The following is a 225,781-nucleotide window of genomic DNA, read 5'->3' as shown; positions in this document are numbered from 1 at the left end:
AGCAGCTCGCCGGCCTCGACCGCGAAACCCTCGACAGGCACGCGAAGCTCACCCGGGCCAAGGTCCTCTCGCTCCTCGGCATCCGCAGCTTCGTCATCCTCCTCGTGTCCCGCCTGCTCTCCGGACATCTCCTGGTGGGCACCTTCGGTGTGGTCTACCTGGTGGACGTCTACGGGTTCAGCACGCAGAAGGCCGCTATCGTCCTGCTGCCGTTCGGTGTCGGCTACTTCCTGGGCACTCTCCTGGGCGGGTTCGCCGCCGACCGGGTCGCCCGCCGCAGCCCACGCCGTGGACTGGTCGCGATCCTCCAGGCGGCGCAGTTCGCCTTCGCCCTCTTCGCCTTCCTGGGCACGCAGTTCGACTACGGGAACATCGCGGTGTTCTGCGTGTTCTTCGCGCTGATCGGCGCCGCGCAAGGGGTCAACCCCAGTGTCAACCGGCCCATGGTCATGGCCATCACCCCGCCCGAACTGCGCGGGGCCGCCTTCGCCCTGTACGTCTCCGTCTTCGAGGCGATCGCATGGGCGGCCTTCGGTCTGGGGGCGGGCTTCCTGGGTGACGCGGTGGGGCTCCGCACGGTCTTCCTGTGGGTCCTGGTGATCCTCATGCTGGTCAACGGCGCCTTCCTGACCCTGCTCTACCGCCCGTACGCCGACGACGTCGCCCGCGTCCAGCGCGAACTGTCCGCGCGGCGCGAGGAAGCACTGGGCCGTACGTCACCCGTGTAGGCGGCGGGAACCCGTGCGGGCGGCGGGAAGGAGCGCGGCCGGGCCGGGGTCTGCTCTCACCCCGGGCCGTGCCCCGACGACGACCCCTGGAGGGGGTTCGCCGGGTTCCGGGTCAGCATCGTCGCCCCCAGCACCGTCAGCGTGTGGATCACGGTGTTGCCGTGGCGGTGGCTGGTGATGAGCCCTGCGTCGCGCAGGGCCGTGGTGTGATGCGTCGCGGTCGCCGGGGAGACTCCGGCCCGCCGCGCGGCCTCCGTCGTGGTCGCCCCGGCGGCCGCGGCCTGCAGGACCGCCGCACGGGCCCGGCCCAGCAGCCCTTGCAGGGACGGGGAGCCGGCGCTCTCGGCCGCGGCCCTCGCCGGTCCGGTGGGGACCTCGTGGCGCAGGGAGTAGATGAGGACCGGGGGCAGCTCCGGATCCGCGAGGGAGATCGGCCCCTTCCAGCAGAAGTACGACGGGATGAGCAGCAGCCCGCGGCCCTCCAGCCGGATGTCGTGATCGGTCGGGTACGCGCTGACCTCCAGCCGCGGGTGCTTCCACCGGACGGTCGGGCCGAGCTCTTCGAGCAGGCCCTGGGTACCCCCGTCGAGCAGGTGGCGGGCCAGCCGCAGCCGCTCGGTGTGCAGGCTCTCGCGGACCCACTCCTCGTGGGGTGCGATGACGGTCCGGTGATAGGCGCGCAGGATGTCCACCAGCTCTCTGCGTCCCTTCTGCTCCGTCAGCCGCCCCAGCCGGGCGGGTACCCGTACGACCCGTGCGAGGGACGCGAGTTGCGCCGCGACCTGGTCCGGCGGGGTGGCCAGGATGGCGTCGAGCCCCGCTTCCAGCCCTGCCGCGCCCTCCAGCGGGGTGAGGAAGTCGGGGAAGTAGGAAGCGCGCGGATAGAGAGGGAACAGCACCCGTCGCACCACGCCCTCGAGTCCCGCCTCCCGGAGCCGCTCAAGGGCTGGCTGGTACCAGTGCGCGTACGCCCCACGGCCCAGGGGGGTCTGGAAGCGGTGCAGGCTGGAAGCGATCTCCCACAGCGGATGCGGTGCGGCGGCGACCCGGGTCCTGGCCAGGTCCTCAGCGGTGAAGTGGAAGCGAAGCACTGCCGTCACCCTTTCCACCTGCGTCATTTCAACTCCTTCGAATGAGCATGACAGCCAGGGGCGCAGGCCGGAGCATGAACTGCCTCGTCGCACCGGTACCGGCGACAGCACGCGCCGCTCCGGCCCCACGCCCCCACGTCCCGAGGAGCCCCGATGACCTCTTCCCCGAACCGCCGCACGATCCTGCGCGGAACCTTCGCCGTGACCGCGGGTGCCTTCGCGGGCCCGCTGCTCCTGTCGGGCACCGCACACGCCTACAGCTGGCCGCGCACCATGAACCAGGGGGCCAGCGGCGCCGATGTGACGGAGCTCCAGATACGGATCGCGGGGTGGGCGGCGGACTCGGCGTCGCACTCCCGGGTGAGCGTCGACGGTGCCTTCGGCGCGGGGACCGCCGCGGCGGTACGCAGATTCCAGGCGGCCTACGGCCTCTCCGTGGACGGCAGCGCCGGTCCCGCCACCCAGGCCCAGCTCAACGCCCTGGAGCAGTCGGACGGTTCGACGGCCCACTTCAACTGGAGTGAGTTCACGGACCGTTCGAGCGGCACCTTCAACGGCGGCAAGCTGAGCGCGGCCGCCACCCGGGAGAACGCCCGCCGCGCCATGTACAAGCTGGAGGCCCTGCGCAAGAAGCTCGGGAACACGGCCATCACCGTCAACTCGGGCTTCCGCAGCATCGCGCACAACGCCGAGATCGGCGGCGCGAGCGACAGCATGCACCTCTACGGCACGGCGGCCGACCTCGACGTGCCCGGCGTCAGCAACCGCACCGTGTACCAGAAGGCGGAGACCTGCGGATTCTCCGGTCTGGAGCGGTACACCGTCGATCACCAGCACGTGGACAGCCGAGCCGACCTCGGCCGGGCCTGGTGGTGGGAGAGCGGCACGATCTGAGACGCGGCGGAACGACGGCAGGACCGCTCACAGCCGGGCGCTCGGCCACCGCGCGCCCGAAGCCACTCTTCCTCCGGAGGCACTCCGATGCATCGCAGACCGCCGCGCACCCCCCTGCGCCGCGCAGCACTCTCCGTCCTGGGCACCCTGGCCGTCCTGGTCACCGCGGTGCAGCCCGCCGGCGCAGCGCCGCGCACCGCGGGCCAGGACCCCGTCGGCCGCGCCTTCACCGGTGCGGCCGCGGAGTTCGGCGTACCGCGCGACCTCCTCATCGCCCTGGGCTACGGGGAGACCCACCTCGACGACCACGCGGGCCTGCCGAGCCAGGCCGGCGGCTACGGGGTGATGCACCTCGTGAGCAACCCCGACCGGCACACCCTGGAGCTGGCGTCCCGGCTGACCGGCGAGGCGCCCTCCAGCCTGCGCGAGGACACGGCGGCGAACATCCGCGGCGGAGCGGCAGTGCTCCGCTCGTACGCCGACGAGGCCGGTTTCGGCCCGGCCGAGCGGCGCGACGCCGACGCCTGGTACCCGCTGGTGGCCCGGTACGGCGGCATGGCGGATCCCTCCGGCGCGCGCCTCTACGCCGACACGGTCTACACCTTCCTGGCCGAGGGCGTCACGGCCCGCACCCCGGACGGCGAGGAACTGACCGTCCGCGCACGGGCCGTCGCACCCGAGCGCGGCCGGTACGCGAGCGCCTCCGTGGCGTCGGCGCAGAGCCCGGACTACCCGTCGGCCCTGTGGGTCCCCGCCAGTACCGCCAACTACGCGGTGGGCCGCACCGCCGCCATCAGCAAGATCGTGGTGCACGTCACCCAGGGCTCGTACGCCGGGTCGATCAGCTGGTTCCAGAACCCCTCGGCCCAGGTCAGCGCCCACTACGTGGTGCGCTCCTCGGACGGTCAGATCACCCAGACGGTCCGCGACAAGGACACGGCCTGGCACGCTCGTTCGGGCAACGCGTCGGGCATCGGCATCGAGCACGAGGGGTACGTCGACAACCCGAGCTGGTTCACCGACGCGATGTACCGCTCCTCCGCCGCACTCACCGCCTACCTGTGCAACCGGTACGGCATCCCCAAGGACCGCGCCCACATCGTCGGCCACTCCGAGGTACCGAACAACGACCACACCGATCCGGGGCCGAACTGGAACTGGACGTACTACATGCAGCTGGTGGGCGGCAGCACGGGAGGCGGCGGGGTCCAGTTGACCTTCCCGTCCTACGACACCCTGCGCGCGGGTTCGTCGGGCGCCCAGGTGTCGGCGGCGCAGTCGCTCCTCAACGCGCAGAAGTTCGACGTGGGCACGGTCGACGGCAGCTTCGGTTCGAGGACCACCGCGGCCGTCACCTCCTTCCAGCAGGCCAAGGGCCTCGGTGCGGACGGGGTCGTGGGCGCCCGTACCTGGACCGCACTCCTCTCCGCGGGCACCACGCCCGCACTCAGCCAGGGCAGCACGGGCTCGGCGGTCCAGCGTCTCCAGAGGGCCCTCACCGCCGCCCTGGGACGCACCGTCTCCGCGGACGGTACGTTCGGATCGGGGACGCAGCAGGCGGTACGGGACTACCAGAGCGGTCGCTCGCTGACCGTCGACGGCGCGGTGGGCCCCGCGACGTGGGCGGCTCTGCAGGCCGGACGCTGAACGACGGGAGCGGCGGGACGGCCCGAAGGCCGTCCCGCCGCTCCCGTGCGGTCGCGCACGGGGCGTCAGTCAACGACACACATCAACCAACGATCAGATGATCCGACGGAAACGGCCCAGGTGAGACGCCGGGCCCGGGCCTCCGATCCGGGCTGCGGGGCGAGTGCCTGCGCCTGGCCCGCGCCGGGCGCCGGTCTTCAGCACAACGTCAGCAAGCCGTTCTGTTCGACCACGTCCAGGGAGAGCGTGCGGTAGCCGGCCGTCTCGAACAGCACGGTCAGCCGACGGCCGTCCTGGCTCATCACCGAGCCGTCCCCCCACTGACCGTGCCGGACCCGGGCGCCGAGCCGGAAGGGGTGCGGGGCGTGGTCGGCACGGCTCACCTCCTGCGGGGCCACCGGTCCACCGGTGCCGGCCAGCACCCCCGCGGCCGCCTTCGGGCCCTGCTGGGAGAGTGCGGCGGCCTCGCAGCGGTCACAGGAGCCGCAGGACCCCCCGGCTTCCGGTTCCTGCCCGAAGTAGCCGAGCAGGAACCGCCGCCGGCAGCCCGTGTTCTCCGCGTAGCCCCGCATCATGTCGACCCGCGATCGCTCCAGCTGCTGGTGTGCGTCACCGAGTTCGACGGCCTTGCGGGCGGCGTCCGCCGAATCGGCACCGGTGGTCTCCAGGTCTCCCGATGCGGTGGTGCGTACCGCTTCGACCTGTTCCAGCAGATTGACGACGGCTGTCAGCCGACTGGCCGTCAGGCCCGTCTCGCGGCGCAGGTCGCTCGGCCGGACCGGGCCGGCGTGCTCCTCCAACGTGGCGGCCACCTGGGAGACGGTGTCCGGGTCGGGGCGTCCGGCGGCGAAGAACCGCTGCATGCCGAGGTCCTGCGACCGGTAGGCGAGGATCGCCCGGGCCGGCTTCCCGTCCCGTCCGGCGCGGCCTATCTCCTGGTAGTAGGCGTCCAGGGAGCCGGGCACCGAGGCGTGCAGCACGAACCGGACGTCCGGCTTGTCGATTCCCATCCCGAAGGCGGAGGTGGCCACCACCACGTCCAGCTCCCCCGCGAGAAAACGGTCGTGCACCGCACCGCGTTCCTTGGCTGGCAGGCCGGCGTGGTACGCCGCCACGCCCAGCCCCAGGTCGCCCAGCTCGCGGGTGTACTCCTCGGACTCCTTGCGGGTCGCCGCGTAGACAAGCCCGGGCTTGGGTTCGGCTGCGGCGCGTTCGACCACGGCCCGGCGCTTGTCGGCGGCGCTGCGGAAGGGGATGACCTCCAGGTGGATGTTGGGCCGGTCGAAGCCGGTGACCACCTCCCGCACGTCGCGCATGCCGAGCCGCTGGACGATGTCCGCCCGCACCGGGGCGGCGGCGCTCGCCGTCAGGGCGAGCACCGGCGGGCGGCCGATCCGGTCGATCACCTGGCCCAGCCGCAGGTACTCGGGCCGGAAGTCGTGCCCCCAGGTCGACACGCACTGTGCCTCGTCCACGACGAACAACGCGGGCCGCGCCGCCGCGAGCTGCTCGACCACCTCGTCCTTGGCCAGCTGCTCCGGGGCGAGGAAGACGAAGTCGACGTCCCCTTCGCTGATCCGGTCCCACACCGCGTCGTTCTCGCCGCGGCTCTGGGTGGAGTTCACGGCCGCGGCGTCCGCACCGGCCCGTCTCAACAGGCCGCTCACCTGGTCTCTTTGCAGGGCGATCAGAGGGGAGACGACGACGGTGGGGCCGGACAGAAGTACCCCGGGCACCTGGTAGACGGCGGACTTCCCTGCGCCGGTCGGCATCACCACGAGAGTGTCGCGATGTTCCATGACCGACTTCATCGCCCGCAACTGCTCCGGGCGCAGCCGCTCCCATCCGAACACCTTGCGCGCACTGCGCTGCAGTCGCCGGGTCAACGCGCTGAAGGTGAACATGGTGCTCCTCGGGGGGCTGTGGGATCGGGCCGGGCGGCAGAAGCGCCGTCCGAGTGACCTCCGACTACCCCGCGTCCGCCGCCTCACGGCACCGAATGCGGCCGATCCTCCGCCCGCGCGGCAGCGCGCCCGCCCCGGACCGTGCGCGCGAGCGGCACACCGCGACGGCGGGGTACGCACGTCGAGCTGGAACAGTGGCGCGGCCCGGCCACCCGCTACGGCAGGACCGCCACCATCCGCCTCTCAGGACTCCACCTCGCCGCCACCCTTCGTCCGGCCGGCAAGGTGATCCGGGAGAAGCGGCCTAGCCGCCGAGCGCCTCGTGACGGGCGGTCAGCCGCGCGGCCCCCTCCTCGGTCAGCGAGCCGAAGAGCCGCAGCCGGGAGATGCCGCCGTCCGGGAAGATGTCGATCCGGACGTGGGTGCCGCGCACGGACTCCGGGAGGACGAACCGGTGGTTCGTGTCGGGCTGGAGCCGGGTGCGGGGCAGCAGGACGGCAGGGCTGCCGTCCTCGCCGTCGCTCACCGAGATCTCGGCCCACCCGGCCGCGTTGCCCTTGAGGTAGGCGGTGTCGATCTCGACCGCCCGGATCTCGGACTGCTCGGCCAGCCGGTAGCGGATCCAGTCGTTGCACTTGTCGCGCCGGCGGCGGGTCTCCCAGCCGTCGTCCATCTTGCGGGAGCGGCCCGGAGCGATGGTGTTGGTAGCCGGGGAGTAGAAGCGGTCGGAGGCGTCCTCGACCCCACCGCCGTTCTCCAGGGCCACCACGTCGAACGTACCGAGGGCGGCCAGCCACGCCGGGTCGGGGGCCACCTCGCCGTGGACGCGCAGGCGGGCTATCCCGCCGTCGGGGTGCTGGTTGACCCGCAGGTGGGTGAAGCGCTGCCCCGCGTCGACCGTGAAACCGTTCGCGGCGTGGCCGCCGACGGCCGTACGGGGCACGAGGGTCGTCCACTTCACGTCGGGCGCGAGGAGGTCCTCGGGGGACGGGGAGCCCGGCAGCGAGGTCGCCTCGACGGAGACCGACTGCGGGTAGTTGCCGCGGAAGTGCGCCGTGTCGACGATCAGCCCACGCACCACGCCGGGGGCGCCGAGGCGTACGAGGGCCCAGTCGTGGTCCGCGTCGGTGGGGTGCGGCTCGTCGGCGCCCGCACCCCGTCGGCGGCGGGTCTCCCAGCCGTCCATGATCTTGCCCTTGTGACCGAAGCGTTCGGGGTCGAACTCCGCGGGCTCCGGCTTCAGCAGGTTCTCGCGCTCGGCGAAGAACTCGTCGTTGGCGGCGACGACTCCCGCACCGAGCCGGCGGTCCGCGAGGTCCACGAGATGGGTGAAGGGGAAGTCGGCGGTGCGGTAGTCGGCGTACGGGTCGCCGCCTCCGTAGGGGCTGGCGTCGCCGGTGAAGCGCGGTGTCGCCGTCATGGTCAGTGGTTCCTTTCGAGGAGTCGCCCGGTGGGTTCGGCGAGGACGCCGTCGGCCGCGATCCGCGTACCGCGCAGCCACGTGGACCGGACCACGCCGTGCAGGGTCTTCCCGGCGTAGGCGGTGACCTGGTTGCGGTGGAAGAGTCCGGCGGGGTCGACGGTGAAGGTCTCGTCGGGCGCGAGGACCGCGAAGTCGGCGTCCCGTCCGGCCTCGATGGCCCCCTTGCGGGTGAGCCCGGCGAGCTCCGCCGGCGCGGCGGACATCCAGCGGGCGACGTCGTCGAGGGTGTGACCGCGTCGGCGGGCCTCGGTCCAGATGGCGGGCAGGCCCAGCTGGAGGGAGGAGATGCCGCCCCAGGCGGAGGCGAAGTCGGGGGTCTTGAGGTCGGTCGTGCAGGGCGAGTGGTCGGAGACGATGCAGTCGATCGTCCCGTCCGCGAGCCCGGCCCAGAGCGTGTCCTGGTTGGCTGCCTCGCGGATCGGCGGACAGCACTTGAACTCGGTCGCCCCGTCCGGGACCTCCTCGGCGGTGAGCGTGAGGAAGTGCGGGCACGACTCGACGGTGATCCGGACGCCCTCGCGCCTGGCGGCGGCGATCAGCGGCAGGGCGTCGCTGGACGAGAGGTGCAGGACGTGGACGCGTGCGTTCAGCCGCTTCGCGTGGGCGATGAGGCCCTCGATCGCCTGGTTCTCCGCGTCGCGGGGCCGCGAGGCGAGGAAGTCGGCGTACTTCCCACCGCTGCGCTGCGGCGCGGACGCCAGCTCGTGGGGGTCCTCGGCGTGCACGATCAGCAGTCCGCCGAAGCCCGCGATCTCCGCCATGGAGCGGGCCAGTTGCTCCTGGTCCAGCTCGGGGAACTCCTCGACGCCCGAGGGCGAGAGGAAGCACTTGAAGCCGAAGACCCCGGCCTCGTACAGCGGACGCAGATCCTTGGTGTTGGAGGGGATCGCACCGCCCCAGAAGCCGGTGTCGATGTGCGCCTTGGGGGCCGCCACCTGCTGTTTGACGCGCAGGTTCTCGACCGTCGTCGTCGGCGGGAGGGAGTTGAGCGGCATGTCGAGCAGGGTCGTGATGCCGCCGGCGGCCGCGGCGCGGGTGGCGGTCCAGAAGCCCTCCCACTCGGTGCGGCCGGGGTCGTTCACATGGACGTGGGTGTCGACGAGCCCTGGCAGGAGGACGTCGTCGCCGAAGTCCTCGACCCGCGCACCGGCGGGCACCTCGGCGTCGTACGGAAGGACCGCCTCGATCGCTCCGTCGGCAACGAGGACCGCGGCGGCACGGGTCCCCTCCGGGGTGACGACGCGCGTCGAGCGCAGTACCAGTTTCAAGTCCACACCGGGCACCTGTGCTCCTCAGGGCAGATTTCAACGAACTGTTGAAGGAGTCTTCACTCGAGGAGGCGACCCGTCAAGGCCCCGCCTCCCCCATGGAACCCCCGGAGGATCATGGAAGGCAAGGTTTGTAGATTTCCACGAAGTAAAAGTTCGTTTTCGACAGGCGGAACGTAGAATGGGCCAGGAGCGGCATCACCGCGCTTCACTCCGAACGCGGGCCGGACCGTCGACACCCGGACAAAACAGGTCCTGACCGGCAAGGACGCCGCACCGGGAGCAGTGGGCCGATCGGGAACAGCCCGGTAGGCTGCTGCCTTGCCTCCGCTTCGAAAGGACCGTTGACGTGCCGCCGTCCCACGCCAGCACATCCGACTCCAAGCCCGCCGGTCCCAGCGGCGGCGTGCAGTCCCTCGAACGTGCCTTCGATCTGCTGGAGCGCATGGCGGATGCCGGGGGTGAGGTCGGGCTGAGCGAGCTGTCCGCGAGCAGCGGGCTCCCCCTGCCGACCATCCACCGGCTGATGCGCACCCTGGTCGTCTGCGGCTACGTGCGCCAGCAGCCCAACCGGCGCTACGCGCTGGGCCCGCGGCTGATCCGCCTCGGCGAGTCCGCGTCCCGGCTGCTGGGCACCTGGGCGCGGCCGTACCTCCAGCGCCTGGTCGAGGAGACCGGCGAGACGGCGAACATGGCCCTGCTCGACGGGGACGAGATCGTCTACGTCGCCCAGGTCCCGTCGAAGCACTCGATGCGGATGTTCACCGAGGTCGGCCGCCGGGTCCTTCCGCACTCCACGGGCGTCGGCAAGGCCCTCCTCGCCCACACCCCGGCCGACGAGGTGAGGGCTCTGCTGGCGCGTACGGGCATGCCCGCGGCCACCGAGAAGACGATCACCACACCGGACGGTTTCCTCGACGCGCTCGAACTGGTGCGGCGGGCGGGGTACGCGGTGGACGACAACGAGCAGGAGATCGGGGTGCGCTGCCTCGCCGTCCCGGTGCCCGACTCCCCGACCTCGGCCGCCATCTCCATCTCCGGGCCCGCGGGCCGGGTGACCGAGGCGGCGACCGAGCGGATCGTGCCGATCCTCCAGCAGATCGCGAAGGAGCTCTCCGAGGCACTGGCGAGCAGCGGCGGCTCGGCGGGCTGACACCGCGCGAGCCGACCGCCCGGCGCCCGGCCCTCCCCCGGCCGGCCCCTCAGGCCGGGGCGGGCAGCGACAGACGTCCGTCCTCCATGCCGACCGTCCTGTCCACCCGGTCCAGGTGCGCCCGGTCGTGGGTGACCATGACCGTGGCCGTGGAGCGTTGCCGGGTCAGGCCGGTCAGCAGGTCGAGGACCGCCGCGCCCCGTTCGTGGTCGAGGGCGCTGGTCGGCTCGTCGACGAGCAGCACCGCCGGTTCGTTCATCAGGGCCCGGGCGATGTTGATCCGCTGGCGCTGACCGCCCGACATCTGGTGCGGCCTGCTGCTCGCCCTGTCGGCCAGGCCGACCGCGTCCAGGAGATCCATGGCCCGGCCCCTGGCCGCGCGCACGGAACGCCGTGACAGATGCGCCATCACCTGGAGCTGCTCCACAGCGGTGAGGGACGGCAGCAGATGGGGCTGCTGGAAGACGATGCCGATGCGGTCGCGGCGCAGGGCCGCCGTGTCGGCGCGGCTGAGCCCCGCGGTCTCCGTACCGGCGACGGTGATCCGCCCCCGGTCCGGGGTGACGAGTGTGGCCGCCACGGCGAGGAGGCTGGACTTGCCCGATCCGGACGGCCCGACGACCGCCGTGAGTGTGCCCGCGGGCACGTCCAGGGAGACCCGGTCGAGTGCGGTGAGCCGGGTGTCGCCGTCGGGGTAGGTGAGCGTGACATCGGTGAGGGTGAGGGTCATCGGGCGCTCCCGAGTGCGGTGAGGGGGTCGACGGCGGTGATCCGCCGGACGGACAGGGCGGCCCCGAGCGCGCCGAGGACGATCATCACGCCGGCCGGGACGAGCACCGTCGACGCGTCGAGGACGAACGGCACGGCGCCGCCGTCCCCTCCGACCAGGGCGCCGGCCCCCGCCGCGAGACCGGTACCGAGGCCGGTGCCGAGGGCCAGCATCACCACGGCCTGCCCGAGTGCGTCCTTCAGCAGGTAGGGAGTGGAGGCACCCAGCGCCTTGAGCACGGCCACGTCGCCGCTGCGCTGGATCGTCCAGACCGTGAAGAAGGCGCCGATGACGAGCGCGGAGATCGCGAAGAGGAAACCGCGCATCAGCTGGAGCGAGCCGTTCTCGGCCTGGTAGGAGCCGATCGCGGTGAGGGAGCCGGCCAGGGTCAGCGTGCTGGTGCCCGCCGCCGCGTCCCCGGCGGCGAAGTCGGCGCCCCCGTCCGTGGTCAGGGCGATCACGGTCGCCTGTCCCGCGGTGCCCGCGATGCGCTGCCAGTCGTCGAGCGAGGTCCACACCACCGGGGTGTGGCTGTACGAGGCGTCGCCGCCGACCGCAGACACGGTCATCCGGTGGCCGCCGAGTCCGAGCGTGTCACCGGTCCGTGCGCCGAGTTCGGCGGCAGCCTTCTCCGACAGCACGATCCGGCCCGCCCCCACGCCGGAGGGCGCGAGCCCGCCGTCGGGTTCGGCGCCGAAGGCCGACACGGCGGCGGTGCGCCTCCCCTCGTCCGCGGAGGCGTCGAGCGTCCGGATGCCCAGCGGCCGGGCGGAGGAGATCCCCGACCGCTCCGCCCAGATGTGCCAGGCGCTCTCCTCGACGGCCGAGTCGGAGAAGGACACCGGCCGTCCGTCCGGCGGTGCGGCGAACGCGATGCGGTCGGCGTCCAGCCCCGTGACGGCCGAGGTGTTCTCCCTGCCCAGGCCCGCGGTGAGGCCTGACAGCAGCCCGACGAGCAACGTGATCAGCACGACGACCGTGCCCATGAGGGCGAAGCGGCCCCGGGCGAACCGTAGATCTCTCCATGCGACGAACATGGCTCCAGACTCCGGTCCCGGGCCCGCGGGGACATCGCGCGCCGGACGGGGCCCACCTCAACCTTTCGGTTGACCGGCCCGGCGCCGGGCGCGTCTACGCTGGAACGACCATGGATCTGCGTGCCCCCACCCCCGTCACCACCGCACTGCGGCTCTGTCTGCACGCGCTGCTGGTGGGACTGCTGCTGCTCGCCGCGCTGCGAGCGACCGGCGACGGCACACCGCACGCCACGGCCGTGGTCGTGCTGGCCGGCCTGATGGCCGCCCTCTACCTGGCGGGCGCGCTCGCCCCCGTCGTCCAGCCCCACACACGCGCCGCATCCCTCTGGCTCACCGCGCTGGGGGCGGTGTGGCTGGCGCTGCTCGCCCTGTCGCCCGAAGCGCTGTGGGTGGCGTTCCCCCTCTACTTCCTCCAGCTGCACCTGCTGCCGCTGCGGTGGGGGCTGCCCGCCGTGGCGGTCACGGCCGCAGCCGCGATCAGCAGCTTCCTGCTGCACGAGCAGGAGGTCACGCCGGGTGCCTTCATCGGTCCGCTGCTCGGCGCGGCGGTGGCCGTCGCGACCGTACGGGGATACGACGTGCTGTTCCGGGAGAGCGAGCGGCGCCGCGAGCTCATCGACGAGCTCGTCTCCACCCGGGCGGAACTCGCCGACGCGGAGCGCGCCGCGGGCACCCTGGCCGAGCGGGAGCGGCTGGCCCGGGAGATCCACGACACCCTCGCGCAGGGGCTGTCGAGCATCCAGCTCCTGCTGCGGGCCGCCGAGCGTTCGCTCCCGGAGGACGCGCCCGCGGCCCCGCACGTCCGGCGCGCCCGCGAGGCCGCCCAGGACAACCTGGCCGAGGCGCGCCGCTTCGTCCGGGCCCTGACCCCGCCCGATCTTCAGCAGGGCTCCCTGGCGGCGGCCCTGTCCCGCCTCTCGTCCCGCACCTCAGCGCCGGACCTCACGGTGCAGTTCGCCGTCAGCGGCAGGCCGGTCGAGCTGCCCACCCCGTACGAGGTGGCGCTGCTGCGCACCGCGCAGTCGTCGCTGGCCAACGCGGTCCAGCACTCCGGAGCGCGCCGGACGGAGATCACCCTCAGCTTCATGGAGACGTCGGTCTCCCTGGACGTGGTGGACGACGGCCACGGCTTCGACACGGCCGCCGGACCCGCGAGCACCTCCGGCGGCGGCTTCGGGCTGCTCGCGATGCGTGCGCGGGCCCGGTCGCTGGGCGGCACGCTCAGTGTGGAGTCGGGGCCCGGTCAGGGAACGGCCGTCGCCGTCACCCTGCCGCTCCCGGCCGGTGCGGAGAGCGCGGACGGCCGGAAGGGAAGGGCGGCGTGACCCGGCCGATCCGGCTGCTCCTCGCCGACGACCACCCGGTCGTGCGGGCGGGTCTCCGCGCGGTCCTGGACACCGAGCCGGACTTCCAGGTCGTCGCCGAGGCCCCCACCGCGGAACGGGCCGTCGCCCTGGCCGCGACCGGTGTGTGCGACGTGGTCCTGATGGACCTGCAGTTCGGCGCGGGCATGCACGGCGCGGAGGCCACCGCGGCGATCACCGCCGCCGCGGACGCCCCCCGCGTGCTGATCCTCACCACGTACGACTCGGACGCCGACATCCTGGCCGCCGTCGAGGCGGGCGCCGGCGGCTATCTGCTGAAGGACGCCCCGCCCGAGGAGCTGGCGGCGGCCGTGCGCACGGCGGCCGCGGGCCGCTCGGCGCTCGCTCCGGCGGTGGCGCACCGGCTGATGGACCGCATGCGGACACCTGCCCAGGCCCTGACCAAGCGTGAGCTGGAGGTGCTCCGGCTGGTCGGTGAGGGCCTGTCGAACCAGCAGATCAGCAAGAGGCTCTTCCTGAGCCAGGCGACGGTGAAGTCCCACCTGGTGCACATCTACGCGAAGCTGGGCGTCGACTCACGTACGTCGGCGGTGGCCGCGGCGACCGCCCGCCGCCTGATCCGCCGCTGACGTCACGCGCGGCGCGGAGACCTCCGAAGCCTCACGAAGGGGCGCGGAGACCTCCGAAGCCTCACGAAGGGGCGCGGAGACTTCCGCAGCCTCACGAAGGGGCGCGGACCGCTCCCCGAGCCTCCCGAAGGGCGCGGACCGCCGCACCGAGCGCCGGGAGGGCGCAGTTCGCTCCCCCGAGCCCGGCGCGTGGCGCGGACCACTCCCCGGGGTCTCACGCGTGGTGCGGAGGCTCCCCGAAGAGGTCGACGGCCACCCGTACGTCCCGTAGGCCCGGCGCCAGCGCGCTGACCGAACCGATGGCCCCCGCGACCAGGAGCAGCGAACGGCGCAGCCGGGGTATCTCGGGCCTCCCGCTGAGGGCCATGGCGTCCAGGGCCGCCAGCTCGTCCTCGGCGATGCCCCGGTCGGGGAACTCGGTCCGGAGTACGGCCAGTTCACGGCGGAGCCTGGAGACGGCCGTACGCAGCTCCGCCACTCTCGGATCCTCGTCGATGCCGGTCAACCGCTCCTGCCCCACGCTTCGCAACAAAGCACTCCCCCTCGCACGTCCTTGTGCCGGTGTGTCGACCTCGCCCCGGGCAGCGGTCAAGTGCCTGGGACCGCCGCCAAGTTAACGCCATCGAAGGTGACGTGCGCCACTGTGCGGACGGAGTCCGAGGGTACCCCTGAGGGGTGACACCCCTCCCGTCGGCCGAGCCGGCGCAGTGGTATCCAGAGCGCATGGCTCACACACAACGGATCCCCGTGGTCGCCGGAGTACTGCTCGCCGCGGGTGGCGGCCGGCGCCTCGGCGGCCGGCCGAAGGCCCTGCTGGAGCACCGCGGCCGCCCCCTCGTCGAGCACGCCGCACGGACGCTGCGCAACGGCGGCTGCGGCCCGGTGCACGTCGTGCTGGGCGCCGCCGCCGACGAGGTGCGGGCCCGCGCGGACCTCTCGGCGTGCGCGGTGACGGTGAACCCGCGGTGGGAGGAGGGGATGGGCTCCTCACTGAGGGCCGGGCTGGACGCACTCATGGGCTCGGAGGCGGACGCGGCCCTCGTGCTCCTCGTCGACCAGCCGGGCATCGGCGCGGAGGCGGTGGCACGGGTCCGCGCGGCGTACCGCTCCCGGGCGGCCCTGGCGGCCGCAGCGTACGACGGGGAGCGCGGCCATCCGGTGCTGTTCGGGGCCGACCGGTGGGCGGACATCGCGGCGGGAGCGGTCGGCGACCAGGGGGCAAGGGCCTATCTGCGGGCGCACCGCGATGCGATCACGCTCGTCGAGTGTTCCGATGTGGCTCAGGCCCATGACATCGACACGGCGGAGGACCTGAGGCACCTGGAGTGAGCGGGGAGCACGGGGTACACGGTCCGTGCGGGCCCTGGCACTCCGCGCCACCGAGGGCCCATATCTGTCGACCCGGAGAATCTCGATATCAACAAACCATTGAACTTCCACCATGAGGAAACTAATATCCACTGATCAGAAGCACGCAGCACGCACGCCGCGCCGCTTCCGCACCCGTACGGCACCCACGGCCGTATCTCGGAGCCACGGCACCCCGTGCCGTCTCAGGCGACCCGGCAGCCGTGGGACGTCGTCCGCGCCGCCCCGCTGAAGGAGTGACAGCTCATGTCCGCACCAGCGCCGTCCCCGCTGGCCATCGTCGATGCCGAGCCCCTGCCGAGGCAGGACGAGGTCCTGACCGATGCGGCCCTCGCGTTCGTGGCCGAGCTGCACCGGCAGTTCACGCCCCGGCGCGACGAGCTGCTCGCCCGCCGGGGCGAGCGCCGGGCCGAGATCGCCCGCACCTCCACGCTGGACTTCCTCCCCGAGACGGAAGCGATCCGCGTGGACGACACCTGGAAGGTCGCCCCGGCCCCGGCCGCGCTCGACGACCGCCGTGTGGAGATCACCGGTCCGACCGACCGCAAGATGACCATCAACGCCCTGAACTCGGGCGCCAAGGTCTGGCTCGCCGACTTCGAGGACGCGTCCGCCCCCACGTGGGAGAACGTGATCACCGGCCAGCTCAACCTGATCGACGCGTACACCCGCACCATCGACTTCACCGACCCGAAGTCGGGCAAGTCGTACGCCCTCAAGCCCGCCGAGGAGCTCGCGACGGTCGTCACGCGCCCCCGCGGCTGGCACCTGGACGAACGCCACCTCCAGCTCGGCGGCACCCCGGTGCCCGGCGCGCTGGTCGACTTCGGCCTCTACTTCTTCCACAACGCGCAGCGGCTGATCGACCTCGGCAAGGGCCCGTACTTCTACCTCCCGAAGACGGAGTCGCACCTGGAGGCGCGCCTCTGGAACGACATCTTCGTCTTCGCCCAGGACTACGTCGGCATCCCGCAGGGCACGGTCCGCGCCACCGTCCTGATCGAGACGATCACCGCCGCGTACGAGATGGAGGAGATCCTCTACGAGCTCCGCGACCACGCCTCCGGGCTGAACGCGGGCCGCTGGGACTACCTCTTCTCCATCGTCAAGAACTTCCGTGACGGCGGCTCGAAGTTCGTCCTGCCCGACCGCAACCTGGTCACGATGACCGCCCCGTTCATGCGGGCGTACACCGAACTCCTGGTCCGCACCTGCCACAAGCGCGGCGCGCACGCCATCGGCGGCATGGCGGCCTTCATCCCCTCGCGGCGCGACGCCGAGGTCAACAAGGTCGCCTTCGAGAAGGTCAAGGCCGACAAGGACCGCGAGGCGAACGACGGCTTCGACGGCTCCTGGGTGGCCCACCCGGACCTGGTCCCGATCGCCATGGCCTCCTTCGACGCGGTCCTCGGCGAGAAGCCGAACCAGAAGGACCGCCTGCGCGAGGACGTCTCGGTGGCCGCGGGCGACCTGATCGCCATCGACACGCTGGACGCGAAGCCCTCGTACGACGGTCTGCGCAACGCGGTCGCGGTCGGCATCCGCTACATCGAGGCGTGGCTGCGGGGCATGGGCGCGGTCGCGATCTTCAACCTGATGGAGGACGCGGCCACCGCGGAGATCTCGCGCTCGCAGATCTGGCAGTGGATCAACGCGGACGTGGTCTTCGAGAACGGCGAGCACGCCACCGCGGAGCTGGCCCGCAAGGTCGCGGCCGAGGAACTGGCCGCGATCCGCGCGGAGATCGGCGACGAGACCTTCGAGTCCGGCAAGTGGCAGCAGGCCCACGACCTGCTGCTCCAGGTCTCCCTGGACCAGGACTACGCGGACTTCCTGACGCTGCCGGCGTACGAGCAGCTGGGCTGAGCCCCGCAGGACGAAGCGCCGCACCCCGCGTCGACCGCGCCGGGGTGCGGCGCTTCCGCGTACGGGGAGGTCCGCCTCGACCGCGCGGGCCTGCGCCCACACCGGAGTACCGGCGTACAGGCGTGCGATTTCAGGCCGGTGGCCGCTATGATCACGCACGGCAAGGCTGTAGCGCAGAGGTCGTCGCGCCCACGCATCGAGCTGGAGGACGCCGGTTCGAATCCGGCCGGTCTTGCCACCTGTTCTTGGAGGATCGCGCCGGCGTCGGGCGGGTGGTGGGCGCGGACCGTCCGCCTCCGGCCCGGGATCCGGCGTGCGACTGGGGGAGTTGTGTTGTCGCAGCCGATGCCCGTGCGCTGCCCCGCGATCGAGCACCCGGATGTTCCGCTCGTCGATGTGGCCGCGCTGGACCCGCTGATGGAGCGGCTCGGGAGTGAGCGGGCGGTCGGTCCCGACGAGGTGTTCCCGGTCGGGACGCTGCGTGCCGACGGATGCGCCGATCTCTGTAAACAGGGCCTCGGTGCAGCCGGTGCCGCCCTGTTGATGCCCGCCCTCGCCCGGTCGCCGCACGCCCGCCACGTCCTGCTCGGCACCAACTCCCTCGGCGACGAGGGCGCGCATTCGGTGGCTGACGCTCTGCGCGGCGTACGCGGACACGGGCTGCGGACGGTCTACCTCGGCTGCAACCGCATCGCGGCCGGGGGCGCCGCCGCGCTCGCGGGCGCGCTCGGCGCGGACACCACCGTCAGGGCGCTGTGGTTGAAGCGGAATCCGCTGGGCGACGCCGGCGTCCGGGCCCTCGCGCCGATGCTGGTCCGCACCGCCTCGCTGCGCACGCTCGACCTGGTCAACACCGGCGTCACCACCGCCGGTCTGGAGGCGCTGCTCGACGCGCTGGCCTCGCGGGAACAGCCGCTGGAGCGGCTCTTCCTCGGCGGCAACGGGATCGGCCCGGACGCCGCTCCGCTCCTCGCCGCGCTGATCCGGGACGCGGGGGTGCGGGAACTGTACGTGCCGGCCAACCACCTCGGCGACGCGGGAGCCGCCGTGCTCGCCGCATCGGCCGATCCGGAGCGCCCGGTGCGGCTCGGCCTCGGCGGCAACGGGATCGGGCCGGCCGGGGCCGGCGCCCTGGCCGACGCGCTGGGCGGGATCGAGGCCCTCGACCTCGGACGGCCGCTGTCGGAGCGCAGCCTCGGGGCGGCGGGCAACGCGACCGGCGACGCCGGCGCCCACGCGCTGGCCCTGGCCCTGCCCGGGAGCCCCCTGCGGCGTCTCGAACTGGCCCACACAGGGCTGACGGCGCGGGGCGCGAAGGCCCTGCTGGGCGCGGTCGGCGCGGACTGCCGGCTGGAGTACGTCGGGCTCGGCCCCGGGCTCCCCCGCAAGGTGAAACGGTCCTTCGCCACCCGGCTGCGCCCCGACCGCGGCGCCCACCCCGACCTGCGCGCGATCCGGAGCGTCTACCGGTGAGGCTTCGTCCGGAGGACCGGTTCCTCACCGCCGAGGACGCGTCGAGCCTGTGGCAGGTCCGGCGGTACGCCGTACCCCGCGGAATGATCGAGCGGTCCGCGGAGCGGCGGCTGGCCGGGGACTGGCGGGGCGCGCTCGCCGCGGCAGGCGTCGATGTGGACTTCGATCCCGCCGAGGTGGCCTCCGCGCACGGCACGGCCGTCGCGGAGGCCCTGCTGCCGGACCTGCTCCACCTGGTGCCCGACCTGGTGCGCTGGCACCTGCCCCGGGTCCTGGGAGGGCGCTCGACGCTCGCCCCCGACCGGACCGTCGTCCTCGCCGGGTACGCCGGATACGCCGGACACCAGGAGGGGTCCGGTCTGCCCCACGCCCCGTACCTCCATCTGCGTACGCCCCCGATGGTGGAGGGCCCTCAGCGGCTCTCCCTGCGTTTCGGGGCCGTGCCCGGCGAGTCCTCCCCCGGTCTGTTCCCCGGCGGCACCGAGGACTGGCGCTCGGTCCGGCATCTGTGGGACTCCCGGCGCACGGACGGTCTGCGGGCGGCCGTGGGAGCCGGCGGCCGGATCCCCTTCTTCCACGACGACGGCACCCCGCTCACTCAGCAGGAGCTCGGCGCGTCCGGCGACGGGGACGCCGCCGCCCGGGCGCAGCGGGTGACGCTGCTGTACGAGCGGGGCGAGATCTCGGAGGCGTTCGCCGCGGCGGGGATCGAATGGGATCCGACGCCGCCCGCCTCCGAACGCGCCTTGTACCGGATGGATCCCGGGGCGATCCTCCGCGCGACCGCCATCGACATCCCCCGGCTCGAGTCGGCCGTGCGCCGGGCGACGGCAGCCGTCGGCAGCGAACGCTTCCTGGCCGCCGGCCACTGGCGGAGGCACATCCTGCTGGAGCTCACCGACCCCAGCGCGGGCGGGCGCCTCCGCGCCACGGTCGTGGAGGCCGGGTCCACCGATGCCGCCGCCTTCCTGCCGGAGGCGGCCTGGCGGCGTCCGCGCGACCTCGATCTCCTGCGGGCGGGCGTCATACCGCCGCGGTGGCTGCATCCGTTGGTGGCGCGGGCCCTGTTCCCCGCCCTCGAAGGCCCATTCGGGCCGCCCGGCCCGTCCCTGCCGGCTCCCGTGCGCGTGCGGTGCCGGGATGAGTGGCACGAGGTCGTCTTCCGCGACGGCGCCCTGCGCTCCCCGCACACGGAGGAGGAGCGGCAGCGCGAGAGCGCCATGCGGGCGTTCGGCGGCGCGGTCGCGGGCTGCTTCGCGGTGGAGCACTCGTGCACGACGGGGCAGGGGCGCCTCCCGAAGGCGCTGCGGGCACAGCGCAAGGAGCTGTTCCTGCACGTCCAGCACGGGAACACCGCCGGCGTCCTGGAGCTGCTGGACGCCGGGGTCGACGTCCGGGTGCGCAACGCCAGGCGCCGGGGCCTGCTGCACGCGCTGCCGCTGCTCGACCACGAGGCACTCCTGCCGCGGCTGCTGGCGGCGAAGCTCGACCTGGAGGCCAGGGACCACCTCGACCGGACCCCGCTGAGCGTCGCGGTGAGCGAGAAGGGTCCCCTCACGCTCGTGCGGGCGCTGCTCGACGCGGGCGCCCGGATCGACGTGACGGACGCGGAGGGGCTCTCCCTCGACCAGCTGATCCACCGGTACAAGCGCGAGGACCTCGCCTTCCTCCAGGAGCGGCTGGCCTCGGAGCACCCGGGCATCGGAGCCGACTGGTACGAGAGATGGTTCAGGACCAGGGACGGGGAGGACGAGCAGTGAGCACCACCACGGGGGACCGGCCCCGCCCCTCCACTCCCCTGGAGGCGGCCGACGAGCTCAACCGGCGCCTGCACCTCACCCGCACCGAGCCCGCCGAGAGCCCGCAGCTGGACGCGCTCGCCCTGGCGGTGACGGCCAATCAGCCGGTCCTGCTGTGGGGCGAGCCGGGCATCGGCAAGTCCGCCGGGATGGAGCAGCTCGCCGCCGGCCTCGGGCTCGAACTGGAGACGGTCGTCGCGAGCGTCCACGAGCCGTCGGACTTCGCGGGGCTGCCGGTCGTGGGGGACGATCCGGCGGTGACGGGGGTGCCGATGGCGCCTCCGGACTGGGCGGTCAGGCTCGCCCGCTCCGGCCGCGGGCTGCTGTTCTTCGACGAGCTGTCGTCGGCGCCTCCGGCCGTGCAGGCCGCGCTGCTGCGGGTCGTGCTGGAACGGCGGGTGGGCAGTCTGCGGCTGCCCGGGAGCGTCCGCATCGTCGCGGCGGCCAATCCTCCGTCGAGCGCGGCGGACGGCTGGCACCTCAGCCCGCCGCTCGCCAACCGGTTCGTCCATCTCCGGTGGACGCACGACCCGCGCACCGTCGCCCGCGGCATGGCGGGGACCTGGCCGGCCCTGGGGGTGCCGGTGGTCGACCCGGCCAAGGTCTCCGGCGCGGTGGCCCGGGCCCGGGGCGTCGTCTCCGGGTTCCTGACGGCACGTCCGGGCCTGGTCCACCATCTCCCGGCCGACGCGGAGAGCCGGGGGCGCGCGTGGCCGTCCCCGAGGACCTGGGACATGGCGCTGCGGCTGCTGGCCACCGGCTACGCGGCGGGCACCGGACGGGAGGCGGTCGCCACCGCGCTCACCGGCGCCGTCGGGGACGGGGCGGGGATCGAGCTGCTGTCCTACCTGGACCACCTCGACCTGCCGGACCCCGACCGCGTGCTCGCCGACCCGGACGCCTTCGCGCTGCCCGAGCGGGGCGACCGGCAGCTCGCCTTCCTGATCGCGGTCGTCGCCGCGGTGCAGGGCGAGCCCACCCGGAAGCGCTGGGAGGCGGGATGGGCGGTGCTGGCCAAGGCCGTGGACGCGGGGGTGCCCGACGTGGCGGCCCGGGCCGCGGTCGACCTGGCTGCCATGCGCAGCCTGGACTGGCCCGTGCCGCCGGGCATCGACGGCTTCCTCGACCTGCTGCGGCAGTCCGGCGCCCTGCCGCAGGGTGGCTGAGCTGGACACCACGAAGCTGCTCGCGGCGCGGTACCGGGCGGCCACGGACCGCCCGTACCTCGCCTCGGCGCTGTACGCGCTGACGGTGGTGCCCAGCGACGAGGTGCCGACCATGGGTGTGGACCGGCACTGGCGCTGCTACGTCTCGCCCGGCTTCGTCGACCGGACCCCGGTGGCGGAGCTCGCGGCGGTCTGGGTGCACGAGGTCGCACATCTGCTGCGCGACCATCACGGCCGGGCGGATCTGCTGCCCGCGGCGGACCGTCGTGACCGGCACCGGGTGAACGTCGCCCAGGACTGCGAGATCAACGACGACCTGATCGCCGACGGGCTCCCTCTGCCCGCCGGGCGCCTGGAGCCGCGTCTCTTCGGCCTTCCGGAGGGGCAGCTCTTCGAGGCGTACCTGGCGGCGCTGCCGCCCTCCGCCCGGGTCCACGACTGCGGGTCGGGCGCCCACGGCGAGCCGTCCCCCTGGGAGTCGGATGCGGCAGCGGGGCCGGCGGGGGTCGGCGGGGTGGAGGCGGAGTCGCTGCGGCGCCACACCGCGGAGGCCATGCGCGCCCACGTGCGGGCGAGGGGCACCCTGCCGGGCGGATGGAAGCGCTGGGCGGACGAGGTCCTCGAACCCACGGTCGACTGGCGGCAGGCGCTGACGGGGGCCGTGCGGGAGGCAGCGGCCTGGGCCGCCGGGGCGGTCGACTACACCTACCGCCGCCCCTCCCGCAGGAGCGCGGCCCTGCGCGGGGTCGTGCTGCCCAGCCTGCGGCGGCCGCTGCCCAGGGTGGCGGTCGTCATCGACACCTCGGGCTCGATGGGTGACGGGGAGCTGGCCGCCGCGCTCGCCGAGGTCACCGGTGTGCTGCGCGAGGTGGGGATCCGGGGCAACCGGGTCACGGTCCTGGCCTGCGACGCCGACGTCCAGGCCGTCTCCCGGGTCACGAACGCCGGGCAGATCACGCTCGGCGGCGGTGGTGGCACCGACATGCGGGTCGGCATCGCGGCGGCGCTCGCCGCCCCCGAACGCCCTTCGGTCATCGTCGTACTGACGGACGGTCACACGCCGTGGCCGGACGAGACCCCGGCCTGCCGGCTGGTCGCCGCGCTCATCGGGCCGTCCGCGCCCACCCCTCCGCCGTGGATCGAGACCGTACGGGTCACGGGCTGAGCCCCCGTGCGCCGCCCCCGGCTCCGGGAGCGGCGCACGGCCGTACGGTCCTCGGGGCTCACCCGCCGGACGGGATGTCCCCGTAGTCCTTGAAGAGCAGCGGCACGGTGTGGCTGCCGGGCCCGGCGCCTCGGCGCGCGGGCCCCGGCCCGGACGAGCGGTCACCGCAGCTCAGCCGGTGAGGACCACCGTCCGCTGGGCCGAGAAGTCGCCCCACGTCCCGTCGGGGAGCTTGGGCCGGATCTTGAGCGAGTAGCGGGTGCCCGGCGGGTCGGCGAGGGTGAGCCGGTACGTCGCGCGGCCCGCGGGCGGGGTCCCGCCCCACACGATCGTGGTGGTCAGTTCGCCGTTGAGGAACAGCTGGTACGCGGGGATCGTGCCGCCGGTCTCCGGCTGGTCCCAGGAGAGGTCCACCACGAACTCCTTCTCCTGCGCCGTCGTCGTCGTGCGCAGCCCGGTGGGAGCCGTGCTCGCGGGGTCGCCCGGCGCGGACGGGGTGGTGAGGTCGAGCGGGCGGCTGTCCGGTGAGGAGTGGTCGGCGGCGTCACGTGCGCGGACGGTGAAGGTGTAGACGGTGCCGGGGCGCAGGCCGGAGAGCCTGGCCGTGGTCCCGGTGCCGGGAACGCTGTGGATCCTGGCGTCCTCCTGGTAGATGTCGTACGCCGTCACGCCCACGTCGTCGGTGGAGCCGCCCCAGGACAGCGTGACCGTCCGCGCGCCGTCCGCCTTGCCCCGGAGTTGCACCGGGGTGGTGGGCGCCTTCCTGTCGTCCGGGGCGGGGGCGGGTGTGGTGAGGGGGACGGAGGCGCTCTCGGGCGAGACGTTCCCGGCGGCGTCGCGCGCCCTGACGGTGAAGGTGTAGTCGGTGGAGGCGGTCAGGCCGTCGACGTCGGTCATCAGCTTCGTCGCGGGCACCGAGAGGACCTTCTTCCCACCGCGGTAGACGTCGTAGCCGGTGATCCCCGTGTCGTCCGAGGCCTGCTCCCACATGACGTGGGCGGATGTGGCGCTGCCGGCCTGGGCGGTCACACCCGTGGGGGCGGTGGGTTTCTCCGTGTCGGCCTGCGCGGTACCGCCGCAGGCCGTGAGCGCGGCGAGGAGCAGGACGGCGGGACAGGCCAACGCGGTGCGTGCGTGGGGGCGTTGCACGGTGATGCCTTCCATCCGGAGCAATGGTCCAGACCTATATGCCATGCCGGTGGGGCCCCCGACAAGAGGGGGGATCGGAACGTTCCGCAATGTCCGCGATGAGTTCCGGTGCCGGGACGAGTCCTAAGGACATGGATACGCACGAGGAAAACGCACCCGGACTCGATCTCGGACCCGTGGCGCGGCAGGTCCGCGCGCTCGCCGGCTCCGTCGACGACGCTCAGCTGGCCGGCCCGACCCCCTGCCCCGACTACGCGGTACGGGAACTGCTCGGGCACCTGCTGGGACTGGCCGCGGCCTTCCGCGACGCGGCGGCCAAGAAGCTCGGACCGGCGACCGACACCTCTCCGGACTCGGCCCTGCCCGTGCTGCCGGCCGACTGGCGCACGGCTCTGCCGCCCCTGCTGGACGAGCTGGTGGCGGCCTGGCGCTCCCCGGCCGCTCTGGAGGGGATGACCCGGGCGGGTGGCGTGGACCTGCCCGGCGAGGTCGCGGGGATGGTCGCACGGAACGAGCTGCTCGTACACGGCTGGGACCTGGCCCGGTCGACGGGGCAGGAGTTCTCGGCCGACGAGGCGAGCCTGCGCTCGTCGGAGGCGATGCTGGCCCCGGGGGACGACGACAGGTCCGGCGCCGACGCGATCTTCGGCCCGCCGGTCGCCGTCCCGGACGACGCACCGCTGCTGGACCGCGTCATCGCGCTCAGCGGCCGCCGGCCGGACTGGCGGCCGGGCGGCTGACACGTGCGGGCGCACGCGGCACCCGGGGGCCGGCCGCCCGGAGGGCCGGTCCCCGGGTGACCGTGCGGTACGACGGCCGGAGCCCGCACGCCGGGACCGCGCGCCGGACGGCTCAGCTGGTGAAGAACTCGGTGATCTGGTGGGCCACCTGATCCGGGTGCTTGCTGTGCACCTGGTGGCCGCCGCCCAGGGTGATCAGCCGGCAGTCGGGGATGAGCGAGGCCATGTCGGCCAGCCTGCCCTGCGGCATGGTGCTCTCCGGGCCCCCCGCGATCATCAGCGTCGGGGCGACGATCTGCCCCAGCTCCTCCTCCCAGCGGGGATCCGGCTCGGCGATCTGCGCCCGGACGGCCGGGAACGCGTTCTCGTCGTAGTCCACCGGTCCCGTGGGGCTGCTGTCGTCGATGAGCTGCCCCGGGAACGGCGGCGGGGTCTCGACCAGCACCAGCCGCTCCACCCGGTCCGCGTGCTCCTCGGCGAGCAGGTAGGCGACCACCCCGCCCATCGAGTGCCCGACGACGCCGGCCCGGTCGATCTCGCAGGCGTCGAGGAACTCCAGCACGTCGTCCCTCATCTGCTCGAAGGCGTACTCGTCGGGCCAGTCGCTCTCGCCGTGACCGCGCAGGTCGATGGCGTACACCCGCCACTCCTCGCCGAGGAGGGCCCCCACCGCCTCCCAGCTCAGCGACGAGCCCCCGAGGCCGTGCAACAGGACCACGGGTGAACCGAAGGGGTCGCCCCAGGTCCGGTACGCCAGCCGTACATCGCCGACGTCCACAACAGACTGATCTTCCATGTACCGAACGCTACAGGCGCCGGACGCCCGTCGGCTCCGGCCCCCGGCCTGGCACGCTTGGTGCGTGAAGCACAGACGTCTCGCCCTCGCCGCCGCCGCGGCCCTCGTCCTGGCCGGCTGTTCCGGCGCCGCCTCCGGCTCCCCCGAGAAGGGCCTCGACGACCCCGCGAAGAAGGACATCGCGATGCAGCTCGTGTCGAGCGCGGAGAACTCGACGCTCGACTGGAAGGCCCAGTACGGCTACATCGAGGACATCGGGGACGGCCGCGGCTGGACCGCCGGCATCATCGGATTCTGCTCCGGCACCGGAGACCTGCTGAGGGTCGTCGAGCGCTACACGGCGAAGCGCCCGGACAACGCGCTCGCGCCGTTCCTCCCGGCGCTGCGCGCGGTGAACGGCACCGACTCGCACGACGGTCTGGGCGCCGCCTTCACCGGGGCCTGGGCGAAGGCGGCGGCGGATCCGGCGCTCCGCTCGGCACAGGACGCGGAGCGCGACGCCTCGTACTTCGACCCGGCGGTCGGCCGGGCCGAGGACGACGGGCTCAGCGCCCTGGGGCAGTTCATCTACTACGACGCCTATGTGATGCACGGATACGCCGACGCCGAGGGGACGGTGGGTTTCCGGACGATACGGGCCCAGGCCCTCGCCGTGGCCGATCCGCCCTCCGAGGGCGGTGACGAGGAGGCGTATCTGAACGCCTTCCTGGACGCCCGGGTGGCCGCGCTCCGCAAGGAGCCGTCGCACAGCGACACGAGCCGCGTGGAGACCGCCCAGCGCGTCTTCGTGCGCGAGGGGAAGCTCCAGCTGGAGACCCCGCTGGCGTGGCGGGTCTACGGCGAGAGCTACCGCATCGACGCGGGCTGACACCTCCGGCTCGCGACCGGTCCGCGAGGAACTCCGCACCGTACGGCGCGCGGGGGGTTACCGCGCGCCCCGAGCTCTGGTAGGAAACCTTCCTAACAGAACATCGGACGACGAACTCCTTCTGGAGGACCGGTGCATCACCCCCACACCAGCACCCCGCGTCGCACCACCCGACTCACCCGCACCGTCGGACTCGCCGTACTGGCCCTCGGGCTGACCTTCACGGCGATCCCGGCCACCGCCCTCGCCGGCGCCCCCACGCCGGCGGCCGCACACCTGGAGGCAGCCGCGACCGGTCTCGACGACCCCGCGAAGAAGGACATCGCGATGCAGCTCGTGTCGAGCGCGGAGAACTCGACGCTCGACTGGAAGGCCCAGTACGGCTACATCGAGGACATCGGGGACGGCCGCGGCTACACCGCCGGCATCATCGGTTTCTGCTCCGGCACCGGGGACATGCTCGCCCTGGTGGAGCTGTACACCGAGCGGAAGCCGGGCAACGTCCTGGCCGCGTACCTGCCCGCCCTGCGGGAGGTCGACGGGACCGACTCGCACGAGGGGCTCGACCCCGGATTCACCGGCGCCTGGTCCGAGGCGGCCTCGGACCCCGTGTTCGAGCAGGCCCAGAACGACGAGCGCGACCGGGTGTACTTCGACCCGGCGGTGCGTCAGGGCAAGGCCGACGGCCTCGGCACGCTCGGTCAGTTCGCGTACTACGACGCCATCGTGATGCACGGCGGCGGCACCGATTCCACGAGCTTCGGCTCGATCCGACAGCGTGCCCTGGCCGCGGCCGCACCGCCCTCGCAGGGCGGTGACGAGACCGCCTACCTCGACGCGTTCCTGGACGCGCGCGTCTGGGCGATGGAACAGGAGGAGGCCCACTCGGACACCAGCAGGGTCGACACGGCCCAGCGGGTGTTCCTGCGGAACGGCAATCTGGATCTTGACCCGCCGCTCGACTGGCAGGTCTACGGCGACAGCTTCCACATCGGCTGAGTCCTTCCACGTCCAGGTGCGCGTACGGGCCCCGGTCGGGGCCTGTACGCGCACCGCGCACGTCAGTGGGCGACGGGCAGGGCCATCGGGTCCTTGGGCTGTTCGCCGGCCGGCACCCCGGTCTCCGGCGCCGGCTCCTCGTCCGTCCGCCGGCCCCAGTGGTTGAAGGCCAGGTTCAGCACGATCGCCACCACGCAGCCCGTGGAGATGCCCGAGTCCAGGACGACGAGCAGGTCCTCGGGGAAGGCGTGGTAGAAGTCCGGCGCGGCGATCGGGATGAGGCCGACACCGACGGCCGCCGCGACGATCAGGGCGTTCTCGCCCTTCTCCAGGGCTGCCGTCGCCAGGGTCTGGATGCCGCTCGCGGCGACCGATCCGAACAGGACGATGCCCGCGCCGCCGAGGACCGGAAGCGGTACGAGGGCGATGACGGACGCGGCGACGGGGACCAGGCCGAGCAGCACCAGGATGACTCCGCCGGCGGCGACGACGAACCGGCTGCGGACCTTGGTCATGGCGACCAGCCCGATGTTCTGGGCGAAGGCGCTGCACATGAAGCCGTTGAAGAGCGGGCTGATGGCACTGCCCAGGGTGTCGGCGCGCAGTCCGCCCTCGATGGTCCGCTCGTCCGCCGGACGGCCGACGATCTTGCCGAGCGCCAGCATGTCGGCGGTGGACTCGGTCATGCAGACCAGCATGACGATGCACATCGAGATGATGGCGGCGACCTCGAACTGCGGTGCTCCGAAGTGGAACGGCGTCGGGAAACCGACCACGTCGGCGTCGCCCAGTGCCCCGAAGTCGGTGATGCCGGCGGGGATCGCGATGAGGGTGCCGATGACCAGGCCGAGCAGGATGGCGATCTGCTGGAGGAACCCCCGCAGCAGTTTGCGCAGCGCCAGCACGATCACGAGGGTGACGGCTGCCATGGTGATGTTGGTCATCGAGCCGTAGTCGTCGGCCGTCGCGTTGCCGCCCTGCGACCAGTTGAAGGCGACGGGCAACAGCGAGACACCGATCAGGGTGATGACGGTGCCGGTGACGACGGGCGGGAAGAACCGCACCAGTTTGCAGAAGTACGGGGCGAGGACGAAGCCGAGGAGGCCGGCGACGATGATCGCCCCGAAGATGACGGCTATCCCGTCGTGCCCCCGGTCCTTGCCTATCGCGATCATCGGGGTCACCCCGGCGAACGACACCCCGTTGACGAACGGCAGTTTGGCGCCTATGCGCCAGAACCCGAGGGTCTGGAGCAGGGTGGCTATCCCCGCCGTGAAGAGGCTCGCCCCCATGAGGAAGGCGGTCTCCTTGGCGCTGAGGCCCACGGCGGGCCCCACGATCATGGGCGGGGCCACCACGCCCGCGTACATCGCGGCCACGTGCTGGAGGCCGCTGGTGAACATCCTGAGAGGCGGGAGCGTCTCGTCGACCGGGTGCTTGCCCACCGGTCCTTCCGCCGTATTCCCTTCTGCTGCGATTCCCTCTGCGGTGCTTCCGTCGACTGCGTTCTTGCGAAACCTGGGCGTAGCTGCCACGGCTTCCTCCGGTCGGGTACACGTCGGGCGACGTGGGTATCAGGGAGGTGTTGCTGAGTGGTGCGTTGGTGCAGGTCGTGCAGCTGGTGCGGGCAGCTTGGAGCTCACCTGTGCGGGGGCGCGCGACAAAGGTCGCGCGCACCCGCACAGGCTGCCGTGGACCCTGGTGGATCCGCGGCGGCCGGCCGAGGGCCGTCCCCCCCGGCCGGCCTGTCATGGGGGTGCGGAGCGTCAGGCTCCGGCGGCGATCTGCGCCAGGCGCCTGGCCTCGTCACGGGTCGCGCGGGCGATGGCGTCCTCGTCCACCGTGGTGAGGCGGTTGTCCTCGACGACGGTCCTGCCGTTGACGAGGGAGAGGGTGACGGGGGCCGCGGCACCGAAGACCAGAGCGGTCACCGGGTCGGCGATGGAGGCGTGGGCGAGGGTGTCCAGCTTCCACAGCACGAGGTCGGCGAGCTTGCCCGGTTCCAGGGAGCCGATCTCGTCGCCCCGGCCGAGGACCCTGGCGCCGCCGTGGGTTCCCAGGCGCAGCGCCTGACGGGCGTTCAGCGCCTTCTCGCGGTGGGCGCCGAGGCGGTTGATGAGGAGCGCGTTGCGGAGCTCGGTGTGGAGTTCGCCGGACTCGTTGGACGCGGTCCCGTCGACGCCGAGCCCGACGGGGACTCCGGCGGCGAGCATGTCGGGGACGCGGGCGATGCCTGCGGCGAGGCGGGCGTTGGAGGACGGGCAGTGTGCGACGCCGGTGCCGGTGCGGGCGAAGGCGGCGATGTCGGAGTCGTTCATGTGGACGCAGTGCGCCATCCACACGTCGTCGCCGAGCCAGCCGGTCGACTCGAAGTAGTCCGTGGGGCCCATCCCGAACAGTTCCTTGCAGAACTGCTCCTCCTCGACGGTCTCCGAACCGTGCGTGTGGAGCCGGACACCGCGTCGGCGGGCCAGTTCGGCTCCCTGCTTCAGCAGTTCGGTGGAGACGGAGAACGGCGAGCACGGGGCGACGGCGACCTGCGTCATCGCACCGAAGGAGGCGTCGTGGTGCTCGTCGATGGTCGCCTCGGTGGCGGCGAGCGCACCGTCGAGGGTCTCCACCGCGAAGTCCGGCGGCAGGCCGCCGTCCTTCTTGCTGCGGTCCATGGAGCCCCGGGCGAGGGTGAACCGTACGCCCATGTCGCGGGCCGCGCCGATGATCGCGCCGGACAGGTCGCCGGAGCCCTGGGGGTAGACGTAGTGGTGGTCCATCGCGGTGGTGACACCGCCGCGCGCCATCATCGCGAGCGAACCCTGTGCCGCGGCGCGCGCCATGGGCTCGTCGATGCGCGCCCACGTCGGGTAGAGCGCGACCAGCCAGTCGAAGAGGTTGTGGTCGGTCGCCAGGCCCCGGGTGATCCACTGGTAGAAGTGGTGGTGGGTGTTGACCAGGCCGGGTGTGGCGAGGTGGCCGGTGCCGTCGATCCGCCGCACGACACCGGTGAGTCCCTCCGGCGCCTTGCCCGCGCCGATGGACTCGATGCGGTTGTCCGCCACGACGATGTACCCCGAGGCGTACTCGGTGTCGTGGGCGTCGACCGTGGCGATCGAGCAGTTCTCGATGACGATGCGCTCAGTGGTCCTTGAATCCGCCGAAGCTGCCATGGGGCTTTCCTCTTCTGTCTCTGGCGATGTGGGCACGGCAGGACCCTAGGAGGATTTGAGTGCCACAGCGTGACGGCTGTGGGTGCCGAGATGGTGGAAGAACAGGTTGAGCAGGACCGCGACGAGCGCTCCCGCACTGATCCCGGATCCGAGCACGGTCTGCGCCCAGGACGGGAATCCGGCGTAGAAGGAGGGGGCCGCGAGCGGGATGATACCGGCTCCGAGCGCCACCGCTACGAGGATGATGTTGGAGCTGTCGTCGAGGCCGGCCTCTGCCAGGGTCCGGATGCCGCTCACCGCGATCGAGCCGAACAGGACGATGCCGGCGCCGCCGAGCACGGGCATGGGGACCAGCGAGACGACCGCGCCCAGCATGGGGAAGACGCCCAGGACGATCAGGGCGCCGCCGGCCGCGGCGACGACGTAGCGGCTGCGTACCCGCGTCAGCGACACCACGCCGACGTTCTGGGCGAAGGCGCTCGTCGGGAAGCCCCCGAAGACCGGTCCGAGGAGCGTGGCGATCCCGTCCGTGCGCAGCCCGCGGGTGATGGTGGCGCCGTCGGTGCGTCGCTCGCAGATCTCTCCGAGCGCCAGCATGCCGGCCGACGACTCCGTCATCAGCACGAGCATCACGATGCACAGGGAGAGGATCGCGGCGGGCTGGAACTCGGGGGCGCCGAAGGCGAAGGGCGCCGGCAGGGCGGCCACGGGGGCGGAGCCGAGCGCGGAGAAGTCGGCGAGTCCGAAGGGGATCGCGGCCAGCGTGCCGAGGAGCATGCCCGAGAGCAGGGCGGTCTGCCGGACGAAACCGCGTCCGAAGCGCTGGATCAGCAGGATGACGACGAGCGTGAAGGCGGCCAGCGCCAGGTACTTCATGGCGCCGAAGTCCTCGGCGGTGGCGTCGCCGCCCTGGGCCCAGCCGACCGGCACCGGCATCAGGGTGACGCCGATGAGGGTGATGACGACGCCGGTGACCAGCGGCGGGAAGAAGCGCAGCAGCCGTCCGAAGAAGGGGCCGACGGCCAGGCAGAAGACGCCTGCGACGAGTACCGCGCCGTAGATCGCGGGGAGTTGACGGCCGGGGGCCGTGGTCTCCGCGATGGCGAGCATCGGTGCGATCCCCGCGGAGGACGCGGCGTTGACGAAGGGCAGCCGGTTCCCGGCGAAGCGTCCGGCTCCGAGGGTCTGGAGCAGGGTGGCGAGACCGGCGATCAGGAGGCTCGCCGCGATGAGACGGGTCATGCCGGCCGCGTCGAGACCGACGGCCTGGCCGATGATGAGCGGAGGGGTGACGACGCCCGCGTACATGGCGGCGATGTGCTGGAGCGCGGCGGGGACGAGCCGCGAGGGCGGGAGCTTTTCGTCCACCGGGTGAACTGCCTTGTCGGCAGCGGTCGGTGGGGCGGTACATGGGCCTTTCGCCGGCCCCGTTGCAGGCTGTGCCATGGTATTTCCCTCCGGGATGACCGGTCCCCGCCGCCTCGGGGGGCGGGGACCGGTTCAGCACCGCGTCAGAGGTTGGTCATGTCGACCGGGATCTTCGGCTCGACGCCGTCCCGGAGCACCGTCGCCTCGATGAGGCCGTACGGACGGTCGGCTGCGAAGTAGACCTCGTTGTCGTTCTTGAGGCCGAAGGGCTCCAGGTCGACGAGGAAGTGGTGGTTGTTCGGCAGCGAGAACCGGATCTCGTCGATCTCGCTGCGGTTGTTGATGATGCGCGAACCCATCTGGTAGAGGGTCTGCTGGAGCGAGAGGGAGTACGTCTCCGCGAAGGCCTGGAGCATGTGCTTGCGCGCCTGCTCGTAGGACTTCTCCCAGTTCGGCATGCGCTCGTCGTCGCTGGTCCAGTTGTAGCGCCACCGGGCGGAGACGTCGGTCGCGAGGATGCGGTCGTACGCCTCCTTCAGCGTCGTGTACTTGTCCTTGACGTAGCCCCAGAACTCGGAGTTGGTCGAGTTCATCACGGAGAGGTCCTTGAGGCCCGAGATGACCTCCCACTTCTCCCCGTCGAAGGTGATCTGGCTGACCCGGGTCTCCTGGCCCTTGCGGGCGAAGGAGTGCTTGACCTCGTCGGCGCCGATGAACTTGGAGTTGCCGTCGGAGGTCGCGATGCGCTCCCAGCCGTACTCCTCGATCCGGATCCGCGCCGTCTTGATCGGCTCCTGCGAGGTCACGAAGTGCCGGGCCAGGTGGATGCCGAACTGCTCGGCGGACTCGATGCCGTGTTCCTTGGCGAAGGCGAACACCGTGTTCTTGGTGGTGTCGGTCGGCAGGACGTTGGCGTTGGAGCCGGAGTAGTGGACGTCGTCCATGTCGCCGGAGAGGGCGACCGAGACGTTGAGGTCCTTGATGTGGTGGGTGTCGCCGTCCCGCGTGATCCTGACGACGCGGTTCTCTGCTTTGCCGTACTGGTTCTGGCCGAGAATCGTGGGCATTGTCTGCTAGCTCCCTCGGTAAACGGAGTAGCCGAACGGGTTGAGCAGCAGCGGTACGTGGTAGTGCTCGCCCGGGGTGACGGCGAATGCGATCGCCACCTCCGGGAAGAACGCGCCGCTGTCCCTTACGCGGGGGGCGTCCTGCTGCGCCTCGGCTTGCTTCTTCGCGGTGAAGTACGACTCGGTGTCGAAGACGAGCCGTACGTGGGTGGTTCCTTCCGGCAGGGCCGGCAGGTCTTTGCAGCGCCCGTCCGCGTCGGTCGCGGATCCGCCGAGCGTCACGTACTGCGTGTCGCCGGCGCCCCGGGCGGCCAGGGAGACGGTGACGGCTTCGGCGGGACGGCCGATGCTGGTGTCCAGGATGTGGGTGGACACCGATGCGGTGGTGTCGGTGCTCAAGACCGTCACGCTCCTTGCTTCTCTTCGGGGTGGTGCGAGGTCTCAGGAGTCCTGCACGAGGCGGGTCAGCCGGATTCGGTTGATCTTGCCCAGTTCGGTGCGGACGATCTCGCGTTCCTGCTCGGGCGAGTTGCCGCTCCGGGACTTCAGCGCGTCGCGCATCTGCTCACCGGTGGCTCCGGTGGCGCAGATCAGGAAGACGTGTCCGAACCGCTCCTGGTAGGCCAGGTTGAGTTCGAGCATCTCCGCCTTGAGCTCCTCGGACGCACCGGCCATCCCCCGCTGCTCACGGGCGGAGGCCGGGTCCCCGGGCTTGGGGCGTCCGATCGGCGGGTGGCCGGCCATCGCCTCGGCCAGGTCCTCCGCGGAGAGCTCGGCCATGGCGGCGTCGCTCGCGGTGAACAGGGCTTCCGTGCCGGCGTAGGGCCGGCGGGCGAGGACGAGGGTTCCCCACGCCGTACTGGCACACACCTCGTGCAGTGCGGCTGCGGCCTCGTCGGCCGCCAGGGTGTTGAACCGGGCGAGGCCCGGTGTGGAGCTCGTAGTCACGGGAGCCTCCGTGGCTTTTTTCCGCTGTGCGTTGTCGGGCTGCGGATAGCTAACGCCCTTCGCAACACCACGTCAACAGTTTGTTGAAATTCCACGAACAGATGATGCCGCCGCCCGAGTTCCCGGACAGCGGCATCGACAGGCGTTACGCGTCGGCTAGCCGTCCTTGGCGGCATTGTCGCGATTCAGGTAGTTGTAGACGGTGAAGCGGCTGACCCCGAGGGCGCCCGCCACCGTCTCCACTCCGTGCCGCACCGAGAAGGCACCGCGTGCCTCCAGGGTCCGCACCACCCCCTGCTTCGCCTTACGGTCCAGGTCGGCCAGCGGCATCCCGTGCCGTCGCTCCATCGCGGCGAGGATGTGGTCGAGCGATTCGGAGAGCTGCGGGAGCCGCACCGCCACGACGTCCGCCCCCTCCCACGCGAGCACGACGTCCTCGGAGGTGGCCTGGTCAGGGGCGAGGATCTCCGCCCCCATGGCGTCGACGAGGGGCTTCACCGCGGTGACCAGCGGGTGGTCGGCCGGCTCGGTCACGGGGCGTCATCCCCGATCACGTTGAGCTGGAGGGAGACCCGGGTGGCGCCCGAGGCCAGCGCCTTGCGCAGCAGGGAGTCCACGGCGGTGAGCACCTGGTCGGCGCCCCCTTCCGCCGTGTTCCCGAAAGGGCCCACGTCCACCGCGTCCAGGTCGGCGGAGTGGATGACCTCACGGGCCACCACCGCGTGGGCGGGCGCCTCGTCCAGGTCGAAGGGCTCGGTGGTGAATTCCACCCTCAAGCGCACAGTGCCTCCCTCATGTCCCGCCGTGTCGGTCGGCTCGCACGGCTCGCCCCGACCCTAAGGCACGGCCCCCCGGACGCAGCGGGGTCCGGGGCCCGGCCCCACCACCGGTCCCGCCCGGCGACGGGGCCCCGCAGCTCAGGACCCCGCCTGGATGTCCCCACGGGTGGACGAGGCGATCGGATCGCCGTGGGCGAAGTCCCCGGGCGGGATCCCGGGGTGGTGGCCGTCCCTGACCAGCCCCGCGGTCGCCGCGGCCGGGCCGAGCGCCAGCCGGGAGACGATCCGGTAGCGGTCGCCCCGGTAGAGCGAGTGGACGTACTCCACGGGCACCCCGGAGACGTCCGTGGTCAGGCGCTCGAAGAGCAGGGCCGGGGAGAGCTCGGGGACCTCGAGCAGCTGGGCCTCCGCCCGAGTGACGACGGTCGGCTCGATGGCCTGCACCGCCTCCCGGACATGGACCCCGTGGGTGTGGCGGAGGTGCTCGTAGAGATCGCCGTCCTCCAGCTCCTGCGCCGACAGGCCGGGGACGAGCGCCGCCCTGATGTGCAGGTGCTCGATCGCCATGGGGGCGCCGTCGACCAGGCGCAGCCGCGCGACGTAGACGATCTCCTCGGCGGGCGACATCCGCAGCTTGCGGCCGACGCGGGCCCCGGCCTGGAGGGTGGTGAACTCCAGCAGCCTGCTCGACCACGCCCCGGCCGCCTGCGGCACGCTCAGGGCGAGGTCCGCCGAGACCAGCTCCTGGGTGATCTTCTCCGGCGCGACGAACATCCCGCGTCCGTGCTCGCGGACCAGCAGGCCGGAAGCCACGAGCTCGTCGACGGCGGCGCGCAGGGTGGGCCGGGACACCTCGAGCAGGGCGCAGAGGGCCCGCTCGGACGGGATGGCGTCCCCGGGGCTGCGGCTCTCGATCAGCTCCAGGACCGCGTCACGCACCCGTTCCCTCTTGAGCACCGTCCCCGGCACGTCGGCTTTCATGCGTTCCCCTTCGCGCGTCCCGCTCCCTTTACCAGTTGAGCAACCGTAGGCCACTGGTCAGAGAGATTCTAACCACCCTCATCCACATGAACAGAGGGCCGACCGTACCGGAGTCCTCAAAATCCCTTTGTACACAAGGGGTTGACGGCCCCATTGGTCTATGCCACCTTCATCCACCACCAAGAGGTGAGCTGTCCAGTGGGCTTCACTGGTCAGGTGGTCAGGTCTCTGCTCCTGTTGAGGTGAACCGTGAAGTACCGCTTGCTTGCCGGTGTGTCCGCGCTCGTGACGGCCGCCGCTCTCAGTGCCTGCAGCTCCGGCGCCGACGACGCCGAAGGGGCCGGGGGCGTGACGACGGTCGACGTCTGGCTGATGCGGGACAGTGTCTCGGCCGCGTTCCAGAAGGAGTTCACCGAGGGCTTCGAGGCCGCGCACCCGGACATCGACGTGAAGATCCAGATCCAGGAGTGGGACGGCATCGGCCAGAAGATCACCGCCGCCCTGGCCAGCAACGACGCCCCGGACGTGATCGAGGCGGGCAACACCCAGGTGGCGCAGTTCGCGGAGAGCGGCGGGCTGCTGGACCTGAGCGACAGGAAGGACGAGCTGAACGGCGACGACTGGCTGAAGGGGCTGGCCGAGCCGGGTTCCTACGACGGGAAGCAGTACGGCATCCCGTACTACGCCGCCAACCGGGTCGTGATCTACCGCAAGGACCTCTTCGAGAAGGCCGGCGTCGACCCCGCGGAACTCACCACCCGCGAGGAGTGGATCGCCGCCACCACGAAGCTGAACAAGGGCGGCACCCAGGGCATCTACCTGCCCGGACAGCTCTGGTACGCGCTGGCCGGCTTCGTCTGGGACGAGGGCGGGGACCTCGCCACCGAGTCCGGCGGCCGGTGGAAGGGCGCGCTCGACACCCCTGAGGCGCAGCGCGGCATGGCCTTCTACGCGCAGCTCCAGGCGCTCGGCAAAGGCCCCCGGGACTCCGACGAGGACGACCCGCCGCAGGCCGAGGTGATGGCCAAGGGCCAGGTCGCCCAGGTGATCTCCACCCCGGGCGGCGCCAACGTGGTCGTCGAGAACAACCCGGAGCTCGAGGGGAAGCTCGGCTTCTTCCCGATCCCCGGGAAGACGGCTGGCACCCCGGGTGCGGTGTTCACCGGCGGCTCCGACCTGGTCGTCCCGGCGGCGGCCGGACATCCGGACGCGGCGGTGACCTTCATCAAGGAACTGACGGGCGACGCCTGGCAGAAGAAGCTCGCGGTGGCCATGAGCTACGTGCCCAACCGGACCACGCTCGCCTCCGCCGTGGCGGACGACCCGGGTGCCTCGGCGATGGCCGTCGGCGCGGCGAACGGGCACGCGACACCGAACACCCCGGGGTGGGCGGCGGTGGAGGCGGAGAACCCGGTCAAGGACTACATGACCGCGGTCCTCACCGGTGGTGACGCGGAGAAGGAGGCGGCCAAGGCCTCCGCCGACATCACGCGGGCCATGAACGCCGGTTCCTGATCCGGCCCGTCCGTTTCCCACCACGAGAGGAGGCCCGCCGTGCCGGCTGTCCGCGAGAGACCCGCGCCACGCGTCCACCGTCCACCGAAGGCGCCACCGGGGCGGCGGGCCGGACGGCCCCCGCGCGACCTCTGGCCCTACGCCCTGATCGCGCCCGCGATCGGCGGCATGCTCTACCTGCTGGTCTACCCGCTGGTGCGGGCCGTGGTGATCTCCCTCCAGGACTTCCGGCTCCGCCAGCTGATCAGCGGGGACGCCGAGTTCGTCGGACTGCGCAACTACCGGACGCTGCTGTCCGACCCGCGCTTCTGGGAGGTGACCGGCCGCACCTTCGTCTTCATGGCCGTCAACGTCGTCCTGATCATGGTCATCTCGACGCTGGTCGCGCTGATGACGGAGCGGCTCCGCCGGGCCGGCCGGACGATCGTCCTCTGCTCGCTGGTGCTCGCCTGGGCCATGCCCGTGGTGGCGGCGACGACGGTCTTCCAGTGGCTCTTCCACTCCGAGTTCGGCATCGTCAACCAGTCGCTGACGGCACTCGGCTTCGGGTCCTTCGAGCGCTACCCGTGGTTCGCGAACGGTACGGCGTCCTTCACGATCCTGGTCCTGCTGATCGTCTGGCAGTCGGTGCCGTTCGCGGCGGTCACCCTCTACTCCGCCCTGACCACGGTCCCGGCCGAGCTGTACGAGTCGGCCCGCCTGGACGGCGCCTCCGGCTCCCGCATCTTCCGCTCGGTCACCTTCCCGATGCTGCGGCCGATCTTCATGCTGGTCCTCTCCCTGGAGGTGATCTGGACCTTCAAGGCCTTCGTCCAGATCTGGGTGATGACCCGCGGCGGGCCCGGCGACGCCACCACCATCCTGCCCGTGTACGCGGTGCAGACGGCGCTCTCCAGCCAGCGCTACGACCTGGGGTCCGCCGCGTCGATGATCACCGTGGTCCTGATGTCCGGGGTGCTGGTCCTCTACTTCCGCCAGATGCTCCGACAGGAGGACGACCCGCGATGACCTCGCCGCACTTCCGGATCCGGCGGATCCCGCTGAACGCCGCCGCCGTCGTGACCGTCGTGGTCTGCCTGTTCCCGGTGTACTGGATGATCTCCACCGCGTTCAAGCCGTCCCGCGACATCCAGTCCGACGAGCCGCGGCTCGTGCCCTACACCTGGACGCTGGACCACTTCCGCAGGGCCGTGGAGGCGGACGGCTTCGGACTGTTCTGGCGCAACAGCGTCCTGGTCACGCTGGGGGCCGTGCTGCTCTCGCTCGTCGTGGCCCTCGGCGCGTCGTTCGCCGTCGCACGGCTGCGGTGGAAGGGCCGGCGGCAGTTCATGCTGCTGGTCTTCGTCGCCCAGATGGCGCCGTGGGAGTCGCTGATCATCCCGATCTACATCATCTCGCGCGACACCGACATGCTCGACCGGCTGCCCACCCTCACCCTCGTCTACTTCATGATCACGCTCCCCTTCACGATCGTGGTGCTGCGGGGCTTCCTGGCGACGATCCCGCCCGAACTGGAGGAGGCCGCCCAGGTCGACGGCTGCACGAGGACGGGGGCGTTCGTCCGGGTGGCCCTGCCGCTGCTCGCCCCCGGCCTGATGGCGACCTCGCTCTTCGGATTCATCACCGCCTGGAACGAGTTCGCCTACGCCAACTTCCTGATCATCAAGCAGCAGGACAACCGCACCCTGCCGGTCTGGCTCTCGTCCTTCCAGAACACCTTCGGCACCGACTGGGGCGCCACCATGGCCGCCTCCACGCTCTTCGCGCTGCCCGCCCTCGTGATCTTCCTGGTGCTCCAGCGCCATGTGACCTCCGGCTTCGCGGCCGGCGCGGTCAAGGGCTGAGCCCGCCGGGCGTCCCCGCACACCCGGTCACGCGACCCGCCCGACCCGCCCGACTCCCCGACCCCGGAGGCCCCCGTGCCCGCATCACGCCCCGAGCTCTCCCTCGTCCCCCGGCCCCGAAAGATCTCGCCGCGTCCGGGCCGTCTCGTCCTGGACCAGGACACCTCCGTACGTGCCCTGCCGGGTGCCGAGGGGGCGGCGGACCTGCTGCGGACGCTCCTCGGTCCGACGACCGGGCTTTCCCTGCCGCCCTCCGCCGACGGCCGGGTCGTCCTGGCGCTCGACCCGCAGCTCGGCGGCCTGGGGGACGAGGGCTACGGCCTCACCGTGGGGCCCCGGACCCTGCTGCTGCGGGCCGGCCGACCCGACGGCCTGCTGCGGGGAGTCCAGACGATCCGGCAGCTGCTGCCGCCCGAAGCGCTCGCCGGCGGTCTGCGCGCGACGTCCTGGGAGCTGCCCTGCGTCGAGATCAGCGACGTACCGCGGTACCCCTGGCGCGGCGCGATGCTCGACGTGGCCCGGCACTTCCAGCCGGTCTCCTACCTGCGCCGGTACGTGGACCTGATGGCGCTGCACAAGCTCAACGTCCTGCATCTGCACCTCACGGACGACCAGGGCTGGCGCATGCCCGTCGACGCCTTCCCCCGGCTGACGTCGGTGGGCGGCACCCGGGCCGAGTCGCTGTCGGACGGGGTGCCGCACTCGGGTGCGTACACCAAGGCGGAGCTGCGGGACCTGGTCCGCCACGCCCGGGAGCGGGGGGTGACCGTGGTCCCGGAGATCGAGATGCCGGGCCATGTGCGCGCGGCCCTCGCCGCCTACCCGCACCTGGGGAACCGTCCGGAGCGGCAGCTCGACGTCTGGACCAGGTGGGGCGTCTGCGACACGGTGCTCGGCGTCCACGAGGAGGTCCTCGACTTCTGCCGGACCGTGCTGGAGGAGGTCATGGACGTCTTTCCGTCCCCGTACATCCACATCGGGGGCGAGGAGTGCCCCACCGGCGAGTGGGAGGCCTCTCCCGCGGCCCGCGAACGGGCGGCCGCCGAAGGGCTCACCGGCCCCGGCGAACTGCACGGCTGGTTCATGGGCCGGATCGGCTCGTTCCTCGTCGGGCACGGCCGCCGGCCCACCGGCTGGGCCGAGACCGGGGCCGAACTGCCCCCCGAGTTCACCGTGATGACCTGGCGCGATCCTGCCCATGCCCGCACCGCGGCCCGACGGGGTCACCAGGTGGTGACCGCACACCACCGCGCCACGTACCTGGACTACGTGCAGTCCACGGATCCGGACGAGCCCCCCGCCCAGCCGGGTGATCCCGTCCCCCTGCACGCGGTGCACGCCAACGAGCCGGTGTCCCGGGAGTGGGAGCCGGAAGAGGCCTCCCGCGTGCTGGGCACCCAGGCCCAGCTGTGGACCGAGTACGTGACGACGCCCGACCGGATCGAATACCTCACCTACCCCCGGCTCTGCGCCCTCGCGGACCGTGCCTGGTCCGGCGGGCGCGGCGACTGGGCCGGGTTCGTCGAGCGGCTGCGCGACCACACCGCCCGGCTGGACGCCCTCGGCGTCCACTACCGGCCCCTCACCCCACGGTCCCTGGCGACCGCGTCCTCAGGTACAGCGCGACCCCCTCGGTAACCCGTCCCCCACCGTTCCGGAGAGGAACACCGCCATGACCACATTCCGCAGGAGCCGTATCCGCGCGGCGGCCGCCGCCGCCGTCACCCTGGCCCTGGGCTGCACCGCCCTGGCCGCCCTGCCCGGCACCGCCGGGGCCGCCGCGGCCGGCGGGCTCGTCGTCCAGTACCGCACGAGCGCCTCCGGGGCGACGGCCGACCAGAGCGAGCCGTGGCTGAAGGTGCGCAACACCGGGAGCGCGAGCGTGCCGCTCTCCGACGTCAAACTGCGCTACTACTTCAAGGGCGACTCGGCGTCGGCCGCCTACCGGTTCGCCTGCTCCTGGGCGGTGAAGGGCTGCGCGAACATCACCGGCACCTTCAAGACCCTGCCCAGCCCGACCGCCACCGCCGACCGCTACCTGGAGATCGGCTTCACCACGGGCGCGGGCTCCCTCGCCCCCGGGGCGGACACCGGTGACATGCAGCTGCGCTTCCACCGCGCGGACTGGCAGCCGCTCGGGCAGAGCGACGACTACTCCTTCGGCGCCGAGCGGAACACGTACGGCGACTGGGCGAGGATCACCGCGCAGCTGGGGTCGGTCACGGCCTGGGGCGAGGCTCCCGGGGGCAACGGCCCCACCGACCCGACGGATCCGCCCACCGACCCGCCGGCCGACGGGCCCCGGCTGTTCGACGACTTCAACTACAGCGGTCACACGGACCCGAGGATCGCGGCGAACGGCTGGAGCGTCCGCTCGAACTCCGGCGGCCCCGGCGTGCCGGGTGCCGTCTGGGCTCCGGAGAACGTCACCTTCAGCAGCCAGGCAGGCAATTCGGTGATGAACCTGGAGACGTCCACGGCGGGCACAGGTGCCTCGACGGAGCAGACGGAGATCCTCACGAAGTCCTCGAAGTTCCGCAACGGCACCTACGCGGCCCGGGTGAAGTTCAGCGACGCGCCGAGGTCGGGTCCCGACGGCGACCACCTCGTCCAGACCTTCTTCACCATCAACGACCTCAAGGCGCCGATGGCGGACGACTACGCGGAGTACGACTTCGAGTACCTGCCCAACGGCGGCTGGGGCGAGCCGTCGAACATCCTCTACACCACGTCCTGGGAGACGTACCGGCCCGACCCGTGGGAGGCCGTCAACCAGCACAGCGAGGCACGGCAGAGCTACGCGGGATGGCACGACCTGGTGGTGACCATCGACAACAGCGCCATCACGTACTACGTCGACGGGCAGCCCTTCGGGACCCACGGCGCGGCGTACCTGCCGGAGCGGCCGATGTCGATCAACTTCAACCAGTGGCTGATCGACCTGGCGGGCCAGACCAGCACGACGCCCCGCTCGTACGACCAGCAGGTGGACTACGTGCTGCACGTGAAGGACCAGGTCCTCTCCCCCGCCCAGGTCTCGGCTCTGGTGAGCGGTTACCGGGCGGCGGGCACGACGTTCCAGGACACGGTGCCGGCCGTCTGACCAGGCACGGGTGAGCGGTCGCGGGGTGGAGGGCTGTACGGCCTCCACCCCGCTTGCGCGTGTCCGGAATTCGGTTCGCCTCTTGACATCCTCGCCACACGCGAGGCAATCTTCCGTTAAGCAGAAACTAACTTCCGCGATACGGAAGGAGCGCAAGATGGGTTTCTCGGACCAGCGCTTCGATGTGAACCTCTCGATCCTCTTCACCGAACTCCCGCTCCTGGAGCGTCCCGCGGCGGCCGCCGCCGCGGGCTTCACCGCGGTCGAGCTCTGGTGGCCGTGGATCGAGACCCCCACCCCCGCGCAGGCCGAGCTCGACGCCCTGAAGAAGGCGCTCGACGACGCGGGCACGCAACTCGTGGGGCTGAACTTCTACGCGGGCCGGCTCCCCGGCCCCGACCGGGGCGCGCTCTCGCTCCCCGGCGAGGAGTCGGACCGCTTCCGCGCCAACATCGACGTGGCGGCGGACTTCGCGGCCTCGGTCGGCTGCAAGGCGCTCAACGCGCTGTACGGCAACCGTGTCGAGGGCGTGGACCCGGCCGTCCAGGACGAACTCGCCCTGGAGAACCTGGTCCTGGCCGCCCACGCGGCGCACCGGATCGGTGCGACCCTCCTCGTCGAGACGCTCAACGACACGGAGTCGCCGCTCTACCCCCTGGTCAGCGCACCGGCGGGCATCAAGGTGGTCGACCGCGTCAACGAGGCGACGGGGCTGGGCAACGCCGCGTTCCTGCTGGACCTCTACCACCTGTCGATGAACGGCGAGGACCTCGGCCAGGTGATCAAGGCGTACGCCGCGAAGACCGGCCACGTCCAGATCGCCGACAACCCGGGGCGCGGCGCGCCCGGCACCGGCTCGCTCCCCCTGGAGCGGCTCCTCGACGAGCTGACCGAGGCCGGGTACGACGGCTGGGTCGGCCTGGAGTACAAGCCGGGCGACCGCCCGAGCGCCGACTCGTTCGGCTGGCTCCCCGCCGAACACCGGCCGGCCCGCTGAGGCCCGCCCCCTCCCGCACACACGCTTACCGGAAGGCACCCTCATGAGCAGCAACCTCCCCAAGGTCGCCTGGATCGGGCTCGGCATCATGGGCTCCCCCATGTCCGAGAACCTGGTCAAGGCCGGTTACCAGGTGACCGGTTACACCCTGGAGAAGGACAAGGTCGACCGGCTCGTCGCGGCGGGCGGCAAGGGCGCCGCCTCCATCGCCGAGGCCGTCCGTGACGCCGATGTCGTCATCACCATGGTCCCGGCGTCCCCGCAGGTCGAGGCCATCGCGTACGGCCCCGACGGCATCCTGGAGAACGCCCGGCAGGGCGCCCTGCTGATCGACATGTCCTCGATCACGCCGCAGACCTCCGTGGACCTGGCGTCGAACGCGAAGGAGAAGGGCATCCGCGTCCTGGACGCCCCCGTCTCCGGCGGTGAGGCCGGCGCGATCGAGGCCGTGCTGTCCATCATGGTCGGCGGCGAGCAGACCGACTTCGACACCGCGAAGCCGCTGCTCGACGCGCTCGGCAAGACGATCGTGCTGTGCGGACCGCACGGCTCCGGCCAGACGGTCAAGGCCGCCAACCAGCTGATCGTCGCGGTCAACATCCAGGCCTGCGCCGAGGCGGTCGTCTTCCTGGAGAAGTCCGGGGTCGACCTGACCGCCGCGCTCGACGTACTGAACGGCGGACTGGCCGGTTCGACGGTCCTCACCCGCAAGAAGGACAACTTCCTCAAGCGGGACTTCGCTCCGGGCTTCCGGATCGACCTGCACCACAAGGACATGGGGATCGTCACCGACGCCGCCCGCAACGTCGGCGCCGCACTGCCCGTCGGCGGGGTCGTGGCCCAGCTCGTGGCCTCCCTGCGCGCCCAGGGCGACGGCGGCCTCGACCACTCCGCACTGCTGCGCTCGGTCGAGCGGCTCTCCGGTTCCCAGGTCTGACACCACCCGGCCCCCTTCCGGGGCCCCCTGAACTCCGGGTCGCGGCGGCGCTGACACCTGTCCTGTCGCGCCCAGGCGCTGCCGCGACCCGGAACCCTCACCTCCAATTTCAACAAACTGTTGACGCAGCGATCCCGGCGAATCTACGCTCCTGAGGCCGTCAGCAGCCCCGTACGGAAGGCACCCATGTCCCAGCGTGTGCTCACGACCGAGTCAGGCGCCCCCGTCGCCGACAACCAGAACTCCGCCACAGCCGGCGCCGGCGGGCCGCTCCTCATCCAGGACCAGCACCTGCTCGAGAAGCTCGCCCGTTTCAACCGTGAGCGCATCCCGGAGCGCGTCGTCCACGCCCGCGGTTCCGGCGCGTACGGCTACTTCGAGGTGACGGACGACGTCACCGGCTTCACCCACGCCGACTTCCTCTCCGAGGTGGGCCGCCGCACCGAGACCTTCATCCGGTTCTCGACCGTCGCCGACTCGCTCGGGGGCGCGGACGCCGTGCGCGACCCCCGCGGTTTCGCCCTGAAGTTCTACACGGATCAGGGCAACTACGACCTCGTCGGCAACAACACCCCGGTCTTCTTCATCAAGGACCCGGTCAAGTTCCCCGACTTCATCCACTCCCAGAAGCGCGACCCGTTCACGGGCCGCCAGGAGCCGGACAACGTCTGGGACTTCTGGGCGAACTCCCCCGAGTCGACACACCAGATCACCTGGCTGATGGGTGACCGCGGGATCCCCGCCTCCTACCGTCACATGAACGGCTTCGGCTCGCACACCTACCAGTGGACGAACGCGCAGGGCGAGGCCTTCTTCGTCAAGTACCACTTCAAGACCAACCAGGGTGTGCGCTCCCTCTCCGCCGAGCAGGCCGCCGAACAGGTCGGCAAGGACGCCAACTCGCACCAGACGGACCTGCTCCAGGCCATCGAGCGCGGCGTCAACCCGTCCTGGACGCTGCACGTGCAGGTCATGCCGGCCGCCGAGGCGGCCGACTACCGCTTCAACCCGTTCGACGTCACGAAGGTGTGGCCGCACGCCGACTACCCGCTCCAGCGGGTCGGCCGCCTGGTGCTCGACCGCAACCCCGACAACGTCTTCGCCGAGGTGGAGCAGGCGGCCTTCTCCCCGAACAACTTCGTGCCCGGCATCGGCCCGTCCCCGGACAAGATGCTCCAGGGCCGGCTCTTCGCCTACGCCGACGCGCAGCGCTACCGCCTGGGCATCAACCACACCCAGCTCCCGGTCAACGCACCGAGGGCGGCGACCGTCGACAACTACGGGCGCGACGGCCTGCACGCGACCCGCTACGGCTCGCGCCAGGACAAGAACTACGAGCCCAACTCCTACGCGGGCCCCGCGCAGACCGGCGCCGCACTGGCCGCGCCGCTGCCCGTGCACGGCTGGACGGGCACCCACGAGGCGCCCGCGCACGCGAAGGACGACGACTTCTTCCAGGCGGGCGAGCTGTACCGGCTGATGTCGGCGGACGAGAAGGACCGGCTGATCGCCAACATCGCCGGAGGGCTCTCGCAGGTCACCCGCGACGACGTGATCGAGAAGAACCTCGCCCACTTCCACGCCGCCGACGCCGACTACGGCAAGCGCGTGGAGGAGGCGGTCCGCGCGCTGCGCGAGGACTGAGCCTCCCCCCAGGGCCCTGCCCGTGCCGCGCACCCGGATGAGGGGAGCGCGCGGCACCGGCAGGACGGGACCGCGGCGGCGGACGACGCCAGTGCGGTGGCGAAGGGCCGGGCGGCCCGCTCCAGACCTGAAGGAGTCCGGCCGCCCGCCGCCCACGGTCCGCCGTCGCGGTCGCTGTGAACAGGATGCAGGTACAGGGGTGCGGTGTACGCCGGTGGGCGTGCGCCGCACCCCTTTCCGCGTGTGCGCGTGCGCGTGCGTCAGCCCGTGTCCGCGTGCGCGCGTGCGTCAGCCCGTGTCCGGGAATCCCTCCTCCGGCAGCTCGAACAGGCGTTGCGCCCGCTCCCAGTTGTGCCGGCGGAGCACGGTGACCCACGGCCGGTCGTCCTCGGGCACGAGGTACGGGCAGACGATGCGGTGCGGGATGCGGCACCTGGCGCCGGGAAGCGGCTCGGCGTCCCACAGGTTCATCGCGGTCCCGGTCGAGGTGATGACCCACCGTCGTCGTGGGGGAAGGATGTGGGCCGGGACGAGGATGCGGGGTTCGAGGAGGATCCAGTGCCCGGCGTACGAGGTGGGGTACCGGTCCTGCCGGAGGTCGCAGAAGGGGCACTCGGGCGGCGCCGGCGGCCTGGGCGCGGTGGCGCCTTCGAACAGCACCTGAAAATAGTCTTCCGGCGGGTCCGGGCAGGACGAGGTGGTCTCGGAGTCCCCCATGGGCCAAGGATCCGGGCGCGGTGGGCGTCCCGGTAGGACGCGATCCGGCCGTGACAGGTGGGGCAGGTGACGGCTCCTGATGCGCGGGACGCCCCGCGGGGTGTGCTCTGGCGCGCGGAGCCCGTGCCGTGTGGCCTGCATACGCCCCGGCCGCCGCCTCGGGACTGCCGCACATGAGTACGCAAGCGGATGGCCGTGGCCGTCCTCGTGCCCACAATGACCGTATGAGATCACCCGGTTCAGCCGTCCGCGCTTCCACAGCGCGATCCGTCGCCGCGGCCCTCCTGCTCGTCCTCCCCCTGTCGGCCTGCTCCTCCGCCGACCGGGCCACGAGCCCCGAGGAGGTGCGCGAGCTCGCGAACGGCGCTCCCGCACGGAAGGCGCGCCAGGAGGCCGAGGACCACCTCCGGGGCGTCGTGCGGGCCTACGACGAGAAGACCCCGCTCACCCTCGGGCTGGTGGCGGTGGACGACCGGTGCGCCGGCGGTTCGGCGAAGGAGTGGTTCTTCCGGACCGGCGACGACCGGTACCGGATCCGCTGCATCCTGCACGTCAGCGCGTGGTTCGGAGCAGATCCGGACCGGATCGGCGACGTCCTGGACGCGGTGTTCACGGCGGGCGACCGTGCCTCATCGGCCGGCGCCCCGGCAGCGTCGGTCCCCTTCGGCCACGACGACTACCGCGACCGCCTCGTCGCCTACTACCGGGACCGCGGCCCGAACCCGACGGGCCCGGACACCCCGGAGCCGGTCGAGGTCTCCAACCCCTCGCAGACCTTGTCCTGGGACACCGTACGCAGCCCCGCGAGGACTCCGGTCGAGGAGCCGGAGGCGTGCGGGGAGTCGAACCCGCCCGTGACCCGCTGCCTGCGCGAGCCCGCGTCGACGACGGTGACGGCGGTGCGCGCACGCCACGGGATGGTGTTCCGGCTGGACCTCTCCTACACGCAGTACTACGAGGTGCTCAAGGGCGAGGAGCCGGCGCGGACCGGATGACGGCACACGGCCGCCGCCCCCGTCCCCCGGTCAGGGGAGGGGGGCGGGGGCGGCGGCCGCGAGGGGTCAGGCCTTCGTCAGCGGACGGATCGCCGTCGGCGCGTGACCGGGCTCGGAGGCGACGTCCTCGAACTCGTTGACGGACGCGATGTCCGACCCGCTCATCGAGATGTTCGTGACCCGCTCCAGGATCGCCTCGACGACGACCGGCACCCGGTGCTCGGCCGCGAGCTTCTTCGCCTCCTCGAAGGCCGGCAGCAGCTGGTCCGGCTCGGTGACCCGGATCGCCTTGCAGCCGAGGCCCTCGACGACCTTGACGTGGTCCACGCCGTAGACGCCGAGCTCCGGGGAGTTGAGGTTCTCGAACTCCAGGTTGACCTGGAAGTCGATGTCGAAGTTGCGCTGCGCCTGCCGGATGAGCCCCAGGTAGGAGTTGTTCACCAGGACGTGGACGTAGGGGATGCGGTGCTGCGCGCCGACCGCGAGCTCCTCCAGCATGAACTGGAAGTCGTAGTCGCCGGAGAGGGCGACCACGGAGCCCTCCGGGTCGGCGGTGGCGACGCCGAGCGCGGCCGGGATCGTCCAGCCGAGCGGCCCGGCCTGGCCGCAGTTGATCCAGTGGCGCGGCCGGTAGACGTGCAGCATCTGGGCACCCGCGATCTGGGAGAGACCGATGGTGCTGACGTAACGGGTCTCCGGGCCGAACGCCCGGTTCATCTCCTCGTACACGCGCTGCGGCTTCAGCGGCACGTTGTCGAAGTGCGTGCGGCGCTGGAGGGTCGCCCTGCGCTCCTGCGTGGACGCGGCCCACTGCGCGCGGTCCTTCAGCTTCCCGGCGGCCTTCAGCTCGCGCGCCACCTCGACGAAGAGCTCCAGGGCCGCCTTCGCGTCGGAGGCGATGCCGAGGTCCGGGGCGAAGATCTTGCCCAGCTGGGTGGGCTCGATGTCGACGTGGACGAAGGTGCGGCCCTTCGTGTAGACGTCCAGCTTGCCGGTGTGGCGGTTGGCCCAGCGGTTGCCGATGCCGAGGACGAAGTCGGACTCCAGGAAGTTCGCGTTGCCGTAGCGGTGCGAGGTCTGGAGGCCGACCATGCCGGCGTTCAGCTCGTGGTCGTCGGGCAGGATGCCCCAGCCCATCAGGGTGGGGACGACCGGGACACCGGTCAGCTCCGCGAACTCGACGAGCAGCGCCGAGGCGTCGGCGTTGATGATGCCGCCGCCCGCGACGAGCAGCGGGCGCTCGGAGGCGTTGAGCATCTCGACGGCCCGCTCGATCTGCTTGCGGCTCGCGGCGGGCTTGTGGACGGGCAGCGGCTCGTACAGTTCGGGGTCGAACTCGATCTCGGTGAGCTGCACGTCGATCGGCAGGTCGATGAGGACCGGCCCCGGCCGGCCCGTGCGCATCAGGTGGAAGGCCTGCTGGAAGACGCCCGGGACCTGCGCGGCCTCCAGGACGGTGGTCGCGGCCTTCGTCACCGGCGCGGCGATCGACGCGATGTCGACGGCCTGGAAGTCCTCCTTGTGCAGGACGGCCGTCGGCGCCTGGCCGGTGATGCAGAGGATCGGGACCGAGTCGGCGATGGCCGAGTAGAGGCCGGTGATCATGTCGGTGCCGGCGGGCCCCGACGTCCCGATGCAGACGCCGATGTTCCCGGCAGCTGCGCGGGTGTAGCCCTCCGCCATGTGGGAGGCGCCCTCGACGTGGCGGGCGAGGGTGTGGTGGACCCCTCCGGAGGCCTTGAGGGCCGCGTAGAACGGGTTGATCGCCGCACCCGGCACGCCGAACGCGTTGCTGACGCCTTCGCGCTTGAGGATCTCAACTGCCGCTCGGGCAGCGGTCATACGAGGCATGAGTGCTCCTGCTCGGACCTGGTGGAGTCGGGCTCTGTCGCGCCACCTGAGAGCTCGAATTCCGCATTATGGAAACTTAGTTCTGCTATACGGAATCAATTTAGGGCCGCCCCGGACCGCCGTCAAGGGAGGGAGGTGGAAGCGGCCGGGACGGACGGACCGAAGTGCCCGATTCCCTCCCCCGGACGTCGCTCCTGGTGGACGATGGGGGCACGGAACGCAGTCGCCGCCGCAGGGCGGGAGGAAGGGGCAGTACGTGGAATCCGTACCGGTGCGCTGCCCGGTCTGCCGCCGGGACCACGCGTTCGTCACGCCGGTGTACCCCTGCCCGTGCGGCTCCCCGACCGCCCCGCCGCTGATGCGCGGCGCCCCGGCCGTGATCATCACGCACCGCACCTGGAACGACGACTGGGTGAGCGTGCGCTGCCACTCCTGCGGACGGCGCGACCAGTGGCCGCACCCCGAACTCTGCTGCCCCTGCGGCACGGTGCTCCGGGTGCCCGTGCGCCCCGTGGCCACGCGCGGCGCCGAACCGCCGCCCCCCGCCGCCGATCCCTCCGGCCCGTCCCGCACACTCCCGCCGCGCACGGCCGCGCATCCGCGCCCGTCGTTCCGGCCCCTGGTCATACGGACGGCCCGCGACGCCGTGAACACCGCGGCGCTGTACCTGAAGTGGCTGGGCTTCCGTGACGTCGTCCAGCCTGAGGTGCGGCCCAGTTCCCGGATAGACCTGAGGGCCGGCGGGCTCATCGCCCAGGTCGACGCGACCACACGGCCGACCGCCCTGCGGGACGTGGAATGCCTCTGGCTCAACGCCCTGAACACCTCGGTGTCCAGCGCCCTGTTCTCCCTGGCCGGCTACACCGACGAGGCGCGCTCCCGCGCCGACGGCCTCGCGATCCCGCTGTTCGTCCTCGACCTCACGGGCACACCGCAGCCGTTGAACGGGCCCGCGGAGGAGTGGGTCCGGACCGGACCCCGGCCGCCGGGCACCGTCGAATGATTTCGGTCACCTGTGCCCTGCCAGCCGCATATGTTCGAGCTGTTGTCAGTATGAGGACGTAGAGTGAAGGCATGGTCTTAACTCCCCGACGTCCCACCCATTCGACCCCCGTTTTCCTGACCCAGCCGACCCACCCGTCCGCCGTAGAGGCCAACGAGGCGATCCGCGCGCTCGTCGACTCGCGGGCCGGTCAGGACTGGACCCCGGTGGAGGCCGCGGAGTACGAGGTGCTGCTCGTCGAGTGGGCCGCGGCGACCCAGGACATAGGCTCCGGCGTCATCGAGGCCGCCTGACCCCCGGCCGTATCCGGATACGGGCTACGCGCCGTACCCCTCCCGCAGTTCGACCTTCCGGACCTTGCCGCTGACGGTCATCGGGAACGCCTCGAGAATCCGCAGCCCGCGCGGCACCTTGTAGTGCGCCAGCCGTTCACGGCAGTACTCCGCCACCTCGTCGAGCGTCGGCGGGTCGGCCGGGTCGCGGGGAATGACGCAGGCCAGGATCTCCTCGCCGTACCGCTCGTCCGGCACCCCGACCACCTGTACGTCCGCGATCTTCGGGTGACCGTGGAGGAACTCCTCGATCTCGCGCGGGTAGACGTTCTCGCCCCCGCGGATGATCATGTCCTTGATCCGGCCGGCGATCCGGACGTACCCGTCCTCACGCATCACCGCGAGGTCACCGGTGTGCATCCAGCGTCCCGCGTCGACGACTTCGGCGGTGCGCTCCGGCTGGTCCCAGTAGCCGAGCATCACGCTGTAGCCCCGGGTGCACAGTTCGCCGGCCTCGCCGCGCGGCAGGGTCACGCCCGACACGGGATCGACCACCTTCACCTCGATGTGCGGCATGACCCGGCCGACCGTGCCCGTGCGCCGCTCCAGGTCGTCGTCCCGGCGGGTCTGGGTGGAGACGGGCGAGGTCTCCGTCATGCCGTAGCAGATGGACACCTCGTCCATGTGCATCTGCGCGACGACCCGCTTCATCACCTCGACCGGACAGGGTGAACCGGCCATGATCCCGGTGCGGAGCGAGGAGAGGTCGTACGAGGCGAAGTCGGGCAGATCCAGCTCCGCGATGAACATCGTGGGGACGCCGTAGAGCGAGGTGCAGCGCTCCTGCTGGACGGCGGCCAGCACCGCAGCCGGTTCGAAGGCGGGCGACGGGATCACGATGCACGCACCGTGCGAGGTGGCACCGAGGTTCCCCATGACCATGCCGAAGCAGTGGTAGAAGGGGACGGGCAGGCAGACCCGGTCGTGCTCCGTGTAGGCGACCAGCTCCCCCACGAAGTAGCCGTTGTTGAGGATGTTGTGGTGGGAGAGCGTGGCTCCCTTGGGGAATCCGGTGGTTCCCGAGGTGTACTGGATGTTGATCGGGTCGTCGCACGACAACTCCGCCTCCCGTGAGGCCAGCTGCTGCGGCGTCACGGTCTCCGCGGAGGCGGTCAGCTCCTCCCAGGACGGATCGCCGATGTAGTGGACGGACCGGAGCCCGGGGCAGTCCGCGCGGACCTTTTCGACGAGGGCCCGGTAGTCGCTCGTGCGGTGGGCGAGCGAGGCGGCCAGCACGGAGATCCCGGCCTGCTTGAGCACGAAGGCCAACTCGTGCGCCCGGTAAGCCGGATTGATGGTGACCATGACGGCGCCGATCCGCGCAGTGGCGTACTGGACGAGGACCCACTCGGGGCAGTTGACCGCCCAGATGCCGACCCGGTCGCCCTTGGCCACGCCGGACGCCATCAGCCCGCGGGCCAGCTCGTCGACGGCTGCGCCGAATTCGGCGTACGTCCACCGGCGCCCCGAGGCCACGTCGACCAGGGCTTCCCGCGCCCCGAAGGCCTCGACCGCGCGGTCGAGGTTGCGCCCGATCGTGTCGCCGAGCAGCGCCGTGCTGCTCGTGCCGTGGGCGTAGGAGAGGCCGCTCATCGCAGGTCCCCCTCATCGAACTCGGTGCCGGTCCCCCGCGCCGTACGCTCCCGCAGCTCGATCCTGCGGATCTTCCCCGACACGGTCTTCGGCAGCTCGGCGAACTCCAGCCGGAGGATGCGTTTGTACGGGGCGAGGACCGACCTGGAGTGCTCGAAGAGCACCTTGGCCGTGCCGGGTCCCGGCTCCCAGCCCTCGGCGAGCACGACGTACGCCTTCGGGACGGAGAGCCGCACCGGGTCGGGGGCGGGCACGACCGCGGCCTCCGCGACCGCCTCGTGCTCCAGCAGGGCGCTCTCCAGCTCGAACGGCGAGATCTTGTAGTCGGAGGCCTTGAACACGTCGTCGGCCCGGCCCACGTAGGTGATGTAGCCGTCCGCGTCGCGGGCGCCGATGTCACCCGTGCGGTAGAAGCCGCCCGCCATCGCCTCCGCCGTGCGCTCCGGGTCGCCGTGGTACCCCGTCATCAGGCCGACCGGGGCCGTGGACAGGTCGAGGGAGATCTCGCCCTCCGCCGCGCCCGGCTCGCCGGTGACCGCGTCCAGCAGCTCGACCGTGAACCCGGGGCTGGGCCGCCCCATGGAACCCGCCTTGAGGAGCTGTCCCGGGGTGTTGGCCACCTGCACGGCGGTCTCGGTCTGGCCGAACCCGTCACGGATGGTGACGCCCCAGGCGCGCCGGACGCTCTCGATGACCTCGGGGTTGAGCGGCTCACCCGCCGCGACGACCTCGCGCGGCGGTGTCTTCAGCTGGGCGAGGTCGGCCTGGATGAGCATCCGCCAGACCGTGGGCGGGGCGCAGAAGCTGGTGATCCCCGAGCGGTCCATCTCCGCCATCAGCCGGGCGGCGTCGAACCGGGTGTAGTTGAAGATGAAGACGGTGGCCTCTGCGCTCCACGGTGCGAAGAGATTGGACCAGGCGTGCTTCGCCCAGCCGGGTGAGGAGATGTTCAGATGGACGTCGCCGGGCTCGAGGCCGATCCAGTACATCGTGGCCAAGTGGCCCACGGGGTAGGAGACATGGGTGTGCTCGACGAGCTTCGGGCTGGCCGTGGTGCCGGAGGTGAAGTAGAGCATGAGGGGCTCGTCCGCGTCCGTCTCCCGGTCGGGCGTGAAGCCAGGCTCCGCCCCGTCGGCCCCGGCGTAGGAGAGCCACCCCTCGACGTCGTCCCCGACGGCGATCCGGGTGTAGTCGCCGGGCACCTCGTCGAACTTCGCCGCGTCCGCCGACCGTACGAGGACGTGGCGGACCCGGCCGCGCTCGACCCGGTCGCGCAGGTCCACCGGCCCCAGCAGCGGGGTGGCGGGGATGACGACGGCCCGCAGCTTCATCGCGGCCAGTGCCGTCTCCCACAGCTCGACCTGGTTGCCCAGCATGACGAGGATCCGGTCGCCCGCCGCCACGCCCTGTTCCCGGAGCCAGTTCGCCGCCCGGTTCGAGCGGGCCGCCATCCGGGCGAAGGAGACCTCGGTGCGCCCGCCGTCCTCCTCCACGATGTGCAGGGCGGTGCGGTCGTTGCCCTCCGCGATGACGTCGAACCAGTCGAGTGCCCAGTTGAAGTGGTCGGGCCGGGGCCATGTGAAGCCCTCGTACGCCGTGGTGTAGTCCTCACGGTGCTCGATCAGGAAGTCCCGGGCCGCCCGGAACGTCTCCGTCGCACTCGTTGCCGGCATGTGCCCTCCTCGTCGCGGAACCCGTCCTTTAACATCATGCGAACAGTGACCCAGATCTCACCACCCCCGAACGGGGGTGGGCCGGCGGAGCGGGGAGTCAGCGGCGTGTCGGAACCGGGCGAGGCGACCGAACTGCGGTCCGCCCTGCTGAGCCTGCGGCGGACGAGCGGGCTGCCCGTCGTGTTCGGCGGGCTGCTGTCCGACGCCCGCCATGCCCGGATCGCCGAGCTCAGCGGCGCGCAGACGCCCGCGCTGCGGGGGCTCGTCATCTCGGCGGGAAGCGGGCTCGGCGGCAAGGCGATCGCCCTCTCCCGGCCGTGCGCCGTCACGGACTACCCCTCGTCGCGCCACATCAGCCACGAATACGACACGGCGGTGGCCGCGGAGGGCCTGCGCTCGGTCGTCGCGGTGCCCGTCGTCGTACGCCGGACGGTGCGCGGTGTCCTGTACGGAGCGCTGCGCGAACCTCTCACGCTCGGGGACCGTACGTTCGACGCCGTTGCCTCGTCGGCCCGGGACGTGGAGCAGGCCCTGGCCGTCCGTGACGAGGTGCAGCAGCTCCTGGCGTCGACCAGGGAGCAGATCACCGATCCGGGCGGCGGGGACGGCACCTGGGAGGACGTCCGCGAGGCGCACCGCGAGCTGCGTGTGCTGGCCCCGAGGATCACGGACCCGTCGTTGCGCGAGGAGCTGCTCGCGGTGTGCGGGCGGCTGGCGTCGGCCGCGGGGGCGGATCGGGGTAGGCCCGCAGGACGGGTGCGGCTGGCACCGCGCGAGGTGGATGTGATCGCCTGCGTGGCGTCGGGGGCGACGAACGCCGCGGCGGCCGGGCGCCTGGGGCTGCGGCCCGAGACGGTGAAGAGCTATCTGCGGTCCGCGATGCGGAAACTGGGGGCGCACACCCGGCTGGAGGCCGTTGTGGCGGCCCGTCGTGCGGGACTGCTGCCGTAGGGCTCGTCCTCCCCCGTGACGCCGCCGGGGGGACCGGGGGTCTCACCGCCCGAAGTCGACGAAGGTGGCGAACCGTACGTCGTGGGCGGGGGCCCGGCTCATCGTGCCCAGCATGTCCACGGCCTCCTGGGTGATTGCCTCACGCGTCGGAGCGCCGAGGTCTCCCAGGGCCTGGACGGTGACGACCGCGTCGTCCGCGCTCTCGTCGAGGCGCCAGACGGCAGCCAGGAAGCCGTCGGCGAGGACGGTCCCGTAGGACTGGTTGCCCACGCCGTTGCGCCCTTTGTACGCGGGCGGGATGACCCGGGTGCGGTCGGCGTGGCCGAGCAGGACGTTGTCGAACTCCGGGAGGAAGCGCGGCGGGGCCGGGGTCTCCGGGTCTGGGCGGGGGGCGTCGGGCAGGTCGAAGAGTTCGACGCCGTTCTCGTCGCGGAAGGTGACCAGGCCCGGCCGCAGGCGCTCGAAGACCTCCCGCATCCGGGTGAGCCCGGCCCACGCCTGGAGGTCCTTCACCGAGGCCGGGCCGAAGGCACCGAGGTAGCGCAGCACGGTCGCGTCGGGCGGGGCCGCCGGCCGCGCAGGGCTGTCCAGCCAGTGCTCGGCGGTCGTCAGGGCGACCTGCCCGCTGCGCCCCCACAGCCCTCGCGGCGTGACCTGGACCAGCGGGAGCCGGCAGCGGGCGGCGATGCCGAGCGACTGCGGGTCGGCGTCCGGCCAGTGGGCGCGCAGCTCCTCCCGCAACTCCTTCATGGTGCGGGGCCGTTCCTCGACCAGTTCCCTGGCGAGCGAGGCGAGCCGGTCCAGGTCCACCCCGGTGAGCCCGCTCCGGAACATGCGCAGCTCCCGGTCGCGTGCCGGCTGGACGAGGGGGCGGAGCGTGAGGGCGTCCTCGGCGGTGTGGGTGTGGATGGTGGAGCGGAGGGTGACGATCCTGACCACCTCGCGGGACTCCATGAGCGCCGAGAGCGCCGCCGGGTCGAAGCCTTCGAGCCGGGAGAAGAGCTGGAAGTAGGGCGGCCTGGTGTTCTGGGCCTGGAGACCCACCAGGCGGCTGACTGCTTCCTTCACCGGCAGCTCGCTGCGGCGCAGCAGCAACTGCCGCTCCATCGTCGCCCTGTTGAGCGCGCGGGTGGAGAGCACGGGAGCGTGTCCGGTGGCCATGGTCCGCAGACTACGCGGACCCTTGCGCCGCCGGACGGGAACGGGGCGGTACCCCCCGGTCCGCGGCATGGCGGACGCGCGACACCCCCACCGGTCCGCGGCACCGAGGACTGCGGGGCCTCGGCCCCCATGATGGGGCGGTGATCAGTGTCCTGTTCGCCGTCCTGACCGCCCTGAGCAACGGCACCGCTTCGGTGCTGCAGCGCCGCGCCGCCCTGGAGGTCCCCGACAGCGAGGCGATGCGCCTGTCGCTGATCGGGCATCTGCTGCGGCAGAGGGTGTGGCTCGCCGGGATCGGGCTCGTGATCGTCGCGGCCGTGTGCCAGGCGGTGGCGCTGGCCACGGGGCCCATCGCCGTGGTCCAGCCGATCTTCGTGATCGAGCTGCCCGCGACCCTGGTCGTCGCCGGGTTCGTCCTGCGGGTGGGGGTCTCGCGCCAGGTCTGGGCCGGGGTGGCCGCGGTGACGGCCGGCCTGGCGCTCGGCATGGCGGCGGCCTCGCCGGTCGGCGGCAGCGACGACGTCCAGGGTGCGGCGTGGATCCCCGCGCTGGTGGTGACCGGGGCCTTCGAGGCAGCGCTCGTCGCCGCGGCGCTCGGCACCTCCGGCAACGCCCGGGCCGCGCTGCTGGGGCTTGCCGCGGCCTGCGGGTACGCGCTGACGGCGGCGCTGATGAAGGACGCCATGGCACGGCTGGACAGCGACGGCGTCACCGGCCTGCTGACGGCGTGGCAGCTGTACGCCACGGCGGCGGCCGGCGTGGGCGCGCTGTTCCTGCTCCAGAACGCGCTCCAGGCCGGTTCGCTGGTCGCGGTGCAGCCGATGCTGACGCTCGGGGACGCCCTGATCAGCATCGCCTACGGGGTGACACTGTTCGGCGAGGAGCTGCAGACCGGGTGGTGGCTCCTGCCCCAGCTGGCCGGACTGGCCCTGATCGCCGCCGGCTGCGTGGTCCTCGCCCGCTCCCCGCTGGCGACCGCGAACGCCGCGCCGCCGCCCCGGGTGGAGTGAGCCGGTCAGGGGCGCCCGCGCGCCGGGACCTCCTCGCCCGGCGGCACCGGTCCGGGCGGGGTGCCGTCGCCGAACGGACGGCCGCCCAGCTGCTCCCGGTGGTGGGGGGTGAGCCAGCCGGCGAGGTCGGGGCCGAGCGGCACGATGCCGGTCGGGTTGATGCCGGTGTGCACCTGGTAGTAGTGCCGCTTGATGTGGTCGAAGTCGACGGTGTCACCGAAGCCGGGGGTCTGGTACAGGTCGCGGACGTACGCCCACAGGACGCGGTCCTCGGCGATCTTGGAGCGGTTGCACTTGAAGTGCCCGTGGTAGACGGCGTCGAAGCGCACCAGGGTGGTGAACAGCCGGATGTCGGCCTCGGTAATCGTGTCCCCGACCAGGTAGCGCTGCCCCGCGAGGCGTTCGGAGACGAGGTCCAGGCGGCGGAACACGTCGACGTACGCCGCCTCGTACTCGCCCTGGCCTGCGGCGAATCCGGCGCGGTAGACACCGTTGTTGACGTCCCGGTAGACGCCGTCCATGACCGTGTCGATCTCGTCGCGCAGCCGCTCCGGGTAGAGGTCGGGGGCGCCGGGGCGGTGCAGGGCGGTCCATTCCGTGGCCAGGTCGAGCGTGATCCGCTGGTAGTCGTTGGTGACCAGCGCCCGGGTCGGTACGTCGACGACCGCGGGCACGCTGACGCCTCCCGGGTAGCCGCGCTCGCGTGCGTCGTACGCCTCGCTCAGGAACCCGATGCCGAGCACCGGGTCCTTGCCGCCCTCGTCGAGGGTGAAGCGCCAGCTGCGGTCGTCCTGGATCGGGTCGGCGACGGCCAGGGAGAGGGCGCTCTCCAGTCCCAGGAGCCTCCGTGAGACCAGGGCGCGGCTCGCCCAGGGGCAGGCGCGGCTGACGACCAGGCGGTAGCGGCCGGACTCGACGGGCCAGCCGTCGCGGCCGTCGGCGGTGATGCGGTCGGCGAAGTGGCTGCGGGAGCGCTTGAAGGGCTTGTGACCGTAGGAGGTGTTCCCGTCCTGCTTCCCCCGGTCCTCGGTGTCGCTCATGGTGTCCCCTCCGGGGCGTCGGTGGCTCCGGCGCCCGTGGCGTCGGACGTCTCGGAACGTCTCCTTCCCCGTCTGCCCGCCACGACGTCCGCGAGCGCCACGACGAGGCCCGCGAGGACGAACGCGACCGAGACGAGCAGGCCGTGGTCGTAGGCGTCGGCCCAGTCGCCGGGGCCCAGCTGCGCGAAGAACACCGAGCCGACGGCGGCGATGCCGATGGACGAGCCGACGCGCTGGCTGGTCTGCAGGGTGCCGCCGGCGCTGCCCGCGTTGTTCACCGGCACCTCGGAGAGGGTGAGGGTCTGGTTGGGCGCGATGACGAGTCCGCTGCCCAGTCCGGCGAGCAGCAGGGGGGCCGCCATGGCGAGCCCGGCGCCCCTGCCCGGCACCAGGTGGGCGGCCAGGGCCGTGAGTCCGAGCCCGACGGCCACCATGGTGAGTCCCACCACGATGAGGGGCCGGCCGAAGCGGCCCACCAGTCGGCCGCCGATGCTCGCCGAGGCGCCGGCGCCCAGGGCGAACGGAGTGATCGCGAGACCCGCCTCCAGGGCGCTGTAGTGCAGCCCGGACTGGAGGTAGAGCGTGCTGATGAAGAAGATCGAGGTGAACCCGGCGAAGTACAGAAGGATCATCAGGCAGCCGAGCCAGAAGGACCGGAGCCGGAAGAGCGACAGGTTCAGCACCGGCTGGATGTTCCGCCGTGAGCAGCGGGCCTCCCAGGCGACGAACGCCGCGAGCAGGACTGCGGCGACCGGGACGAGCAGCCACTTGCCGTCGCCGGGCCACTGCTGGGCCTGGACGAAGGGCAGCAGCAGGGCGAGGACCCCCGCGCCGAGCAGCAGGACTCCGACGGGGTCCAGGTCGCGCGGGCGGACCCGGCTCGCCGACGGGGTGTCGGGGAGGAGCCGTCTGGCCAGCAGGAGGCAGACGATCCCGATCGGCAGGTTGACGTAGAACACCCAGCGCCAGCCCTCCTGCGCCCCCGCCCCCTGGATCAGCAGGCCGCCCAGCAGCGGGCCGACGGCGGTGGAGATGCCGACCACGGTGCCGAACATGCCGAAGGCGCGGCCCCGCTCGCGTCCGGAGAACATCTGCTGGATGAGCGCGGAGATCTGGGGGGAGAGCAGCCCTCCGGCCGCGCCCTGGAGGAGCCGGGCGACGACGAGCCAGAGGCTGGACTGGGCGGCCCCGCAGGCCGCGGAGGCCAGCGTGAAGAGGGCCAGTCCCCACATGAACACCGCGCGGCGCCCCCGGGCGTCGCCGAGGCGTCCGCCCGGGACGAGGACGAGGCCGAAGGCGAGCGCGTAGCCGGAGAGCACCCACTGGAGGTCCGACTCCGGCGTGTCGAGCCCTTCCTTGATGGACGGCAGCGCCACGTTGACGATGGAGACGTCCAGGAGGGTCATGAAGCCCGCCACCAGGCAGACGGCGAGTGCGCGCCAGCGACGGGGGTCTGAGGGGCCGGGACCGGAAGAGCCTGTGTCCCGGTCACCCGCGCTTGCTGCCATGATCCGCACCCTAGGCCGCGGTCCGCCGATCGTCGCCCCGGGCGCGCCGTGTGCCCGGATGTCGCGTGCCCGCCGGTGGTGAGGAGCGGGGGTTGCGCCCCTGCGGCTCTTCCCTCCCCGGGGGACGTTGCCCTGCGGATCCCGGCGTGTGACGCCCCATCGGGGGTAGCGGTGGAGCATGACTGTCGGGAAAACGAGCGTTCTGGTCCTGGACTGCGCCGAACCCATGGAGCTCGCGCACTTCTACGCGGCTCTCCTCGACGCGGAGACGCGGATCGGGAGCGATCCCGACTTCGTCGAGATCGTCGGCAACAGCGGTGTGCACCTCGCCGTGCGGCGCGACCACGGTTACGCGCCGCCGAGCTGGCCGCGCCCGGAGGACTCCCAGCAGGCACATCTGCGCGTCCTGGTGGACCCGGGGGACATGGACGAGGCCGAGCGCGAGGCGATAGGCCTCGGCGCCCGGCCGGTGGACACGGGCGACAGCAACAGCGGCCCGCGTGACGTCCGCGTCTACACCGATCCGGCCGGGCACTCGTTCTCCCTGTCGGTGTATCCGGCGCGGCAGCCGGAGAGCTAGGAGCGCCGCCGCAGCGCGGCCTCCGTGAGCGACGGCGGGGTGTAGCCGGAGTCGCGTGCCGACAGGTCGGTGCCGGGCGGGACGATCTCGTCGATGCGGTCGAGGACGTCGCTGCTCAGCTTCACCTTGTCCGCGCCCAGCTGGCTTTCCAGCTGGGCGAAGGTCCGCGGACCGATGACGGCCGACGTGACGGCCGGGTGTTCGAGCACGAAGGCCAGGGCGAGCTGCACGAGGGTGAGGCCGGCCTCGTCGGCGAGGTGGGCCAAGGCGTCCGCCGCGGCCAGCTTGGCGGCGTTCTCCGGCGCCGCGATGTCGAAACGGGCGGCCTGGCGCGCGGCGCGGCTGGACGCCGGCTGCCCGGCGCCGGTGCGGTAGCGGCCGGAGAGCCAGCCGCCGGCCAGCGGGCTCCAGGTGAGCACCCCCAGGGCGTAGCGCCGGGCGACCGGCAGGACCTCGCGCTCGATGCCCCGTGCCAGCAGGGAGTACGGCGGTTGTTCGGCGACCACGCGTTCGCGTCCCCTGCGATCGGCGAGCCACTGGCCCTCGACGATCGCGGACGGCTCGAAGGTCGAGGTGCCGATGTAGCGGATCTTTCCCTGGTGGACGAGGTCGGAGAGCGCGCCGAGGGTCTCGTCGAAGTCGGTGCCGGGCTCGGGACGGTGCACCTGGTAGAGGTCGATCCAGTCGGTGCCGAGCCTGCGGAGGCTGTTCTCGACCTCCCGGATGATCCAGCGGCGGCTGTTGCCTTGCTCGTTGGGGCCGTCGCCGAGGCTGCCGTGGAACTTGGTGGCCAGCACCACGTCGTCGCGGCGCCCGCCGGCAAGTGCCTTGCCGACGATGGTCTCTGACTCGCCCGCGGAGTAGACGTCGGCGGTGTCGACGAAGTTGATCCCCGCGTCGAGCGCGTGATGGATGATACGGACGCTGTCGTCGTGGTCGGGGTTGCCGCGGGGGCCGAACATCATGGTGCCGAGGGCCAGCGGGCTGACCTTCACGCCGGTGCGCCCGAGGGTGCGGTACTCCGTCATCGTGCGTTCTCCTCGACGAGTGCGTCGGTGGTGGGGTGGTCGTCGGGTGCGGGGAGCGGGGAGCGGCGGCTGCGCCGGGTGGGCCGCAGTCCGCCGGCCCCGTCCGGGCGGCCGCCGGCCGGTCCGCTCCGTCGGTACGACCGGCCCGGGTCCGGACCCCCGGTCACCGGGCCCCCGCCGTCACCGGACCGACGGCGGTGCGGCTCTCCGCGGTGTCGACGGTGTCGAACAGCTGGTTGGCGGGCCTGGGCAGCCCGTAGTGCTCGCGCAGGGTGGTTCCGGTGTACTCCGTGCGGAACAGTCCCCGCTCCTGGAGGATCGGGACGACCCGGTCCACGAAGATCTCGAGGCCGGAGGGGAGCACGGCGGGCATGATGTTGAAGCCGTCGGCCGCCCCGCTGTCGTACCAGTGCTCGATGGTGTCGGCGACCTGTTCGGCGGTCCCCGCGAAGGTGCGGTGACCACGCCCGCCCCCAAGCCTGCCGATGAGTTGACGCACCGTCAGCCGTTCGCGCCGTGCCAGCTCCACCACCAGGGTGTAGCGGCTCTTGGCCCCCTCGATCTCGTCCTCGTCGGGGAGGTTCCCGGGGAGCTCCTCGTCGAGTGGGAGTGCGGCCGGGTCGAGCTTCAGCGTCCTGGCGAGCTGGCGCCTGGCGTACTCCGGGACGATGAGCCGGTCGAGCTCGGCGTCCAGCTCCAGCGCCTCGGCCTCGGTGTCGCCGATGACGGGGACGATGCCGGGCAGGATCTTGATGCCGTCGGGGTGGCGGCCGAGCGCCTCCGCGCGCTGCTTGACGTCCTTGTAGAAGGCGATGCCCTCCTCGAGGGTCTGCTGCGCGGTGAAGACCGCTTCCGCGTAGCGGGCCGCGAAGTCCTTGCCGTCCTCGCTGGACCCGGCCTGCACGAGCAGCGGGTGGCCCTGGGGCGGGCGCTGCACGTTGAGCGGGCCGTCGACGCGGAAGAACTCCCCGCTGTGGCCGATGCTGCGCACCCGGTCGGCCAGCGCGTGGACCCCGGCCTCCTTGTCGGCGACGACCGCGTCGTCGGCCCAGCTGTCCCAGAGCTTGGTGGACACCTCGACGAACTCGGCGGCGCGCCGGTAGCGGTCGCGGTGCAGGGGGGTGTCGTCGAGGCCGAAGTTGCGCGCCGCGTCGGCGCCGGCGGTGGTGACGATGTTCCAGCCGGCCCGCCCGCCGGATATGTGGTCCAGCGAGGCGAAGCGGCGGGCCAGGTTGTACGGCTCGTTGTAGCTGGTGGAGGCGGTGGCGATCAGGCCGATGCGTTCGGTGACCCCGGCGAGCGCCGTGAGCAGCACGGTGGGTTCCAGCTTGGCGGCGGGCCGCCGGCCGGGGTCACCCATGAGGACGGGTCCGTCGGCGAGGAACAGCGAGTCCAGGAGCCCGCGTTCGGCGATGCGGGCCAGGTTCCCGTAGTGGTCCAGGTCCGATTCGGCGCCGGCGTGGCTCTCGGGGAGGCGCCAGGACGCCTCGTGGTGGCCGGTGGACATCAGGAAGGCGTTGAGGTGGAGCTGCTTGCGCGGCATGGCGTGTTCTCCTCGGGAGATCTCGGAAGCTCGGCTGCGTGAGGTGGGCCCCGGACGCCTCAGGGCTGCGCGACACCGAGGGCGGCGAGCAGGGTGTCGCGGTACTCCTGGAAGCGGGGTTCGCGGCGGGAGCGCGGGGACGGCAGGTCGATCCGGAGGTCGACGGAGATGTGGCCGTCGTCCAGGACGAGGACCCGGTCGGCGAGCTCCACGGCCTCGTCGACGTCATGGGTGACCAGCAGCACGGCGGGGCGGTGGCGTTCGTACAGTTCGCGCAGCAGTCCGTGCATCTTGATGCGGGTCAGGGCGTCGAGTGCGCCGAACGGCTCGTCAGCGAGCAGGAGTTCGGGATCGCGTACGAGTGCGCGGGCCAGCGCGGCTCGCTGCTGCTCGCCGCCCGACAGCTCATGGGGCCAGGAGCCGCCGCGTCCTTCCAGACCGACCTCGGCGAGGGCGGTCCGGCCCCGCTCACGGGCGCGTGGGCCGCGCAGCCCGAGGGTCACGTTGTCGAGCACCCTCAGCCAGGGCAGCAGCCGGGAGTCCTGGAACGAGAGCGAGACCCTGTCCGGCACGGAGAGTGCGCCGGATCCCTCGACGGTGTGGTCGAGCCGGGCGACAGCGCGCAGCAGCGTGGACTTGCCGGAGCCGCTGCGGCCGAGGAGCGCGGTGAACTCCCCCTGCGCCACCGTCAGGTCGAGCTCCTTGAGGACCTTCCGGTCGCCGAACCGCCGTACGAGCCCGGAGGTGCGGATCGCGGGCCGGTCTTCCGTCAGCCCGCCAGTGTGCGTCGCCATGACAGAGCCTTCCTCTCGACTGCGCGTACCGCCGCGTCCGAGGCGAAGCCGAAGATCCCGTAGGCCACCAGCCCCACGATGATCACGTCGGACTGGGCGTACTGCTGGGCCTGGAACATCATGTAGCCGATGCCGCTGGTGGCGTTGATCTGCTCGACCACGATGAGGCCGAGCCAGGACGAGGTGACGCCGAGCCGCAGGCCGACGAAGAAGCCGGGCAGCGAGCCGGGGACGACGACCTTGCGGATGAACGTCGCCCGGCTCAGGCCGAGCCCTTCGGCGAGCTCGACGTACCGGCTGTCGATGCCCGTCAGCGACGCGTAGGTGTTGATGTACATGTTCACCGCGACCCCGAGCGCGATGACGGTGACCTTCATCTGCTCGCCTATGCCGAGCCAGAGGATCAGCAGGGGGAGCATCGCCAGGGAGGGAATGGCCCGCTTGATCTGGAGGGGGCCGTCCAGCAGGTACTCACCGCTGCGGCTCAGCCCTGCCGCCACGGCCAGGATCACCCCGGCGGACACCCCGAGGACGAGGCCGAGTCCGGCGCGCTGGAGCGAGACGAGGACGTTGTCCTGGAGGCGTCCGGTCGCGACGAGGTCGACCGCGGTGGAGTACACCGTGCCGGGCGAGGAGAGGATCCGCGGGTCGAGATGGCCGGAGGCGGAGGCCGCCCACCACACGAGGACGAGGAGCGCGGGGCCGATCAGCCGTCCGAAGGGCAGGGCCCGGCCGGGTCCGAGCCGCCGGCGGGTGCCCTGGGAGACAGGAGCCGCGCCTCCGGCGGCGGGCGGTCCGGACGGCCGCTCCACCGTCTGCGCGCGGTCCGTCCGCGCCTTCGCCAGCAGGTCGGTCATGATCCCTCCCGGTACTCGGCGGCGACGGCACCGGCCGCCAGCCCTTCGAAGCGGCGGTCGAACAGCCCGGAGGCCTTCTGCTCCGGCACGAAGCCCCCCTCGGCCAGCAGGTCGGCGGTCTCCTGCTCCCAGTCGAGGGCCTCGTCCCAGCTGACCGGGAACTGGGGCTTGTGCAGGGATTCGACGATGCGCCTGCCGTCCTCCTCCGACACGCCCTGGTCCTTCACGTAGTACGTGTCGATCCACTCGTCCCGGTTCTCCCAGGCCCACACCTGGCCGCGTGCCCACAGCGGGACGAAGCTGCGCACCGCCTTGGCCTTCTCCGGGTCGTTGAGCACCTCGTTCGGCGCCCAGAGCACGGTCAGCAGGTCGACGACCGACGTGCTGACCCCCCGCGCGCCGTCCTTGCCGTACTGGTCGAGGTACTTGGTGAGGGTCGGCTCGGCGAGCGGTGCCACATCGACCTGGGCGGACTGCAGGGCGGTGAGGAACTGCGTGCTGGGCAGGGCGACCAGCTCGACGTCGGAGGTCTCCAGTCCCGCTTCCTTGAGCGCCCGGAGGACGACGACCCCCTGTGCCTGCCCCTGGGAGAAACCTATCTTCCTACCGCGGAAGTCCTCGGCTCTCGTGAGGGACGAGCCCGGGGCCGTCGCAAAGGTGTAAAGGGGGTGCCGCCGTGTCTGGACCGCGACGATTTTCGCCCGGACACCGATGGCGTGTGCCTGGATGGGAGGAATTCCGGCGTTGACGGCCAGGTCGATGGATTTCGCGCGGAATCCCTGAATGATGTCGGGCCCCGCGGAGAGGTTCGGCCATTCGGTGACGGTGAAGGGGAGTTCCTTCGCCAGTCCTGCCGCCCCCAGTTGGAGCTGTGTCGAACGGGCGGCGATCTTCAGCTCGGTCCCGGACGCGGGCCTGCCGGAGGGGAGGGCGCCCGCGGGTTCCGCGGTGGCCACCGATTTCGTCTGGGGAGAGCATGCGGCGAGGCTCAGGATGCCGCCTCCCGCGAGCGCGAGGAACGACCTCCGGGCCAGGGCCCGCCTGGTGTCGTGACGTGTCATGGTGAAGGTCCTGATCACTGGTCGGGCGTGGGGCGGAGGGAGTGGTAGGAGCCGTCGTGGAAGAGCAGCGGGCTGCGCCCCTCGTCCAGCCAGGACTCCTCGACCCGCGCGACGACGATGCGGTGGTCGCCGGCCGGGACGATGGTCAGGACGGTGAGCTTCAGCCAGCCGGCCACCCCGTCGAGCACGGGTTCCCCGCCGGGCAGCCGGCTCCACCGGGTCGGCGCGGCGAACCGGTCGATGCCGCTGGTGGCGAACGTGGTCGCCAGCGGCGCCTGTTCGGCACCGAGGAAGTTCACGACGGCCGTGGAGGCCCGCTCGATGTGCGGCCAGGACGAGGTGGACGTCCCGATGCCGAAGGAGACGAGCGGAGGGGCGAGGGAGAGGGAGCTGAGCGAGGTCGCGGTGAATCCCACCGGTCCGCGGCCCGCGTCGGCGGTGACGACGACGACACCCGCGGGATGCCTGCGGAAGGCCCTCCTGAAGTGCTCGGGCGCGATGCCGGGGGCGGCTGCGGTGGCGGTTTCTGATGACGGGACTGCGGCGTACGAGGACACGGTGACGGTCAATGTCTCTCCCCGGTCGAAAGGCGGAATTCGGGCGTGCGGAAATCACGCGAGGGCGTGCAGGAGCGCATCAGGGTGCGCGAAATCGCGGGACGGATGGGAAAACATCCACGAATGTGGACCGCCCGCAGACGCGGCTGAGGGGTTATCGGTCACCCGGACAGGGACGACAACAGGAACGCCGGGCGCAATCGCTCTTCGGCGTGGCCGCGCGGCAGGAGTGCGCCCGTACGGGCACGTTCCCTGAATTCCGCTTTCGGCTGTTCATGAATCCATCTTCTCGTTCGGTCCGGGGCCGGTCAACAATGCAACGATCTGAATTAATGCGGGAATCGGGGGATCAGGAGACCGCGGGCAGCGCCGGCCAGGGCCCCAGCGGGTCCGTGTACAGGGCGCCCAGCGCGACGGCGCCCCCGGCGGTGGCCAGCACCTGACCGGTGAAGCTGCTCGGCACCACGGCCCGCTCCGGGTCCTCGCAGGCCCAGGAGCGCATCCCCACCTCCTCACGGAGGTCGGCCAGGCACTCCGGCAGCCGGCCGGATCCGGGCTCGACCACCACCAGGCACTCCGGGTCGAACATGTCCAGGAGCAACGCCGCCGCCCTGCCCACCAGGCGGGCACGACGCCGGAACAGGGCCACGGCACGCGGCTCGCCCGCCAGGGCGTGGTCCAGCAGTTCCTGGAACGTCCCGACGTACAGGCGCTGTTCGGCGGCACGCCGGATCATGGCCCGCTCGGACACCTCGGACTCCAGACACCCGGTGCGTCCGCACCTGCAGGGCTCGGCGTCTCCCGACCCGCCGGATCCCAGGGGGAGATGGGCCACGCTCCCCGCGCCGGAGCGGGGCCCGCGGTGCAGTTCCCCCGCGGTCGCGAAGGCCCCGTCGACGACCGCGCCGATGAAGAGCAGGACCGTGCTCGCCCGGGTCGAGGCCTCGCCGAACATCTGCTCGGCTCGGGCCAGCGCCCGGGAGTGGCTGTCCACATGGACGGGGAGCCCGGTGGCGGCGGCGAGGACCTCGCGCACGGGAACGGCGCGCCAGCCGAGGTGCGGGTGCTCCACGACGACTCCCGCGGCCGGGTCGACCCGGTGGCCTGTGGCCACCCCCAGGGCCAGCACCTGCCGCCCGGCCGCGTGCGCGGCCGTCAGCAGGGGCAGCCGGGCGGCCAGGTCGTCCAGGATCCGGCGCGGGTGCGTGCTGGTGTGCGGCCGGCGGTCCTCCGCCACGACCCGGCCGCGCAGGTCCATCAGGGAGACCGTCGAGTGCGCGACCGCGATGTGGGCGCCTGCCACCAGGAAGCGGGACGTGTCGATCTCGACGGGTACGTGAGGGCGTCCGAGTCCGCGCGGTCCGGTCGTCTCCGCGCTCTCGCGGACCAGTCCGCGAGACAGGAGCCGGCCGACGTGCCCCGTGACCGATGCGGGTGAGAGGCCGGTGAGCCGCGCGACGGTGGAACGGGCCACCGGGCCGTGGTCGAGGATCGCGCCCAGCACGGATCCCGTACCGGAGGCGCGGCGGGACTGCCCGGCGGAGGGGATCTCGGAGCGGAGCGGGGGCCGGGAGAGGCGGGTGGGAGCGGGCAGACGTGTCACAGGCGTCGTCCAGGTCCTGGATGGCGGCGTGCGTGGAGGTGAGTACCCCTGCGGGGCCTCCTGGCGGAATCGGGCGGCATCGCGCCGGCCCGGGTCCGCTGAGCCATGACGGGGCGTCCTGCGCGGGTCCGTGGAGGCGAGACCTCAGGAGGCGCGCGGACTCGGGGTGTTCAGGCCCGGTGACACGCCGCGGAGCACACACGCTTCAGGTCGACATGACCTCGCGTCGTCAGGTGTGCGGTTCGCTGCATGTCACGCAACGTATCCGGAACGGCGCGAGCCGGTCAAACGTCTGACCGCATGGTGGACTCGGGCACCCCGGGGCACGCGGGGTGCGCGCGGCGGACCGGGAGCCGCCGAACTCCAGTACGGACGGGGGGTGATGACGCCCGGAATTAACCTCCCGTCTCTTGCCACGACCGGTCTACGCGCATAGCTTTTGGCCCTCACCACACATTTGGGGGCAGTTCCCGTGTACATAGCCAGACCCGGCTCCGCCCTGCTGGCCGCCGCCGTCGCCGTGACCCTCTCCGTGACCGCGTTGCCCGCCGCCTTCGCCGCACCGTCGTCGTCGGCCGTCATCTCCGAGGTGTACGGCGGCGGGGGCAACTCCGGCGCGTCGCTGACCCGTGACTTCATCGAACTGGCCAACGCCAGCCAGAGCTCCTTCGCCCTGTCCGGATTCAGCGTCCAGTACCTTCCGGGCAGTCCCTCCGCCGGATCGCTGTGGCAGGCCACCGCCCTCTCGGGCGCCGTCGCGCCGGGCGGCCGCCACCTCGTCGCGCAGGCAGCAGGCACCGGAGGGACGGTGGCCCTGCCGGCCCCCGACACGACCGGCACCCTCGCGATGTCCGCGACGAGCGGCACGGTCGCGCTGGTCTCCGGGACGGCCCCGCTGACCTGCAGGACGGCCGCCGACTGCGCCGCCGACACCCGGATCGTCGACCTCGTCGGCTACGGTTCCGCCGTCGTGCGGGAGGGCGCCGGACCGGCGGCGGGTGCCTCCAACACCGCCTCCGTGGCACGCGGTACGTCCCTGGCGGACACCGACGACAACGCCGCCGACCTGGCCGGCGGCTCCCCGACGCCGGTCAACGCCGCGGGCGAGACCTCCGGCGGCTCGGACCCGGGCGAGCCCGGCGGACCGACCGAGCCCGGCACCGTGCGGATCCACGACATCCAGGGCACGACCCGGCTCTCCCCGCTCGCCGGGCAGCAGGTCACCGGTGTCCCGGGAGTCGTCACCGGGGTACGGACCTCGGGCTCGCGCGGATTCTGGATCCAGGACACGGCACCGGACGACGACGCCCGCACGAGCGAAGGTGTGTTCGTCTACACCGGTTCCTCGGCCCCCACCGTCGCCGTGGGCGACTCCGTACTGGTCAGCGGAAAGGTCGCCGAGTACTACCCGGCCACCGGAGCCCAGTCCCTCACCCAGATCACCGCTCCGCTGACCACGGTCCTCTCCTCGGGCAACGCCCTGCCGGACGCGGTCGTCCTGGACGCCTCCTCGGTGCCGGACGCCTACGTGCCGACGGCCGGCGGCGGCTCCATCGAGGCACTCGCCCTCGACCCGGCGGCGTACGCCCTGGACCTCTACGAATCGCTCGAGGGCGCTCGCGTCACGATGGCCGACACCCGGGTGACGGGTGCGACCACCGCGTACGACGAGGTCTGGGTGACCGTCAAGCCGCGGGAGAACCCCACCCGGCGCGGCGGCACGCTGTACGCCTCCTACGAGGACCAGAACACCGGCCGCCTCAAGGTGATGTCGCTGGACGCCGCGCGGCCCGTCCCGGTCGCGGACGTGGGCGACGTGCTGAAGGGCGCCACCACGGGGGTCGTCGACTACGCGTCGTACGGCGGCTACAACGTCCAGGCCACCGAGCTGGGCACGCTGAAGGACAACCACCTGAAGCGCGAGGTGACCCGGAAGCAGAAGCGCAAGGAGCTCGCCGTCGCCACGTACAACGTGGAGAACCTCGACGCGGCCGACGAGCAGGCGAAGTTCGACACCCTGGCGCAGGGCGTGGCAGTCAGCCTCTCGTCGCCGGACATCGTGTCCCTGGAGGAGATCCAGGACGACAACGGTGCGGTGAACGACGGCACCGTGGGCTCCGAGGCCACGCTGAAGCGCTTCACGGACGCCATCGTCGCGGCGGGCGGGCCGAGGTACGCGTGGCGCTATGTGGCGCCCGAGGACGGCAAGGACGGCGGTGAGCCCGGCGGCAACATCCGCAACGTCTTCCTCTTCAACCCCGACCGGGTCGACTTCGTTGACCGCGCGGGTGGCGACGCGACGACCGCCGTGCAGGCGGTGAAGACGCGGAAGGGCGCCGAACTCTCCGTCTCGCCGGGGCGGATCAACCCGACGAGCACCGCCTGGGACAACAGCCGCAAGCCGCTGGTGGGCGAGTTCCGCTTCCGCGGCGAGTCCGTCTTCGTCATCGCCAACCACTTCGCGTCCAAGGGAGGCGACCAGTCCCTGCACGGGCGCTACCAGGAGCCGGTGCGCGGATCGGAGACCCAGCGCGTGCGGCAGGCCGCGGAGGTCAACACCTTCGTCACCTCGCTGCTGAAGGCGGACAGGTCGGCACAGGTCGTCGCCCTGGGCGACCTGAACGACTTCGCCTTCTCCCCCACGGTGAAGACCCTGACCGGCGGCAAGGTGCTCAAGCCGCTGATCACGACACTTCCCGCCGGCGAGCAGTACAGCTACGTCTACGACGGCAACTCCCAGACGCTGGACCACATCCTGACCAGCCCTGCCGTCCGCCGCTTCGACTACGACGTGGTGCACATCAACGCGGAGTTCGCCGACCAGGCGAGCGACCACGACCCGCAGATCGTGCGGATCGACGTGAAGGGGCAGGGCCACAGGCACTGACCCTCCCCGGGTGGTGGCCCCTGCCGGGCCGCCACCCGGACCACCCGCACCCGCACCGCGCGGACCACCCGGACCGCGCTCACCACCCGCCGCTCACCACCCGCCGGTCACCGCCCGCCGGTAGCGGGAGACGGCGGTGCGGCTCCGGGCCGGTCGACAGTCACGCGTCCTGGAGCCGGTGGACCAGCAGACCACGCCGCTGGACGAGGTGCTCCTCGACGTGAGCAGCGCTCTCCTGAGGAGTCACCGCCCCGCGAGCAGCGCTCTCCCGCCGGATCACCGCCCCGCGAGCACCGCTCTCCCTGAGGAGCACCGCCCCGGACTGCGATGCGGGATCACGGGGTCGGGGGCGCTGCGGATGCGTTCTCCGCCGGAGTGGCCTCGCCGGCCCGCCCCTGGTGCGGGAACAGGGCCGCGACCGGGTCGAGCGGCTGGTCGGTGAAGAAGCGGGTCACGAGGGACGCGACCTCGTCGGACCGCTCCAGGACGACCCAGTGGTCGGATTCGGGGAGCGTGAGGAAGCGGCTCCCCTCGATGGTCGCGGCGAACTCCCTTTGCCGTTCGGGCGAGGTCACCGTGTCGTGCTCCCCGGCGAAGACCAGGGCGGGTACGCCCGACAGCCCTCCGGAGAAGTCCGGCATGTCACCCAGCGCCCGGCGCAGCGAGTCGGCCGCGTGCTCCGAGTGGGCGAGGGCGTGCAGGAAGGAGCGGCGCACGTAGCGCCGGGCGAGTTCCCTGCGGTGCACGGGGCGGGCCGGGTCCAGGCACATGAGTCCGTCGGCGGCCAGCGTCGCGAAGCCCTCGGTGTTTCCCTCGGCCAGCGCCTGTGTCGCCCGGTGCCAGTACGTCCGCCGGTCCTCGCCGATGTGGGTGGGGACGCCGCCGAGGGCGATCCTGGCGACGCGCCCCGGGTGGTGCTGCGCGCAGCCGAAGGCGATGGAGGCCCCGTAGGAGAACCCGAAGAGATTGACCCTCGGGATGTCCAGGTCGTCGAGGATCCCGGTGACCGCGGCGCGCAGGACCGGTGCGCTGGGTCCGGGCGGCAGCGGGTCGGCCGTGCCCATGCCGGGAAGGTCGGCGGTCACCACGTCGGCCACGGGGCCCAGGTGGTCGTCCATCTGCGGCCAGCCGAACATGCCCTGCAACGCGCCGCCGATGACGACGACCGGTTCGGTGGCGGGCGCACCGGCGGCCGGGTCGCGGGGCAGGACGCGGTAGCCGTAGCGCAGTCCGTCCACGGTCAGCGAGCGGATGATCTCTTCGGGCACGGTGCTCCTCGCTTCCCGTCAGGCCCTGGTGAGCACGAGTGCCGCGTTGTGGCCGCCGAACCCGAGTGACGTCTTGACGGCGCAGTCGAACGCGGCGTGCCGGGCCTCCTTGCTCACCACCTCGACGGGGATCGCGGGGTCGGGGGCGTCCAGATTGGCGGTCGGCGGGACGAGCTGGTGCTGGAGCGCCAGGACGGTCAGCGCAGTCTCGATGCCGCCCGCGGCCCCCAGGGTGTGCCCGGTCATGGCCTTCGTCGAGGTGACGAGGGGGTGTTCGCCGAGGACGCGGCGGAGCATGGCCGACTCGATGAGGTCGTTGGCGACGGTCGAGGTCCCGTGGGCGTTGACGTGGCCGACGTCCGTGGCGTCGACGCCCGCGTCGGCGAGCGCGGTGCGCAGCGCCCGCTCGATGCCGAGGCCGTCGGGGTCGGGGGCGACGGCGGAGTGGGCGTCGCTGGAGGCCCCGTAGCCGGCGACACGTGCCCGGACGCGGGCGCCTCGGGCGCGCGCGTGCTCGGGGCGTTCCATGACGAGGAGGCCCGCGCCCTCACCCACGACGAACCCGTCCCGGTGGGTGTCGAAGGGGCGGCAGGCCGCCACCGGGTCGTCGCGGCGGGTGGAGACCGCCCGCATCTGGCAGGCGCTGGCGATCAGCAGCCGGGAGCGGACCGATTCGGCGCCGCCCGCGACGACGATGTCGCAGGCCCCCGTGCGGAGCATCTGGTGGGCCGTGCCGATGGCCACGGTCCCCGACGAGCAGGCCGTCGAGACGGCCTGGCTCGGACCGTGCACCCCCAGGTCCATGGCGACGCTGCTGGCCGCGCCGTTGACGACGCTCAGCGGGGCGAGCTTCGGGGAGACACGGCGCGCTCCGCGCTCGGTGAGGGTGGTGTGCTGCTCGTCGTAGAACGGCAGCCCGCCGTGGGCGGAGCCGATCACGACGGCGACCCGGCCGCTGTCCCAGACGGAGGGGTCGAGCCCGGCGTCCGCGACCGCCTCACGGGCCGCGATCACGGCCAGCTGGGAGAAGCGGTCCATCAGCCGCTGCGCCGCGACGCCCAGGAGCGCCTTCGTGTCCAGGCCTTCGACGGTGTACATGAAGTCGCAGGACAGGCCCTCCAGTTCCGGAAGATGCGGTACCGAAGGGACGGCAGCGGTGTCGCACACCCCGTGCCAGGCCGCGTCGGTTCCCACGCCGGCGGCGGTGACCAGGCCGACGCCGGTGACCGCGGCGCTGAACGGCTCGATGCCCGGCCGTGGGACCCCGGACGCGTGCGGACCCGGGCGCGTCACGCGCCGGCCTTGCTGCGCACGGCCGCGACCAGATGTCCGACGGTGTCGCGCGACGACAGGACGACGTCCTCCAGATCGATGTCGAGCCGGTCCTCGATGAGGAGCCGTAGCTCCTCCAGGGCGAGCGAGTCCAGCCTCAGCTGACGGAGCGGCACCTCGGGCCGGATGGACCCCGGATCGGTTCCGAACCTGGTGACGAGCAAGGCGCTGATCTCTTCCGAGGTGCTCATGCGGACGCTCCTGCGCTCTCGGTACGCGGTGGCGCCGGCCGCGTGGGGGGTGAGGTGGCCATCGGGGGACGCCGGCTGCTCGGGAGGGACCCTTTATACGCCTTCGAGGCCGGTTTCCCGGCCCCCGTTCCCCCGTGAGGAGGGGAGGCGGCCAGGTGTACGAATCCGACGCGCCGCGGCGTGTCGCGCGATGGGCACGGGCGTGCGGACGCGCGCATCCGAGGCGGGGCGGGAACGCGGTGGTGACGGAGCGACAGGAGGGGCCTGCCGGTCCAACTGGACGGTTCCGTAGGCCGAGTTGTGCGAGTCGCCCGGCGGAGGCACGGGGCGCGGCCCGGTCCGCCTCGCGCCTCCGGCCGTACGGTCCGCCCGGCATGCACACCGGCACGGCACGACGACGGCGTTGACCTGCGCCGGACCGGGAGGGAACGAGGCGCCAACAGGACTCCCGGTGAGGGGTCTTGGGCCGTAAACTCCGCGATCATGACCTTCGAAACGGTGTACTCCGACGCGCCCGCCCTCGACGGGCCCGCCCTCTTCCCGACCATGGCCACGATGCGCGCCATGCGCCGCCTCAGGCCGGACGCCGTGCCGGACGAGACGCTCGAACAGCTCATACAGGCAGCGGTCTGGGGCCCCAGCGGCGGCAACATGCAGTGCTACGAGTACGTGGTCGTCACCGACCGCGCGGTCATGGCGGAGCTGGCCCCGCTGTGGAAGCGGTGCGTGGACGCCTATCTCGCGACGACCGGCAAGCACGCGCCCGCGGGCATGCCCGACGCCGCGTACGGGCGGATGGTGGCGGCGATCGAGTACCAGCGCGACCACTTCGCCGAGACCCCCGCGCTGATCATCCCCTGCTACAAGTTCCCGGAGCCCCGGTTCGACGAGGAGGGCCTGGGCATCTACGCCGAGTCGCTCGGCCCCGAGGGTCTCGCGCACATGACGAACACCCAGACGCGCTTCCAGGCGCTCGCCGAGGGCTCCTGCGTCTATCCGGGCGTCCAGAACATCCTCCTGGCGGCTCGGGCCCTGGGGCTCGCGGCCAACGTCACCATCTGGCACCTGATGCTGGAGCAGGAGTGGAAGAAGGCCCTCGGGATCCCCTCGGACACGCACACCTTCGCCGCCATTCCGGTGGGATGGCCGCAGGGCAACTTCGGACCGGTCCGGCGCCGCCCGGTCGCCGACGTCGTCCACCGGGACCGCTGGTAGCACCACCGACGGGCCGCCGCTCCCGGACGGGACGGCGGCCGCCGGCCGTGGGGGCAGGGTGATGGCCGCCGGTCGTAGGGGCAGGGTGGCGGCGCCCGCCATTCATGGGGGGGCGCGACGGCGGCCCGCCGGAAGTCACGGGGCGGGGCAGGGCTCAAATCCATTGGAGTGAAGGCGATTTGGACACGCCCGGACGCTGAGCGCAATGTGTAAATCACACGGATAGCCTGTGCGGGCTCGACGGCCCCCGGCCCACCCCACCCCACCCCACTCCGGGTCCGGCGGCCTCCCTCTCCCCCACGAAACCTGGAGCAGGCATGCCCCGACGCCCCGTCGGCCACATCCGAGGCCGCGCAGCCGTTCTGGCCTCTCTCACCGCCACCGCCCTGGTCACCGCCGGCCAGCCGGCCGGCGCCGCCCCGGTCGGCGCCGACCCCATGAACCGCGCGTTCCGGCAGGCCGCCGCAGCGTACGGCGTCCCGCGCGACCTGCTCGCCGCCGTCGGCTACGGCGAGACGCACCTGGACGGACACGCCGGGCTCCCCAGCCAGGACAACGGCTACGGCGTGATGCACCTCGCCAGCAACCCCGTCAACCACTCCCTGGAGAAGGCGGCCGCACTGACGGGCAGGTCCGCCGCGGATCTGCGCGAGGACACCGCGGCCAACATCCTGGGCGGGGCGGCCGTGCTGCGGAACCACGCCGATGCCCTGGGCCTGGACAAGGCCGAGCGGGCCGACATCGACGCCTGGTATCCGGCCGTGGCCCGCTACAGCGAGGCCGAGGGCGCCGTCGCCGCCCTCTACGCGGACACCGTCTACACCTTCCTCGCACAGGGCCTGCGGGCCACCGTCGCCGGCGGTGAACGGATCTCGGTCACCTCCCGTCCGGTCTCCCCGGAGAAGGGCCCGCTCGCGAAAGCCGACGTCACCGCCCAGAGCCCGGACTACCCCCCGGCCCTGTGGGTGGCCGCCGACACCGCCAACTTCGCCACGGGGCGCACGGCGACGGTCGACAAGGTGGTCATCCACGTCACGCAGGGGTCGTACGCCGGGACCATCAGCTGGTTCCAGGACCCCGTCTCGAAGGTCAGCTCCCACTACGTGGTCCGCGCCTCGGACGGCCAGATCACCCAGATGGTCCGCGACAAGGACACCGCGTACCACGCGAAGAGCGCCAACGCCTCGTCGCTCGGCATCGAGCACGAGGGCTTCATCGACAACCCGTCGTGGTTCACCGACCCGATGTACCGGGCCTCGGCGGCGCTGACGAAGTACCTCTGCGACCGGTACGGCATCGCCAAGGACCGGTCGCACATCATCGGGCACAGCGAAGCCCCCGGGAACGACCACACCGATCCGGGCGCCAACTGGAACTGGACCTACTACATGCAGCTCGTCGGCGCCTCGGCCGGCGGCGCGGACGCCCAGAGCTTCGCGGCGTACACGACCCAGAAGCAGGGCTCGACGGGCGCGCAGGTGAAGGCGGTCCAGAACCTGCTCAACCAGCAGGGGTACGAGGCCGGCGCCGAGGACGGCATCTTCGGCGCCGCCACCAGGAGCGCCGTGCAGGCCTTCCAGACGGCGCGCGGCCTCACCCCCGACGGCGCGGTCGGCACGAGGACCTGGACGGCGCTGCTCTCCGCGGGCACCACGCCCGCCCTCGCCCAGGGCTCCTCGGGCGACGCGGTCAAGCGGGTGCAGCGTGCGCTGACGGCGGCTCTGGGCCGTACGGTGACGGCCGACGGAGCCTTCGGCGCGCTCACGGACACGGCGGTCCGCGACTACCGGAGCGCCCGCACCCTCGGGACCGGCGGGAACGTGGACGCCGAGACCTGGAAGGCCCTTCAGTCCGGACGCTGACCTCCGGCTTTCGCGCCCCGCGTCCTGCACCGCCCGTCGGGAACCCCGCGTCTGACGGACCGGTGGGCGCGGGGCGTCGCCACGCCTGACGGCCGGGCCCACCGGTCCGGGGGAACCGTCTCCGCGCAATTCTCCGGCGGAGGGAAGCACCCTTCCCTAATATGGCAAGCAGACAGCACCACTATCCATACTGAAGGTGAGTAGTGCGATGCCGACGCTTCCGTGGGTCACCCCCCAGCCGCCTCCCTCCGACGCCACGACCGTGGTCATGGCGTCGCGGTTCGAGGTCCGCTCGCTGCGCGACGTACCGCGCTTCCTCCTGAAGTCGCTGACGGCGTGGAGGCAGGTGCGCTCCGCACCGGGAGCCTTCGGCGCCTCGCTGATCGCCCGGCCGGGCAGGCGGGTCTTCTACACCCTGTCCGCCTGGGAGAGCCGCGAGGCCCTCCACGCCTTCGCCCGGACGGAGCCGCACCGGGGCATCATGACCGCCCTGCGGCCCACGATGCTGTCGTCGACGTTCACCTTCTGGGAGGTGCCGGCCGGCCGGCTGCCGATCGGCTGGGACGAGGCGAAGCGGCGCATCGAGGAGCAGCGGCGGGCCGATGCCGCCGGGCAGGACGATGCGACGGTCTGACCGCCCGTACGCTCCGGAGCGCACCCGCGGGGACCCGTTGCGCCTTCCCCCGCACCGCTCGGCCGGGCGAACCTGGGCTCTGCCGGCACGCGGCCGGCAGGACGGCGGAGTTCAGGGGGGCGATCGGACATGGCTCGCACGCAACCGGCATGCGGAGCACTCACGCAGAAGGGCACACGCTGCCGACGGCTGGCGATGAAAGAGGCCTCGCGGTGCGACCGGCACCGGGGCGACTGGTCGACGTACACGGTGGCGAGGCGCAAGGCCCGCGAGAAGGCGGCCCGTCGGCGCTGAATTCGCGTGCCCCGTGGTCGGCGCTCCGGCAGACTCGGCCGATGAGCGCCGACCTCCCGCCCGCCCGTACACGCGCACTGGCGCATGTGGCCTCGCTGTCGGCGGGCGGCCCGCTGGACCCGTCCCTGCGCGTGACGTCGCCCTTCCACCCGGACCGGGTCGGCGGCGGCCGTATGGTCCTGAAGCGGCTGGCCGAGGACGGCGTGTACGTCTCCCAGTTCGTCACCGGCACCAGCAACGGCGGTCTCACGGCCCACCCGGGCGGCGCGCGCTTCGGAAGGTGAGCACCCGCACGGCGAGGTGGTCCCGTGCCCCCTGCGGGAGGCACGGGACCACCTCGATCGGTCCGTTCAGCGGGTCACTTCAGGCCGAAGGCCCTGATGATCTCCTGGTCCACGACCAGGCCGCCGGGGCCCTCGGTGTGCGCCTTGAGCGAGACCGAGGACACGCCCTTGGCGGGAGTCCGCACCTTCGCGGTCCACTGCCCCGACGCCTCCTTGCTCAGCTTCACCGCGCTCCAGGTCTTGCCCTCGTCGTAACTGACCGACAGCGAGGCCTTGGTCGCCTTCACCGCACCGTCCAGCCAGGCCTGCGTGCCTGACTCGATGCCGATCTCGACCTGCTTGCCTGCCTTGACGTCACCCGCCAGGTCGGTGTCCACGTCGTAGTCGAGCTGGAGCAGCGGGATGTCCGCCCTCTCCGTGCCCTCGGGCAGCGCGCCCGAGACGAAGCCCCACTCGGAGTGCGTGCGCGTCGAGGTCTTCCAGGTCGCCTCGTCGCGCTTCGAGTCGATGACCAGGCGGTAGGGCACCTTCTCGGCGGACAGGTCCCAGGCGTAACCGGCCCGGCCCGCACCCTTCTTGATCAGGGTGTTCCCCTGGTAGAAGGCGTAGGACGTGGTGTCGTACTCGTCCTCCGGCATCGAGCCGGAGTGGCCCTCGCCCGAGTCGGTCCACGGCGTGATGTTGAACTGGACATCGTTGTACGCGGTGCGGAACGGTCCCCAGTACCCGGTGCCGAGCCGTGGGCCGACCACCGGGGCGAACCACTCGTCGCGGTAGGTGCGGCCGGCGGTGTAGTCGAGCTCCGCGCTGCGCACCTCGTGCGCCGGGCCGGAGTCGGCGTTCAGGACCGAGTGGTTCTCGTACCAGAAGGAGGCACCGGGCAGCGGGTTGACCCACTCCGTGCGGGTGCCGGGGAACTTCTCGTACTCCTCGAAGCCGAGGCCCGGTCCGTAGTCCGGGATGTCGTAGCGGTAGCCGCCGCCCAGCGTCGCCTTGTGGCCGTAGAAGGTGTTCTCCACCTTCGCCAGCTGCCGGGTCGAGGGCGCGAAGGCCAGCGAGCGGTCCGGGACGGTGCCGTCGTGACGGTCCACCAGGTCGTAGACGTAGTCCGCGAACTTCTTCTGGTCGACGCTGATCTGCTTGCCCCGCTGAGCCGCCCTGATCAGCGGATCGCCGGCGATCCGCTGCACCGCAGCCACCGGGATGGAGCTCTCCTCCCCGTAGGGGAGGTACGACTCCATCGCGACTCCGCGGCCGTCGTTGACGACGAACAGCGCCTGCGCACCGGCGGCGAGCGCGTTGGCCAGCCGGTCGGCGGGCGGCACGGTGTCGCTGCGGGTGACCACGACGGCCTTGCCCTTGGCGTTCAGGCCCTTGAAGTCGGCCGCGCCGCCGTCGCCGGCGAAGACGGCGGTCAGCGCCTGCCGGCTGTCCTCCGCGACGAAGGAGCCGCGCTGGGCGATGACGGGAACGTCCTCGCCACCCGCGGAGACGTCGATCATCTTCTCACCCTGGCGCCAGCGGGTGAGGAAGCTGAAGTCGCCCTGGGTGACCTTCTTCGTGGGGCTCGCCCACAGCTGGTCGTAGGTCGGCGGGATCTGGTACGCGTCACGCTGGACCATGCCCTCGGGGGACGTACGGGCCATGTCGTAGCGCAGCTGCCGCGTCTCGGTCTCCTTCGGGGTGCGCACGCTGACCTTGCGGGCCTTCGACGCGTCGAGGGTGACCGTGGTGGCCTTGTCCAGGATCGTCTCGGGTGCTGCGAGGAACGCCACGGCCTGGGAGTCGGCGCGGTCCCCGTCGACGTCCGCGGAGGTCCAGGCGGTGTAGTTGCCCGGGGGCAGCCGCAGGGTGGTCTCACCGGAGACCTGGACGAGGCCGAGCTGCGGGTCGCCGAGCGCGGCGAACACCACGGTGCCGTCCATCGGCTTGCCCGCACGGTCACGGAGACGGAGCGTCAGGTCGTAGAGCTCCTGCTCCTTGTTCACGGCGAAGCCGGTGTGGGCCACGGTCGCGCCGGTCGCGTCGGTGGCGACGACCTGTCCGGAGAACCGGGTGTCGTTCGCGACCTTCGACGGGTCGATCGAGAGGACGGCCTCGGCGGTGGAGCCGGCCGGGACGGCGAGCTCGGACGTCGACAGGGTGTAGGCGGCGGCGTCCGTGTCGGTCGCCAGCTTCAGCGTGACGTCCTCGTCACCCGTGTTGCGGTAGGTGATGGTCCGCTCGGCGACGGCGTCCTCGGGACTGTGCGGCCAGTCGTACGAAGCGACCTCGACGGAGCCGGTGGCCTCGATCGTCGTGTCGATGGCCGCCTTGACGTCGAGGCGCCCGGTGCCCTGCTCGTACGGCGTGTAGTCGGGCAGCGGCTTCGACGAGCTCATCAGCGCGTCCTTGAGGCGCTGACCGGACCACTCGGGGTGGCGCTGCTTCAGGATGGCCGCAGCGCCGGCGACGTGCGGGGTCGCCATCGACGTCCCGGACATCTGCTGGTACATGCCCTCGATGCCGGGGACCGACTGCGAGGCGGCGGCGTTGATGTCGACGCCGGGGGCGGACAGGTCCGGCTTCAGCCCGTAGGACCGCACGAGCGGCCCCATGGAGGAGAAGTCGGCCCGGCCGTCCTGCTTGTCGACGGCGGCGATGGTGAGCGCGCTCGCGGCGGAACCGGGCGCGCCGATGGTCCCCGCCCCGTAGGCGTTGCCTGCGGCGATCACGAACAGCGGACCGCCGTCGGCGGAGAGCGCGTCGACCGCCTGTGCCATCGGGTCGGTGCCGTCGTCCGGGACGCTGGAGCCGAGGCTCATGGAGACGACGTCGGCGCCTTCCGCCTTCGCCCACTCCATCGCCTCGATGATGCCCGAGTCGGCGCCGGACCCCTCGTTGCTCAGGACCTTGCCGACGATGAGGTCGGCGGCGGGGGCGACGCCCTTGTTCACGCCGCCCGAGGCTGCGCCCGAACCCGCGATGGTGGAGGCGACGTGCGTGCCGTGACCGTGCTCGTCGTCGACCTCCTCGCCCGGCACGAAGCTCCTGGACTCCTTGATGCGGTCCTTGACGTCCGGGTGCGTCGCGTCGATGCCGGTGTCCAGAACCGCGACCGTGGTGCCCTTGCCGTCGAAGCCGGCCGCCCAGGCCTGCGGTGCGTTGACCTGGGGCACGGAGTCCTTGAGCGTGGCCTCGACCTTGCCGTCGAGCCAGAGCTTGGCGATGCCGTTGTCCAGCGAACGACTCTTCTCCGTACGGGAGATGTCGCTCCAGAAGGCGCGGGCGTCGTCCTTGTCGGCCTTCAGGGCCGCACCGTGGACCGACTCCAGCCGGCGGACCGTCTTGCTGCCACGGGGGGCGGCGGGCAGCGAACGCGCCGTGCTCGCCGAGTAGGTGGCGATCAGCGGGATGCCGCCGGAGCGCCGGTCGTCGTAGCCCATCTCGACCAGCGTGGAGATGTCGAAGAGCCGGCGATCCAGCTTCTCGGCCGCTATGAGGGCGGTCGCCTCGTCGGGTATGACGAAGATGTCCCCCCCGGCCTGCTGCACATGCACGCCGCCCCTGGCGCCGTCGGGGCGGTCCACGGTGACGGTGTCCTGGTTGCCCGCGCCGTCCGAGTAATGGACGACATCGCCGGTGACCAGTGTGATGTCGTAGTCGCGGACTTCGGACGCGTGGCGGTCCTCGGAGGTCGACGGCTTCGGAGCGGCGGTGGCGGAGCCCGCCGCGGGGAGCATGGCACCGCTCACGAGGGCGACCGAGGTCGCTATGAGCAGAGCCCTGCGTCCCGCACGAGCGGGTCTCGCCCGGCCGGAAACGGAGGAGAGGGAAAATGTCATGCAGCTGATCTACCGGTAAATCCGGGGCTGCGGACGGATTCACCCCTGGCGTGAAGCCGCCGTGGCGGCAACCCGCCCGTGGAGAAGCGTTGTTGCCGGCAGGGTTCAGGCCACCGAAGCGAGCGGCTGTCCGCCTTCGTGGTGGATCGGGGTGTGTGCGCCCTTCAGCGGCAGGCCACTGCCCCCACGCCGGTCCGCGACGATCTCCGCCGCGATCGAGAGGGCGGTCTCCTCCGGGGTGCGCGCTCCCAGGTCGAGTCCGATCGGCGAGTGCAGTGCGGCGAGCTGCCGTTCGGTGACCCCCGCCTCGCGCAGCCGCTCGTTGCGCTCCAGGTGGGTGCGGCGTGAGCCCATGGCCCCGACGTAGGCGACCGGGAGGCGCAGGGCCAGCTGCAGCAGCGGGATGTCGAACTTGGCGTCGTGCGTGAGGACGCAGAGGACCGTGCGCGCGTCCACGTCGGTGGTGGCCAGATAGCGGTGCGGCCAGTCGACGACGATCTCGTCGGCGTCCGGGAAGCGCGCCGCCGTGGCGAAGACGGGACGGGCGTCGCAGACGGTGACGCGGTAGCCGAGGAAGCGGCCCGCCCGGACCAGGGCGGCGGCGAAGTCGATGGCCCCGAAGACGATCATTCGGGGCGGGGGGACGCTCGATTCGACGAGCAGGGTGAGGGGGCTGCCGCAGCGCGAGCCCTCGGCCCCGATGACGATCTCGCCGGTACGCCCGGCGTCGAGCATGGCCCTGGCCTCGGCGGCGGCCGTGCGGTCCAGCTCAGGGTGCCCGCCGAGGCCGCCCTCGTACGCACCGTCGGGGTGCACGAGCAGGGGCAGGCCGAGCATCTGGGCCGGGCCTTCGGTGACCCGCGCGACCGCCGCCGCCGTCCCCCCGGCGGCGGCGGCGACCGCGGCGGCGAACACCGGGCGCGCGGGGTCGTCCGCACGCACCGGTGTGACCAGGATGTCGATGACTCCGCCGCAGGTCAGGCCGACCGCGAAGGCGTCGTCGTCGCTGTAGCCGAAGCGCTCGCGGACGGTGGTGCCGTCCTCGATCGCCTGCCGGCACAGCTCGTACACCGCGCCCTCCACGCACCCGCCGGAGACCGACCCGACGGCGGTGCCGTCGCTGTCCACCGCGAGGGCGGCGCCCGGCTGCCGGGGCGCGCTGCCGCCGACGGCCACCACGGTGGCCACGGCGAACTCGCGTCCCTGCCCCACCCACCGGTGGAGCTCCTCGGCGATGTCCAGCATGGCGTGTCTCCTTATGAGGGGGAAAGGGGGCGCGGCAGGCGTCAGTTGACGCCCAGCCAGCTCTCGATGGGATGCAGGGCGAAGTAGACGAAGAAGACCAGCGTCAGCACCCACATGAAGACGCCGACCTCACGGGCCCGGCCCTGGGCGAGCTTGATCGCCGTGTACGAGATGACGCCGGCGGCGACACCGGTGGTGATGGTGTACGTGAACGGCATCAGGACGACGGTGAGGAAGACCGGTACGGCGACCGAGCGGTCGGCCCAGTCCACGTGGCGGGCGTTCTGCATCATCATGGCGCCGATGACGACCAGCGCGGCGGCGGCCACCTCGGCCGGCACGATCGCGGTGAGCGGGGTGAAGAAGAGGCAGGCCGCGAAGAAGAGTCCGGTGACGACGGAGGCGAGCCCGGTACGGGCGCCCTCCCCGACCCCGGTGGCGGACTCGACGAAGACGGTCTGGCCCGAGCCGCCGGCCACACCGCCGATGGCACCGCCCGCGCCGTCGATGAACAGGGCCTTCGACAGGCCCGGCATGCGGCCCTTGTCGTCGGCGAGGTTCGCCTCGGTACCGACGCCGATGATGGTGGCCATGGCGTCGAAGAAGCCCGCCAGGACGAGGGTGAAGACGATCATGCCGACCGTCAGCACCCCGACGTCGCCCCAGCCGCCGAACTCGACGTCGCCGAAGAGCGAGAAGTCGGGCGAGGAGACGGCACTCCCGCTCAGCTCGGGCGGGCCGCTGCTCCAGGCCTTGGGGTCGATGTCACCGACGGCGTTGACGACGATCGCGATGACGGTTCCGACGACGATGCCGATGAGGATCGCGCCGGGCACGTTCCGTGCCTGCAGCATGAAGATGAGCAGCAGGGTCGCGGCGAAGATGAGCACCGGCCAGCCGGTCAGCGCACCGGTGGGTCCGAGCGACAACGGGGTCGCCACGCCCTGGTGGACGAAGCCGGCCTTGACGAGGCCGATGAGCGCGATGAAGAGCCCGATCCCGATGGTGATGCCGTGCTTCAGCGCGAGCGGGATCGCGTTCATGATCATCTCGCGGAGCCCGGTGACCACCAGGAGGCAGATGATCACACCGTAGATCACGCACATGCCCATGGCCTGCTGCCAGGTCATGGCGGGCGCGACCTGCGAGGCGAGCACCCCGGAGACGCTCAGGCCGGCGGCGAGCGCGAGGGGCACCTTGCCGACGAAGCCCATCAGCAGGGTGGTGGCCGCCGCCGCGAGCGCGGTGGCCGTGATCAGGCCCGACTGGCCGAGGAGCTGGCCGTCGACGTCCTCGCCACCGAGGATGAGCGGGTTGAGCAGGAGGATGTACGCCATGGCCATGAAGGTCGTGACGCCACCGCGCACTTCGCGCGCGACGGTCGATCCCCGCTCGGATATGTGGAAGTAACGGTCGAGCCAGGAGCGTCCGGCGGGGACGCGCGAGCCGGGGCCCGCGTCCTCCGCGCTCGTCCTGGGTTCTACGGACTGCTGGGTCATGTTGCCTGACTCCCAAGGTTCACAGGGGCACCCGCGTGGAGCTCTGGTGATTGCGGGATTTGGGATGCTGCGAGGCGCACGACCCGGGGGACGGCCCGAGGCGAACTCTTCGTGCAGGTGGTGCGGTGGTGCGGTGGCTCCGGACGGTGCGCGGCGCGGGGAAGTGTGACGTTCACGGCAGGCACGCACCGCCCGGAGGGTTTTGAGGGACCGTCAGGTCCCGGTGATGTGTTCGGGGCGTACCGGGGTCTTGTTGAGCTCCAGGCCCGTCGCGTTCCGGATCGCCGCGAGGACGGCCGGGGTGGACGACAGGGTCGGGGCCTCGCCGATGCCGCGCAGCCCGTACGGGGCGTGGTCGTCGGCGAGTTCGAGCACATCGACCGGGATGGTCGGGGTGTCGAGGATGGTGGGGATCAGATAGTCCGTGAAGGACGGGTTGCGCACCTTCGCGGTCTTCGGGTCGACGATGATCTCCTCCATGACGGCGACACCCAGGCCCTGGGTGGTGCCGCCCTGGATCTGGCCCACGACCGACAGCGGGTTGAGCGCCTTGCCGACGTCCTGGGCGCACGCGAGCTCGATCACCTTGACGAGGCCGAGCTCGGTGTCCACCTCCACCACCGCGCGGTGCGCGGCGAAGGAGTACTGGACGTGGCCGTTGCCCTGGCCGGTGTGCAGGTCGAAGGCCTCCGTGGGCCGGTGACGCCACTCCAGCTCGATGTCGACCGCCTCGTCCTCCAGCACGTCGGCCAGCGAGGCGAGCACCTCGCCGCCGTCGGTGACGACCTTGCCGCCCTCCAGGAGGAGTTCGGCCGTGGCCCAGGCCGGGTGGTGGGTGCCGAGCTTGCGGCGCCCCATCTCCAGGACCTGTTCGCGGACGGCCTCGCAGGAGTTTTTCACGGCGCCACCGGTGACGTACGTCTGCCGGGAGGCGGACGTCGAGCCGGCGGAGCCGACCTGAGTGTTCGCCGGGTGGATGGTCACCTGGTTGACACCGAGCTCGGTGCGGGCGATCTGGGCGTGGACGGTGACGCCGCCCTGGCCGACCTCGGCCATCGCGGTGTGCACGGTCGCGACCGGCTCTCCGTTGATGACCTCCATCCGCACACGGGCGGTGGAGTAGTCGTCGAAGCCCTCGGAGAAGCCGACGTTCTTCAGGCCGACCGCGTAGCCGACACCACGAACGACGCCTTCGCCGTGGGTGGTGTTGGAGAGCCCGCCGGGCAGCGCCCGGACGTCCACGGACGTGCCTTCCGCTCCCGCGGCCAGCCACTGCTGCTCGGGCGGCAGCGGCCGGGACTTGACCCGGCGCAGCAGCTCGGCGACCGGGGCCGGCGAGTCGCAGGGCTGCCCGGTGGGGAGCAGGGTGCCCTGCTCCATGGCGTTCAGCTGCCGGAGCTCGACCGGGTCCATGTCCAGGGCTGCGGCGAGCTTGTCCATCTGCGCCTCGTAGGCGAAGCACGCCTGGACCGCGCCGAAGCCGCGCATGGCGCCGCAGGGCGGGTTGTTGGAGTAGAGGGCGATCGCCTCGATGTCCACGTCCTCGACGGCGTACGGTCCGACCGCGAGCGAGGACGCGTTGCCGACGACGGCGGGGGAGGCGGAGGCGTAGGCGCCGCCGTCCAGCACGATCCGGCACTTCATGTGGGTGAGCTTGCCGTCCTTGGTGGCGCCGTGCTCGTAGTGCAGCTTCGCGGGGTGCCGGTGGACGTGCCCGAAGAAGGACTCGAAGCGGTTGTAGACCATCTTGACGGGCTTGCCGGTGCGCAGCGCCAGCAGGCACGCGTGGATCTGCATCGACAGGTCCTCGCGCCCGCCGAAGGCGCCGCCGACGCCGGAGAGCGTCATGCGGACCTTCTCCTCGGGGAGCCCGAGGACGGGGGCGATCTGGCGGAGGTCGGAGTGCAGCCACTGGGTGGCGACGTAGAGCTCCACGCCGCCGTCCTCCGACGGCACGGCGAGGCCGGACTCGGGGCCGAGGAATGCCTGGTCCTGCATGCCGAAGACGTAGTCGCCGGTGACGATCACGTCCGCCCGCTCGGCGGCCGCGGCCGCGTCACCGCGGACGACGGGCTGGCGGTGGACGATGTTGGGGTGCGGGACATGGCCGATGTGGTGGTCCTCGCGGCCCTCGTGGACCAGGATCGCGCCGGGCGCGGTCGCGGACGCCTCGTCCGTGATCAGCGGCAGCTCGGCGTAGTCGATCTTGATCTTCGCGGCGGCACGGCGCGCCGTCTCGGGGTGGTCGGCGGCGACGATGACGACGGGTTCGCCGTGGTGGCGGACCTTGCCGTGGGCGAGTACGGGGGTGTCCTGGATCTCCAGCCCGTAGTTCTTCATCTCGGCCGGCAGGTCGTCGTAGGTCAGCACGGCGTAGACACCGGGCGTGGCGACGGCCTCGCCGATGTCGATGGAGCGGATCTCGGCGTGCGCGACGGTGGAGCGGAGCGTGTGGCCCCACAGCATGTCCTCGTGCCACATGTCCGAGGAGTACGCGAACTCGCCGGTGACCTTGAGGGTCCCGTCGGGGCGGAGGGTGGACTCGCCGATGCCGCCCGGGGTCTGGGAGCCCTGGGTGATCTTGGTGGGGGTGCCGGCCGGTACGGACGCGGCTCGCGGGTGCAGCGCCATGGCTATCGGACCGTCTCTTCCTGACGGGCGGCCGCGAGGCGGACCGCGTCGAGGATCTTCTCGTAACCGGTGCAGCGGCAGAGGTTGCCGGAGAGCGCCTCGCGGATGTCCTGGTCGGACGGGGAGGGCTGCGTCTCGAGCAGCTCGTCGGCGGCGACGAGCAGTCCCGGGGTGCAGAAACCGCACTGGACGGCGCCCGCGTCGATGAACGCCTGCTGGACCGGGGAGAGTTCGCCCGCCTCGGCGCTCTGCCCGTCGGTGGGCCTGGCCTGCCAGCGCTGGGCGGCGTCGAGCGAGGTCCCGCAGGAGCTCGCCGCGCAGCCGGTGCCGGGGTGGGCGCCCTCGCGGTGCTTGGCGTAGTCCGCGAGGCCCTCGACGGTGACGACCTCGGTTCCCTCCGCCTGGCCCGCGGCGACGAGACAGGAACAGACCGGCACGCCGTCGAGGCGCACCGTACAGGAGCCGCATTCGCCCTGCTCGCAGGCGTTCTTGGAGCCGGGCAGGCCCATGCGCTCACGCAGGACGTACAGGAGGGACTCCCCCTCCCAGACGTCGTCGGCTTCCTGCTTCCGGCCGTTGACCGTGAAATTCACTCGCATGGTTAAGCAGCTCCTTCGAGGGTGCGTCCCGCTCCGCGGTACTGCTCCCAGGTCCAGCCCAGCGTGCGGCGGGCCATGATGCCGACGGCGTGCCTGCGGTAGGCGGCGGTGCCCCGTACGTCGTCGATGGGGTTGCAGGCGCCCGCGGCGAGCTGGGCGAACTGCTTGGCGACGGAGGGGGTGATGATCTTTCCGCTCTCCCAGAAACCGCCCTCCTCCAGCGCGGCGTTCAGGAACTCCTCGGCCTCCTTCGCCCGGACCGGGGTCGGGGCCGCGGAGCCGATGCCGGTGCGCACGGTGCGGGTCTCGGGGTGGAGCGCGAGGCCGAAGGCGCAGACGGCGATGACCATCGCGTTGCGCGTGCCGACCTTGGAGTACTGCTGCGGGCCGTCGGCCTTCTTGATGTGGACGGCCCTGATCAGCTCGTCCGGGGCGAGGGCGTTGCGCTTGACGCCGGTGTAGAACTCGTCGATCGGGATCATCCGCGTCCCCCGTACGGACGCGGCTTCGACCTCTGCTCCGGCGGCGAGCAGTGCCGGATGGGCGTCCCCGGCGGGCGAGGCGGTGCCCAGGTTGCCGCCGACGCCGCCGCGGTTGCGGATCTGCGGCGAGGCGACGGTGTGCGAGGCGAGTGCGAGACCGGGCAGCTCGGCCCGCAGGTGCTCCATGACGGAGCTGTAGGGCACGGAGGCGCCGAGGCGTACGGCGTCCTGGCCCACCTGCCACTCGGACAGCTCACCGATACGGTTCAGGTCCATGAGGTGTGCGGGCCGCCGGTGGTCGAAGTTGATCTCGACCATCACGTCGGTGCCACCTGCGATGGGCACAGCCGTCGGGTGCTCGGCCTTGGCGGCGAGCGCCTCCTCCCAGCTGGCGGGGCGAAGGAAGTCCATGAGTGGCTCTCTTCTTCTCAATCGGGTCGTTCGGCTGGGGCTGGGGACGGCCGGCCCTCGGGGTTCGTTCCTGTGTTGTTGTCGCGGTGTGTGGCCCAGTACACAAGCCTTGCTCCACTCGGTGCAGTCACCGAAACCATGAAGGAATTGGCTGGTCTCCATCCCTGTCTTGTAGATTCGAACGAATGGCGGGTCCCGTTGACCTCACCGCAACTCACAGGTCACCTCCGCCGTCCCCCGCACCAACGAACAGATCGGCGGCAATCGACGATGCGGCTGCGCGCACTGCTGGACACCGAGGCGCTGGGCCTGCGGCTGCTCGGCGGCGAGGACGAGCTGGACCGTTCGGTCCGGGGCGTCATGACGACCGACCTGCGCGACCCCAGCCGGTACCTCTCCGGCGGGGAGCTCGTGCTCACGGGGCTGGCCTGGCGCCGGGACGCGGCGGACTCGGAACCGTTCGTACGGATCCTGGCGAACGCCGGGGTCGCCGGTCTGGCGGCCGGCGAGGCGGAGATGGGGGACGTCCCCGACGACATGATCGAGGCCTGCCTGCAGCACCGGCTCCCGCTCTTCGCGGTCGACGAGACAGTCGCGTTCGCAACGATCACCGAGCATGTGGTGCGCCAGGTGTCCGGCGAGCGGGCCGGCGACCTCGCGGCGGTCGTCGACCGGCACCGCAGGCTGATGACCTCGGGCCCGGCGGGCGGCGGCCCCGAGGTCGTCCTCGACCTCCTCACCTCCGACCTGGACCTGCACGCCTGGGTCCTCTCCCCCACGGGCCGGCAGATCGCCGGGGCGGGCGAGCCGCTGCCGCCGCGGGTCGGCGCGGAACTGGCGGGACGGCACCTCGCCGCCACGCGCACCGGCCGCCCGGGGCCGCACCGGGCCGAGGTGGGGGGCACGTCCTATTCACTGTTCCCGATCCGGAACACCGGCCGGGGAGCCCTGCCCGCCGCTCCCCGCGACGTGCGCGCGTCCGTGCTCTCGGACTGGCTGCTGGCCGTCGCGGCCGACGCGGGCGACTGGCCCGCGGCACGGCTGGACCTGCTCCAGGGGGTGACCCAGCTGATCGCCGTCGAGCGGGACCGCAGGGACGCGGCCCGGGCCGTACGCCGCAGGCTCGCCCAGGAGGTGCTGGAGCTGGTCCAGACGGGTGCGGCCCCGGCCGAGATCGCCGCCAGGCTGCGGGTCGCCGCGCCGGTCCTGCTGCCCGGCCTCGGCACGGCTCCGCACTGGCAGGTCGTGGTGGCCCGGGTCGAGTGGTCCCAGGAGGACGCGGACCTCTCCGGCGGCCGGGCGGCGCAGGCCCTGCTGGAGGAGATCCTCGTCGATCCCGCGGTGGCGGGCCCCGACTCGGCCGACCGGATCGCCGTGGCGTACACGGGCGAGGAGGCCATCGCCCTCGTCCCGCTGACCGCGGTGCCCGCGGCCGCGGATGGGGCCGAAGCCCAGGAGGGCGCCGACGCCCCGGAAGACACCGACGCCCCGGAGCGGCAGGAGACGGCGCTGCACGCCGACGCCCTGCTCGACGCGGTCCGCGCCCCCCTGGCCGCCGGCCTCGCGGACGACGGCCGGCTGACCCTGGGTGTCAGCGCGCCCGTCCATTCGGCCGAGGGGCTGCGCGGCGCGCTGGAGGAGGCCCGCCACGCCCGGCGGGTCGCCGCGGCCCGGCCGGGCCCGGTCTGCGCGGCGGGCCACCACGAGCTCGCCTCGCACGTCCTGCTGCTGCCCTTCGTCCCGGACGACGTCCGCCGCGCCTTCACCGCGCGGCTCCTGGACCCGCTGCGCGACTACGACCGGCGCCACCGCGCGGAGCTGATCGAGACGCTGGAGGCCTTCCTGGACTGCGACGGTTCCTGGACCCGCTGCGCGGCCCGGCTGCACCTCCACGTCAACACGCTGCGCTACCGCGTCGGACGTATCGAGCAGTTGACGGGCCGTGACCTTTCCCGCCTCGAGGACAAGCTCGACTTCTTCCTCGCCCTGCGTATGAGCTGATCTTCCGGGCCCGGCACGGCGCCCCCGGGCTCCGGGCGATTGTGAAAACTTTCACCTGACATTGATCCCACCTCTTGGCCCGGCGTGCCATTCCGTGCTGAGATGCGCGCAGACCCTGGCCGACGGGTGTGCGCCCGCCGGCCTCCACAGCTCGATGGCGCGCTCGGGGAGGGCAACGTGGCGCATACCGCCATGTCTGGTTCCGGAACGACAGCAGATGACGATCCGCCGCTCCAGACCGCGGTATGGCGGCTGCGCTCACGCGCCTGCTGGACGGATGCCGCCGCACTGCTCGAACCCCACGCGGCCACCGATCCCGCGGCCGCCCTCCAGCGGACCTCGCTGCTGACCGAACGGTGCCTCTACACCGGCGCCGGCTGGACGGATGCCGAGGACGCCCTGCGCACCGCCGAGGCGCTCGCCCACGACGACTCAGAGCGGGGGGCGGCCGCCTGCGAGCGGGGCTACCTCGCCTACGCCTCGACCCTGCTCGGAGCCCGTGACCGGGCCGACGAGGCGAGCGTGGCGCTCAGCAGGGCCGCCGCCCTGCTCTCCCCCGCGGCCCCCGGCCGCCCCCTCCTGGACTTCCGCCGGGGCCTGATCGCCCAGAACATCGCCGACTCCCCCCAGTCCGCCCGGGCCGCCTACCGCAGGGCGCACGCCGGGGCCACGGCACGGGGGGACGAGCTCCTGCTCTCGTTCACCTGGCGGCACCTCGCCTCGCTCGCCCTGCGCGAGGGCGAGCTGGCGGAGGCGCGGCACGGCTTCGCCGAGTCGCTGCGGATACGGGAGGAGCTGGGCTACCTCGTCGGCACGGCTCCGGCGCTCATCTCGCTGGCGGACGCCGAGGCGGAGCCCGAGGCGGCCGCCCGGCTGCGCGCCGAGGCCGGCCGGCTCTTCCGGCTGCTGGGAGGCGTGCCGACCTGGCTCGCCCCCCGGCTGGAGCCGCCCGCCCCGGAGACCGTCGAGGCGAACTGACGGGCCGGGACCGCGGACTCAGACGTCCGCGCCGTTGAAGTGCTCGCGTACGAGGGAGCGGACCACGGTGAGGTCGCGGGCGATGAGCGCGTCCAGCAGCGCGGTGTGCTCCGACGCGTCGGCGAGCAGGTCGGCCCGGCGCCCCACGGGGCTGTTGACCAGGGGCCACTGGGAGCGCCGGTGGAGGTCGTCGGCGACCGACACGAGCTGCTGGTTGCCGGACAGGGCGAGCACGGCCCGGTGGAAGGCCCGGTCGGTCTCGGCGTAGGCCGCCCGGTCCCCGACCGCCGCCGCCGCGACCGTGGCGTCGGCCAGCGGGCGCAGCGCGCACCAGCCGGACGCGGGGACGGTCCGGGCGAGCCGCAGCATCACCGGGACCTCGATCAGGGCGCGCACCTCGGCGAGCTCCGCCAGCTCGCGGGGACCCCGCTCGCTCACCCGGAAGCCGCGGTTCGGCACCACCTCGACGGCGCCCTCGACGGCCAGCTGCTGCATCGCCTCGCGCACCGGGGTCGCCGACACGCCGAAGCGGGCACCCAGTGCGGGGGCGGAGTAGACGTGCCCGGGGGTCAGCTCCCCGCCGACGAGCGCGGCGCGCAGGGCGTCCAGGATCTGGCCGCGCACGGAGTGCCGCTGGACGACCCGGGGCGCGGGCGGCTCTCCGTGGGTGTGCTCGCCGCGCGCCTGTTCGGGCACGCGGACGTCATGCGGGGGGTCCGCGGGCGCGCACGGCCGCGCGTTCCCGCACGCTCTGCCCTGCTCCATCGGGACCTCCTCGCACTGGCGGGCCGACTCGCGCGCGCCGGGCCCCGTGTGCACGATAGGCGGAGCGGGCCGCAGTTCACACATCGATCTCTTCGGGTAAGGTAAGGCTTACCTGCAAAAGATCGTGATTCGGTGGTCCCCGTATGACCGTGCCCGCCCTGCTCACCGCCACCGCCCCGTCCCCGCTGACGGCGGCGTACGCACGACTGGCCGAGGTCTTCCCCGGTCTCCACGCGGAGGTGCTCGCCGACGGCGTCGCGGCGCCCACGGGCGGCGGATGGGTCGGCGCCGCCGACCTCGCGGCCGGCGGTGCCGCACTGGACGAGTTCCTGGCCTGGGACGAGGCGCAGGTGCTGCGGGACTACGGCACCCGGGCCCGCCCCGACGTGGTGGCGAGCTTCGGACTCCACCGGTACGCCTGGCCGGCCTGCCTCCTGGTGACCCTCCCGTGGTTCACGCACCGGCGGGTCCCGCGGATCCCCGTCGGTGACGTCTCCTTCCACCGGGGCCTGGGCCGTCTCACCCTCCGCGCAAGCGAGTTCGCCTGCCTGCCCGACGACCCGGCGGCAGGGCGGCGCGGCGCCCGGGTCGTCCCCGACGAGGCGGCGCTGCGGGCCGAGGTCCTGGACGCCGTGGCGCAGCACATCGGCCCCGTGCTGGACGGCTTCCGGCCTCGCATGCGGCGCGGGAGGCGGGCCCTGTGGGGCATGGCGACCGACGAGATCGTCGAGGGCCTCTGGTACGTCGCCCACCTGCTCGGGGAGGAGGGCCGCGCGATGAGGGAGCTGGAGCTCCTGCTCCCCGGCACCACCGGGCCGTACGTGGGCACGGCGGGGTTCCGCGAGCTGACCGGTCCGGACGGCGAACCGCTCCCGACGCGCGACCGCGCGAGCTGCTGCCTCTTCTACACGCTGCGCCCCGAGGACACGTGCGTCACCTGCCCGCGCACCTGCGACGCGGACCGGGTGCGGAAGCTGACACCGGCCCCCTGAGCCGTACGGGACTCACACCACCCGGGCGGGCGACCACAAATCGAACGCATACCGGCTCTCCTGTACGGCCATTCGAAAAGATTCCGTCCAACGATGAGCCCCGCCACCCCAATGGCGTTCACTTGCCCCGAAACTCCCTGAGCACGGCGGAATTTCCGTCACGATGGCGCCCGAAACGCCCTACGTGACGCAAGGGACCGCGCATGAGACTGACCGACATATCGCTTGACTGGCTGCTTCCGGGCGCCGTGCTGCTCGTGGGAGTCATGGCGGCGGTGACGGTGGTCGCGCGCGGCAGGCGCGCCGCTGAGAAAGCCGCGGCCGACGACAGCTGGGAACGCAGCGAGGAGCGCCGCAGGCGCAAGGAGGCCCTCTACGCCACCGCCTCGTACGTCCTGCTGTTCTGCTGCGCCGCTGTCGCCGCCGCCCTCTCCTTCCACGGACTCGTCGGCTTCGGCCGGCAAAACCTCAGCCTCTCCGGGGGCTGGGAGTACCTCGTACCCTTCGGCCTCGACGGGGCCGCGATGTTCTGTTCGGTGCTCGCGGTGCGGGAGGCCAGCCACGGCGACGCCGCACTGGGCTCCCGGCTGCTGGTGTGGACGTTCGCCGGTGCCGCCGCCTGGTTCAACTGGGTGCACGCACCGCGCGGCATGGACCACGCGGGCGCCCCGCACTTCTTCGCGGGGATGTCGCTCTCGGCGGCCGTGCTGTTCGACCGCGCGCTGAAGCAGACCCGCCGTGCGGCACTGCGCGAGCAGGGCCTGGTGCCCCGCCCGCTGCCGCAGATCCGGATCGTCCGGTGGCTGCGGGCCCCCAGGGAGACCTTCGGCGCCTGGTCGCTGATGCTCCTCGAGGGCGTACGCACCCTGGACGAAGCGGTGGACGAGGTACGCGAGGACCGCCGGGAGAAGGAACAGAACCGGCACCGCCGACGGGACCAGGCCAAGCTGGACAGGGCCCAGATCAAGGCCCTGAACCGGCAGAACCGGGCCTGGGGCCGCGGCAGCCGGGCCGGACGCCAGGTGGACGTCCAGGCCATCGCCCCGGCAGCAGGGGGCGGCCCGCCGGCCGTCGCGGAGCCTGCCATAACAGAACCGGGACAACTGCCGCTGCGCCCCCGGCCATCCCTGCAAGCCGTGAACGGCTCGAACTCCAGGAGTACTTCGACACAGACAACCAGCGGTGATCCCGCGACCGTCGACCTCACCGCCGAGGACGACACCCAGGCCCTGCCCCGGCTCGACTCGCTGGAGCAGAAACTGAAGGACCTGGAGCAGCAGTTCGGCTGAGCGTCAGGGCTTCCCCGCGTTCAGCTCGAACCAGACGACCTTGCCCAGCGCCTGCGCCGTGACTCCCCAGGAGTCCGCCAGGCTCTGGACGAGGAGCAGTCCCCTGCCGTGCGTACCGTCGTCGGCGTTCGGTACGTACGGCGCGGGATCCTGCCCGGTCACGAAGTCCCGTACCTCCACCCGTAAGCGCGTCGGTGCGGACGTCACCGTGACCACGGCGCCGTTCCGCGTGTGGATCAGCGCGTTCGTCACCAGCTCACTGAGCAGGAGCTGCGCCACCTCGGTCTCCTCCGGGCGCCGGCGGCGGCCCAGGAACTCCCTCAGCTCCGCCCGTATCTCCCGCACGGCCGACAGATCGGTGTGCCCCAGTCTGCGGTGCATCCGCGCCGGCGGACTCTCCTGTCGCTTCGTCATGTCCCCCGCACGCACGCTGAATCGGCCCCCTCGGCTTCCGCTTCCTCACGTCATGTGTCGAACGCCTACCCGGGATGCATGCCCCACGGCGGAGCGGCCACGCATCCCCCGGCATCAACACATGAACGAGTGGGAGTGCGCCCCCGCGCGAACGACCGGCGTGTTTCGTTCTCGTACTCACGGTTAACTTCCGAAAAATTCACATGAGTTGGCGTTGACGGATAGGGATCTACGCGCGTCATCATGGTGGGCATGCGAATCCCCCCACGGATCACCACGCTCGGCGGCGTCGCCGCCCTCCTGTCCGTCCTCTTCGTCGGCGGGCCGGTCACCGCCTCGGCGGCGACGGTTCCCTCGACCGCCGCGGTGGGCAGCGTCTGCTCCTCCGCGCTGCCCTCCCAGGCCCACGACACGCTCGACCTCATCGAGGCGGGCGGCCCGTTCCCGTACGACCAGGACGGCACCGTCTTCCAGAACCGGGAGTCGCTGCTGCCCAGCCAGGGCACCGGCTACTACCACGAGTACACGGTCATCACCCCCGGCTCCCCGGACCGCGGGGCCCGGCGGATCGTCACGGGTGAAGAGGCCGACGAGGACTACTACACCGCGGACCACTACGAGTCCTTCGACCTGGTCGACCACGGCTGCTGATCCGCACCTCCCCCGGACCGGTCCGCGCCGTAGTCCCCCACCTGCGGCGCGGACCATCGGACGGCACGGGAGGAGAGCGCGCCTGTACGCTCCCACGCATGACCGTGACCTATGTGCTCGACGGCTCGGGGATCACCGGCCTCGACAGCTTCTGGGATGCGATCGGCGAGGCGGTGAACGGCCCCGGCGGCTATTTCGGCCGTGGCCTGGACGCCTTCGCGGACTGCCTGGGCGGCGGCTTCGGCACCCCGCAGGACGGGGACTTCGTCATCGAGTGGCGTGACCACGACCGCTCCGCCCGCGCCCTGGGCCACGAGGAGACCGCCCGCAGGCTGGAGCGTCTCCTCCCCCGGGTGCACCCCGCCAACCGGGCGCGCGTCGAGGGCGAGCTGGCCGAGGCCCGGGCGGGCCGCGGTCCCACCCTCTTCGACCAGCTGGCCGAGATCATCACGGACCGGACCGCACCCGGGACGCTCCGGCTGGTGTGAGCTCCGGGATCTCCGCGCGGCGCGCCGTGGACGGCTCTCAGGGCCGGGGCACGTTCCGGAGGTTGGAGCGGGCCATCTGGAGCATCCTGCCGACCCCGCCGTCCAGGACGATCTTGCTGGCGGAGAGGGCGAAGCCGGTGACCATGTCGGCGCTGATCTTCGGCGGGATGGAGAGGGCGTTCGGGTCGGTGACCACGTCGACGAGCGCGGGCCCCTTGTGCTTGAAGGCGTCCTTGAGCGCGCCCTCCAGCTGCTTGGGCTTCTCCACCCGCACCCCGTAGGCGCCCGCCGCCCGTGCGATCGCTGCGAAGTCGGGGTTCTTGTTGGTCGTGCCGAACGACGGAAGCCCCGCCACCAGCATCTCCAGCTCGACCATGCCGAGCGAGGAGTTGTTGAAGAGGACGACCTTCACCGGCAGGTTGTACTGGACGAGCGTCAGGAAGTCACCCATCAGCATGGTGAATCCGCCGTCGCCCGACATCGACACCACCTGCCGGTTCCGGTCGGTGAACTGGGCACCGATCGCCTGCGGCAGCGCGTTCGCCATGGAACCGTGGCTGAACGAACCGATCACCCTGCGCCTGCCGTTGGGCGTGAGGTAGCGGGCCGCCCACACGTTGCACATGCCGGTGTCCACGGTGAACACGGCATCGTCGTCGGCGATGTCGTCGAGGACCGAGGCGACGTACTCCGGGTGGATCGGGACGTGCTTCTCGACCTTGCGGGTGTACGCCTTGACCACGCCTTCGAGCGCGTCGGCGTGCTTCTTCAGCATCCGGTCGAGGAACTTGCGGTCGGTCTTGGCCTTCACCCGGGGGGTCAGGGCGCGCAGCGTCTCGCGTACGTCGCCCCAGACCGCGAGGTCGAGCTTGGAACGCCGGCCGAGGTGCTCGGGGCGGACATCGACCTGGACGATCTTCACATCGGTCGGGAGGAACGCGTTGTACGGGAAGTCGGTGCCGAGCAGGACGAGCAGGTCGCACTCGTTGGTGGCCTCGTAGGCGGCGCCGTAGCCGAGCAGTCCGCTCATGCCCACGTCGTACGGGTTGTCGTACTGGATCCACTCCTTGCCCCGGAGCGCGTGGCCGACGGGGGCCTTCACCCGTTCGGCGAACTCCATGACCTCGGCGTGGGCGCCCGCCGTGCCGCTTCCGCAGAACAGCGTCACCCGTTTGGCCTCGTCGACCATCCGGCAGAGCTTGTCGATCTCCGCGTCCCCGGGCTTCACGGACGGCCGGGAGGTGACGAGGGCGTGCTCGATCGACTTCTCCGGTGCGGGCTGCGAGGCGATGTCACCGGGCATCGAGACGACGCTGACGCCGCCGCGGCCGATCGCGTGCTGGATCGCGGTCTGCAGCAGCCGCGGCATCTGCTGCGGGTTGGAGATCATCTCGTTGTAGTGGCTGCACTCCTGGAAGAGCAGCTCGGGATGGGTCTCCTGGAAGTAGCCGAGGCCGATCTCGCTCGAAGGGATGTGCGAGGCGAGGGCGAGCACGGGGGCCATGGAGCGGTGCGCGTCGTAGAGGCCGTTGATGAGGTGGAGGTTGCCCGGGCCGCACGACCCCGCGCAGGCGGCCAGGGTGCCGGTGATCTGGGCCTCGGCGCCCGCCGCGAAGGCCGCGGTCTCCTCGTGCCTGACCTGGACCCACTCCACGGCGGAGTTCCGCCGGATGGCGTCGACGACGGGGTTGAGGCTGTCGCCGACGACGCCGTACAGCCGCTTGACCCCCGCTCGCACCAGGATGTCGACGAACTGTTCCGACACGTTCTGCTTGGCCATGGGTGCGCACCCTCTCCGCCTCGGGCTGTCCGGGACTCCATCAACCCACGCCGCGCCCCGTTACGCCTCCCAGACCGCCGCGCACGTCCGGTCGTCCGCGTACCCCTTGATCCTGAGCTGTATGTCGGCCAGATAGGCCGGGAGTCCGGGCGGACCGCCGGCACCCCACCGCCGCGCCAGCTCCCCGGCCAGCTCCGGCTCCCCGCGCAGGGGCTCGGCTAGGCCGTTCCCGCAGAGCAGCAGCGTGTCGCCGGGCCGTGCGACCGAGGCGCGGAAGCGAAAGGGCTCGGCGGGCGGAGGCGGAGGGCCCCCGGTGTACGGCGAGGAAGGGGTGGTGATCTGCAGATCCATGGTCAGACGGTCCCCTCCCGGGGTCTCCTCCCTCGCCGAGCCGCCGGTCGCGGGCAGCACCGGCTCGAGGTCCTGCCAGCCCCCGTCACGGAGGCGGAACAGGCCGCCCGGCCCGATGCCGAAGAAGACCCGTGTGCGGCAGGACGGGTCGCAGGACAGCAGCAGACAGCGCAGACCGGTGCTGTACGCCGGGGGTTCGAGGCCGAGTTCGGCGGCGCGGGCGCGCAGTCTGCCGTAGGTGCGGTCGGTCAGGCGGTGCAGACCCGACTTGAGGTCGCCCCTGCGGCCCGCCCTTATGTCGTCGGAGAGCCGGGCGTGACTGCGGGCGACCGCTCCGCCGATCCAGCGACAGGCGTCGGCGGCGGCGAGATGGGCCCGTTCCCCGCCCCGGGCTCCGCCGGCCACCGCGACCAGGACCAGTGCGGCGTCCCCGGTCCCGAAGCGCGCGGTGAGCAGGGCGTCGCGCCGGGGCTCGCCCCGGAAGCGCGCCGAGTCGCCGCGCACGGACGCGGCCCTCAGGGTGTACGTCCCGTACCGGGCCCCGTCGAGGACCGTGTCGGGGACGAGGCCGTCCAGATCGTCGGGTCCGGAACCGGGCAGCGCCACGGGCTCCGCGTCATAGGTCGGCGGCCGGTCCCCGATGTGGCCGACGGCCGGACGCGCCGGCGGCCCGGGGACGGCCGGAGGCTCCGGCGCGGGCGGTGCGGCCACCGTGGGCGGCTCGGGAGGTACGGGCGGGGCCGGCGGCGGGCGTACGGCGAAGGTCCGCGGCCGAGGGGGCGCCGCCGGGGGTTCCCAGGGGGCGCGCTCGACCGGGACGGTGTGCGGGGTCCGGGACGCGTCCGGGGCGGGAGGCGGCTGCGTGCCGGGGACCGGCGGCATGCCGGGGACCGGCGGAGGTGCTTCGACGGGCGGCTGAACGCGGCGCACGGGCGGCCCTCCCGGCTCCGGGTCCGCGTCCGGGCCCGAGTCCCGGTCCGCTTCCGGTAAGCGCGGGTCGGGCAGCGGCACCACGGTGACGGGGTGGTCCGCACCGGCCGACTCCGCGCCGCACACGGTGTCCGACGCGGAGTCGAACCGGTCGTCGAGACTGTCGGCCGCGCTGCCCGGCCCGGTGTCCGGCACGGTGTCGTCGTACAGCCTGCGCCACCAGTCGTCCTCGTGCGCGGCGGGCTTCTCCCCCTGCTGACTCATGCCCATAGTGTCGACCGCTCGGGCCGCACGAAAACGGGTCATCCGGAAAACAGGCCCGGAAGTGGCAGCGGGAAGGGACCCGCCGGACGTCCCCACCCCCCACGGGAAGGTCGCCCGGCGGGCCGGTCCGTCCGCACGGCCTTCCACCTGCGGGGCGGAAGGTACCGGCGGTGGCGCCAGGCTGTCAGAGTGGCGGAGGGTACGGGGCATGATGGGCCCGGCGGGTTTACGCCGTGGCCGTTTCCCGCCACGGCGGACCCGCCCGACGGGCGCGGGAACGCGCGTGCACCGAGCCGGGGAGGGCCGAGGATGCTGTCAGCGATAGGTCTCGACGAGAGACAGGAAGCGGCCTACCGGGCGCTGGTCGCGGCGGGCGCCGCGGAGCTCCCCGATCTCGCGCGCCGGCTGGCCCTGCCCGAGGCGGACGCCGAACGCGCCCTGCGCCGGCTGGAACAGCAGGGGCTCGTGGCCCAGTCGTCGTCCCGTGCGGACCGCTGGGTCGCGGCGCCCCCCGGCGTGGCGCTGGGCGCGCTGCTGACCCAGCAGCGCCACGAGCTCGAACGGGCGGAGCTGGCGTCCGCCCTGCTCGCCGAGGAGTACCGGGCCGAGGCGGCCGAGCCGGCGGTGCACGACCTGGTGGAGGTGGTGACGGGCGCGAGCGCCGTGGCCCACCGGTTCCATCAACTGCAGCTGGGCGCCGCGTCGGAGGTCTGCGCCCTGGTCACGGGGAAGCCGATCGCGGTCACCGGCATGGAGAACGAGTCCGAGGAACGGGCTGCGATGCGGGGTGTCTCCTACCGCGTGGTCGTCGAGCGCGACGTCCTCTCGCTGCCGTCCGGGATCACGGAGCTGTCGGCGGCGCTGAGCCGTGACGAGCAGTGCCGGGTGGTCGACCGGGTGCCGACGAAGCTGGTGGTCGCCGACGCCGCGCTCGCCATGGTGCCGCTGACCGGACGGGGGGCCGAGCCGGCCGCCCTGGTGATCCACGCCAGCGGGCTGCTGGAGTCCCTGATGGGCCTCTTCGAGGCGGTGTGGCGGGACGCGATGCCGCTGCGGCTGGGCGGCGGCGGCATCAGTGAGGAGAGCGGGCCGGGCGCCGATCCGACCGATCTGGAGATCCTCTCGCTGCTGCTGGCGGGTCTCACGGACGCGAGCGTGGCGAAGCAGCTGGACCTGGGGCTGCGCACGGTGCAGCGGCGGGTGAAGGGGCTGATGGAGCTCACCGGGGTCACCACCCGGCTGCAGCTCGGCTGGCACGCCTATGAGCGCGGCTGGGTGGCCCGCGCGCCCCGCTGACCGCCCCCCGGCCACTCACGAGGCCCCGCTGACGGGCGCGACCCGGCAGACTCCTGCACGCTGGTCGAATGAGTGTGTGGCAGCTCGTTGCCGTCGGGGCGGTGATGCTGCTCGGCCTGGTCGGCGTCCTGGTGCCCGGCGTGCCGGGGCAGGCGATCGTCTGGGCGGCGGTGCTCTGGTGGGCGCTGACGGACCCGACGCCGGTCGCCTGGGGTGTGCTGATCGGCTCGACGTGCCTGCTGCTGCTGAACCAGGCGCTGAAGGCCCTGCTGCCCTCGCGGCGCCCCCGCGAGTCGGGGGCGCCGCGCAGGACACTGATGGCCGGAGGGATCGCCGCGATCGTCGGCTTCTTCGTGATCCCGGTGGTGGGCGGGATCCTGGGGTACGTGGGCGCGGTCTACGGGGCCGAACGCATGCGCCTCGGCAGCCGGGCCGCGGGCTGGACCTCGCTCCGCTCGGTGATGCGGGCGACCGGGTACTCGGTGCTTCTCGAGCTCTTCTGCTGTCTGATGGCGGTGGGGGCGTGGCTGGCGGCGGTCGTCTGGGGCTGAGGGCCCGCGGCCCGGACGGCGCGCACCGCCGCCCGGACGCTCCCGGCCGTCCCCGCTAACGCGTCCTGCCCCGCTTCATCGCCAGGGCCTCGCGGCCCTCCGCGCCCCTGCGCTTCCACTCGCGCAGGGTTTCGCTGCGCAGCCGGGCGTCGGTCTTGGCCGCGATGCGGTGGTTCTCCCGGAGGAGCTTGCGGTAGCTGTCGAGCCGCCTTTCGGCCAGCGTGCCGTCCTCGATGGCACCGAGCACGGCACAGCCGGGCTCGGCCTCGTGCCCGCAGTCGTGGAAGCGGCACTGCCGCGCCAGGTCCTCGATCTCGGAGAAGACCTGGCCGACGCCCGACTCCGCGTCCCACAGACCGACCCCCCGCAGCCCCGGGGTGTCGATCAAAACACCCCCGCCGGGCAGCACGAGGAGATTGCGGGTCGTGGTGGTGTGACGGCCCTTGCCGTCCACCTCACGCGCCTCCTGCACGTGCATCACGTCCGTGCCGAGCAGCGTGTTGGCGAGGGTCGACTTGCCGGCGCCGGAGGTCCCCAGCAGCACGCTCGTACCGCCGGCGACGATCGCGCCGAACACGTCGACCCCCTCGCCCGTGGCGGAACTGACGGTGAGCACCTGGACGCCGGGGGCGATGCGCTCGATGTCCTGGACGAGGTGCGACAGCGTCGTGGCGTCAGGCACGAGGTCGGCCTTGGTGAGCAGCACGAGCGGCTGGGCCTCGTGCCCGGGGGACGGGGACCCGTCCCCGAGCAGGGCGGCACCGGCGGTGGCGGACATGGCCAGCGCCAGGAACCGCTCCAGCCGGCCGAGGTCCAGCTCGACCGCGAGTGAGACGCAGATGACGATGTGGTCGATGTTGGTGGCGAGCACCTGCCCTTCGGAGCGCTGCGACGACGTCGAGCGCACGAAGGCCGTGCGACGGGGCAGGAGCGCGCGGACGAACTGCGGGTCGCCGCCGGGGTCGACGGCCACCCAGTCACCGGTGCAGACGATCCGCATCGGGTCGCGGGGCACCACGAACGCGGTGTCCGCCCTGAGGGTGCCCGCGGGAGTGACCACGTCGCACAGCCCGCGGTCCACGCGCACCACGCGTCCGGGCAGGAGTCCCTGCTCGGCATACGGAGCGAAGGTGTCGGCCCACGCGTCGTCCCAGCCGTACGGAGCCAGCGGGTGCGACGGAGCGGAAGCCTGGGAAAAGGAGAAAGACAAGGGAAACCCTTCACAAGGGCGGCCCCGGCACCGCGCGTCAGGCGCGGAGGAGAAGGTCGAGTCAGCCGGTGGCCACAGGGGTGAAAACGATGTACTTCGGCTTGTGGGCAGCGCCCATCGCAACGACAGTCATCAATGTCCTCACCTCCTGGTTCCTCGAACTCCGCACACCATAGCCCGGGGCCGCCCCGGGCGGTCAACGGGTTTTCCGGGAGCGGGCGGCCGATCCGACGGATTGGGGCGGGTTGGCAGGGATATTCCCCGAACAGGTGATACGCGTGCACACGGACCGGTCTCGGGCGGTTAGGGTGCCGGACATGACCTCACCGAAAACCGCCACCCTCCCCTATTCCCAGGCCCAGTTGGGCACGCAGGTCCTGATCGGCTGGAGCGGGGCGAGCGCCCCGGGGGAGCGCGAGACGGCCTTCCTCCTCGCCTACTCGCTCGGCGACGGCCCGGACGGACCGGAGGCCGGGGAGAGCGCGATGCACACCGCCCTGGAACGCAGCGGACTGCACGTGGGGGGCGAGACCCTGGACGCCACGGAGCTTCCGAACCTTCCGGTGAAGCTCCTCGTGCAGGCCGGCCAGGCGGTGCTGACACTGCCTCACTTCAAGGCGCAGTACACCGTGCCCCCCGAGTGGCTGGCCGCGGCGCGGTCCGCGGGCACGGTCCACGGGATGTTCGCCACGCGTCCGTGGCCCGCGGCCGTCCCCGGGCAGCCGGTGGGCGAGGAGGCGCTGCTGTCCTTCGTGGGCGACCCCGACGTCATCAGGACCTCCGCCCACTGCCTGCTGCCGGTGCGCCGCCTCGGCTGACCGCCCGACGTCCCCGCACACGCAACGGCGATGCCCACCACCCCCGTGGAGTGGTGGGCATCGCCCGGTGCGACGTACGCCGCGGATGCGTGCGGGCGGCCGGCGTGTACCCGGAGCCGCCCGCACGCGTGGCGTCAGTTGTTGCCGACGCCGTTGCCCGAGAGAACCGGGATGTCGTTCAGGATGTGCGACAGCGGCTCGTCGCCCTTGGCCTGCGTGGAGTTGTCCGCGCACTGCTGGTTCTGCGGGTTCGACAGGACGTTGATGTCCTGGACGGCGATCGGAATGAGACCGATCAGCGAACCCACATTGGCCTTGACCGGCAGGGCGATGCAGGGCTTGTTCAGCGAGCCCTGGACGAGGCTGAGCTGGGGGCTCTGGTCGCCCTCGGTCTCGCTGTTGCCGAACTCCGACTCGGCGCCGTTGCCGTTGATCGTGGTCGTGCCGTGGTCGTCGCCGATCGCCATGGCCGAGGGGGCCGCGGCGGCGGACAGGCCGATCAGGGACACGGCTACGGCGGCGCCGGCCATCATCTTCTTCATCACGCTTCACCTTTCGGAGCGTCCCGTTGTGGAACGTACTGATAACCCCAAGCGGAGCTTTCGGTTCCGCTACACCACTCGAACGGGTTGGATCCGGATCAAGGTCGACGCGCGATCAGGCGCCGCCGGACTCCGCGCCACCCGCCGTGCGGGCGGCGGGGACGAAGGCGCCCCTCCGGCCGGGCACGGTCCTGCCGGACACCGGTGGAGCGGATGCCGCATCCCCCGGCTCACGTCGGGCCGCCTCGCGCCATTCGGCGAGCAGCCGGTCGTAGATGGGCGTGGAGCTATCCGGCAACCGCGCGGGGCCGGGCGGGTGGTGACGGTCGTAGGGATCCATGAGGCCCACCTACCCGAACGCGCCCGCAATGTCGGTCAATAGTGTGGCAATCGGCCCAATTCGCGCACTATCGGGCTACCCGACGTGCAGACCGGTGACCGCCACCCGTCCACGGGCAGCCGTGTGGGGCCGCCCCGTCCGGGCGCCGACGCAGGGTCGGACGCGGCACGGACAGAGCGGCCCCACACGTGTCACGGACTACGACGAGGCGGGAGATCGTCTCCCCCGGCCCGAAGCGGGCCGGGCGGAGGCGGAGTCGCGCGGTGTCAGTTGTTGCCGGCGCCGTTGCCCGAGAGGACCGGGATGTCGTTGAGGATGTGCGACAGCGCCTCGTCGCCCTTGGCCTGGGTGGAGTTCTCGGTGCACTGCTGGTTCTGCGGCGAGGACAGGACGTTGATGTCCTGGACCGAGATCGGGACGAGCCCGAGCAGCGAGCCGATGTTGGCCTTCGCCGGCAGGGCGATGCAGGGCTTGTTGAACGAGCCCTGGATGAGGCCGATCTGCGGGCTCATGTCGCCGTGGGTGCTGCTGTTGCCGTAGTACTGGTCGGAACCGTTGCCGTTGACGGTCGTGGTTCCCTGGTCGTTGCCGACCGCCATGGCCGAGGGGGCCGCGGCAGCGGAAACACCGGCGACGGATGCGGCCATGGCCGCCGACGCCAGAATCTTCTTCATCATGAACGTGCCCTTCTGGTTTTTCTGTTGCCCGCCTGTCCGGAGCATTCTGAACAACTCCGTCCGGCGGTTCGCGGTTGCGCCCGTTCACCCGAACGATGTTTCTCGTCCGGCGCACGGAAGAGCCCGTGAACCGCGCGGGGAGAATCGGCGGCCGCTGTGGTCAGCCGCCCAGCGGAAGTCCGCCCAGGAGCGTTCCCGCCGAGTCGGCCGCACCGGTCACCAGGCCGGCCGACCTGCCGACCGTGCCGTCCTCGTGCACCTCTTCGACGGTCTCTCCGACCCCGTCCACCAGGGGGTTCACCACACGGTCCGGGATCTGCGGCACCGTGGAGGTCAGTTCGTTCACGCCACCGGTGAGGCTGATCCGGGGGGCCGTGGGGGCGGTCACGGCGAGGGCGGGAGCGGCCGTCCCGAGAGCGGCGACGGAACCTGCGACCAGGGCGACGGTCTTCGCGTACTTCACTTTCCCAAATCCCTTCTTCGGCGGTGTCCACCGCCTTTCCCGGGACAACGACCGTGTGTCGGGCGGGGAAACTGCGCACGCCCGGATTTCCCCGGACCCACCGTATCCCCGGCACACCGAGAGGGCCCTGGAGCGGCATGTGCGCCCCAGGGCCCTCTCATGACGAACCGTCGGCTCGGCCGAAATGAGATCAGTCGTTGATGCAGACGTTGCCGAACGCCGGGTTGAGCAGACCGATGACGTTGATGGTGTTACCGCAGACGTTCACCGGGATGTGGATCGGAACCTGCACCACGTTGCCGGACAGGACGCCCGGGGAGCCGACGGCAACGGCCTCGGCGCCGGAGTCGGCCATGGCCGGAGCGGCAGCGCCCAGAGCCATGAGAGTTCCGGCGGCGACGGCGGCAACCTTGGTGTACTTCACTTTCGTCCCTTTCTGCAGCGGAGTCCTGAGCGGTCACGTCTTTCGTGCCGCACGAGCACTTCTCTGAAATGCGCTCGTGACTCCGGAGCTGTCATGCGTAACGATTGACGGGCGGCCGCGAAACGCTATGCGCGGAGTTTCTCGGAAAACCGCCCGAATGATGCAGGCCCGGGCCGCGCGATGGAGGAGTGTCGGCGGCCCGGACCGGTCCCGGGGGTCCGGTCAGTTGTTGCCGGCACCGTTGCCGGAAAGGACCGGGATGTCGGACAGGATGTGCGACAGCGGCTCGTCGCCCTTGGCCTGGGTGGAGTTGTCGGTGCACTGCTGGTTCTGCGGGTTGGACAGGACGTTGACGTCCTGGACGGCGATCGGAACGAGACCGATCAGCGAACCCACGTTGGCCTTGACCGGCAGGGCGATGCAGGGCTTGTTCAGCGAGCCCTGGACGAGGCTGAGCTGGGGGCTCTGGTCACCCTCGGTCGAGCTGTTGCCGAACTCCGACTCGGCGCCGTTGCCGTTGATCGACGTCGTACCGGTGTCGTTGCCGATCGCCATGGCGCTGGTCGCCGAGAGACCGAGGACGGAGGCGGCGACGGCGCCCGTAGCCAGAACCTTCTTGATCACGATGAACCCTTCTCGTACCGATTGCCCCGCGGCGGAGCACACTGATCAACTGGCCGGCCGGCGTTTGGTTCCCCCTGTTCACCCGAATGCCACAGGACCACCGCCGGGCCGAACACCCGTACGTGACCCTTTCGGGTGGTTACACGATTTCCACGGATCTCCAAGTTTCCCCCGTAACCGCCGTGTCGTTAGGAAGTCGTCCGCGTCGATGGAATGACTGCCATCAGGGTCACCGCCCACGCGAATTTCCCGGAGAAGGGCACGTAATGCGACAGGTTCTGAATAAAAGCATGATCGTCATGGCGGCGGCGTCGGGCATCCTGACCGCCGCCGGCGGTTACGCACACGCCGACGCCTCGGCCGACGGTGTCGCCGCCAATTCCCCCGGTGTCGGCTCGGGCAACGCCGTGCAGGTCCCGGTGCACGTCCCGGTCAACCTCTGCGGCAACACCGTCAATGTGATCGCCCTGCTGAACCCGGCCTTCGGCAACACCTGCGCGAACGTCGGCTCGGACGACGGCCACGGCCACGGTTCGTCCGGCGCGAGCGCCGACGGCGAGGCGGTCGGCTCGCCCGGCGTGCTGTCCGGCAACCTGGCGCAGATTCCGGTGGACGTCCCGGTGAACGCCTGCGGCAACTCCGTCGACGTCGTCGGAGTCCTGAACCCCGTCTTCGGCAACTCCTGCGTCAACGACAGCGGCCGCGACGACCACCCGCCGGTCCACCCGCCCGTCGAGCCTCCGGTCCACCCCCCGGTGGAGCCGCCGGTGGAGCCGCCGGTCGAGCCCCCGACCGAGGAGCCGCCGACGGTCACCCCGCCGACCGAGGAGCCCCCCACGGAGGAGCCCCCGACCGTCACGCCGCCGACCTCGAAGCCTCCCGTCGAGCCGCCGGCCGGCAACCCGGGCCCGAACACCCCCGGCTCGCAGCTGGCCCAGACCGGTGCGGGTGACATCGGCCTGGCCGCCGGTGCGAGCGCGGCCCTGCTGCTGGGTGGCGCGGTGCTCATGCGCCGCACCCGCGGTTCGCGCAACTAGTTCCGTACGGGGAAGGGGCCGTCCCGCAGCGTGGATGCTGCGGGACGGCCCCTTCCGCATGGGCGGGGAAGCGGTGTCAGACGCGGGACAGGCCCGCGCGGTCCAGGTATGCGGCGATCACGACGGTCTCCGCGGCGTCGAGCCTGCGCATGGGCGGGCTCATCACGTTGGTCGCGATGACCCCGCGCAGCATCAGGGCCGTCTTGAAGGCGCCCAGTCCGGCCGCGGACGCCGAGGCGGTACCGGACGTGGCGGCCGTCACGATGTCGAACAGCCCGACCAGGCGGTCCTGTTCGGCCGTGGCGGCGGCCCAGTCACCGCGTAGGGCAGCCTGGTGGAGCCGCACGTAGCCATGGGGGTCCACGTTGCCGAGGCCGGGCACCGAACCGTCCGCCCCGCTCAGCATCATCGCGTCGACCACCAGTTCGTGACCGGTCAGGACCGAGAAGCCGGGGACCGCCCGTGCCCCGATGGCGAGCCTGCGGAACGCCCCGTCGTCGCCGCTGGAGTCCTTCACACCGGCGAGGACTCCGCCGGCGGCGAGCCGGAGCAGCAGGTCGGGGTCCAGCTTGCTGTGGACGCACACCGGTACGTCGTACGCCAGGAGCGGAAGGTCCACCGCGGAGGCGATGAGCCGGAAGTGGCGGTCGATCTCCGAGGGGTGGGTGCGGGTGTAGAAGGGCGCGGTGGCGACGACCGCGTCCGCGCCGAGTCCGGCGGCGGCGCGCGCCCTCTCGATCGCCCGGTCCGTGGTGGTCTCGATGGCGCCGACGAGGACGGGGACCTGTCCCGCCGCCACCGAGGTGATCACCTTGATGACCTCGTCCTGCCGCCCGGGCGTGAGGTAGGCGGTCTCGCCGGAGCTGCCGAGGGCGAAGAGGCCGCTCACTCCTCCGTCGAGGAGATGGCCGACGACCCGCTCCAGGGACGGCACGTCCAGTTCGCCGTCCGCGGTGAGCGGGGTGACGACGGGCGGGATCACTCCGGAGTAGGAGGCGGTGGGGGTGGTCATGCGGTACTCCTCGCGGGAGGTACGGGGGCCGGGTCCCCGTACGGGGACGGCGTGGTGGGCTGGGGGTGGACGCAGTGCCAGCGGTGTCCGCCGGGGCCGGAGCCCTCCGCTGGGAAGGCCGTGGCGCACGCGTCGTCGGCCTTCCAGCAACGGGTGGTGAACGGGCAGCCGGGCGGCGGGTTGGTGGCGGAGGGCACCGGCCCGGTGAGCACGATGCGCTCCGTCGTCTCCAGGAGGCTGGGCGTGGCGGAGAGCAGCGCCTCGGTGTACGGGTGCCTGGGTGACCCGGCCACCTCGGCAGCCCGCCCCTCCTCGACGACGCGGCCGAGGTAGAGGACGGCGATGCGGTCGGCCAGGTGGCGCACGGTCTGGATGTCGTGCGAGATGAACACCATGCCGAGTCCCAGGCGGTCGCGCAGGTCGACGAGCAGGTTGAGCACCTGGGCGCGGACGGAGACGTCGAGCGCGGAGGTGGGTTCGTCGGCGACGATCAGTTCCGGTTCGAGGGCCAGGGCACGGGCGATGGCGACGCGTTGGCGCTGACCGCCGGAGAGCTGACCGGGCAGGGCTTCCAGGGTGTGGCCGGGCAGGCCGACGAGGTCGAGCAGCTCCCCGACGCGCGCCTCGCGGGCCTCCCGGGTGCCGCGCCGGTGCACGTCCAGCGGGTCACGCAGGATCCGTCGGACCGTCAGACGCGGGTTCAGGGCGGTGGACGGGTCCTGGAAGACGACGCCGACGGCGGAGCCGAAGTCGTCGCGCCGCTCGGCGCCCGGCATCTGCCAGAGGTCACGGCCGTGGAAGAGGACCGTGCCCTCGGTGGGCTTCTGCAGTCCGGTCAGCACCCGGGCGAGGGTGGACTTGCCGCAGCCCGACTCCCCCACCAGGCCCACGATCTCTCCGCGGCCGACCTCGAGGGTGGCGTCGGTGAGCGCGTGGACGGCGTCGCGGCGGAAGAGCCCTCCGCCGCGTGCCTGGTGGCGTACGTGGACGTTGTCGAGCCTGATCACAGGGCGCTCCCTTCCAGCTGGTGCACGGCGGGTCCGGCCGGGTGGTGGCAGGCGAAGCCGTGGTCCTTGGTGGTGCCGCGGCCGGTGAGGGCGGGCGCCGTGGTGCGGCAGAGGTCGCTCGCGGCGGGGCACCGGCCCGCGAAGCGGCATCCCGCGCCGAAGCCCTGGGGTGCGGGTACGACTCCGCGGATCTGGTGGAGCCGGTCGGCCCCCGCTTCGAGGGAGACGACGGAGCCGAGCAGGCCGCGCGTGTAGTGGTGGGCGGGGCCGGTGAGCACGGACCGGGTGGCGCCGACCTCGGCCAGCCGGCCCGCGTACATGACGGCGACCCGGTGCGCGAGGTCCCCGACCAGGGCGAGGTCGTGGGAGACCAGCACCATGGCGAAGCCGAGTTCGTCGCGCAGCTCGACGAGGAGTTCGACGACCTGTGCCTGGACGGTGACGTCGAGGGCGGTGGTCGGTTCGTCGGCGATCAGGAGGCGGGGACTGCGGGAGAGGGCCATGGCGATGAGGACGCGCTGGCGCTGGCCGCCGGAGAGCTCGTGCGGGTAGCTGCGCAGGGTGCGTGCGGGCGAGAGGCCCACGAGTTCGAGGAGTTCGGCCGGTGTCTTCGTCCCTCCGCGCGAGGTCAGCTGCCGCAGCTGGGTGCCGACGAGCACCGACGGGTTGAGGGAGGAGAGGGCGTCCTGGTAGACCATCGCGATCTCGGGGCCCATCAGGGAGCGGCGTTCCCCGGGCGGGAGCTTCAGCAGGTCCCGGCCGCGGTAGAGGATCTCGCCGCCGACCTCCGCGTTGCGGGCGAGGAGTCCCATGACCGCGAGGCTGGTGATGGACTTGCCGCACCCGGACTCGCCGACCAGACCGACGGTCTCGCCCTCGTGGACGGTGAGGTTCAGCCGGTCGACGACGGGGACGTCGCCGTAGCGGTCGGGGAAGCGGATGGCCAGGTCGCGTACGACGAGGAGTTCGTCGGCGCCCTCGTGCACCGGGGTGATGGTGGGCGGGGTGGCCTCGATGTGCCGGGCGAGTCCGGCGAGGGCGGCGTCGACGTCGACGGTGGAGGCGGCCTCGACCGGGTCCGGTGCCGTGCCGGCGGCGGGGACCGCGGACGGGCGGGCGCTCCGGGGTGCGGCGGAGGCGTCGGTGAGGCCCTCGGAGAGGATGTTGAGGGCGAGGACGGTGACCAGCAGGGCGAGGCCGGGGAAGAAGGTGGCCCACCACCCGCCGGCGAGGAGGATCTGCCGCCCGTAGGCGAGGACGCTGCCCCAGCTGGGGTCGGGGTCCTGCACACCCGCGCCGATGAAGGAGAGGCTGGCCTCGAAGATGACGGCCTCGGCGACCATGACGGTCGCGAACACCATGACGGGCGCCATGCAGTTGACGGCGACGTGGCGGAGCACGATGTAGCCGCGCCGGGCCCCGATGACCTTCTCGGCGGCGACGTAGTCCTCCCCGTACTGGGCGAGGACGTTGGCGCGTACGACGCGGGCGAGCGAGGGGGTGTAGACGAACGCGATGGTGAAGATGATCACCGGGATGCCGGTGCCGAACACGGCGACGAGGACGGCCGCGAGCGCGATCGGCGGGAAGGACATGACGATGTCGAGGGTGCGCATGACGGACTCGTCACCGAGTCTGCGCGAGGTGGCCGCGAGCGCCCCGAGGACGGAGCCGGCGACCAGGGCGACGGCGGTCGCGCCGAGGCCGATGACCAGCGAGTAGCGCGAGCCGTGCACCACTCGGGCGAAGACGTCGCGGCCCGCACGGTCGGTGCCGAACCAGTGGTCCGCGCTCGGGGCCTGGACGGGGGTGCCGGTGGTCAGCGGGTCCTGCGTGAACAGGGGGGCGAGTACGGCGCCGAGCACGACGACGACCAGGACGCCGAGGGCGACGCGGGAGGTGACCGGCAGGGCTCGGAAGGCGATGCCGGGCCGGGAGAGCGTGGTGGCCGGACGGCCCGTGGCGAACATGTCACACCGTCCTGATGCGCGGGTTGACCAGCAGGTAGAGCAGGTCGACGATGACGTTGACCACCAGGAAGACGATGGCGATGGTCAGTACGGTGCCCTGGACCAGGGCGACGTCGCCTCCGGTGACACCTTCGAGGATGAGTTTGCCCATGCCGGGCAGGTCGAAGATCGCTTCGATGACGACGGCTCCGCTGAGCAGGTAGCCGACCTTGACCCCGAGCACGGTGAGAGGGGTGACGAGCGCGTTGCGCAGCACCGAGCGGATCACGAGGAGGACCGGCAGGCCGTTGCCCTGTGCGGTCCGGACGTAGTCGCGGTCGAGCTCCGCGACCATGGAGGTGCGGACGAGACGGGCCAGCGAGGCCGCGACGGGCACCGCCAGCGACACGGCCGGCAGGACCATGGTGGTGAGCCAGCCACTGAACGAGTCGGCGGGGTTGGTGTACCCGCCGGTCGGGAAGATCCGGGTGTTCAGCGCGAACTGCTGGATGAGCAGGACGCCGAGCCAGAAGGACGGGACGGCGACCCCGGCCATGGACAGGACGCGGAAGAGCTGGTCGGGCCAACGGTCCCGGTACATGGCACCGAGGACTCCGCCGACGACGGCGAGGACGATCGCGAGGAGCAGCCCGAGGAAGGTGAGTTGCAGGGTGAGCGGGAAGGCGGCGGTGATCCGGTCGATCACGGGCTGACTGGGTGGGACGGTCGTCCCGAGGTCGAAGTGGAGCAGTTGGCCGAGGAAGTCGAAGTAGCGCACGGGCAGCGGATCGTTGAGCCCGTTGGCCTCGGCGAAGGCCGCGCGGGCCTCGGGGGTGGCGCTCTCCCCGAGCGCGTTGAAGGCCGGGTCGACCGGCGAGAACTGCAGCACCACGAAGACGAGCAGCGCGATGCCGAGGATCATCACCGGCATCATCGCGACGCGTCGCAGCGCGAGCCGGAGAAAAGCAACCATCGTCAGCTTCCTTGCGATTGAGCGGGCGGCGGTCCGGGCCGCCGGGGAAGGCGGCCCGGACCGGTGTGCGGGGCCTCCCTCAGGGGGCGGCACCGCACCGTGGGCGTCAGGCGCGGTTGACGTCCACGAAGGACAGGCCGGTGGTCGGCAGCGGCTTGAAGCCGGGCAGGACCTTCTCGCTCCAGGCGGTGGGCAGCTTGCGGTGGAGGATCGGGTAGAGCGCCGCCTCTTCGGCGACGATGTCGTTGATCCGGCCCCAGAGCTGCTTGCGCACCTGCTCGTCGGCGGCCTGTGCGGCCCTGTCGAGGAGCTGTTTGACCTGCTTGTACTCGGCGGTCCGGGACCAGCCGTATCGCTTCTCCGGCCAGAAGCCGTAGTAGAACCAGCGCATCAGGAGGTCGACGTCGTTGCCGAAGACGGAGGGGTCGCCGGGTGCCACCATGACCTCGAAGTCGCCGGCATCGACCTTGGCCCACTGGGCCGGGGACTGGGCGATGTTCAGGGTGGCCTCGACACCGGCGGCGGCCCAGCTCTCCTTGAGCAGCGGGGCGATGTCCTTGACCCAGCCGGTGTCGGTGGTCAGGACGGTGAACTTGAGTGTGCCCACGCCCGCGTCGGCGAGCAGCTTCTTCGCCTTGGCCACGTCGTGCGTGTACACGGTCGCGGCCTCGTGGTGGTCGGGGTGGGTCGAGGGGACGTATCCGGTGGCGGCGGCGGCGTTGCCGACCATCGCGGTACGGATGATCTTCTCGGTGTCCAGCGCGTAGTGCAGGGCCTGGCGGACCCGCTTGTCGGCGAACCGCTTGTCGGTGGTGTTGAACATCAGGAAGAGCAGGCCGAAGGACTGCACGGACTGGGTCTTCGCCGTGCCCGAGAGGCCCTTCACGTCGATGTACGGGACGTCCTCGATGGCCTGGACACGGCCGGACTGCATGGCGCTGACGCGGGCCGACTGGTCCGATATCAGGCGCCAGATCATCTTCTCGGCCTTGGCCGGGTGCGAGCCGTTGTACGTGTCGTACCTTTCGAAGACGATCTTGTCTTCACGGGTCGCGGAGACGAACTTGTACGGCCCCGAGCCGACCGGCGCGGCGTCGAATCCCTTGACGTCCGCCTCCACGATCTTCTTCGGCACGATGCGGGCGACGGCGATACGGGAGGGGAAGAGGGCGAAGGGGTACCTGAGCTTGAACTCGACCGTCTTCGCGTCCACGGCGGTGACCGTGTCGATGAAGGGCACGAACTGCGCCATCAGCGAGGAGTTCTTCGGGTCCAGGATGCGTTCGAAGCTGAAGACGACGTCCTCGGCGGTGACCGCCGAGCCGTCGTGGAAGGTGGCGCCGTCGCGGAGGGTGGCCCGGTAGGTGGTGGCGTTGATCTTCTCCGGCATCCCGGTGGCGAGCCCGGGGCGGGCCACGAGCGTGGCCGGGTCGAGGTCGACCAAACCCTCGAAGATGTGCATGTTGGCCGCGTAGGGCGTGGCGCCGGACGTGATCATCGGGTCGAAGCCGGTCGACAGCGGGTACGACAGACCGGCTTCGATGGTCCCACCGCCGTCTCCCTTGCCCGCCGTACCGTCGGCGGTCGAGGAGGGCCCGCCGCATGCGGAAAGGCCTGCCGTGATGGCTGCCGCCACGCCGATGGCACTGGTGTGACGCAGGAAGGTGCGGCGCTCGACGCCGGCTGGCCTCAGCTCGGGCACAGGTCCTCCAAGGGACGTTGGGAGCGTGGAATCAGTGGGGAACGACCGTTTTCGACGGTTCTCGGGCTGCCATCGGACGGTCAAGCATCAGACGTCAGATGTCTGATGCCTTGATAGCGTGGGAACGTAGCTTGACAATCGAGAGGGGTCAAGAGGTGGGGAGTTCACCTATGTCCGGCACGCGACCCGGCCGCACCCTGCTTCGGCAGGAAGTGGTCGAGGGCATCAAGCGCTACATCCTCGACGAGCGGCTGCGCCCCGGGGACCCGCTCCCGACGGAGCCCGCCCTGTGCGAGGCACTGGGTGCCAGCCGCTCCAGCGTCCGGGAGGCCGTCAAGATCCTCGCCGCCCTGGACATCGTCGAGGTGCGCCACGGCCACGGGACGTACGTCGGGCGTCTGAGCCTGTCCGCCCTGGTGGAGAGCCTCACCTTCCGTGGCCTGCTCTCCCCCGACGACGACTTCCAGGTGATGGCCGACCTGGTCGACGTGCGCGAGCTCTTCGAGCGCGGCATGGCCGACCGGATCATCTCCTCACTCGGCACCGAGCAGCTCGACGGGCTGGAACGCCTGGTGGAGACCATGCGGACCACCGGAGCAGGCGAGGGGCACGGCTTCGTCGCCGCGGACCGCGCGTTCCACGCCCTGCTCGTGGCCCCTCTGGGCAACGACCTGATCGGCCAGCTCTCGATGGCCTTCTGGGACGTCTACACGATCGTCGCCCCCCACCTCGACGGCTTCACGCACGCGGACGAGACCGCCACGGTCGCCGCCCACCAGAGCATCGTGGACGCGGCCCGGGCCGGCGACGTCACCGCGTTCCTCAAGGCCCTGGACGAGCACTACGCCCCCGTCCGGCGGCGGATCGCCGAGGCCAGGTCGCGCGACGCGGGCCTGACGGAACAGGACTGACCCCCCGGCGCAGCACCTCCCGCCCCGCTCCGGGGGCGGGAGCCCGTCTGCCACGCACACCCTTGACGTCCGGCCGCAGGGCTCCCTAAGGTCCAGTTCGCCAGCAGGACATCTGACGTCTGCTGTCTAGGCCTTCCATGAGACCTCCCCGCACGCCAGAAGGGCACAGCCATGCCGTCGGCCGATCTCCCGCTCGATGAATGCCGCGTCTACCGTCCCGAGATGCCCCTGCCCGTCGGCTTCGCCGCCTTCTGGTCAGGCACCCTGGGCGAGGCGCCGCACGACCGTACCGGGGACGGGCCGAGGTACAAGGAGGTCGACTGCGGGCTGCCCCACGTACGCACGTACGACGTGAGTGTTCCAGGCTACGGCGGGCGCCCGGTGCGCGGCTGGCTTCACATGCCCTCCGGCTCCACCGAACCGCTCGGCTGCGTCGTCGAGTTCCTCGGGTACGGCCGCGGCAGGGGCCTGCCGCACGAGGAACTCGTGTGGGCCTGCGCCGGCTACGCGCACCTGGTCATGGACACCCGGGGCCAGGGGTGGTCGGCGGCGCCCGGCCTCACCGCCGACACCGATCCGGGGTCCGCCGGAGCGGTGCCGGGCTTCCTGACCCGGGGCATCGAGAGCCCCGACACCTACTACTACCGGCGGGTGTTCACGGACGCGGTCCGCTGCGTCGAGGCGATGCGCGAGCACCCCGAGATCGATCCCGCCCGCATCGTGGTGACCGGGGTGAGCCAGGGCGGTGGCATCGCGCTCGCCGTGGCAGGGCTCGTGCCGGGGCTGGCCGGAGTGATGCCGGACGTGCCGTTCCTGTGCAACATCGCCCGGGGGGCGCGGATCGCCGGACTGCCGCCGTACGCCGAGATCGCCGCCTACCTCCGGCTCCACCACGACCGCACCGACCAGGTGTTCCGCACTCTGTCGTACTTCGACGCGGCCCACCACGCCACCCGGGCGACGGCGCCGGCGCTGTTCTCCATCGCCATGACGGACGAGATCTGCCCGCCGTCCACCTGCTTCACCGCCTACAACCGGTACACGGGCCCCAAGGAACTGCGCGTCTACGAGTTCAACGGACACGAAGGCGGTGGCGCGCACCACCGGGCGGTCCAACTGGCCTGGGTTCACGACCTGTTCTCCCCCTGACGCGCCGGCCGTCCACGCCGCGCCCCGCTCGGCCCCGCACCTCTCCCCCCTCACGAGAAGAGAGACCGCCCATGCAGCGCAGAGTCACCCTCGCCATGCTCTCGGCCGCCGTCCTGGTGGCCGCCGCCACCGGCACCGTCCACGGCGCACCCGCCGCCGCGGCCGGAGAACTCACCTCCCAGGACATCGCCACCCAGGGTGCCGGGTCCCCGTACTACCGCATCCCGGCACTGACCACCTCCGTCAAGGGCACCCTGCTCGCCGCCTACGACTCCCGCCCCACCCTCGGCGACCTGCCCGGCAACCTGGGGATCGTGCTGCGGCGCAGCACCGACGGCGGGACCACCTGGCAGGCGCAGCAGGTGGTCCGCAAGGAGGCGGCCCCCATGGGGTTCGGTGACCCGAGCCTGCTGGTGGACCGCACCACGGGCCGCATCTTCGTCTTCTACGCGGCCTCCGTGAACCAGGGGTTCTTCGGCTCGGGCACGGGCAGCGACGAAACCGACCCGGACATCCTCCAGGCCGACTACAGCTACTCGGACGACGACGGGCTGACCTGGACCCACCGCCGGATCACGCAGCAGATCAAGAACCCCGCCTGGGGCGGCATGTTCGCGGCCTCCGGCGAGGGCATCCAGGTGCGCAACGGCACGTACAAGGGCCGCCTGATCCAGCAGTACGCGATCCGGAACAACGGCGCCGACTACGCGGTCAGCGCGTACAGCGACGACCACGGCGCGACCTGGAGGACGGGCAACCCGGTCGGCCCGGGCGGCGACGAGAACAAGACGGTCGAGCTCAGCGACGGACGCATCATGCTCAACAACCGTTCCGCGCCCTACCGGACGATCGCCCACTCCACCGACGGCGGGGTGAACTACACCCCGCTCACCCAGGACACCGCCCTGCCGGACCCCGCGAACAACGGCTCGGTCATCCGCTACGCCCCGGACGCCGCCGCGTCCGACCCGAAGGCCTCGTGGCTGCTGTTCAGCAATACGGAGAGCACCTCCTCCCGGAGCAACCTCACCGTGAAGATGTCCTGCGACAACGGGAAGAGCTGGCCGATCCGCAAGGTCGTCGACCCGGGCAGCGCGGCCTACTCGACGCTGACCCGGCTGCCTGACGGCCGGCTCGGGCTGCTCCACGAGCGGGACACCTACAAGAACATCACGTACTCCTCCTTCGACCTGGCCTGGCTCGGCGGCACCTGTGCGGACATCACCATCACGCCGCCGGCCGCCATGAAGGCGGGCACCAGCGCGGAGGTGACCGTCCGGGTCGTCAACCGCATGGACGTGAAGCGCTCGGCGGGCACGCTCGACCTTGCGGTGCCGAGCGGCTGGACGACCCGTCAGGTGGCGTTCCCCGCGACACGGCCGGGTGAGGGAGCGAACATCAAGGTCCCGGTCACGATCCCGGCCGGCGCCTCGGGCGACGCCCGGCTCACGGTGACCTACAAGGCCGACGGGAAGCAGGCCTCCGGCAGCAGGACGCTGACCGTCACGCCGTAACGCCCGGGTTCCCGGGCGGTGTTGCTGCCCGGATCGCGGCCGTCCGGCTGCGAGGGTGGAGGACGGCACCTCCCGGGACGACGGACAGGCGGCAGCGGCATGGCGGCGACGGGTTCACGGATGGGCGTGGTCGGCGGCAGCATCGCCGGATGCGCGGCGGCGGTCGCGGGCATCAGGGCGGGTGCAGAGGTCACCGTCTACGAACGCAGCGACGGCGAGCTCCGGGGCCGGGGGCTCGGGATCGTCATCCCTCCCCCGCTGCACCGGAGGCTGGTCGGCACGGGGTATCTGGACGCCGCCATGCCGACCGCCCCCGTCGCCACGCGGGTCTGGCTGACGCGGGTGCCCGGGGAGCGGTCGGCCCGTGAGTTCGCCCGCCAGCCCAGCGCCGTGACCCCGTGCAACTGGGGCCTCCTGTGGCAGTCCCTGCGGTCCGCGGCCTCCGGCGCGCGCCACCACCGGGGGCTCCCCGTCCTGTCGGTCGGACACGACGGGGACGGGGGCGCCCTCGTCCGCACGGCCGGCGGCGAGGAGTCCTACGACATCGTCGTGGGCGCAGACGGCCACGGCTCCCTCACCCGCCGTGTCCTGGCCCCGGACCTGCGGGCGTCCCCCGCCGGATACGCGGTGTGGCGCGGCACGCTTCCGGTGGACGCGTCGGCGGAACACCTCGGCGCCCTCCAGCTGTTGCGCACCTCCTGGGTGACGATCGGCTTCCCCGGCGGGCACGGCATCTTCTATCTGATCCCGCGCGGCGGGGACGCCGGGCCGGACGAGCGCCTGCTGGCCTACGCGATCTACGCGACCCCGCCCGAGGATGCGCCGGACGGGGCCGGACACGTGCGGTGGCTGGCCGACGAGCACTTCCCCCAGGAGTGGGCGGACATCGTGGCCCGTGGCGAGCACGCCGCGATGACGTGCCACCCCGTCGTCGATCTGCACGCGCCCGTCGCGGCCGATCCGCCGTTCCTGCTCGCGGGCGACGCGGCGGGGGTCACCCGTCCGCACACGGCGAGCGGGGCGGTGAAGGCGCTGCAGGACGCACTCTGCCTGGAGGAGGCGCTGCGGACGTCGCCCACACCCGCAGGCGCACTGCGGCGCTACGCCCGCGAGCGGACCCCGGAGGGGCCCGGCTGGTGGAGCTGGGGCGCAGGCTCGGCCGCGCGCAGGTGGAGCTGACGCCGGACTGGGCCGCCATGGACCAGGGTTCGGTGGACGCCTGGTGCCGCGCCACCCTCGCGGGGACGAGCAGCTACCTCTACGCCGACACGGACTGAGGGTCGAGGCGGCCCCGGATCCCGTCGAAGTGGGTGCGCATCGCGCGCACCGCGCGTGCGCCGTCGGCCGCCGCCACCGCCTCGACGATCTCGTGGTGCTGCGCGCAGGTGACGGCCGGGTCCTGGTGGCCGTCGTCGACGTCCTCGCGCACCCGGTCCATGGCCGCCCAGAACGCGTCCAGCACCTCGCTGAGGAGATGGTTGTCGAGCGAGGCGTAGAGCGCGAGGTGGAAGGCGCGGTCGGTGGTCCGGGCGACCCTGCCGCCCTCGGCGGACTCGGTCTCCATCGTCGCGACGAGGGCGCGCAGCACGGCGAGGTCCTCCGCGGGCACGCCCGCGGTGACGGCCCCGACGAGTCCGGTCTCCAGCGCCTCGCGCACCTTCATCAGCTCCAGCAGCCCCGGCTCCCCCTGGCGGTGCCGTACGGCCGCCCGGAAGGCGAGCCCCTCGGCGAAGGGTGACAGGGAGAGCGAGCCGACGAAGGTGCCGGATCCCCGCCGGATCTCGACGACGTTCATGGCCTGGAGCGCCTTGAGCGCCTCGCGCACCGAGACCCGGCCGGCCGAGAACAGCTCCATCAACTCGGTCTCGGTGGGGAGCGGATCGCCCGGGCCGAGCCTGCGTCCGAGGATCAGTTCCTTGATCCTTCGCTCGATGTCCTGAGCCATGGTGGGGCGGGCCACAACGGTCCTCCTTGGGGGTCGTCGGCCGCCGGCACCTCTTGACCGGTCGGCGGGGCATCTGTTTAAGGTGAGTCCAGACATAGGACATCTTACGTCCCACGTCCCGGTCCCGCCTCCCTTTCGGCGAACGACCCGCGTACCGAACGAGCTGGAGCTCCTCACCATGCCTCTGACCGCACCTCTGCACGGCGTCGTACCGCCGGTCTGCACCCCGCTCGACGACCGCGGGGAGGTCGACACGGCCTCCCTGACCCGGCTCGTCGGCCACCTCGTCGACGGCGGTGTGCACGGGCTCTTCGCCCTCGGTTCGACCAGCGAGGTCGCCTATCTGACCGATGCCCAGCGCGCCACCGCCCTGGAGACCGTGGTCACCGCGGCCGCCGGGCGCGTCCCGGTCCTGGCCGGGGTCATCGACACCACGACGGCGCGGGTCGTCGAGCACGCCCGGACCGCCGCGGAGCTCGGCGCGGACGCCCTCGTCGCGACCGCCCCCTTCTACACACGTACGCACCCGAAGGAGGTCGCCGGGCACTTCCGGCGGCTGCGTGCCGCCGTCGACCTGCCGCTGTTCGCCTACGACATCCCGGTGGCCGTCCACTCGAAGCTCTCCGCTTCCCTGGTGCGCGAACTGGCCGAGGACGGCACCCTGGCCGGCCTCAAGGACAGCAGCGGTGACGAGGGCGGGCTGCGCAGGCTGATCGTGGAACTCGGCGGTCGGGCGGGGCGGGCCGAGGGCCCCGTGCCGCACTTCAGTGTGCTGACCGGTTCCGAACTCACCGTGGACGCGGCGCTGCTGGCCGGGGCAGACGGTGTCGTGCCCGGTATCGGCAACGTGGACCCGGCCGGCTACGTCCGGCTGTACGAGGCCGCGCGGGCCGGTGACTGGGCGCTCGCCGCCCGCGAGCAGGAGCGGCTCGTCGAGCTGTTCGCCATGGTCGACGTCGGTCCGGAGCAGGACATGGGCCGCAGCTCGTCGGCGCTCGGGTCCTTCAAGGCGGCGCTCCAGCTGCTCGGTGTCATCGACAACGGTGCCACCGCGTTCCCGCAGCTCCCGCTCTCCGCCGAGTCCGTCGCCCTCGTCGGTGAGCGGCTGCGCGGCGCCGGTCTGCCGCCGGTCCGATGACGAACGGTCCGATGACGAACGGTCCCGGGAGGAGAGGTCCGGCAAGGAGCGGTCCGGCGGACGCCGCGGCCACCGGTGCCGCGGTGATCGGCCTCGATCTCGGCGGCACGAAGATCGCGGCGGCCCTCTTCGCCGCCGACGGCACGGTGCTGGCCCGGCACACCCGGCCCACCCCGGCCGGGGACGGCGCGGCGGCGGTACTCGACGCGCTCGCCGCGGCGGTGGCCGAGGTGGACCCCGGCCGCCGGGCGGCCGTGCTCGGCGTCGCCGCCGCCGGGGTCGTCGACCCCCTCAGCGGAAGGGTCACCAGCGCCACCGACTCGATCCGCGGCTGGGCGGGCACCGCGCTGGCCGCGGGCCTCGCGGACCGTACGGGTCTGGCCGTGGCCTGCGACAACGACGTACGCGCCACCGCCGGGCCGGAGCTGGCCGCGCTGCCGGACCGCCACGGTTCGCTGCTGTTCGCCGCCATCGGCACCGGTGTGGGCGGTGCCCTCGCCGTCGACGGGCGGATGCTGCACGGATCGGCCGGCATCGCCGGCCACCTCGGCCATCTGCCCAGCGCGGAGGCGGCAGGACTGCCCTGCACCTGCGGTGCCGCAGGACACCTGGAGGTCATCGCCTCGGGCCCGGGCATCACCGCCCACTACGAGCGGCTCACCGGTACCCCGGCGGACCGGCTCGAAACGGTCGCCGCCCGTGCCGCCGGTGGCGACCGGGCCGCCGTGCACGCCGTCACCACCGGGGCCGCGGCCGCCGGACGGGTCCTCGGCGGGCTCGCCAACGCGCTCGGCCCCGACCGGGTCGTCGTCGGCGGCGGAGTCCCCCGGATCGGCGCGCTGTACGGCGACGCGCTCGCGGCCGCCTTCACCGCCGAACTGATGCCACCGCTGCGCGGGCTCGTCCCCGAGCCCCCTCTCTTCGGTCACGACGCGGCCGTGCTGGGCGCAGCCGCCCTGACCGCAACCCTTCCCCTCCACCACCCTGGAGCACCCCGATGACCGCACAGGATCTGGCCGACGCCCTCCGGGGCCGGCTGATCGTCTCCTGCCAGGCACCTCCCGGCGACCCGATGCGGGAGACCGCCACCCTCGTACGCCTCGCCCTCTCGGCCGCGGCCGGCGGCGGAGCCGCGATCCGGGCCAACGAGCCGGAGGTGGTCGCCGCGGTCACCGCCGCCGTGGACCTCCCGGTGATCGGTCTGTGGAAGGACGGCGACACCGGCGTCTACATCACCCCCACGGTCCGGCACGCCCTGGCGATCGTCGAGGCCGGCGCGGCGGTCGTGGCCGCCGACGCCACCGACCGGCCCCGCCCGGACGGCTCGGCCTTCGCCGAGCTCGTCACCGCCGTGCACGCGGCGGGCGCCCTGGTCATGGCCGACGTCTCCACGCTCGCCGAGGGGGTCGCCGCCGCAGCGCAGGGGGCGGACTTCGTCTCGACGACCCTCTCCGGCTACGTGCCGGGGACGCCGAAGGGGACCGGACCCGACCTGGACCTTGTGACATCTCTCTCGGCCGCGGTCGCTGTACCTGTCGTCGCCGAAGGACGTATCAATACCCCCGAGGAGGCTGCCGAGGCCCTCGCCCGAGGCGCCCACAGCGTCGTGGTCGGCACGGCCATCACCGCTCCCACCGCCCTGACCTCCCGCTTCGTCGCCGGCATCGCCCGGACCTGAGCAGCCCTCACCACGAGGGACGGCCGCCCCGGCAACGGGGCACCGTTCCCGCACCAGGAGCGCACCGTGCAGATATCCCCCTCCCCGCTCCCCTGGTACCGCGAGGTGAGCGGTACCCAGTGGAAGTCCTTCTTCGCCGCCTGGATCGGCTACGTCCTCGACGGCTTCGACTTCGTCCTCATCACGCTCGTCCTCACCGAGATCAGCGACGACTTCGGGCTGAGCACGGTGCAGGCCGCCAGCCTGATCTCCGGAGCCTTCATCACCCGGTGGCTGGGCGGCGCGGTACTGGGCGCCCTCGGCGACCGGTACGGCCGCAAGCTCTCCATGGTGGTGAGCATCCTGCTCTACTCGCTGGGCACGTTCGCCTGCGGGTTCGCGTGGGACTTCCACAGCCTCTTCGCCGCCCGCCTGGCGATCGGGATGGGCATGGCCGGCGAGTACAGCGCCAGCGCCACGTACGTCATGGAGAGCTGGCCGGCCAGGGTCCGCAGCCGGGCCAGCGGCTTCCTGATCTCGGGCTTCTCCGTCGGCTCGGTGCTCGCGGCCCAGGTCTACACCTGGGTGGTGCCCTCGCTGGGCTGGCGCTGGATGTTCTACCTGGGCCTGATACCGATCGCGGTCGCGCTGTGGATGCGCCGTGCGCTGCCGGAGGCGGAGGAGTGGACCTCCGACGTCGCGGACCGGGGCGCGAAGCCCAACCCCTTCCGGCCGCTGTTCCGGACCCCGCGCCTGGCCGTGGTCAACACCGTCCTCGTGGTGGCGGCCACGCTCTCGCTCTTCCTCGTCTTCACCCCGGGCAGCGAGGGCCTGGTGCCGGTGCTGTCGGTGGTGGCGGGCCTGTCCCTCGTGGCGTTCGCCGTACAGCTGGGCGGACGGCGGGGCTGGCTCCTCTATGTGTCGATGATCGTGACGCTGTTCTTCGCGTTCCTCTACTCCTGGCCGATCCAGGCGCTGCTCCCCACCTATCTGAAGACGGAACTGGGGTACACCACCGGCCAGGTCACGGACGTCCTGTACTTCGCGGGCTTCGGCACCATGGTCGGCTGCTGGACCGCGGGCTTCCTGGGCGACCGGATCGGTGCGAAGAAGGCCTACGCGCTGACGCTGCTGGCGTCACTGGCCTTCGTCTACCCGGTGTTCGCGGTGAAGGACAACCTGCTGGTGCTGGGCTGTCTGCTGTTCCTGCTGCAGGCGACGAGCTTCGGCATCTCCGGGCTGCTGCCGCGCTACATCGGCGGCCACTTCCCGACGGCGAGCCGGGGGGCGGCGCTCGGCTTCACGTACAACGTGGGTGCGCTGGGCGGTGCCGTGGCCCCGGTGCTCGGGGCCCATCTCGCGTCCGGGATGGACCTGGGCCAGGCGCTCGCGGTGCTGACGTTCGCCGGGACGGTGATCGTGGTGCTGCTGGTCGGCTTCGACGTGCCGGCGCGGCTGAACCGGCTGACGGACCCCGACGCACGGCCGGACCACCTGGCCGAGCCCGACGGGGCCCCGGAGCCGGCGAAGGCGGACCGCGTCGGTTAGCAGGGCCCCACGCACCGGCGCCCGCCCGGAGTGTTCCGGGCGGGCACCTGCGCGTGGGCGGCCGGGGCCTACGGGTAGAAGTGCGTCAGCGACTCGGCGACGCAGGCCGGCTTCTCGGATCCTTCGAGCTCGAAGGTGAAGCCCCGCGTCATCTGCACGCCGCCCCGCGCGACCTCGCCGACCCCGGTGACCGTGGCGTGCAGGCGCACGCGGCTGCCGACGGGGACGGGCGCCGGGTAGCGGACCCGGTTGACCCCGTAGTTGAGCGCGCGTCCCACACCGCTCACCCGGAGCAGCTCGCCGAACATCGGGATGCCCCAGCTCAGGACCATGTACCCGTGGGCGATGGTGCGTCCGTACGGGCCGGCGGCGGCCCGTTCCACGTCGGTGTGGATCCACTGGTGGTCCCCGGAGACGTACGCGTACGCGTCGATCAGCTCCTGGGTGACCTCCTTCCACTCCGAGCGCCCGAGGTCGCGCCCGCCGAGGGCGAGGATCTCCGGGATGCCGTGCGCGGTCAGGGGCATGGCGGTACTCCGATCTGCGGGGACGGGCGGGGCGGGTCAGGCGGTGACGGGCGCGGTGCGGGGTGCGGCGGCCGGCTCGGCGGCCTGCTCGTCGTGGTTCGGGCGCTTGAGCAGGAGGAGCATGCAGCCCAGCGTCAGTGCCACCTGGAAGACCGCGTAGGCGATGACGGCCGTGATGGAGCCGGTCCGGTTCAGCAGGAACTGGCCGACGATCGGGGTCGTCCCGCCCAGCAGGGTGCCGCAGAGCTGGTAGCAGAGCGAGATGCCGGTGTAGCGCAGATGGGCCGGGAAGCGGCTGGCGAGCATGCCGGCGAGGGCCGCGTAGTAGAGGCAGTGCGGGATCGTGGCGACGGCGACACCGACCATCGCGAGACCGTAGTTCTCCGTGCTGATCAGCACGAACATCACCGGCATCAGGATCAGTTCGGGGACCAGCATCACGATCACCGCGCGGGACCAGCTCTTCATCCGGGTGGCGATGAGGGCGCCGAAGGGCTGGACGACGATCTGGGTGATGTTGGCGACGAGGATGATCGTCAGGAACGAGCTGCGGTCGAAGTCCAGGGAGGTGGTCGCCCAGGACAGGGCGAACGTCGACTTGAAGTACGTCGCGGACAGGCCGATGGTGCAGGCCCCGATACCGAGGACGATCAGCATGGGGTGGCTGCGCAGGACCTCGGTCAGCGGGAGCTTGACGACTTCCTTCTTCTCGATGAGCTTGGCCATGGCCGGGGACTCGGCGACCTTCAGGCGGACGAGCAGGCCGACCATGACGAGTGCGGCGGAGGCGAGGAAGGGCACCCGCCAGCCCCACGAGACGAAGGCGTCGTCGGGCAGCTGACTGATGGCGAGGAAGCTCACGGTGGAGAGGGTGTTGCCGACGGGCGAACCCTGCTGGGCGAAGGCCGCGTACAGCACCGACTTGCCCTTGGGCGCGTGCTCGGAGGCGATCAGGACGGAGCCGCCCCACTCACCGCCGAGGCCGATGCCCTGGATCATGCGGATGCAGACCAGGAGGATCGGGGCGGCGATGCCGATGGAGGCGTAGCCGGGCAGCAGACCGATCGCGGTGGTCGAGATCCCCATCATCAGCAGGGTGATGACGAGCGTCTTCTTCCGGCCGAGCCGGTCGCCGTAGTGCCCGAAGACGATGCCGCCCAGCGGACGGGCGAGGAAGCCGACCCAGAAGGTGGCGAAGGCGACCAGGGTGCCTACGGGGCCTTCGAGTTCGGGGAAGAACACCTTGTCGAAGACGAGTGCTGCCGCGGTTCCGTAGATGTAGAAGTCGAACCACTCGATGGTGGAGCCGATGAAGGCTCCGAACCCTGCGCGGTTGGCGGCTTTCGTTCGCTCGCGTGCGGTGGCGGTGGTCGCACTCATGGGTGGCTCCCGGACATCGTTGATCAAGCGGATGGGGGCACGGCTGACCCGGGCGTCGCCCGGACGCCCTGGATCGCGTGGGTGGAGAGGGGTGGAGAGGGGACGGCGAGGGGGACGGGGCCGTCAGGCGGTGACGCGTTCGAAGACCGCGGCGAGGCCCTGGCCCCCGCCGATGCACATGGTCTCCAGGCCGTAGCGCGCCTGACTGCGGTGCATCTCCCGGCTGAGGGTGGCAAGGATGCGTGCTCCGGTGGCGCCCACCGGGTGGCCGAGCGAGACGCCTGATCCGTTGACGTTGATCCGCTGCTCGTGGTCCTTCTCGCCGAGGCCCAGCTCGCGGGTGCAGGCGAGGACCTGGGCGGCGAAGGCCTCGTTGACCTCGATCAGGTCCAGGTCGGCGAGGGTGAGGCCGGCCCGGCCGAGGGCCGCGTGGGTGGCCGGGACGGGGCCGATGCCCATCGTCGCGGCGGGGACGCCCGCGCGGGCGAAGGAGACGAGCCGGACGAGCGGGGTGAGCCCGAGCCGTTCGGCGGTGGCGGCGCTGGTGACCAGGCAGGCGGCGGCCGCGTCGTTCTGGCCGCTCGCGTTGCCCGCGGTGACGGTGGCCCCGGGATCGGCCTTGGCCATGATCGGTCGCAGCGCGGCGAGTTGCTCGGCGGTGGTGTCCGGGCGGGGGTGCTCGTCGGCCCGGACGACCGTCTCGCCCTTCCTGGTGCGCACGGTCACGGGGACGGTCTCGGCGTCGTAGCGCCCCTCCTCCGCGGCACGGGCGGCGCGCGCCTGCGAGCGCAGGGCAAGGGCGTCCTGGTCGGCGCGGCTGATGGAGTAGGCGCGGCGGAGGTTCTCGGCGGTCTCGATCATGCCGCCGGGTACGGGGTGGTGGACACCGCCGGCGGTGACGCGGCCCCGGGCCAGCGAGTCGTGGAGCTGGAGGCCGGGGCCCTTGATGCCCCAGCGCCCGTCGTGCGTGTAGTAGGGGGCGGCGCTCATGACGTCGACACCGCCCGCGATGACGACCTCGCTGAACCCGGCGCGGATCTGCATGGCGGCATCGAGGACGGCCTGGAGGCCGGAGCCGCAGCGCCGGTCGATCTGGGCGCCGGTGACGGTGTCGGGGAGTCCGGCGTCCAGGGCGGCGACCCGGCCGATGGCGGGCGCCTCGGAGGAGGGGTAGGCATGCCCGAGGATCACCTCGTCCACCCGGTCCGGATCGATCCCCGTACGGGCGACGACCTCGGCGATGACGCGTGCGGCCAGCGCGGCCGGGGTCTGCTGGGCGAACGCGCCGCCGAAACGCCCGATGGGAGTGCGCAGCGGCTCGCAGATGACGACATCGGTCTGGTCCGGCACGGCGGAACACCTTTCGGCGGGTTCGGGTGTGTGGGGTGACCTTCGCACCGGACCACTGAGTCGGTCCAATATCGAGTTCCCTCATATTCAAGACGCCACGCGTCTCAATCGGACGACGTCGGGGTCGGCAGGGCCTCCTCGGCGACCGCGAGCACCGCGCGGAGCGCCGCCGAGGGGTTGTCCGTGCGCCAGGCCAGCGCCGCCTGCCGCCGGACGGGCGGGCCGGCGAGGGGCCGGTAGACCAGTCCGTTCTGCTGGATGTGCCGGACCGAGGAGACCGTCAGCGTGACGCCGACGCCCGCTGCGACGAGGGCCAGGATCGTGTACGAGTCGGGCGCCTCCTGCACCACGCGCGGGTTGAAGCCGGCCGCCTCGCAGACCTGGACCATCGCGTCGCGGACGGTCGAGCCGGCGTTCGCGGGGAAGGAGACGAAGGGTTCGTCGGCGAGGATGCCGATCGGGATGCTCTCCAACCGTGCGAGCCGGTGGTCGGAGGGCAGCGCGCACAGCAGCTCCTCCTCGTCGATCACCCGGCAGGCCACTCCGGGCTGGGTGACGGGGAGCCGGACGAAGCCGAGGTCGAGGGATCCGTCGGCGACCCGGGAGAGGGCGACGTTGGCGTAGGTCTGGCCCTTCATGACCAGCTCGATCCCGGGGTGAGCGGCGCGGACGGCCCGGGTCAGGAGGGGCAGCGTCTCGTGGCTGGAGGCTCCCGCGAAGCCGATCGTGACGCGCCCGTACTCCCCGCGTCCGGCGGCCTTGGCGGCCCGTACCGCCGCGTCGAGGTCGGCGAGGACGGTCCGTACGGGTTCGAGGAAGGACTCCCCCGCGCTGGTGAGCCGCACCGAGCGGGTGTTCCGCTCGAAGAGCTGGACGCCGAGCTCCTTCTCCAGCTGCCGGATCTGCTGGCTGAGCGGCGGCTGGGCCATCTGCAGCCGCTTGGCCGCGCGGCCGAAGTGCAGCTCCTCGGCGACGGCGGTGAACGCGGTCAGATGACGCAGTTCCATCGGAGCTTCCATTCATTAACCATCGGTCTTGATCTGACCTTAATTTGGTATTGGACAGCAATCAATGGGCGCTGACACGGTGAGGGCGACCAGTACGCACTCGCCGAGGAGCACCGTGGAGCGGACGGATACGGCCGACGGGCCCGGAAAAGTCATGTCGATGAAGGAGGCCGTCGCCGCTTTCGTGCACGACGGGGCCACCGTCAGCCTCGAGGGGTTCACCCATCTCGTCCCCACTGCCGCGGGGCACGAGATCATCCGCCAGGGCCGCAAGGACCTCACCGTCGTGCGGATGACGGCGGACATCGTGGTGGACCAGATGCTCGCCGCGGGCTGCGTCTCGCGGCTGGTCTCCTCCTTCGTCGGCAACTCCTCCGCCGGTTCGCTCGGTGAGCTGCGGCGCAGGATCGAGCGCGCCGACCCGGCGCCGCTGGCCTTCGAGGAGTACAGCCACTACGGGATGGTCTGCCGCTACCTGGCGGGGTCCCAGCGGCTGCCGTTCTACCCGCTGCGCAGCTACGGCGGCAGCGATCTGCCGTCCGTCAACAGCGATCTGCGCAAGGTGACGTCGCCCTATCCGGGACCCGACGGGGAACCGGAGCAGATCTACGTCGTGCCGCCCGTGAACCCCGACGTGACGATCATCCACGCCCAGCGGGCCGACCGCCGGGGCAACACCCAGATCTGGGGGCTGACCGGCATCCAGGCGGAGGCGGTCTACGCGGCGGACAAGGCGATCGTCGTCGTCGAGGAGGTCGTCGCCGACGACGTGGTCCGCTCCGACCCCAACCGGACGGTCGTCCCGTCCCACGCCGTGGACGCCGTCGTCGTCTGCCCGCGCGGGGCGCACCCCTCGTTCGCGCAGGGGTACTACGACCGTGACAACGCCTTCTACCGGGCCTGGTCGCACATCAGCAAGGACCCGGAGCGGCTGCGGGCCTGGCTGGCGGAGTGGGTGTACGGCACGGCCGACCACGCCGAGTACACCGCCAAGCTGGGCGAGGACTTCTGGGCGGGGCTCGCGGTGGGCGAGGCGCTCAGCGAACCGGTGAACTACGGGCGGCGGCTGTGAGCGCGCCGCAGGGGAAGGAACGGGACATGACCACCACCGCACCGGAGGCCGTCACCTCGTCCGAGCTGCTCTCGGTCGTCGCCTCCCGCGAACTGGCTTCCCGGCGCACGGTGTTCGCCGGCATCGGGCTGCCCACGCTCGCCACCGAACTCGCCCACCTCACGGTCGCCCCGCGGATCGAGGTCGTGTACGAGTCCGGGGTCTGCGGGGCGCACCCCTCCCACCTGCCGGAGACCATCGCCGACTCCGTGCTCATCTCGGGCGCGGAGGCCGTGCTGTCGATGCCGGCGCTGTTCGGCTGCGTGCTCCAGGGCGGTCACATCGACGTCGGATTCCTCGGCGCCGCGCAGATCGACCGGTGGGGCAACCTGAACACGTCCGTGATCGGCGACTGGGAGAGCCCCGCGGTACGCCTCCCCGGGTCGGGGGGCGCCGTCGAGGTGATGGCCAACTCCCGCGAGGTCTTCGTGGTGATGCGCCGTCACAACCCGCGCTCCTTCACGGCGGCCCTGGACTTCTGCACCACTCCGGGGCCGGACCGCGCGCTCGCCGAGGGCATCCGGCCGCTGGGCGCGGGCGTCACCCGGGTCATCACCGAACTGGGCATCCTGGCCCGCGCCGGCGCCGGGGAGGAACTCCGGCTCGTCGCCGTACACCCGGGAGTGACGGTCGATCAGGTCCGCGCAGCCACGGGCTGGGACCTCCTGGTCGCCGACACCGTCGCCACCGTGCCCCCTCCGACGGCGGCGGAGCTGCGGCTGCTGCGCGAGGACGTCGACCCGGGCCGCGTCTACCTGCGCTGACCCGGCGCGTCTACCGTCTCTGCCATCGACTGACCACACCTGCCGAGAGGACGTCACCGCCATGCGTATCAGGATCGTCGGAGCCGGAGCCATGGGCCGGGGCATCGCCCAGTGGGCAGCGGCCGCCGGGCACACCGTCGAGCTCTGCGACGTCCGGACCGAGGCGGTGACAGCGGCCGTCGACTTCGTGCGGTCCATGCTGGAACGCGCGGTCCAGAAGGGCCGGACGACCTCCGGCGAGGCCGCCTCGGCCCTGGAGCGGCTGGTGCCGCTGGACGACCCGTGGGCCCCGGGCCCGGAGGTCGAGCTGGTCATCGAGGCCGTACGGGAGGACCTGGACACCAAGGCCGAGGTGTTCGGGAAGCTGGAGGAGGCCCTGCCGGACTCCGCCGTCTTCGCGACCAACACCTCGTCCCTCTCGGTGACCCGGATCGCCGCGTCGCTGCGGGACCCGGGCCGGCTGGCCGGGCTGCACTTCTTCAACCCCGTCCCCCTGATGAAGATCGTCGAGGTCGTGCCGGGCGCCGCGACCCGCCCGGAGATCCCTCCGGCCCTGACCGCGCTGGTCGAGAGCTGCGGCCATCGCGCGGTGACCGTCGCCGACACCCCCGGATTCCTGGTCAACCACGCCGGCCGCGGCCTGGTGACGGAGGCCCTGGCACTGCTGGAGGAGTCGGTGGCGGGCCCGGCCGACATCGACCGCATCGCCCGGGACGTCCTGGGGCTGCGCATGGGCCCGTTCGAGCTGACGGACCTCACGGGACTCGACGTCACCGCTGCGGTGATCGACTCGATCTGGCAGGGCTTTCGCCACGAGGACCGGCTGCGCCCCTCCTACCTCACCCCGAACCGGGTGACCGCCGGTCTGCACGGCCGCAAGACCGGCCGGGGCTGGTACGCGTACGGTCCCGAGGCACCCGCCCCCGCCCCGGAGGCACCGGTGACGGGCGACTCCGGCCGCCCGGTCTTCGTGGCGGGCGAGGGGCGCGAGGGTCTGCGGGACGCGCTGTCCGCCGCCGGGGCCACGGTCGAGGACGGCCCGGAACCCTCCGAGGCCGCCGTGGTCCTGGTCCCCGTCTGGGGCACCACCGTGGCGGCGGCGGTGGCCTCGCTGGGGCTGCCCGCCGCGCGCACCTTCGGCGTGGACCCCCTGCCGGCGGCGGGCCGCCGCCGGGTCCTCGCCGTCACCCCGGCGTCCGACCCCGCCGCCGCGCGGGACGCCCGCGCGGTGCTGGCGCGAGCGGCGGACGGCGGGGAGCCCCACGCCGTGTCGGTGGTGCGGGACACCGCGGGTTCGGTGGCGCAGCGGCTGCTCGCCTCGGTGGTCTCGGTGGCCGCGTCCATCGCGGAGCGCTCGCTGGCCACCCCGGCGGACATCGACCTCGCCGTGACGACCGGCCTCGGTTATCCCGTGGGCCCGCTGGCCTGGGGCGACCGCATCGGGGCCGCGCGCCTGCTGGACCTTCAGCGGGCGCTGCACGCGACGACCGGCGACCCGCGGTACCGGCCGACCCGCTGGCTCACCGAACGGGCCGAGCTGGGCCTGTCCCTGACGGACCGGGGCACCTCGCCCGCCGACTGCGTGTAGGGCCCGCCGGGGCCGTGACCGTTTCGTACAAGACCGGGGACCGGGCCCCGGCCTACGGTCGTCCCATGACTCCACGACTCGACGCGATCTCCGTCACCACCGCCGACCTGGCCGCCTCGCTCGCCTTCTACCGCAGGCTCGGGCTCGACATCCCCGAGGACGCCGGGTCGGCGCCCCACGTCGAGGTGGCCCTTCCCGGAGGGCAGCGCCTGCTGTGGGACACCGAGGACGTCGTCCGTTCCTTCGACCCGGGCTGGACGGGGTCGAAGGGCGGCGAGCGCCTCGGGCTCGCCTTCCTCTGCGACAGCCCGGCGGAGGTGGACGCGGTGTACGCCGACCTGACCGCCGCGGGGTACGCGGGCCACCTGGAGCCCTGGGACGCCGTGTGGGGGCAGCGCTACGCGGTCGTACTGGACCCGGACGGCTGCGCGGTCTCGCTGTTCGCCGCCGGTACGTCGTCACCGGCCCCGGCGAAGTAGGCGCCCAGCGTCGTCCCGGCGAGGTCCCGCATCTCGCGGGCCAGATGCGCCTGGTCGGCGCAGCCGGCGGCGCACGCGGCCTCGGCGTAGGACGTTCCCTCCCGGACGAGGGCCAGGGCGCGCTGGAGCCTCAGGACCCTGGCCAGGGTCTTGGGGCCGTAACCGAAGGCGGCGAGGGAACGGCGGTGGAGCTGGCGGGCACCCAGCCCGACGCCCCGCGCGGTCGCGGCGACGGAACGGCCCTGCCGCAGCTGCGCGGCGACGGCCTCCGTGAGCGGGTCGGGGGGCGCGGTGCCGGCCGCCCGGCGCAGGGCGATGTCCTCCAGCGCGGCGGCCGGGTCCTTCGCCGCGCCGATCCGCTCGGTGAGCCCGCGGACCTCCCGGTCCGGCCATAGGGCGTCGAGGGCGACCCGGCGGTCGCGCAGCTCGTACGCCGGCACGCCCAGGAGCGCGGGTGCGGTGCCGGGGGCGAAGCGGATGCCCGCGCAGCTGCCGGAGAGCGCGGCGGCGGGGGTGAACGCGTGGGTGTCGGGGCCTGCCACCAGGAGCCGGCCGCCGGCCCACAGCAGGTCCATGCAGCCGTCGGGGAGCACCGGCCTCGCGGGGTCGCGCGAGCCGCTCCAGGTCCACAGGACCGCGCCGCCGAAGCGCGATGCCCGCTCCTCGTACCGTGCGCCCATGGTCACCCTGGCCGGCGAAGGCGCCTTCAGGGGGCGTCCTTGTCGCGATTGCCGTGCAGGCGGGACTTCACATCGTCCGGAGGCAGGAAACGGGACCAGCGTTCGGGGAATTCGGAGGGCATGGACACGTCCTCGTCGTCGTCCGCGTACGCGTCCCAGTTGGCCGCCTGGGTACGGGCCAGGAGTTCGGCGGCCTGCGCCGCCCGTGCGCGCTCGGTGACCTCGCGTGCCGCCGCCGTGGCCAGCGAGGGCCATACCCGGTCGATCGCCGCGTTCACGGCGGCACCGACGAGTACGGCGAAAGCGGAGATACCTATCCATAGCAGTACGGCGATGGGTGCGGCCAGCGACCCGTAGATGGTGGGTCCTTCGACGGTGCTCGTGAGGTAGATCCGCAGCAGGAAGCTGCCCAGCACCCACATGCCGAGCGCCACGAGCGCCCCGGGCACGTCCTCTATCCACGGCGAACGGACCGGGACGGACACGTGGTAGAGCGTCGTCAGGAAGGCGATGGAGAGGATGATGACCAAGGGCCAGTACATGACGGCCAGCACCTCGGTGCCCCACGGGACGAAATCGACCACCCGGTCCGGGCCGACCACCAGCAGCGGCAGCACCACCGCCCCCAGCAGCAGGGCGACCACGTACAGCAGGAAGGCGAGCAACCGGGTCTTGACGATGCCGCGGTGGCCGTCGAGCCCGTACATCACGGTGATGGTGTCGATGAAGACGTTCACGGCGCGTGAACCCGACCAGAGCGCGATCGCGAAGCCGAGGGAGATGACGTCGGGGCGCGCACCCGTGGTCACGTCGGCTATGAGCGGTTTGGCGATGTCGTTGACGCCCCGCTCGGACAGCACCGTCTGCACCGCGCCCAGGATGTTGCGCTCGATGGAGGCGACCGTGGTGGTGGCCGTCCAGTCGTCGACGTATCCGAGCAGCCCGATCAGGCCGAGCAGCAGCGGAGGCAGGGACAGCAGGGTGAAGAACGCGGCCTCCGCCGCGAGGCCGAGGATGCGGTACTCGATGCACGAGTTGACCGTGTCCTTGAGCAACTGCCATGCCATCTGCCGCTTCGACACGTTGCGGTAGAGGACGCGAGCCCGGTGGAGCCGGCCCGGTGGCCGCTCGGGTGTTTCATTTGCTGCCTGCACCTCCTTACCGTATCGGCATGGCACCTAGCACCCACACAGTGACCAACCAGGTCCCGCCGCTGGTCGGCTACGACGTCTTCGCAGCGGACCGGGCACTGACGGAAGCGGTCGAGCGGCATCTCGCGCCCGGGATCCTCGCCGAGGCCCGCGAGGAACTCGGCGGGCTGGGCCGGTCCGCCGGCTCGCTCCAGGCCCAGCAGTGGGGTGCGCAGGCCGACCAGAACCCGCCGAAGCTGCGTACGCACGACCGCTACGGGCACCGCGTCGACGAGGTGGACTTCCACCCCGCGTGGCACCGGCTGCTGGGGCACGCGGTCACGTCCGGGCTGACGGACGCCTGGGGCAGGCAGGGGGGCCATGTCCGGCGCGCGGCGGGGTTCCTGGTCTGGACGCAGGCCGAGGCCGGCCACGGCTGCCCGCTGTCCATGACGCACGCGGCGGTCCCGGCGCTGCGGACCGACCCGTCGCTGGCCGCGGAGTGGGAGCCGCTGCTGACGTCGCACGTGTACGAGGAGGGGCTGCGGCCCCCGGCGCAGAAGGCCGGTGTGCTCTTCGGGATGGGCATGACGGAGAAGCAGGGCGGCACCGACGTGCGGTCCAACACCACCCGCGCCGAGCCGCTCCCCGGCGACGGGGAGTACCTGCTCACCGGCCACAAGTGGTTCTGTTCGGCACCCATGTCCGACGGCTTCCTGGTGCTGGCGCAGGCGCCGGGCGGGCTGAGCTGCTTCCTCGTGCCCCGGGTCCTGCCGGACGGCGTCCGCAACGTGTTCGCGATCCAGCGGCTCAAGGACAAACTGGGCAACAGGTCCAACGCGTCGAGCGAGGTCGAGTTCGACGGGACGTGGGCCCGCCGGGTCGGCGAGGAGGGGCGCGGCGTCCGCACGATCATCGAGATGGTGGCGGCGACCCGGCTGGACTGCGTGGTCGGTTCGGCGGCGCTGATGCGCCAGGCGGTGGCGCAGGCGATCCACCACAGCGCCTACCGCAGCGCGTTCGGCGGGCTGCTGATCGAGAAGCCGCTGATGCGCAACGTGCTGGCGGACCTGGCCCTGGAGTCGGAGGCGGCGACGACCCTCGCGCTGCGGCTGGCAGCCGCGTACGACGCGGACACGGAGGCGGAACGGGCCTTTCTGCGGATCGCGGTGCCGGCCGCCAAGTACTGGGTGACGAAGCGGTGCACGGCGGTGGTCGGGGAGGCCCTGGAGTGTCTCGGCGGCAACGGCTACGTGGAGGAGTCCGGGATGCCCCGGCTGCTGCGGGAGGCACCGCTCAACTCCATCTGGGAGGGCTCGGGCAACGTACAGGCCCTCGACGTGCTGCGGGCGCTGCAGCGCGAGCCGGGGGCACTCGACGCCTTCCTGCGGGAGGTCGGCGCGGCGCGTGGCGCCGACCACCGGCTCGACGCGGCGATCAAGGACCTGCTGACCGAACTGGCGGACCTGGACGGTGCCGAGGCGCGGGCCCGGCGGCTGGTGGAGCGGATGGCCCTGGTGCTTCAGGGCTCCCTGCTGCTCCGTTGGGCACCGCCCGAGGTCGCGGACGCGTTCTGCGCCTCACGGCTGGGCGGGGACCGGGGATCGGTCTTCGGGACGCTGCCGCACAGTCTGGATCTCGCCGCGGTCGTGGAGCGGGCGCGCGCCCAGGAGGGCTAGGGGCGCCGGTCGCGCGGGGCCGGGTGGGAAGCACAGCAGGCCGCACCGGCAGCCGGGATCCGTCTCATCTTCCGTGTCGGCGCGCGACGACGATCGTCGCCACCACGATCACGGAGCGGGAAAGACGAACGGCTCCCACCGTGGGACGATCACGCCGAAACGGTCGACGGCACCGGTCAGGCCGTACCTGACCGGTGCCGTCGACCGTGAGGTTCACTGCGCACGGACGGCCGCGCGGACGTTCTCGATGCTCCCGCAGTCGGCCTTCAGGTGCTTCTCCCTGTCCCGGAGGAAGACCGCACCGAGCTCGGCGCGCCGCTCGTCCGGAACGTTCTCCCGTGCCCCGTTGAGGATCGTGCGCTCCTCCTCGTCGAGGTGGTGCGTGACGGCTGTGGCGAGGTCCTCCAGCTTCTCGTCCCACGCGTCGGAGCCGACCTCTTCCACCTCCAGAAGCGCAAGGAGCGCCTCATTGCCCTCGTGGTGCTCCTCCTCGCCGTGCTCGACCTCCTCGTCGTCCACGTTCCGGAACCGCTTGAGCGCGGGGTACACCTCGGCCTCCTCCGCCTCCGCGTGGGCGATGAGGAGCGCGGCGAAGTCCTTCAGGGCCGCCTCCCGGTCCTCCTCCACACTCCGCATCCGCCGGAGAAGTTCCTCCATGGTGCGATGGTCATCGATGATCGCGGCCACCACGTCACGCGCTTCGGACACTCCAAGCTCCTTCCCTCGGGCCAGTGCTCCGCTGGTACCCCCGGCAGGTGCCGCCAAGCAGGGGCCGCGCACCCAGCACCCGAGCGGGCTCCAGCACTCGTGGGCAGAGACATGCCCCGAGGTGTCCTGGACGTAGGGAGAGCGTGTCCGGCAGGGGGTTCACTCCCTGGGCGGCGAGGGCCGAGGGGGGTGGGCGCACGCTTGACTCCATGACCCGCAGGGGGAACAACTCCTGCTGCCTGACCGGCACACTCGGGTCCGGGAGCCGGGACCGCGCGGGAGGCCCCGAGGGCAAACGCCGGAGGGTGGTGCTGCGCCGACACGGCACCACCCTCCACGCTTGTGCACCACCACGCGGTGGGGTCGAGGACTCCCCGCACGGTGTGACGCCACTCTCGTACGGTCCACGGGCCGTCACCAGAGTTGCAAGGGGTTGCAACCATTGCGTGGAGTGCCGGTCAGGAGGACCCTCGCACGGCAGGATGGGTCCTTCGGGGCCGGTTCCCCTCTTCCGGGCCGGACCCACGTCGCGTAGGGGGACACGCCATGGACACACGCCCTGTCGCGCCGGCACGGCCGAAGAGCGCCTCGTACCCCGCGGTGACCGAGCGCCTGGTCCACCGGGCACGGGAGGCCCGGCTGGCGGGCGAGCGCACGGCCGCCGTTCCGCGCGCGGAGATCGAGGCCTCCTGGGACCGTGTGCTGCGCAGCGGGATGGACCCGGAGCAGGCCCCGGAGAGCAGGCTCCTGGAGACGGACGAGATCGAGCACCGGCGCAGAGCGGCGGCGATCGGCGAGGTCATGCCCCTGCTGCGGGACGGGCTGGCCACGATCGCGGACGCCGCGCAGCAGATCATGGTGGTCACCGACACCGAGGGCCGGGTCCTGTGGCGTCAGGGGCACGCGGCCGTGATGCGCCGGGCCAGGGACATCTGCCTGGAGGAGGGTGCCGCCTGGGCGGAGTCCGCGACGGGGACCAACGCCATCGGTACCGCGCTCGCCGCGCGCACCCCCGTCCAGGTCCACTCCGCCGAGCACTTCATCCGCGCCCTGCACACCTGGACGTGCGCGGCGGCACCCGTGCGCGACCCCCGGGACGGCCGGCTGATGGGCATCGTCGACATCAGCGGTCCCGCCTCCACCTTCCACCCGGCGACGCTGGCGCTGGTCGGTTCGGTGGCGGCGCTGGCGGAGGGCGAGCTGCGCAACCGGCATCTGGTGGCGATCGAGCGGCTGCGCTCGGTGGCCGCGCCCATCCTGTGCCGGCTGGGCGGCCGCGCCCTGGTGGTGGACACCCACGGCCGGCTGGCCGCCGTCAGCGGGATGCCTCCCGTGGACCGGCTGCCGCTGCCCAAGTCGCTCCGGCCGGGCACGGTGTGGCTGGCCTCGCTCGGGATGTGCCGGGTGGAGCCGCTGCCCGGCGGCTGGCTGGTGCAGGTCGCGGACGGCGCGTACGACCGGCCCCCCCGCCGTGTGGTGCTCGACCTGAGCCGGGAGCGGGAGCTCACGGTCCATGTGGCGGGGCCCCTGGGCAGCTGGACGCGCCGGCTCTCGCCCCGTCACGCGGAGCTGCTGTACGCGCTGGCCCGGCACCGGGAGGGGCGCACGGCTGCCGAGCTCGCCGAGGACGTCTTCGGCGACGCGACCAGGACGGTGACGGTGCGGGCCGAGATATCGCGGATGCGCCGCCATCTCGCGGAGGTGCTGGCGCACCGCCCGTACCGGTTCCACGAGGGCGTCGGGGTGGAGGTCGTCCATCCGGACGAGCCCGCCGACCTGCTGCCCCGCTCGACGGCTCCGGTGGTGCTCAGGGCGCGCACACCTGCGGGGACGGTCTGAGCGGGCCCGGTTTGGGCGCGGAGCGGCGGCCGTGGTTCTCTGACCGCCATGAGCGACTTCACCGACCCCGCCCCCGCCCTCTCCGACGTGACCGTCTGGTCCTTGGAGCAGACCTCGCCGGCCGATCTGAGCCCCGCGGCAGCCCCCGTGGCCGGGGTCACCGTCACGCGCGCGGAGACACCGCTGCCGGAGTTCAGCCGGTTCCTCTACACGGCGGTGGGCGGGGACGTCCGCTGGACCGACCGGCTGGGCCTCACCTACGCGCAGTGGCAGGAGATCCTGGACCGTCCGGGATCCGAGACGTGGGTGGCGTACGAGCACGGGACCCCGGCGGGGTTCATCGAGCTCGACCCCCAGGCGGACGGCGCGGTGGAGGTCGCCTACTTCGGGCTGATCCCGGCCTTCCGGGGGCGCCGGATCGGCGGGCACCTGCTGTCGTACGGCGTGGCGCGCGCCTGGGACCTCGCGGAGCGGCACCCGGACCGGACCCCGACGAAGCGGGTGTGGGTGCACACGTGCTCGAACGACGGCCCTCACGCGATGGACAACTACCTGCGGCGGGGTTTCCGCCTGTTCGACACCAAGGTCGAGCAGGAGCCCGACGTCGCGAACCCCGGTCCCTGGCCCGGCGCCCACGCCTGACGACGCACCCCCGGTATCGCTTTGTCGACACCGGGGAGTGATCGACACCACAATGTCTCACATCTCGGGACCATCTCGTCCACATAATGGATCGTGGTGGACTGGCCCGAGATCCGCGTGACACGCTTCCGTCATGTCTGGAACTGGAATTGCCTTGGTGAGTCGGCGGCACGTCGACCTCGGCCGCATGTCCAGCGCCATCTGTCCGGTCCGCTGAGAGTCTCCAGCACCGCGAATCCCCGAAGTCTCCGCTCCACCCCCTGCGCACCGCCGCGCCTCACGCGAGTGTGCAGTTCAGAGCCGCCCTCCTGCAGTCCCGAAGGACGTATCGCCATGGCCGCCATCCCCGAGAAGCCTGCTACCGCCACGCCCCGCCGCAAGGCCGGACGTCACCGTGGTGAAGGTCAGTGGGCCATGGGTCACTTCACCCCGCTGAACGGGAACGAGCAGTTCAAGAAGGACGACGACAGTCTCAATGTGCGGACACGCATCGAGACGATCTACTCCAAGCGCGGCTTCGACTCCATCGACCCGAACGACCTGCGCGGACGCATGCGCTGGTGGGGCCTGTACACGCAGCGCCGCCCGGGCATCGACGGCGGCAAGACCGCCGTTCTGGAGCCGGAGGAGCTGGACGACCGCTACTTCATGCTCCGTGTGCGCATCGACGGCGGACGGCTGACCACCGCGCAGCTGCGCGTCATCGGCGAGATCTCGCAGGAGTACGCGCGCGGCACCGCCGACGTCACCGACCGGCAGAACGTCCAGCTGCACTGGATCCGCATCGAGGACGTCCCGGCCATCTGGGAGAAGCTGGAGGCCGTCGGGCTCTCGACCACCGAGGCCTGCGGTGACTGCCCGCGCGTGATCATCGGCTCGCCTGTGGCCGGCATCGCCGCGGACGAGATCATCGACGGCACGCCCGCCGTCGACGAGATCCACGAGCGGTACATCGGCAGCAAGGAGTTCTCCAACCTGCCCCGCAAGTTCAAGACCGCGATCTCGGGCTCGCCGGTCCAGGACGTGGTGCACGAGATCAACGACATCGCGTTCGTGGGCGTCGACCACCCCGAGCACGGCCCCGGCTTCGACCTGTGGGTCGGCGGCGGACTCTCCACCAACCCCCGGTTCGCCGAACGCCTGGGCGCCTGGGTGCCGCTGGACGAGGTCCCCGACGTATGGGCCGGTGTCGTCGGGATCTTCCGCGACTACGGCTACCGCCGCCTGCGCACGCGCGCCCGCCTGAAGTTCCTGATGGCCGACTGGGGTCCGGAGAAGTTCCGCCAGATCCTTCAGGACGAGTACCTCAAGCGGCCGATGCTGGACGGCCCGCCGCCCGCGCAGCCCTCCTCCCGCTGGCGCGACCACATCGGGGTGCACCAGCAGCAGGACGGCCGTTACTACGTGGGCTTCGCGCCGCGCGTCGGCCGGGTGGACGGCTCGACCCTGGCCAAGCTCGCCGATCTGGCCGAGGCACACGGCTCGGGCCGGGTCCGCACGACCGTCGAGCAGAAGATGATCGTCCTGGACGTCGAGCAGGACCGGATCGAGTCACTGACCGCCGGCCTGGAGGCGCTGGGCTTCCAGGTGAACGCCTCACCGTTCCGGCGCGGCACGATGGCCTGCACCGGCATCGAGTTCTGCAAGCTGGCGATCGTCGAGACGAAGGCGCGGGGCGCCGCGCTCATCGACGAACTGGAGCGCCGCCTGCCGGACTTCGAGGAGCCGCTCTCCATCAACATCAACGGCTGCCCCAACGCCTGCGCCCGTATCCAGACCGCCGACATCGGCCTCAAGGGCCAGCTGATGCTGGACGCCGACGGCAACCAGGTCGAGGGCTACCAGGTGCACCTCGGCGGCGCGCTCGGCCTGGAGGCCGGCTTCGGCCGCAAGGTCCGCGGCCTGAAGGTCACCTCGGCCGAACTCCCGGACTACGTGGAGCGGGTGCTCGTCAACTTCCAGGAGGAGCGCGAGGAGGGCGAGCGTTTCGCGACCTGGGCGGCCCGCGCCAGTGCGGAGTCGCTGTCATGAGCGAACGAGCCGCGCCGTTCTACTGCCCGTACTGCGGTGACGAGGACCTGCGCCCGCACGAGACCGGACACGGCGCCTGGGAATGCGCTTCCTGCAACCGTGCGTTCCAGCTGAAGTTCCTGGGCCTCCTGGCCCAGGGGCTCCAGCGCGACGACATGGAAGGGGACGGGACATGACGGGCACTCTGCTCGTGAGCGAGCTGACCGACGAAGCCCTGAAGGAACTGGCGGAGCGGGCCGGGCGCGAGCTCGAGGACGCCTCCGCGAGCGACATCCTGAGGTGGGCGGCCGACACCTTCGGCAAGCGCTTCTGCGTGACCTCCTCCATGGAGGACGCGGTCGTCGCCCACCTGGCCTCCCAGGTCTTCCCCGGTGTGGACGTGGTCTTCCTGGACACCGGCTACCACTTCGAGGAGACCATCGGCACGCGGGACGCGGTGGACGCCGTGATGGACGTCAACCTCATCACGCTGACGCCGCGTCAGTCGGTGGCCGAGCAGGACGCCGAGTACGGGCCGAAGCTGCACGACCGCGACCCCGACCTGTGCTGCGCGCTGCGGAAGGTCAAGCCCCTGGAAGAGGGCCTGACCGCGTACGCCGCCTGGGCGACCGGCCTGCGCCGCGACGAGTCCCCCACCCGGGCCGGAACCCCGGTCGTGAGCTGGGACGAGAAGCGCCGCAAGGTCAAGGTCTCACCGATCGCCCGGTGGACCCAGGAGGACGTGGACGCCTACGTCGCCGAGCACGGAGTTCTGACCAACCCGCTGCTGATGGACGGCTACGCCTCCGTCGGCTGCGCGCCCTGCACCCGGCGGGTGCTGGAGGGCGAGGACGCGCGCGCCGGCCGCTGGGCCGGGCGTGGCAAGACCGAATGCGGGCTGCACGGCTGATGACGACTGATCAGGAGATATCGATGAGCGTGACGGAGACGGGAGCCACCGTCTGGCTCACCGGTCTGCCGAGCGCCGGCAAGACCACCATCGCGTACGAACTGGCGGGCCGGCTGCGCGGTGAAGGGCACCGGGTCGAGGTTCTGGACGGTGACGAGATCCGGGAGTTCCTCTCCGCGGGCCTCGGCTTCTCCCGCGAGGACCGTCACACCAACGTCCAGCGGATCGGCTTCGTCGCCGAACTGCTGGCCGCCAACGGTGTGAAGGCCCTCGTCCCGGTCATCGCCCCGTACGCCGACAGCCGTGACGCGGTGCGCAAGCGTCATCAGCAGGAGGGCACCGCGTATCTCGAGGTGCACGTCGCGACCCCGGTCGAGGTGTGCTCCGAGCGCGATGTGAAGGGGCTCTACGCCAAGCAGGCGGCGGGCGAGATCAGTGGTCTCACCGGGGTCGACGACCCCTACGAGGCACCCGGGTCGCCGGATCTGCGGATCGAGTCGCACCAGCAGACCGTGCAGGAGTCCGCAGCGGCGCTTCACGCGCTGCTCACCGAGAGGGGCCTGGCGTGAGCACCGTCGCCACCGTGCCGGAAGGCACCGTCAACCCGTACGCGCTGAGCCACCTGGACTCTTTGGAGTCCGAGGCGGTGCACATCTTCCGTGAGGTGGCGGGGGAGTTCGAGCGGCCGGTGATCCTCTTCTCCGGCGGCAAGGACTCGATCCTGATGCTGCACCTGGCGCTGAAGGCCTTCGCACCCGCGCCCATCCCCTTCACGCTGCTGCACGTGGACACCGGGCACAACTTCCCCGAGGTCCTCGAGTACCGCGACCGCACCGTCGAGAAGCACGGGCTGCGCCTGCACGTCGCCTCCGTCCAGGAGTACATCGACGCCGGCAAGCTCCGTGAGCGTCCCGACGGCACCCGCAACCCCCTCCAGACGGTCCCGCTCACCGAGGCCATCCAGCAGCACCGCTTCGACGCGGTGTTCGGCGGCGGACGGCGCGACGAGGAGAAGGCCCGCGCCAAGGAGCGCGTCTTCTCCCTGCGCGACGAGTTCTCCCAGTGGGACCCCCGCCGCCAGCGCCCCGAGCTGTGGCAGCTCTACAACGGCCGCCACGCTCCCGGCGAGCACGTCCGCGTCTTCCCCATCTCCAACTGGACCGAGCTCGACGTCTGGCAGTACATCGAGCGCGAGGGCATCGAACTCCCGGAGATCTACTTCGCCCACGAGCGCGAGGTCTTCAGCCGCTCGGGTATGTGGCTGACCGCCGGTGAGTGGGGCGGCCCCAAGGACCACGAGAAGACCGAGGTCCGCCAGGTCCGCTACCGCACCGTCGGGGACATGTCCTGCACCGGTGCCGTCGACTCCGACGCCACCACCCTGGACGCCGTCATCACCGAGATCGCCGCCTCCCGCCTCACCGAGCGGGGCGCGACCCGCGCCGACGACAAGATGTCCGAGGCCGCGATGGAAGACCGCAAGCGCGAGGGGTACTTCTAGACATGAGCATCACCAGCACCGAGCAGCTCTCGGCCACCACCCTGCTGCGCTTCGCCACGGCCGGCTCCGTCGACGACGGCAAGTCGACCCTCGTCGGACGCCTGCTGCACGACTCGAAGTCGGTCCTCACCGACCAGCTCGAAGCCGTCACCCAGGCATCGCTGGGCCGCGGTCAGGAGGCGCCCGACCTGGCGCTGCTCACCGACGGCCTGCGCGCCGAACGCGAGCAGGGCATCACCATCGACGTCGCCTACCGCTACTTCGCCACGCCGAAGCGCCGGTTCATCCTCGCCGACACCCCCGGCCACGTGCAGTACACCCGCAACATGGTCACCGGCGCCTCCACCGCCGAGCTGGCCGTCGTGCTGGTCGACGCCCGCAACGGCGTGGTCGAGCAGACCCGCCGCCACGCGGCGGTCGCCGCGCTCCTGCGCGTCCCGCACGTCGTCCTCGCCGTGAACAAGATGGACCTCGTCGACTACGCCGAGCCCGTGTTCGCCGCGATCGCGGAGGAGTTCACCGCGTACGCCGCCTCGCTCGGCGTCCCGGAGATCACCGCGATCCCGATCTCCGCCCTGGCCGGAGACAACGTCGTGGAGCCGTCCGCCCACATGGACTGGTACGGCGGCCCGACGGTCCTGGAGCACCTGGAGACGGTGCCGGTCAGCCACGACCTCACCGCCTGCCACGCGCGCTTCCCCGTGCAGTACGTGATCCGGCCCCAGACCGCCGAGCACCCGGACTACCGCGGGTACGCCGGTCAGATCGCCGCCGGGGTGTTCCGGGTCGGCGAGCGGGTCTCCGTGCTGCCGTCGGGGCGCACGACCACGATCGAGGGCATCGACGCGCTCGGCGAGAGCGTCGACGCCGCCTGGGCGCCGCAGTCGGTGACGATCCGGCTGGCCGACGACATCGACGTCTCGCGCGGCGACCTGATCGCGCCGAGCTCCGACACGCCCGCCACGACGCAGGACGTCGAGGCGACCGTCTGCCACGTGGCCGACCGTCCGCTCACCGTCGGTCAGCGCGTGCTCATCAAGCACACGACCCGGACGGTCAAGGCGATCGTCAAGGACATCCCGTCCCGGCTCACCCTGGACGACCTGTCCCAGCACCCGGCCCCCGGGCAGCTCGTCGCCAACGACATCGGCCGCGTCGTCGTGCGCACCGCCGAGCCGCTCGCGCTCGACGCCTACGCCGACTCCCGGCGCACCGGATCGTTCCTTCTGATCGACCCCGCGGACGGCACGACGCTGACCGCAGGGATGGCCGGCGCCTCGTTCGCCGCCGTCACCGAGGCCGCAGCGGAAGCGGACACCTCGGCCGAGGACGCGGAGTGGGACTTCTGATGATCACCGATTTCTTCTCGACCTTCGCGAAGGAGGGCGGCCGGGTCGGCAGCGGCGCCCTCGGCAGCGGCCAGGGCGGGGTGGGGCGATGTGCGTGATGACGTACGCGCACTGCCTGCGCGCCCGCTCGTACCACCCGCACCGCCAGTTCAGACGAAGACCTGCCGACCGCCCGGCCGCGCCACCTGATCCCAGGGGGACGTGAGCACCGGGCCAACGAGAGGAAAGCCTCCCGTGCCTGCCACCCGTACCACTCTCCGCCGCGGCCTCGCCGCTGCCGCCGCGCTGCCGCTGCTCGCCGTGGCGGCCACCGCCTGCGGCTACGGCTCCGAGGCCAAGGACGACGACTCCGCCAAGTCGAACGTCTCCGCCGACGGGAAGAAGCTCTCGGCGGACACCGTGAAGATCGGTTACTTCCCGAACCTCACGCACGCCACCGCCCTGGTCGGTATCCAGGAAGGCCTCATCGCCAAGGAGCTGGGCGGCACCTCGGTCAAGCCCTCGACGTTCAACGCCGGGCCCTCCGAGATCGAGGCGCTCAACGCGGGTTCGATCGACATCGGCTTCATCGGCCCCTCGCCCTCGATCAACGGTTACGCCAAGTCCCAGGGCCAGAGCCTGCGCATCATCGGCGGCTCGGCCTCCGGCGGTGTGAAGCTCGTCGTGGACCCGAAGAAGATCAAGACCCTGGACGACCTCAAGGGCAAGAAGATCGCCACCCCGCAGCTCGGCAACACCCAGGACGTGGCCTTCCTCCACTGGATCGCCGAAAAGGGCTGGAAGGTCGACGCCCAGAGCGGCAAGGGTGACGTCTCCGTGGTCCGCTCGGACAACAAGGTGACCCCGGACGCCTTCAAGTCGGGTTCGCTGGACGGCGCCTGGGTCCCCGAGCCGACCGCCTCCAAGCTGGTCGCCGAGGGCGGCAAGGTCCTGCTCGACGAGTCGTCGCTGTGGCCGGACGACAAGTTCGTCATCACGAACATCATCGTGTCGCAGAAGTTCCTCTCCGAGCACCCGGACGTCGTGGACGCGGTGCTGCGCGGCACGGTGAACACCAACAAGTGGATCAACGCCAACCCGGACAAGGCGAAGGCCTCGGCCAACGCCGCGCTCGAGAAGCTGAGCGGCAAGGCGCTGCCCGCCGACGTCCTCGACCCGGCGTGGAAGTCCATCCAGATCACGAACGACCCGCTGGCCGCCACGCTCCAGGCCCAGGCGGACCACGCGGTCTCGGCCGGTCTGCTGGAGAAGCCCGACCTCAAGGGCATCTACGACCTGAAGCCGCTGAACAAGATCCTCAAGGCCGAGGGACAGCCCGAGGTCGCCGACGCCGGTCTCGGCGCCGAGTAGTCCACCCGACCGCACCAGGATCCCTGAAGAATCCCAGGAGGTGACGACCATGGCGACCACCACCCTCACCAAGGCCGAGGACCGTGCAACGGTCGAGCACGCCGCTCGTCTCGCGAACGTCTCCAAGTCCTTCGCCGGACCCACGGGGCAGCAGCTCGTCCTGGACGACATCACCCTCGATGTCGCTCCGGGCGAGTTCGTCACCCTCCTGGGAGCCTCCGGGTGCGGCAAGTCGACCCTGCTCAACCTGGTGGCCGGACTCGACCGCCCGACCGCGGGGTCCATCGAGACCCCCGGCGGGCGGCCGGCCCTGATGTTCCAGGAGCACGCCCTCTTCCCGTGGCTGACGGCGGGCAAGAACATCGAACTGGCCCTGCGGATGCGCGGGGTGCCGAAGTCGGACCGCCGTCCCGAGGCGGAACGGCTGCTGGAGCTCGTGCGCCTCGGCGGGGCGTACGGGAAGCGGGTGCACGAACTCTCGGGCGGGATGCGCCAGCGGGTCGCGATGGCCCGTGCGCTCGCCCAGGACAGCCAGCTGCTGCTGATGGACGAGCCGTTCGCCGCGCTCGACGCCATCACCCGCGATGTGCTGCACGACGAACTGACACGGATCTGGCGCGAGACGAACGCCTCCGTCCTGTTCGTCACGCACAACGTGCGCGAGGCGGTACGGCTCGCGCAGCGCGTGATCCTGCTGTCGTCGCGCCCGGGCCGGATCGCGCGCGAGTGGACGGTCGACATCGAGCAGCCGCGCCGCATCGAGGACACCGCCGTGGCGGAGCTGTCCGTCGAGATCACCGAACAACTGCGTGGGGAGATCCGCCGACATGGCCAGCACTGAGACGAAGGCCGACGACCTGGCGGGTCTGGAGGCGGGGCTGGACGCGCTCGACGCCGTTCAGGTGCGCAGGACGCCGGCCCGCGAGATCCTGCTCAACAAGGTCCTGCCGCCGGTCGTCGCGGTCGTCCTGGTGGTCCTCGTCTGGCAGGTGCTGGTCTGGGCGAAGGTCACCGACGACTACAAGCTGCCGCCGCCCGCGGCCGTCTGGGACAGCCTGACCGACATGTGGGTGCAGGGCACCCTGCTGGAGGTCATCTGGACCAGTGTGTCGCGCGGTCTGTTCGGCTTCGTGATGGCCGTCGCGATCGGCACCCCCCTGGGCATGCTGGTCGCCCGGGTGAAGGTGGTCCGGGCGGCGATCGGCCCGATCCTGTCGGGCCTGCAGTCGCTGCCGTCCGTGGCATGGGTGGCGCCGGCCATCATCTGGCTCGGCCTGGACGACAAGACGATGTACGCCGTGATCCTGCTCGGTGCGGTGCCGTCCGTGGCCAACGGTCTGGTGTCCGGCGTCGACCAGGTTCCTCCGCTGTTCCTCCGCGCGGGGCGCACGATCGGCGCGACCGGGCTGCGCGGCACGATCCACATCGTCCTGCCGGCGGCACTGCCGGGCTACCTCGCGGGGCTCAAGCAGGGCTGGGCGTTCTCCTGGCGCTCGCTCATGGCCGCCGAGATCATCGCCTCCTCGCCCGACCTGGGCCTGGGGCTCGGCCAGCTGCTGGAGAACGGCCGGAACAACTTCGACATGCCGGGGATCTTCCTGGCGATCCTCCTCATCCTGTTCGTCGGCATCGCGATCGACCTGCTGATCTTCAGTCCGCTGGAGCGGCGGGTGCTGCGCAGCCGTGGTCTCCTGGTGAAGAGCTGATTTCCATGGTGTCCCCCGTCCTCCTCGTCATCGCCCACGGCAGCCGCGACCCGCGGCACGCGGCGACCGTGCACGCGCTCACCGCGCGGGTACGGGCGCTACGGCCCGGGCTGCGCGTGGAGACGGGCTTCCTGGAGTTCAATGCCCCCTCGGTGCCGAGGGTGCTGGAGCGTCTGGCCGCCGAGGGCGCGGAGGAGGTCGTGGCGCTTCCGCTGCTGCTGACCCGCGCCTTCCACGCCAAGTCGGACATCCCGTCGGTGCTGCACGAGGCGCGCACGCGGCTCCCGAGGCTGCGGATCCGCCAGGCCGACGTGCTCGGCCCGTCCCCGCTGCTGAACGCGGCGCTGGAGCAGCGGCTGTACGAGGCCGGGGTCACCCTCGGCGACAAGGGCTCGACCGGGCTGGTCCTGGCCTCGGCGGGCTCCACGGACCCGGAGGCGATCGCAGTGATCGCTGAAATCGCGCGGGAGCTGCGGCACACCGGTTGGTGCGCCGTGCGGCCTGCGTTCGCCTCCGCATCTCTACCCCGCACCGCCGACGTGGTGCGGGCCCTGCGGGCGGAAGGCTTGCAGCGGGTCGCCGTCGCACCGTACGTCATCGCCCCCGGGCGTCTGCCGGACCGGATCGCGGCGGGCGCCGAGGAGGCAGGGGCCGACGTGCTGGCCGGAGTGCTCGGCCCCTCGCCCGAGCTGGCCCGGCTGCTGGTGACCCGGTACGACGAGGCGCGCGTCCCGACGGCCGGCGCGAGGAGCGCCTAGGACCCCGCCACCGGGCCGTGCCAGGGGAACTGGGTCCGGGTCGTGCCGTGTACCGGGATGATCTCGGTGTGGGGCGAGGGGGTCTTTCAGATGACCCATGGGCTTTGCAGCGATCACGCCGCTCGCCGGAAGGCACTCGATCGACCTTGGTTCGATGGTGACGATGACAGGCTCACCTCGCTCGACAACTGATGGGCCGGGCGGGGTGAGCCTGTAGCGCGACCAGCCGACGACTCTCCGGGCAGCTCTCGCGGGACAGCCCGGAGAGCAGTCAGCTGAGCCGGGTTGTGGCGTACGCCTCGATGGCGTCGCGCTGGTAGACGGCCAGGCCCGGTGCGATCGCCTCGTACGCGGCGCGCCAGGCGCTGTTGTCCACGCAGGAGCGTCCGATGGTGCGGTACTCCTCGGCGGATACGGGCCGCAGTTCGGTCATGGCCTGGTACTGGGCGTCGATCTGGGCCTGCACGGGCGCGGCGTCGGCCGGGTGGCCGGCGGCCATCAGGTCGGCCAGCAGGATCATCTGCGTCGTGCGCTCGCGCTGTCCGGCCTCGATCTCCTGCGGGGTCATTGCGGCGACCGAGCGGGCGACTTCCTGGGCGTGCTCGGGGAAGTCGCGCAGGCTCTCCTGGTACTGGGAGGGCTGGATGCCCTCGAACAGGTTCTCCGGTCGGTTGATGGTCATGGGATTGCCGTCCTTCCTGGACTGTTCCAGTTCGGCGATCGTGCGGGAGACGGTGCCGGCCAGGGCGTCGAGCCGGTCCCGCTCGGCGAGCAGCCACTGGTGGTGGCCGCGCAGGGCGTCCACCTCGTCGACCTGCTCGGCCAGGATCCGGCCCACCTCGACAAGCCCCACGCCCAGTGCCCGCAGTAGGAGAATCTGCTGCAACCGCAGCAGCTGGTGCTCCCCGTAGTAGCGGTGGCCGTTCGCCCCGATCCGGGCGGGCGGCAGCAGGCCGACCTCGTCGTAGTGCCGCAAGGTCCGGGCGGTCACACCCGACATCCGTGCGACCTCCGCAATAGGCCAGTCCATCGTCCTCTCCCTCACGATCGCGTCACCGGGCCGGTTTCTCCGGCCCTGTCAAGGACGGTAGAAGCTGCCGCAGCGGCAACCGCAAGCCCGCGCCCTCACGATCTGGATGACGGCCCGCGACTTTCCCCGACGGCCCCACCCGGCACACCAGCAACCTTCAAAGCACGGCCTGGCCGAGGTCCAGGCCGCCCGTGCGCTCGCGCTTCATCTCGAAGAAGCCCGGGTGGCCCGCCAGGACCCGGAAGCTGTCGAAGATACGCCCCGCCTCCTCGCCGCGCGGGACGGAGTTGAGCACCGGTCCGAACCAGACGGTGCCGTCGACGTGGATCGTGGGAGTTCCCACGTAGGAGCCTGCGACGGGGTCCTTGCCCCGGTCGTGGCTGCGGCGCACCGCCTCGTCGTGGGTGTCCGTGCGGGCGGCGTCCGCCAGGGCGGCGGGCAGCCCCAGTTCGGCCAGGGACTCCACGACGACGGCGGCGAAGTCCTCGTTCTTCTCCTGGTGGATACGGGTGCCCAGGGCGGTGTAGAGGTCCCGGAGGATGCCCGGCCCGTGGTCCTCCGCCGCTGCCGCGGCGACGCGGACCGGGCCGAGTGACCGGTCGACCAGATCGCGGTACCAGGCGGGGAGTTCGTTGCCGGTGTTGTGCAGGTGGAGGCTCATGAGGTGGAAGCGGAGATCGATGTCCCGATGCCGCTCCACCTCCAGCATCCAGCGGGAGGCGATCCAGGCGAACGGGCAGGCGGGGTCGAAGTAGAAGTCGACGGCCGCGCCGCCCGGTACCGTTGTCACGTGGGTGCTCATATGTGAAGCCTAGGGAGACGGTGGCCCGCCGATCTGGGCCATTCGGCCCCCATGACGGTGGGCCACCGCTCCCCGTCGGGCGTCAGGACGCCGCGGCCCCGCGCGGGTCGCGACCACTGAGGGCCAGGGCGCGCCGGAGATCGGACTCCCCTGCGGGCAGAGCGACTTCACCGGCGAAGCCCTCGTACTGCCGGTAGAGGGCGGCCGTACCTTCCACGGTCTCCAGGACGTAGCGCGCCGCGGCGGCCGAGAGCCGCAGCTCCTGCCCGGTGGCGCGGGCGACGTCCCAGCCGTGCAGCACCGTCTCCATGACCAGCATCCCGGCGACGTCCGGAGCCGGGGTGGAGCCGTGGCCGCTGTCGATGCCGCCCTCCCAGACCGCCGGGTCGGACCAGGCGGCGACCGCCTTGTCGAGCTGGACGGCGTACTGCTCGGCCCAGTCGGCGCCGGCCGTGAAGTCACGGGCCGTCAGCTCGTCGGGGATGGGGGTGCGCAGGGCGCGGCACTCCAGGCCGTGGGAGGTGTAGAGCACCCAGTGGTTGATGAGCTCCCGGAGGTCCCAGCCAGCGCAGGGGGTCGGGGCGGAGGCCGGCAGCGCGGCGTCGACGCCACGGGCGATCCGGGCGGCCTCGGTGGCGCATTCGGTCATGTGCGCGTACGCGTTCTTCATGCCGCCATCCTGCGGTTTTCGCGGGGAGCGTGTCTTGAAGAAACACGACAGGGCGGGCCCCGGAGCGACGGCCCGCGGGTACGGCGACGGCCCGCGGGTACGGCGACGGGCCGCGCTCGGGGAGCGCGGCCCGTCGGTCGTGCCCGCGAGTGCTAGAAGACGCTCACGCCGTAGGCGTTGAGGGCCTCGACGACGGGCTGGAAGAAGGTGGTGCCGCCCGAGGAGCAGTTGCCGCTGCCGCCCGAGGTGAGGCCGAGGGCCGTGGAGCCGGAGAAGAGGGAGCCGCCGCTGTCGCCGGGCTCGGCGCAGACGTTGGTCTGGATCATGCCGTAGACGATGTCGCCACCGCCGTAGTTCACGGTCGCGTTCAGGCCGGTGACGGTGCCGCTGTGGACTCCGGTGGTGGAGCCGCTGCGCTTGACGGACTGGCCGACGCTCGGGTTGGCGGCGGAGGTGATGTCCTGGTAGCTGCCGTTGTAGAGGTAGACCCGGCCGTCGGCGGCGGCGGCGTTGCTGTGCCGGATGAGGCCGTAGTCGTTGGTCGGGAAGCTGGAGCCGGCCCGCGTACCGAGGGTGGTGGTCTGGCCGGAGTTGGTGTACCAGGTGCTGCCTATCTCGGTGCAGTGCCCGGCGGTCAGCGCGTAGTACGTGCTCCCGCTGCGGACGTTGAAGCCGAGGGAGCAGCGTCCGCCGCCGGCGTAGATGGCCTGGCCGCCCGCGATGAGCTTGTTGAAGGTGCCCTCGGTGCGGTTGATGTCGGCCTTGGCGCCGGAGTCGGTGACCGACTTCTTGATGGTGGCGATCTCGGCGGCGCTGACCGTGCTGTCGACGGTCACGACGACCTTGCCGGTGCTCGCCTCGGTGTACCAGGCGGTGCCGGCGATGTCGGCGCCGCGTACGGCCGAACTGGCGTCGGCCAGCTCCGCCTTCGTCACGGTGGTGTCGGGTGCGGCCTGGGCGACAGCGGTGGGGGCCGCAAGCGCGACGGCGGTGACCAGACCCGAGGTCGCCGCGATGAGGCGAGCGCGTCTGGAGAGCGAGCCGAGGGGGGCGAAGCGCTTGAAGGTCACAGGATCCTCCGTCGTTGGGGGGTGTCCGGTCCGCTGGGTGGGCGGGCCGAGGCGTACGGCTGTTCACGACCAGTGGGTTTTCTCGTCGTGGACCTGCCAACCGCACGCCTCGAATCTTTAACTCCGCTTGACCGAGTGACAAGGTCGTCTTCCGGACCACGGGAGAGGAGCCCGCCACGGGCCCCGGCGGACGTGCGGGACGCCTCCGAACGCCTGCGTCCGCTCACCGAACGGAAGAGCGGAGCGAATTGCTGCAAAGCCCGGCACGGGGGGCGGACTTCGGCCGCCGTCTACGCGCATCGCGTTCACACATGCCGCCGGCCGCCCGGGAGCGCCGTGCGCGCGGGCGCCCCGGGCCCGGAGCGGGCCTTGCGGAGCGTAGCCCGTTCGGTCGGCTTACCGGTGGTTTGCCCGGGCGTCCCGCATGGCCGGAATCAGCCCTTCCGGCGAGAACCGGCCGGGCTCAGGACACGGATCGGACCGGGGCGGCACTCTTGCGGCGCCGCTCCGGTCTGTGCTGCGGGGTCCTCGCGCGACCGGCGGGGTGGCGGCCGTCGCCGCGGCCGCGGCGGTGGACTCAGATCTCGGCGAACGGGTCGTCGATGAAGGGCGTGGCCTGGTGGAAGTAGAGCAGCCAGCGGTCCCCGGCCAGTCGCCACAGCGAACTGCGGTGGGAGCGGAGCCCCTTGGACTCCGTGTCGAAGGTGAGGTGCACCAGATCCGCCGCGAGCTGGTCGCCCCGCATCCGTGACGCGGTGAGCGGCCCCGGGCGGGGGGCGCCCGGGTCGGTGAGCATGGCGATGATCGTGTCCCGCTCCCAGAGCCTGCCGCTCGTGCCGATCTCCCGGAACTCGGGGTGCAGGAGGGTGGCCAGCACCTCCGCGGAGGCCCGCACCACGGGATCGAGGAGGCGGAGCTCACCCTCGACGGCAGCCGCCACGGCGGGCGAGGGCTCAGTCACGTGTCATCTCCACAAGCCTGGCCACGGTGTTCCAGTTGCGGCTGGTGGTGACGAGACCACGGGTCACGGCGGGCCGCCCGAGCGCGACAGCGAGCTTGGAGCGGCCGAGCCCGTCGGGCGCGTACAGGTACAGGGCCCTGTCCCCGAGCCGGAACTCCTCGGGACGGAAGGCGGCGGCGTCGAGCCCGGCGAAGCGCGCGGCGTCGACGGCCTGGTCGAAGTAGGTCACGTGCAGTTGCTTCCCGTCGAGCTCCGCAGGCGGGAAGGGACAGGCGTCCGCGACCGCCGCGAGATAGGCGCCCGAACGGACCAGGCAGTCGACGGGAAAGCCGAAGTGGGCCTCGATCGCCTGCTCCAGTTCGTTCCTCAGGGCGTTCTCGTCGTCCGACGCGCTGCGGAAGACCGCGTTCCCGCTCTGCAGGTGGGTGGCGACGTCCTCGTGCCCCAGTCCACCGAGCAGCGTGCGGAGCTCCGCCATGGGGACCCGCCGGTGGCCGCTGACGTTGATCCCGCGCAGCAGCGCCGCGTACATCGTGCTCATGCCCCCACCCTAGATCCTCACGCGGGGAGGCCGCCGCGCCCCGTGGGGGAGGGCGCGGCGGCCTTCGCACGTGTTCCGCCGGTCCTACTCGACGATCTTCAGCAGCTTGTTCGCCGTGCCCTCGGTCGCGTTGGAGATGGCGTCCGCGGTGGCTCCGCCGGTGAGCGCCGTGGCGACCTCCTCCGGGGTGGCGTCCGGGTGCCCGCCGAGGTAGACGGCTGCCGCGCCGACGACATGGGGGGTGGCCATGGACGTGCCGGAGATGGTGTTCGTGGCGTCGTCGCTGTCGTTCCACGCGGACGTGATGTCGGAGCCGGGTGCGTAGATGTCGACGACGGAGCCGAAGTTGGAGAACGACGACTGCTCGTCGTCCTTCGTGGACGAGGCGACGGTGATGGCCTCGGGGACACGGGAGGGGGAGCCCTCACCGGCGTCGCTCGACTCGTTGCCCGCCGCGACCGCGAAGGTGACGCCGGAGGCGATGGCCTTCTGCACGGCCGCGTCAAGGGCCGGGTCCGCGGAGCCACCGAGGCTCATGTTGGCGACGGACGGTCCCTTGTGGTTCGCCGTGACCCAGTCGATCCCCGCGACGACCTGCTCGGTGGTACCCGAGCCCGCGTCGTCCAGGACACGGACGGCCACGATCTTCGCCTTCTTGGCCACACCATGGGCGGCGCCCGCTATGGTGCCGGCCACGTGCGTGCCGTGGCCGTTGCCGTCGTCGGCGTCGTCGTCGTTGTCCACGGCGTCGAAGCCCGAGGCCGCGCGGCCCTCGAAGTCCTTGTGGGTGACGCGGACACCGGTGTCGATGACGTACGCCGTGACGTCCCCGCCTGCGGCGTCCGGGTAGCTGTACGCACCGTCCCCGGCGGTCTCGGCCTGGTCGATCCGGTCCAGCCCCCAGGACGGCGGGTCGTCCTGGGTGGCGTCGATGTGGAACTTCTTGTTCTGGACGACCTTCGAGACGGCCGGGTCGGCCGCGAGCCGCTTGGCCTCCGTCTCCGAAAGCCCGTCGGCCGAGAAGCCGTTGACGGCCGAGCTGTAGCTCCGCCGGAGGGTGCCGCCGTACTCCTCGGCCAGGTCGGCCTTGTCGGCCTTCCCGTCGAGCATGACGATGTAGCTGCCGGAGACGGCCGTCGCCGCGTCCGTTCCGTAGACGGTGCCCATGGCGGGTGCCGGGGCGGCTCCCGCGAACGGCGTGGTGAGCAGGGTGACTCCGGCGGCGGCCGCCGCGGCGGTTATCGCCGCGGTGAGCTTGACCGAGCGGACGCGCTTGTGAATTGCCATGAAGAGGGGGTCTCCTCGTCATTCTTTGTGGGGGGATTGACCCTCGGCCGGAAGATCTCCGGGGGTTGCCTCGAAACCCTGCTCGATTGACGCGCCCAGATCAAGACCTTCATGTAGCCGTCACCCACTCGGCAAACTTCCGTCACAGCGGACTGTCACATTCCGCCCATGCGCGGGCATGCCGCCCACGCCCGTCCGCGCATTAGGACGAACAGGAGTTCCGGACGGGTGAACTCGAACCGACCGGGCGTGGGTGATTCCGTCCCTTCCGACGGAACAGCGAAACGGAATGGCATCTTTCGTTCGTGCACATCGCCAGCAATACACCCCATGCCGCTGACCAGGACACGTGGCGGAACGCTCGTACGACGAACAGGAACGACGATGCGCCGGACAGCGCCGGCACCCACGCGGCCGGCCCGTCCACCGAGCCGACGGCCACCGCGACCCTGCCCGCTCAGAGCCACCACGAGCGGCGTGCCGACGTCGCCGTCATCGGCCTGGGCTACGTGGGACTCCCCACCGCCCTCTCCCTGCACGCGGCGGGTCACACCGTCATCGGCGTGGACACCAGCGAAGCCAGGCTGGGGGACGTCCGGTCCGGCCGGGTCGACCTGCTGCCCTCCCAGCACAGCCGGCTGACGTCGGCGCTCCTCGACCCGGCGTTCCGGCTGACGGCCGACCCGGCGGCGGTCGTGGACGCGGATGCGGTGATCATCTGCGTGCCGACCCCGGTCGACGGGCTGCTCAGGCCGGACCTGCGCGCTCTCACCGCGGCCTGCGCGTCGGTGGTGGGCCATGCGCACCCCGGGCAGCTCCTGGTCCTCACCTCGACCAGCTACGTCGGCACCACGCGCGACCTGCTCGTCGAGCCGCTCGCGGCACGGGGACTGCGGCCGGGCGAGGACGTCTTCGTGGCGTTCGCCCCGGAGCGGATCGACCCCGGCAACCCTTCCCACTCCCCCGACCGGACCCCGCGCGTCATCGGCGGGCTCACCCCGCGCAGCACCGAGCTCGCCGCCTCGCTGCTGGCCGGCACCGCGCCCTCCGTCCACCGGGTGGACAGCCCCGAGGCCGCGGAGATGAGCAAGCTCTGGGAGAACACCTTCCGCGCCGTCAACATCGCATTGGCAAACGAACTGTCCGAGAGCTGCCTGGAGTTCGCCCTCGAACCCCGGCAGGTCATCGACGCCGCGGCCACCAAGCCGTACGGCTTCATGCCCTTCTACCCGGGCGCGGGCGTCGGAGGGCACTGCATCCCCTGCGACCCGCACTACCTGCTGTGGCAGTTGCGCGCGAGGAAGGTGGCGTCCCCGCTCGTGGACGCGGCCATGACGGCCATCGCCGAGCGTCCGGCCCGGGTGGCGGAGAAGGCACGGGAGGCCCTGGCGGCAAGGGGGCTGACGGCCACCGGTGCCCGCGTGCTGATCCTGGGCGTCGCCTACAAGCCCGGTGTGGCCGACCTCCGCGAGAGCCCGGCGCTGGAGATCATGGATCTGCTCACCGCCTGGGGCGCCACCGTCGAGTACACCGACGCCCTGGTGCCGCGCCTGGACCGGCACGGCACCGTACGCCACAGCGTCGCTGTCCCCGGGGCGCCGGACTGGGACCTCGTCGTCGTGCACACCGTGCACCCGGGAACCGATCTGGACTGGCTGGACGGCGGCCCCGCCGTCCTGGACGTCACCCACCGCCGTCCCAGGGCCACCACCGGTGCCGCCGTATGAGGAGACCCCCTGCCCCGGAGGGGGGCCGTACGCCGAGCCGGCGGGCCCTGCTCGCCGCGGCGGTCGCCACACCGGCCGCCGGGTTCGCCGCCGCCCTCACCGCGGACACCCCTGACACGGGGCCGGCCGGGAGGCCCGCCGACGGGAAGGGCACGGGAGGGCCGGCCCTCGCGGACGGGGCGTCGTGGCCCCCGGAGTCCGACAGCGGCCCCGGGGACGCCTTCCGTCCGGTCTTCCCCCTGGAAGGGCTGGTCACCAACGAGTACGCCCACAGCCACCCGGACTCCGGCGACGCCCGCCTGTCGGACGACTGGACCGTCACCAGCGGATCCCTCTTCGCGCACTGGGCGTTCGGGTGGACCGGGGTGCCCGACGGCGATTCCCCCGGCCCCGGTTCGGCCCCGCACACCGGGTCCTCGGTCTTCCGCCTCGTCAGCCGCCGCCGGGACTTCGGCGACACGGCCGTGCGGTGCTGGGTGTTCCTGAAACCGCCGGGCACCACCGGGCGCACCCCCGCACAGGACTGGGACGGGGGGCACCTCTGGCTCCGCTACCACAGCGCGCAGGAGCTGTACGCCCTGAGCTTCCGCCGCCGTGACGGGGCCGTCGTTCTCAAGCGCAAACACCCTGCGCCCGGCCGCCCCGAGGGCGAGGAGGGCGTCTACACCACCCTCGCCGCCCGCGAGTACGCCGTCGAGTACGGCGCCTGGCACCAGGTCTCGGCCACCGTGCGCGGCTGCGACGACGACCGCGTACGGATCACGCTGGCCCTGAACGGGCGGACGGTGCTGGACGCGCAGGACAGGACTCCGGGCAGGCTGACCGAACCCGGCGGGGTCGGACTGCGCGGGGACAACACCGAGATGGCCTTCTTCGGCTTCACGGCCGGGGGCGGCCACGGGCTCCGGCAGTGCACGGAGTCCTGGAACGGGGGCGGCCACCGGTGACCACCCTCGACCGCCCGGCCCCCGGTCCCCTCCCCCGCCGGCACGGAACCGTCCCCGGCCCCCGCCCGCACGGGTTCCTGCGCCGCCTGGCACCCGCCGATCCGGCACTCAGGCACGGGATGCGCCGGCTGCTCGTCCTCCTCTGCCTGATGCCCCTGCTGATCGTCCTGGCCCTCCAGGCCGCACGGCTGACGCGCCTGAACCTGCCGGTCTGCTACGGACTCGTCGTGCTGACCGGCACGATCGCCATGCTCTACGTCGCCTACAGCCGGTACGAGGACCCCGCCGAGGGCGAACTGCGGGTACGGCCCGGCCCCGGGGAGGCGTTCCCCCCGCTCACCGCGGACCCCCGCGTCTCCTTCCTGCTCGCCGTCAAGGACGAGGTGGACGGCATCGAGGCGTGCGTACGGTCCATGGCAGCGTCCGACTGCCCCGGCGTACGGATCATCGTGGTCGACGACCACTCCCAGGACGGCACGGGGGAGGTCCTCGACCGGCTCCGGGACGAGCTCGGGATCACGGTCATCCACCTGGACGCCAACGTCGGCAAGAAGCACGCGCTGGTCCGGGCCTGCGAGCTCGCCGACACCGAGATCATCGCCTTCACCGACTCCGACTGCGTGCTCGCACCCGACGCGCTGCGCCGCTGTGTGCGCGCGCTGGTCACCCACCCCGAGCTGGGTGCCGTCAGCGGTCACTGCCGTGCGCTCAACACGGACTCCGGTCTGCTGGCACGGGTCCAGGACGTCTGGTACGAGGGCCAGTTCAGGGTGGCCAAGGCCGCCGAGGCGTCGTTCGGCTCGGTCTCCTGCGTCTCGGGCCCCCTGGCCGTCTTCCGCCGGGACGCCGTCTACAACTACCTCCCCGCCTGGGCCGACGACCGCTTCATGGGCGCCCCGTTCCGCTTCGCGACGGACCGTCAGCTGACCGGGTACGTCCTCGGCCAGGCCTGGACGGGCAGGGCGCTCAAGCGCCGCTACGCCGGGTCCCCCTTCGTCGAGGAGGACTTCGCCGAGCGCCGCTGGCGCGTCGGGTACGTACGCTCGGCGAAGGTGTGGACCGACGTGCCCGCCCGGTTCGGGCCGCTGCTCCGCCAGCAGATCCGCTGGAAGAAGAGCTTCATCCGCAACCTCTTCTTCACCGGCTCCTTCATGTGGCGCCGCGGCCCCGGGCCCGCCGCCCTCTACTACGGACACGCGCTGTGGGTCCTGGCCGCACCGGTGATGGCGTTCCGTCACCTGGTCTGGGCGCCGCTGCACGGTGCCCTCTTCCTGACCCTGCTCTACTTCTGCGGCGTGGTCCTCAAGGGCTGCGTCTGGGGGCTCGCCTACAAGATCGACCACCCCGGGGACACGCGCTGGCGCTACCGGCCGCTCATGAGCCTGTTCTCCTCGGTGCTGCTCGCCTGGCTGCTCCCGTACTCCCTCCTCACCGTTCGCCGCGGCGTGTGGTCCAGGGGGGCGTCATGAGAGGCCTGGCCCGCCGGGCTTCCAGGGCGCTGGCCGCACTGCTGAGCGCGGCCGCCGTCATCGCCGTGTACCTTCTCGTGCTCTCCCGGGGGACCCTTCCGTGACCCACTCCGCGCCCAAGCGGGCGCTGCTCGGGCTGCTGGCCCTGACGATGGTCTGCGCCCCCTTCTACGGCGCCTGGCGTTACGAGGACTTCCGCAGGGCGGTGACGGCGCAGGAGGCTCCGCCCGGACCTGCATCAGGAGCCGCGGCAGCCGGGGCGGACGCGGAGTCACGCCGGAAGGGCGTCGCCCCCGTCGTGCTGGCCTACCACGACATCGGCCGCGTCGGCGGGAGCCGCTACACGGTGACCCCCGAGGCCTTCGACGCCCAGCTCGGGGCCCTCGCGGCGGCCGGCTACCGCACCCTGAGCAGCGCGGAGTTCGTCGCGTATCTCCGCGGCGGAAAGGCGCCCGGACCGCGCTCGGTGTTCCTGACGTTCGACGACGGCACGCACGGGCTGTGGACGCACGCCGACCGCATCCTCGCCACGTACGGGATGCGGGCGTCCGCCTTCCTGATCACGCGCGCGGTCGGCAGCCATCGCCCGTACTACCTCTCCTGGGAGGAGATCGACCGGATGTCCCGCTCCGGCCGCTGGGACTTCGAGAACCACACCCACGACCTGCACCGGCGGTCGGCCGTCGACGCGGCCGGGCACACGTCCTCCGCTCTCACGAGCCGGCTCTGGCTGCCCGGCGCGCGCCGCAAGGAGACGGAGGCGGAGTACCGGCGGCGCGTCGAGAACGATCTCGACCGCTCGATCGGCGACATCACGCGCCACGGTCTGCCCGTGCCCCGGCTCTTCGCGTATCCCTTCTCCGAGGCGAGCGGGCACGGGCCGGTGCCGTCGGTGAACCGGACCCTGCGGTCGGCGCTCGACGCGCGGTTCGTCGCCGCCCTGACCAACAGCTCCGACCGTCCGCTGCCGGCGGGGCGCCGGGCGGCTGCCGCACGTCAGGTCCAGCGGCTGGAGGTCACCGCCGCGACCGGCGTGGAGGACCTGCTGGCCGGGGTGGAGCGCTGGACGGCCGTGTCCCCCGACGCGTGTCCGGCCCCTCTCGCCCGTCCGCAGTTGTGGCAGCGCGACGACCACTCGGGCGACAGCGGTGTGGGGGCGCTCACCGGCGTCGGCCCCTACCCACGCGGCGGGAAGTACGCCGCCGCCGCGTACCGGCCCAGGAGTACCGCGGACTGGTCCGCCTACACCGTGGAGGCCGCGGTGGACCGGCTGCGTGAGTCGGTGAACAACGTCGGCCTCGTCGTACGTGACGGAAGCCTCGACCCGCTGGTCGTGGCGGTCAGCTTCAGCTATGTCCGCCTCATGGACCGCCGGGACGGACGCTGGCACGAGATCGGCCGCCGCAAGCTCACGGAGGCGGCTGCACACCGTGTCGAGGTCACGGTGGACGGGGACGCGACCGTGGTCGTCGTCGACGGCATGGCGAAGATCAAGCGGGTCGGCACGCGGGTGACGGGCGGAGACGCCACGGGCGGCTTCGCCCTGAGCGTGCGCAACGGCGACCCGGCCGGCGCCTGGCCGCGCTTCACCTCGCTGGCAGTTCGGCCTCGATGAGGTCGGCCGCCCGCCGCGTGCCGCCCTCGCCCGCCATGCGTTCCCGGATCCGCTCCAGCCTCGCGGCGACCTCCGGGTCGTCCACCAGGGCGAGGACGGCGGCGCGCAGGGACGCGGCGTCGGCCTCCTCCTTCGGCAGGTGCCGGGCCACACCGAGCGACTCGAGCATGTCGGCGTTGCCGAACTGGTCGACGGCCTGCGGGACGGCGACCATCGGCGTGCCGGTGGCGAGCCCTTCCTGACTGCCGCCCGCGCCTGCATGGGTGATGAAGGCGTCCGCCTGCTTCAGCACGGACAGCTGCGGGACCCAGGAATGCACCTCGATGTTGTCCGGTACGTCCCCGAGTGCGCGGGGGTCGACGTGCGTGCCGATCTGGAGCACCACGTGCCAGTCCGGGAGGTCGCCGAACGCCTCGACGCACGCGCGGTAGAAGGCGGGTTCGTCGGTGTACGACGAGCCGAGGGAGACCAGCAGGACCTTCTCCGCGCCGGCCGGCCGCTTCCACTCGCCCTGGTCGGCCCGGTCCCCCTGGCAGGCGCCGACGAAGGTGAACCTGGCGTGGTCCACCCGCTCGGCGTTCGGCTGGAGGGCCTCGGGGATCAGCACCAGACCGCGGCGCGGCCGGGCCACGAAGTCGTCCGAGGAGAGGTCGCCCAGGCCGTTCCCGGCGAGCCAGGCCGCGAAGCGCGCGTAGTACGCCCGGCCTCGTCCGGTCTGCTTCAGTCCTGCGGTCATGGGGGCCCCGACCTCCTCGGCGTACCCCTCCCAGGGCACGAGGTTGGGCCAGAGCTGGACGGCCGGCACGCCCCAGCGGTGGGCGAGGACGCGGGCCGGGTAGGAGGTGATGTCGTGCAGGACGAGGTCCGGCTCGTCCCCCTCGAATGCCTCGGCGAGCTGCGGGAGGGCCTGGACGGCGTCCTCCAGGAACGGCTCGATGTTGTCGATGAGTTCGGTGCCCCAGTCCTCCGGGTTGTCGGCGGTGGGCAGCACCGAGGTGTAGACCACGGGATGGGCGCCGGTGGCGGCGACCGTTCCGGCGAACGAGGCCGGGATGGCGTAGCTGACGCGGTGCCCACGGGCGACGAGCTCCCGGATCACGTCGAGGCTCGGGTTCACGTGTCCGTGGGCGGCGATGGAGAACATGGCGATATGGGCACGCGGGGTCGCTGTCATGCCCTTACCGTAAGCGAGACGATACGTCTCGTCCAGTTGTTTTCCCGGTCCGCACCTCGGCCGGGTCAGCGCTGATAGCGGGCCAGCACCCGGTTCCCGTCGACGACCAGCCGTTTCCTCAGCTCCTCGGTACCGATGGCCCCGCTGTAGTACTCCTGGAGCGCGGGGGTGGCGACCTTGTCCTTCCACTCGGGGTAGCCGCGCACCGACTGCGCGGGAGCGGGGCGCAGCGCCCGGGCGAGGGCGGCGCCCGTCGCCCAGCCGTTCTCCTCGGTGTGCAGCGCGGGATCGGCCAGCGCCTCGGTGCCGGTCGGCAGCATCCAGTCGCCCCTGGCGAGCCGCACCATGTTCCGGGGCCGCAGCAGGAAGTCGATGAAGCGCACCGCCTCCTCCTTGTGCGGGCTGTCCTCGGCGACCGAGAGCGTCTGGGGGCTGACCCCCTGGGCGAGCCCGCCGCTGCCGGCCGGGGCGGGCAGCACCGTCCACTCGAAGTCCTCGGGTGCCTGCTCGACGACCTGCTGGCGGTAGGAGAAACCCAGCGGGACCATGGCGTACTTCCCGCCGAAGAAGCCGGGGAGGGTGTCCGAGCCGCCCATGCCGAGCGCCGAACGCGCGGCGCTGGCATCGGTGTTGACCTGGTCCCGCACGGTGCCGGGCATCACCTGGTCGCCCTGGCCGAAGCGGATGGCCACCTTGCCGTCCGCGCCGCGGTGGAAGAGCTGCCCGCCGGCGGAGAGGCCGAGGTTGAGCGTGACGGAGACCGGCTCCTTGAGGGGCCAGGCCACCCCGTACGTCCCCTTCCCCGTCAGCTCCTCGGTGACCTGGCGGAACTCGGGCCAGCTCCAGGGCTTCTCCGGGGTCGGGATCCGCACGCCCGAGGACGTGAGGATCTTCGTGTTGGCGATCAGGACCTTGGGTTCCTGGAGGAAGGGGACGCCGTAGACCCCGTCGCCGAAGGTGGTGGTCTCCCAGGACCGCCGCGGGATGTCCCCGGTCAGCCGGCCCGGCAGGAGTGTCCGCAGATCGGCGAGGTAACCCCCGTACGCGAAGTCCGCCAGGTCGTCGGAGGCGTCGTGGATGATGTCGGGGGCCTCACCGCCCTCGAAAGAGGTGAGCAGCTGGTCGTGCACGTTGTCCCAGCTGCCCTGGACGTAGTCCACCTGGATGTCGGGATGGGCGGCGTTCCACTCGCGCACGAGCTGCTTGTTGGCGTCGACGGACTCCTTCTGCCAGGCGAGCGACTGGAAGCTGAGCCGGATCGTTCCGCCCGTGCCCCCGCCGCCGTCACCGCCTCCCGAGCAGCCGGACAGCAGGAGGGCGAGCGCGGTGAGCGCGGCGGCCGTCGCGGCGAGGCGGCGGCGCATCAGCGCTTCACCGCCCCGGCCGTCAGACCGCCCGTGATGCGCTTCTGGATGACGGCGAAGACCACGAGCGAGGGAAGGGTGGCGAGGAAGGCGGCGGCGGCGAGCGGCCCGAGGTCGGCCACTCCCTCCGCTCCGAGGAAGTGGGTGAGTACGACCGGCAAGGTCTGCTTCTCCGGTGTCTTGAGCAGGACGAGCGCGAAGAAGAACTCGTTCCATGCGGTGATGAACGCGAAGAGTGCGGTGGCGACGATCCCGGGGGCCAGCAGCGGCGCCGTGACCGACAGGAGGATGCGCGCCTTCCCGGCCCCGTCGACCGCGGCGGCCTCCTCCAGTTCGGGCGGGACGGCCCGTACGTACCCGGCGAGCATCCAGAGCGCGAACGGCAGCGACCAGACGACGTACACCAGGATCAGGCCCCCCAGCGAGTTGATCAGGTGGAGGTTCTTGAGGACCAGGAACAGCGGGATGATCACCAGGACGAAGGGGAACGCCTGGCTGACCACGACCCATCCGGTGGCGGCCGTGGACAGCCTGCCCCGGTGACGTGCCATCACATAGGCCATGGGCGTCGCGATGACGACCGCGATCAGGGCGGCGCAGAGCGCGGCGGTGACCGAGTTGGCCGCCGCCCGCAGCAGCGGCTGCTCGTCGAAGGCCTGCCGGAAGTTGTCCAGCGTCGGGTTCTCCGGGATCCACGTGGGGTGCAGCGAGCCCAGCTCCCGGGCCGGCTTGAAGGCGGTGGAGATCAGCCAGAGGAAGGGGAACGCCAGGAAGACGAGGTAGCACAGGAGGGCGGCGTACTGCCCGCCGCGCGCGGTTCTGCCCGTTCGCAGGCTCATACGTCCTCGCCTCCCCTGAGCCGGCCGACGAGGTGGACGGCGAGCAGCACCGAGATGACGGCGACCATCACGCACCCCATCGCAGCGGCGTATCCGAACTGTCCGTAGCGGAATGCCTCTTCGTAGGCGAACAGCATGGGCAGCCGGGTGCGGCCGCCCGGTCCGCCGCTGGTCAGGACGTAGACCAGGGCGAAGGAGTTGAAGTTCCAGATGAAGTTGAGGGCGCTGATGGCGAGGGCCACGGGTCTGATGGCGGGCCAGGTGACCGTACGGAAGCGGCGCCAGGCCCCCGCACCGTCGAGGGCGGCCGCCTCGTGGAGTTCGTGCGGGGTGTTCTGCAGGCCCGCCAGCAGCGCCACGGTGGTCTGCGGCATACCGGCCCAGATCCCGACGAGTATCACCGCGGGCAGCGCGGTGGCGAGTCCGGTCAGCCAGTCCCTGCCGTCGCCGAGCCCGAGGTCGCGGACGGTCTCGTTGAGGATGCCGGCGTCGGGGTTGTAGACGAGGCGCCACATGATGCCGACGACGACCTCGGGCATCGCCCAGGGGATGATCGCCAGCGCCCTGGCGAGCCAGCGCATCCGCAGGTTCGCGTCGAGCAGCAGGGCGAGGCCGAGGGCGAGGACGAACTGGGGCACGGTGACCCCGACCGCCCACAGCAGGCCGATCCGGAAGGACTCCCAGAACAGGGTGTCGTGCAGGAGGTCCTGGAAGTTGAGGAGCCCGATCCACCGGGTGGAACGGGTGCGGCCCGACTGCGCGTCGGTGAAGGCCAGCGCGATGCCGTAGAGAAGCGGGCCGACGCTCAGGATCAGGATCGGGATCAGCGCGGGCAGCACCAGGAACCAGGTGGCGCCGTCCCGCCGGCGGAGTTCGCGCCGGCTGCGGCCTCCACCTCGCCCACCCGGAGGGGCCTTGCGCCCGGACCGCGCCATTGCGGTCGTCAATGTCATGAATTCGACCCCTTTACCTCTTCGGATCGGTTCATCCCCGTATGGCCGTTCCGGGGCCTCCGTCATCGTGCTGACGGGCCGCCCGTTCGTCAAGGTGGCCTGCGAGGATGAGAAAATCGGGCCATGGACGAGATGCGCGCGCGTGAGGTACTGACTGCCGCCGGACTGCCCGGCGGCGCGGAACTCCTCGCGCTGGGCGAGAACGCGGTGTTCGCCGTCGGCGACCTGGTGGCCAAGGTCGGCCGGGACGCCACCCGCCACCCCGAGCTGCGGGAGCGGGCGGAGCGCGAGGTGGCCGTCGCGCGGTGGCTCGCGGCCGAGGGCGTACCCGCCGTGCGGGCCGCCGAACCCCTGGCCCGCCTCGTGGAGGGACATCCGGTGACCCTGTGGCACAGGCTCCCCCAGGCGGTGCGGCCGTCCGAACCGCGCGATCTGGCCCCGCTGCTCACGCGGGTGCACGCACTGCCCGCCCCGGGGGACTTCACGCTGCCGCGCCGTGAGCTGCTCGGAGGTGTCGAGCGGTGGCTGCGGCTCGCGGGCGACGCGATCGATCCCGCGGACGCCGACTATCTGCGCGGCCGGCGCGACGGGTTCGCCAAGGCCGCGGCGGCACTCGCCCCGCACCTTCCGCCGGGTCCCGTCCACGGAGACGCCCTGCCCCGCAACGTCCACGTCGGACCGGACGGGCCGGTGCTGGTCGACCTGGAGACCTTCTCCTCGGATCTGCGTGAACACGACCTCGTGGTCCTCGCCCTCTCCCGCGACCGGTACGGCCTGCCCGCCCCCGCCTACGACGCGTTCACCGAGGCGTACGGCTGGGACGTGCGCACCTGGGAAGGGTGCGCGGTGCTGCGCGGCGCGCGCGAGACGGCGAGCTGCGCCTGGGTCTCCCAGCACGCGCCGGGGAACCCGAAGGCGCGGGTGGAATTCGAGCGCAGGGTCGCCTCACTGCGTGAGGACGACCCCGAGGTGCGCTGGTACCCCTTCTGAACTTCCCGCCCATGAAGGAAATGGGAGATGAGCGGCAGGGGAGGATTTTCGCACGGGTCCGCGCGCGAACGCCCGCTCCGCGACGACTCTCCACCGAACACTCCCCGTACGCACACATGGTGCGTCGGCCCCCGGATCCTGGCCGGGGGCCCGTGAATCCCCCGACTCGATCTTCCGTACGATGCGCTTGGCTGTTCTGCTACACAGGTGCGATTTGCAACGGGGGTTGCCCATGGGATCCGGAGAAGGCGGCGAGCAGAAGCTCGCGAGCTCACCGAGCGACAAGAAGCGCGCGGCGGCGTACATGGAAGAGCATCAGATTCCGGACACGCAGACCGCAGGGCGCATGGCGGCCGGCGGGGGGTCGGTGTCGTCCCTCTTCCTGGCCCCGGCGCCCGGCCCGAGCCCGCTGCTGAAGCAGGACACCGGCCTGAAAGGCCTCTCCGGATGGGCCTCGGACCAGGGCGTGTCCGACGCACTGGTCGCCTGGCAGGGGCAGGCGAACCGTCTGACGGCGCGACTGCAGCAGGAACTCAACGGCCTCAAGGGCACACAGGCCATCTTCCAGGGCCAGGACCTCTCCGCCGGCGCGCAGGCGGACTCCATACGTCTGCCCAGCAGTTTCGACGGAATGTGACGGGCAGGCCATGACTCTGAACTATCACGACGTGATGACGGCCGACCTGTCCTCCTTCGCCGACGTCGCCGGGGCCTGGAAGAAGATGGGCGAACGCTTCGGTGAGCTGAAGACCAACTACGAGAAGCACGTGCAGGGCGTCCTGGGCAACGGGAACTGGCAGGGCCAGGCGTTCGGCGCCCAGCAGCACAACGCCTCGGCCACGGCCTTCGAGTACGGGGCCGCCAAGGCGGAGGCACTGGCCATCGCCAGCCTCCTCACGGACGCGCAGACCGAACTGACCCGCCTGCAGAAGGCCGTCAAGGATCTGGTCGAGGACGCGGAGAAGAAGGACTACAAGGTCGACGGCGAGGGCAAGGCCACATACATCGGCTACGACAAGATGTCCGAGCAGGAACGCTTCGCCTTTCAGCACGACCCCGACCACGAGATGCTGCTGGCGGACGCCCGTACGAAGGCGCAGGGCTGGACCAGCCAGATAGCGAAAGCGGTCAAGGCCGTCGACGAGGCCGACCAGAGCGTCAAGCGGGCGCTGTCCCGCGCGACGAGCGACGGCTCGCTGGACGGCATCGGCATCGGCGGGTTCAACACGTCGGCCGTGGGCGACCTGGCGAAGGCCGGGAAGCCCGATCCCAAGCCGGGCAAGAAGGACGGATGGGTCTCCGAAGGCGAATCCGAGGCCTCCGGCCCGGGCGTCGGGGCGGAGGCTTCCGGTCCCAACGTCGGGAAGGGGAAGCTGGCCGAGGCCGAGGCGCACGCCGACCTCGGACGCGCGAGCGCGGAGGGCTCCCTCACCAACGGCCCGCTCAAGCTGGCCGGAGAGGCCGAGGCCTACGCGGGCGCCAAGGCCTCTGCGGCCGCCGGTGTCACCCACGAGGGGGTCCAGGCGGAAGCCGGCGCCTTCGCGGGCGGCGAGGCGTCGGCCGGCGGCACCGCCGACGCCGGCCCCGTCGGGGTGTACGGGCGCGCGGAGGCCATGGCGGGCGCCGAGGCCGGCGTCAACGCCGGAGTGGGCCTGGACGGGCTGAATCTGGGCGCCGAGGCCTTCGCCGGCGCGAAGGGCGGCGTCGGCGCGGGCGCGGACGTCGGAGGAATCGGCGTGGGCGTCACGGCCGAGGGCTGGGCCGGTCCCGGCGCGGAGGCGACCCTGAACGCGAGCAAGGACGCCAACGGCGTGTGGCACTTCGGCCCGAAGGTGGGCGTGTCCCCCGCCCTGGGCGGTGCCGTGGGCTTCGAGTTCACCGTCGACCCGGGGAAGGTCGTCGATACGGTGGGCGACGCGGCCGGCGCCGTGGGGGACGCGGCCGGCTGGGTGGGCGACGGGATCGGCAGTCTGTTCTGACGTGAGCCCTGACGCCGCACGTACACCGCTGTAGCAAGGAGAGACCGAGATGACCACCACCCTGCCCGTCCCGATCGCGTTCGAACTGCCGGAGGGCTGGCGCGCCACGCCTCCGGACGGTGTGGGCGCGCCGGGCGCGGCGTTCGTGGCGCTGCATCCGCAGCCGGACGCCGGGTTCACCGCGAACATCACGGTCGACGGCAGCTTCCGCCCGGACCGGGCCACGCTCCCCGGGATCGCCGACGAGTCGGTGGAGCACCTGCGCGGATCCGCGGTGTCCGTGGAGGTCGTCGAGCGCCGCGAGGTCGGCTCGGCGGAAGCACCCGGCCTCACCCAGACCCTGGCCGTCTCGGCCGTCGCCGGGGGCGCGCCCCGCGACCTGATCCAGTCCCAGGTCTACCTGTCCATGCTGGACGTCGCCGATCCGGGCAAGCGGGCGGTGATCCGCCTGATCCTCACGGCCACCGCCGGTCAGCACCCGGAGGTGGTGGAGGACTTCCGGGACTTCGTGCGCACGGTCCGCCCGGACACCGGCGCGACCCCGTGACGGGTCGCGCGGGGACAGCCTGCCTTGCACCGGTAATCCGACCCCTCATAGGTTGACCTCATGGGACTCTTCGACATGCTGACCGGAACCAGGCGTCCCGAGGACGGCGTCGTGCCACGCCCGGCCGAGGAGGTGCGGACCGCCCTCCTCGGGCTCAACAGCCCGGATGTCCCCTACGTCGTCCGCGACGGGTCGGAGTTCGGCGCCGACCTCGTGGCGGAGTGGCGGATCGCCGAACCCGCCTGGCAGAACTTCTTCCTCTCCTCCCAGCTGACGCATGCCGTACGGATCCGTATGCGCCTCGCCGAGGAAGGCCATGAGGTGCGTGCGGTGGAGGAGCAGTGGGAGGTCACCCGCGTCGGGAACCCCCCGCGGTTCCAGACCTCGGCGGAGTACTCGCGCGGCGCGGGCCGGACCGTCTCCCGCCGCTACACGCTCAAGCGCGGGGAGAGCGGACGCCTGGAGGCGACCGAGACGTTCAGCTTCGACAGTGCGCAGCTGACCGAACCGCTGAGGAACGCCGCCCTCACGTCGGGCTGGACCTGGCGTGGAGTGATCTTCGGCAAGCTCTGACGCCGGCGGGTACGGCCCGCGCCCTCTCCTCCACCACGTTCCGGAGAGACCTGTCCACCACGTTCCGGAGATACCTGTCCCGGCAGGGATTGTCCCGGTATGCCCCCACCTGTTGCCGCGAGCCGTCCGGGCACCTTCCGGCAGGATCTCCGGCACACGGCGCCACGTAAGCTACCGGCGTCCGCCTTGATCATTCGGAATGGAGCCCCCCATGGCCATACCCCGCTCGACCGCCGCGAAGTGGAGCCTTTCGGCCACGGCCGTGACCGCGGGCGTGCTGCTCGTCGGCTGCTCGGCGTCGGTCAACGTCGGAACGACCGAGCCGAAGCTGTCGGCGGAGAAGCTGGCCACCACGGTCTCCGAGAAGCTCGCCCGGACGACGGGCCAGCCGAAGCCGGACATCAGCTGCCCCGAGGACCTCGCCGGGAAGGTCGGCACCACGACCCGGTGCACGCTCACGGCGAACGACGGCAGCACCCTGGGCGTGACGGTCACCGTCACCTCGGTCGAGGGGAAGCAGATCAACTTCGACATCAAGGCCGACGAGACGGCGTCGCCGGCTCCCAACTGACGCCCCGGGAGCGCCGGATCAGCCCCGTCCGCCCGCGGGCTCCCGCCTCCGGGGGATGAGCGGCCAGGCAGGCTCGACGACGGCCGCCGGATCCGCGGTGCGCCGCAGATAGGCCTGCAGGGAGAGCGACTGCTCGGCGGCCGCCCGCACCTGAAGACCGTGCAGGTCCTCCAGCGGCATCACACCGACGGGCCGGTGCCTCTCCCCCATGCGCCGCACCACGCGTGCGGCCGCCAGGGCGTCCGCCCTCGCGTCGTGCGCGTCCTCGAGCGAGACCCCGTAGTGGGTGCACAGGGCATGGAGGGCCCGCTTCCCCTTCCGGTACTTGTCGACGTGCTTGTCGATCACGAGCGGATCGATGACGGGCGAGGGCGCGTCGCCCAGCCTCTCGCTGACCGATGCGACCCCGTACCGCCGGCACTCACGGTCGAGCAGCGACAGGTCGTAGCGCGCGTTCATGACCACCAGGGGTGTTCCCGAGCGGAGCCCGTCGGCGACGGCCCGTGCGATCTCCTCGATCGCGGCGGCGGCCGGCCGCCCGTGCTCGCGGGCGCGCTCCGTCGAGATGCCGTGGATGGCGGAAGCCTGCTCGGGTATGGCGACGCCGGGATCGAGCAGCCAGGTCCGCTCCTCCGGGACGGATCCGTCCGCCTCCAGCCGGACGACCGCCGCCGTCACGATCCGGTCGGTCTCGACGTTCGTCCCCGTGGTCTCCAGGTCGAACGCCAGCAGCGGCCCGCTCATCCAGCTCATCCCGTACCTCCTCCTGTGGTGCTTTCCCCCGAGTGACGACCACCTTCGCACGCACCACTGACAACGCGGGGGAGGCGTCAGGAGACCGGCCTGGAGTCCGTCCAGACCGACTCGAACTCCTCGCGGTACGTCTCGAAGAGGCCGTGCTCACTGTCCTGCCCCGCCCTGACCACCGCACGCCCCCCGCCGCGCAGCACCAGCACGGGCGCCTCCATGCCGCGTGCGCGCCGCAGATACGGCTGGACGACCCCCACCGCGTCGGGCCCGTCGCCGTCCACCAGATAGGCCGTGAAGCGCGGCGTCTCGTCGAAGACGTGGATCTGGAAGGCACCCGGGTCACGGAGCTTGGAGCGGACGCGGCGCATGTGGAGGATGTTCATCTCCACCGAGCGGCTCAGTTCGCCCTTCTTGAGACCCAGTTCACGCTCGCGCCGCTTCACCGCGCTGCTCGCGGGGTTGATGAAGAGCAGCCGGACCCGGCACCCCGACTCGGCGAGGCGCACCAGGCGGCGTCCCGAGAAGTTCTGCGTCAGCAGGTTGAGCCCTATGCCGATCGCGTCCAGCCGGCGTGCGCCGCCGAACAGGTCCTCGGCGGGCAGCTGGCGCTGCAGCCGCACCCGGTCCGGATGGACGGAGACGACGTCGGCGTAGCGGTCGCCGACCAGTTCCTCCACCGCGTCCACGGGCAGCCGGTCGGCGGACGGGACCGCGGCACCGCTGCCGAGGATCTCCAGGAGCCGCGCGGAGGCCCGCTCGGCCTGGGCCAGGACCGCCTCGTTCAGCGCGCGGTTGCGGGAGACGACGTTGCGGGCGACCTCCAGCTCGTCCAGCGCGAGCTCCACCTCGCGGCGGTCGTCGAAGTACGGCTCGAAGCAGGGCCAGTGCTGCACCATCAGCTCGCGCAGCTGCGGCAGCGTCAGGAAGCTCAGGACGTTGTCGTCGGCCGGGTCGAGCAGATAGCCCTTGCGGCGCGAGACCTCCCGGACCGCGACGGCGCGCTGCACCCACTCCTGGCCCGCGGGCCCCGCGGCGGCCACCACCCAGCCCTCGCCGTGCACCGGCTCGTAGATCGGCCGGATCACCGCGGAGACCACGGCACGCAGCCGCTGTTCCACGAGATTCAGCCAGATGTACGCACGCCCCGCCCGCTGGGCCCGGGTCCGCACCTCGTTCCAGGCATCCGCTCCCCAGTCCAGCTCGGCGCCGATCTCCATGGGCTGCGCGAGGGAGACAGCACCCGGCGGGGCATCGGTCGATTCCCCCTCGTGACCTGCGTCACCTGGGGGCAGCTCGAATCCTCCCGAGCTCACCCGTGCACCGCCTTCCACTCCCCCACCAACGATCAAGGAAGGGTACTCCGGCAGCGGGAGCCGGTGCAGCCGGATGCACAGGCTGCTTACTCAACTCCCGTATCCCGCAGGCCCGTTCCTTGCGGTGAGATCGGGTGGAGTGAGATGGTTCATAGCGATTGTTCACCCGCTCGCATGCCGCATACCGGACGGAGGAGCTGTCGGGCGGCCCGTGACACCTGTCCGGGCGACACCGAGGTGTCCCAGGTTGACCGGCCCCGACGGGACCGGGACGACGGGACCCGGCCGCACCGGCCGACGTACTAGGTACGGGACCGTCTTTCGGGGAGTATCGGGTCGAAAACACCCAGCACCCGGATCAGAAGTGGAAGAGTCCTATCTATGCAGGTCTGGCCGGGACACGCGTATCCGCTCGGCGCCACGTACGACGGCGCCGGAACCAACTTCGCGGTCTTCTCGGAGGCCGCCGACCGAATCGAGTTGTGCCTGCTGCACGACGACGGTTCAGAAACGGCGGTGGAACTCCGCGAGACCGACGCCTTCGTGCGTCATGCCTATCTGCCCGGCGTGATGCCGGGACAGCGCTACGGCTTCCGGGTGCACGGACCCTATGAGCCGCAGCACGGGCAGCGCTGCAATTCGGCGAAACTGCTCCTCGACCCGTACGCACGTGCGATCTCCGGGCAGATCCAGTGGGGCGAGGCGGTGTACGGCTACCCCTTCGGCAAGCCGGACGAGCGCAACGACCTCGACTCGGCCCCGCACACCATGAGCTCGGTCGTGGTCAACCCGTACTTCGACTGGGGTGACGACCGCCGCCCGCGCACCGACTACCACCGCACGGTGATCTACGAGGCCCACGTCAAGGGCCTGACCATGCTCCACCCGGGCCTGCCCGAGGAACTGCGCGGCACCTACGCGGGGCTCGCGCACCCCGAGATCATCGCCCATCTGACGGAGCTGGGCGTCACCGCCATCGAACTGATGCCGGTGCACCAGTTCGTCCAGGACCACCGCCTCGCCGACGCGGGCCTGGCCAACTACTGGGGCTACAACACCATCGGCTTCTTCGCCCCGCACAACGCCTACGCCTCCTGGGGCGACCGCGGCGAGCAGGTGCTGGAGTTCAAGCAGGCGGTGAAGGCGCTCCACCAGGCGGGCATCGAGGTGATCCTCGACGTGGTCTACAACCACACGGCGGAGGGCAACCACCTCGGCCCGACGCTCTCCTTCCGGGGCCTGGACAACGCGTCGTACTACCGCCTGGCCGATGACCAGAAGTACTACATGGACACCACGGGCACGGGGAACTCCCTGCTGATGCGGTCCCCGCACGTCCTGCAGCTGATCATGGACTCGCTGCGGTACTGGGTGACCGAGATGCACGTGGACGGATTCCGCTTCGACCTGGCGGCGACGCTGGCACGCCAGTTCCACGAGGTCGACCGGCTGTCGTCCTTCTTCGACCTGGTGCAGCAGGACCCGGTGGTCAGCCAGGTGAAGCTGATCGCCGAGCCCTGGGACGTGGGTGAGGGCGGCTACCAGGTGGGGAACTTCCCGCCCCTGTGGACCGAGTGGAACGGCAAGTACCGGGACACCGTGCGGGACCTGTGGCGGGGCGAGCCCCGCACCCTGGCGGAGTTCGCCGGGCGGCTGACGGGCTCCTCGGACCTCTACCAGGACGACGGCCGGCGCCCGCTCGCCTCGATCAACTTCACCACCTGCCACGACGGGTTCACGCTGCACGACCTGGTCTCGTACAACGACAAGCGCAACGACGCCAACGGCGAGGGCAACCGCGACGGCGAGAGCCACAACCGGTCCTGGAACTGCGGGGCGGAGGGCGAGACCGAGGACAAGGAGATCCTGGAGCTGCGCAGCCGTCAGATGCGCAACTTCATCGCCACGCTGATGCTCTCCCAGGGCGTCCCCATGCTGAGCCACGGCGACGAGTTCGCCCGCACCCAGCGGGGCAACAACAACGGCTACTGCCAGGACAACGAGCTCTCCTGGGTCCACTGGCCCGATCCGGCCGCCGCGCGCGCCGAGGACGGCGAGGAGGACGGGGGCGGTTCGGACACGAGCCTGCTGGAGTTCACCCGGTCGATGGTCTGGCTCCGGCGCGACCACCCGGTCTTCCGGCGCAGGCGCTTCTTCCACGGCCGTCCGGTGGAGGGCACGCACGACGAGCTCTCCGACATCGCGTGGTTCACCCCCAGGGGTGAGGAGATGACCCAGCGGGACTGGCAGGCCGCGCACGCCAAGGCCATGACGGTCTTCCTGAACGGCCACGCGATCTCCGAGCCGGGGCCGCGCGGTGAGCGGATCGCCGACGACTCGTTCCTGCTCATGTTCAACGCGGGCGCGGAGTCCCTGGAGTTCGCCGTCCCGATGAACCACGGCAAGCAGTGGCAGGTCGTCGTGGACACGGCGATCCCGGACGGCGTGCCGCCCGGTGCGGGGCCGAAGGTCTCGGCGGGTGAACGGGTGACGCTGCTCGGGCGCAGCCTGACGGTGCTCAAGCGTCCCGCGTAGGCCGATGGGGTGACGGGCACCGGCCGGGCGGCAGCCGGTCGGTGCCCGGCGGCGGAGAAGGTGGGAGAGACGGGCCCGGCTGGGTACGTACGAATCCATGACGCCCACCGCCACGTACCGGCTGCAGCTCCAACCGGACTTCCCGTTCGCCGCCGCCGCGGACGCCGTGCCGTATCTCGCCGAACTCGGCGTCTCCCATCTGCACCTCTCCCCCGTGCTGGAGGCCGTGCCCGGGTCGGGACACGGGTACGACGTCGTCGACCACACCACGGTGCGGGCCGAGTTCGGGGGCGAGGAGGGGCTGCGCGAGCTGGCCCGGACGGCGCGCGCCCACGGCCTCGGACTGGTCCTGGACATCGTGCCGAACCACATGGCCGCGGCACCCCGGCACAACCTGCCGCTGTGGGAGGTGCTGCGCGAGGGCCCGGAGTCCCCGTACGCCCGCTGGTTCGACATCGACTGGACGGCGGGCGGCGGAAAGGTGCTGCTGCCCGTGCTCGCAGGACGTGCCGGTGAGGAGAGCGAGAGCTTCGAGACGGGCACGCGGGACGACGGCACCTCCGTACTCCGCTACGGCGACCTGGAGTTCCCGCTGCGGGAGGGCACGGCGGGCCTCCCCCTCCCGGAGCTGCTGTCGGCGCAGCACTACCGGCTCGCCTGGTGGCGCCTGGCCAGGACGGAGCTGAACTACCGGCGGTTCTTCACCATCTCCGATCTGATCGGCGTCCGGGTGGAGCACCCCGAGGTCTTCGCGGCGACGCACGGCAAGATCCTCGAACTGGTCCGTGACGGGGTCGTCGACGGGTTGCGGATCGACCACCCGGACGGGCTCGCCGATCCCGCCGCGTATCTCGGGCAGCTCGGTGACGCCACGGGCGGGCGGTGGACCGTCGTGGAGAAGATCCTGACCGGCTCCGAGGCCCTGCCGGCCGGCTGGGCGGTCGCGGGGACCACCGGGTACGACGCCCTGCACCGGATCGACGGCCTGTTCACCGATCCGATGGGCGCGGCCGACCTGCTGGGCCGCTACCGGGACTTCGCCGGCCCTCCGGGGGACCGCGGCGGCTACTGGACCGCCACGGTCCGCCGGGCGGCGTACCGTGTCGTCACCCATGAGCTGGCGGCCGAGACCGAGTGGCTGACCCGCCTCGCCGTCGAGGCGTGTGCCGCTGATCCGGCTCTGCACGACCACGCGCCGTGGGCGCTGCACACGGCCGTGCGTGAACTGCTGGTGCGGGTCCCCGTCTACCGGCCGTACGTGACGGCGGGCGGCCCGCTCACGGAGATCGCCGGGGCGACGCTCCCGGCGGAGGCGGTGCGGGACGCCAAGGCGGTGTTCTCCGTCCCCGAGGAGGCGGACGCCGTCGACGTGGTGCGGGATCTGGCGCTGGGCCGTCTCGGGGACGGGCCGGAGCACGCGGCGTTCTGCGCCCGGTTCGCGCAGACGGCCTCCGCGCTGCACGCCAAGTCGGTCGAGGACACGGCGTTCTACCGTTACGTGCCGCTGATCTCCGCGACCGAGGTGGGCGGCGACCCGGGGCAGCCGGCGGTGAGCCCGGAGGAGTTCCACGCGTTCTGCGCGCGCATCGCGCGGGACTGGCCTTCCACCGGCACGGTGCTGACGACCCATGACACCAAGAGGAGCGGCGACGTACGGGCCCGGATCGCGGTCCTGTCCGAGTGCCCCGAACGGTGGTCCTCGCTGGTGGCGCAGCTGGCCAGGGCCGCGTCCGCCCCCGCCCCCGATCCGCAGCTGGCCTGGCAGGCCTGGCAGTCGGCGTTCGGCTGCGCGGGGCTGCCCGCCGGTGAGATGGCGGGGAGACTGGAGCCCGCGCTGCTGAAGGCCGTGCGCGAGGCGGGCCTGTACACCAGCTGGACGGAACCGGATCCGGCGTACGAGCGGGCGGTGACCGACTTCGTGGCGGCCGGTCCGGCCTGCGACGCGGGCGAGGCACGGACGATGATGACCAGGTTCGCGGACACGCTCGCCCCCTTCGTACGGGCCAATGTGCTGGGTGCCGCGCTGGTGCACCTGACCATGCCCGGCGTGCCGGATCTGTATCAGGGCACGGAGCGGGAGTACATCGCGCTGGTCGACCCCGACAACCGGCGGCCGTTCAGCAGGCCGCACGGGGACGACGACGAGAAGGCGGCGCTGACGGCGGCGGCGTTGCGACTGCGCCGCGAACACCCCGGGCTGTTCGGCGAGTCCGGCACCTATGCCCCGCTGGCGGCGCGGGGCCCCGCGGCCGCGCACTGTCTGGCGTTCTGCCGGTCCGGTGAGGTGGTCACCGCGGTGACGAGGCTGGCCCTGCGCCTGGACGAGGAGGGCGGCTGGCGCGACACGGAGCTGCCCCTGCCCGACGAGGGCCCGTGGACCGATCTCCTCTCCCCGGGAAGCGAGTTCACGGGAGAGGCCGTCGGTGTGGCGCGGCTCTTCGCGGATCGGCCCGTGGCGCTCCTCCGGAGGGCGGGGGCTGCTCCCGGCCGCGCGTGAGGGGTACGGGGCGAGCCGCCCGCGGCCGGCGGCTCAGCGCTCCCCGGCGGGACCGAACCGGTGGGGGGCGAGGGTCGCCAGAAGCGAGCGGACCACGAGGTCGGTCGACGCCGCCATGTCCACGGCTCGGGGTGAGAGCAGCCACTGCACCTGGAGGCCGTCCATGACGGCGATGACGGCGTTGGCCGCGGTCTCGGCCTCGCCGGCCCGCTCGTCGGGCAGGTCGCAGGCCTCCCGCAGCGCGTCGGTGACGAAGGCGCGCAGGCCGCTGTACCGGTCACGGAAGTAGGTCTGGGCGGGGTGGCTGTCGGTGACGGACTCGGCCGACAGCACGGCGTACAGCCGCACGATGCCCTCCCGCTCGGCGTTGCGGAGCGCGGTGTCCACCAGGTGGCGCAGGAATTCGAGACCCTGGGGGCGGTCCGAACCCAGCTGTTCGATGTCCGTCTGGTCCCTCAGCTCCAGGACGCTGGTGAGCAGGAGTGCCTTGGAGCGGAAGTAGTGCAGGACGCCCGCCTGGGTGAGGCCGGCCTGCTCCGCGATCTCGGCGAGCGAGGCGTTGTTGTAGCCGCGGGCACCGAAGGTGTCCATCGCGATGTGCAGGATCTGCTGCTGCCGCTGCTTGGCCTCCGCGCTGCGCGGGGTGCGGGGCCGGGTTTTGTGGGCGGGCGTGCTCGCTGAAGGGTTGTTCACCCGCGCAGCCTAATCCCGCTCCTCCTCGCGGGCACCGGCCTCCTCGCACGGGCGGCCGACATGTGACCTGCATCACTTACTAACCACTCAGTGGGTGTGCTTTCATATGCGACGGCATCTCAACTCCCCCTCGCAAAACAGCACTTGTTCCCGGCGTCGGCACCGGCCCGAAGGGGGACCGAGGGCCGCCGGCCCCGTGCGCACCCCCGCACCGGTACGAACCGAAGGAGCCGCACCATGTCACCACTCCGTCCCGCCCGCCGTCGGCGGACAGCGGCCACGGGCGCAGCCCTGGCCCTGGCCCTCGCCGGTCTCGGCCTCTCCGGCTCGGGCGCCGCCCAGGCCGCCGACCCCACGGCGCAGGTATGGATCACCACGCCGGACGGCGGCAGGAAGCTGGCCTCCGACGGCAGCATCCCCTTCACCGCCACCCCCCAGGCCGTCGACATACGAATCGACAGCGGCAGCAAGGGCCAGAGATTCACCGGCGCCGGGGCCTCGGTGACCGGCGCCTCCGCCCACCTCATCCGGTCGCTCCCCCAGGACGGACGCGACGAGCTGATGAGGTCGCTGTTCTCCACGGGTGACGGCATCGGCCTCAACTATCTGCGCCAGCCGCTGGGCGACTCCGACTTCAACGCCGCAGGCGGTGGCTTCCACAGCTACGAGGACACCAAGGGCGCCTTCTCCATCGACCGCGACAGGAGCGAGATCCTTCCGGTCCTGAAGCAGGCCACCGCTGTCAACCCCGCCATCCGCTTCATGGGCTCCCCCTGGTCGGCGCCCGCCTGGATGAAGACCAACAACTCGCTCATCGGCGGCAGCCTGAAGACCGAGAGCTACCAGGCCTACGCCGACTACCTGGTCAAGGCCATCAAGGCGTACGGGCAGGAAGGCATCGGCCTGACCGATCTCACCGTCCAGAACGAACCGGAGTTCGCGGCCGGCTACCCCTCGATGACGATGACGTCGGGCAGTCAGGCGGAGTTCATCAAGGTCCTCGACCGCACCCTCACCGCCGCGGGCCTCCCCACCAACCTGCTGGCCTACGACCACAACTGGGACCACCCCAACTACCCGATCGAGGTCTTCAACGGCACCCAGGGCGTCAGCCGGGTGATCGGCGCCGCCTTCCACTGCTACGGCGGGGCGCCCTCGGCCCAGCAGCAGGTCGTCGGCGCGGGCAAGCGCGTCTTCTTCACCGAGTGCTCAGGCACCGACAGCGCCGACCCGGCCACGACCTTCGCCGACACCCTGCGGTGGCACGCGGAGAACCTCGTCGTGCAGAACATGCGCAACGGCGGCGAGACCGTCGTCAACTGGAACCTCGCCCTCGACCAGAACGGCGGGCCCCACCAGGGCGGGTGCGGCAACCGCTGCAACGGCATCGTCGACATCGCGAACGGGAAGGTCACCCGTAACGCCGAGTACTACGTCCTCGGCCACGTCACCAAGTTCATCAAGGCCGGTGCCACCCGGATCGGCTCCACCAGCCAGGGCGGCGGAGGGGTGCAGAACGTCGCCTTCCAGAACCCGGACGGCAGCCGCGCCGCCTACGTGGTCAACACCTCCGCCGCCGCCCAGCGGCTCTCGCTGACGGACAACGGCAGGTCCCTCGCCTACACCCTCCCCGCCGGTGCGGTCGCCACCTTCGTGTGGGACGGCAGCGGCTCCACCACCGAGCCGCCCGCCGGCTCGATCGACCCGAGCGCCTGGTACCGGGTGAGGAACAGCAACAGCGGCGCCTGCCTGGACGCCGCCGACTGGGGCACCGCCGACGGCACCGCGCTCCAGCAGTGGGCCTGCGGCACCGGCGCCAACCAGAGCTGGCAGTTCCGGCCCACGGGCGACGGCACCTACCAGGTCGTCAACCGGCACAACGCCAAGGTGTGGGACGTCGCCGGCGGCCCCGGTGCCACCGGCAACGGCATCAAGGTCCACCTGTGGTCGTACGCGGGCGGAAGCAACCAGCAGTGGAGGCCCGAGTCCGCCGGTACCGGCGGGCAGTACCGCTTCACCGCCCGTCACAGCGGCAAGTGCCTGACCGTGGACAACTCGTCGAAGGCCGACGGCGCCAGGCTCTCGCAGCAGCCGTGCGACGGCTCGCCCGCCCAGGCGTTCACCCTGACCGGATGATCCGCTGACGCCGCGCCCGTCCCCCGGGGCCCGGTCCGACGGACCGGGCCCCACGCACCACGACGCAGGGGGTGTGTCCACCCTCGGACGAAGGCCCCTGCGACCGGGGGCGGACGCGGCTCTCAGGCCGGGGGAACGGGCAGCGACGCGGTGAGCCGGAAGGTCATCCGGCCGAAGCTCACCTGGTCGCCCTCGCGCACGACGACCGAGCCGACGACCCGCTGGCCGTTGACGCAGGTGCCGTTCGTCGAGCCGAGGTCGCGCAGCACCCACCGGCTGCCGTGCGCGGTCAGTTCGGCGTGCATCCGCGACACCGTCTCGTGGCTCAGCCGGAGCCCGTTGCCCGGGTCGCGGCCGATGCGCAGCGGGTGCGGGCCGGGCACGGGCAGCAGGAGCTTGGGCAGCCGCTCGGACTGCCACGCCCTGCGCACCCGGGCGGGGAAGGCGGAGACCCCTCCCACCGCGCGGAACAGCCCGCGGGACCAGCGCCCGCCGGAGTCGAGGTCCGAGGTGAGTGCCTTCAGCTCCTCGGAACGCCGGGCGGTCAGGGCGAGTTCCATGCGGCGCAGGAACGTGTCGTGGGAGAGCTTTCCCTGTGCGGCGCCGTCTCTGAGCACACCGAGAACACGGTCGCGCTCGGCGTCCGAGAGCCGCGCGGGATACGTGTGGTGCTCGAAGGAGGACGTCACAGGACCGATTGTCGGGCCGAGATGCCCGGGGTGTCCAGACGATGCCCGTTTCCGGTCGCTCTGACCTGCGCGGCACCGGATAAATGCCGCTCACGGAAGCCGGATGGTTGTTATTCTCGCGCGCTGCCGCCGTACGGCGCGGCACCCCCGTCGAGGAGACTCCGTGACCTTTGCACCACCGGAACTGACTGTCCGTCCGCTCACCGGAGCGGACGAACTCGGTCTCTTCTGCCGCCTTTCCTATGTGCTCGACCACGAGCTCGCCGACGACCTCGCCACGGGGCGCCGCCGCCCCGACTGGATGTGGGTGGCGCTGCGGGGCGACCGCGTCCTCGGCCGGCTCTCCTGGTGGACGGGGCAGGAGGGCGGCAGCCCGCAGTTCCTGGACTTCTTCGACCTGGACGACACACTTCCGGAGCCGGAGCGCGGTGCGGTCGGACTCGAACTGCTGGAGAAGGCGACCGCCGCGGTCGTACCGGCCGGCGCCCCCCGGCCGGAGTACGGCCGGTTCATCCCCCCGGACTGGCGCGAGGATCCCACCGCGCGCGATGTCGTCGAGGCCCGGATACGGGTGATGGAGGCGAGCGGCGCGCGGATGCTGGTCGAGCGGCTGCGCCTGGAGTGGCGGGCGGGCACGCCGGTGCCCGAGGACACCGGCCGGCTGGTGTTCCGGCAGGTCGGGGGACGCGAGGACCTCGTCGCGCTGATGACCCCGGTGATGGAAGGGACCCTGGACGCACACGGACAGGCCGACCTGGCGTCCGGACTGAGCGCCCGCGAAGCCGCCGAGAAGCAGTACGACGAGGAGTTCGCGGGTCTTCGGACACCGCGGGAGTGGTGGCGGATCGCGGAGTTGCCGAGCGGGGAACCGGTGGGCTTCGTCCTCCCGGCACGCAACAACTACCATCCGATGATCTCCTACATCGGAGTGCTGCCGGCGCATCGCGGACACGGCTACATCGACGACATCCTCGGCGAGGGCACGCGTGTGCTCGCCGCCCAGGACGGCGTGGAGCGCATCAGGGCGGCCACGGACCTGGGCAACGTCCCCATGGCGAAGTCCTTCGCGCGCCTGGGTTACGTCAATTTCGAGCGGGCCTTCGACATGGTGTGGGACCACTGAGAAACCGGTGGACGCGAGGGGTCCGGGAGCCCTACTGTCGGCGCCCGGACACCCGCCCGAACGGGAAGGAGGCGAGACACGTGCATGACACCGGCACCACCCGCACCACCACGATCACGCGCTCCCGCTCCGCCCGCAGGGCGTTGTAGGACCCGGTCCGACCGGGAGCGCTCGCTTCTCGTCACCGAGTCCCGGAGGACATGTCCCATGACCGACCTGGTCATCCGTCCGCTCGCACCGAGCGACGCCCCTCTCTTCCACACGCTTCACGACCCCCGCCTCGTCGGCCGGGCCGCCTTCGGCCACCGCTACGCCACCGTGGCCGAGGGCGGTGAATACCGCCCCGAGTGGAGCTGGGTCGCCGTGCGTGACGGCGTCGTCGTCGCCCGGGCCGCCTGGTGGGGCGGACCGGAGGACGACGAGCCCGTGATACTGAACTGGTTCGACGTCGCCGAGGGCGAGGAGGCCGCGGGCGCCGCACTGCTGCGCAGCGCCCCCTGGTCCGTCGAGTACGAGCTGATCGTGCCGCCGGGCTGGCGGGACCTGCCCGAGGTGCGGGCGGCCGCTTCGGCGCGGATCGCGGCGGCGGAGGCGGCCGGCATGACGCCGCTGGTCGAGCGCTACCGCTACGAGTGGACGCCCGCGGACGGCCTTCCGGAGCGACCCGGCCGGCTGGTCTTCCGCGAGGAGCCCGACGACGCCGTGATCCTGGACGTGCTCCGCCGGGTCCACTCCAGGACGCTGGACGCCCACGCCCTGCGCGCCATCGAGGGACCGGGCGGTCTGGAGCAGGCCGCCCGGGAGGAGCTGGACTTCTTCAACTGGTGCCCCTCCCCCCGCTCCTGGTGGCAGCTCGCCCACAGACCGGACGGAGCGCTCGCGGGCATCCACGTACCCGCCCGCAATCCCGGTGGCCCGTGCATCGGCTTCATCGGGGTCGTGCCCGAGGCACGCGGCCACGGCTACGGCTACGACCTGCTGGTCGAGTGCACCCGCTTCCTGGCCGGGGAGGGCGCCACGTCCGTCGCCGGGTCGACGGACGTGGGCAACCTGCCGATGGCCGCCGCGTTCGCCCGGGCCGGGCACCGCGTCATCCAGGAGCGCGTTCACCTGAGGTGAGCGCCGAGCCGTGCGTGCCGCCGGTGCGCTGCGCGCGGATCACGTCGCGGTACCAGGCGTAGGACTCCTTGGGGGTGCGCCGCAGGGTCTCGTAGTCGATGTGGACGAGGCCGAACCGCTTGCTTGCGCCCTCGGTCCACTCGACGTTGTCGGTCAGCGACCAGGTGAAGTAGCCCCGTACGTCGACGCCCGCGTCGATGGCCGTACGCAGTGCCTCCAGGTGCCCCTCCAGGAAGGCGATGCGGCGGCCGTCGGCGACGGGCTCGTCGACCGCGCAGCCGTTCTCCGTGATGTAGACGGGCGGCAGCCGGTCGCCGAAGCGGTCCCGCAGCTGGCCGAGCGTCTCGGCCAGCCCCTGGGGGACGACGGGCCAGCCGAAGTCGGTGGTGTCGTACCCCTCGATCTCCCGGATCCCGAAGGGGAGTCCGGCGGGCATGGAGTACCCGGAGAAGGAGTCGAGCGCCTCGGGCCGGGGCGCGCCGACGAGGGTCGGGTTGTAGTAGTTGACGCCGTACCAGTCGAGTGGGGCGGAGATGACCTTGAGGTCGTCCTCGACCGGCCCCGGCATCAGCGCGGCGAATCCTTCGTCGGGATAGCGGCCGGTGAGCACGGGGTCCGCGAACAGCCAGTTGGTCAGGGTGTCGTAGATCTCCGCGCCCATGCGGTCCTCGTCGGACTCACCCGCCGTCCAGACGGGGGTGTGGGACAGGGCGATGCCGATGTTGTCCGCACCGGCCGCGCGCAGGGCCCGTACGGCCAGCCCGTGGGCGAGGAGCTGGTGATGGGCGGCAGGCAGCGCGTCGAAGAGGAGGGTGCGGCCGGGGGCGTGCTCGCCGAGCGCGTAGCCGAGCATCGTCACCTCGGCCGGTTCGTTGATGGTGATCCACATGGGGACGCGGTCGGCGAGGCGCTCGGCGACGATCCCTGCGTACTCGGCGAAGCGGTAGGCGGTGTCCCGGTTGAGCCAGCCGCCCGCCTCGTCCAGCGGGAGCGGGGTGTCCCAGTGGTAGAGCGTGGGCGCGGGGGTGATGCCGTGGGCGCAGAGTTCGTCGACGAGCCGGTCGTAGAAGTCCAGTCCGGCAGGGTTGAGCGAGCCGCTGCCGCCGGGCACGACCCGGGGCCAGCTGATGGAGAAGCGGAAGGCGTCCGCGCCCAGCCCGGCGAGCAGGGCGACGTCCTCGCGGTAGTGCTCGTGGAACCCCGTGCCCCGCGTGGTGTCGGTACCGTCCTTGATCCTGCCGGGCTGCGCGGCGAAGGCGTCCCAGCCGGACGGTCCTTTGCCGTCCGTGTCGAAGGCGCCTTCGGTCTGGAAAGCGGAGGCGGAGGCTCCCCAGAGGAAGCCGGGTGGGAAGGGCGGCACGGTCATCTCGGCCTCCAGCAGCCGTAAGAGGGACCTTGTATGACTGCCCGGGTTCCCTGCGAATGAGCAGAACCCGGCAGGGCAATGATCAGGACCAGACCCTAATCGCCAGTTGCGGGCTTGCTCCAGTGTCCCGGGACCGTGCGTGCGAATTCCGCCGATCATGAGGCCTCCGGCGAGGCATCAGGTTCATGGACGAGGAGTGCTGGATGCAGTTCGAGGTGTGGGCCCCCGAAGCCGGGTCGGCCGTGCTGTGCACGGCGGGCGGGCGCCGTCCGATGGAGCACGCCCCGGGGCGCGCCGGCTGGTGGGCGGCGGAGGCCGAGGCGGCGGACGGCGACCGCTACGGCTTCTCGCTCGACGGAGGCCCCGTCCTGCCCGACCCCCGCTCCCGCCGTCAGCCGGACGGGCCCGACGGCGAGAGCGCGGTCGTGGACCACGAGGCGTACGCCTGGCGCACCACCTGGGCGGGGCGCGGGCTGCCCGGCGCCGTCCTGTACGAGCTGCACGTCGGCACGTTCACGGAGGCGGGCACCTTCGACGCCGCGGCCGAGCGCCTCGGCCACCTGGCGGACCTCGGCATCACGCACGTGGAGCTGATGCCCGTCTGTCCCTTCCCCGGCACGCACGGGTGGGGGTACGAAGGGGTGTCGCTCTGGGCGGTGCACGAGCCGTACGGCGGCCCGGAGGGGCTGAAACGCTTCGTCGACACGGCGCACGGGCTGGGGCTCGCGGTCCTCCTGGACGTGGTCCACAACCACCTGGGTCCCTCGGGCAACCACCTCCCGGCGTTCGGCCCGTACTTCACGGACACGCACCACACGCCCTGGGGCTCGGCGGTGAACCTCGACGCCCCCGGGTCGGACGAGGTACGCGCGTATCTGCTGGGCAGCGCGCTCGCCTGGCTCCGGGACTACCGGCTGGACGGTCTGCGCCTGGACGCCGTCCACGCGCTGGCCGACGGCCGGGCGCTCACCTTCCTGGAGGAGCTCTCCACGGCGGTCGACGCCCTGGCCGCGGAGCTCGGCCGGCCGCTCGCGCTCGTCGCGGAGTCCGACCTCTGCGACCCCCGCACGACCACCCCCCGCACGGAGGGCGGCATCGGGCTCCACGCCCAGTGGAACGACGACTTCCACCACGCCCTGCACACCGCGCTCACCGCCGAGTCCCAGGGCTACTACGCCGACTTCGCGAATGCTCCGCTGAGCGCCCTCGCCAAGACGGTGACCAGGGCCTTCTTCCACAACGGCACCTACTCCAGCTTCCGTGGCCGCGTGCACGGACGCCCCGTCGACGCGACCCGTACGCCCTCCCACCGTTTCGTCGGCTACGCCCAGACCCACGACCAGATCGGCAACCGCGCCCTCGGTGACCGGCTCGCCGCCGGGCTCTCGCCCGGTCTCCAGGCGTGTGCCGCGGCACTCGTGCTCACCGGACCGTTCACCCCGATGCTTTTCATGGGCGAGGAGTGGGGCGCCCGCACACCCTGGCAGTTCTTCACCGACCACACCGACCCGGAGCTCGCCCGGGCCGTGCGCGAGGGCAGGCGAAGGGAGTTCGGGGCGCACGGCTGGGCGGAGGAGGAGATCCCCGATCCGCAGGACCCGGCCACCCGGGCCCGCTCCTGCCTCGACTGGAGCGAACAGGAACGCGAACCGCACGCGCGACTGCGCGCCTGGTACCGCGAACTGATCGCCCTGCGCCGCACGCTGCCGGACCTCTCCGATCCGGACCTGGCCTCCGTCAGGACGGCGTACGACGAGGAGGCGCGGTGGATCGCCTACCGGCGGGGCGATCTTCGGATCGCGGTCAACCTCTCCGGGAAGCCCGCTGCCATCCCGCTGGGCGCGGGCCGCCACCGGGCGGGCGGGGGGCGGGTGCTGGCCGCCTGGGAGCCCGCCGACGCCCCGGGAGCCGACGGGGTGCTGCACCTGCCGCCGGAGTCGTGCGTGGTGCTCGCCGACGACTGACCGGGAGCGCCGGGGGACGTCGAGGGACGTCGAGGGACGTCGGTGTCGGCAGGGACGCGGAGGGGGCGCCGGAGTCCCGGTCAGGTGGCGGGAGCGGGTCCCTGGCCCCGCTAGGCCCCCCGGGGCCCGTCCGCCTGGCTCCGCGTCCGGTCGTCGGCGTCCACCAGGCGGCGGAGCAGTTCGGTGAAGAGCTCGCGCTCGACAGGGGTGAGGCAGGCCAGGAACGTCTCCTGGGACTCCTCGGCCACCACGAGCAGCCGGCGCTGGAGCTCCGCCCCCTCCTCGGTCAGGGCGACGACCTGGCGCCTGCGGTCGGCCTTGTCCCGGGCGCGGCACACCAGGCCGCGCTCCTCGACGGTGTCGAGATAGCCGCCGAGATGGCTGCGCTGGAAGCCCAGCCGCTCCGCCAGCACGTGCTGGGGCAGCGGTCCGAAGTCCGCGAGCGCGGTGAGGGTGGCGAAGTGCGGCAGACGCAGCCCGTTCTGCCCCACCGCCTGCACGAGTGCGTCGTGACCTATGCGTGCCGCGTGGCCCGCGAGGTAGGAGGGCAGCCCCAGCAGGCCGGGGGGACGCGGCACCGGGCCGGCGGTCCCGACGGCGGCCCCGCCGTGGTGCGTGCCGCGTTCCTGCGTGGCTCGCTCCTGTGTGCCTCGCTCCCGGATCCCGCGCTCGTGGGTTTCACTCATCCGCCCATGCTACCGCCGAGAATGCCTGGACGTAAGAGTTACGTCATGTAATGATTACTCCGTGACCTCACTTCAGCACCCTGTCCGCATCCCCCGCGCCTCCCCCGGTGAGCGTCCGGACGGCGAGGCCCCAGCCGCCCCCTACTCGACGATCGCCAGCTCGCGGGCGGTGGCGTTCAGCCGTCGCCCCCCGTTCTCGGTGACCGTCACGATGTCCTCGATACGGACCCCGAAGCGGCCCGGGAGGTAGATGCCCGGCTCCACGGAGAAGCACATGCCCGGCACGAGCGGCAGTTCCTCGCCCTCGATCATGTAGGGCGGCTCATGCGTGGTGACCCCGATGCCGTGGCCCGTGCGGTGGATGAAGCGTTCGCCGTAGCCGAACTCGGTGACGACGGCGCGGGCGGCCCGGTCGATGTCCTGGCAGGCCACTCCGGGCCGTACCGCCCGGCAGCCCGCCTCCTGGGCCTCCCGTACGACGTCGTGGACCCGCTGCTCCTCGGCGGCGGGTTCCCCGACGTGCACCGTGCGGGAGGTGTCGGAGCCGTAGCCGTGCATCAGCCCGCCGAAGTCGAGGACGACCATGTCGCCGCCCTCGATGGTGCGCTCGCCGGCCTCGTGGTGCGGGTCGGCGCCGTTCGGCCCGGACCCCACGACGGTGAAGTCGACCTGCGAGTGGCCGTGTTCGAGGAGGAGGGCGGCCAGGTCCGCGGCCACGTCGCTCTCCCGCCGGCCGGAGAAGCGGACCTTCAGGATCTGCTCGTAGGTCGCGTCGGCGGCGGCCCCCGCGGCGGCGAGGCGCTCCAGCTCGGCCGCGTCCTTGACCGCGCGCAGCATCGGCAGGGCCTCCGTGAGCGAGGCGTAGGAGGTGTCGGGGAGGAGCGCGTGGAGCGCCAGGAGGTGCAGCGCCCAGGCGTTGTCGCTGATCCCGAAGCGGCCCTTCGCGTCCAGCAGTCCGGCGGTCAGGCTGTACGGATTCGCGGCGTCGGTCCAGTCACGCAGGGCCAGGGCGGTGGCTCCCGCCGCACGTTCGGCATCCGCCGCCTCCAGGGCCGGGACGACGAGGACGGGGTCCTGGCCCGCCCTGAGGACGAGCAGGGTGAGACGCTCGGTCTCCGCGGTCGGCCGGTAGCCGGTGAGGTGGACCATGTCGGGGCCCGGCGCGACGAGGACACCCGCCAGGCCGGCCTCGTCGGCGGCCTCGGCCGCGCGGATCATCCGGGCCCGGTAGTCCTCGGCGGTGAAGGGCACGGGCTGGTCGGTGCTGGGCATGGGACCTCCTGGGCGGGGCGACGCGGCACTCCGCATCCTGCCCGTCCGCCGGGATGGACGCGAGCGGGATTCAGGGCAGCGCGCCGGCCCGCATCAGCGGAGCCGTACGACGAGGTCGGCGCGGTCCCTGTACCTCTCGACGAGCCGCGCGTTGCGCTCGTCGGACCCGGCGACCCAGCGCTCCGCGTACCGGCGGGACCTGCCGAAGCGCACATGCCGGTCCACGAGCCTGCTCACCCGCAGTTCCGGGTCGGCGTCCAGGAACCACACCTCGTCCAGCAGCCCGCGCACCGGCGCCCAGGATCCCTCGTCCAGCAGCAGGTAGTTGCCCTCGGTCACGACGAGCGGGATGTCCGCGGGAACGCACACGGACCCGGCGACCGGCTCCTCCAGCGCCCGGTCGAAGGTGGGCGCGTAGACCGGGTCCGGCCCTTCGGGACGGCGCAGCCGCCGGAGCAGTGCCGCGTATCCGGCGGCGTCGAAGGTGTCGGGCGCACCCTTGCGGTCCGCCCGCCCCAGGCGTGCGAGCTCCGCCCCCGCCAGGTGGAAGCCGTCCATCGGGACGAGGACGGCGAGCCCTTCGAGCCCTTCGGCGATCCGGGCGGCGAGTGTGGACTTGCCGGCGCCGGGCGCCCCCGCGATGCCGAGGATGCGGCGGTGGCCGCCCGCGGCGAGTCGGCGGGCGCGTTCCGTCAGCGCTGCGAGGTCGCTCGTGTCCATGACGGGCATTGTCCCCGCGTGCACCGGCTCCACGTTAGTGTTACGTATAACGCCCTTCTTCATCCATCGCTCCCCGACGACGAGGATCCCCATGTCCCACATCGCTCTGGTCACGCTGGTCGTCAGCGACTACGACGAGGCCCTCTCCTTCTACACCGGTGCCCTCGGCTTCGAGCTGGTGGAGGACACGGACCGGGGCGACGGCTCCCGCTGGGTGGTCGTGCGGCCCCGCGGCACCTCGGGCACCGGGCTGCTGCTGGCCCGAGCCAAGGACGAGGCGCAGCGGGCGAGCGTCGGCGCGCAGACCGGCGGCCGGGTCGGCTTCTTCCTGCACACGGAGGACTTCGCGGGCGACCACGCCCGGATGCTGGCCGCCGGAGTGCGGTTCCTGGAGGAGCCGAGGCACGAGGTGTACGGCTCCGTCGCGGTGTTCGAGGACCTCTACGGCAACCGCTGGGACCTGCTCCAGCCCGCGTGAGGCGCCCCGGGGTGCCCCGGCGGCCGGCCGCGCCCCTGCGACGGGACGGGCCGTCCCCAGGCCGGCCGCGGTTCACGCCCGGTGTGCCGTGAGGCCGCCGACGGTGAGGGTGCCGTCGTCGATGCGTACACCGGTGGCCCAGCGGTAGCGCGCCCGTACCGCCGGGTCGCCGAGGTCCAGTGCGCCGCCCGTGTCGGTGGTGAAGAGGAACTCCCAGCCACGCCCCTGGTCGACGTAGGCGGTGGATCTGGTGCCGTGGAGGACGAAGGCGTAGCGGGAGCCCGGCACGGTCAGGTCGACGGTGCCGTCGAGTCCGTCGAGCGGCTCGGCCCCGGCGGTGATCAGCTGTCCGTCCACACACAGGTCCCAGCCGACTCTGTTGAGTCCGTTGTGGTAGCGGAACAGCAGGTAGTTGCGGGCGTCCTGGGCGAGCCCGACGAACACCGTGTCCTGGGTGCCGGCCCCGCTGAAGGTGCCGGGTTCGAGCACCGCCGCCGCCGTGTCGGACCCGGGGGCGATGTCCGAGCGGAACACCAGGTGCGTCAAGGTGTCCGCCTGCACCGAGAGCTGTCCGTCGGCGACCCGCACGGCGCCCGCGTGCGCGGTCACCGGCAGCACGCTCCAGCGCTCCAGGCCGCCGTCGAAGGACTCGTCCAGCTCGGGTGTCCGGTACACCCGGTCGTCCGGTGCCGGGGGCAGGACGCCGACCTCGGCGATATGCGCCGCGAGCCTGCCGCCCAGGGCATGGGCGCGCCCTGGGTATTGTCCGGAGAGGTCGGTGCTCTCGCCGGGGTCGCGGGCGAGGTCGTAGAGCTCGCTGCGCCCGTCGCGCAGATACCGCACGAGCTTGTACCGGCCGGAGCGCACCGCGGCATGGGGGCGGGTCGCACCGATGAAGTGCGGGTACACCCAGTACAGCTCGTCGCGGCCGAGCCCACCGGTGCCCGTGAGCAGCGGGGCGATGCTCACACCGTCGAACTCCCGGCCGGGCCTGCCACCGGCCAGGTCCAGCGCGGTGGGGAGGACGTCGATGGTGCTGACCGGGGTGTCCACCCGGCGGCCCGGGGGCACCCGTCCGGGCCAGTGCGCGATCATGGGAACCCTGATCCCGCCCTCGTACAGCTCGCCCTTGCCGCCACGCAGCGGCAGGTTCGCGCCCCGGTAGGGCCCTCCGTTGTCCGAGGCGACCAGGAGCAGGGTGTCGCGGTCCAGGCCCAGTTCGGAGAGCGTGTCCGCGATGCGGCCGACCTGGCGGTCGACGCTCTCCAGCATGGCGGCGAGCACCGGGCGGTTGGGGGCCGTGCCGGCCCCGGGCTTGGCCCGGTACTTGGCGACGAGATCCGGTTTGCCGTCGAGGGCGGTGTGGACGGCGTAGTTGGAGACGTGCAGGAAGAACGGTTCGTCGCGGTGGCGGGTGATGTAGTCGACGGCTTCCGCGGCCAGGCGGTCGGTGAGGTGCTCGCCGGGCTCCCGGGCCTCCAGGCCGGGCAGGAAGAAGTACGGGTGGAAGTAGTCGCCGTCCGCGATGTACTTCTCCTCGGACGCGACGACCTCGTCGAAACCGTGGGCGAAGGGGTTGCCGGGGCGCTCGGCGTACGGGCCGCTGTAGGTCTCGGTGAGGTGCCACTTCCCGATCAGCCCGGTGGTGTAGCCGTACGGGCCGAGCACGTCGGGTGCGGTGGGGATGTCCGGGGAGAGGTACGCCGCGCTCGCGGCGTTCTCGCCCCGCAGGTAGTCGGTGATGCCGCTGCGCGCCGGATAGCGGCCCGTGACCAGTGCGGCCCGGGTCGGCGAGCAGACGGGGGCGGCGGCGTAGGCATGGGTGAACAGGGCGCCTTCGCGTGCCAGCCGGTCGATGTTCGGTGTCTCGTTGAACGTGTTCCCGTAGGCGCCGAGTTCGTCATGGCCGAGGTCGTCGACGGAGACGAAGACGACGTTGGCGGGGCGGGTTCCGGAGCGGCCGGGGCCGGATGGCGCGGGGTGCGCCTCGGCCCGAGGAGCGGCGGCGAGAAGGGTCATCGCGCTGCCGGTGGCCCCGCCGATGAACCCTCGACGGGACAGACCTGCCGGGATGTGTCCGGGCATGGGGTACCTCCAGGTGCGGCGGGGCGGTGCCCCGGCCGTCCCGCCGCACCTGTGGGGCGTGCGGGACGGCCGGGGTCCGGTGTCTGTGCGAGGGGGGTGGTGGAGGGCTGATCGCGAGGACCGGGGCGCGCCGGATCAGCCTCTGCGGGACGTCCGGGGCGTCTGCAGGACGAGTGGTACCTCGTCGCCCGGCCGGACGGTCACGGTGGCGTTCTCCCGCCGGACGATCCGGCCGTCGGCATAGGTGCTGCCGGTGACGGTGAGGCTGAGAGGGGCCTTGCCGTCGCGCAGGGTCGCCAGCCGTGCGTCGGTCTCGTCCAGCCATTGGATCAGCTTGCCGCCCAGTTCCTGGACGACTTCCGGCCGCGCGGCGGCGAGGTTGTGCGCCTCGCCGATGTCCTCGGCAAGGTCGTACAGCTCCCAGGAGTGGTCCTCGTAGGAGTGGACGAGCTTCCACTGCCCGGAACGGATCACCGACTGGGGACGCTGGTCGCGGCCGCCCTCGATCAGATAGCCGGGCAGGTGCCAGTACAGGGCGTCGCCGCGCGGTGCGGTGGATCCGGCGAGCCGTCCACTCAGATCGGTGCCGTCGAGCTCCCCGGCGGACGGAGCGACCCCGGCGAGCGCGGCGATGGTCGCGGTGTGGTCGGCGACGTAGACGGGGGTGTGGTCGACCCGGTTGCCCCGCACCAGGCGGGGGTTGGTGCTCCAGGCGATCTGCGGCACCCGTATCCCTCCCTCGCGCAGTTCGCCCTTCTGGCCGCGCAGGGGCCCGTTGTCGGTGAACTGGCCCACGCCGCCGTTGTCACCGCTGAACAGCAGGACGGTGTTGTCGGCGAGCGGATGGCCCGGATTGCGGGGATCGGCCGTGGTCCGCAGGTGGTTGACGAGCCGGGCGACGTTCTGGTCGAGGCCCTCGATGAGCGCACCGTACGAGGGGTTCGACGTGCCGGTGCCCGGGGCCTTCGCCCGGTACTTGCCCAGCAGGTCCTGGCGCGCCTGTTTTTCACCGACCGGGGTGTGGACGGCGTAGGAGCCGACGAAGGCGAAGAAGGGCTCGTTCTTGTGGCGGTCGACGAAGCCGAGCGTGGCGTCGGCCAGCGCATCCGTCACGTGCTTGTCGGTGCCCACGAGGGCGTCGAGGGCGGCGGGGCTGACACCCTTGCTGTACGGCTTGATGTTCCGGTCGACGTACGCCTGGCTGTAGTCGCCGGCGTAGGCGTCCAGTTCGGGTCCGATCTTGTTGTGGAAGTGGCCGTCGACGGCGTGGTAAGCGCCCGGGTCACCGGCGTTGGTCCCGCCGAAGTTCTCGTCGAAACCGTGCTGCGCGACGATGTCCGCGCCCGATCTGCTCACATGGAACTTGCCGGCGTACCCGGTGGCGTAACCGGCGCCCTGCAACCGCTCGCCGATGGTGACCGCTTCGTCCGGCAGGACGGTGGCACCGTCCGCGCGGCCCTGGGCAGGTCCCTTCAGCAAGGTGCCGTCACCGCCCCGGTTGAGGTCGCCGACCAGGTAGATGTTGTTCTGCGGCCGGGGCGCGTACAGGCCGGTGAGCAGCGCGGCCCGGGTCGGGGTGCAGTTGACCGAGGTGTAGCCGTTGTCGAAGGCCACCCCTTCCCGCGCGATCTCCTCCAGGGCCGGTGTCTCGTAGTAGTCGCTGGGGTTTCCGGCGTTGGTCCGGCCCGTGCTCACGTCCGTCCAGCCGAAGTCGTCGGCGAGGACGTAGACGATGTTCGGCGCCGGGGCGGCGGCCTGCCGGACCGGCGGGGCCTGCCGGCCGGGTGCGGCGGCCGACGCCGGGGCGCCGAGCGTGGGCAGGGTGAGCACGACGGGCAGGGCGAGCAGGCCGAGCAGTCGGGGTCTTCTCTTCTTCATCAGGGTTCCTCCTCGGGGAGCGGGTGCTGGGATGCGGGCGCGTACACGGAGGTGGGACGGAGGGAAGGAGCGGTGAGCAGGGGGTGCGGCGTCACCCGGCGTCGTTGGCACAGCGGAAGCCGATGTTCGCCGCCGCCGAATCCCCGGTGTTGCCGGAGCGGGCGGCGACCCGGTAGCGGTAGCAGTACGAGTCGTGGCACAGGAACGAGCCGCCCCGCATCACGCGGGGGGCATCGGAGCGGGGATCGTGCCGGGGCCCACGGGGGTCGTGGACGGGCACGTCGCCGGCGCGTGCGGCGTAGGTGCCGGAGGAGAAGGTGTCGGCGCACCACTCCCAGACGTTCCCGACCATGTTCCACAGGCCGTAGGGGTTGGGCCGGTAGGACGTCACCGGCGCGGTGTTCCTGTGGCCGTCTTCGGCGGTGTTGTCGGTGGGGAAGGTGCCTTGCCAGATGTTGCAGTTCCACCTGCCGCGCGGGCGCAGCTCGTCACCCCAGGGGAACCTGCCGCCTGCCAGGCCGCCGCGAGCCGCGTACTCCCACTCGGCTTCGGTGGGCAGTCGCTTGCCGGCCCAGGCGCAGTACGCCTGCGCGTCGTTCCAGCTCACCTGCACCACCGGGTGGTTGCGCAGGGAACCGACGGAGGACAGCGGTCCGGCCGGGTGGCGCCATGAGGCACCGCGCACGACGAGCCACCAGGGCGTACCGGTGGCCCGGCCCAGGATGTCGGCGGGGCCGGCCTGTACGTCGAGGTGGAACACGGCCGACAGGCCGAGGCGTTCGGCCTCCGTCTCGTACCCGGTGTCCTTGACGAACGCGGCGAAGGCGGCGTTGGTGACCGTCGTCGCGTCGACCAGGTAGGGGTCGAGGCGGACCGGGTGCACCGGTCCCTCTCCGTCCGCCGCGTACCCCTCGTCGAAGGCGTCGCCCATGGCGAAGGTACCGCCCGGGAGCCGGACCTGGCCACGGGTGGCGCGGTCTGCGGATGGGGGGCGGAAGGGCTCCGGAGGACGACCGCCGAGGTGGCCACCGGGGACGGCCGGGATGTCGTGGAAGACGTGGTCTCCGGCGGACGGGGAGCAGCAGGACATCGGTGGGCTCCAGGGTGGGGTGGTCACCGGTGGCAGGGCCGAGCCGGACGCCGTGTGCCGCGTCCCGCCACGCCTGAGGGGACGTCCGGGGACGCGTTCAGGACATGGCGGGACAGGACGGCTGCGGGCGTCCGTGCTCGCGGGGAGGGAGGGCGCCGTGCGACGGCGCGCGCCCGGGGCGGCTGTGCGGGGGCACCTCACGCAGGAGGGGCCGCCGTACGCCGACGGGGCTCAGGGACGGCGGCTCAGGAACACACCCGGGAACCGGGTGGGCGCCGCCTGACAGGGGTGCTCAGCGACAGAACTGGTCGAAGTGGTCGACGCGCCGGCTGGGCCAGAACGGATCCAGCAGCACCGTGCGGACTGAACGGGCACTCCTCATGGGCCAGATGACACCATGGTGCGAAGGGAAGTTCAATGCCGCGTCCGGCTGATGAGATCCACACGAACCCTGCGGCGGATGTCCGACACAGGTGAACGCGCGGGAAGTTCGGGCCGCCCCGTTGCCTCCTCCGCTGTCGGGGGGGCGAGGTGCGGGCCGCCGGGATGGCGTCGCCCCGCGAACCAGGTCACACGGGCCCCGCCGCCGCGGCCAGCGCGTCCAGGACCGGTTTGATCAGCGGGTGCCCCTCGGCTCCCTGCCGTACCGCGGCGAACACGCGCCGGGTCGGGGCGACGCCCTCGACCGGCCGCACGACGACGCGGCCGAGCTCCGTGCCCCGCAGCGCCGAGCGGGGCACCAGTGCCACTCCGGCGCCCGCCCCGGCCAGGGCGACCACCGCGTGGAAGTCGTCCGACGAGTGCTCCAGCCGGGGCGCGAAGCCGGCGTACTCACAGGCCAGGACCACCACGTCGTGGCACGGATTGCCGGGGTACGGGCCGATCCACACGTCCTCGGCCAGATCGGCCACGGACACATGGTCCTGTCCGTCGAGGCGGTGTCCGACCGGCAGCACCGCGTCGAAGGGCTCGGAGTACAGCGGCACCCGCGTCAGCCTCCGGTCGTCGACCCCGGGCGCGCCCCGGTATTCGACGGCGACCGCCACGTCGACCTGCCGGTCCAGCACCATCGGCACGCTCGCGTCACCCTCGGCGTCCTGCACCCGCACCCTGATCCCGGGTGCGGTCCGGGTCAGCTCGGCGATCGCCGGGGCGAGGACGAGCCCGATGCCCGTGGCGAAGGCGGCGACGGTGACGGTCCCGGCGACGCCCGCGCCGTACTCCGCGAGCTCCGCCTCGGCCCGCTCCAGCTGGGCGAGGACGGCGTTGGCGTGGGTCAGCAGGATCTCCCCCGCAGCGGTCAGCCGGGCGCCCCGCGCCCCGCGCTCCACCAGCCGGTGACCGGTCTCCTGCTCCAGGGCGGCGAGCTGCTGGGAGACCGCGGACGGGGTCAGGTACAGCGCGGCGGCTGCGGCGGTCACCGTACGGTGGTCCGCCACCGCACGGAGGATCCGCAGCCGCCGGGCATCGATCATGCACTCATTGTCCCAGCTCGCGGGGGTGTCCCTACGCCTCCAGCGCGGCCCGCGCGTCGACGAACGCGTCCACGGCGCGGTTGACGTCGTCCGTGGAGTGGGCGGCCGAGAGCTGGACGCGGATGCGCGCGGCCCCCTGCGGGACGACGGGGTACGAGAACCCGATCACGTACACACCGCGCTCGAGGAGCAGCTCCGCCATCCGGCCTGCCTTCGCCGCGTCCCCGATCATCACGGGGGCGATGGCGTGGTCGCCGGGCAGGATGTCGAAGCCTTCCCCGGTCATCCGGGAGCGGAAGAGCGCGGTGTTGGCGTTGAGCCGCTCGCGCAGGTCGCCCGCGGACTCCAGCAGATCGATGACCTTGAGGGAGGCGGCGGCGATGACCGGGGCGAGCGAGTTGGAGAAGAGGTACGGGCGCGAACGCTGGCGCAGCAGCGCGACGATCTCGGCGCGGGCGGCGACGTAGCCGCCGGACGCGCCGCCCAGGGCCTTGCCGAGCGTGCCGGTGATGATGTCGACCCGGTCCATGACGCCGTGCAGCTCGGGGGTCCCCCGGCCGCCGGGGCCGACGAAACCGACGGCGTGCGAGTCGTCGACCATGACCATGGCGTCGTAGCGGTCGGCGAGGTCGCAGATCTCCGCCAGGGGCGCGACGTAACCGTCCATGGAGAAGACCCCGTCGGTCACGACGAGCCTGCGGCGGGCACCGGACGCCTCCTTGAGCTGCTGCTCCAGGTCGGCCATGTCGCGGTTGGCGTAGCGGTAGCGCTTCGCCTTGGAGAGGCGGATGCCGTCGATGATGGAGGCGTGGTTGAGGGCGTCGGAGATCACCGCGTCCTCGGGGCCGAGCAGGGTCTCGAAGACTCCGCCGTTGGCGTCGAAGCAGGAGGAGTAGAGGATCGTGTCCTCCTGGCCGAGGAAGGAGGAGAGCCGCTGCTCCAGCTCCTTGTGGACCTCCTGGGTGCCGCAGATGAAGCGGACGGACGCGAGCCCGTACCCCCAGCGGTCCAGCGCCTCGTGGGCAGCCGCGACGACCTCGGGGTGGTCGGCGAGGCCCAGGTAGTTGTTGGCGCAGAAGTTGAGCACCTCGCCCGCGCGGCCGCCGGCGGTCACGGCGACCGTCGCGGACTGCGGGGTCCCGATGACGCGCTCGGGCTTCTGGAGCCCGGCGTCGCGGATCTCGTCGAGGGTGGTGCGCAGGTCGTCGCGTACGGAATCGAACATGAAGGAAGTCTCCCGAGTGGATGCGGATACGTACGAGGAGGCTCAGGCGGCCCAGTCGAGAAGGACCTTGCCACCCCGACCGCTCGCGGCGTCGTCGAATGCGGCTTCGAAGTCGCGGAAGCCGTACCGGCCGGTGATCACCGGGGCGAGATCGAGCCCGCCTTCCAGGAGCACGGACATGGCGTACCAGGTCTCGTACATCTCGCGGCCGTAGATGCCCTTGATGGTGAGCATGGAGGTGACGACCCGGGACCAGTCCACGGGGAACTCGGCGGAGGGCAGTCCGAGCATCGCGATCCGGCCGCCGTGCGTCATGTTCGCGATCATGTCGCGCATGGCCTCGGGGCGGCCGGACATCTCCAGGCCGATGTCGAATCCTTCGCGCAGGCCGAGGAGGCTCTGGCCGTCGGCGATGGTCTGCTCGCCGACGTTCAGGGCGAGGTTCACCCCGACCTTCCGGGCCAGTTCCAGCCGGGCCTCGCTGACGTCGGTGATGACGACGTTGCGGGCTCCCGCGTGGCGTGCGACGGCGGCGGCCATGATGCCGATGGGGCCCGCGCCGGTGATCAGCACGTCCTCGCCGACCAGCGGGAAGGAGAGCGCGGTGTGCACGGCGTTGCCGAACGGGTCGAAGATCGCGGCGACGTCGAGGTCGACCTTGTCCCGGTGCACCCAGACGTTGGAGGCGGGCAGGGCCAGGTACTCCGCGAACGCGCCGTCCCTGCCGACCCCGAGCCCGAGCGTGGAACGGCACAGGTGCCGGCGCCCGGCGAGACAGTTGCGGCACTTCCCGCAGACCAGGTGGCCCTCGCCGCTCACCAGGTCACCGATCTTGATGTCGACGACGTCCGCGCCGATCCCGGCGACCTCGCCGACGAACTCGTGGCCCAGGACGAGGGGCGTGCGCACGGCCTGCTGCGCCCATCCGTCGTAGTCGCGGATGTGCAGGTCGGTGCCGCAGATACCGGTACGCAGCACCTTGATCAGCACGTCGCCCGGACCGGTCTCCGGTTCCGGCACGTCCATCAGCCAGAGTCCCGGTTCGGCCTTGTGCTTCACGAGTGCCTTCACAGCTGCGGCTCCCTGTACCTGGTGCGTGGGGACACTCCGGGGCCAGGGCATGCCGAAGACGGCCTGCGGCCCGGAGTTGCGGGGGTGTACGGCGGACGGGGCAGGGCCGGTCGCCCGGCTCCTCGGTCGCGCCGTCACTGAGAAATGTGCCGTACGGGGGGCGCCCAGGTCCATCGAGGATTTCTTAAGCGCGGCCGTAGATCCGCTTCAGGCCCGGCCCTGGGTACGCCCGGGACACCGGGCCGGGACGCCGCTGCACCCGTGGTCAGGGCCGGGGCCAGGGACGTCCGTCGAGGCTCTCGATGTCACTGTTGAGGCGCTTGAGGCAGGCGGCGAAGACGCTGACCTCGTCGGGCGACCAGTCGGCCATGACCCGGTCCAGGCCACTGATGTTCTCGGCCCGTTCCGCGTCGAGAGCGCGCTCGCCCGCGGCGGTGATGCGGAACTTGCGGGCGATGCCCCCGTCGGGGTCCGGGATGCGGTCGACGAGGCCGCCCCGCAGCATGGCGGCGGTCTGCCGGTTCAGGGTGGAGGCGTCGAGCCCGAAGGCGTCGCTGAGCTGCCCGATGGACATGGGGCCCTCGATGCGGATCCGGCTGAGCAGGGTGTAGGCGCTCCGGTCGAGGGCGCCGCCCCGTCTCGACCGGGGCGTGCCCAGCTGGAGGTGCCGTCCCAGCAGCATCGTCTCGAACTCGATCAGGTGCGTCGGCTTCTCCATGGTCCTTCTCTCGACCGCCTTCGTGGCGCACCGGCGCTTCGGCTCGGGGCTCTCCACGGCACATATACCACCGGGCTCCCGCAGACATGACACGAGATTTATGTATGTTGACATAGCTATGACTTCATACCTAGGGTGTCGGTCATGCCCGGCCCCTCCGCGCACCACCAGGACATCGACCACGTAGCCTCCGCGCTCGTGGCGTCCCTGCCTGCGCTGCACCGGGGTCTGGAGCGGCAGGTCGCGCACGGGTTCCCGCATCCCCGGCTCCCGGACGGCCAGTTGGCTCTGCTCCTCCTCGTCGAGGAGCGTGAGGGCATCACCGTCCGCGAGACGGCCGAGGCTCTGCTGATGAAGCCGAACAACGTCAGCGCGCTGGTCTCCCAGCTCACCGGCCAGGGGCTCCTGGAGCGCCGCCCGGACGCGGCGGACAAGCGGATCGCCCATCTCCACCCGACGGCCACGGCCCGCGAACGGCTCGGCGAGGCGCGGACGCTCAAGGAAGCCCACCTGACCCGTGTGCTGCACACCCTCACCGAGGGAGAGCTGGACGCTCTCGGTGCCGCCTTGGGCGCGCTCGCGTCACTGAACCGGCACCTCCACTCCCCCAGCGGCTGACACCCGCTCCCCGCCTTCCCCGACCGGGTTCCGAGCCCGTCCGGGGCCGAGCCCTGCGCTGCGGCCGGGACTGTCGGGGGGGGCGGCAGGGCCTCCGGGGCTGCGCCCGTCCGTAGTTCCGGACTTCCGCGCTTCCGTCCTTCCGGGCTTCCGGCATTCCGGTGTCCCGGCATTCCGACATTCCGACGTTCCACAGACAAGGCTTCCGCATGTCCTCCACCACCGTGGACACCTCCTCCCTGCCCGAAGCAGGCCCACCCGCCGCACCCGGGGGCAGGCGCGCCAATCCCTGGCTGACGCTAATCGCCGTGGCCATCGGTCTGTTCATGGTCAACCTCGACGCCTCCGTCGTCGCGATCGCCAACCCCGAGATAGGCCGCGACCTCGACGCGTCCACCGCCGACCTCCAGTGGGTCACCAACGCGTACCTGATCGCCATGGCCGCGCTGCTGATCCTCGGGGGCAAGCTCGGTGACCGTTTCGGGCGGCACACGGTGTACATGGCGGGCACCACCGGCTTCACCCTGGCGTCGGTCGCCATCGCCCTGTCCGGTTCCATCGAGGGCGTCATCACCTTCCGCGCCGTCCAGGGCCTGTTCGGCGCCCTGCTGATCCCGAACACCCTCGGCCTCCTGCGTGCGGTCTTCCCGCCCCAGAAGTTCGGTAGGGCCGTGGGGCTGTGGGCCATGGTGGCATCCTGTTCCACCGCGCTCGGCCCGATCGTCGGTGGCCTGCTCATCGAGCACGTCACCTGGGAATCGGTCTTCTACATCAACGCGCCCATCGGCGCCGCCGCGCTGCTCTTCAGCCTGTTCGTCCTCCCGAGGAGCAAGGACTCCACCGGGCGCCACCGCTTCGACGTGGTCGGCGTGGCCCTCCTCGCCCTCGGGCTGGTCGCCCTGATCTTCGGCGTCGTCAAGGGGGAGACCTGGGGCTGGAGTTCAGGCGGCACGCTGGGGTCGATCGCCGTGGGGCTGGTCGTACTGGCCGGTTTCTGCCGGTACGAGACCCGGCGCGAGCACCCGCTGCTGCCGATGCGCCTCTTCCGCAACCGCTCGCTGACCATCGGCGCGCTCGTCACCGCGATCAACTTCTTCGTGATGCTCGGGGTCATCTTCTTCGTGATGCTGTACCTGCAGAACGTGCGCGGCTTCTCGCCGGTGGAGGCCGGGGTCCGCACCCTGCCGTTCAGCCTCGCCACGGTGGTGGCGGCGCCGCTCGGCGCCGCCCTGACCCAGCGCTACGGCCCGCGGCTCACCATGCCGGCCGGCATGGCCCTCCAGGCCGCGGCGGCCCTGTGGATGCTGACCTGGGAGGCCGGGTCCCCGTACGCCGCGATGTGGCCGCCGTTCCTCGCCATCGGCCTCGGTGTCGGCATGGTGATGTCCGCGTCCTCCGACGCCATCGTCGGCAACGCGCCCAGACAGGACGGCGGCGTCGCGGGGGGTCTCCAGGCCACCTCGCTGCAGATCGGCGGTGCGCTCGGCACGTCCGTGCTGATCTCCCTGATCAGCGGCACGGTGGGCTCCACCCTCACCGGCGAACTGACCTCCGCCGGGGTCCCCGCCGAGAAGGCCGCCGGTCTCGGCGAGGCCGAGGACGCGGTGTCCATGGGGGTGTCGCCCGTGTCGGCGGACATGCCGGCGCAGCTCAAGGCCGCTGTGATCGAGGGCAGCGGCAACGCGTTCATGAACGGCATGCACAGCGCCCTCGCCGTCACCGCGGCCCTGTGCGTGGCAGGCGCCCTGCTGGCCGGGTTCGGCTTGCGCCGTCGCACCGGCCCGGAGGACACGGCGGGCTGACCCCTCCAAGGACGACGAGGGGACCGGGGATCCGCCCGGGTGCGGGAGCGCCTTCGAGCGGCCCTCACCCGGGGGGACTTCGTCACGCCAGAGGGGCAGGGACGAAGTCCCCGGCGGCTCACTGCGGCGGCCGCCCAGCGGCAGCGTGGGCACGACGCACCTGACATCGGAGCGCGGATCCGCGAGGACGTGGCGCCGGAAGGAGCCCCTTGTCGCCACACCGTGCAGCAGGGCCGCCACGGGCCCGTCGCCGCGATCCATGCGTGGGACGTCCTGGGTCGAAGGCGGCCGAGCCGGGTGCTGTCGGATCACGAGCGGCGGGGGCCCGGTGCGTGGGTGCGAGGCCGATCGCCGCAGACCCTCGCGTGGAGAGCCAGATCCTCGAGTCCCTCGCCGCATACTGCCGACGGATCAAGGACTCAGGACGTCAGTCCCAGTCCCGCAGCTGCTGGAGCAGCCCGGCATCGCCCTCCGTCCGCACCGCGTCGGCCGGGACGCGCATGTACATCAGCAGGGCCAGCTCGCTCGCCGTGCCGTGGAGGGCGGCGGTGGGCTTGCTGTCGGCGGCCTCCGCCGGGGTGAGGCGGGTGAAGCGGGAGCCGGCGGCGTCCAGCGTCTGGCGCCAGGAGCGGCCCTCCACCGCGTGGTAGTCCATGGTGGCGGGCTCCCTCGGCCACGGAGTCGTGACGGTGCAGACGGTAGCGAGGAACTCCTCGGCAGCGTCGAGCGCCTCGGTCGTCGGCAGCTCCTGCGGGGCGCCGGAGGCCAGCTGGGCGTCGTAGGTGTGGATCATCGACTCCGGGACGCGGCGGCGGGCCACAGCGGCCACCGTGTGCGACGAGGCCAGCGGCTCCCACCAGGCCCAGCAGGCCCGGTCCGGGCCGGCCTCGCGCAGCGCGGCCAGCAGCTGCTCCGTCGAGTCGGCCAGCCAGGCCACCAGGGCCTCGCGCTCCCTGGGCGCCGCCAGCCCGTCCTTGCTCGGCCGCTCGTCGCCCGGCGCGGTGTTCAGCACGATGTGGGCCCAGAAGCGGTCCCCCTCGCTGAGGTGGTTCGCCAGGTCGTACAGCTTCCATCCCGGGCAGGACGGGACGTCGGCGTCGAGGCTCGGGGCGGCGGTTATCGCGGCGCGGAACGCGGCGGACCGCTCGTCGATCATCTGCAGCAGGGTGGGAAAGCCGGGATTCTCAGTCACGCGGGATCTTGTATCACCCGGCCGGATGCCCACGCACCCGATTAAGTCGCTCCCCTGGCGCCTGAGTCCTTGGCCGGCAGCACCGGCTCGGCCGGCTTCGATACGGAACGTCCCATGCACCGATGCACGACGGATCGAGGACCCGGGACACCGGAGCGGCCTCGTGCGGCGCGCGGCCCAACGGGCCGTCAGGGCTTGATAACGTCGCCCGCACGACTGCGGAAAGCTCCCCGCCGGGGTCGTCGCTCCGCCGGCCGGGCCGCACCGACAGGGCGGCGAGCGGCGGCCGGTGCGCGTGACGGGGACGCACGTGGCAGGGACGATGAGGGCCTACGCATGAGCCTCCCGCAGTTGCACTACACCTCCGTCACGTCCGGGGACGGGGAGCCGGCCGGCCGGTTCACCTCCGTCGACCCCGCGATACCCGGGCCGGTGCGCGCGGAGGCCGCACCGCTCCTGGCGTACGAGGCCCCGGAGGGCACCCCCGAGCGGCTGACCGACACCCGGGTCCGCGCCCTGCCCGTGGCGTTCGGTTTCGTCCTGCTCTCCGACGGCAGCCATCTGCTCAGCCGTACGGTGGCGGCGGGCGCGGGCGGGTTCCACGCCCATGCCGTGCACCTGCCGCCCGGTACGCCGATACCCGGCAGGGTGCTCCCGGTCGCCGCATGGGGGGCGGCGGGATGGCTCGCGGCGACGCCCGACCGGGTGCTGCCCGACCCCCTGACCTCGATGTCCACCGCGCAGGACCCGTCCCGAGGGCTCACCCGGGAGAGCCTCGGCGACTTCGCCGTGTCCCGCAGCCCGTGGCTCGCCGCCGTGCTGAGCGACCTGCGCCGGGTGAGCGAGGACCCGTCCGCGCCGCCGGTCGTGCTCGTGGAGCGGCAGAGCGCGGACGTGGCCCGGTGGGTCGCGCTGGCGACCGCCGTACTGCCCCACGAGCACGCCGAACGGCTGACCTTCCTCACGTACACCCGGCACCCCGGACGCACCGCGCACCAGGTCGTCGGCGTGCTGCCCGAGGACGCACCCGATGCCCGCGACCCCCGCTTCCGTGTGCACGCCGCTTCGGGCCCCCGCCCCTCCGGCACGGTGGACGACGCCTGGGCGGGGACCGCCGCCCGGATCTGGCGCAGTCGGGCCCCCGAGCTCTTCCGGGAGGCGGCGGAGCTGCCGGGCGAGCCGTTCGCCGCCGGTCCGCTCGCCGTCACGGCGCTGGGCGCGGGCATCGCGCTCGGGTCCGACGAGCGTGCCGCCGCGGCGAGTTGGGCCGCCGAGCGGCCGTACGCACTGGACGAGAAGGGCATCCGGCAGCTGACCGACGCACTGACGGCACCCGCGGACGACCGTACGGCCGGGGAGTGCGCGGCGGCGCTGCGGCTGTTGACGGCACTCGACGGCCGCAGCCCCGCCGCCGTCACCGCTCCGCTCGCCGCGCTGCTGGTGACCCAGGCGGTGCGGGGCGGCGACGTGGCCCTGGAGCCGCCCGCCCGTTCGGCGTTCGAGGAGCCCGCGGGGGAACGCGCGCTCGCCGGGCTGGTCGAGGAGCTGGGTGACGAGCTGCTGGCCGAACTGGCCGCCGGGGTGCCCAGGGGCGTCGCACGGACCGTGCAGCTGCTGCGGATCGTGCGGCTGCTCGGGGTCGACTGCGCGGAGCTGCTCCCCGAGGTCGTGGCCCGGCTGGCCCGCGCGCTGCTCGACGACCCCGGGGCGGGGGCCTGCCGGGCCCTGCTGGACCTGATGGACGAGCAGTTCGACGTCCGTACGGCGCTGCTGGGTGAGCTGGACCGGCTGGCACCGGACCACCCCGGGGACACGGAGCGGCTGCTGACCCGGGTGGCGCTGCCCTTCACCGGGACGCAGGCCCTGCCGCATCTGCGGATGTGCGCCGAGGCTCCCGGCGCGAAGACGCGGGGCGGCGACCGGGTGGGGGTCCTGCACACGGTGCTGCGCGCGGCGGGCATGTCCCCGTTCGCGGAGCCGTTGGTCCTGAGGACCGCGGCGGGACTGGTGTGGGGCGAGGACACCCCGACGGCGGCCGAGGCCCGCTCGCTGCTGGGCGAGACCACGTCGGACGCCCACCGCACGGCGGGCACCTGGCAGACCCTGGTCGACGCGGCGCTCGCCGCGCCCCAGGACGACGAGGACGCCCCCGAGCTCGCCCACGACCTGCTGCGCGGCTTCCCCCAGGAGATCGGGGCCCGGGTACGGGCCTGCCTGATGCTGCTGGACTTCGCGCGGGACATGCGCGCGGGGACGGCGGAGCCCGGCTGGGCGGACAACGCCCGGACGTTGCGGTCCCGGGCCGAACCGGTGGAGCCCCTGGCGCTGGAGCACGCCTACGGCGCCCTCGCCGAACGGCTCCTCTCCCCGGACCGTCCGGAGGCGGAGCTGTACGCCTTCGTGCACACCGGCGACGAGGACCTGATCGAGGCCTACGGCAGGGCGGCCCGCCGCGAGGCGGTGGTGGCCCTGCTGCGTGAGGACCCCGCTTACGTGGCGGACTGCTTCACCGTGTGGAACGCCCACCCTCACGCGGGCACCGCCTGGACCCGGACCCGGACCGCCCTGCTGGAGGAGGTGCTGCGTCCCGCCGTGCGCAGCCTGTCCCCCGAGGAGCTGGCGTCGGCGGAGGGTGCGGTGGAGCGCGGGGGGAGCCCGCGCACGGTGGAGGCGTTCCGCGCGTGGAACCGGCCGTCCCGCTCCATCGGACGCCTGGGCCGGCGCATCGTGGGGCGGGTGCGCAGGGGGTGACGAGGTCGCCGGGGGCGCCGCACGGCAGGTACCGTGGGAGGTTGTGATCCCGTGTGCCTCCTGGTGGGCTGCGTGACACCCCAGGAGGCGACGGCATGACGACGAACCGCGGACGCAAGGACGTGATCCGGGACCGGATGGCCGCGACCGGTGAGTCGTACAACGTCGCCGCGCGGAACCTGAAGGCGATGAAGGACATGGGCGCGACCCGTGACGCCCTGCTCGTCCAGCGGTGGCGCCCCGCGGAGTCGCTGGACGTGCCGTGCCCGTGCGGCGGGACGTGCGAGCCGGGCGAGAAGTGCGACCACTGCCATGCACGGCACCTGCACGTGAAGCGTTATCCGGGAAGCGTCACGGACGTCGAGGTCTGGGCGGACCGCTACGAGTGCATGGGCTGCTCCTCCTCGTACACGCTGACCGTCCGCCTGGCGGGCCGCCCGTGGGGTGTGGCCGAGACGGTGGTGCGGGGCGGCTCGGCCGAGGAGGTCGTGCGGGCCCGGGTGTTCCCCGGGGTGGCCCACCCGCTGTTGCGGGCCGAGGCGACCGCGGAGTCCGGGTCCGACGAGGACTGACTGCTCTACTCTTCGCCCGGGGCAGGCCCGGCGAGGGACGGATGAAGGCGGACCAGGTGGCGGATGGCAGCGGGACCGGACCGGCGGCCCGCGAGGGCGGTTCACGCACTCCTGCGACGGCCGGCGCCGCCTCACTGAGCGCGAGGGCCCGTGAAGCCGTCCTCCAGCGCATCGTCGACCGGCGCTACGCGCAGGGTGCCCGCCTCGTCGAGCGGGAGGTCGCCGAGGAGCTGAGCATGTCCCGGGTGCCCGTGCGCGAGGCATTGCGGGCGCTGGTCACCGAAGGTCTCCTCGAACTGCTCCCCCACAGCGGTGTCCGGGTGCGCCGCCTCGAGTACGACGACGTCGACCACCTCTACGAGGTCTGGGAGCCCCTGGCCGTCCAGGCGTCGCGGCTCGCGGCGCGGGCTGTCGCGCGGGCCGTGGCGGCGGGCGGAACCGGGGAACTGGCCGTCCTGGAAACCGCCCTCCGGCAGGCCGAGTCGGCCGCGGCGTCGGACGAGGGCCCACGCGAGGTGGCCGCCCACACAGCTTTCCACGAGGGGGTCGTGGCCCTGGCGGGCAATCCGCTGCTCGCCCGCACGATGGAACAGCTCAGCTGGCAGCTCCAGCTGCTGTTCGGCATGCGCGAGGAGCCCGCGCACATGCGGGCCCAGCACGCGGAGATGTACCGGCACATCTCCGCGGGCGACGCGGAGGCCGCCGCGGCCTGCACGCTGCTGCACGTGCGCGACAGCAGGGCCGTCGCCCTGCGCTCGCTGTTCGGAGACGGCTGACCGGTTCCCGGCCGCCGGGGAGTCCGGCCGCCGGGGGCCGGGCAGTCCGACCACCGGGGACGTTTGTATACCAAGACCGGGAAGGCGCATCCACCACCGAACGGCGCATTGACCTGCTGTTGCACATTTCCGCAGTTGGCAGACATGATCCTTGCCCGTCGCCACATCCTTGGTATACAAACTGGGAAGCCATCGGCCCACTCCCCCCAAGGAGCCCTCATGTGCGTCGAAGCCATCCCCCCGCCCTCCGGCAGGCTGACCCGCCGCGGTGTGCTCGCCGGTGCGGCCGCCCTCGCCGGCACCGTGGCGGCAGCCTCCCCTGCGGCCGCCGCCCCCGTCGGCCGTGACGCGGCGTCGCCCACCGGGCGGACCGCCTCCGGCGGCCCGGCTCACGGCGGCACCCTGGTGATCGAGGGCGGCACCCTGCTCGACCCGGCCACCGGCGACGTCACGGAGAACGCCGTCGTCGTCATCGAGGACGGGACCGTGCGCGCGGCCGGTCCGCGCGGCGGCGTCACCGTCCCCCGGGGTGCCGAGACCCTCGACGCGCACGGCCGCTGGGTCCTGCCCGGCCTGATCGACGCGCACATCCACCTGAGCACCGCCGCCGAGGCCCGCGACGCCGTGCGCCAAGGCGCGACCAGCGCGCGCAGCGGGTCGACCTCCTTCTACCAGGACATCGCCGTCCGCGAGCTGGCCCGGCACAGCCCCGGCCTCGCTCCCCGGCTGACCGCCGCGGGCATCTTCGTCACCCCGGACCTCGGGGAGACCGTGCTCGCCGACCCCGACCTCACCCCGCTCGCCCGCCTCGCGGACGGTGTCCGTTCGGCGGAGGCCCTGCGCCGCGTGGTGGAGGTCAACGTCGCCCGCGGTGCCGACGTCATCAAGACGCGCGTCAACGAGCGTGCCGGCCTGCCCGAGCAGGATCCGCTCACCCAGGTGTACTCGCACGAGCAGCTCTCCGAGATCGTCGGCGCGGCACGGCGGCGGGGCAAGGGCGTCCTCTGCCACAGCTACAGCGAGCGCGGCTGCCACGACGCGGTCACCGCCGGCATCCGCTCCCTGGAGCACGGCGTGTTCGTCGGCGAACGGACCCTGGGCGAGATGCGCCGCAGGGGCACGTACTTCACGCCCACCCTCACGGCCATCGCGGGCCTTGCCGACTCCGCCGACCCGGTCCTCGCCGAGCGGGGACGCACCTATCTCCCCGTACTGAAGCGGGCGGTGCTGGCCGCGCACGAGCTCGGCGTCCCGCTCGCCGCCGGCACCGACTCGTCCGGTGGCACGGTGCGCCCGATCGGCCGGGAGGTGGAGCTGATGCGCGCGGCCGGGCTGTCCGCGCTGGACGCGATCCGTACCGCCACGACCGGCGCGGCCCGGCTGCTCGGACTGGAGCGCACGGCGGGCCGCCTGGCGCGCGGTTTCGCCGGCGACGCGATCCTCGTGGACGGCGATCCGCTCGCCGACCTCACGCTCCTCACGCGGCCGGTGCGGGTGGTCCGGGCGGGTCTCGCGCTCTGACGGCCCGGCAGGTGCCCCACCGGCGGGGGCCTCCGGCCGGATGCCCCCGCCGCCACAGCCCGCCGCACCCCGGCCCTCTCCCCACCCCTTCGCCACGCCGACCCCGAAGCAGGAGTGCCCATGCAGCCGTCCTCACCCGCCTCCGGTACGTTCTCCCGCCGCACGGTGCTCGCCGGTGCCGCCGCACTGGCCGGCACCGCGGCCACGACGACCGCCGCGGCCGCCGCTCCTGCCGGCGCGTCCAGCGCCCAGGGAGGCGCCACCGGGGCCGTCGTCTTCCGCGACGTCCGTCCGCTCGGCCAGGAACCCACCGACCTCGTCGTGGTCGACGGCCGCGTCTCACGCGGCCCGGCACCCCGGGGCGCGAAGGTCGTCGACGGCGGCGGGCGCATCGCCCTGCCGTCCCTCGTGGACGCACACATCCACCCCGACAAGACGACCTGGGGCGGATCCTGGGTGTCGCGTCGCCCGGCGAACGGGATCGCCGACTACGTGGAACAGGACGTGGAGCTGTTCCACCGGCAGAGCCGTCCCGTCGCGGAGCGCGCGTACGGTCTGATGACCCATGCCGTCTCCCGCGGGACACGGGCGATGCGGGCCCACGCCGACGTGGCCCCGGCCTACGACCTGGCCGGGGTGGAGGGCCTCGCGGAGGCCCGGCGTCGGCTGCGCCACGCCCTGGACGTCCAGATCGTGGCCTTCCCGCAGCACGGTGTGATCCGCACCCCGGGCACGGTGGAGCTGCTGGAGGAAGCAGCGCGCAGCGGGGCCGTCGACATGATCGGCGGCATCGATCCCGGCGGCTTCGACCAGGCCCCGGAGGAGCAGCTCGACGCCGTCTTCGGCATCGCCGACCGCCACGGCATCGGCCTGGACATCCATCTGCACGACCGCGGGGCGAAGGGGATCGACGCGCTGCGCGGCATCATCGACCGCACACGCGCCCTGTCGCTGGCCGGCAATGTCACGGTCAGCCATGTCTTCTGCCTGACCGGCCTGACGGACGGCGAACTCGGGCCCCTCGCCGCCGATCTGGGCGATCTGGACATCGCGCTCACCACGGTGGCGCCGTCCGACTCCCTGGTGCTGCCGATCGCCCGGCTGCGCGAACACGGGGTGCGGGTGGGCCTCGGCTCCGACGGCGTCCGCGACTCCTGGAGCCCCTTCGGCAACGCCGACATGCTGCACCGGGCGCACCTGCTCGGGTGGGTCACGGACGTGCGGCTCGACGACGAGCTGACGGAGTGCTACCGCGTCGCCGCCCACGGAGGCGCGGACGTCATGGGCCTCGACCACGCGGACCTCGCGCCCGGAGCCCCGGCCGACTTCGTCCTGGTGAAGGGCGCATGCCTGCCCCAGGTCATCGTGGACATGCCCCAGCGGGACCTGGTGGTGCACGGCGGAGCCGTCGTCGCGCGGGACGGAGAGTACCTCGGCCGGGACAGGCCGACGGAGAGGTGACGCACCGCCGGTGACGGCACCGGCCGCGGATCTCCGGACCCGGGGACGAGTTCACGGATGGCCCTCCAGCACCGCTGGGGGGCCATCTCCCGTGCTCCCGCCCACCCGCGGTCACGCCGAACCGTTCTCCCGCCCACCCGAGGACGTGGCCCGCGTCACAGAAGACGGCCTGACCGATCGGTCAGGCCTGACCGATCGGTCAGCTACGGTGGGCCCATGCCACGTCCGCCCTCCGCGATGCGCCGTCAGATCCTCGACGCCGCACTGCGCCTCTTCGCCGAGCACGGCTTCAAGGGCGCCTCGCTGCACGACATCGCGGTGGAGGCGCGCTGCTCCAAGGCGTCCCTGCTGTACCACTTCGCCGGCAAGGACGCGATCCTCACCGAACTGCTGACCCCGCCGGCCGAGAGCCTCTCCGCCATGCGGGAGGAGCTGGGTGCGCTGACGGGTGATCAGGCCGCCGAGTCCGCCGTGGCGGTCTACGTCGGCCTGGCGATGCGCTTCCAGCTGGAAATCAAGATCATCTTTGCCGAGCTGCCCGACATGCTCGGCCACCCGGTCCTCGCCGTCATCCCTCAGGCCGTCGACGAGCTCGCGGACGCGCTGGCCGGCCGCTCCCGGGATCCGGGGGCCCGCGTCATGGCCCAGATGGTGATCGGCGGCGTGGCTGTCACGGTCGCCGCCGCTGTGGACGTCGCCCCGGACACGATGCGCGCCGAACTGGTCCGGGGAGCCCTGAGAACCCTCGGCCGCCCCACCCGCTGATTCCCGTCGACCCTTGTCGACTCCGCCGACTCCCGCTGACAGAAGCCCAGTACGAAGAGAAAGACGCCTCCTTCGCATGGCAATACTGCTGTACCGGCTCGGCCGGCTGTCCTTCCGCCGCCGAGGGCGCGTCGTCGCCCTCTGGCTCCTGCTGCTCGCCCTGCTCGGAGGGGGTGCGGCGGCCTTCAGCGGCCCCACCACCAGCAAGTTCTCGATCCCCGGAACCGAGTCGCAGAAGGCCCTGGACTCGCTCTCGCGGGAATTCCCGCAGGCGGGCGGGGCCACCGGGACCATAGTCGTGGCCGCGCCCGAGGGCGGGAAGCTCACGCCCGGCGCCGTGGCCCCCGTGACCCAGGAGGCCGCGAAGGTCCCCGGAGTCCTCGCCGCCGTCGACCCGTTCGCGTCCAAGGCCGTCTCGCGCGACGGCCGCTACGCCCTGGTCCAGGTTCAGTTCACATCGGGCGTCGACGGCATCACCGACGCACAGCGCGAGGCGTTCTCGGAGGCCGGCGCGTCCGTCCCGGATCTGCGCGTCGAACACGGTGGCGAGATCATGCGGGGCGTCCCGGAGATCGGCTCGACCGAGGTCATCGGTGTGGCGGTCGCCGCCCTCGTCCTCGTCCTCACCTTCGGCTCGCTGGTCGCGGCGGGCATGACCCTGCTGAACGCGCTGGTCGGCGTCGGGGCCGGCATGGCGGGGCTGTTCGCCCTCAGCAGCGTCGTGGAGCTGACCAGCACCGCCCCCATCCTGGCGCTCATGCTGGGCCTGGCCGTCGGGATCGACTACTCCCTGTTCATCACCTCCCGCTACCGCCACTACCTCACGGACGGCATGGACGGCGAGGAAGCGGCCGGCCGCGCGGTCGGGACCGCCGGTTCGGCCGTCGTCTTCGCGGGCGCCACGGTCGTCATCGCGCTGGCGGGGCTCGCCGTCGCCGGAGTGCCCTTCCTGACGGTCATGGGTCTGGCGGCCGCGGCCACGGTCGCCCTCGCGGTCCTCGTGTCCCTCACCCTGCTGCCCGCCGTCCTCGGCTTCGCCGGGGCCCGTGTCCTGCCCCGGAAGCAGCGGACGCGGGAACCGGCCGCCGCCTCCGCGCGCGTCGAGGCCGAGTCGGGCCTCGGCTTCCGCTGGGGCCGGATCGTGGCACGGCTGCGCGTCCCCGTCCTCGTCCTCGGGGTGGCCGGCCTCGGTGCTCTCGCCCTGCCCGTGCAGGACATGCGCCTGGCCCTTCCCGACGCGAGCACCGAAGCGGTCGGATCCCCCAACCGTGAGGCCTACGACCTGACCACCGAGGGCTTCGGCGAGGGCTTCAACGGCCGGCTGATCGCCGTCGTGTCCGCCGGCACCCCGCAGGCCACCGGTACGGCGGTCGAGAAGACGGCCGCGCTGATCACGAAGACCCCCGGGGTACTGGCCGTCGCTCCGCCGCAGACGAACGAGAACGGCACCACGGCCCTGCTGGCCGTGATCCCCGAGACCGGCCCCACGGACGCCGCGACCGAGGACACCGTCAACGAGATCCGTGACCGCGTGGAGAGCGTCTCCGGCGCCTCCGTCGCGCTGACCGGTGCCACTGCGGTCGGCATCGACGTCTCCGAGAAGCTGGCCGGCGCGCTGCCGGTCTACCTCCTGCTGGTGGTCGGGCTGTCGGTCCTGCTGCTGATGCTCGTCTTCCGGTCGGTCCTGGTCCCCCTCAAGGCGGCGCTGGGCTTCCTGCTGACGATCGGCGCCACGTTCGGCATCACCGTCGCCATCTTCCAGGAGGGCCACCTGGCCGGCCTCGTCGGCCTCGACACCCCCGGACCGCTGGTCAGCTTCCTGCCCATCCTGCTCATCGGGATCCTCTTCGGGCTGGCCATGGACTACGAGGTCTTCCTCGTCTCGCGCATGCGGGAGGACTTCGTGCACGGCGCCGACGCCCGGGAGTCCGTCGTCAGCGGTGTCGGCCACAACGGGCGCGTGGTCACAGCTGCGGCGGTGATCATGACCGCCGTCTTCGGCGGGTTCGTGTTCATGCCCGACCCGATCATCAAGTCCATCGGGTTCGCCCTGGCGGTCGGCGTGCTCGTCGACGCCTTCGTCGTCCGCATGGCCCTCGTGCCCGCGGTCATGCACCTGCTGGGACGCGCCGCCTGGTGGCTGCCCGGCCCGGTCGACCGGGTCCTGCCCGACCTCGACATCGAGGGTGAGCGGCTGAACCGGGAGATCCCCGTGCAGCGGGAGCCGGCGGATCTCGTGAAGGCGTGAGCGCCCTGCTGACCGAAGCGTGAGCGCCGGGTCGAAGCGTGAGCGCCTTGGCCGAGGCGTGAGCCCCGTGTCCCCGGCCGCCCGCTGGGGACACGGCCGGCCGCCGGGTCATCGAGGCCCACCGGGGCCGTCGACGCCCGACGGGACATCGACGGCCAACGGGTCATCGACGGCCCCGGCACGACGGAACGCCCGTCGGGAGGCATCCTCCCGACGGGCGTTCCGTCTGTCGTGCGGCCGGTCCCCGGCTGCGGGACCGCCGGCTCAGCTCTCGTCCGGCGCCAGGGTCAGCGAGATCGAGTTGATGCAGTACCGCTGGTCCGTGGGCGTGGGGTAGCCCTCACCCTCGAAGACGTGCCCCAGGTGCGACCCGCAGCGGGCGCAGCGCACCTCGGTGCGCGTCATGCCCATGCTGGTGTCCTGGATCAGCTCGACCGCGTCGCTGTCCTTCGGGTCGTAGAAGGACGGCCAGCCGCAGTGCGACTCGAATTTGGTGTCGGAGCGGAACAGCTCCGCCCCGCAGGCACGGCAGGAGTAGACCCCCGCCGTCTTGGTGTCGGTGTACTCACCGACGAACGCGGGCTCGGTGCCGGCCTTGCGCAGCACCGCGTACTCGGCGGGGGACAGCTCCGCCCGCCATTGCTCGTCCGGCTTCTCGACGTCGTACGACACGGTGGCTCCCTCAGCTCGACAGGTGGTCCAGGATCTGCGGGCCGAGGTCGGTGACATCGCCCGCTCCCATGGTGAGAACCAGATCACCGGGCTTCGCCATTCCCGCGACGGCGGCGGGGACCGCGGCCTTGTCGTGGACGGCCGTGACCTCGGCGCCCGCGGCCTTCGCGGCGTCGATGATCAGCTCGCTGGTGACACCCGGGACCGGGTCCTCGCGGGCCGGGTAGATGTCCAGGACCAGGGAGGCGTCGGCGAGGGCGAGGGCCTGGCCCATCTCCGTGCCGAGCTCCTGGGTGCGGGAGAAGAGGTGGGGCTGGAAGACCACCAGGAGGCGGGAACCGGTCGCCGCGCCGCGCATGGCCTCCAGGTCGGCGGTCATCTCCGTGGGGTGGTGCGCGTAGGAGTCGATGACCTGGACGCCGGCCGCCTCGCCCTTGAGCTGGAGGCGGCGCTTGACCCCGGTGTACGCGCCGAGGGCGGAGGCCAGGTTGTGCGCGGGGAGGCCGAGGGCGACACCGGCGGCGAGGGCGGCCACCGCGTTGTGCGCGTAGTGGCGGCCGGGCACGGAGACCGTGAAGGTGAGGTACTTGCCGTTGAGCACGACCGTGACCTCGCTGGTCAGGCCGCGCGGCGTGACCTTGTGGACCCGCACGTCGGCACCCTCGGACTCACCGTAGGTGACGACGTTGAGGGAGGTGAGGCCGCGGACCCGGCGGGTCAGCTCGACCGCTCCGGGCTGGTCGGCGGCGACGACCAGGGTCCCGCCGGGGACGACCTTGCCGACGAAGGTCTCGAAGGACTCGTAGATCTCGTCCATCGACGCGTAGTTCGCGTGGTGGTCGAGCTCCACGTTGAGGACGATCGCGACCTCGGGGACGTACTTCTGGAAGCTCCGGTCGCTCTCGTCGGCCTCGGCGACGAAGATGTCGCCGCCGCCGTGCGCGGCGTTGGTGCCGGGGCCCTCCAGGTCGCCGCCGATGGCGTACGAGGGGTCGAGGGCCAGCTCGGACAGGGCGACGGCGAGCATCGACGTGGTGGTGGTCTTGCCGTGCGTGCCGGCGACGGCGATGGCGCGGAGGCCCTCCATCAGGGAAGCCAGGGCGTCGGAGCGGTGCACGACCGGGATGCCGAGCTCGGCGGCACGGACCAGCTCGGGGTTGTCGGCGCGGATGGCGCTGGAGACGACCACCGAGGTCGCGTCCTCGGCCAGGTGGCCGGCGGCGTGCCCGATGTGGACGGTCGCTCCCAGCCCGCGCAGGGCGTCGGCGGTGGCGGACTCCTTGGCGTCGCTGCCCGCCACCTTCGCGCCGCGCTGGGCGAGGATCTTCGCGATGCCCGACATTCCGGCGCCGCCGATGCCGATGAAGTGCGGCCGTTCCAGGGCGGCAGGAATACCGGGTGCCATACGTGTCTCTCCCGAGGTGTGACGTGGTGCTGGGTCCGCCCCAGCCTATTCGCTGTGCGCGAAGAGCTTGAGCACCGGTACGCCGACCTTGTGGCGGGCCCTGGAGGCCCAGTCGCGGTGGAAGAACTCCTCGACGTAGTGCGGCGCCGTCAGCACGATGACCTCGTCGGCCCCGGAGTCGTCGACCACCGTCTTCAGCTTGTCCAGCGGATGGTCCTCGATCACCTGCCCGACGGCCTCCGCACCCGCCTCGCGCAGTTCCCTGAGCGAGTACTCCAGCGCCATCTCGGCGGGCTCCCTGGCCTCCTTGCCCTCGGGCCGGTCACCTTCGCGTACGGCCTCTCTGAGCTCGCCGATCGCCACGTCGTCGATCGCGCGCAGCAGGACGTCGGCCTGGTCGCTACGGGGCTGCATCAGTACGACGAACGAGATCTGCTCCTCGCCGTGGAGGGTGGTGACGAAGTCCACGTCCTCGGAAGTGAGGGGCTTCTCGATCATCAAAACGCTTGTGAACACGACAGGCGCCCTTCCGCTTCGTCTCGTCGGCCGCGGGGCGGCCGCTGTTGCTGAAACCATCCTTCCCCGCAATTGCAGGGGGTAGCAGGACCTAGTCTGCCCAGCCGAAGCCAACCGGAACGAGTTATTCCGCTAAGTGTCAGATCTTCCCGTACCGGCTGAAGAGGAATCCGTCCTCCTCCAGCAGCGAGAGAAGGGAGAATCGTTCCGGCACGGCGACCCCGGGCCCGCCCGCGATGCGCTGGGCGTCCCCGGCGACGAGCAGCGGGGACAGGGTCAGGCAGAGCTCGTCCAGCACCCCGCCCGCGACGAACTGACCGAGCAGGCGCGGCCCGCCCTCGGTGAGGAGCCGGCGGAAGCCGCGCCCGCCCAGCACCTCCACCGCGCGCGCCGGGTCGACCGCGGCACCGTCCCCCGCGAAGAGCACCTCGGCCCCCGCGTCCCGGGCCGCGCGGACCCGGTCCGAGGGGGCGGCCGCCCCGGTGACCACCAGCGTCCGGACCGGCGGCGAGGCGAAGAGCGGGAGAGAGAAGTCCAGGTCCAGGCTCGCGCTGACGACCGCGACGGCCGGTGCGGGTCCCTGCCCCGCCGCCGCGCGCCGGGCGGCGAAGGCCTCGCGGACCCGAGGAGGCCGGTAGCCCTCCAGACGCACCGTCTCGGCACCGACGACGATCGCGTCGGCCAGACCGCGCAGGGTGCCGAAGACCCGCATGTCGGCGGCGGAGGAGATGCCCTGGGAGCGGCCGTCGTGGTGCGCAGCGCCGTCCAGCGTGGAGACCATGTTCCCCCGGAGCAGGGGGCGCCCCTCCCCCGGGGGATAGGCGTAGGCGTCGGCCAGTTCGGCGAGGGTCCACTCGCGGCCGGTGGTGTCCGCGGACCCGGAGGTGGCTGTCGGGTCCGTCACAGGGAGCAGGCGTCGCATGGTCCGCAGTCTGGCACGGCGCCGAGGGCCTTCCGGGAGAGGCCTTAAGGTGGAGAGTTGTGTCGTCCTCCACAGCCGTGCCTGGGCAGAGTCCCATAGCCGAACCGTCCCCGCAGTCCCTGTGCGCCCTCGAACCGCGCGTCCCCGCCGACCGGCTGGTCGCGGAGATGGTGCCGCCGCCGCGCTTCGACTCGGTGCGCTTCGATACGTACGTACCCGATCCGAACCAGCCGAGCCAGACCGAGGCGATCGACGTCCTCAGCTCCTTCGCCGCGGGGCTCGGCGGCGCGCACGCGACGGGATCCGGCAAGCGCAAGTGGTTCGGGAGGAAGCAGCCGGCCGCGCCAGCCGGCCCGCGCGGTGTCTATCTCGACGGCGGGTACGGGGTCGGCAAGACCCACCTGCTGGCGTCCCTCTGGCACGCCACCCCGGCCGACAGCTCGCTCAAGGCCTTCGGCACCTTCGTGGAGCTGACGAACCTCGTCGGCGCACTCGGCTTCCAGCAGACCGTGCAGACCCTGAGCGGGCACCGGCTGCTCTGCATCGACGAGTTCGAACTGGACGACCCGGGCGACACCGTCCTGGTGTCGTCGCTGCTCAGCCGGCTCGTCGAGGCCGGCGTCGCGCTGGCCGCCACCTCGAACACGCTGCCCGGCAAGCTCGGGGAGGGCCGGTTCGCCGCGGCCGACTTCCTCCGCGAGATCCAGGGTCTGTCCTCGCACTTCCGGCCGCTGCGGATCGACGGCGAGGACTACCGCCACCGGGGGCTGCCCGAGGCGCCGCCGCCGTACTCCGACGACCAGGTGACCAAGGCTGCGTACGCGACCCCGGGCGCCTCCCTCGACGACTTCCCGTCCCTGCTCGACCATCTCGCCCGGGTCCACCCGAGCCGGTACGGCGCGCTGACGGACGGCATCACGGCGGTCTGCCTCACCGATGTGCGGCCCGTGCCCGACCAGTCGACCGCGCTGCGTCTGGTGGTGCTCGCGGACCGGCTGTACGACCGTGAGGTGCCGGTGCTCGCCTCCGGCCTCGCCTTCGACCGGCTGTTCAGCGAAGAGATGCTGAACGGCGGGTACCGCAAGAAGTACTTCCGGGCCATCTCGCGGCTGACGGCTCTGGCGCGTGACGCAAAGGGACTGGTGGCGCAGTAGGTTCGGGTGTTGAAGGACGTGCGGGTGCCTCAGGGCGCCGCGTACGTCCCGATGACCGCGCACACTGTTTGAAGGGATCCAGCATGGCTACCACGCGTCAGGCGCACACGGTCTGGGAAGGCAACCTGCTCGAGGGCAAGGGTGTCGTCACCTTCGACTCCTCCGGCGTCGGGGAGTTCCCGGTCTCCTGGCCGTCCCGTGCGGAGAAGGCGAACGGGAAGACCAGCCCGGAGGAGCTCATCGCGGCCGCGCACTCCAGCTGCTTCTCCATGGCGCTCTCCAACGGGCTGGCCACGGCGGGCACCCCGCCCACCCAGCTGAACACCCAGGCCGAGGTCACCTTCCAGCCCGGCACCGGCATCACCGGTATCCACCTCACCGTGGAGGGTGTCGTCCCGGGGCTGGACGAGGCGGGCTTCGTGAAGGCCGCCGAGGACGCCAAGGCGAACTGCCCGGTCAGCCAGGCGCTGACGGGCACCACCATCACGCTCAGCGCCTCGCTGGCCTGATACCCCACCGTCCCCGGGGCCTCCGGCGCCCCGGGGACACAAGGGGCACCACGGTGCGCATGGTTCCCGCGCGCCACGACGCGTGGTACACACATGCAGGTCACTTCACCTGTCCGCCAACAGGGAGTTGCCTCATGTCATCCGCACCTCGACGACTCGCAACACGACGACAGGTCCTGGCCGGCAGCGCCGCGACCGCCGCCTCGGTCGCTTTCACCGGGGCCTTCACCGAACTCTTCGCCGGCACCGCCGACGCCCGGGGCCACAGCGGCTACGGCCCCCTCCTGCCGGACCCGGACGGCCTGCTCGACCTGCCGAAAGGTTTCCGCTACCGGGTGCTCTCCCGGGAGGGCGACCCGCTCCGCTCCGGCGAGGGCCGGGTCCCCAGCAACCACGACGGCATGGCCGCCTTCGCCGGCCGCCACGGCCGGGTCCATCTCGTACGCAACCACGAGAACCGCGTCACCGGGAAGATCGCTGTGCCGACGGTCGAGGGCCTCACCTACGACCCCATGGGCAAGGGCGGCTGCACGTCCCTCGAACTCGACGGGCGCGGCGCGGTGCGCGGCGAGCGCGTCGCCATCGCGGGGACGGCCGTCAACTGCGCGGGGGGCCGCACCCCTTGGAACACCTGGCTGACCTGTGAGGAGACCGAGGACAAGGCCGGCACCAACGGCTACACCAAGGACCACGGCTTCATCTTCGAGGTGGACGGCGCCGATCCGCACCGCACCGGTGCCGTACCCCTGACCGCCATGGGGCGCTTCCAGCACGAGGCCGTCGCCGTCGACCCGGGGAACGGGATCGTCTACGAGACGGAGGACGCGTTCGAGAAGCCGTTCGGGCTCTTCTACCGCTTCCTCCCCGAGAAGCCGCTCGGCGGGACGGGGTCGCTGCGGGCCGGCGGGGCACTCGAGGCCATGCGGGTGCCCGGCGTACCCGACCTCTCCGCCGTCCAGGAGACCGGCGCGGCCTTCGACCGGATCGAGTGGGTCCCCGTACCGGACCCGCAGGCCGCCGCCACGCCGATCCGGCTCCAGGACTTCGGGCCGAAGGGCATCACGCACGCCCAGAAGCTGGAGGGCTGCTACTGGGGCGGCTCCTCGGTGTACTTCGTCTCCAGCTTCGCGCACAGCGCGGAGGGGTCGGCGGCCGACCACTTCGGCCAGGTGTGGCGGTACGAGCCGAAGAGGCGCCGGCTCACCCTGGTGGTCGTCTTCGGCCCGGACACCGACATCCAGCTGCCGGGCGAGTCGCCGGACAACATCTGTCTCGCCACCGGGGGCGGGCTGATGGTCTGTGAGGACGGGGGCGGCGCGCAGCACGTCCTCGGGGTGACGCGGCGCGGCGAGGTCTACGCGATGGCGCGGGGGCGGCAGAACATCGGGACCCCCGAGGAGCCGGAGTGGGGCGAGTTCGCCGGTGTCACGTTCTCACCGGACGGCGCCACGATGTACGTGAACTGCTACACGCCGGGGACCACCTTCGCAGTGACGGGCCCCTGGCGCTGACGCCGGTGCGCGCAGCCGGGTGATCAGGCGCTCCGGCCACCGGCAGGCCGGAGCGCCGCGCCCACCACCGGGGGAGCCGTCAGCTAACGTCCCCCGATGATCACATCCGTTCGTACGATGATCGTACTGATTGTGGTGAGTGGGGTGCTCGCCGGTTGCGCCGGCCCGGAGGGCACCCGCGCCAGGACCGCCGCGCTTCCGACGGCCTCCCGGGAGCCGGTGAAGACCGGCACCTCCCCCTCACCGGCGCCGGAGAGCGGGCCGCGCGCGCCGGCCCGGGGGCCCGGCGGCCTGACCCCGGTCTTCGAACGGCGGGCGGACGCCTCCGGCTCACGACGCACGGCGGGCGGGTCCGGCAAGGTCGTGGCGCTGACCTTCGACGCGGACATGACCGCCGACCAAGGCTCCCGCGCGGCCGGGGGCGAGCACTTCGACAACCCCGCCCTGATCGCTTCGCTGCGCCGGCTGAAGGTGCCGTCGACGGTCTTCATGACCGGCAGATGGGCGCAGGAGTACCCGGCCCAGGCCCGCTCCATCGGAAACGACCCGCTCTTCGAGATCGCCAACCACTCGTTCAGCCACTACGCGTTCTCCGCCCCCTGCTACGGGCTGCCGACCGTCGCGGAGGCGGAGATGCGGGGCGACGTGGAGCGGGCCTTCACCGCGATCCGCGGGACGGGGGCGCGCCATGTCGTGCCGTACTTCCGCTTCCCCGGCGGCTGCTACGACGACGCGGCGCTCAAGGCGCTGGCCGCGACAGGGGTGACCGCGGTGCAGTGGGACGTGGTCAGCGGGGACGCCTTCGCCACGGACGCGGACGCGGTGGCCGAGCAGGTGCTGGACGGGGTGAGGCCGGGATCGCTGGTGGTCATGCACTGCACCAGGAGCGCGGCGCCCGTCACCGACGACGCCGTACGCCGGATCGTCCCGGAGCTGCGCGAGCGCGGCTACCGCTTCGTCAAGGTCTCCGAGCTGATGCACGGCTGAGCGCGCCCGCCGCCGGGAACCGCGCCGGGCGGTCCGCCCGGCGGTCGTCAGCCGGAGCAGGCGTTGCGCCCGGCCTCCTGCCAGGCGCAGACCGGGCAGAGGGTGCTGCCCTTCACCGACTCCGGGTACTCGGTCGGCCTCCGGCACAGCACGCACTCGGCATACGGGGGCCCCGCGTCCGCGGGAGCGGGGGCCGGGCCGGGTGTCTCGCAGTACGCGTCGTCCATGCCCCGAGCGTACTCACCCGCGCACTGCCGCCCTGCGGGACGTGAGCACGGCCGCCGCCGCTGCGGCGGCCGCGGCCCCGGCAGCCGGCATCAGCGGCACGTGGACCGTGCCGGTCAGCGAACCGGAGACCAGTCCCGACACCGCGGCCCGGGCCGGTGAGCCCTCGGCCACGAGGGCGAGCAGCGAGCCGAGCAGCATCGCGGCGAGCGACCAGCCGCGGCGGTGCACGACCGGCCGGGCGCAGAGCGCCCCGACCGCCGTCCCCAGCAGGGCGCAGCACACGGCGGCGAGCGCTCCGGCCAGTGCGGCGGGCAGGAGCGGCACGGCGACGGTGTGGCCGGTGCCGGCCGGTTCGCTGATCAGGAGCACGATCCCGGTGCCCACACCGCCCAGCACGGACGCACCGGCGAAACCGGTCGACAGCGCGGCCAGGTGGGACCGTGCCGGCCCGACGGCGGCAGCGGTGACGGCACGGGCGGCCGGCGGCTCCTGGGTGACGCAGAGCCGCGTGAGCCAGGCGGCCACGGGGAGCAGGACCGCGGCGGCGTATCCGAGCGAGTCGAGCAGGGGCTGCCCCGCTCGCACGCCGATGCCGAGGACGGCGGCGTACAGGAGGACAGGAGCGAGCCAGCGTTGCGAACGCGCCAGGAGCGCGGCCTGATAGCGCATCACCGCGGCCTGACCCCTCACCGCCGGACCGGACGCCCGTGCCCGGCGCGTCGCGGTGCCCCGGGCGGGGAAGGGTGTGCCGTCCCGGGCAGGGGCCAAGGTGCCCTCGACGGCGGGCGCCCGGCCCCGCACCGGGCCGGCGGGCGCACGGTGCGGCACCGTGTCGGGTACGGGGGACGGGACCGCGGCCGGGAGGCGGGAGAGCCCGGTGATGTGCCACGGCGGGCGGGCCGTGATCAGGGCGTGGAGCACGGCGTCCGAGTGTGCCGCGGTGGTCGTGAGCCGGACCGCGGCCGGGTTCCCGGCGTCCCGTTCCACCTCCGGCGCGCCCGGCAGTCCCGGTGGGAGGGCGGCGGGCGCCCCGCACGTGGCCCCGATGCGGACGTACGGTCCCGGATCGGCGGGCCGGCCGGTCACCGGGGTGAGGGTGCGGCCCTCCAGGCGGTACACGACGCCGGCCGGTCCGGCGAGCCGTCGCGGATCGTGGTCGACGAACACGACGGTGGCGCCGTCGGCGATCCGCTCGGCGACGGCCTCGTGCAGTGCGCCGCGGGCCGCGGCGTCCAGTCCGGTCCATGCCTCGTCGAGGACGAGGAGCTCCGGCTCGGCCAGGAGGGCCTGGGCGACGGCGACCTTCTGGGCGGTCCCCTTGGAGAGTTCCCAGAGGGGCGTGGCGGCGTGTTCGGCGGCTCCGAAACGCGTCAGCCACCCCTGGGCCCGTGCGGCGGCCCGGTCGGTGGGCAGGCCGTGGACGCGGCCCATGTGGACGAGGTATCCGGCAGCGGTGAACGGCAGCGCCGGCGGGAAGCGCTCCGGGACGTACGCCGTGCGCGGCCGCCCCGTGACGTGCCCCTCGGCCGGTGCGTCGATACCGGCGAGCAGCCGCAGCAAGGTCGACTTCCCGGCGCCGTTGGCACCCTCGATCCTGACCAGGGTGTGCGGGGGCAGGTCGAGGTCGAGCCCGCGCAGCACCCAGGGACCGCGCGGGCCGTAGCGGCGGCCCACTCCTCGGAGGATCAATGGGCCGAGGGCTTCTCCGGCTTGAGCTCACTGGGACGTACGATCACGAACCCCTCGCCCTGGAGCATCAGCTGGACGGCCTCACCGGAGCCGCCGCGCACCATCGAGCCGACGCTCTGCGAGCGGTGCAGGGAGGTGGAGAGCTGGGCGCTCCAGCCGACGACCGCGTCCGTGTCGACGTACACCGGCTGCTGCGCGGTCACCGGGATCACGATGGGGTGGCCGTCGCAGATCAGGCCCAGTTTCCCGTATCCGCTGAAGACGCTGTTGAAGAGGCCGCCGCCGGTCATCCCGGCGCCCTTCACGGTCTTTATCTCGTACGAGAGGCTCGCGTCGAAGCAGAGGACGTTGCGGCCGTTGATCGTCAGGACGTCGCCCTGCTCCATCTCCACGATGAAGCAGTTGGCCGCCTCGTGGGCGAACCACGCCTCGCCCTGGCCCGTGACGGCCATGAGTGCCAGCCCCTCGCCGGTCACGGCGCGCTTGAGCATGCCGCCGATGCCCTGGCCCTTGCGCTCGAACCGGAGACTGCCGCGGAAAGCGATCATCGATCCCTGGCGTGCGTGCATCTCACCGTTGACGGCGTACTTGATGGATTTGGCGTTCTGCAGCGTCATGCCCGGGGCCGTGGCCTGCTGCGCCATGTGCTCGCTGGAAAAGAGGTCGCTCTTCATGCCGTGCATCCTCACCCGGAGCCCTTCGTTCCGCCAAGAACGGGGTACCGGAGGGGCCTGGCAGACTTGGGCGGGTGAGCAGCGACAGCATTCCTGAGACCCTCCCCGCAGCGCCGGAGGCCCCCGCCGGCAGTCCGTTCCGCACGGAGCCGACGGCCCGTGACGAGGCCCCGCAGTTCGTCCTCCCGCTGGTGGTGCGCATCGAGAAGACGGATCCTCCCGCGCGCAACGACGCCCTGGTGACCGCCGCCCGCGCGGTGCTCACGATCCTCTCGGACCCCCGCTCGCTCGGCGAGGAGGGGTCCGGGACGGAGGGCGAGTGGGCGCAGGTGATCCGTGACTGGCAGGACGCCCGCATCCGCAAGGTGGTGCGCAGGGCCCGCGGCGCGGAGTGGCGCAAGGCGTGCACCCTGCCCGGGATCACGGTCACGGGGGTGCACGCCGAGGTGCGGGTGTTCCCGCCGGTGCCCCTGGACGGTTGGCCCAAGGAGCTGGCCAAGCTCCAGGTGTCGGGCACCGACCTGGACGACCCCGAGGCCCCGGCGGCACCCGATCCCGCCGGTCCGGTGCTGTGGACGAACCCGGACGTCGCCATGTCGGCGGGCAAGGCGATGGCACAGGCCGGGCACGGCGCCCAGCTCGCCTGGTGGGAACTGTCGGACACGGAGCGCAAGGCCTGGCGCGAGGCGGGCTTCCCGCTCTCCGTCGCCACCCCGGACGCCGCCCGCTGGCGTGGACTCGCGGCGAGCGGACTGCCGGTGGTGCGGGACGCAGGCTTCACCGAGGTCGCCCCGGGGTCCTGCACGGTGGTCGCCGACCACCCTGCGCTGCGCCGCTGACGCGACGGGCGCGCCCCCCGCTCCGGGGCCGGAGAACACCGGAGCGGGGGCGCCCGACGCACCTGGGTTGAACATCCCTGCGCCGAGATACGTATCTCCCCGTACCGCCGCATCGGCATTACCGCCAAGTAGGTTGCACGACAATTCAGTTGGCGGTTGATTCGACGCTGTCACGTACCGGCCCTGGAGACATCTTGCTGCGACGCATCAACGGAACGGCCCTCATCATCGCCGCCCTGGTCGCCACACTCGGCGCCCTCGCCTTCCCGGTGTGGTCGTACGCCGACCGCTCCGGCACCGGCGAGGCCAATCTGAACGCGTCCAGCGTCGCCACCCAGTGGGGCCCGCTCTCCGCGACCGACCGCGACTTCCTGGTCAAGGTGCGCCTCGCCGGGCTGTGGGAGCTCCCGGCGGGGCAGCAGGCCATCGAGCGGGCCCCGAGCGAGGCGGTGCGGCTCGCCGGCGACCATCTGGTGGTCGGCCACACCGACCTGGACCGGCGGGCCCGCGACGTGGCGTCCAAGCTCGGCGTGGAGCTCCCCAACCAGCCGACCGAACAGCAGCAGGGCTGGCTCCAGGAGCTCACCGCCGCGAGCGGCGAGGAGTACCAGCTCAAGTTCGCCAACCTCCTGCGCGCCGCACACGGCAAGGTGTTCGCGCTGGTCGCGCAGGTGCGGCACACCACGCGCAACTCGCTGATCCGGCAACTGGCCTCGGACGCCAACCAGACCGTGCTCGACCACATCACCATGCTGGAGCGCACCGGCTTCGTGGACTTCGACGGTCTGGCCCGCGACGCGGCCGGCTCCTCCACCGCCAGCCCCTCTGGGCCGCCCGCGCCGTCCGGAGGCGGCATCCCGCAGGTTCCCGTGCCGGTGACGCCGAGCGGCGACCAGTCGTTCACGTCCCGTCCGGTCCCGCCGACGATGGCCCCGCTGCCTCAGCCGTGAGCCGGTCCGGACCGGGCCGCCGCCCCTCACCGTTCGCGGTCGAGGGGCGGCGGCCCGGCGCCGTCCGGAGCCGGTCCAGCGTTCGGGTAGAGGATGTCGCGGGCCTGTTCCGCCGCCCGGGCGAGGCTCTCGGAGACGAAGTCGAGGAAGCGGGCCACGCTCTCCAGACGGACGGCCGCCGGGGTGCCGGGGCCGAGGACGCCGACGCCCTGCCGTGAGACCTCGACCTGCTGGGTGAGGGCGCGGACACTGGCGACCATCGACTGGTACCAGAGGTTCTCGTCGATGACGTAGCGCTCCCGGCGGCGTTCGTCGCGTTCCCTGCGGACGAGGGCCTGCCCCTCCAGGAAGGCGATCGCCTTGGAGACGGACGCCGGGCTGACCTGAAGGCGCTGGACGAGTTCGGCCGCGGTCATGCTGCCGGAATCGGTGGTGAGGAGGCAGACCATCACCCGCGCCATCATCTTGTTGGACAGGCCCGACTGCATCATGACGGCCGTGAACTGCTCCTCGTACGCGGCCAGGGCCACGGGATCGCGCCCGTGCGGCAGGGCGGCCGGCTCGGCGCCCCGGGGGGCGGCGGGCTTGCGCCGCTGGACCCGGCGCTCGGTGGCCCGGTGGGCCAGGTCCGCGCGGTAGCCGGTGGGGCCGCCGTTGCGCATCACCTCGCGCGTGATCGTCGAGGTGGGACGCTCCAGGCGCCGGGCGATCTCCGCGTAGGGCAGGTCGTCGGTCAGACCGAGTGCGATCTGCTGACGGTCCTTCTGGGTGAGCCTGCCTCCCGGCATCGTGCCCTCCTCCGTGTCGTCCGATACCGCGAGAATAGCGTTCACATTCAGCCCATTGCAACAATCCCTGCGACCTGCGTTGCATTCCTTTCACGATTGCCGCAACGAAAACACGGCAACTACCTGCCAGAACAGCGAATTGACGCAAGAAGCATGTTGCCCGACCTCTGAACGCAACGTAGCTTTTCCAGTGTTCGAAACAACGACCGCAAGGAGAGCACGATGCAGAAGTTCGACACCCCCGACCCGATCACCGCCACCCTGGACATCCCCGCCGGACGCGTCCAGATCATCGCCGCGGACCGCACGGACACCGTGGTCGAGGTCCGGCCCACCAACGCTTCCAGGAGCCGCGACGTGAAGACGGCGGAGCAGACCACGGCCGACTACGCCGACGGAGTCCTGCGGATCTCGGTCCCCGTGAAGAACGAGCACCTGGGTCCCTCCGGATCCGTCGAGGTGACGGTGCAACTGCCCGCCGGCTCCGGCATCGAGGCGAAGGCGGCGAGCACCGAGTTCCGGGCCGTCGGCCGCCTGGGCGACATCGCATTCGACGGCGCGTACCACCAGATCAAGATCGACGAGGCAGCGAGCATCCGCCTGACCGCGATCGACGGCGACGTCGAGGTCGGCCGGCTCGGCGGCCCCGCGGAGATCAGCACCACGAGGGGGGACATCCGGATCGCCGAGGCCGGTGGCGGCAGGGTCGTCCTCAGCACCCAGAAGGGCGACATCTCCGTCACCGCCGCCACCGGCGTCTCGGCCGCCCTGGACGCCGGCACCACCTACGGCCGGATCAGCAACGAGCTCAGGAACGACGGCACCACCGCCCTCGACATCCGCGCGACCACCGCCCAGGGCGACATCACCGCCCGCAGCCTCTGACCCGCAGCACCGGAAGGAGCACCCCTCATGACCAGCTTGGCCATCGCGGCGAACGGGCTGCGGAAGTCCTACGGCGACAAGACAGTCCTCGACGGCATCGACCTCGCCGTCCCCGAAGGAACCGTCTTCGCCCTGCTCGGCCCGAACGGTGCGGGCAAGACCACCGCCGTCAAGATCCTCTCCACCCTCATCGGCGCCGACGCCGGTGACCTGCACGTCGGTGGTCATGACGTGGTCACGGAACCGCAGGCGGTGCGGGGGGTGATCGGGGTGACGGGTCAGTTCTCGGCGGTGGACGGGCTGATCACGGGTGAGGA

General features: G+C 72.1%; 203 protein-coding genes and 2 pseudogenes (1 of these 205 cut by a window edge). 105 read left to right on the top strand and 100 right to left on the bottom strand.

Annotated features, from left to right (window positions below):
- Positions 1-728, top strand: partial view of an MFS transporter gene (locus ACFC51_RS14650; RefSeq protein WP_376376395.1) — the 3' portion only. The gene continues 622 nt to the left of window position 1, outside the view; only the last 728 of its 1,350 coding nucleotides appear in the window; its start codon lies beyond the left edge, outside the window; its stop codon occupies positions 726-728.
- Positions 729-784: 56 nt separating this feature from the next.
- Here the strand turns inward: ACFC51_RS14650 and ACFC51_RS14645 are convergent, their stop codons facing one another.
- The gene (locus ACFC51_RS14645; RefSeq protein WP_376376407.1) at positions 785-1,819 is read right to left on the bottom strand and encodes an ArsR/SmtB family transcription factor; all 1,035 of its coding nucleotides are present in this window, start codon (positions 1,817-1,819) and stop codon (positions 785-787) included.
- 153 nt (positions 1,820-1,972) lie between these two features.
- Between ACFC51_RS14645 and ACFC51_RS14640 the strand changes: the two genes are divergently transcribed.
- Together ACFC51_RS14640 and ACFC51_RS14635 are read left to right on the top strand one after the other, a co-directional pair.
- Positions 1,973-2,713: a D-Ala-D-Ala carboxypeptidase family metallohydrolase gene (locus tag ACFC51_RS14640; RefSeq protein ID WP_376528875.1), complete on the top strand. Its 741-nt coding sequence runs from the start codon at positions 1,973-1,975 to the stop codon at positions 2,711-2,713.
- 87 nt (positions 2,714-2,800) lie between these two features.
- Positions 2,801-4,360, top strand: a complete 1,560-nt coding sequence (locus tag ACFC51_RS14635) for an N-acetylmuramoyl-L-alanine amidase (protein WP_376528872.1) — start codon at positions 2,801-2,803, stop codon at positions 4,358-4,360.
- Positions 4,361-4,557: 197 nt separating this feature from the next.
- Here ACFC51_RS14635 and ACFC51_RS14630 read toward each other — a convergent pair whose 3' ends face one another.
- From ACFC51_RS14630 to allB, 3 genes are all read right to left on the bottom strand, one after another.
- A complete protein-coding gene (locus ACFC51_RS14630; RefSeq protein ID WP_376528870.1) occupies positions 4,558-6,264 on the bottom strand; it encodes a RecQ family ATP-dependent DNA helicase in 1,707 nt (568 codons plus the stop codon).
- Between the two features lie 304 nt (positions 6,265-6,568).
- Positions 6,569-7,684 carry an allantoicase gene (gene alc / locus ACFC51_RS14625; RefSeq protein WP_376528867.1) on the bottom strand — a complete coding sequence of 372 codons (1,116 nt, stop codon included), beginning with the start codon at positions 7,682-7,684 and terminating at the stop codon, positions 6,569-6,571.
- Between the two features lie 2 nt (positions 7,685-7,686).
- Positions 7,687-9,030 (bottom strand): allantoinase AllB, encoded by a 1,344-nt coding sequence (gene allB, locus ACFC51_RS14620; protein WP_376379898.1) that lies wholly within the window; start codon positions 9,028-9,030, stop codon positions 7,687-7,689.
- Positions 9,031-9,364: 334 nt separating this feature from the next.
- Between allB and ACFC51_RS14615 the strand changes: the two genes are divergently transcribed.
- A complete protein-coding gene (locus ACFC51_RS14615) occupies positions 9,365-10,168 on the top strand; it encodes an IclR family transcriptional regulator (protein ID WP_376379895.1) in 804 nt (267 codons plus the stop codon).
- A 49-nt stretch (positions 10,169-10,217) separates the two neighbouring features.
- Here the strand turns inward: ACFC51_RS14615 and ACFC51_RS14610 are convergent, their stop codons facing one another.
- Together ACFC51_RS14610 and ACFC51_RS14605 are read right to left on the bottom strand one after the other, a co-directional pair.
- Complete coding sequence (locus tag ACFC51_RS14610; RefSeq protein WP_376379892.1) at positions 10,218-10,898, bottom strand: ABC transporter ATP-binding protein; 681 nt, start codon at positions 10,896-10,898, stop codon at positions 10,218-10,220.
- Positions 10,895-11,974 carry an ABC transporter permease gene (locus tag ACFC51_RS14605; protein WP_376528864.1) on the bottom strand — a complete coding sequence of 360 codons (1,080 nt, stop codon included), beginning with the start codon at positions 11,972-11,974 and terminating at the stop codon, positions 10,895-10,897. Before ACFC51_RS14605 ends, ACFC51_RS14610 begins: the two co-directional genes overlap by 4 nt.
- Positions 11,975-12,084: 110 nt before the next feature.
- Here ACFC51_RS14605 and ACFC51_RS14600 point away from each other — a divergent pair, with 110 nt between their 5' ends.
- Both ACFC51_RS14600 and ACFC51_RS14595 read left to right on the top strand, forming a co-directional pair.
- Entirely contained in the window at positions 12,085-13,299 is a 1,215-nt protein-coding gene (locus tag ACFC51_RS14600) for a sensor histidine kinase (protein ID WP_376528862.1), read from the top strand.
- The gene (locus ACFC51_RS14595) at positions 13,296-13,928 is read left to right on the top strand and encodes a response regulator (protein WP_376379884.1); all 633 of its coding nucleotides are present in this window, start codon (positions 13,296-13,298) and stop codon (positions 13,926-13,928) included. Before ACFC51_RS14600 ends, ACFC51_RS14595 begins: the two co-directional genes overlap by 4 nt.
- Positions 13,929-14,142: 214 nt before the next feature.
- Here ACFC51_RS14595 and ACFC51_RS14590 read toward each other — a convergent pair whose 3' ends face one another.
- Positions 14,143-14,448: a DUF5955 family protein gene (locus ACFC51_RS14590; protein WP_376379906.1), complete on the bottom strand. Its 306-nt coding sequence runs from the start codon at positions 14,446-14,448 to the stop codon at positions 14,143-14,145.
- A 203-nt stretch (positions 14,449-14,651) separates the two neighbouring features.
- On the opposite strand from ACFC51_RS14590, the gene ACFC51_RS14585 reads away from it, so the two are divergent.
- From ACFC51_RS14585 to ACFC51_RS14555, 7 genes and pseudogenes are all read left to right on the top strand, one after another.
- Complete coding sequence (locus ACFC51_RS14585) at positions 14,652-15,257, top strand: NTP transferase domain-containing protein (protein WP_376379881.1); 606 nt, start codon at positions 14,652-14,654, stop codon at positions 15,255-15,257.
- Between the two features lie 285 nt (positions 15,258-15,542).
- Entirely contained in the window at positions 15,543-17,162 is a 1,620-nt protein-coding gene (gene aceB / locus ACFC51_RS14580) for a malate synthase A (RefSeq protein WP_376379879.1), read from the top strand.
- Positions 17,163-17,324: 162 nt separating this feature from the next.
- Positions 17,325-17,400, top strand: a pseudogene (locus tag ACFC51_RS14575).
- A 95-nt stretch (positions 17,401-17,495) separates the two neighbouring features.
- Positions 17,496-18,635 carry a gala protein gene (locus ACFC51_RS14570; protein ID WP_376528860.1) on the top strand — a complete coding sequence of 380 codons (1,140 nt, stop codon included), beginning with the start codon at positions 17,496-17,498 and terminating at the stop codon, positions 18,633-18,635.
- A complete protein-coding gene (locus ACFC51_RS14565; protein WP_376528858.1) occupies positions 18,632-20,395 on the top strand; it encodes an ankyrin repeat domain-containing protein in 1,764 nt (587 codons plus the stop codon). Before ACFC51_RS14570 ends, ACFC51_RS14565 begins: the two co-directional genes overlap by 4 nt.
- Positions 20,392-21,600 (top strand): AAA family ATPase, encoded by a 1,209-nt coding sequence (locus ACFC51_RS14560; protein WP_376379870.1) that lies wholly within the window; start codon positions 20,392-20,394, stop codon positions 21,598-21,600. The genes ACFC51_RS14565 and ACFC51_RS14560 overlap by 4 nt, the downstream gene beginning before the upstream one ends.
- On the top strand, positions 21,593-22,765 hold the full coding sequence (locus ACFC51_RS14555; RefSeq protein ID WP_376528856.1) for a VWA-like domain-containing protein: 1,173 nt from the start codon (positions 21,593-21,595) through the stop codon (positions 22,763-22,765). The genes ACFC51_RS14560 and ACFC51_RS14555 overlap by 8 nt, the downstream gene beginning before the upstream one ends.
- Positions 22,766-22,936: 171 nt before the next feature.
- On the opposite strand, the gene ACFC51_RS14550 is transcribed toward ACFC51_RS14555, so the two are convergent.
- Positions 22,937-23,929: a fibronectin type III domain-containing protein gene (locus ACFC51_RS14550; RefSeq protein ID WP_376528853.1), complete on the bottom strand. Its 993-nt coding sequence runs from the start codon at positions 23,927-23,929 to the stop codon at positions 22,937-22,939.
- Between the two features lie 116 nt (positions 23,930-24,045).
- Here ACFC51_RS14550 and ACFC51_RS14545 point away from each other — a divergent pair, with 116 nt between their 5' ends.
- Positions 24,046-24,654, top strand: coding sequence for a TIGR03086 family metal-binding protein (locus ACFC51_RS14545; protein WP_376528851.1), 609 nt, complete (start codon positions 24,046-24,048; stop codon positions 24,652-24,654).
- Positions 24,655-24,766: 112 nt separating this feature from the next.
- Here ACFC51_RS14545 and ACFC51_RS14540 read toward each other — a convergent pair whose 3' ends face one another.
- Positions 24,767-25,450 carry an alpha/beta fold hydrolase gene (locus ACFC51_RS14540; RefSeq protein WP_376369752.1) on the bottom strand — a complete coding sequence of 228 codons (684 nt, stop codon included), beginning with the start codon at positions 25,448-25,450 and terminating at the stop codon, positions 24,767-24,769.
- Positions 25,451-25,514: 64 nt separating this feature from the next.
- Here ACFC51_RS14540 and ACFC51_RS14535 point away from each other — a divergent pair, with 64 nt between their 5' ends.
- Together ACFC51_RS14535 and ACFC51_RS14530 are read left to right on the top strand one after the other, a co-directional pair.
- Positions 25,515-26,318: a chitosanase gene (locus tag ACFC51_RS14535; protein WP_376369754.1), complete on the top strand. Its 804-nt coding sequence runs from the start codon at positions 25,515-25,517 to the stop codon at positions 26,316-26,318.
- Positions 26,319-26,450: 132 nt separating this feature from the next.
- Complete coding sequence (locus ACFC51_RS14530) at positions 26,451-27,317, top strand: chitosanase (protein ID WP_376369755.1); 867 nt, start codon at positions 26,451-26,453, stop codon at positions 27,315-27,317.
- 62 nt (positions 27,318-27,379) lie between these two features.
- On the opposite strand, the gene ACFC51_RS14525 is transcribed toward ACFC51_RS14530, so the two are convergent.
- The 9 genes from ACFC51_RS14525 to ACFC51_RS14485 all read right to left on the bottom strand — a co-directional run bounded on the left by ACFC51_RS14525 (position 27,380) and on the right by ACFC51_RS14485 (position 35,624).
- Entirely contained in the window at positions 27,380-28,852 is a 1,473-nt protein-coding gene (locus tag ACFC51_RS14525) for a nucleobase:cation symporter-2 family protein (protein WP_376369757.1), read from the bottom strand.
- A gap of 231 nt (positions 28,853-29,083) precedes the next feature.
- On the bottom strand, positions 29,084-30,481 hold the full coding sequence (locus tag ACFC51_RS14520; protein ID WP_376369759.1) for an 8-oxoguanine deaminase: 1,398 nt from the start codon (positions 30,479-30,481) through the stop codon (positions 29,084-29,086).
- A gap of 45 nt (positions 30,482-30,526) precedes the next feature.
- Positions 30,527-31,927: a nucleobase:cation symporter-2 family protein gene (locus tag ACFC51_RS14515; RefSeq protein ID WP_376369761.1), complete on the bottom strand. Its 1,401-nt coding sequence runs from the start codon at positions 31,925-31,927 to the stop codon at positions 30,527-30,529.
- 65 nt (positions 31,928-31,992) lie between these two features.
- Entirely contained in the window at positions 31,993-32,916 is a 924-nt protein-coding gene (pucL, locus tag ACFC51_RS14510; protein ID WP_376369762.1) for a factor-independent urate hydroxylase, read from the bottom strand.
- A gap of 6 nt (positions 32,917-32,922) precedes the next feature.
- Positions 32,923-33,315, bottom strand: a complete 393-nt coding sequence (gene uraH / locus ACFC51_RS14505; protein ID WP_376369763.1) for a hydroxyisourate hydrolase — start codon at positions 33,313-33,315, stop codon at positions 32,923-32,925.
- 42 nt (positions 33,316-33,357) lie between these two features.
- Positions 33,358-33,864 (bottom strand): 2-oxo-4-hydroxy-4-carboxy-5-ureidoimidazoline decarboxylase, encoded by a 507-nt coding sequence (gene uraD, locus ACFC51_RS14500; RefSeq protein WP_376369765.1) that lies wholly within the window; start codon positions 33,862-33,864, stop codon positions 33,358-33,360.
- Between the two features lie 156 nt (positions 33,865-34,020).
- On the bottom strand, positions 34,021-34,398 hold the full coding sequence (locus ACFC51_RS14495; protein WP_376528849.1) for a helix-turn-helix domain-containing protein: 378 nt from the start codon (positions 34,396-34,398) through the stop codon (positions 34,021-34,023).
- On the bottom strand, positions 34,395-34,646 hold the full coding sequence (locus ACFC51_RS14490) for a hypothetical protein (RefSeq protein WP_376369768.1): 252 nt from the start codon (positions 34,644-34,646) through the stop codon (positions 34,395-34,397). The genes ACFC51_RS14495 and ACFC51_RS14490 overlap by 4 nt, the downstream gene beginning before the upstream one ends.
- Positions 34,647-34,781: 135 nt before the next feature.
- Positions 34,782-35,624, bottom strand: a complete 843-nt coding sequence (locus ACFC51_RS14485) for a GntR family transcriptional regulator (protein WP_376369769.1) — start codon at positions 35,622-35,624, stop codon at positions 34,782-34,784.
- 249 nt (positions 35,625-35,873) lie between these two features.
- Between ACFC51_RS14485 and ACFC51_RS14480 the strand changes: the two genes are divergently transcribed.
- The 8 genes from ACFC51_RS14480 (at position 35,874) to ACFC51_RS14445 (ending at position 45,664) form a co-directional block, all read left to right on the top strand.
- On the top strand, positions 35,874-37,139 hold the full coding sequence (locus ACFC51_RS14480) for an extracellular solute-binding protein (RefSeq protein ID WP_376528846.1): 1,266 nt from the start codon (positions 35,874-35,876) through the stop codon (positions 37,137-37,139).
- Positions 37,140-37,178: 39 nt separating this feature from the next.
- Positions 37,179-38,147, top strand: a complete 969-nt coding sequence (locus ACFC51_RS14475; RefSeq protein WP_376369772.1) for a carbohydrate ABC transporter permease — start codon at positions 37,179-37,181, stop codon at positions 38,145-38,147.
- A complete protein-coding gene (locus tag ACFC51_RS14470) occupies positions 38,144-38,983 on the top strand; it encodes a carbohydrate ABC transporter permease (RefSeq protein WP_376369773.1) in 840 nt (279 codons plus the stop codon). The genes ACFC51_RS14475 and ACFC51_RS14470 overlap by 4 nt, the downstream gene beginning before the upstream one ends.
- Before the next feature lie 75 nt (positions 38,984-39,058).
- Positions 39,059-40,621, top strand: a complete 1,563-nt coding sequence (locus ACFC51_RS14465) for a beta-N-acetylhexosaminidase (protein ID WP_376528844.1) — start codon at positions 39,059-39,061, stop codon at positions 40,619-40,621.
- A 34-nt stretch (positions 40,622-40,655) separates the two neighbouring features.
- Complete coding sequence (locus tag ACFC51_RS14460) at positions 40,656-42,086, top strand: cellulose binding domain-containing protein (RefSeq protein WP_376528842.1); 1,431 nt, start codon at positions 40,656-40,658, stop codon at positions 42,084-42,086.
- A 157-nt stretch (positions 42,087-42,243) separates the two neighbouring features.
- Complete coding sequence (locus tag ACFC51_RS14455) at positions 42,244-43,083, top strand: TIM barrel protein (RefSeq protein WP_376528839.1); 840 nt, start codon at positions 42,244-42,246, stop codon at positions 43,081-43,083.
- A 43-nt stretch (positions 43,084-43,126) separates the two neighbouring features.
- Complete coding sequence (locus ACFC51_RS14450; protein ID WP_376369781.1) at positions 43,127-44,020, top strand: 2-hydroxy-3-oxopropionate reductase; 894 nt, start codon at positions 43,127-43,129, stop codon at positions 44,018-44,020.
- Between the two features lie 186 nt (positions 44,021-44,206).
- Positions 44,207-45,664: a catalase gene (locus ACFC51_RS14445; RefSeq protein ID WP_376369783.1), complete on the top strand. Its 1,458-nt coding sequence runs from the start codon at positions 44,207-44,209 to the stop codon at positions 45,662-45,664.
- Positions 45,665-45,952: 288 nt separating this feature from the next.
- Here ACFC51_RS14445 and ACFC51_RS14440 read toward each other — a convergent pair whose 3' ends face one another.
- A complete protein-coding gene (locus tag ACFC51_RS14440; protein ID WP_376414780.1) occupies positions 45,953-46,324 on the bottom strand; it encodes a DUF6083 domain-containing protein in 372 nt (123 codons plus the stop codon).
- A 281-nt stretch (positions 46,325-46,605) separates the two neighbouring features.
- Between ACFC51_RS14440 and ACFC51_RS14435 the strand changes: the two genes are divergently transcribed.
- Positions 46,606-47,376, top strand: a complete 771-nt coding sequence (locus ACFC51_RS14435; RefSeq protein WP_376369787.1) for a hypothetical protein — start codon at positions 46,606-46,608, stop codon at positions 47,374-47,376.
- Positions 47,377-47,442: 66 nt separating this feature from the next.
- Here the strand turns inward: ACFC51_RS14435 and gcl are convergent, their stop codons facing one another.
- A complete protein-coding gene (gcl, locus tag ACFC51_RS14430) occupies positions 47,443-49,227 on the bottom strand; it encodes a glyoxylate carboligase (protein ID WP_376369788.1) in 1,785 nt (594 codons plus the stop codon).
- A 256-nt stretch (positions 49,228-49,483) separates the two neighbouring features.
- On the opposite strand from gcl, the gene ACFC51_RS14425 reads away from it, so the two are divergent.
- Positions 49,484-50,230, top strand: a complete 747-nt coding sequence (locus ACFC51_RS14425; protein WP_376369790.1) for a hypothetical protein — start codon at positions 49,484-49,486, stop codon at positions 50,228-50,230.
- 71 nt (positions 50,231-50,301) lie between these two features.
- A complete protein-coding gene (locus ACFC51_RS14420) occupies positions 50,302-50,523 on the top strand; it encodes a hypothetical protein (protein WP_376528836.1) in 222 nt (73 codons plus the stop codon).
- Between the two features lie 24 nt (positions 50,524-50,547).
- On the opposite strand, the gene ACFC51_RS14415 is transcribed toward ACFC51_RS14420, so the two are convergent.
- Both ACFC51_RS14415 and ACFC51_RS14410 read right to left on the bottom strand, forming a co-directional pair.
- Positions 50,548-52,155 (bottom strand): AMP-binding protein, encoded by a 1,608-nt coding sequence (locus ACFC51_RS14415; RefSeq protein WP_376528834.1) that lies wholly within the window; start codon positions 52,153-52,155, stop codon positions 50,548-50,550.
- On the bottom strand, positions 52,152-53,828 hold the full coding sequence (locus ACFC51_RS14410) for an AMP-binding protein (protein ID WP_376528831.1): 1,677 nt from the start codon (positions 53,826-53,828) through the stop codon (positions 52,152-52,154). Before ACFC51_RS14410 ends, ACFC51_RS14415 begins: the two co-directional genes overlap by 4 nt.
- Positions 53,829-53,933: 105 nt before the next feature.
- On the opposite strand from ACFC51_RS14410, the gene ACFC51_RS14405 reads away from it, so the two are divergent.
- Positions 53,934-54,779, top strand: coding sequence for a response regulator transcription factor (locus tag ACFC51_RS14405; protein ID WP_376369795.1), 846 nt, complete (start codon positions 53,934-53,936; stop codon positions 54,777-54,779).
- A gap of 42 nt (positions 54,780-54,821) precedes the next feature.
- Here ACFC51_RS14405 and ACFC51_RS14400 read toward each other — a convergent pair whose 3' ends face one another.
- Positions 54,822-55,940, bottom strand: a complete 1,119-nt coding sequence (locus ACFC51_RS14400; protein ID WP_376528829.1) for a winged helix DNA-binding domain-containing protein — start codon at positions 55,938-55,940, stop codon at positions 54,822-54,824.
- 140 nt (positions 55,941-56,080) lie between these two features.
- Between ACFC51_RS14400 and ACFC51_RS14395 the strand changes: the two genes are divergently transcribed.
- On the top strand, positions 56,081-56,950 hold the full coding sequence (locus ACFC51_RS14395; protein ID WP_376528826.1) for a DMT family transporter: 870 nt from the start codon (positions 56,081-56,083) through the stop codon (positions 56,948-56,950).
- A gap of 5 nt (positions 56,951-56,955) precedes the next feature.
- Here ACFC51_RS14395 and ACFC51_RS14390 read toward each other — a convergent pair whose 3' ends face one another.
- Both ACFC51_RS14390 and ACFC51_RS14385 read right to left on the bottom strand, forming a co-directional pair.
- A complete protein-coding gene (locus ACFC51_RS14390) occupies positions 56,956-57,990 on the bottom strand; it encodes a glutathione S-transferase family protein (protein ID WP_376369800.1) in 1,035 nt (344 codons plus the stop codon).
- Entirely contained in the window at positions 57,987-59,498 is a 1,512-nt protein-coding gene (locus tag ACFC51_RS14385) for an MFS transporter (RefSeq protein ID WP_376528824.1), read from the bottom strand. The genes ACFC51_RS14390 and ACFC51_RS14385 overlap by 4 nt, the downstream gene beginning before the upstream one ends.
- A 178-nt stretch (positions 59,499-59,676) precedes the next feature.
- Between ACFC51_RS14385 and ACFC51_RS14380 the strand changes: the two genes are divergently transcribed.
- Positions 59,677-60,078: a VOC family protein gene (locus ACFC51_RS14380; RefSeq protein ID WP_376369804.1), complete on the top strand. Its 402-nt coding sequence runs from the start codon at positions 59,677-59,679 to the stop codon at positions 60,076-60,078.
- Here the strand turns inward: ACFC51_RS14380 and ACFC51_RS14375 are convergent.
- The 7 genes from ACFC51_RS14375 to ACFC51_RS14345 form a co-directional block, all read right to left on the bottom strand.
- The gene (locus tag ACFC51_RS14375) at positions 60,075-61,106 is read right to left on the bottom strand and encodes an aldo/keto reductase (RefSeq protein WP_376369806.1); all 1,032 of its coding nucleotides are present in this window, start codon (positions 61,104-61,106) and stop codon (positions 60,075-60,077) included. The two genes, ACFC51_RS14380 and ACFC51_RS14375, sit on opposite strands and share 4 nt — an antisense overlap.
- Before the next feature lie 163 nt (positions 61,107-61,269).
- Complete coding sequence (locus ACFC51_RS14370; protein ID WP_376528822.1) at positions 61,270-62,649, bottom strand: LLM class flavin-dependent oxidoreductase; 1,380 nt, start codon at positions 62,647-62,649, stop codon at positions 61,270-61,272.
- 59 nt (positions 62,650-62,708) lie between these two features.
- Positions 62,709-63,443, bottom strand: coding sequence for an ABC transporter ATP-binding protein (locus ACFC51_RS14365; RefSeq protein WP_376369810.1), 735 nt, complete (start codon positions 63,441-63,443; stop codon positions 62,709-62,711).
- Complete coding sequence (locus ACFC51_RS14360; RefSeq protein ID WP_376369812.1) at positions 63,419-64,300, bottom strand: ABC transporter permease; 882 nt, start codon at positions 64,298-64,300, stop codon at positions 63,419-63,421. The genes ACFC51_RS14365 and ACFC51_RS14360 overlap by 25 nt, the downstream gene beginning before the upstream one ends.
- Entirely contained in the window at positions 64,297-65,361 is a 1,065-nt protein-coding gene (locus ACFC51_RS14355) for an ABC transporter substrate-binding protein (RefSeq protein ID WP_376369814.1), read from the bottom strand. The genes ACFC51_RS14360 and ACFC51_RS14355 overlap by 4 nt, the downstream gene beginning before the upstream one ends.
- A gap of 14 nt (positions 65,362-65,375) precedes the next feature.
- The gene (locus ACFC51_RS14350; protein ID WP_376369816.1) at positions 65,376-65,930 is read right to left on the bottom strand and encodes a flavin reductase family protein; all 555 of its coding nucleotides are present in this window, start codon (positions 65,928-65,930) and stop codon (positions 65,376-65,378) included.
- A 337-nt stretch (positions 65,931-66,267) separates the two neighbouring features.
- Positions 66,268-67,521, bottom strand: coding sequence for an ROK family protein (locus tag ACFC51_RS14345; protein WP_376369817.1), 1,254 nt, complete (start codon positions 67,519-67,521; stop codon positions 66,268-66,270).
- A gap of 472 nt (positions 67,522-67,993) precedes the next feature.
- Between ACFC51_RS14345 and ACFC51_RS14340 the strand changes: the two genes are divergently transcribed.
- A complete protein-coding gene (locus tag ACFC51_RS14340) occupies positions 67,994-70,408 on the top strand; it encodes an endonuclease/exonuclease/phosphatase family protein (protein ID WP_376528819.1) in 2,415 nt (804 codons plus the stop codon).
- A gap of 335 nt (positions 70,409-70,743) precedes the next feature.
- Here ACFC51_RS14340 and ACFC51_RS14335 read toward each other — a convergent pair whose 3' ends face one another.
- From ACFC51_RS14335 to ACFC51_RS14325, 3 genes are read right to left on the bottom strand one after another with little or no spacing between them, the layout of a single operon-like run.
- Positions 70,744-71,676: an alpha/beta fold hydrolase gene (locus ACFC51_RS14335; RefSeq protein WP_376369821.1), complete on the bottom strand. Its 933-nt coding sequence runs from the start codon at positions 71,674-71,676 to the stop codon at positions 70,744-70,746.
- Between the two features lie 18 nt (positions 71,677-71,694).
- A complete protein-coding gene (locus ACFC51_RS14330; RefSeq protein ID WP_376528817.1) occupies positions 71,695-72,969 on the bottom strand; it encodes a beta-ketoacyl-[acyl-carrier-protein] synthase family protein in 1,275 nt (424 codons plus the stop codon).
- On the bottom strand, positions 72,966-73,199 hold the full coding sequence (locus ACFC51_RS14325) for an acyl carrier protein (protein ID WP_376369824.1): 234 nt from the start codon (positions 73,197-73,199) through the stop codon (positions 72,966-72,968). Before ACFC51_RS14325 ends, ACFC51_RS14330 begins: the two co-directional genes overlap by 4 nt.
- A 483-nt stretch (positions 73,200-73,682) precedes the next feature.
- Here ACFC51_RS14325 and ACFC51_RS14320 point away from each other — a divergent pair, with 483 nt between their 5' ends.
- From ACFC51_RS14320 to ACFC51_RS14305, 4 genes and pseudogenes are all read left to right on the top strand, one after another.
- Complete coding sequence (locus ACFC51_RS14320) at positions 73,683-74,414, top strand: nitroreductase family protein (RefSeq protein ID WP_376369826.1); 732 nt, start codon at positions 73,683-73,685, stop codon at positions 74,412-74,414.
- A 317-nt stretch (positions 74,415-74,731) separates the two neighbouring features.
- Positions 74,732-76,276, top strand: a complete 1,545-nt coding sequence (locus tag ACFC51_RS14315; RefSeq protein WP_376528814.1) for an N-acetylmuramoyl-L-alanine amidase — start codon at positions 74,732-74,734, stop codon at positions 76,274-76,276.
- Between the two features lie 208 nt (positions 76,277-76,484).
- Complete coding sequence (locus ACFC51_RS14310) at positions 76,485-76,910, top strand: DUF3291 domain-containing protein (protein WP_376528811.1); 426 nt, start codon at positions 76,485-76,487, stop codon at positions 76,908-76,910.
- Between the two features lie 335 nt (positions 76,911-77,245).
- A pseudogene (locus ACFC51_RS14305) lies at positions 77,246-77,479 on the top strand (DUF3626 domain-containing protein); the annotation flags it as partial.
- A gap of 83 nt (positions 77,480-77,562) precedes the next feature.
- On the opposite strand, the gene ACFC51_RS14300 reads toward ACFC51_RS14305, so the two are convergent.
- From ACFC51_RS14300 to ACFC51_RS14275, 6 genes are all read right to left on the bottom strand, one after another.
- Positions 77,563-81,210, bottom strand: coding sequence for a S8 family serine peptidase (locus ACFC51_RS14300; protein ID WP_376529229.1), 3,648 nt, complete (start codon positions 81,208-81,210; stop codon positions 77,563-77,565).
- A gap of 207 nt (positions 81,211-81,417) precedes the next feature.
- The gene (locus tag ACFC51_RS14295) at positions 81,418-82,557 is read right to left on the bottom strand and encodes an XdhC family protein (protein WP_376369831.1); all 1,140 of its coding nucleotides are present in this window, start codon (positions 82,555-82,557) and stop codon (positions 81,418-81,420) included.
- Positions 82,558-82,598: 41 nt separating this feature from the next.
- Positions 82,599-84,056 carry an NCS2 family permease gene (locus ACFC51_RS14290; protein ID WP_376369832.1) on the bottom strand — a complete coding sequence of 486 codons (1,458 nt, stop codon included), beginning with the start codon at positions 84,054-84,056 and terminating at the stop codon, positions 82,599-82,601.
- Positions 84,057-84,269: 213 nt separating this feature from the next.
- On the bottom strand, positions 84,270-86,687 hold the full coding sequence (locus ACFC51_RS14285; RefSeq protein WP_376369834.1) for a xanthine dehydrogenase family protein molybdopterin-binding subunit: 2,418 nt from the start codon (positions 86,685-86,687) through the stop codon (positions 84,270-84,272).
- A gap of 2 nt (positions 86,688-86,689) precedes the next feature.
- A complete protein-coding gene (locus ACFC51_RS14280; protein ID WP_376528808.1) occupies positions 86,690-87,286 on the bottom strand; it encodes a (2Fe-2S)-binding protein in 597 nt (198 codons plus the stop codon).
- A 2-nt stretch (positions 87,287-87,288) separates the two neighbouring features.
- Entirely contained in the window at positions 87,289-88,179 is an 891-nt protein-coding gene (locus tag ACFC51_RS14275; protein WP_376369837.1) for an FAD binding domain-containing protein, read from the bottom strand.
- Between the two features lie 270 nt (positions 88,180-88,449).
- Between ACFC51_RS14275 and ACFC51_RS14270 the strand changes: the two genes are divergently transcribed.
- Entirely contained in the window at positions 88,450-90,180 is a 1,731-nt protein-coding gene (locus ACFC51_RS14270) for a PucR family transcriptional regulator (RefSeq protein ID WP_376369839.1), read from the top strand.
- Between the two features lie 192 nt (positions 90,181-90,372).
- A complete protein-coding gene (locus ACFC51_RS14265; RefSeq protein ID WP_376369841.1) occupies positions 90,373-91,158 on the top strand; it encodes a hypothetical protein in 786 nt (261 codons plus the stop codon).
- A gap of 18 nt (positions 91,159-91,176) precedes the next feature.
- Here the strand turns inward: ACFC51_RS14265 and ACFC51_RS14260 are convergent, their stop codons facing one another.
- Positions 91,177-91,923 (bottom strand): GntR family transcriptional regulator, encoded by a 747-nt coding sequence (locus ACFC51_RS14260; protein ID WP_376369843.1) that lies wholly within the window; start codon positions 91,921-91,923, stop codon positions 91,177-91,179.
- A 143-nt stretch (positions 91,924-92,066) separates the two neighbouring features.
- Between ACFC51_RS14260 and ACFC51_RS14255 the strand changes: the two genes are divergently transcribed.
- Both ACFC51_RS14255 and ACFC51_RS14250 read left to right on the top strand, forming a co-directional pair.
- Positions 92,067-92,915, top strand: a complete 849-nt coding sequence (locus ACFC51_RS14255; protein ID WP_376528806.1) for a (2Fe-2S)-binding protein — start codon at positions 92,067-92,069, stop codon at positions 92,913-92,915.
- 203 nt (positions 92,916-93,118) lie between these two features.
- Positions 93,119-94,204, top strand: a complete 1,086-nt coding sequence (locus tag ACFC51_RS14250; protein WP_376369847.1) for a DUF2637 domain-containing protein — start codon at positions 93,119-93,121, stop codon at positions 94,202-94,204.
- Between the two features lie 3 nt (positions 94,205-94,207).
- Here the strand turns inward: ACFC51_RS14250 and ACFC51_RS14245 are convergent, their stop codons facing one another.
- Positions 94,208-94,618, bottom strand: coding sequence for an ATP-binding protein (locus ACFC51_RS14245; RefSeq protein WP_376369848.1), 411 nt, complete (start codon positions 94,616-94,618; stop codon positions 94,208-94,210).
- A 252-nt stretch (positions 94,619-94,870) separates the two neighbouring features.
- Here ACFC51_RS14245 and ACFC51_RS14240 point away from each other — a divergent pair, with 252 nt between their 5' ends.
- Positions 94,871-95,269, top strand: coding sequence for a ribonuclease domain-containing protein (locus tag ACFC51_RS14240; protein ID WP_376369850.1), 399 nt, complete (start codon positions 94,871-94,873; stop codon positions 95,267-95,269).
- Positions 95,270-95,367: 98 nt separating this feature from the next.
- Positions 95,368-95,757: a barstar family protein gene (locus tag ACFC51_RS14235; RefSeq protein ID WP_376369851.1), complete on the top strand. Its 390-nt coding sequence runs from the start codon at positions 95,368-95,370 to the stop codon at positions 95,755-95,757.
- Between the two features lie 37 nt (positions 95,758-95,794).
- Here ACFC51_RS14235 and ACFC51_RS14230 read toward each other — a convergent pair whose 3' ends face one another.
- Together ACFC51_RS14230 and ACFC51_RS14225 are read right to left on the bottom strand one after the other, a co-directional pair.
- The gene (locus ACFC51_RS14230) at positions 95,795-97,537 is read right to left on the bottom strand and encodes a pyruvate dehydrogenase (RefSeq protein WP_376369852.1); all 1,743 of its coding nucleotides are present in this window, start codon (positions 97,535-97,537) and stop codon (positions 95,795-95,797) included.
- 60 nt (positions 97,538-97,597) lie between these two features.
- Positions 97,598-99,082: a protein phosphatase 2C domain-containing protein gene (locus tag ACFC51_RS14225; RefSeq protein ID WP_376528804.1), complete on the bottom strand. Its 1,485-nt coding sequence runs from the start codon at positions 99,080-99,082 to the stop codon at positions 97,598-97,600.
- 309 nt (positions 99,083-99,391) lie between these two features.
- Between ACFC51_RS14225 and ACFC51_RS14220 the strand changes: the two genes are divergently transcribed.
- Positions 99,392-100,378, top strand: a complete 987-nt coding sequence (locus ACFC51_RS14220) for a helix-turn-helix domain-containing protein (protein ID WP_376369854.1) — start codon at positions 99,392-99,394, stop codon at positions 100,376-100,378.
- A 68-nt stretch (positions 100,379-100,446) separates the two neighbouring features.
- Positions 100,447-100,929: a DUF456 domain-containing protein gene (locus ACFC51_RS14215; protein ID WP_376369855.1), complete on the top strand. Its 483-nt coding sequence runs from the start codon at positions 100,447-100,449 to the stop codon at positions 100,927-100,929.
- Between the two features lie 55 nt (positions 100,930-100,984).
- Here the strand turns inward: ACFC51_RS14215 and rsgA are convergent, their stop codons facing one another.
- The gene (gene rsgA, locus ACFC51_RS14210; RefSeq protein WP_376528801.1) at positions 100,985-102,139 is read right to left on the bottom strand and encodes a ribosome small subunit-dependent GTPase A; all 1,155 of its coding nucleotides are present in this window, start codon (positions 102,137-102,139) and stop codon (positions 100,985-100,987) included.
- A gap of 317 nt (positions 102,140-102,456) precedes the next feature.
- On the opposite strand from rsgA, the gene ACFC51_RS14205 reads away from it, so the two are divergent.
- Positions 102,457-102,957, top strand: coding sequence for a DUF5949 family protein (locus ACFC51_RS14205; protein WP_376528799.1), 501 nt, complete (start codon positions 102,457-102,459; stop codon positions 102,955-102,957).
- Positions 102,958-103,091: 134 nt separating this feature from the next.
- On the opposite strand, the gene ACFC51_RS14200 is transcribed toward ACFC51_RS14205, so the two are convergent.
- The 6 genes from ACFC51_RS14200 to ACFC51_RS14175 form a co-directional block, all read right to left on the bottom strand.
- On the bottom strand, positions 103,092-103,499 hold the full coding sequence (locus ACFC51_RS14200) for a rodlin (RefSeq protein ID WP_329234558.1): 408 nt from the start codon (positions 103,497-103,499) through the stop codon (positions 103,092-103,094).
- A gap of 115 nt (positions 103,500-103,614) precedes the next feature.
- Positions 103,615-103,839: a hypothetical protein gene (locus ACFC51_RS14195; RefSeq protein WP_376528796.1), complete on the bottom strand. Its 225-nt coding sequence runs from the start codon at positions 103,837-103,839 to the stop codon at positions 103,615-103,617.
- A 266-nt stretch (positions 103,840-104,105) separates the two neighbouring features.
- Positions 104,106-104,516, bottom strand: coding sequence for a rodlin (locus ACFC51_RS14190; RefSeq protein ID WP_376369858.1), 411 nt, complete (start codon positions 104,514-104,516; stop codon positions 104,106-104,108).
- Positions 104,517-104,676: 160 nt separating this feature from the next.
- Positions 104,677-104,979: a hypothetical protein gene (locus tag ACFC51_RS14185; protein ID WP_376369859.1), complete on the bottom strand. Its 303-nt coding sequence runs from the start codon at positions 104,977-104,979 to the stop codon at positions 104,677-104,679.
- A gap of 190 nt (positions 104,980-105,169) precedes the next feature.
- A complete protein-coding gene (locus ACFC51_RS14180) occupies positions 105,170-105,403 on the bottom strand; it encodes a chaplin (RefSeq protein WP_376369860.1) in 234 nt (77 codons plus the stop codon).
- 222 nt (positions 105,404-105,625) lie between these two features.
- Positions 105,626-106,027: a rodlin gene (locus ACFC51_RS14175; protein WP_376369861.1), complete on the bottom strand. Its 402-nt coding sequence runs from the start codon at positions 106,025-106,027 to the stop codon at positions 105,626-105,628.
- Between the two features lie 266 nt (positions 106,028-106,293).
- Here ACFC51_RS14175 and ACFC51_RS14170 point away from each other — a divergent pair, with 266 nt between their 5' ends.
- The gene (locus ACFC51_RS14170) at positions 106,294-107,064 is read left to right on the top strand and encodes a chaplin (RefSeq protein ID WP_376528793.1); all 771 of its coding nucleotides are present in this window, start codon (positions 106,294-106,296) and stop codon (positions 107,062-107,064) included.
- 76 nt (positions 107,065-107,140) lie between these two features.
- Here the strand turns inward: ACFC51_RS14170 and ACFC51_RS14165 are convergent, their stop codons facing one another.
- The 5 genes from ACFC51_RS14165 to ACFC51_RS14145 all read right to left on the bottom strand — a co-directional run bounded on the left by ACFC51_RS14165 (position 107,141) and on the right by ACFC51_RS14145 (position 113,707).
- Positions 107,141-108,076: a dihydrodipicolinate synthase family protein gene (locus ACFC51_RS14165; RefSeq protein WP_376369864.1), complete on the bottom strand. Its 936-nt coding sequence runs from the start codon at positions 108,074-108,076 to the stop codon at positions 107,141-107,143.
- The gene (locus ACFC51_RS14160; RefSeq protein ID WP_376528791.1) at positions 108,073-109,083 is read right to left on the bottom strand and encodes an oligopeptide/dipeptide ABC transporter ATP-binding protein; all 1,011 of its coding nucleotides are present in this window, start codon (positions 109,081-109,083) and stop codon (positions 108,073-108,075) included. Before ACFC51_RS14160 ends, ACFC51_RS14165 begins: the two co-directional genes overlap by 4 nt.
- Complete coding sequence (locus ACFC51_RS14155; RefSeq protein WP_376528789.1) at positions 109,080-111,053, bottom strand: dipeptide/oligopeptide/nickel ABC transporter permease/ATP-binding protein; 1,974 nt, start codon at positions 111,051-111,053, stop codon at positions 109,080-109,082. Before ACFC51_RS14155 ends, ACFC51_RS14160 begins: the two co-directional genes overlap by 4 nt.
- 1 nt (position 111,054) lies before the next feature.
- On the bottom strand, positions 111,055-112,005 hold the full coding sequence (locus ACFC51_RS14150) for an ABC transporter permease (RefSeq protein WP_376528787.1): 951 nt from the start codon (positions 112,003-112,005) through the stop codon (positions 111,055-111,057).
- A 106-nt stretch (positions 112,006-112,111) separates the two neighbouring features.
- Positions 112,112-113,707, bottom strand: a complete 1,596-nt coding sequence (locus ACFC51_RS14145) for an ABC transporter substrate-binding protein (protein ID WP_376528784.1) — start codon at positions 113,705-113,707, stop codon at positions 112,112-112,114.
- A 170-nt stretch (positions 113,708-113,877) separates the two neighbouring features.
- On the opposite strand from ACFC51_RS14145, the gene ACFC51_RS14140 reads away from it, so the two are divergent.
- The 4 genes from ACFC51_RS14140 to ACFC51_RS14125 all read left to right on the top strand — a co-directional run bounded on the left by ACFC51_RS14140 (position 113,878) and on the right by ACFC51_RS14125 (position 118,460).
- Positions 113,878-114,618 carry a FadR/GntR family transcriptional regulator gene (locus ACFC51_RS14140; RefSeq protein ID WP_376528783.1) on the top strand — a complete coding sequence of 247 codons (741 nt, stop codon included), beginning with the start codon at positions 113,878-113,880 and terminating at the stop codon, positions 114,616-114,618.
- Between the two features lie 171 nt (positions 114,619-114,789).
- Complete coding sequence (locus ACFC51_RS14135; protein ID WP_376528781.1) at positions 114,790-115,767, top strand: acetylxylan esterase; 978 nt, start codon at positions 114,790-114,792, stop codon at positions 115,765-115,767.
- Between the two features lie 71 nt (positions 115,768-115,838).
- A complete protein-coding gene (locus ACFC51_RS14130; protein ID WP_376528779.1) occupies positions 115,839-117,281 on the top strand; it encodes an exo-alpha-sialidase in 1,443 nt (480 codons plus the stop codon).
- A gap of 99 nt (positions 117,282-117,380) precedes the next feature.
- Entirely contained in the window at positions 117,381-118,460 is a 1,080-nt protein-coding gene (locus ACFC51_RS14125) for an FAD-dependent monooxygenase (protein ID WP_376528776.1), read from the top strand.
- Positions 118,461-118,539: 79 nt separating this feature from the next.
- Here ACFC51_RS14125 and ACFC51_RS14120 read toward each other — a convergent pair whose 3' ends face one another.
- A complete protein-coding gene (locus tag ACFC51_RS14120) occupies positions 118,540-119,241 on the bottom strand; it encodes a FadR/GntR family transcriptional regulator (protein WP_376369879.1) in 702 nt (233 codons plus the stop codon).
- 163 nt (positions 119,242-119,404) lie between these two features.
- On the opposite strand from ACFC51_RS14120, the gene ACFC51_RS14115 reads away from it, so the two are divergent.
- The 4 genes from ACFC51_RS14115 to ACFC51_RS14100 all read left to right on the top strand — a co-directional run bounded on the left by ACFC51_RS14115 (position 119,405) and on the right by ACFC51_RS14100 (position 123,569).
- Complete coding sequence (locus ACFC51_RS14115) at positions 119,405-120,364, top strand: dihydrodipicolinate synthase family protein (protein WP_376528773.1); 960 nt, start codon at positions 119,405-119,407, stop codon at positions 120,362-120,364.
- A gap of 11 nt (positions 120,365-120,375) precedes the next feature.
- On the top strand, positions 120,376-121,365 hold the full coding sequence (locus ACFC51_RS14110; RefSeq protein ID WP_376528771.1) for an ROK family protein: 990 nt from the start codon (positions 120,376-120,378) through the stop codon (positions 121,363-121,365).
- Positions 121,362-122,042 carry an N-acetylmannosamine-6-phosphate 2-epimerase gene (locus ACFC51_RS14105; protein ID WP_376528768.1) on the top strand — a complete coding sequence of 227 codons (681 nt, stop codon included), beginning with the start codon at positions 121,362-121,364 and terminating at the stop codon, positions 122,040-122,042. Before ACFC51_RS14110 ends, ACFC51_RS14105 begins: the two co-directional genes overlap by 4 nt.
- 66 nt (positions 122,043-122,108) lie before the next feature.
- The gene (locus tag ACFC51_RS14100; RefSeq protein WP_376369886.1) at positions 122,109-123,569 is read left to right on the top strand and encodes a sialate:H+ symport family MFS transporter; all 1,461 of its coding nucleotides are present in this window, start codon (positions 122,109-122,111) and stop codon (positions 123,567-123,569) included.
- A 68-nt stretch (positions 123,570-123,637) separates the two neighbouring features.
- On the opposite strand, the gene ACFC51_RS14095 is transcribed toward ACFC51_RS14100, so the two are convergent.
- The 4 genes from ACFC51_RS14095 to ACFC51_RS14080 all read right to left on the bottom strand — a co-directional run bounded on the left by ACFC51_RS14095 (position 123,638) and on the right by ACFC51_RS14080 (position 127,833).
- The gene (locus tag ACFC51_RS14095) at positions 123,638-124,096 is read right to left on the bottom strand and encodes a MaoC family dehydratase (RefSeq protein WP_376369888.1); all 459 of its coding nucleotides are present in this window, start codon (positions 124,094-124,096) and stop codon (positions 123,638-123,640) included.
- 36 nt (positions 124,097-124,132) lie between these two features.
- On the bottom strand, positions 124,133-125,476 hold the full coding sequence (locus ACFC51_RS14090; protein WP_376528765.1) for an MFS transporter: 1,344 nt from the start codon (positions 125,474-125,476) through the stop codon (positions 124,133-124,135).
- 123 nt (positions 125,477-125,599) lie between these two features.
- On the bottom strand, positions 125,600-126,826 hold the full coding sequence (locus tag ACFC51_RS14085) for an acetyl-CoA C-acetyltransferase (RefSeq protein WP_376369891.1): 1,227 nt from the start codon (positions 126,824-126,826) through the stop codon (positions 125,600-125,602).
- Between the two features lie 104 nt (positions 126,827-126,930).
- The gene (locus ACFC51_RS14080; protein WP_376529226.1) at positions 126,931-127,833 is read right to left on the bottom strand and encodes a LysR family transcriptional regulator; all 903 of its coding nucleotides are present in this window, start codon (positions 127,831-127,833) and stop codon (positions 126,931-126,933) included.
- A gap of 154 nt (positions 127,834-127,987) precedes the next feature.
- Here ACFC51_RS14080 and ACFC51_RS14075 point away from each other — a divergent pair, with 154 nt between their 5' ends.
- The 4 genes from ACFC51_RS14075 to ACFC51_RS14060 all read left to right on the top strand — a co-directional run bounded on the left by ACFC51_RS14075 (position 127,988) and on the right by ACFC51_RS14060 (position 131,775).
- Complete coding sequence (locus tag ACFC51_RS14075; RefSeq protein WP_376529224.1) at positions 127,988-128,905, top strand: CoA transferase subunit A; 918 nt, start codon at positions 127,988-127,990, stop codon at positions 128,903-128,905.
- A gap of 26 nt (positions 128,906-128,931) precedes the next feature.
- Complete coding sequence (locus ACFC51_RS14070) at positions 128,932-129,708, top strand: CoA-transferase subunit beta (RefSeq protein WP_376369893.1); 777 nt, start codon at positions 128,932-128,934, stop codon at positions 129,706-129,708.
- Positions 129,709-129,769: 61 nt separating this feature from the next.
- Positions 129,770-131,296: a 3-hydroxyacyl-CoA dehydrogenase gene (locus ACFC51_RS14065; RefSeq protein ID WP_376528763.1), complete on the top strand. Its 1,527-nt coding sequence runs from the start codon at positions 129,770-129,772 to the stop codon at positions 131,294-131,296.
- A 65-nt stretch (positions 131,297-131,361) separates the two neighbouring features.
- Entirely contained in the window at positions 131,362-131,775 is a 414-nt protein-coding gene (locus tag ACFC51_RS14060) for a VOC family protein (protein ID WP_376528761.1), read from the top strand.
- On the opposite strand, the gene ACFC51_RS14055 is transcribed toward ACFC51_RS14060, so the two are convergent.
- Both ACFC51_RS14055 and ACFC51_RS14050 read right to left on the bottom strand, forming a co-directional pair.
- Positions 131,694-132,455, bottom strand: a complete 762-nt coding sequence (locus tag ACFC51_RS14055; RefSeq protein WP_376528759.1) for a helix-turn-helix domain-containing protein — start codon at positions 132,453-132,455, stop codon at positions 131,694-131,696. The genes ACFC51_RS14060 and ACFC51_RS14055 overlap by 82 nt on opposite strands.
- A 26-nt stretch (positions 132,456-132,481) precedes the next feature.
- Positions 132,482-133,609, bottom strand: coding sequence for a YihY/virulence factor BrkB family protein (locus ACFC51_RS14050; RefSeq protein ID WP_376369900.1), 1,128 nt, complete (start codon positions 133,607-133,609; stop codon positions 132,482-132,484).
- Between the two features lie 17 nt (positions 133,610-133,626).
- Here ACFC51_RS14050 and ACFC51_RS14045 point away from each other — a divergent pair, with 17 nt between their 5' ends.
- Positions 133,627-135,264, top strand: coding sequence for an acyl-CoA dehydrogenase family protein (locus tag ACFC51_RS14045; protein WP_376528757.1), 1,638 nt, complete (start codon positions 133,627-133,629; stop codon positions 135,262-135,264).
- Positions 135,265-135,477: 213 nt separating this feature from the next.
- On the opposite strand, the gene ACFC51_RS14040 is transcribed toward ACFC51_RS14045, so the two are convergent.
- Positions 135,478-135,972: a hemerythrin domain-containing protein gene (locus tag ACFC51_RS14040; RefSeq protein ID WP_376371257.1), complete on the bottom strand. Its 495-nt coding sequence runs from the start codon at positions 135,970-135,972 to the stop codon at positions 135,478-135,480.
- Positions 135,973-136,518: 546 nt separating this feature from the next.
- On the opposite strand from ACFC51_RS14040, the gene ACFC51_RS14035 reads away from it, so the two are divergent.
- From ACFC51_RS14035 to ACFC51_RS13975, 13 genes are all read left to right on the top strand, one after another.
- Complete coding sequence (locus ACFC51_RS14035; RefSeq protein WP_376528754.1) at positions 136,519-137,811, top strand: GAF domain-containing protein; 1,293 nt, start codon at positions 136,519-136,521, stop codon at positions 137,809-137,811.
- 48 nt (positions 137,812-137,859) lie between these two features.
- Positions 137,860-138,453 carry a GNAT family N-acetyltransferase gene (locus ACFC51_RS14030; RefSeq protein ID WP_376371251.1) on the top strand — a complete coding sequence of 198 codons (594 nt, stop codon included), beginning with the start codon at positions 137,860-137,862 and terminating at the stop codon, positions 138,451-138,453.
- Positions 138,454-138,586: 133 nt separating this feature from the next.
- Positions 138,587-138,670, top strand: a complete 84-nt coding sequence (locus ACFC51_RS14025; protein WP_349817346.1) for a putative leader peptide — start codon at positions 138,587-138,589, stop codon at positions 138,668-138,670.
- A gap of 116 nt (positions 138,671-138,786) precedes the next feature.
- On the top strand, positions 138,787-140,484 hold the full coding sequence (locus ACFC51_RS14020) for a nitrite/sulfite reductase (RefSeq protein WP_376528751.1): 1,698 nt from the start codon (positions 138,787-138,789) through the stop codon (positions 140,482-140,484).
- On the top strand, positions 140,481-140,660 hold the full coding sequence (locus ACFC51_RS14015; RefSeq protein ID WP_376528747.1) for a hypothetical protein: 180 nt from the start codon (positions 140,481-140,483) through the stop codon (positions 140,658-140,660). Before ACFC51_RS14020 ends, ACFC51_RS14015 begins: the two co-directional genes overlap by 4 nt.
- Positions 140,657-141,373: a phosphoadenylyl-sulfate reductase gene (locus ACFC51_RS14010; protein ID WP_376528744.1), complete on the top strand. Its 717-nt coding sequence runs from the start codon at positions 140,657-140,659 to the stop codon at positions 141,371-141,373. The genes ACFC51_RS14015 and ACFC51_RS14010 overlap by 4 nt, the downstream gene beginning before the upstream one ends.
- On the top strand, positions 141,373-141,942 hold the full coding sequence (cysC, locus tag ACFC51_RS14005) for an adenylyl-sulfate kinase (RefSeq protein ID WP_376371240.1): 570 nt from the start codon (positions 141,373-141,375) through the stop codon (positions 141,940-141,942). Before ACFC51_RS14010 ends, cysC begins: the two co-directional genes overlap by 1 nt.
- Positions 141,939-142,874 carry a sulfate adenylyltransferase subunit CysD gene (cysD, locus tag ACFC51_RS14000; RefSeq protein WP_376371237.1) on the top strand — a complete coding sequence of 312 codons (936 nt, stop codon included), beginning with the start codon at positions 141,939-141,941 and terminating at the stop codon, positions 142,872-142,874. Before cysC ends, cysD begins: the two co-directional genes overlap by 4 nt.
- Positions 142,875-142,876: 2 nt before the next feature.
- A complete protein-coding gene (locus tag ACFC51_RS13995) occupies positions 142,877-144,223 on the top strand; it encodes a sulfate adenylyltransferase subunit 1 (protein WP_376371234.1) in 1,347 nt (448 codons plus the stop codon).
- Between the two features lie 234 nt (positions 144,224-144,457).
- Positions 144,458-145,573: an aliphatic sulfonate ABC transporter substrate-binding protein gene (locus tag ACFC51_RS13990; protein WP_376371232.1), complete on the top strand. Its 1,116-nt coding sequence runs from the start codon at positions 144,458-144,460 to the stop codon at positions 145,571-145,573.
- A gap of 49 nt (positions 145,574-145,622) precedes the next feature.
- Positions 145,623-146,414: an ABC transporter ATP-binding protein gene (locus ACFC51_RS13985; protein WP_376371230.1), complete on the top strand. Its 792-nt coding sequence runs from the start codon at positions 145,623-145,625 to the stop codon at positions 146,412-146,414.
- A complete protein-coding gene (locus tag ACFC51_RS13980; protein ID WP_376371228.1) occupies positions 146,401-147,279 on the top strand; it encodes an ABC transporter permease in 879 nt (292 codons plus the stop codon). The genes ACFC51_RS13985 and ACFC51_RS13980 overlap by 14 nt, the downstream gene beginning before the upstream one ends.
- 5 nt (positions 147,280-147,284) lie before the next feature.
- Positions 147,285-148,037, top strand: a complete 753-nt coding sequence (locus ACFC51_RS13975) for a sirohydrochlorin chelatase (RefSeq protein WP_376528741.1) — start codon at positions 147,285-147,287, stop codon at positions 148,035-148,037.
- 271 nt (positions 148,038-148,308) lie between these two features.
- Here ACFC51_RS13975 and ACFC51_RS13970 read toward each other — a convergent pair whose 3' ends face one another.
- The 7 genes from ACFC51_RS13970 to ACFC51_RS13940 all read right to left on the bottom strand — a co-directional run bounded on the left by ACFC51_RS13970 (position 148,309) and on the right by ACFC51_RS13940 (position 154,398).
- On the bottom strand, positions 148,309-149,067 hold the full coding sequence (locus ACFC51_RS13970; protein WP_376371222.1) for a MerR family transcriptional regulator: 759 nt from the start codon (positions 149,065-149,067) through the stop codon (positions 148,309-148,311).
- Between the two features lie 157 nt (positions 149,068-149,224).
- Entirely contained in the window at positions 149,225-149,869 is a 645-nt protein-coding gene (locus tag ACFC51_RS13965) for a DsbA family protein (RefSeq protein ID WP_376528739.1), read from the bottom strand.
- 82 nt (positions 149,870-149,951) lie between these two features.
- Complete coding sequence (locus tag ACFC51_RS13960) at positions 149,952-150,539, bottom strand: TIGR03086 family metal-binding protein (protein ID WP_376528736.1); 588 nt, start codon at positions 150,537-150,539, stop codon at positions 149,952-149,954.
- A 152-nt stretch (positions 150,540-150,691) separates the two neighbouring features.
- Positions 150,692-151,609: a S1 family peptidase gene (locus ACFC51_RS13955; RefSeq protein ID WP_376371215.1), complete on the bottom strand. Its 918-nt coding sequence runs from the start codon at positions 151,607-151,609 to the stop codon at positions 150,692-150,694.
- 577 nt (positions 151,610-152,186) lie between these two features.
- Positions 152,187-152,570: a DUF4440 domain-containing protein gene (locus ACFC51_RS13950; RefSeq protein WP_376371214.1), complete on the bottom strand. Its 384-nt coding sequence runs from the start codon at positions 152,568-152,570 to the stop codon at positions 152,187-152,189.
- A complete protein-coding gene (locus ACFC51_RS13945) occupies positions 152,563-153,111 on the bottom strand; it encodes a DUF1697 domain-containing protein (protein ID WP_376528734.1) in 549 nt (182 codons plus the stop codon). Before ACFC51_RS13945 ends, ACFC51_RS13950 begins: the two co-directional genes overlap by 8 nt.
- An 84-nt stretch (positions 153,112-153,195) precedes the next feature.
- Positions 153,196-154,398: a S8 family serine peptidase gene (locus ACFC51_RS13940; protein ID WP_376528731.1), complete on the bottom strand. Its 1,203-nt coding sequence runs from the start codon at positions 154,396-154,398 to the stop codon at positions 153,196-153,198.
- Positions 154,399-154,847: 449 nt separating this feature from the next.
- On the opposite strand from ACFC51_RS13940, the gene ACFC51_RS13935 reads away from it, so the two are divergent.
- The 4 genes from ACFC51_RS13935 to ACFC51_RS13920 all read left to right on the top strand — a co-directional run bounded on the left by ACFC51_RS13935 (position 154,848) and on the right by ACFC51_RS13920 (position 160,156).
- Positions 154,848-156,125, top strand: a complete 1,278-nt coding sequence (locus tag ACFC51_RS13935) for a nucleotide sugar dehydrogenase (protein WP_376371264.1) — start codon at positions 154,848-154,850, stop codon at positions 156,123-156,125.
- Positions 156,122-157,072 carry a hypothetical protein gene (locus ACFC51_RS13930; protein WP_376528729.1) on the top strand — a complete coding sequence of 317 codons (951 nt, stop codon included), beginning with the start codon at positions 156,122-156,124 and terminating at the stop codon, positions 157,070-157,072. Before ACFC51_RS13935 ends, ACFC51_RS13930 begins: the two co-directional genes overlap by 4 nt.
- Positions 157,069-158,541 carry a glycosyltransferase gene (locus tag ACFC51_RS13925; protein WP_376528726.1) on the top strand — a complete coding sequence of 491 codons (1,473 nt, stop codon included), beginning with the start codon at positions 157,069-157,071 and terminating at the stop codon, positions 158,539-158,541. Before ACFC51_RS13930 ends, ACFC51_RS13925 begins: the two co-directional genes overlap by 4 nt.
- Positions 158,542-158,641: 100 nt before the next feature.
- Positions 158,642-160,156, top strand: a complete 1,515-nt coding sequence (locus ACFC51_RS13920; RefSeq protein WP_376528723.1) for a polysaccharide deacetylase family protein — start codon at positions 158,642-158,644, stop codon at positions 160,154-160,156.
- On the opposite strand, the gene mgt is transcribed toward ACFC51_RS13920, so the two are convergent.
- The 4 genes from mgt to ACFC51_RS13900 all read right to left on the bottom strand — a co-directional run bounded on the left by mgt (position 160,128) and on the right by ACFC51_RS13900 (position 164,486).
- Entirely contained in the window at positions 160,128-161,330 is a 1,203-nt protein-coding gene (gene mgt / locus ACFC51_RS13915; RefSeq protein ID WP_376528721.1) for a macrolide-inactivating glycosyltransferase, read from the bottom strand. The genes ACFC51_RS13920 and mgt overlap by 29 nt on opposite strands.
- Before the next feature lie 65 nt (positions 161,331-161,395).
- The gene (locus ACFC51_RS13910; protein ID WP_376371202.1) at positions 161,396-162,694 is read right to left on the bottom strand and encodes an ABC transporter substrate-binding protein; all 1,299 of its coding nucleotides are present in this window, start codon (positions 162,692-162,694) and stop codon (positions 161,396-161,398) included.
- The gene (locus ACFC51_RS13905; protein ID WP_376528718.1) at positions 162,694-163,533 is read right to left on the bottom strand and encodes a carbohydrate ABC transporter permease; all 840 of its coding nucleotides are present in this window, start codon (positions 163,531-163,533) and stop codon (positions 162,694-162,696) included. The genes ACFC51_RS13910 and ACFC51_RS13905 overlap by 1 nt, the downstream gene beginning before the upstream one ends.
- Entirely contained in the window at positions 163,530-164,486 is a 957-nt protein-coding gene (locus ACFC51_RS13900; RefSeq protein ID WP_376371198.1) for a carbohydrate ABC transporter permease, read from the bottom strand. The genes ACFC51_RS13905 and ACFC51_RS13900 overlap by 4 nt, the downstream gene beginning before the upstream one ends.
- Before the next feature lie 123 nt (positions 164,487-164,609).
- Here ACFC51_RS13900 and ACFC51_RS13895 point away from each other — a divergent pair, with 123 nt between their 5' ends.
- From ACFC51_RS13895 to ACFC51_RS13870, 6 genes are all read left to right on the top strand, one after another.
- The gene (locus ACFC51_RS13895) at positions 164,610-165,476 is read left to right on the top strand and encodes a phosphotransferase enzyme family protein (protein ID WP_376371197.1); all 867 of its coding nucleotides are present in this window, start codon (positions 164,610-164,612) and stop codon (positions 165,474-165,476) included.
- A 232-nt stretch (positions 165,477-165,708) separates the two neighbouring features.
- Positions 165,709-166,113: a hypothetical protein gene (locus tag ACFC51_RS13890; RefSeq protein WP_376371195.1), complete on the top strand. Its 405-nt coding sequence runs from the start codon at positions 165,709-165,711 to the stop codon at positions 166,111-166,113.
- A gap of 10 nt (positions 166,114-166,123) precedes the next feature.
- Positions 166,124-167,455 carry a hypothetical protein gene (locus ACFC51_RS13885; protein WP_376371194.1) on the top strand — a complete coding sequence of 444 codons (1,332 nt, stop codon included), beginning with the start codon at positions 166,124-166,126 and terminating at the stop codon, positions 167,453-167,455.
- Positions 167,456-167,504: 49 nt separating this feature from the next.
- Positions 167,505-168,002 carry a hypothetical protein gene (locus tag ACFC51_RS13880; RefSeq protein WP_376371192.1) on the top strand — a complete coding sequence of 166 codons (498 nt, stop codon included), beginning with the start codon at positions 167,505-167,507 and terminating at the stop codon, positions 168,000-168,002.
- Between the two features lie 60 nt (positions 168,003-168,062).
- On the top strand, positions 168,063-168,575 hold the full coding sequence (locus ACFC51_RS13875; protein ID WP_376371191.1) for a hypothetical protein: 513 nt from the start codon (positions 168,063-168,065) through the stop codon (positions 168,573-168,575).
- A 211-nt stretch (positions 168,576-168,786) separates the two neighbouring features.
- Positions 168,787-169,146 (top strand): DUF4333 domain-containing protein, encoded by a 360-nt coding sequence (locus ACFC51_RS13870; RefSeq protein ID WP_376371189.1) that lies wholly within the window; start codon positions 168,787-168,789, stop codon positions 169,144-169,146.
- Between the two features lie 18 nt (positions 169,147-169,164).
- Here ACFC51_RS13870 and ACFC51_RS13865 read toward each other — a convergent pair whose 3' ends face one another.
- Together ACFC51_RS13865 and ACFC51_RS13860 are read right to left on the bottom strand one after the other, a co-directional pair.
- A complete protein-coding gene (locus ACFC51_RS13865) occupies positions 169,165-169,899 on the bottom strand; it encodes a 3'-5' exonuclease (protein ID WP_376528715.1) in 735 nt (244 codons plus the stop codon).
- Positions 169,900-169,976: 77 nt separating this feature from the next.
- Positions 169,977-171,209 carry an SAV2148 family HEPN domain-containing protein gene (locus ACFC51_RS13860; protein WP_376528712.1) on the bottom strand — a complete coding sequence of 411 codons (1,233 nt, stop codon included), beginning with the start codon at positions 171,207-171,209 and terminating at the stop codon, positions 169,977-169,979.
- A gap of 381 nt (positions 171,210-171,590) precedes the next feature.
- Here ACFC51_RS13860 and glgX point away from each other — a divergent pair, with 381 nt between their 5' ends.
- Positions 171,591-173,744: a glycogen debranching protein GlgX gene (glgX, locus tag ACFC51_RS13855; protein ID WP_376371186.1), complete on the top strand. Its 2,154-nt coding sequence runs from the start codon at positions 171,591-171,593 to the stop codon at positions 173,742-173,744.
- A gap of 97 nt (positions 173,745-173,841) precedes the next feature.
- Complete coding sequence (gene treY / locus ACFC51_RS13850) at positions 173,842-176,241, top strand: malto-oligosyltrehalose synthase (protein WP_376528710.1); 2,400 nt, start codon at positions 173,842-173,844, stop codon at positions 176,239-176,241.
- A 33-nt stretch (positions 176,242-176,274) separates the two neighbouring features.
- Here treY and ACFC51_RS13845 read toward each other — a convergent pair whose 3' ends face one another.
- Complete coding sequence (locus ACFC51_RS13845) at positions 176,275-176,934, bottom strand: TetR/AcrR family transcriptional regulator (protein WP_376371183.1); 660 nt, start codon at positions 176,932-176,934, stop codon at positions 176,275-176,277.
- Between the two features lie 237 nt (positions 176,935-177,171).
- On the opposite strand from ACFC51_RS13845, the gene ACFC51_RS13840 reads away from it, so the two are divergent.
- A complete protein-coding gene (locus ACFC51_RS13840; RefSeq protein WP_376371181.1) occupies positions 177,172-179,070 on the top strand; it encodes an RICIN domain-containing protein in 1,899 nt (632 codons plus the stop codon).
- Between the two features lie 122 nt (positions 179,071-179,192).
- Here the strand turns inward: ACFC51_RS13840 and ACFC51_RS13835 are convergent, their stop codons facing one another.
- Positions 179,193-179,759, bottom strand: coding sequence for an FHA domain-containing protein (locus ACFC51_RS13835; RefSeq protein WP_376371179.1), 567 nt, complete (start codon positions 179,757-179,759; stop codon positions 179,193-179,195).
- 163 nt (positions 179,760-179,922) lie between these two features.
- Between ACFC51_RS13835 and ACFC51_RS13830 the strand changes: the two genes are divergently transcribed.
- Positions 179,923-180,882 (top strand): GNAT family N-acetyltransferase, encoded by a 960-nt coding sequence (locus ACFC51_RS13830; protein ID WP_376371177.1) that lies wholly within the window; start codon positions 179,923-179,925, stop codon positions 180,880-180,882.
- Positions 180,883-181,089: 207 nt separating this feature from the next.
- Positions 181,090-182,001, top strand: coding sequence for a GNAT family N-acetyltransferase (locus ACFC51_RS13825; RefSeq protein ID WP_376371175.1), 912 nt, complete (start codon positions 181,090-181,092; stop codon positions 181,999-182,001).
- Here ACFC51_RS13825 and ACFC51_RS13820 read toward each other — a convergent pair.
- Positions 181,973-183,367 carry a GH1 family beta-glucosidase gene (locus tag ACFC51_RS13820; RefSeq protein ID WP_376371173.1) on the bottom strand — a complete coding sequence of 465 codons (1,395 nt, stop codon included), beginning with the start codon at positions 183,365-183,367 and terminating at the stop codon, positions 181,973-181,975. The two genes, ACFC51_RS13825 and ACFC51_RS13820, sit on opposite strands and share 29 nt — an antisense overlap.
- 203 nt (positions 183,368-183,570) lie before the next feature.
- Here ACFC51_RS13820 and treZ point away from each other — a divergent pair, with 203 nt between their 5' ends.
- Positions 183,571-185,331: a malto-oligosyltrehalose trehalohydrolase gene (gene treZ / locus ACFC51_RS13815; RefSeq protein ID WP_376528707.1), complete on the top strand. Its 1,761-nt coding sequence runs from the start codon at positions 183,571-183,573 to the stop codon at positions 185,329-185,331.
- 110 nt (positions 185,332-185,441) lie between these two features.
- Here treZ and ACFC51_RS13810 read toward each other — a convergent pair whose 3' ends face one another.
- From ACFC51_RS13810 to ACFC51_RS13800, 3 genes are all read right to left on the bottom strand, one after another.
- On the bottom strand, positions 185,442-186,017 hold the full coding sequence (locus ACFC51_RS13810) for a MarR family winged helix-turn-helix transcriptional regulator (protein WP_376371170.1): 576 nt from the start codon (positions 186,015-186,017) through the stop codon (positions 185,442-185,444).
- A gap of 141 nt (positions 186,018-186,158) precedes the next feature.
- Positions 186,159-187,289, bottom strand: coding sequence for a M24 family metallopeptidase (locus ACFC51_RS13805; RefSeq protein ID WP_376528705.1), 1,131 nt, complete (start codon positions 187,287-187,289; stop codon positions 186,159-186,161).
- Positions 187,290-187,382: 93 nt separating this feature from the next.
- Positions 187,383-188,009: a nucleoside/nucleotide kinase family protein gene (locus ACFC51_RS13800; RefSeq protein WP_376371167.1), complete on the bottom strand. Its 627-nt coding sequence runs from the start codon at positions 188,007-188,009 to the stop codon at positions 187,383-187,385.
- Positions 188,010-188,100: 91 nt separating this feature from the next.
- Here ACFC51_RS13800 and ACFC51_RS13795 point away from each other — a divergent pair, with 91 nt between their 5' ends.
- Positions 188,101-188,487: a VOC family protein gene (locus ACFC51_RS13795; protein WP_376371165.1), complete on the top strand. Its 387-nt coding sequence runs from the start codon at positions 188,101-188,103 to the stop codon at positions 188,485-188,487.
- Positions 188,488-188,559: 72 nt separating this feature from the next.
- On the opposite strand, the gene ACFC51_RS13790 is transcribed toward ACFC51_RS13795, so the two are convergent.
- The 7 genes from ACFC51_RS13790 to ACFC51_RS13760 all read right to left on the bottom strand — a co-directional run bounded on the left by ACFC51_RS13790 (position 188,560) and on the right by ACFC51_RS13760 (position 198,029).
- The gene (locus ACFC51_RS13790; protein WP_376528703.1) at positions 188,560-190,572 is read right to left on the bottom strand and encodes a sulfatase; all 2,013 of its coding nucleotides are present in this window, start codon (positions 190,570-190,572) and stop codon (positions 188,560-188,562) included.
- A gap of 135 nt (positions 190,573-190,707) precedes the next feature.
- A complete protein-coding gene (locus ACFC51_RS13785) occupies positions 190,708-192,450 on the bottom strand; it encodes a sulfatase (protein ID WP_376528701.1) in 1,743 nt (580 codons plus the stop codon).
- A gap of 91 nt (positions 192,451-192,541) precedes the next feature.
- Positions 192,542-193,540, bottom strand: a complete 999-nt coding sequence (locus tag ACFC51_RS13780; RefSeq protein ID WP_376528699.1) for a formylglycine-generating enzyme family protein — start codon at positions 193,538-193,540, stop codon at positions 192,542-192,544.
- Positions 193,541-194,109: 569 nt separating this feature from the next.
- Entirely contained in the window at positions 194,110-195,015 is a 906-nt protein-coding gene (locus tag ACFC51_RS13775) for a LysR substrate-binding domain-containing protein (protein ID WP_376371159.1), read from the bottom strand.
- Positions 195,016-195,046: 31 nt separating this feature from the next.
- Positions 195,047-196,240 (bottom strand): glycine C-acetyltransferase, encoded by a 1,194-nt coding sequence (locus ACFC51_RS13770; protein ID WP_376371158.1) that lies wholly within the window; start codon positions 196,238-196,240, stop codon positions 195,047-195,049.
- Between the two features lie 42 nt (positions 196,241-196,282).
- Positions 196,283-197,311, bottom strand: coding sequence for an L-threonine 3-dehydrogenase (tdh, locus tag ACFC51_RS13765; protein WP_376528696.1), 1,029 nt, complete (start codon positions 197,309-197,311; stop codon positions 196,283-196,285).
- A 265-nt stretch (positions 197,312-197,576) separates the two neighbouring features.
- Positions 197,577-198,029, bottom strand: a complete 453-nt coding sequence (locus ACFC51_RS13760; RefSeq protein WP_376528694.1) for a MarR family winged helix-turn-helix transcriptional regulator — start codon at positions 198,027-198,029, stop codon at positions 197,577-197,579.
- Positions 198,030-198,173: 144 nt separating this feature from the next.
- Here ACFC51_RS13760 and ACFC51_RS13755 point away from each other — a divergent pair, with 144 nt between their 5' ends.
- Positions 198,174-198,647 (top strand): MarR family winged helix-turn-helix transcriptional regulator, encoded by a 474-nt coding sequence (locus ACFC51_RS13755; protein WP_376528690.1) that lies wholly within the window; start codon positions 198,174-198,176, stop codon positions 198,645-198,647.
- A 209-nt stretch (positions 198,648-198,856) separates the two neighbouring features.
- Positions 198,857-200,449: an MFS transporter gene (locus ACFC51_RS13750; protein ID WP_376371151.1), complete on the top strand. Its 1,593-nt coding sequence runs from the start codon at positions 198,857-198,859 to the stop codon at positions 200,447-200,449.
- Between the two features lie 427 nt (positions 200,450-200,876).
- Here ACFC51_RS13750 and ACFC51_RS13745 read toward each other — a convergent pair whose 3' ends face one another.
- Positions 200,877-201,641 carry a maleylpyruvate isomerase family mycothiol-dependent enzyme gene (locus tag ACFC51_RS13745; protein WP_376371149.1) on the bottom strand — a complete coding sequence of 255 codons (765 nt, stop codon included), beginning with the start codon at positions 201,639-201,641 and terminating at the stop codon, positions 200,877-200,879.
- A 336-nt stretch (positions 201,642-201,977) separates the two neighbouring features.
- Between ACFC51_RS13745 and ACFC51_RS13740 the strand changes: the two genes are divergently transcribed.
- The 7 genes from ACFC51_RS13740 to ACFC51_RS13710 all read left to right on the top strand — a co-directional run bounded on the left by ACFC51_RS13740 (position 201,978) and on the right by ACFC51_RS13710 (position 211,735).
- Complete coding sequence (locus tag ACFC51_RS13740) at positions 201,978-204,392, top strand: GTPase-associated protein 1-related protein (RefSeq protein ID WP_376528687.1); 2,415 nt, start codon at positions 201,978-201,980, stop codon at positions 204,390-204,392.
- A 95-nt stretch (positions 204,393-204,487) separates the two neighbouring features.
- Positions 204,488-204,964 carry a hypothetical protein gene (locus ACFC51_RS13735; protein ID WP_376371145.1) on the top strand — a complete coding sequence of 159 codons (477 nt, stop codon included), beginning with the start codon at positions 204,488-204,490 and terminating at the stop codon, positions 204,962-204,964.
- 56 nt (positions 204,965-205,020) lie between these two features.
- Positions 205,021-205,740, top strand: a complete 720-nt coding sequence (locus tag ACFC51_RS13730; protein ID WP_376371144.1) for a GntR family transcriptional regulator — start codon at positions 205,021-205,023, stop codon at positions 205,738-205,740.
- Positions 205,741-205,959: 219 nt separating this feature from the next.
- Positions 205,960-207,261, top strand: coding sequence for an amidohydrolase family protein (locus tag ACFC51_RS13725; protein ID WP_376528684.1), 1,302 nt, complete (start codon positions 205,960-205,962; stop codon positions 207,259-207,261).
- Between the two features lie 120 nt (positions 207,262-207,381).
- Positions 207,382-208,722, top strand: coding sequence for an amidohydrolase (locus ACFC51_RS13720; RefSeq protein WP_376528682.1), 1,341 nt, complete (start codon positions 207,382-207,384; stop codon positions 208,720-208,722).
- Between the two features lie 216 nt (positions 208,723-208,938).
- A complete protein-coding gene (locus ACFC51_RS13715; RefSeq protein WP_376528679.1) occupies positions 208,939-209,487 on the top strand; it encodes a TetR/AcrR family transcriptional regulator in 549 nt (182 codons plus the stop codon).
- Between the two features lie 76 nt (positions 209,488-209,563).
- Entirely contained in the window at positions 209,564-211,735 is a 2,172-nt protein-coding gene (locus ACFC51_RS13710) for an MMPL family transporter (protein WP_376528677.1), read from the top strand.
- Positions 211,736-211,999: 264 nt separating this feature from the next.
- On the opposite strand, the gene msrB is transcribed toward ACFC51_RS13710, so the two are convergent.
- The 4 genes from msrB to ACFC51_RS13690 all read right to left on the bottom strand — a co-directional run bounded on the left by msrB (position 212,000) and on the right by ACFC51_RS13690 (position 215,250).
- Positions 212,000-212,407, bottom strand: coding sequence for a peptide-methionine (R)-S-oxide reductase MsrB (gene msrB / locus ACFC51_RS13705; protein WP_376371135.1), 408 nt, complete (start codon positions 212,405-212,407; stop codon positions 212,000-212,002).
- Positions 212,408-212,417: 10 nt separating this feature from the next.
- Complete coding sequence (gene murC, locus ACFC51_RS13700; RefSeq protein WP_376371133.1) at positions 212,418-213,812, bottom strand: UDP-N-acetylmuramate--L-alanine ligase; 1,395 nt, start codon at positions 213,810-213,812, stop codon at positions 212,418-212,420.
- Positions 213,813-213,857: 45 nt separating this feature from the next.
- Positions 213,858-214,310, bottom strand: a complete 453-nt coding sequence (locus ACFC51_RS13695; RefSeq protein ID WP_376371132.1) for an indole-3-glycerol phosphate synthase — start codon at positions 214,308-214,310, stop codon at positions 213,858-213,860.
- 157 nt (positions 214,311-214,467) lie between these two features.
- Positions 214,468-215,250: a pyrimidine reductase family protein gene (locus tag ACFC51_RS13690; protein WP_376528675.1), complete on the bottom strand. Its 783-nt coding sequence runs from the start codon at positions 215,248-215,250 to the stop codon at positions 214,468-214,470.
- Between the two features lie 59 nt (positions 215,251-215,309).
- On the opposite strand from ACFC51_RS13690, the gene zapE reads away from it, so the two are divergent.
- The 4 genes from zapE (at position 215,310) to ACFC51_RS13670 (ending at position 219,411) form a co-directional block, all read left to right on the top strand.
- Positions 215,310-216,404, top strand: a complete 1,095-nt coding sequence (zapE, locus tag ACFC51_RS13685; protein WP_376371129.1) for a cell division protein ZapE — start codon at positions 215,310-215,312, stop codon at positions 216,402-216,404.
- An 83-nt stretch (positions 216,405-216,487) separates the two neighbouring features.
- Entirely contained in the window at positions 216,488-216,913 is a 426-nt protein-coding gene (locus ACFC51_RS13680) for an OsmC family protein (RefSeq protein WP_329234308.1), read from the top strand.
- Between the two features lie 134 nt (positions 216,914-217,047).
- Entirely contained in the window at positions 217,048-218,424 is a 1,377-nt protein-coding gene (locus ACFC51_RS13675) for an alkaline phosphatase PhoX (RefSeq protein WP_376528673.1), read from the top strand.
- A gap of 117 nt (positions 218,425-218,541) precedes the next feature.
- Positions 218,542-219,411 carry a polysaccharide deacetylase family protein gene (locus ACFC51_RS13670; protein ID WP_376528671.1) on the top strand — a complete coding sequence of 290 codons (870 nt, stop codon included), beginning with the start codon at positions 218,542-218,544 and terminating at the stop codon, positions 219,409-219,411.
- Between the two features lie 47 nt (positions 219,412-219,458).
- Here the strand turns inward: ACFC51_RS13670 and ACFC51_RS13665 are convergent, their stop codons facing one another.
- Genes ACFC51_RS13665 through ACFC51_RS13655 form a run of 3 tightly spaced genes read right to left on the bottom strand, consistent with a single transcriptional unit; the run spans position 219,459 to position 222,002 of the window.
- Positions 219,459-219,638, bottom strand: a complete 180-nt coding sequence (locus ACFC51_RS13665) for a hypothetical protein (protein ID WP_376371125.1) — start codon at positions 219,636-219,638, stop codon at positions 219,459-219,461.
- Positions 219,639-219,651: 13 nt separating this feature from the next.
- Positions 219,652-221,313, bottom strand: a complete 1,662-nt coding sequence (locus ACFC51_RS13660; protein ID WP_376528669.1) for an ATP-binding cassette domain-containing protein — start codon at positions 221,311-221,313, stop codon at positions 219,652-219,654.
- Positions 221,314-221,324: 11 nt separating this feature from the next.
- The gene (locus tag ACFC51_RS13655) at positions 221,325-222,002 is read right to left on the bottom strand and encodes an AIM24 family protein (protein WP_376528667.1); all 678 of its coding nucleotides are present in this window, start codon (positions 222,000-222,002) and stop codon (positions 221,325-221,327) included.
- Positions 222,003-222,076: 74 nt separating this feature from the next.
- On the opposite strand from ACFC51_RS13655, the gene ACFC51_RS13650 reads away from it, so the two are divergent.
- Together ACFC51_RS13650 and ACFC51_RS13645 are read left to right on the top strand one after the other, a co-directional pair.
- On the top strand, positions 222,077-222,841 hold the full coding sequence (locus ACFC51_RS13650) for a peptidyl-tRNA hydrolase (protein ID WP_376528665.1): 765 nt from the start codon (positions 222,077-222,079) through the stop codon (positions 222,839-222,841).
- Positions 222,842-223,038: 197 nt separating this feature from the next.
- Positions 223,039-223,791 (top strand): DUF4142 domain-containing protein, encoded by a 753-nt coding sequence (locus ACFC51_RS13645; RefSeq protein ID WP_376371262.1) that lies wholly within the window; start codon positions 223,039-223,041, stop codon positions 223,789-223,791.
- 26 nt (positions 223,792-223,817) lie between these two features.
- Here the strand turns inward: ACFC51_RS13645 and ACFC51_RS13640 are convergent, their stop codons facing one another.
- Positions 223,818-224,579: a helix-turn-helix domain-containing protein gene (locus ACFC51_RS13640; protein ID WP_376371259.1), complete on the bottom strand. Its 762-nt coding sequence runs from the start codon at positions 224,577-224,579 to the stop codon at positions 223,818-223,820.
- Positions 224,580-224,801: 222 nt separating this feature from the next.
- Between ACFC51_RS13640 and ACFC51_RS13635 the strand changes: the two genes are divergently transcribed.
- Complete coding sequence (locus ACFC51_RS13635) at positions 224,802-225,464, top strand: DUF4097 family beta strand repeat-containing protein (RefSeq protein WP_376371118.1); 663 nt, start codon at positions 224,802-224,804, stop codon at positions 225,462-225,464.
- A gap of 27 nt (positions 225,465-225,491) precedes the next feature.
- On the top strand, positions 225,492-225,781 hold a 290-nt coding region (locus ACFC51_RS13630), incomplete at its 3' end, for an ATP-binding cassette domain-containing protein (RefSeq protein ID WP_376528663.1).

The organism is Streptomyces sp. NPDC055962 (assembly GCF_042270185.1).
Taxonomy (GTDB): domain Bacteria; phylum Actinomycetota; class Actinomycetes; order Streptomycetales; family Streptomycetaceae; genus Streptomyces.
This window is presented reverse-complemented; position numbering and strand designations above follow the sequence as displayed.

Excerpts from the sequence above, each read along its gene's own strand:
- ACFC51_RS13665 (WP_376371125.1), bottom strand. The coding sequence starts at position 219,638 with ATGGACGACGCGTACTGCGAGACACCCGGCCCGGCCCCCGCTCCCGCG.
- ACFC51_RS13995 (WP_376371234.1), top strand. The coding sequence starts at position 142,877 with ATGAGCATCACCAGCACCGAGCAGCTCTCGGCCACCACCCTGCTGCGC.
- ACFC51_RS13940 (WP_376528731.1), bottom strand. The coding sequence starts at position 154,398 with ATGGCAATTCACAAGCGCGTCCGCTCGGTCAAGCTCACCGCGGCGATA.
- pucL (WP_376369762.1), bottom strand. The coding sequence starts at position 32,916 with ATGCCCACGATTCTCGGCCAGAACCAGTACGGCAAAGCAGAGAACCGC.
- ACFC51_RS14290 (WP_376369832.1), bottom strand. The coding sequence starts at position 84,056 with ATGACCCAGCAGTCCGTAGAACCCAGGACGAGCGCGGAGGACGCGGGC.
- ACFC51_RS13720 (WP_376528682.1), top strand. The coding sequence starts at position 207,382 with ATGCAGCCGTCCTCACCCGCCTCCGGTACGTTCTCCCGCCGCACGGTG.
- ACFC51_RS14220 (WP_376369854.1), top strand. The coding sequence starts at position 99,392 with ATGCTGTCAGCGATAGGTCTCGACGAGAGACAGGAAGCGGCCTACCGG.
- ACFC51_RS13900 (WP_376371198.1), bottom strand. The coding sequence starts at position 164,486 with ATGACATTGACGACCGCAATGGCGCGGTCCGGGCGCAAGGCCCCTCCG.
- ACFC51_RS14110 (WP_376528771.1), top strand. The coding sequence starts at position 120,376 with ATGACGAACGGTCCCGGGAGGAGAGGTCCGGCAAGGAGCGGTCCGGCG.
- ACFC51_RS14245 (WP_376369848.1), bottom strand. The coding sequence starts at position 94,618 with ATGACGAAGCGACAGGAGAGTCCGCCGGCGCGGATGCACCGCAGACTG.
- ACFC51_RS14540 (WP_376369752.1), bottom strand. The coding sequence starts at position 25,450 with ATGGAAGATCAGTCTGTTGTGGACGTCGGCGATGTACGGCTGGCGTAC.
- ACFC51_RS13715 (WP_376528679.1), top strand. The coding sequence starts at position 208,939 with ATGCCACGTCCGCCCTCCGCGATGCGCCGTCAGATCCTCGACGCCGCA.
- ACFC51_RS13670 (WP_376528671.1), top strand. The coding sequence starts at position 218,542 with ATGATCGTACTGATTGTGGTGAGTGGGGTGCTCGCCGGTTGCGCCGGC.
- ACFC51_RS13695 (WP_376371132.1), bottom strand. The coding sequence starts at position 214,310 with ATGATCGAGAAGCCCCTCACTTCCGAGGACGTGGACTTCGTCACCACC.
- aceB (WP_376379879.1), top strand. The coding sequence starts at position 15,543 with ATGTCCGCACCAGCGCCGTCCCCGCTGGCCATCGTCGATGCCGAGCCC.
- ACFC51_RS14080 (WP_376529226.1), bottom strand. The coding sequence starts at position 127,833 with ATGGAACTGCGTCATCTGACCGCGTTCACCGCCGTCGCCGAGGAGCTG.
- ACFC51_RS14325 (WP_376369824.1), bottom strand. The coding sequence starts at position 73,199 with ATGAGCACCTCGGAAGAGATCAGCGCCTTGCTCGTCACCAGGTTCGGA.
- ACFC51_RS14435 (WP_376369787.1), top strand. The coding sequence starts at position 46,606 with ATGAGATCACCCGGTTCAGCCGTCCGCGCTTCCACAGCGCGATCCGTC.
- ACFC51_RS14460 (WP_376528842.1), top strand. The coding sequence starts at position 40,656 with ATGACCACATTCCGCAGGAGCCGTATCCGCGCGGCGGCCGCCGCCGCC.
- ACFC51_RS14030 (WP_376371251.1), top strand. The coding sequence starts at position 137,860 with ATGAGCGACTTCACCGACCCCGCCCCCGCCCTCTCCGACGTGACCGTC.
- ACFC51_RS14605 (WP_376528864.1), bottom strand. The coding sequence starts at position 11,974 with ATGTTCGTCGCATGGAGAGATCTACGGTTCGCCCGGGGCCGCTTCGCC.
- ACFC51_RS14275 (WP_376369837.1), bottom strand. The coding sequence starts at position 88,179 with ATGGACTTCCTTCGCCCCGCCAGCTGGGAGGAGGCGCTCGCCGCCAAG.
- ACFC51_RS14045 (WP_376528757.1), top strand. The coding sequence starts at position 133,627 with ATGGCACCTAGCACCCACACAGTGACCAACCAGGTCCCGCCGCTGGTC.
- ACFC51_RS14455 (WP_376528839.1), top strand. The coding sequence starts at position 42,244 with ATGGGTTTCTCGGACCAGCGCTTCGATGTGAACCTCTCGATCCTCTTC.
- ACFC51_RS14165 (WP_376369864.1), bottom strand. The coding sequence starts at position 108,076 with ATGACCACCCCCACCGCCTCCTACTCCGGAGTGATCCCGCCCGTCGTC.
- ACFC51_RS13895 (WP_376371197.1), top strand. The coding sequence starts at position 164,610 with ATGGACGAGATGCGCGCGCGTGAGGTACTGACTGCCGCCGGACTGCCC.
- ACFC51_RS13960 (WP_376528736.1), bottom strand. The coding sequence starts at position 150,539 with ATGAAGAACGCGTACGCGCACATGACCGAATGCGCCACCGAGGCCGCC.
- ACFC51_RS13870 (WP_376371189.1), top strand. The coding sequence starts at position 168,787 with ATGGCCATACCCCGCTCGACCGCCGCGAAGTGGAGCCTTTCGGCCACG.
- ACFC51_RS14115 (WP_376528773.1), top strand. The coding sequence starts at position 119,405 with ATGCCTCTGACCGCACCTCTGCACGGCGTCGTACCGCCGGTCTGCACC.
- ACFC51_RS14520 (WP_376369759.1), bottom strand. The coding sequence starts at position 30,481 with ATGGCAGCTTCGGCGGATTCAAGGACCACTGAGCGCATCGTCATCGAG.
- ACFC51_RS14300 (WP_376529229.1), bottom strand. The coding sequence starts at position 81,210 with ATGCTCCCCGCGGCGGGCTCCGCCACCGCCGCTCCGAAGCCGTCGACC.
- ACFC51_RS13880 (WP_376371192.1), top strand. The coding sequence starts at position 167,505 with ATGACCACCACCCTGCCCGTCCCGATCGCGTTCGAACTGCCGGAGGGC.
- ACFC51_RS14360 (WP_376369812.1), bottom strand. The coding sequence starts at position 64,300 with ATGACCGACCTGCTGGCGAAGGCGCGGACGGACCGCGCGCAGACGGTG.
- ACFC51_RS14640 (WP_376528875.1), top strand. The coding sequence starts at position 1,973 with ATGACCTCTTCCCCGAACCGCCGCACGATCCTGCGCGGAACCTTCGCC.
- ACFC51_RS14090 (WP_376528765.1), bottom strand. The coding sequence starts at position 125,476 with ATGAGTGCGACCACCGCCACCGCACGCGAGCGAACGAAAGCCGCCAAC.
- ACFC51_RS13710 (WP_376528677.1), top strand. The coding sequence starts at position 209,564 with ATGGCAATACTGCTGTACCGGCTCGGCCGGCTGTCCTTCCGCCGCCGA.
- ACFC51_RS14065 (WP_376528763.1), top strand. The coding sequence starts at position 129,770 with ATGCGTATCAGGATCGTCGGAGCCGGAGCCATGGGCCGGGGCATCGCC.
- ACFC51_RS14600 (WP_376528862.1), top strand. The coding sequence starts at position 12,085 with ATGGATCTGCGTGCCCCCACCCCCGTCACCACCGCACTGCGGCTCTGT.
- ACFC51_RS13980 (WP_376371228.1), top strand. The coding sequence starts at position 146,401 with ATGGCCAGCACTGAGACGAAGGCCGACGACCTGGCGGGTCTGGAGGCG.
- ACFC51_RS14170 (WP_376528793.1), top strand. The coding sequence starts at position 106,294 with ATGCGACAGGTTCTGAATAAAAGCATGATCGTCATGGCGGCGGCGTCG.
- ACFC51_RS13890 (WP_376371195.1), top strand. The coding sequence starts at position 165,709 with ATGGGATCCGGAGAAGGCGGCGAGCAGAAGCTCGCGAGCTCACCGAGC.
- ACFC51_RS14025 (WP_349817346.1), top strand. The coding sequence starts at position 138,587 with ATGTCTGGAACTGGAATTGCCTTGGTGAGTCGGCGGCACGTCGACCTC.
- ACFC51_RS14385 (WP_376528824.1), bottom strand. The coding sequence starts at position 59,498 with ATGGCAGCAAGCGCGGGTGACCGGGACACAGGCTCTTCCGGTCCCGGC.
- ACFC51_RS13760 (WP_376528694.1), bottom strand. The coding sequence starts at position 198,029 with ATGGAGAAGCCGACGCACCTGATCGAGTTCGAGACGATGCTGCTGGGA.
- ACFC51_RS14415 (WP_376528834.1), bottom strand. The coding sequence starts at position 52,155 with ATGAGCGGCCTCTCCTACGCCCACGGCACGAGCAGCACGGCGCTGCTC.
- ACFC51_RS13740 (WP_376528687.1), top strand. The coding sequence starts at position 201,978 with ATGAGCCTCCCGCAGTTGCACTACACCTCCGTCACGTCCGGGGACGGG.
- ACFC51_RS14585 (WP_376379881.1), top strand. The coding sequence starts at position 14,652 with ATGGCTCACACACAACGGATCCCCGTGGTCGCCGGAGTACTGCTCGCC.
- ACFC51_RS13635 (WP_376371118.1), top strand. The coding sequence starts at position 224,802 with ATGCAGAAGTTCGACACCCCCGACCCGATCACCGCCACCCTGGACATC.
- ACFC51_RS14105 (WP_376528768.1), top strand. The coding sequence starts at position 121,362 with ATGACCGCACAGGATCTGGCCGACGCCCTCCGGGGCCGGCTGATCGTC.
- ACFC51_RS13725 (WP_376528684.1), top strand. The coding sequence starts at position 205,960 with ATGTGCGTCGAAGCCATCCCCCCGCCCTCCGGCAGGCTGACCCGCCGC.
- ACFC51_RS14515 (WP_376369761.1), bottom strand. The coding sequence starts at position 31,927 with ATGGCACAGCCTGCAACGGGGCCGGCGAAAGGCCCATGTACCGCCCCA.
- ACFC51_RS14375 (WP_376369806.1), bottom strand. The coding sequence starts at position 61,106 with ATGACGGAGTACCGCACCCTCGGGCGCACCGGCGTGAAGGTCAGCCCG.
- ACFC51_RS13985 (WP_376371230.1), top strand. The coding sequence starts at position 145,623 with ATGGCGACCACCACCCTCACCAAGGCCGAGGACCGTGCAACGGTCGAG.
- treZ (WP_376528707.1), top strand. The coding sequence starts at position 183,571 with ATGCAGTTCGAGGTGTGGGCCCCCGAAGCCGGGTCGGCCGTGCTGTGC.
- ACFC51_RS14635 (WP_376528872.1), top strand. The coding sequence starts at position 2,801 with ATGCATCGCAGACCGCCGCGCACCCCCCTGCGCCGCGCAGCACTCTCC.
- ACFC51_RS14125 (WP_376528776.1), top strand. The coding sequence starts at position 117,381 with ATGGCGGCGACGGGTTCACGGATGGGCGTGGTCGGCGGCAGCATCGCC.
- ACFC51_RS13885 (WP_376371194.1), top strand. The coding sequence starts at position 166,124 with ATGACTCTGAACTATCACGACGTGATGACGGCCGACCTGTCCTCCTTC.
- ACFC51_RS14240 (WP_376369850.1), top strand. The coding sequence starts at position 94,871 with ATGCGAATCCCCCCACGGATCACCACGCTCGGCGGCGTCGCCGCCCTC.
- ACFC51_RS13905 (WP_376528718.1), bottom strand. The coding sequence starts at position 163,533 with ATGAGCCTGCGAACGGGCAGAACCGCGCGCGGCGGGCAGTACGCCGCC.
- ACFC51_RS14545 (WP_376528851.1), top strand. The coding sequence starts at position 24,046 with ATGGATACGCACGAGGAAAACGCACCCGGACTCGATCTCGGACCCGTG.
- ACFC51_RS13640 (WP_376371259.1), bottom strand. The coding sequence starts at position 224,579 with ATGCCGGGAGGCAGGCTCACCCAGAAGGACCGTCAGCAGATCGCACTC.
- ACFC51_RS14390 (WP_376369800.1), bottom strand. The coding sequence starts at position 57,990 with ATGAGCGACACCGAGGACCGGGGGAAGCAGGACGGGAACACCTCCTAC.
- ACFC51_RS13910 (WP_376371202.1), bottom strand. The coding sequence starts at position 162,694 with ATGCGCCGCCGCCTCGCCGCGACGGCCGCCGCGCTCACCGCGCTCGCC.
- ACFC51_RS13945 (WP_376528734.1), bottom strand. The coding sequence starts at position 153,111 with ATGAGCACGATGTACGCGGCGCTGCTGCGCGGGATCAACGTCAGCGGC.
- ACFC51_RS14315 (WP_376528814.1), top strand. The coding sequence starts at position 74,732 with ATGCCCCGACGCCCCGTCGGCCACATCCGAGGCCGCGCAGCCGTTCTG.
- ACFC51_RS14235 (WP_376369851.1), top strand. The coding sequence starts at position 95,368 with ATGACCGTGACCTATGTGCTCGACGGCTCGGGGATCACCGGCCTCGAC.
- ACFC51_RS14400 (WP_376528829.1), bottom strand. The coding sequence starts at position 55,940 with ATGGCCACCGGACACGCTCCCGTGCTCTCCACCCGCGCGCTCAACAGG.
- ACFC51_RS13770 (WP_376371158.1), bottom strand. The coding sequence starts at position 196,240 with ATGTTCGATTCCGTACGCGACGACCTGCGCACCACCCTCGACGAGATC.
- ACFC51_RS14055 (WP_376528759.1), bottom strand. The coding sequence starts at position 132,455 with ATGGGCGCACGGTACGAGGAGCGGGCATCGCGCTTCGGCGGCGCGGTC.
- alc (WP_376528867.1), bottom strand. The coding sequence starts at position 7,684 with ATGACGGCGACACCGCGCTTCACCGGCGACGCCAGCCCCTACGGAGGC.
- glgX (WP_376371186.1), top strand. The coding sequence starts at position 171,591 with ATGCAGGTCTGGCCGGGACACGCGTATCCGCTCGGCGCCACGTACGAC.
- ACFC51_RS14010 (WP_376528744.1), top strand. The coding sequence starts at position 140,657 with ATGACGGGCACTCTGCTCGTGAGCGAGCTGACCGACGAAGCCCTGAAG.
- ACFC51_RS14250 (WP_376369847.1), top strand. The coding sequence starts at position 93,119 with ATGAGACTGACCGACATATCGCTTGACTGGCTGCTTCCGGGCGCCGTG.
- cysC (WP_376371240.1), top strand. The coding sequence starts at position 141,373 with ATGACGACTGATCAGGAGATATCGATGAGCGTGACGGAGACGGGAGCC.
- ACFC51_RS13800 (WP_376371167.1), bottom strand. The coding sequence starts at position 188,009 with ATGGACACGAGCGACCTCGCAGCGCTGACGGAACGCGCCCGCCGACTC.
- ACFC51_RS13810 (WP_376371170.1), bottom strand. The coding sequence starts at position 186,017 with ATGAGTGAAACCCACGAGCGCGGGATCCGGGAGCGAGGCACACAGGAG.
- ACFC51_RS14075 (WP_376529224.1), top strand. The coding sequence starts at position 127,988 with ATGTCGATGAAGGAGGCCGTCGCCGCTTTCGTGCACGACGGGGCCACC.
- ACFC51_RS14355 (WP_376369814.1), bottom strand. The coding sequence starts at position 65,361 with ATGACACGTCACGACACCAGGCGGGCCCTGGCCCGGAGGTCGTTCCTC.
- ACFC51_RS14095 (WP_376369888.1), bottom strand. The coding sequence starts at position 124,096 with ATGCCCCTGACCGCGCACGGCATCCCGGAGATCCTCGCCCTCGGCGGG.
- ACFC51_RS14365 (WP_376369810.1), bottom strand. The coding sequence starts at position 63,443 with ATGGCGACGCACACTGGCGGGCTGACGGAAGACCGGCCCGCGATCCGC.
- ACFC51_RS13825 (WP_376371175.1), top strand. The coding sequence starts at position 181,090 with ATGACCGACCTGGTCATCCGTCCGCTCGCACCGAGCGACGCCCCTCTC.
- ACFC51_RS14015 (WP_376528747.1), top strand. The coding sequence starts at position 140,481 with ATGAGCGAACGAGCCGCGCCGTTCTACTGCCCGTACTGCGGTGACGAG.
- ACFC51_RS14450 (WP_376369781.1), top strand. The coding sequence starts at position 43,127 with ATGAGCAGCAACCTCCCCAAGGTCGCCTGGATCGGGCTCGGCATCATG.
- ACFC51_RS14060 (WP_376528761.1), top strand. The coding sequence starts at position 131,362 with ATGACTCCACGACTCGACGCGATCTCCGTCACCACCGCCGACCTGGCC.
- ACFC51_RS13755 (WP_376528690.1), top strand. The coding sequence starts at position 198,174 with ATGCCCGGCCCCTCCGCGCACCACCAGGACATCGACCACGTAGCCTCC.
- ACFC51_RS14320 (WP_376369826.1), top strand. The coding sequence starts at position 73,683 with ATGACCTTCGAAACGGTGTACTCCGACGCGCCCGCCCTCGACGGGCCC.
- ACFC51_RS14265 (WP_376369841.1), top strand. The coding sequence starts at position 90,373 with ATGTCTGGTTCCGGAACGACAGCAGATGACGATCCGCCGCTCCAGACC.
- ACFC51_RS14420 (WP_376528836.1), top strand. The coding sequence starts at position 50,302 with ATGGTCTTAACTCCCCGACGTCCCACCCATTCGACCCCCGTTTTCCTG.
- ACFC51_RS13865 (WP_376528715.1), bottom strand. The coding sequence starts at position 169,899 with ATGAGCTGGATGAGCGGGCCGCTGCTGGCGTTCGACCTGGAGACCACG.
- ACFC51_RS14255 (WP_376528806.1), top strand. The coding sequence starts at position 92,067 with ATGACCGTGCCCGCCCTGCTCACCGCCACCGCCCCGTCCCCGCTGACG.
- ACFC51_RS13820 (WP_376371173.1), bottom strand. The coding sequence starts at position 183,367 with ATGACCGTGCCGCCCTTCCCACCCGGCTTCCTCTGGGGAGCCTCCGCC.
- ACFC51_RS13930 (WP_376528729.1), top strand. The coding sequence starts at position 156,122 with ATGAGGAGACCCCCTGCCCCGGAGGGGGGCCGTACGCCGAGCCGGCGG.
- ACFC51_RS14230 (WP_376369852.1), bottom strand. The coding sequence starts at position 97,537 with ATGGCCAAGCAGAACGTGTCGGAACAGTTCGTCGACATCCTGGTGCGA.
- ACFC51_RS14190 (WP_376369858.1), bottom strand. The coding sequence starts at position 104,516 with ATGATGAAGAAGATTCTGGCGTCGGCGGCCATGGCCGCATCCGTCGCC.
- ACFC51_RS14135 (WP_376528781.1), top strand. The coding sequence starts at position 114,790 with ATGCCGTCGGCCGATCTCCCGCTCGATGAATGCCGCGTCTACCGTCCC.
- ACFC51_RS14195 (WP_376528796.1), bottom strand. The coding sequence starts at position 103,839 with ATGGATCCCTACGACCGTCACCACCCGCCCGGCCCCGCGCGGTTGCCG.
- gcl (WP_376369788.1), bottom strand. The coding sequence starts at position 49,227 with ATGCCTCGTATGACCGCTGCCCGAGCGGCAGTTGAGATCCTCAAGCGC.
- ACFC51_RS14260 (WP_376369843.1), bottom strand. The coding sequence starts at position 91,923 with ATGGAGCAGGGCAGAGCGTGCGGGAACGCGCGGCCGTGCGCGCCCGCG.
- mgt (WP_376528721.1), bottom strand. The coding sequence starts at position 161,330 with ATGACAGCGACCCCGCGTGCCCATATCGCCATGTTCTCCATCGCCGCC.
- ACFC51_RS14200 (WP_329234558.1), bottom strand. The coding sequence starts at position 103,499 with ATGAAGAAGATGATGGCCGGCGCCGCCGTAGCCGTGTCCCTGATCGGC.
- ACFC51_RS13750 (WP_376371151.1), top strand. The coding sequence starts at position 198,857 with ATGTCCTCCACCACCGTGGACACCTCCTCCCTGCCCGAAGCAGGCCCA.
- treY (WP_376528710.1), top strand. The coding sequence starts at position 173,842 with ATGACGCCCACCGCCACGTACCGGCTGCAGCTCCAACCGGACTTCCCG.
- ACFC51_RS14410 (WP_376528831.1), bottom strand. The coding sequence starts at position 53,828 with ATGCCGGCAACGAGTGCGACGGAGACGTTCCGGGCGGCCCGGGACTTC.
- ACFC51_RS14445 (WP_376369783.1), top strand. The coding sequence starts at position 44,207 with ATGTCCCAGCGTGTGCTCACGACCGAGTCAGGCGCCCCCGTCGCCGAC.
- ACFC51_RS13675 (WP_376528673.1), top strand. The coding sequence starts at position 217,048 with ATGTCATCCGCACCTCGACGACTCGCAACACGACGACAGGTCCTGGCC.
- ACFC51_RS14270 (WP_376369839.1), top strand. The coding sequence starts at position 88,450 with ATGCGGCTGCGCGCACTGCTGGACACCGAGGCGCTGGGCCTGCGGCTG.
- ACFC51_RS14035 (WP_376528754.1), top strand. The coding sequence starts at position 136,519 with ATGGACACACGCCCTGTCGCGCCGGCACGGCCGAAGAGCGCCTCGTAC.
- ACFC51_RS13790 (WP_376528703.1), bottom strand. The coding sequence starts at position 190,572 with ATGCCCGGACACATCCCGGCAGGTCTGTCCCGTCGAGGGTTCATCGGC.
- ACFC51_RS13680 (WP_329234308.1), top strand. The coding sequence starts at position 216,488 with ATGGCTACCACGCGTCAGGCGCACACGGTCTGGGAAGGCAACCTGCTC.
- ACFC51_RS14140 (WP_376528783.1), top strand. The coding sequence starts at position 113,878 with ATGTCCGGCACGCGACCCGGCCGCACCCTGCTTCGGCAGGAAGTGGTC.
- ACFC51_RS14150 (WP_376528787.1), bottom strand. The coding sequence starts at position 112,005 with ATGGTTGCTTTTCTCCGGCTCGCGCTGCGACGCGTCGCGATGATGCCG.
- ACFC51_RS13655 (WP_376528667.1), bottom strand. The coding sequence starts at position 222,002 with ATGAAGAGCGACCTCTTTTCCAGCGAGCACATGGCGCAGCAGGCCACG.
- ACFC51_RS13975 (WP_376528741.1), top strand. The coding sequence starts at position 147,285 with ATGGTGTCCCCCGTCCTCCTCGTCATCGCCCACGGCAGCCGCGACCCG.
- ACFC51_RS13840 (WP_376371181.1), top strand. The coding sequence starts at position 177,172 with ATGTCACCACTCCGTCCCGCCCGCCGTCGGCGGACAGCGGCCACGGGC.
- ACFC51_RS14380 (WP_376369804.1), top strand. The coding sequence starts at position 59,677 with ATGACTGTCGGGAAAACGAGCGTTCTGGTCCTGGACTGCGCCGAACCC.
- ACFC51_RS14285 (WP_376369834.1), bottom strand. The coding sequence starts at position 86,687 with ATGGCGCTGCACCCGCGAGCCGCGTCCGTACCGGCCGGCACCCCCACC.
- ACFC51_RS13785 (WP_376528701.1), bottom strand. The coding sequence starts at position 192,450 with ATGAAGAAGAGAAGACCCCGACTGCTCGGCCTGCTCGCCCTGCCCGTC.
- ACFC51_RS14610 (WP_376379892.1), bottom strand. The coding sequence starts at position 10,898 with ATGACCCTCACCCTCACCGATGTCACGCTCACCTACCCCGACGGCGAC.
- ACFC51_RS13795 (WP_376371165.1), top strand. The coding sequence starts at position 188,101 with ATGTCCCACATCGCTCTGGTCACGCTGGTCGTCAGCGACTACGACGAG.
- ACFC51_RS14370 (WP_376528822.1), bottom strand. The coding sequence starts at position 62,649 with ATGCCGCGCAAGCAGCTCCACCTCAACGCCTTCCTGATGTCCACCGGC.
- ACFC51_RS13875 (WP_376371191.1), top strand. The coding sequence starts at position 168,063 with ATGGGACTCTTCGACATGCTGACCGGAACCAGGCGTCCCGAGGACGGC.
- ACFC51_RS13690 (WP_376528675.1), bottom strand. The coding sequence starts at position 215,250 with ATGCGACGCCTGCTCCCTGTGACGGACCCGACAGCCACCTCCGGGTCC.
- ACFC51_RS14630 (WP_376528870.1), bottom strand. The coding sequence starts at position 6,264 with ATGTTCACCTTCAGCGCGTTGACCCGGCGACTGCAGCGCAGTGCGCGC.
- ACFC51_RS14020 (WP_376528751.1), top strand. The coding sequence starts at position 138,787 with ATGGCCGCCATCCCCGAGAAGCCTGCTACCGCCACGCCCCGCCGCAAG.
- ACFC51_RS13735 (WP_376371145.1), top strand. The coding sequence starts at position 204,488 with ATGACGACGAACCGCGGACGCAAGGACGTGATCCGGGACCGGATGGCC.
- murC (WP_376371133.1), bottom strand. The coding sequence starts at position 213,812 with ATGGCACCCGGTATTCCTGCCGCCCTGGAACGGCCGCACTTCATCGGC.
- ACFC51_RS14280 (WP_376528808.1), bottom strand. The coding sequence starts at position 87,286 with ATGCGAGTGAATTTCACGGTCAACGGCCGGAAGCAGGAAGCCGACGAC.
- ACFC51_RS13775 (WP_376371159.1), bottom strand. The coding sequence starts at position 195,015 with ATGATCGATGCCCGGCGGCTGCGGATCCTCCGTGCGGTGGCGGACCAC.
- ACFC51_RS14070 (WP_376369893.1), top strand. The coding sequence starts at position 128,932 with ATGACCACCACCGCACCGGAGGCCGTCACCTCGTCCGAGCTGCTCTCG.
- ACFC51_RS14485 (WP_376369769.1), bottom strand. The coding sequence starts at position 35,624 with ATGAAAGCCGACGTGCCGGGGACGGTGCTCAAGAGGGAACGGGTGCGT.
- ACFC51_RS14295 (WP_376369831.1), bottom strand. The coding sequence starts at position 82,557 with ATGCTGGACATCGCCGAGGAGCTCCACCGGTGGGTGGGGCAGGGACGC.
- ACFC51_RS14155 (WP_376528789.1), bottom strand. The coding sequence starts at position 111,053 with ATGTTCGCCACGGGCCGTCCGGCCACCACGCTCTCCCGGCCCGGCATC.
- ACFC51_RS13970 (WP_376371222.1), bottom strand. The coding sequence starts at position 149,067 with ATGGACTGGCCTATTGCGGAGGTCGCACGGATGTCGGGTGTGACCGCC.
- ACFC51_RS14310 (WP_376528811.1), top strand. The coding sequence starts at position 76,485 with ATGCCGACGCTTCCGTGGGTCACCCCCCAGCCGCCTCCCTCCGACGCC.
- ACFC51_RS14225 (WP_376528804.1), bottom strand. The coding sequence starts at position 99,082 with ATGAGTCAGCAGGGGGAGAAGCCCGCCGCGCACGAGGACGACTGGTGG.
- ACFC51_RS14130 (WP_376528779.1), top strand. The coding sequence starts at position 115,839 with ATGCAGCGCAGAGTCACCCTCGCCATGCTCTCGGCCGCCGTCCTGGTG.
- ACFC51_RS14470 (WP_376369773.1), top strand. The coding sequence starts at position 38,144 with ATGACCTCGCCGCACTTCCGGATCCGGCGGATCCCGCTGAACGCCGCC.
- ACFC51_RS13805 (WP_376528705.1), bottom strand. The coding sequence starts at position 187,289 with ATGCCCAGCACCGACCAGCCCGTGCCCTTCACCGCCGAGGACTACCGG.
- ACFC51_RS13780 (WP_376528699.1), bottom strand. The coding sequence starts at position 193,540 with ATGTCCTGCTGCTCCCCGTCCGCCGGAGACCACGTCTTCCACGACATC.
- ACFC51_RS14215 (WP_376369855.1), top strand. The coding sequence starts at position 100,447 with ATGAGTGTGTGGCAGCTCGTTGCCGTCGGGGCGGTGATGCTGCTCGGC.
- ACFC51_RS14205 (WP_376528799.1), top strand. The coding sequence starts at position 102,457 with ATGACCTCACCGAAAACCGCCACCCTCCCCTATTCCCAGGCCCAGTTG.
- ACFC51_RS14550 (WP_376528853.1), bottom strand. The coding sequence starts at position 23,929 with ATGGAAGGCATCACCGTGCAACGCCCCCACGCACGCACCGCGTTGGCC.
- ACFC51_RS13965 (WP_376528739.1), bottom strand. The coding sequence starts at position 149,869 with ATGAGCACCCACGTGACAACGGTACCGGGCGGCGCGGCCGTCGACTTC.